We start from the raw sequence: 208,628 nt of genomic DNA on the forward strand, positions 1-208,628 counted from the left end.
GCCTGGGCCCGCGAGCACGGCGTACTGCTGGTCTCCGACGAGTGCTACCTCGAGCTGGGCTGGGAGGCGGACCCCGTCTCGGTCCTCCACCCGGACGTGAACGGCGGCTCGTACGACGGCATCGTGGCCGTCCACTCCCTCTCCAAGCGCTCCAACCTGGCGGGCTACCGCGCGGCCTTCCTGGCCGGCGACCCGGCCGTCCTGGGCCCGCTCCTGGAGATCCGCAAGCACGGCGGCATGATGACCTCGGCGCCCACCCAGGCGGCGGTCGTGGCCGCCCTGGGCGACGACACCCACGTCCACGAGCAGCGGGAGCGGTACCTGGCCCGCCGCACGGTCCTGCGCGACGCCCTCCTCGCCCACGGCTTCCGCATCGAGCACAGCGAGGCCGGCCTCTACCTGTGGGCCACCCGCGACGAGTCCTGCTGGACCACGGTCGCCCACCTCGCCGACCGCGGCATCCTCGTTGCCCCGGGCGACTTCTACGGCCCGGCGGGCGAGAACTTCGTACGCGTGGCGCTGACGGCGACGGACGAACGGGTGGCGGCGGCGGTGCGGCGGCTGGCCGAGTAGGTGCCTTCGCCGCCGTGGGCGGTCGTTCCGCAGTAAGCGCACACGGCGACGGGGCCCAGGAAGAGAACCCGGACCCCGTCACCGGCTGGAGCCGGACACTCAGCCGAGCGGCAGCGCCTTCGTGGGCAGGGACGACGACGGCAGCCCGCCCTTCGTGACGGAGTCCGTCGGCAGCCCACCCTTCGTCGCCGTGGACGCGGCGTCACCCAGCACACCGCCGGCCGCACCCGACGCGTCCCCGGCGGTCTTCTGCACCGCCGGCACCGCCTTCTTCACGGCCTTGCCACCGGTCTTGCCCGCGGCCGGCACCGCCTTCTTGACCGCCTGGCTGCCGTTGTCACCCGCGAGCCCGGTGACGTGCTGCGCGGCGCCGTCGACGGTGTTGCCGGCGCCGGCCCCGTCCAGGGCGGTCAGCCCGCCGAGGTCCGGGGTGGCGGGCAGGTTCGTGGCCGCCCCGGCAGAGCCGGCCGCACCGACCCCGGCGGCCGCTCCCGCCGCTACCAGCAGCGCGGCACGGGCAATCCGGCGGGTCAGGGGGAGGGACATGATGCTCCTTCGCGGAAGGGAACGATGAACTGGTCGTCCGGACTCGGACGCAGTGACTACCGCTCGAGGCCCGCGAAGGTTGCGGAAGCCGAAGGTAAAGAATTGATAACGCATCGCATTATCTGCTGTGGGTAAAAACGGGCAAAGGGTGCCCGTCCGGACGCCCCGCAGAATCCTTACGGCCCTGTGCTCCCAAGGAGTTCAGGGACCCCCGGGCGGCCCGCGAAAAGCCCCGAACCCCGCACCCGCAACCCGCACGGCATGACTCCGACGAGTGAGGACCCGTACTACTGGCCGGTCACGATCCGCACGGCTCCCGCGGACGTCTCCGCGCCCCGGGCCCCCGTCGACCCGGCGCCGCGCCACCGGCTGTCCGTGCTCCCGGCGGCCCACTCCCGCCCGGCGTACGACACCCGCTCGATGTGCAGCGCCGAGGAGTTGGCCACCGCCCAGTGCGCCAGCTGCCAGCCGCGCTCCCGGGGGGTCCGCTTCGTCCCTGTCTTCGTCTTCGTGCCGTCCGCCGGCGCGTCGGCGGGCACCGGCACGGTCACGGTCCGCCCGTGCGCCTCGGCGGTCACGCTCGGGGACGGCGTCGCCGCCGACCCGCCGCTCACCTCGGCACCGGCCTCCTCGAAGGCGTCGCGCCCGAAGTCCCGTACCAGTGCGGCCCGTACCGCGTCCGTACCGGTGGCCGCGACGTGCGTCCCAGGCTGCCCCTCACAGGTCAGCGTGGCCGCCGCGTGCCCGGTCAGGGCGGCGGCGAGCAGCGTGGCGTCCGGCTCGTGCTTGGCGTACGCCTCCGGGTAGCCGCTGCGCTGCACCCGCTGCGCTGCCACGGTGAGCGGCAGCTTCGCGTAGCCGGGGACCTTGGCCAGGTGCTCGTAGAAGATGCCCGCCGCGTACGTCGGGTCCATGATCTGCTTCTTGGTGCCCCAGCCCTGCGAGGGCCGCTGCTGGAACAGGCCCAGCGAATCCCGGTCGCCGTGCCCGATGTTGCGCAGCCCCGACTCCTGCAGCGCGGTCGCCAGCGCGATGGTCACCGCCCGCTCGGGCATGCCGCGCCCGGTGCCGACCGCGGCGATCGTCGCCGCGCTCACCGCCTGCTCGGGCGTGAACTCGTACGACGCCCCGTCGTCCCCGGCGGAGACCACCTTGCAACCCGGAGCGCCGGTGCCGCCGGTCACGTACTGCACCACGAGATAGCCGGCGACGGCCAGCAGGACCACGAAGGCCGCCCCGAAACGGAAGAGACGGCCGCGACGTTTGGGAAGGGGGGACGGCTCTGACACGCGGTACAAGGTACTGGAGCCCGTCGCCGCGCCCGCGCCGGGTGCCGGGGTGGCAGGTTAGGGTCGACGCCATGGCCGACACCACCCTTGACCTCACGCTGGACGCCGCCGAGCTCACCGCGCGGCTGGTCGACTTCCCCTCGGAGAGCGGCACCGAGAAGCCGCTGGCGGACGCGATGGAGACCGCGCTGCGCGCGCTGCCGCACCTGACGGTCGACCGGTACGGGAACAACGTGATCGCCCGTACGAACCTGGGCCGGGCGGAGCGGGTGATCCTGGCCGGACACATCGACACCGTGCCGATCGCGGACAACGTCCCCTCCCGCCTCGACGAGGACGGCGTCCTGTGGGGCTGCGGCACCTGCGACATGAAGTCGGGCGTCGCGGTCCAGCTGCGCATCGCGGCGACCGTCCCCGCCCCCAACCGCGACCTCACCTTCGTCTTCTACGACAACGAGGAGGTCAGCGCCGACCTCAACGGCCTCAAGCACGTCTCCGAGGCCCACCCCGAGTGGCTGGCGGGCGACTTCGCGGTGCTGCTGGAGCCGTCCGACGGCCAGGTCGAGGGCGGCTGCCAGGGCACCCTGCGGGTCCTGCTGAAGACCAGGGGCGAGCGGGCCCACTCGGCGCGCGGCTGGATGGGCTCCAACGCGATCCACGCGGCGGCCCCCATCCTGGCCCGCCTGGCCTCGTACGAGCCGCGCTACCCGGTCATCGACGGCCTGGAGTACCGCGAGGGCCTGAACGCGGTGGGCATCACGGGCGGCGTGGCCGGCAACGTGATCCCCGACGAGTGCGTGGTCACGGTCAACTTCCGCTACGCGCCCGACCGTACGGAGGAGGAGGCGATCGCGCACGTCCGCGAGGTCTTCGCCGGCTGCGGTGTCGAGGAGTTCGTGGTGGACGACCACAGCGGCGGGGCGCTGCCGGGACTGTCCCACCCGGCGGCGGCGGAGTTCATCGAGGCGGTGGGCGGCACCCCGCAGCCCAAGTACGGCTGGACGGACGTGTCCCGCTTCTCGGCGCTCGGCGTCCCCGCGGTCAACTACGGCCCCGGCAACCCGCACTTGGCGCACAAGCGGGACGAACGGGTGGATACCGTAAAGATCCTGGCGGGCGAGGAACGTCTGCGAGCCTGGCTCACGCGCTGAGGTCCCGGTGTGGCGCTTCATGACGGACATGCTCACGTCCCCCGTCCGTAACCCCGGGCGATCTACGCTGAAGTGGAAAGACTGGCAAGCGGAGGGAGCGCTACATGGCTACGGGCAACCCCGAGGGCAAGAAGCAGCCACCGGAGGAGCAGCGCCTGGGACCGGTCCTCCGGCGGCGCGACCAGGTGACCTCGAGCACGACGGACCAGCGCCTGCTGGACGAGCGTGCCCCCAGCGACTGGGTCCACACGGACCCCTGGCGCGTGCTGCGCATCCAGTCGGAATTCATCGAGGGCTTCGGCACTCTTGCCGAACTCCCGCCCGCGATCAGCGTGTTCGGCTCGGCCCGTACGCCGGTGGATTCGCCGGAGTACGACGCCGGCGTCCGCCTGGGCCGCGGCCTGGTGGAGGCCGGCTGGGCCGTGATCACGGGCGGTGGCCCCGGAGTCATGGAGGCGGCCAACAAGGGCGCCTGCGAGGCGGGCGGCATCTCCGTGGGCCTCGGCATCGAGCTGCCCTTCGAGCAGGGCCTCAACCCCTACGTCGACATCGGCCTGAACTTCCGCTACTTCTTCGTCCGCAAGATGATGTTCGTGAAGTACGCGCAGGGCTTCGTGGTCCTGCCCGGCGGCCTCGGCACCCTCGACGAACTCTTCGAGGCCCTCACCCTCGTCCAGACCCAGAAGGTCACCCGCTTCCCCATCGTCCTCTTCGGCAGCGAGTACTGGGGTGGCCTGATCGACTGGCTCAGGAACACCCTGATCGCCCAGGGCAAGGCGGCGGAGAAGGACCTGCTGCTCTTCCACGTCACGGACGAGGTGGACGAGGCGGTGGCGCTGGTGTCGAAGGAGGCGGGCCGCTAACGCGGGGCCTGGGCGAGCGCTCCCGGGGGGCTCCGCCCCCGGACCCCCGGGCCTGCGCCCACCCACCGTCCGACCCGGTTGGCTGAGAGGTGTGCCACCCCTCAGCCCGTTCGGCGTTCGAGGACGAGGCCGTTCAGGCAGAACCGCGGGCCCGGGGACGCAGCCCCCAGCGGGACGCAGAGGCGGAGTCCCCGGCGGGGTGCTGGGCGAAGCCTCGGGGGGCAGGGGAGCAGCCCCTGGCGGGGTGCATGAGGGAGTCCTGCGGGGGTTCAGGGGGCGCAGCCCCCCGGCGGGGTCGAAGGGGTGGAGCCCCTGGGGGATGGGACGGGTAGGGGCGGCGGGGGCGAGAAAGCCCTACGCCAGCCCCCGACGGGCCACCGCCGGCGGCCGGTGGCCCGCGATCGACGCCACCATGTCCAGCACCTGCCGCGTCTCCGCCACCTCGTGCACCCGGTACACCTGAGCCCCCAGCCACGCCGAAACCGCGGTGGTCGCCAGCGTCCCCACCACCCGCTCCTTCACCGGCCGGTCCAACGTCTCCCCCACGAAGTCCTTGTTGGACAGCGACACCAGCACCGGCCACCCCGTGGCGACCATCTCGCCCAGCCGCCGCGTCGCCTCCAGACTGTGCCGCGTGTTCTTCCCGAAGTCGTGCCCGGGATCGATCAGGACCGACTCCCTGGGCACCCCGAGCGCGACCGCCCGCTCGGCCAGCCCCACGGTCACCCGCAGAATGTCGGCCATGACGTCGTCGTACGTCACCCGGTGCGGACGCGTCCGCGGCTCCGCGCCCCCCGCGTGCGTACACACCAGCCCCACCCCGTAGCGCGCCGCGACCTCCGCCAGCCCCGGATCCACCCCACCCCACGCGTCGTTCAGCAGATCCGCCCCGGCCTCGCAGACCGCCTCCCCGACCTCCGCCCGCCAGGTGTCCACGCTGATGATCACGTCCGGGAAGCGCCGCCGTACCTCCGCGACGAACCCGACCGTCCGCCGCGCCTCCTCCCGCGCCGACACCTCTTCCCCGGGCCCGGCCTTCACCCCGCCGATGTCGATGATCGCGGCCCCTTCGGCCACCGCCTGCTCCACGCGCGCGAGCGCGGGCTCGTCGCGGAAGGTGGCCCCCTGGTCGTAGAAGGAGTCCGGGGTCCGGTTCACGATCGCCATGATCACCGGCTCGTGCGGCGCGAATTCCCGCCTGCCCAGCCTGAGCATCCCCTGTGACCTCTCCCAGTAAGTCCTGCGTATGTCCCGTTCCACGGCCGCCTGCGACCCTAACTGTCAGCGTCGCATGGCACGATCGGACCCGGATACTTTCGACACCGAGCACATCGAGCGTGGGGACCCTCAGCGATGGTTATGTTCTTGTTCCTGGTCGTCGCGCTCGCCGTCGTGGTCGCCGCGGTGACACTCGCCGTGGTGGGCGGCGGCGAGAGCGGTCCGCTGCCCGAGGCCGCGCCGGAGCGCCTGGCCGACCCGCTGCCGCCGGACCGCCCGGTCGGCCGTGCCGACGTGGAGAACCTCCGCTTCCCGCTCGCCCCCCGCGGCTACCGCATGGCCGACGTGGACGACGCGCTCGGCCGCCTCGCCGCCGAACTCGCCGAGCGGGACGCCCGTATCGCCGACCTGGAGTCCGCGCTGGCCGGGGCGAGGGCGGCGGCCCACGCACCGGCGGACAAGCCCGCACAGGAGGGGCAGCAGTGACCGACGGCACCGCCCTCGTGGGCCCGGACGGCGCGCTGCGCTGCCCCTGGGCGCTGTCCACCGCGGACTACGTGACGTACCACGACGAGGAGTGGGGCCGCCCGGTCCACGGCGACGACGCCCTCTACGAGCGGCTCAGCCTGGAGGCCTTCCAGTCGGGCCTGTCCTGGATCACCATCCTGCGCCGCCGCCCGGGGTTCCGTACCGCGTTCTCGGACTTCAAGATCGCCGCGGTGGCCGCCTTCACCGACGAGGACCGCGCACGCCTCCTCGCCGACCCCGGCATCATCCGCAACCGCGCCAAGATCGACGCGACCCTCGCCAACGCGCGCGTGCTCGCCGGCTGGTCCCCGGGCGAGCTGGACGAGCTGATCTGGTCCCACGCCCCCGACCCGGCCAGCCGCCCCGTCCCGAAGACCCTGGCCGACGTCCCGGCGGTCACGCCCGAGTCGACGGCCCTGTCGAAGGCACTGAAGAGGCGCGGCCTGCGCTTCGTCGGCCCGACGACGGCGTACGCGCTGATGCAGGCGTGCGGTCTGGTCGACGACCACCTGGCGGCATGCGCGGCGAGACGGGCCTGAAGTCCCGGACCTCACCGCCCCAGGTACTTCGGCTTCTCCTTGTTCACGAACGCCTGCACCGCGATCGCGTGGTCCTCGGACTGCCCCGCCCGCGTCTGGAGCTCGTCCTCCTTGTCGAGGGCTTCCTCCAGGGAGTGCGTGAGCCCGTACGCCACGGCCTCCTTGAGCGCCGCGTACGCCACGGTCGGTCCCTCGGCGAGCGCCCGCGCCACCTTCTCCGCCTCGGCCCGCAGCTCACCGGCGGCCACGAGGCGGTTGGCGATCCCCAGCTCGTACGCCTCCTGCGCGGTGATGCTGCGCGGGAAGAGCAGCAGGTCGGCCGCCCGGCCAGGGCCGACGACCCGCGGCAGCGTCCAGGAGATCCCGGAGTCGGCGGTCAGGGCCACGCCCGCGAAGGACGTGTTGAAGGCCGCCGTGTCCGCCACGACCCGGTAGTCGGCCGCGAGCGCGAAGCCGAAGCCCGCGCCCGCCGCGACCCCGTTCACCGCCGCGACCACCGGCTTCGCCGCACCGGTCAGGGCCCGCACGATCGGGTTGTAGTGCTCGCGCACCGTGCTCATCGTCTGCCCCGACCCGGTCTCCCGGTCGGCGGCCAGCAGCCCGATGTGTTCCTTCAGGTCCTGACCCACACAGAACGCCCGGTCCCCGGCCGCGGTCAGCAGCACCGCCCGTACGGCCTCGTCGGCCGCCGCCGCCTGTGCCGCGTCCCGGAGGGCGACCTTCGTCGCGATGTTCAGCGCGTTCATCGCCTCGGGGCGGTTCAGCGTGATCGTCGCGAGCCCGTCGCTGACCTCGTAGAGCACGGTGTCGGCCATGGCGTATCCCCTCTGTGTCGCGGCTCGGCGTACCGTTCGGTACGCCCTGTGTCCGAAGGACAGCATGGCCGAGATCATCGTCGGCGTACCGGACGGGACGTGTGACCTGCGTCAAAGAATGCCGCTCCGGAACCGGTCGGCGGAGGTCCGTGGGGCGGAGCAGTATCGCAGTCACATCGCCGAATTGAGTGGTTTTGCTCGCGCGCGTTGCCCAAGCGATGCCTACTGATGTTGGTCATCGGGTCCTGAGATGCGGGATAATGGCTGGGAAGCAATGTGTTCGATGCCGGTGTCGCGTGTCCTGCCGGACCGCGCGTGCCCTCCAGGGCCGTCGGCCGACGATGAGCTAGCTGGGTTTCAGGAAGGGGAACGAGCATGGCGGCCATGAAGCCGCGGACGGGTGATGGCCCGCTCGAGGTGACCAAGGAGGGGCGGGGCATCGTCATGCGCGTTCCGCTCGAAGGCGGCGGTCGACTCGTCGTCGAGCTGACCCCTGACGAGGCCGAGGCGCTCGGAGACGCGCTCAAGAAGGTCGTCGTCTGACGCGTCGGCGACCGTATCCTTCCGGCTGCCCCGGCACCGCGTGCGGTGCCGGGGCAGCTGCGCTCCCCGGACCTGCCCCGGCCCTCGCGTACCCGCCGGTACGGCGTCCACGCCTCCGGATGACCTACGTCACCGCTTGACCGCACACAGCAGCCCGTCGCCCACCGGCAGCAGGGACGGCACCAGCTCCGGGGTCTCCCGCACCGTGCGCAGCAGCTCCCGCAGGCGCAGCACCTCCGTCGGCTGCGGTCCCGAGTCCACCGTCCGGCCGTGCGCGAAGACACCCTCGAAGACCACAAGGCCGCCCGGACGCAGCAGGCGCAACGATTCAGCGAGGTAGTCCAGGTACTCGAGGCGGTCGCCGTCGCAGAAGACGAGGTCGTAGCCGGCGTCCGCGAGGCGGGGCAGGACGTCCAGGGCGCGGCCTGGGATGAAACGGGCGCGGTTGCTGGCGAAGCCGCAGGCACGGAAGGCCTGCCGGGCGAACTGTTGGTGCTCCGGCTCGGGATCCACGGTGGTCAGCACACCGTCCGGGCGCATGCCGTGCAGCAGGTGGAGTCCGGAGACGCCGGTACCGGTGCCGATCTCCGCCACCGCCTTGGCGTCCACGGTGGCGGCGAGCAACCGCAGCGCGGCGCCCGTGCCGGGCGACACCGAGCGCAGCCCAGCCTCCCGGGCCCGGTCGCGGGCCCAGCGCAGCGCGTCGTCCTCGGCGACAAAGGCGTCGGCGAACGCCCAGCTCGTCAGCCGGTTGCCGGTAATGGCCCTCTCCTGTCCCGTGGTTGCCTGGGCGTGACTGTATCCGTTGCCCCGGGAACCCGCAGATGGGACCGGGCGTTTAAAGGGTTGAGCGAGTGGCGGGGGACCCGACGGGGGGCAGGAGATGGACGAGAGCGCCGAGCAAGTGCTGACGCAGCCGTATGAGCCGTATCAGCCCAGATCAAATTCTCGTAAAACCGCTTATCCGGAGCTAACGGACGAGGTGGCTATGGTAGGGGCTCCACTGGACACCACCAGAGCCGACAGGGGAGGTGCGGCTGCGCCTGTGGATCGGGGAGGAGTGCTGCGGCGCTTTCTCGGATCAGCAGGCAGGCCGAAATCCGTGAACGACACCGCTGCTGACCACGGCCACGCCGCCGACGTAGCCCAGACCGCGACCTTCTCCACCGACGCGGACGGGCAGGCGTGGACTCCGCCCACCTGGGAGGAGATCGTCAGCACGCACAGCGGCCGGGTGTACCGGCTGGCGTACCGGCTCACCGGCAACCAGCACGACGCCGAGGACCTCACCCAGGAGGTCTTCGTCCGCGTCTTCCGCTCCCTGTCCACTTACTCGCCGGGCACCTTCGAGGGCTGGCTGCACCGCATCACCACCAACCTCTTCCTGGACATGGTCCGGCGCAAGCAGCGCATCCGCTTCGACGCCCTCGGCGACGACGCGGCCGAGCGGCTGCCCAGCCGCGAGCCCACCCCGCAGCAGGTCTTCAACGACGCCCACTTCGACGCGGACGTCCAGCAGGCCCTGGACACCCTCGCGCCGGAGTTCCGCGCCGCGGTCGTCCTGTGCGACATCGAGGGGCTGTCGTACGAGGAGATCGCCGCGACCCTCGGCGTGAAGCTCGGCACCGTCCGCTCCCGTATCCACCGCGGCCGGTCCCAGCTCCGCAAGGCCCTCGCGCACCGCTCGCCGGAGGCCCGGGCGGCCGAGCGGCGGCGCTCCTTCGTGCCCCGCGTCCCCGTCCTGGGAGGAGGGGGCGCGACCGCGTGAGTGGATCACGGCCGAAACCTGCCGAGGGGCAGCTGGCAGAGCAGCACCTGGGAGACCGACTCTCCGCCCTGGTGGACGGAGAGCTCGGCCATGAGTCGCGTGAGCGCGTCCTGGCCCACCTGGCCACCTGTGCCAGGTGCAAGGCGGAGGCGGACGCCCAGCGCCGGCTGAAGAACGTATTCGCGGAGGCGGCCCCTCCGCCGCCCTCCGAGAGTTTCCTGGCCCGGCTCCAGGGGCTCCCCGGCGGAGGTGACCCGGACGGCGACGGCTCGCCGCCGGCCGGGGGCGGATCCTCCGGACGATCCTCCGACGCCGGGGTGTTCGGCGTGAGCCGGGACGAGCGGTTCGACTTCGGCTACGTCGCCGCCCACCCGCACACCTCCGCCGCCGACCGCGGTTTCCGCATCCACCCCGTCGGCCGCCCGGACGCCGACCGCTCCGCCTCGCGCGGGCGGCGGTTCGCGTTCGTCGCCGCCGGGGCGGTGTCGCTGGCCGCGGTCGCGCTGGGCGGGGTGACCGCCGGCTTCCCGGCCGACCCGACCGCGGACGCCCGCGGCGGCTCCGACAGCGGCGGCAGCGTGGCCCCGGCCCGTACGGCTGGTACGGGAGCGGCGACGGCGGCCGAGAGCCAGCGCCGCCGCTCGGCCGGGCCGGTGCTGGCGCAGGGCACGGCGCTCGGCCAGACGCCGGCCGCGCCGACCTCCGTGTCCGCTCCCCTCCTGCCCGGGATGCCGATCCAGGCCGCCGGGCAGGACCAGAAAGCCACGCTGACCACGCCGGTCATGGCCGGTGCGGCCGTCATGTCCCCGTTGATACGTCCGCTCGGTCCGACCCCGCCGTTCGCCCTCACCTCCTGGTCGTCGGCCTCCGAGGTCACCGGCCCCGGACTGCTCTCCGCACCGGTCCCCGACACCACCTCCGCGCCCTCCGCCCCGTCCCCGTCGTCCTCTTCCCGCACGGCCCGCTGACCGGCCTCTGCGCCCACGGCCCGCACACCTGGTTGAATCCTGTGCGGGCCGTGCCCGCGGCGGAGTTCGGGGCGCGGAGTCGACGATCCGCGGCCACCCTCGACGAGTCCGGCCGCGGCGAGCCGTGGGGAGAACATGAACGAGGGGAAGCGGGTCCCGCCGGGGGAGACCGAGGAGGGTTCGTCGCCCTCGCCGGGCGACGCAGCCGACGGCGACTTTGAACTGGCACGGCCGGCCTCCGGTGACCGGGCCGTGAGGGACTTCGGGCCGGCCGGGCCTGTGCCGCCGCCGGGCGAGCCGGGGGCCGGGGAGTGCGAGACCCTGGGGTCTTCAGCCGCGGGGGACGTGGGCGAGCGGCCGGTTGTCGGGGAGCCCGAGGCCGACCTGTCCTTGGGCGCGCGTGATTCCGGGGAGCCGAGGGCTGGGGAGTCCGGGGCTGCCAGGTTCTCGCCCGCGCGGCATTCCGAGGCTGCCTCGTCTTTGGCCTCGGGGGATTCCGGCGCGCCGGTGACCCAGGAGGGCGAGGCTGTTGCGGAGGCCGCCATGTCCGCTGCTCCGGACTTCGGCGCGCCGGCGGCAACGGAGCCGGAGATGCCCCCGCGCAACCCCACGCCCTCAGCCGCCGAACGCCCCGGACCCCTGCACGACCCGGACCCGTACGGCACCCCGCCGTACGGCCAGCCCGGCCCCTGGGCGCCTGCCCCGCCGGTCCAGCACCCGGCGGCAACACCCGCCCACGGCACGGCGATTGCGGCACCGGCGACTGCGCCGCAGGGACCGGCGGCACCGGCCCCTCCGGGCCGGCAGGGTGCCGGGCTTCCCGCGCCCACGGGGCCGCAAGGGCCCGGGGCTTCTGCGTCTGCGGGGCCGCAGGGGCCCGCCCTTCCCGCACACCCCGCACCGCGGACCGTCCCGATTCCCACGCCCCCCGGACCCCCGATCCCCGCGGATGCGCTCGCCCCTGCCCATGCGCAGTCCGGTGCGCTCGCCCCTGCCCATCCGCAGCCCGGTGCGCTCGCCCCTGCCCATGCGCAGCCCGGCGCCTCCGCCTGCCCCACCCGGCGCCCGCACACCGCCGTCTCCAGCCCCACGGACGCCCCGCCGCCCCCCGCCCTCGACGGAACCACCACCCCGCCGGCCCCCGACCCGTGGCGCCGCTACGACCCCTGGGCAGCCGCGTCACAGGCCCACGCGCCGCTTCAGCAGACCGGTGCCGCCGTGCTCACCGTGCAGCAGCGGCGCAGGCGGGCCAAGCGGATCCTCGTGGGCGGGGCGTTGGTGCTCGCGCTGGTCTCCGGGGGCGTCGGTGGTGTCGTGGGGGCGTTTCTGGAGCGCGAGGGCGGGACGGGGAGCGTACGGCTGCCGCAGGCGGGCGAGGAGCCCAGCGGGCGGCCCGCGGACAGCGTGGCGGGGATCGCCGCCCGGGCGCTGCCCAGCGTGGTCACGCTGCATGTGAAGGGCAGCGACGAGCAGGGCACCGGCACCGGCTTCGTCCTCGACACGCGCGGCCACATCCTCACCAACAACCACGTTGTGGAGCCCGCGGCGTCGAGCGGCGACATCACCGTGACTTTCAGCAGCGGTGACACCGCCAAGGCCCGGGTCATCGGCCGGGACACCGGCTACGACCTGGCCGTCGTCCAGGTCAGCGGCGTGCACGGCCTCACCCCGATGCCGCTCGGCAACTCGGACAACGTCCAGGTGGGCGACCCCGTCGTGGCCATCGGCGCCCCCTTCGACCTCGCGGGCACCGTCACCTCCGGCATCATCAGCGCCAAGGAGCGTCCCATCACGGCGGGCGGCGAGAGCGGGGACGGCAGCGACGTGTCGTACGTGGACGCGCTGCAGACCGACGCCCCGATCAACCCCGGCAACTCCGGCGGACCCCTGCTCGACTCCCGGGGCCGGGTCGTCGGCATCAACTCGGCCATCCGCTCCGCCGGCAGCGGCTCGGACTCCGGCGGCGGCCAGGCCGGCTCCATAGGCCTCGGCTTCGCCATCCCCGTCAACCAGGCCAGGCGCGTCGCCGAGGAGCTGATCAACACGGGGAAGGCGACGCACCCGGTGATCGGCGTCACCCTCGACATGGGCTACAACGGCGACGGCGCCCGCATCGGTGCCAAGGGCGGCGACGGCGGCCCCGCGGTCACCACCGGCGGCCCCGCTGACCGGGCCGGTCTCGAGGCGGGCGACGTCATCACCGGGGTCGACGGCAAGCCGGTCCACTCCGGCGACGAGCTGATCATCAGGACCCGCGCCCACCGCCCCGGCGACCACCTGCGCCTCACCGTCCGGCGCGACGGCCGTACGAAGGAGGTCTCCCTGACGCTGGGGTCGTCCGGCCGCCACTGACAGAAACCGCACAGCACGGGACCCGCCCGCGCCCCGACAAGCCAAACAACCCGGAAAACCGGTCGTCTGTACGCACGCGGACACCTCGGGCGGTACCGGTCGGACAGGTGCGCCGGGTACCGTGGATCCGGCCCGGACCACGGAAGACCCGCACCGCAGACCGCCGAGGGCCGAGGGCCGAGGACATCGCAAGGAGCTTCAGGTGTTCAATGACATAGGACCACTCGAGCTGGTGACGCTCGTTGTCCTCGCCGTGCTCGTCTTCGGTCCGGACAAGCTCCCGAAGGTCATCCAGGACGTCATGCGCACGGTCCGGAAGATCCGTGAGTTCTCCGAGAGCGCCAAGCAGGACATCCGTCAGGAACTGGGCCCCGAGTTCAAGGACTTCGAGTTCGAGGACCTCAACCCCAAGACGTTCATCCGCAAGCAGCTGGACAACGACGAGCTGGGGCTGAAGGAGATCCGCAACGGCTTCGACCTGAAGAAGGAGATGGCCGAGGTCACGGACACGGTCCACGGCCGCGAGAGCGACGCTACCTCCTCGTCCTCCGGTTCTTCCGGTGGCCGCATCGACATGACCAAGAAGCCCGGGGACTCCGGCAAGGACGACCGCCCGCCCTTCGACGCGGACGCCACCTGAACCTCGTACGCCCGCGCGGTTCGTGACGCGTTTCATACGACGCGCGCGCCGCGCACGGCGTGAACGCGCCGCCGTTGTGCCCCACGCGCCGGGCGGCTTCCCTGCTGCTCTCAGCGGTGTGGATATGCTGCCGAGTTGTTGTGCGGACCGGACGAGTACGCCCGAAGGGGGGCGGGCCGCTCGGTCCGACGAGAGCTAGGAGGCGTCCGGGCACATGGAGACGACAAGTCGGTCAGTCGCGCAGGCGCCGGCCGCGGAGGGCGGACAGCAGTTCGCCTCCGCCCGGCGCACGGTCGACGGCTACCTGCTGGCGCCCTTCCCGTGGTACGGCCTCGACGAGGCCTTCACGGGACCGCGCTGGCTGATGCAGGTCGGCACCTCGGCCGACGGATCCGTGGAACACGGCTCGATCGGGCACGGTGACGAGCCCTCCGTGCGCAACGAGCACGTGTCCGGTTCCCCGGACGAGCCCAAGGAGAAGTTCGCGGTGGTGGTCACCCTCGCCGCCAACCCCGTTCGGCGCAGCGCGGACGGCACGGGACTGCTGGAGGCCACCTCGGTGTCCTCGGCGGCCTGGCTGGCCGGGGTGGGGCTGCTGTCCTTCACCTGGCCCGGCCAGATGGACCACAGCCTGCGCGACGACTGGCTGGAGCAGCAGACGGAGACGGCCTGGGCACTGGCCGACGACCTCGACGGCCCCGACTGGTCGACCCTGTCCCTGCCCGTGGACGGCGTGCCGGCCCCCTTCCACTACCGGGAGTCGGAGTTCGGGTGGGTGCTCGCCGGGTCGACGCAGCAGGGCGTGCACCTGGGGGCGTACGGCAGAGGCATGAGCGCGTATGGCCTCGGCTTCGCGATGATCAAGGACATCGCCGCGTACGCCTAGTCACGGCGTTCAGGGGGACCGCCGCATCGACGCGGCGGTCCAGCCTTCTTGGCCCTGGACCAACCGGTGCCGGATTCCTGCGGCAGCCACGACCTGGGCGAGCAGCCAGGCGACCTGTCCGGAGAAGCCGGCCGCTTGCTGCGGACGAGGGGCGCCGTCCGTGAAAGACGGCGCCCCTCATTGACGGAGTCGAAGGAGTGGTCCTGGAACGATCCTAGAACTTGTTCTTCGGAGTGATGCCCAGCGACAACCCCGAAAGTCCCCGCTGCCGTCCCCCCAGCTTCCCGGCGATCGCCCGCAGCGCGGATCCCGCCGGTGAGTCGGGGTCGGTGAGGACGACCGGCTTGCCCTCGTCGCCGCCCTCGCGGAGGCGGACGTCGATGGGGATGTTGCCGAGGACCGGGACCGTCGTACCCGTGGTGCGCGTGAGGCCGTCCGCCACCAGCTGGCCGCCGCCCGTGCCGAAGACGTCGACCATCTCGCCGCAGTGCGGGCAGGGCAGGCCGGACATGTTCTCGACGACGCCGACGATCTTCTGGTGGGTCTGGACGGCGATGGAACCCGCGCGCTCGGCCACCTCGGCCGCCGCCTGCTGCGGGGTCGTCACGACCAGGATCTCGGCGTTCGGGATCAGCTGGGCCACGGAGATCGCGATGTCGCCGGTGCCGGGCGGCAGGTCGAGGAGCAGGACGTCGAGGTCGCCCCAGTAGACGTCCGCCAGGAACTGCTGGAGGGCGCGGTGGAGCATCGGGCCGCGCCAGACGACCGGCGCGTTGCCGGGGGTGAACATGCCGATCGAGATGACCTTCACGCCGTTCGCGGACGGCGGCATGATCATGTTCTCGACCTGGGTGGGGCGGCCGTCGGCGCCCAGCATGCGCGGCACCGAGTGGCCGTAGATGTCGGCGTCGACGACACCGACCTTCAGGCCGTCGGCCGCCATCGCCGCCGCGAGGTTCACCGTCACCGAGGACTTGCCGACGCCGCCCTTGCCGGAGGCGACCGCGTACACCCGGGTCAGGTTGCCGGGCTTGGCGAAGGGGACCTCGCGCTCGGTCTGGCCGCCGCGCAGGGCGTTCGCCAGTTCCTTGCGCTGCTCGTCGCTCATGACGTCGAGTGTGACCTCGACGCGGGTGACGCCCTCTACCCGGGAGACCGCCTCGGTGACGCGCTGCGTGATCGTCTCGCGCATCGGGCAGCCGGAAACCGTCAGGTACACGGTGACCGCAACGGCCCCGTCCGCACCGACATCCACCGATTTGACCATCCCCAGTTCGGTGATGGGTCGGTTGATCTCGGGGTCGTTCACCGTCGCCAGTGCCTCGCGCACCGCGTCTTCCGTAGCCATAAGGACGATGGTACGGCGCCCCGAGGGGCCTCCGGGTAGCCCTTCAGCGGTCGTCTGCGTCACGTCCCGGTGACCGTTCCGCCCGTTCCGCCCGTTCTGTCGGGGCTGCCGGAATCACCACATGCCCGTCCGAGCGGCGCCGCTCCTCCAGCTCCTTGACCAGATCCTGCAGTTCGGAGCGGATCCAGTCGCGGGTGGCGACCTCGCCCAGGCCCATGCGCAGCGCGGCGATCTCGCGGGTCAGGTACTCCGTGTCGGCGATGGACCGCTCGTTCTGCTTGCGGTCCTGTTCCAGGTTGACCCGGTCGCGGTCGTCCTGCCGGTTCTGCGCGAGCAGGATCAGCGGGGCCGCGTAGGAGGCCTGGAGGGACAGCATCAGGGTCAGGAAGATGAACGGGTAGTTGTCGAAGCGCAGGTCTTCAGGCGCCGCGACGTTCCACACCACCCACATGATGATGACGACCGTCATCCAGACGATGAAGCGTCCCGTGCCCAGGAAACGGGCGATCTTCTCCGACAGCCGGCCGAAGGCCTCCGGGTCCCACTCGGGCAGGATCCGGCGCCGGGGCGGGCGCGGCTGGTCGAGGCGGGGCGTACGCGGCCTGGTGGCGGCGGTGGCCCCCGCCGGGGTGCGTTCGCGGATGCCGGTCTCGCGCTCAGGAGCCATGAGCACTCACCCCCTCGTCCGCTTCCTCGTCCAGGTGGAACTCCGTCTCCCGCCAGTCCTCGGGCAGCATGTGGTCCAGTACGTCGTCGACGGTCACCACGCCCAGCAGCGACCCGGACTCGTCGACGACGGGCGCCGCGACCATGTCGTACGTGGCGAAGAAGCCGGCGACCAAGGGCAGCGCGGCGTCGGGGTCGAGCGGTTGCAGGTCGTCGTCGACGAGCGAGCTGACCAGGGTGTACGGCGGGTCGCGCAGCAGGCGCTGGAAGTGCACCGTGCCGAGGTACTTGCCGGTCGGGGTCTCGTCGGGCGGGCGGCAGACGTAGACCTGGGCGGCCAGGGCGGGGGACAGGTCGGGGTTGCGGACCCGGGCGAGCGCGTCGGCGACCGTGGCGTCCGGGCGCAACACGATCGGCTCGGTGGTCATCAGGCCGCCGGCGGTGTGCTCCTCGTACGCCATCAGGCGCCGCATGTCGGCCGCGTCGGCGGGCTGCATCAGGCTCAGCAGCCGCTCCTTGTCCTCCTCGGGCAGCTCGCCGAGCAGGTCGGCCGCGTCATCGGGGTCCATGGCCTCCAGGACGTCCGCCGCGCGCTCCTCCTTCAGTTTGCCGAGGATCTCGATCTGGTCGTCCTCCGGCAGCTCCTCAAGCACGTCCGCGAGGCGGTCGTCGTCGAGGGCGGCGGCGACCTCGCCGCGGCGCTTGGCGGAGAGGTGGTGCAGGACGTTGGCCAGGTCGGCGGGGCGCAGCTGCTCGAAGGTGGCGAGCAGGGTCTCGGCGCCCTGCCCGTGCTCCTCCAGGGAGAACCCGGTGACGGCGGACCACTCCACGGTCAGCGTCTCGCCCTTGGCGCGCCGGAACGCGCCGCCCTTCCTGCCCTTGCGTACGAAGACCCGGTCGATCTCCCAGTCCCGGCGGGCGGGCAGCTGCTGCACGGACAGGTCCAGGACGGTCACCTCCTCGCCGGTCTCGACGAGCGTGACGCGCCGGTCGAGCAGTTCCCCGAAGGCGAGGCGCTCGGTGGGCCGCTGTTCGAAGCGGCGGACGTTGAGTACGCCGGTGGTGATGACCTGTCCGGACTCGATGCCGGTCACCCGGGTCATGGGCAGGAAGATCCGGCGCCGGGTGGTCAGTTCGACGACCAGCCCGAGCAGCCTCGGGGGCCGCCGCCCGACGCGCAGCATGACGACCAGATCGCGGACGCGGCCCACCTGGTCGCCGGTCGGATCGAAGACGGGGACACCGGCGAGGTGCGAGACGAAGATCCGGGGGGCGCCGGCTGCCATGGCTGTGCTTCCTTCTCGTACGGCGTGCTTCGGGTTGTTCCGCTGTGTGCGTTCCTCTTCCGAATTGCCCGCTCGGGTGGGCTTCAGGCTAGCCCGTCCCGATCGTAGGCGCCCTGGTGAGGGGTCCGGACGGACTGGCTCCGCTCGGGGGCCGCCGTCCCGGTACGCTGCGGTACGCCGCTCAGGACCCGTCAGAAAGGCAGCCCTCCCTGTGACTGCGATTCCCCAGGGCAGTACCCGCCGGGCCACGCTGGTGAGCGCGACGTGCGCACTGGTCGTGACAGGGGCGGCGCTCGCGGGGTGCGGTAGCGACGATCCGGACGCGGGCACGAACGGGGTCGGCAAGCTGTCCCCGGAGCAGATCCAGTCCCGGACGCGTACGGCGGCCAAGTCGGCGGCGGCGGTGCGGCTGTCGGGGACGGTGGTCACCAGCGGGCGCACGTACACCCTGGACATGCGCCTGAAGGACGACGGCGGCACCGGGTCGGTCACCTCGAAGGGGGCGACCTTCCGGCTGCTGCGGATCGGCGAGCAGCTGTACCTGAAGGCCGACGCGGACTTCTGGGACCACGCCGACGGCAGCGACGGGGACGCGGCGGCCGCGGGCAAGCTCGACGGCAAGTACGTCAAGGTGCCGCAGGGCGACCCCGCGCACAAGAAGTTCAGCGGCTTCACGGACAAGGACGTCCTCCTCGACGGTCTGCTGACCCTGCACGGCACGCTGGCGACGGACGGCCACTACGAGCAGTCCGGCGTCCGCACCATCCGCATCACCGGCGACAAGGGTTCCGGCGGCACGCTGGACGTCTCCCTCGAGGGCAAGCCGTATCCGCTCCGCCTGGCGCGGGGCGGCGGAGCGGGGACGCTCCGCTTCTCGGAGTGGGGGAAGGACTTCGCCGTGACGGAGCCTGCGAAGGGGGAGACGGTGGACTACGGGAAGCAGCTGCCCACGTCGTAAGTCGTCATCGGGGCGGAACTGTGCGACCGGCCGTCGTGAGACCCGGCCGGACCGTTCGACCGTCGGTCAGACAGTCCCGCCGCGACGGCGATCAGCCACGACGGGCCCGCCCGGCGGTGGCGAACCCCGCTCGGCCTCGGCCCCCGGCGTCATTTCCGCTTACGCCCCTTGATCAGCAACCGCGGCAACCCCGCCGGAACCGCCCGCCGCGTCGTCGCCGGCGACGTCACCGGAGCCGCGGCCAGGCTGCCGTCGGGCAACGGCGCCACAGAACCCGCCGGAACCAGGCGGAGCACCCGGCACTCGCTGAGCCAGCGCCGCGTCATCGCCTCGCCGTCCGGCGCGTTGAGGCGCTTGCCCTTCAGTTCGGCGACCGCCGCCTCCCACTCCTCGGAGCCGGGCGCGAGCTCGGACACGGCGGCCGGCCAGGTGACCAGCCGGCCGCCCTTGTCCTTGCTGCGTACGGTCACCTCGGCGGAGCCCCCGTCGACCAGCCCGGGCAGCGGCTGCTCCCCGGGCCCGTCGCCGACCAGGCACGCCGCGCCCTCGTGCCACACGTGCCACAGCGCACGCGCGGCAGGGGCACCGGCGCCCTTGACCCAGATGAGGCCGGACTTCTTCGTGGCCTCCTCGACGAGGGCCTGGTCGAGCAGCTCCGCACTTGTCATGCGCCCAGCCTATCCAGGAGCGGCTACAGCCAGCCGTTGCGCTTCAGGGTGCGGTGGATGCCCAGACAGATGGCCACCGTGACGCCCATGATCACCGGGTAGCCGTACTTCCAGTGCAGCTCCGGCATGTACCTGAAATTCATGCCGTACACCCCGCACACCATCGTCGGCACGGCGATGATCGCGGCCCACGCCGTGATCTTCCGCATGTCCTCGTTCTGCGCGACGGACGCCTGCGCGAGGTTGGCCTGCAGGATGGAGTTCAGCAGTTCGTCGAAGCCCAGCACCTGCTCCTGGACCCGGGCGAGGTGGTCGGCGACGTCCCGGAAGTACTTCTGGATGTCGGGGTCGATCAGCCGCATCGGCCGCTCGCTCAGCAGCTGCAGGGGGCGCAGCAGCGGCGACACCGCCCGCTTGAACTCCAGTACCTCGCGCTTGAGCTGGTAGATCCGCGCCGAGTCCACACCGCGCGACACCCCGCCCTTGCGGCCGGGTGAGAAGACCTCGGTCTCCACTTCGTCGATGTCGTCCTGCACCGCGTCGGCGACCGCGATGTAGCCGTCGACGACGTGGTCCGCGATGGCGTGCAGCACCGCCGAGGGTCCCTTGGCGAGCAGCTCGGGGTCGTCCTGCAGCCGGTGCCTGAGGGCCCGCAGCGAGCCCTGCCCGCCGTGCCGGACGGTGATGAAGAAGTCCCGGCCGGTGAAGCACATGACCTCGCCGGTCTCGACGACCTCGCTGTCGCCGGTGAGCCGGTCGTGCTCGACGTAGTGGATGGTCTTGAACACGGTGAAGAGGGAGTCGTCGTAGCGCTCCAGTTTCGGCCGCTGGTGCGCCTGCACCGCGTCCTCGACGGCCAGCGGGTGCAGCCCGAACTCACTTGCGATACCGGCGAATTCGGCCTCGGTCGGCTCGTGCAGCCCGATCCACGCGAAGCCCCCGTCGCGCCGCACGTGGCGCATCGCCTCCTGCGGGGTCAGGGACGTGCCGAAGTCCACGCGGGCGCCGTCGCGGTAGACGGCGCAGTCGACGACGGCCGACGGCGTGGCGGGGTCGCGGGTGGTGTCGTACGCGCTCGTGTCCTTGCGCAGCGAGACACGGGAGGGGCGGACGACGGCGCGCAGGTCGCGGATCATCGACATGGGCAGGCTCCTTCGCGGGCGGGCAACGAAAGACCGCCGGCGACGGGTGGAACTACCCGGAATGGGGACGTTGTCAGTGCGGATGTTTGGCACGTCCACAAAGCGGGGAGCACCGCACCGTCGCGGTGGCGACTTCGCTACTGATGCAGAACTGATGCAGATCAGACAGATCAGGCAAGGCGAAACGAGTGCTCTTCCGAATGACGCGTATGACGCGACGCGAGCGTTGAGAGGTGGCGGCCAGCCAGGCAGCAGGAGCAGCGCAGCCAGAGCAGCTACGTCAGCAGCCGGAAGAGCGAGTGGTACTGCACGGTCGACTTCGATCCATGACAGCCCCACCTCCTCCGGCCGGTCCCTCGTAAGGGAGATTCGTCGGCGTCGGGACCTGATCGCGGCGCTGCCGCACGCTGCCCCGAACCGCTGGCTCAGAGTACCAGTCACCTGAAGTGTCAAGGCGCCGCTTTGCCCCCTACTGACGAGTTCTATGCTCACCGCATGGTTGATGTTCTTCCTCTTGTCGAGGCCCGGTTGAGCAGGGCGCTGGGCCGGCCGGACGCGCGCGCCGCGGTCACCTTCCTGGGCACGGACCGCGTCGAGGTGCTGCGTTTCCAGGAGGGGGAGATCGTCCGCTACGCCACGCTCGGCATGTCCGCGCACCCCATGACCGACCCCACGGCGGTGCTCGCCGACCCGGTCAGGGGCCCCCGCGCCGAGCTGGTGCTCTCGGTCCGCGCCGGGCTCGCCGACACCGACAAGGTGCTCCGCCCGCTCGCCGTGCTGGCCGCGTCCCCGCAGGTGGAGGGTGTGGTGGTGGCCCCCGGCGCGTCCCTGGACGTGGGCGAGCCGCTGTGGCCCGGCGCTCCCTTCACCTCGGTGCTGGTGGCCGAGCCGGGCGGTCTGGTCGAGGATCTGGAGCTCGAGGAGCCGATGGATCCCGTACGGTTCCTGCCGCTGCTCCCGATGACCCCGAACGAGGCCGCCTGGAAGCGCGTCCATGGCGCCCAGGCCCTTCAGGAGCGGTGGCTGACGAACGGGACGGACCTGAGGGATCCCTCCCGCAGATCCGTCCCGCTCGACTGAAGCCGACGTGACCGATCTCACCAACGTCCGGCTGGAAACGGTCAGTTGGCGAACACCGTGACACCGTCCTCGGCCGAGTGCCGCGGTGCCGGCTCCTCCGCCTCGTGGGTGAGCGCTCTCCGCCGTACGACCACGACCAGCGCGCCCAGCACCGCGGTGACCGCCGCGACCACGAACGGGATGTGGATGTCCGTCCACTCCTCGATCTTCGGCGCGAAGCAGGGCGCCGCCGCGGCCGCGAACCACCGCACGAAGTTGTAGCCCGCGCTCGCCACCGGGCGCGGCGCGTCCGACACGCCGAGGGCCAGCTCGGTGTAGACCGTGTTGTTCACACCGATGAAGGCGCCGGACAGGATCGTGCAGACGACCGCGGTGGTGTGGTCGCCGTAGCCGAGGACGAGCACGTCGGCGGCGAGCAGCAGCAGCGAGCCACCGAGCACCGTCAGCGAGCCGAACCGCTCCTGCATGCGCGGCGCCACGAGCACCGAGAACACGGCGAGCAGCACGCCCCAGGCGAAGAACACGGCACCTGACTTGTACGGGGTCATGTCCAGTACGAACGGGGTGAAGGCCAGCACGGTGAAGAACGTGTAGTTGTAGAAGAACGCCGACACCGCCGCCGAGGCCAGGCCGCCGTGGCCCAGCGCCTTGAGCGGGTCCAGGAGCGAGATCCTGCGGGCGGGCTTCGGCTGCTCCTTCAGGAACGCCGTGACGCACAGGAAGCCGACCGCCATCAGCGTGGCCGTGCCGAAGAACGGGTAGCGCCAGCTGATGTTGCCGAGCACCGCGCCCAGCAGCGGGCCGCAGGCCATGCCGAGGCCGAGGGCGGACTCGTACAGCAGGATCGCCGCCGCGCTGCCTCCCGCCCGTCGCCCACCACCACCCTTGCCTGACGCGCTGCGCGCGGCCCCCATTGGATTCGCCGCGCCGACGATGACCGCGAGGGCCGTGGAGACGAACAGGGCGTTGCCCAGGCCCCAGCCCGTCCGGTAGCCGACGAGTTGCGCGACCGAGTCCGACGTACCGGCGAGGCCCGCGAAGGCCACCACGAAGGCGAGGCCGAGCAGCAGGGTCTTGCGGCCGCCGATGCGGCTGGAGACGAAGCCGGTCAGCAGCATCGCGACGGCGGTGATCAGGAAGTACGAGGTGAACAGCAGGGAGACCTGGCCGGCGGTGGCGTGCAGGCCCTGGGCGATGGACGGCAGGATCGGGTCGACCAGGCCGATGCCCATGAAGGCGACGACGGACGCGCCGGCCGTCGCCCAGACCGCCTTGGGCTGCCGCGGGAGGCCGCCGGCTCCGGCATCGAAGGTGTCCATGCCTTCTCCCCTCCAGGAAGTAGTTGGTATATACACACAATAGGTTAGGATGGCTAATTAATGCAAGCTGCATTCATCTGGGCCGGCGGTAATCGGTTCCGCCCGGACGGGTGATCGTCCTTGACGTGGCGCGGCCGGGGTAGGACCGTGGAGCCCTATGAGGGGCGAACCCAGTTGCCCGAAGTGCGGTGGCCGGGTCAGGGCTCCCGGTCTCTTCTCCGATGCCTGGCAGTGCGAAGCGCATGGGGCGGTGTATCCGCTGCAGCCCGTGATCCCGCCCAGCGTCGAGGCCCTCAGCGTGGTCGTGCACCGCACACAGGTGCCGGTGTGGATGCCGTGGCCGCTGCCGGTCGGCTGGCTGTTCACGGGCGTGACGTACGCGGGTGACGACCGCAGCGGCGGCCGTGCCACCGCCGTGGCCTGCTCCGGACCCGGCCCGCTCGGCGGTGTGGGGGAGCTGATCCTGGTCGCGGAGGAACTCGGCGTCGGCCTCGGCGCGCGCTACGCGGGCATCGACGGTCCCGACCCGGGGCCGTACATGAACGTCGAGAAGCCGCCACAGGCCAAGGTCCTCGCCGCCGGCCGCCCGACCCCGCTCTGGCACGTCTTCCGCACCCCCGACGACCGCGCCGTCTTCGCGGGGGAGGCGCTCGGGCTGTGGCTGTGGGCGGTGGTGTGGCCGGAGCAGACCGGGCTGCTGATGTACGACGAGCTGGTGCTGACGGATCTGCGGGACGCCGGGGCGGAGCTGGACCTGGTGCCGTGCGGGGCGCTGTCCCCGAGGCTGTTGGAACCCTGAGAGTCGGCTGTAGGGGGCGCAGTCCCGCTGCGGGTGTGACAGGGCATCCCCTCGCTCCCGCTATCCTTGGGTGTCCCCTTCCGTACCGTCCCGCCTGGAGTCCGCGTCGTGCGCATCGATCTGCACTGCCACTCCACGGCCTCCGACGGTACGGACACCCCGGCCGAGCTGGTCAAGAACGCCGCCGCGGCCGGTCTGGACGTCGTCGCGCTGACCGACCACGACACCACCCGCGGGTACGCCGAGGCGATCGCCGCGCTGCCCGAGGGACTGACCCTGGTCACCGGCGCCGAGCTGTCCTGCCGTGTCGACGGCGTCTCCATGCACATGCTGGCCTACCTCTTCGACCCCGAGGAGCCCGCCCTGCTCGCCGAACGCGAGCTGGTCCGGGACGACCGGGTGCCTCGGGCCAAGGGCATGATCGCCAAGCTGAACGGGCTGGGCGTGCCGGTCACCTGGGAGCAGGTCGAGCGCATCGCCGGGGGCGGCTCGGTCGGGCGCCCGCACGTCGCCTCGGCGCTCGTCGAGCTGGGTGTCGTGCCCACGGTGAGCGACGCGTTCACCGAACAGTGGCTGGCCGACGGCGGCCGGGCTTTCGTGGAGAAGCACGAGACCGACCCCTTCGAGGCGATCCGGCTGGTCAAGGGCGCCGGCGGGGTCTGCGTGTTCGCACATCCGGCGGCCGCCAAGCGGGGCCGTACGGTGCCCGTGTCCCGCATCGCCGAGATGGCGGCGGCGGGCCTGGACGGCATCGAGGTCGACCACATGGACCACGACGCCGACACCCGGGCGTGGTTGCGCGGGCTGGCGAAGGAGCTGGGGCTGCTGGCCACGGGGTCCTCCGACTACCACGGCAGCCGCAAAACCGTGGCACTGGGCGAGTACACGACGGATCCCGAGGTGTACGGGGAGATCACGCGGCGGGCGACCGGGGCGTTCCCGGTACCGGGGACCGGCGGAGCCTGAGGCTCGGCCCCCTCACCCGCTCACGTTCGTTCCACTCCCGGCAAGGCCTGTTCCTCACCCATGTTCGACATCGCCGTCTTCGGCTCCCTGTTCCTCACCCTTTTTGTCATCATGGATCCCCCTGGGATCACCCCGATCTTCCTGGCGCTGACCGCCGGGCGCCCCGCCAAGGTGCAGAAGCGGATGGCGTTCCAGGCGGTCTGCGTGGCCGGCGGGGTCATCGCCGTGTTCGGTGTCCTGGGCCACCAGATCCTCGACTACCTGCATGTCTCCGTCCCCGCGTTGATGATCGCGGGCGGGCTGCTGCTCCTGCTGATCGCGCTCGACCTGCTCACCGGCAAAACGGACGAGCCCAAGCAGACCAAGGACGTCAACGTCGCCCTCGTACCGCTGGGCATGCCGCTGCTGGCGGGCCCGGGGGCCATCGTGTCCGTGATCCTGGCCGTGCAGAAGGCCGGCAGTGTCGCCACGCAGGTGTCGGTGTGGTCCGCGATCCTCGCGATCCATGTCGTGCTGTGGCTGGTGATGCGCTACTCGCTGCTGATCATTCGGGTCATCAAGGACGGTGGCGTGGTCCTGGTGACGCGGCTCGCGGGGATGATGCTGTCCGCGATCGCGGTGCAGCAGATCATCAACGGGGTCAGGCAGGTGATCCAGGGAGCCTGAGCCCTTCGGCGCAGGGCTTGCGCGCGAAACCCCCGCACGGCATCGGTGCCGTACGGGGGTTCGAAGCTTCTGCGGTGATCCGCGTCTGTTACGAGGCCGGGGTCTCGGCCGGTCGGATCCACAGTCGCTGCCCGATGGCGGCGGCCTGCTGAACGATCCGGTTGACGGAGGCGGCGTCCACGACGGTGGTGTCCACGGTGGTGCCGTCGACCTCGTCGAGTCGCATGATCTGGAAGCGCATGGCTTCTCCCTTCGTCTGGTCATCCTCCTGCGGAGAACTACTGGTGTCCTGGTGACATACGTATTCAACGGGCTGCGTGTTACAAACATTCCCTACGCTAAGGAAATTTTTCGAACCGCTAATTACTGATCGGTAAGACGTAGTCATGGGACTGACCGGGACCGGTTGTGTTCGCAGCGTGACCGCCGGGACAATGGAGGCGATGAACGACGACCTCGCGGCCCTGCAAGCCCGCATCGACCGCACGAACGAGCTGCTCCAGCGCATGCTCGCCGAAGTGGCGAAGACGCCCTCGACCCATGCGATCTTCGTCGACGCGGGGTACCTCTACGCGGCCGCGGGCCGGCTGGTGGCCGGGACCGAGGACCGACGCGCCTTCGACCTCGACGCCGAGGGCCTGATCGACGCGCTGATCGACCGCGCCCGCACCATCTTCGCGGACAGCAGGCTGCTCAGGGTCTACTGGTACGACGGTGCCCGGCGCCGCATCCACACCGCCGAGCAGCAAACCATCGCCGAACTCCCCGACGTCAAGGTCCGCCTGGGCAACCTCAACGCCAACAACCAGCAGAAGGGCGTCGATTCACTGATCCGCTCCGACCTGGAGTCCCTCGCCCGGCACCGCGCGATCAGCGACGCGGCCCTCCTCGGCGGCGACGAGGACCTGGTGTCGGCGGTGGAGGCGGCGCAGGGGTACGGCGCCCGCGTCCACCTCTGGGGCGTCGAGGCCCCCGAGGGCCGCAACCAGGCCGAGCCGCTGCTCTGGGAGGTGGACAGCCAGCGCACCTTCGACCTGGAGTTCTTCAAGCCGTACGTCTCCCGGCGCACGGCACCCGCCTACGACCCGGCGGGCGCGGCCCGGCCCACCCGCGAAAACGTCCGCTTCGTCGGCGCCCAGATCGCGGCGAAGTGGCTGGCCGCCCGGGGCCGGGAAGCCCTGGTGGAGCTGCTGCCCGGCCACCCCTATCTGCCCGGCTCGGTCGACCAGGACCTCCTCGTCGAGGCCGAGGGCATCCTCCAGTACTCCCTGCGCGGCCAGGCGGACCTGCGGCGCGCGCTGCGGGACGGGTTCTGGGAGCACTTGCAGACGCAGTACTAGGACAGGTCCCGGGACCTGTGGCCGCTGTCGTCCCAGAAGTCCGCGATCGCGCGGGCGGTGGCCAGCGGCTGGTCGGTGTTGGGTGAGTGCTCGGCGCCCTCGATGACCGTGCGGCGGGCGCGGAGTCGTACGGCCATCTCGTCGAGGAGTGCCACCGGCCAGGTGTCGTCGAGCGCGCCGGACAGCACGTGGAACGGCAGCGGCAGCGCGGCGAGCTCCGCGACGCGGTCCGGCTCGGTGCACAACTGGCATCCAGTGGCGAGGAGTTGGGCGGGCTTGTTGCCCAGCCAGCGGCGCCGCAGGTCCTCCCGGTCGTCGAGGCCGCCGTCGAGTTCGCCGGTGTCGGTGTCCTCGGGCGGCTCCATGGCCTGTATGGCCTCCCACACCTCGGCCATCGTCATCACGGCCAGCGCGTCCCGCAGCAGCTTCACGCGCTGCTGCTGGCTGACGGAAATCTGGGCCGGGCCCGAGGCCATCAGGGTGAGCGAGCGAAAGGGGGAGTGGTCGACGAGGACGGCAGCACGGGAGATCTGCCCTCCCAGGGAGTGCCCCAGCAGATGCACCGGCGTGCCGAGCGTCTCCACCTGCGCCAGCAGATCCCGCGCCAACTCCTGCTGTGCATAGGCGGATTCGTCGTGCTCGGGCCCGTCCGACTCGAACTGGCCGCGGCCGTCCACGGCGACGGTCCGGTACCCGCGCTCCGCGAGCGGCACGTGCAGCGGGTTGAAGTCCTCCTTGCTGCCCGTGAATCCGGGCACCAGCAGCGCGACACCTCTGGGCTCGACACCGGCGGCCACGGGCGCGTCGACGACGGCGAACTCACCGCGCGCGGTGCGCAGTGCGTACGCGCGGGCGCCGGGGGGCGGGGCGAAGGTGGGAGGCCTGCTCATGAGCAGAGGCTATCGGGAGCGGGTCAGCGGCGGTACGCCGACGGCCCGGTCCCACACGAGGTGGGCCGGGCCGTCGGGGTGTTGCGTCGCGTGCCGCTCCGGGTGCCGGATCAGGCCTCCGAGGCCTCCACGGCCGCCGTCGCCTTACGGGTCCGACGCGCGGTGGCGGGCTTCGCCTCGGCCCCCTCGCCGGTGGCGCCGGCCGTAGCCTTGCGCGTACGTCGGCGCGGCTTGACCTCCGGCTCGTCGCTGGCCTGCGCCGGGATCTCGGCCACGGCCTTGCGGGTGCGGCGCGCCTTGGGCTTGGCCTCGGCACCGTCGACCGTGTCCACGGCGGCTTCGGCCGGGGTTTCGGCGGTGGCCGTGGCGGTGGCGGCGGCCTTGCGGGTGCGGCGGGCCTTGGGCTTGGCGTCGGCTTCCGCCTCCGTCTGCACCGGCTCCGGTGCCTCGGTGGCGGTCGCCGCGGTCTTGCGGGTGCGGCGCGGCTTGGCCTCCGTGGCCTCGGCCGTGTCGACCGCCGCCTCGGCCGCCTTGCGCGTGCGGCGCGCCTTCGGCTTCGCCTCGGCGTCGACCGTCTCCGGCGCGTCCGCGGTGGCCGCCGTGGCCTTGCGGGTGCGGCGCGGCTTGGCCTCGGTGGCCTCGGCCGTGTCGACCGCCGCCTCGGCGGTGTCCGCCGTCCTGCGGGTGCGGCGGGCCGTGGGCTTGGCCTCGGCGGTCTCGACCGCGGCCTCGGCCGGGGCCGCAGCCGTGGTCTTGCGGGTGCGGCGCGGCTTGGCCTCGGTGGCCTCGGCCGTGTCGACCGCCGCCTCGGCGGCGTCCGCCGTCTTGCGGGTCCGGCGGCGCGGCTTCTCCTCCGGCGTCTCCGGAGCCGGGGTCACCTCGGTCTCGACCGTGGGCGTGCCCTCGGCCGGTGCCTCGGCCGGCTCAGCCGACTTGCGCGTGCGGGTGCGGCGGCGCGGCTTGTCGGTGACGTCGGCCGTGGCCTCGCCCTCCGCCGTGGCCTCGCCCTCCGCCGTCGCCACGGCGGCCTCCGCGGCCGGCGCGGCCTCGGTCACCGTGGCCTCGACGGCCGGTACCGCCTCCGCCGGAGCCCCGCCGCGCGTACGGCGACGGCGGCGCAGGCGGGGAGCGGTGGCCTCCTCCGCCGTGGCGGCCTCGGCGGCCGGCGACGCGGACTCGACCGGCGCCGTGCCGGGCACGGACTCCAGCGGGGCCCCGCCGCGGGTGCGGCGGCGACGGCGCGGCGTACGCGCCGGACGCTCGCGCTCGGCGGTACGGGACTCACCGGCACGGGCCTCGCCGCCACGGGAGTCACCGCGGCCGCCCCGGCCACCGCGACCACGCGCACCGCGGCCGCCGGTCTCGCCCAGATCCTCCAGCTCCTCCGCGTCGAGCCCGGCGCGGGTCCGCTCCGAGCGCGGCAGGGTGCTCTTGGTGCCCTCGGGGATGCCCAGGTCGGAGAACAGGTGCGGGGAGCTCGAGTACGTCTCCACCGGGTCGTTGAAGTTCAGCTCCAGCGCCTTGTTGATCAGCTGCCAGCGCGGGATGTCGTCCCAGTCGACGAAGGTGATCGCCGTACCCTTCGCGCCCGCGCGGCCCGTACGGCCGACCCGGTGCAGGTACGTCTTCTCGTCCTCGGGGGACTGGTAGTTGATGACGTGGGTCACGCCCTCGACGTCGATGCCGCGCGCGGCCACGTCGGTGCAGACGAGCACGTCCACCTTGCCGTTGCGGAAGGCGCGCAGCGCCTGCTCGCGGGCGCCCTGGCCGAGGTCGCCGTGGACCGCGCCGGAGGCGAACCCACGGTGCTGCAGCTGCTCCGCGATGTCGGCCGCCGTGCGCTTCGTACGGCAGAAGATCATCGCCAGCCCGCGGCCCTCGGCCTGCAGGATGCGGGCGATCATCTCCGGCTTGTCCATGGAGTGCGCGCGGTAGACGAACTGCTTGATGTTCGCGACGGTCGCGCCCTCGTCGTCCGGCGCGGTGGCGCGGATGTGGGTGGGCCGCGACATGTACCGGCGCGCGAGGCCGATGACCGCGCCCGGCATGGTGGCCGAGAACAGCATGGTCTGGCGCTTGGCCGGCAGCATGCCGATGATCTTCTCGACGTCGGGCAGGAAGCCCAGGTCGAGCATCTCGTCGGCCTCGTCGAGGACCAGGCACTTGACGTGCTTGAGGTCCAGCTTCTTCTGGCCGGCCAGGTCCAGCAGACGGCCCGGGGTGCCGACGACCACGTCGACGCCCTTCTTCAGGGCCTCGACCTGAGGCTCGTAGGCCCGGCCGCCGTAGATCGCGATGACGCGTACGTTGCGCACCTTGCCCGCGGTCAGCAGGTCGTTGGTGACCTGCGTGCACAGCTCGCGCGTGGGGACGACGACGAGCGCCTGTGGGGCGTCGGTGAGGGCCTCGGGGGCGGCGCGTCCGGCCTCCACGTCGGCGGGGACGGTGACGCGCTCGAGGAGCGGAAGACCGAAGCCCAGCGTCTTGCCGGTGCCGGTCTTGGCCTGGCCGATGACGTCCGTGCCCGAGAGGGCCACGGGGAGCGTCATCTCCTGGATGGGGAAGGGAGTGATGATGCCGACGGCCTCCAGGGCCTCGGCTGTCTCGGGAAGGATTCCGAGGTCTCGAAACGTCGTAGTCAGGGTGCTGCCTCTTCTGTGTGGGCGGCGCGAGGCGAGCGCGGGGGTCGTGTCGGACCGTGCCGGGGACGTCGGCGACCGTACGGGCAAACCGCTCGGGCAAGCCGTATGGCACGGGACCTCTGCCAACGCTCTAGCGCTCGTACCGCTTGAGGGTCCCTCCGGTTGTCGTACGCGTAATGCTTGTACGGCCGGGAGGGCTGTCGGGTCGGAGCCGATCGGGCCACCGACCGGGCATCCTCATGCGTGCGGCCTGTCGAGTACGTCGAACAACGTCGGCATACTCAGCAGGCGCATTACCACCATACCCCGGATTCGCGCACATGCGATGGCCGATTTGGTCACGTAGTCGTCGTCACAGTGGTTGACCAGGGGCTTCATCGCAGCGGCGAGCGGGCTATTGTGCGCTTCATGACGAGCTCTGACAAGCCTGACAACGCCACCGCCGAACACACCGGCGTCGCCGCCCAGGACTGGGCCGAGGCCTCCGCCGACCCGCAGTACCGCGCCGCGGTCGTGGACCTGCTCGGTGCGCTCGCCTACGGGGAACTCGCGGCGTTCGAGCGGCTCGCGGAGGACGCCAAGCTGGCGCCCACGCTGGAGGACAAGGCGGAGCTGGCGAAGATGGCGTCCGCGGAGTTCCACCACTTCGAGCGGCTGCGGGACCGGCTCACGGAGATCGGCGCGGAGCCGACGCCGGCCATGGAGCCGTTCGTCGCGGCACTCGACGGCTTCCACAAGCAGACCGCGCCCTCGGACTGGCTGGAGGGCCTGGTCAAGGCATACGTCGGCGACTCGATCGCCAGCGACTTCTACCGGGAGGTCGCGGCCCGCCTCGACTCGGACACCCGCGCCCTGGTGCTGGCCGTGCTCGACGACACCGGTCACGCCGGGTTCGCCGTCGACCGGGTGCGCGCCGCCATCGACGCGGACCCGCGCGTGGGCGGCCGGCTCGCCCTGTGGGCGCGGCGCCTGATGGGCGAGGCCCTCTCGCAGTCCCAGCGGGTCGTCGCCGACCGGGACGCCCTCTCCACGATGCTCGTCGGCGGCGTCGCGGACGGCTTCGACCTCGCCGAGGTCGGCAAGATGTTCTCCCGCATCACCGAGGCGCACACCAAGCGGATGGCTGCGCTGGGGCTTGCCGCCTAGTGTCCCGGTCTTGAGGTCGTGGCACACGATCTCAAGACCGGACGCCAGGTGTGCTGTCCGGCGGATCATGGCGCAGGGACCCGACGGTGCCCGATCAGTGCGGGTGAGCGGGGAGGGCGGGCCAAGCCCCGCGTCTGCGGCATGACTCGCCGGACAGGCCCTGGCGATGCCGGCCGGCGGCGCCGCTCACGCCGTCGCTGATCGTCGGCGGAGCCTTCTCGTGGGGCGCAGCAGCAGGGAGAGCGAGGCCGCGGAGACGACCGCCGCGCCGAGCAGGCTCGGCAGGACGGTGCCGGGGCCCAGCGCGCTGTGCGTGACGAAGTCACCGAAGAGGGCTCCGGCGAGGCCGGTGCAGAACACCAGGGCGCGGGCGGGCAGCCGGTGCGCCAGCCGGTGCACCGCGGCCCAGGCCAGCACCAGACCGAGCAGGGCGGAGCCGAGAGCTTCCAGAATCATGACGGGGGTCCCTCCCACGCGGCCGGCTGCGCATCACGGTCGTAGCCCGTCATACCCGTGACCTGCGGAATGCAATCCTCCCCTGCGAGTGAGTGGTGCTCTGTTTGTGAGCTCTGTCACAGGGTGCGGTGAAGAGGATACGCGGAAGGGCCCGGCGGCTCTGCGCGACGCAGCGTCGCTCTGCGCCACCGGGCCCTTCCCTGTGCGTGGGGCGTGTCCCGCGTACGGACTACAGCGGGCCGAAGCCCACCTTGCGGACCGTGGGCTCGCCGCACTCGACGTACGCCAGGCGGTCCGCCGGCACCAGCACCTTGCGGCCCTTCTCGTCCTCGAGGCTCAGGAGCTGCGACTTTCCGGTCAGCGCCTCGGCCACCACGCGCTCGACCTCCTCCGCGCTCTGACCGCTCTCCAGAACGATCTCGCGGGGCGCGTGCTGCACGCCGATCTTGACCTCCACGGCTATGTCCCTCCGACGGTCAGTGAGTGCGCGAACTTCCGCGCCGTACCCAGCACACATTAGCCCGGTGAGGGGACGTACACGCTCCGCGCAAGAACGCCAGGAGCGAACAGGGCCCGGGAACGAACCCCCCGCGCACGCGCGCGTGTCAGTGCTGCTCGGTGCCGTGCAGCGGGAAGCCCGCGATGCCCCGCCAGGCCAGCGAGGTCAGCAGCTGCACCGCCTGGTCGCGCGGCACGCTGCGGTCGCTGTGCAGCCAGGAGCGCGCGACCACCTGGGCGAGGCCGCCGAGACCGGAGGCCAGCAGCATCGACTCGGCACGCGACAGGCCCGTGTCCTCGGCGATCACCTCGCAGATCGCCTCGGCGCACTCGTTCGTGACCTTGTCGACGCGCTCGCGCACCGCGGACTCGTTCGTCAGGTCCGATTCGAAGACCAGGCGGAAGGCGCCGCCGTCGTCCTCCACGTACGCGAAGTACGCGTCCATCGTCGCCCGGACACGCTGCTTGTTGTCGGTCGTCGACGCCAGCGCGTGGCGTACGGACTGGATCAGCGACTCGCAGTGCTGGTCCAGCAGCGCGAGGTAGAGGTCCAGCTTGCCCGGGAAGTGCTGGTAGAGCACCGGCTTGCTGACCCCGGCGCGCTCGGCGATGTCGTCCATGGCGGCCGCGTGGTAGCCCTGGGCGACGAAGACCTCCTGGGCGGCGCCCAGGAGCTGGTTCCGGCGGGCACGGCGCGGCAGGCGAGTGCCCCGCGGGCGTGCCGCCTCTGTCTGCTCGATGGCTGTCACGCCGCCTCCCAAATTCACGTCCACATGCGGTGTGCGCCGCGCGGCCATCGTACTTTTCGGTAACCGTGCTGCGCGCGGTGCGAGCGCAGAATTTCACGTACCGGACCGTGGCGAAAGCCGTACGGACCTCCGCAGGGCAGGGCAGGCCGTCACGTCCCGGGTGAGCGGTGGCCGTCCCCCGGGTCAGCGGTAGTCGTCCTCGTCGAGGGAGACGACACGTGCCTGTTCGACCAGATCCGCCTCGTTGGCGCGGTCCGGGTCCACGCCGGTGAGCGGGTCGTCGCGGTCCGGGGCGAGGTCCGCGTGCTGCTCGGCGGCGTCGCCCTCGGGGGCCTCGACGTCGATCTCCGCGAGGTCGTCGGTCTCGAGTTCCTCGAGCGTCTCGGGATCGGTGGGGTCATAGGCCATGGTGGGCTCCCTTCCTACGGAACGTCCCTGGAAGCAGCAGGGGCCACATGCGGGTGCCCTTTGTACGAGCCTAGGAGACACCCGATGTCGACGCTATGCCATGTACTGCCGATCGCGTCGCAGTGTGGAGCACCCCGGACCGCGGCGATGAATCTGTGACGGCGAACACATGAACCACTACGTGATCGTCTCGTAACATTGCCGCATGTCTTCGACCGAGTTGCCGTCCGTGCCGGCCGCGAGCGTCCTTCCGAGGGTGTCGCCCGTCAGGGTCGCGGAGGGCGAGCGGCTCAGGTCGGTGGGTCTGTCGGGGGTCACGCTGACGGTCCGGTCGAGACGACCCGCGCGCGAGGGGCTGCCGCCCGCGCTGTACGTCCACGGGCTCGGCGGATCCTCCCAGAACTGGTCGGCACTGATGCGGGAGCTCGACGGCGTCGTCGACAGCGAGGCGGTCGACCTGCCGGGCTTCGGTGACTCCCCGCCGCCGGACGACGGCGACTACTCCGTCACCGGGCACGCGCGCGCGGTGATCAGCTATCTCGACGCGGCCGGGCGCGGCCCCGTCCACCTCTTCGGAAACTCCCTGGGCGGCGCCGTCGCCACCCGCGTCTGCGCCGTGCGGCCCGATCTCGTCCGCACGCTCACGCTCGTCTCGCCCGCGCTTCCCGAGCTGCGTGTGCAGCGGACGGCGGTGCCGACGGGGCTGCTGAGCGTGCCCGGCGTGGCCGCGCTCTTCACCCGGCTCACCAAGGCATGGACGGCCGAGCAGCGCGTCCGGGGCGTCATGGCCCTGTGCTACGGAGACCCCGGCCGGGTCTCGCCCGAGGCGTTCCGGCACGCCGTCGAGGAACTGGAGCGGCGGCTGCGGCTGCCGTACTTCTGGGACGCGATGACACGCTCCGCGCGCGGGCTGGTCAACGCGTACACACTCGGCGGCCAGCACGGTCTCTGGCGCCAGGCCGAGCGCGTCCTCGCCCCGACGCTCCTGATCTACGGCGGCCGCGACCAGCTGGTCGGCTACCGCATGGCCCAGAAGGCGGCCCGTTCCTTCCCCGACTCCCGCCTGCTGTCGCTGCCGGACGCCGGTCATGTGGCGATGATGGAGTACCCGGAGACGGTGGCCGGGGCGTTTCGGGAACTTCTCGCCGAGGCCGGGGAGTTGGAACTGGTGCCGGGCGCTGCCGCGAGCTCGGGCGAGGGCTCGTTCTCGGGGGCTTCGGCTTCGGATTCCGGCGGGTCGGCCGAGGGCGGCCCGGGTGATGCCGGTGGCCCGGCGGACGAGGGTGTGCCGGCAACGGCCGGTACGGATTCCGGGGGCGGCTGCGCTGCCACGGGTGCGGGGGGCTGAGGGGCGACGTGGGACGCCACAGCCGTCGTGGGCCTGCCCCCAAGCGTTCCAAGGGCGACTCCGCGGACACAAGCGCACAGGCCTCCGGCGGGTCTCGGCCGGCGCCGGCCACGACCCAGGACCGACAGGAGCCCGGCCAGGCTCCGGGCGCGGTGCCGGGCGGCCGACCGGGGCCCGGACCCGTGCCGCTGCCGGGCCAGCGCCGGGCACCGATGGACGGGGCGCCGGGGTACGGGGTGCCGCGGGTGCCGGAAGGCGGGCCGACTCGTGGGGTGCCGCGCCTGGCTGACGGTACGCCTGCTCGTGGTGTACCGCGTTTCACCGAGGGCACGCCGGAGCGGGAAGCGCCGCGCTTCCGGGGTGCGGCCCAGACTCAAGGGGGCACGCCTGCCAGGGGTGCCGCGCGTTTCCCTGAGGGGACGCCGGGTCAGGGTGTCCCGCGTCTCGCCGACGGCACGTCCGCTCCCGGTGCGCCGCGCTTCGCCGACGGCGCTCCCGCGCGAGGTGTGCCCCGCATGCCCGACGGCACCCCGGCCGGTGACGTGCCCCGTGTTCCCGGCGGCAGCCCCGCCCACGGCTTCCCCCAGGCCCGCGGTGGCCATCCCCAGCAGCGGGAACCGGGCGGCGGCTGGGGCGAGTTCGCGGGGCGGCGTGAGGGCGGTGGGGCCGTGCACCCCGGGACGGGTGCGGCCGGGCCCGGGACTGCCGTGCCCCGGCAGCGGCAAGGGGGTCCCGGCGGGCCCCGGAAGGAGTACCTGGACGCGTTCGACGCGGGGCTCGACGAGGACGACGACCTCTTCGCCTCCCGGTCGGCTCCCGGCGGGCAGCGCGCGGAGTCGCACGTACCCGCGCCCGGCCCGGCACTCGAGACCGCCGGCGCGGACGACGACCTGCCCCCGACCGGCGAGCCCGCGCAGGCCAAGGGGGCCAAGGGCCGCACCTTCACCGGTATCGCGGCGGCCGCCGTCACCACGGTGCTCGCGGTGATCGTGGCCGGGCAGGTCACCGACGGCCATGACGGCACCGCCGCACAGTCGCAGTCCGCCACCGACGGGTCCCGCGACGCCCGCGACCCCGCCTCGCGCGGGGGCGACCGGCCGACGCCGTCGGGGTCCCCCAGCGTGGCGGCACTGACGTACGAGCAGAAGATGGGCGAGAAGTACCCGCTCAGCGCCACCCTCAAGGGCTCGGGGAAGTTCGACGCCGTCCCCGGTGTGGACAAGGCGCCGGGCAAGGGGCGGAAGTACACCTACCGCGTGGACGTGGAGCAGGGACTCGGCCTGGACGGCGAGCTCTTCGCCGAGGCCGTGCACAAGACGCTCAACGACGACCGCAGCTGGGCCCACAGCGGCGCCCGTACCTTCGAGCGCGTCTACTCCGGCAAGCCCGACTTCGTGATCACGCTCGCCGCCCCGGGCACCACCGCCGACTGGTGCGCCAAGTCCGGACTGGACACCACCGAGGACAACGTCTCCTGCGACTCGGCCGCCACCGAACGCGTGATGATCAACGCCTATCGATGGGCACAGGGCTCGAAGACGTACGGCGACAAGATCCACTCCTATCGCCAGATGCTCATCAACCACGAGGTCGGCCACCGGCTCGGCTACGGCCACGTCACCTGCGACAAGGACGGCGAGCCGGCCCCGGTGATGCAGCAGCAGACCAAGTTCCTCGACCACGACGGGATTCACTGCCTGCCCAACCCCTGGCCGTATCCCAAGAGTTGACAGGTGGCGCTTGCGTCACGTTGACACGCGCCGAAAGTTCGTTCATATTTCTGCGCATGTGGTCTAGTCATGCCGTCGACAGCAGCGCCGCCATCGAGCTGGCGCTCATCGGCGTGGCCGCGCTCTGCGTGGCCGACATCCACTGTCGCTGACGCCGCCCCCTGGCGTTCGCGTCGCGATTTCTCACCATCCTCTCCGTGACTCGGTCACGGCTTTTCCGACGACCCGGCGCCGGGGCAGACGTCTGTGCATTTTCGTCTCACTCCTCGTCCACTTGTCTCACCATCCGAGAGGTCGTCATTCCGATGCGTCAATCGTCCGTCAGAGCGCGCCGCGTGGCCGCGGCATCCGTCAGCCTCTTCGTGGCAGCGGGCGCCGCCGCCTGCGGGCCGAAGGACAACGATGCCGAGGGCTCCGGTGGCGACTCCGCGCCGCACAAGGGCGGCACCCTCACGGTCCTGAACTCCGAGGCGCAGACGGACTTCGACCCCGCCCGCCTGTACACCTCCGGCGGCGGCAACGTCCCGTCCCTCGTCTTCCGTACGCTCACCACCCGCAACCGCGAGAACGGCGTGGCAGGCGCCAAGGTCGTTCCCGACCTGGCCACCGACACCGGGCGCCCCAACAAGGACGCGACCGTGTGGACGTACACCCTGAAGAAGGGCCTCAAGTACGAGGACGGCACCCCGATCACCTCGGCCGACATCAAGTACGGCATCGAGCGCTCCTTCGCCCCCGAACTCTCCGGCGGGGCGCCCTATCTGAGGGACTGGCTGGTCGGCGCCGCGGACTACCAGGGGCCGTACAAGGACAAGAAGGGCCTGACGGCGATCGGGACGCCGGACAGCCGGACGATCGTCTTCCACCTGAACAAGCCGGAGGGCGAATTCCCCTACCTGGCCACGCAGACGCAGTTCACGCCCGTCCCCAAGAGCAAGGACACGGGCACCAAGTACGAGGAACACCCGGTCTCCTCGGGGCCGTACAAGGTCGTCAAGAACGAGAACGACGGCGAGCACCTCGTCCTCGAGCGCAACACGTACTGGTCGGCCGCCACGGACGCCGAGCGCAAGGCCTACCCGGACACCGTCGACGTACGGTCCGGGCTGGACTCCTCCGTGATCAACCAGCGGCTGTCCGCGTCCCAGGGTGCGGACGCCGCCGCGGTCACCACCGACACCAACCTCGGCCCGGCCGAACTCGCCAAGGTCAGCGGCGACAAGGAGCTGGCCACGCGTGTGGGCACCGGCCGCTTCGGCTACACGAACTACATCGCGTTCAACCCGGCGGTCAAGCCGTTCGACAACGCCAAGGTGCGCGAGGCGATCTCGTACGCCATCGACCGGTCGTCCGTCATCAACGCGGCGGGCGGTTCGGCGCTGGCCGAGCCCGCGACCACGTTCCTGCCGGACCAGAAGTCCTTCGGCTACACGCCGTACGACCTCTTCCCGGCCGGCGAGACCGGCAACGCGGCCAAAGCCAAGGAGCTGCTGAAGGAGGCCGGGTACAAGAACGGGCTCACGATTACGCTCACGCACTCCAACAGCAAGGACTTCGAGACCAGCCCGGAGATCGCGACCGCGATCCAGGACGCGCTCAAGAAGGCCGGCATCACGGTCAGGCTGCAGGGCCTGGAGGACAACGACTACCGGGACAAGATCCACAACGTGAAGAGCGAGCCGGGGTTCTTCCTCGCCCACTGGGGTGCCGACTGGCCCTCCGGCGGCCCCTTCCTCGCCCCGATCTTCGACGGCCGGCAGATCGTCAAGGCCGGTGCGAACTTCAACACCGGCCTGCTGAACGACAAGTCCGCCAATGCCGAGATTGACGCGATCAACAAGTTGACGGATCTTGACGCTGCCGCAAGCGGTGGGGCGCGCTGGACAAGAAGATCGGCGAGCAGGCCCTGGTCGTGCCGCTGTTCCACCCCGTCTACAAGCGCCTGTACGGCAAGGACGTCAAGAACGTCGTGATCAGCGACTGGACCGGCGTCCTGGACATCTCCCAGGTCGCGGTCAAGTAATCAACAGGTCTGGTCAAGACATCATGAGTGAGGCCCTGTTGGCCTCTGAGACCGCCGGGACGGACACCTCCGTCCCGGCGGTCTCGGGGGCCCGTCCGTTCTGGCGGCGGCTGCGCGAGCAGCGCGCCGCCCTCGTCGCCGCGGCCGTCGTCGCGCTGCTCCTCCTGGTCGCGCTCGCCGCGCCGCTGCTCACCGCCCTCGAGGGCCAGGACCCCACCACGTACCATCCTTCCCTCATCGACTCGGCGCGCGGGGGCGTGCCCGTCGGGTCGTTCGGCGGCATCGGCGCCGACCACTGGCTCGGAGTCGAACCGCAGACCGGGCGCGACCTGTTCGCGCGGCTGGTGTACGGGGGGCGGGTCTCCCTCGGTGTCGCGCTGGCGGCGACGGTGGTGCAGGTCGTCCTCGGCGTCACGATCGGTGTCGCGTCCGCGCTGGGCAACCGATGGGTTGATCAACTGTTGAGTCGGGTCACCGACATCATCATCGCCATGCCACTGATGGTCATGTCGCTGGCACTGCTCGCGATCGTCCCGTCGAGCTTCCCGCGGCCCGTCCTGGTCACGCTGGTCATCGGCCTCATCGCCTGGGGCAACATCGGGAAGATCGCGCGCGCCCAGACGCTCACGCTGAAGGGGCTCGACTACGTCTCCGCCGCCCGGCTGAGCGGCTGGAACACCTGGCGCATCGCCCGCCGCGAGCTGCTGCCCGGCCTTGCCGCGCCCGTCATCACGTACGCGGCCCTGCTCGTGCCCATCAACATCTCGACCGAGGCCGCGCTGTCCTTCCTCGGTGTGGGCGTGAAGCCGCCCACACCGTCGTGGGGACAGATGCTCACCGCCGCCGACGTCTGGTACCAGGCGGCGCCGCAGTACCTGCTGCTGCCCGCTGGCGCGCTGTTCGTCACCGTGCTCGCCCTGACCGTGCTCGGCGACGGAGTGCGCACGGCCCTCGACCCGCGCGCGGCCTCGCGGCTGCGGGCCGGCACCGGCCGGAAGCGGGAGGAGAAGGCATGAACGGCTTCGGTGGATTCGTCCTGCGCCGCGCCGTCGGCGCCCTGGTCACCCTGCTCGCCATCTCGGTGATCATCTACGTGGTCTTCTACGCCACCCCCGGCAACGTCGCCCAGATCACCTGCGGCCCGCGCTGCTCGCCGGAGCAGGTGCACCAGGTCGCCCGGCAACTCAGGCTCGACGACCCGCTGTACGTGCGGTACTGGCACTTCCTCCAGGGCCTCCTCGTCGGCCAGGACTACTCCACGGGCACGTCGGTCGCGCACTGCCCGGCGCCCTGCCTCGGGCTCTCCTACCAGAGCGACCAGCAGGTCACGGACATCATCCTGGCCAAACTGCCCGTCAGCCTGTCGCTGGTGGTCGGCGCGATGGTGGTGTGGCTGGTGCTCGGCGTCGGCACCGGTGTGCTGTCCGCCTGGCGGCGCGGCCGGATTTCCGAGCGGATCCTGACCGCCGTCACGCTCGCGGGCACGGCCACCCCCGTCTTCGTCATCGGCCTGGTCCTGATGATCGTCATCTGCGGCGAGCTCCAGCTGCTGCCCTTCCCGCAATACGTGAAGTTCACCGACGACCCCGAGCAGTGGGCGTGGAACCTGCTGCTGCCGTGGCTCTCGCTCGCGCTGGTCGAGTCGGCCGCGTTCGCCCGCCTCACCAGGGCGGCGATGCTGGAGACACTCGCCGAGGACCACATCCGCACCTTCCGGGCGTACGGCGTGGGGGAGCGGTCGATCACCGGGCGGCACGCGCTGCGCGGCGCGCTGGCGCCCGTCATCGCGCTGAACGCCAACAACGTCGGCTCGGCCGTCGGCGGCGCGGTCCTCACCGAGACCCTCTTCGGCCTTCCCGGCGTCGGCCAGGAGCTGGTGCACGCGGTGGACGTCGTCGACCTGCCGGTGGTCGTCGGCATGGTCCTGGTCATCGGCTTCTTCGTGGTCCTCGCCAACGCCGTCGCGGACGTGCTGTACGCGGTGGCCGACCGACGGGTGGTGCTCGCATGAGCCTGGTGGAAGTCACGGACCTGACCGTGGAGTTCGGGTCCCTGCGGGCCGTGGACGGGCTGTCCTTCCGCCTGGAGCCGGGCGCCGCCCTCGCCCTGGTCGGGGAGTCCGGCTCCGGCAAGTCCACGGCCGCCGGCGCCCTGCTGGGCCTGCACCGGGGCACGGGAGCCCGGGTCGGCGGCTCGGTCCACGTCGCCGGCACCGACGTACGGGGAGCCTCCCACGAGGAACTGCGGCGGCTTCGCGGGGCGAAGGCCGCCATGGTCTTCCAGGACCCGCTGTCCTCGCTCGACCCGTACTTCGCGATCGGCGACCAGATCGCCGAGGTCCACCGCGTGCACACGCGCGCGTCGCGACGGGCGGCACGCGCGCGTGCCGTCGAGGTCCTCGACCGGGTTGGAATCCCGGACCCGGTACGCCGGTCCCGTTCGCGCCCGCACGAGTTCAGCGGCGGCATGCGCCAGCGCGCCCTGATCGCCATGGCACTGGCCTGCGAGCCGGAGCTGCTCATCGCCGACGAGCCGACCACCGCCCTGGACGTGACCGTGCAGGCCCAGATCCTCGACCTGCTGCACACCCTGCGCGAGGAGACCGGCATGGGCCTGCTGCTCGTCACCCACGATGTCGGCGTCGCCGCCGAGAGCGTCGACGAGGTGCTGGTCATGCGGCACGGCAGAGCGGTCGAGCACGGGCCGGTCACCGCGGTCCTGGGGGCGCCCGCCGAGCCGTACACCCGGGAACTGCTCAGCGCGGTCCCGCGCGTGGACGCGCCGCGCACCGCCTCCGAGGCGACCGAGGAGGTCGTGCTGGAGGCGACCGGCCTCCGTCGCGAGTTCGGCCGCGGCAAGCGGGCGTTCGCGGCCGTCGACGACGTGTCGCTGACCGTCCGCCGGGGCGAGACCCTCGGCGTCGTCGGCGAGAGCGGCAGCGGCAAGACCACCCTGGGGCGCATGCTGGTCGGTCTGCTGGAGCCGACGGCCGGGGAGGTCCGCTACGACGGCCGCGCGCACACCGGCGTGAACCCGGCCGTGCAGATGGTCTTCCAGGACCCCGTCTCCTCCCTCAACCCCCGCCGCAGCGTGGGCGAGTCCATCGCCGACCCGCTCCGCGCGCGGGGAGAGAGGGACGAGGAGCGCATCCGGGGGCGCGTGACGGAACTGCTGGAGCGCGTGGGGCTCGAAGGGACGCACCATGACCGCTACCCGCACGAGTTCAGCGGCGGACAGCGCCAGCGCGTGGGCATCGCGCGGGCGCTCGCGGCCGGCCCGCGCGTCATCGTCTGTGACGAGCCCGTCTCCGCCCTCGACGTCACCACCCAGGCCCAGGTGGTCGCCCTGCTCGGCGAGTTGCAGCACGAACTCGGACTCGCGCTGGTCTTCGTCGCCCACGACCTCGCCGTGGTACGACAGGTCAGCGACCGGGTCGCGGTGATGCGCCGCGGGCGGGTCGTCGAGTGCGGGCCCGCCGACGAGGTGTACGACAACCCGCGGGACCCGTACACCAGGCAGCTGCTTGCCGCCGTACCTGCCCTCGACCCGGAGGTCGCGGCCCGGCGGCGGGCCGCCCGCCGGGAACTGGCCGCCGTGTGACCGTACGCGTCCACGTGATCTCCTAGCGCGACGGAACGCGGTCCGCACGGGAAAGTTACGACCGTTCACCCCTTTTGGTGGCGCGACGGACAACCGTCCGTCGCGCCACCGGCTTGTCCGCATACGTTCGTCCCGCTGCGAGCCGCCCGGACGAACGGCGGCTCCCCAGACGGGAGATCGGGGGTGCACACGTGCGCATCGGACTGCTGACGGAGGGTGGCTACCCGTATGTGAGCGGTGACGCCGGACTCTGGTGCGACCGGCTCGTGCGCGGGCTCGGGCAGCACGAGTTCGACATCTACGCGCTCAGCCGCAGTCGGCGGCAGGAGGACGAGGGCTGGATCCCGCTTCCACCGCAGGTCAGCCGGGTGCGTACGGCGCCGCTGTGGACCGCCGAGGACGACGGGGTCGTGTATGGCAGGCGCGCGCGCCGGCGCTTCGCCGAGTGCTACGGCGAACTCGCCGGGGCGGTCTGTGCCGGGTCGGACGCTGCGTCCGATGCCCTGGCGGACCGTTTCGGCAGTGCGCTGTACGGACTCGCGGAACTCGCCCGCGACGAGGGCGGACTGCCCGGCGCGCTGCGCTCGGAAGCCGCCGTCCGCGCACTGGAGCGCGCCTGTCGCGCGCCCGGCGCCCTGCGCGCGGCGCGCGAGGCCCGCGTCCCCGAACTGCTCACCGTCGCCGCACACCTCGAACGCGCCCTGCGCCCCCTCTCCCTCGACTGGTACGAGGACGACGGCCTCGGCTCGGCCGACCTCTGCCACGCGACGACCGGCGGCCCGGCGGCCCTGGCCGGACTCCTCGCCGGCCAGTTCTGCGGGGTGCCGCTGCTGGTCACCGAGTACGGCGTACAACTGCGCTCCCACTACCTGGCCGCCGGCCCCGGCACGGCGGCCCCGGCGGTACGGGCCCTGCTCGCCGCCTTCCACGGCCTGCTCGCCGCCGAGGTCTACCGGCGGGCCGCGATCATCACACCCGGCAACGCGCACGCCCGCCGCTGGCAGGAGCGCTGCGGCGCGGACCGCGCCAGGATCCGCACCGTCCACCCGGGCATGGAGGCGTCCCGCTTCGCGGAGGTCGGCGAGTCCCCGGACCGCGCCGACCCGGACACACTGGTGTGGGTCGGCCGGGTGGAGCCCGCCAAGGACCTCATCTCGCTGCTGCACGCCTTCGCCGAGGTGCGCAGGGACCAGCCCAAGGCACGGCTGCGCATCGTGGGGGCGGCGAACGGACCCGAGGGGCAGGCGTACCTGGGTCATTGCAAGGTGCTGGCCGCGCAGCTCTTCCCGGACGAGGCGGAGGGCGCGCACGCGGTCGGCGAGAACCCGGTCTCGTTCGAGGAGATCGGCGGCCCGGAGGCCCCGACCCTCGCCGACGCCTATGCGGCCGGCGCCGTCGTCGTCCTGTCCAGCGTCGTCGAGGGCTTCCCGATCAGCCTGGTCGAGGCCATGTTCTGCGGGCGCGCCACGGTGTCCACGGACGTCGGCGCGGTGGTGGAGGCCGTCGGCGGCACCGGACTGGTCGTGCCCCCGCGCAATCCGCGGGCGCTCGCCGAGGCGTGCGTGGCACTGCTGCGTGACCCCGAGCGCCGTGCGCGCCTTGGTGCCGCCGCCCGTGCCCGCGCGCTCGAACTGTTCACCGTCGAGCAGAACGTCGCGGCATTTCACGGCATTTACCTGGAGATCGTCTCGCACTGCCCCGTGCGGCGCGTCGTCCTCGGCGAGACCGGCGAGCCCCTCCCGTTCGCCGTCCCGGCCGAGGTCCACCTTCCCGGCCACGGCCCCGGCTGGGCGGCCGGTGCACCGGTGCGGGCCACCGGGCTGACGGCGACGGAGGCGGCGCGATGAGCGATCCGAACCGCCCCGGGACCCCTGACAGCCCCGGCGCGCGGGACGCCTGGTCGGAGGAACCGCCGGCGGGGGAGGAGGTGACGGGCGGGACGGCGCCGGCGGCGACGGTTGCGGATCCGGGGTTACCGGATGCGGAGGCGCGGCGGGAGCCGGGAACCGCCGAGGGCCCTGCGGCCGATGCCCTCGCCCGGCGTCAGGCCGGTCCCGGCGCAGTCGGCGTGGTCGGTGGAGCCGGAGGAGAGGCAGGCAGCTCCACCATGTCCGCCGCACGCCGGGGCGTCACCGACCCGGTGAAGGCGCTGATGCACCGTCACCGCGAGCTGTGCGAGCGGGCCGTGGACCCGTTGGAGATCGCGGCGGGCCTGGAGGCACACGGCGTCACCGACCGGACCGCCGTGCGCTTCCGTCACCGCGACGTCTTTTCGCTCGCCGAGGAGATGTTCGCGCGCGTGCCCCGCGACGGCGCCCCCCTCCCGTCCACCGACGCCACCGCCTCTCCACGGGCCCGTCCCGACTGGGTCCTGCTCACTCTCCTGCCCGGTGCCCTCGGCGCGGCCGTCGTCACCGGCCTGCACCTCACCCATGGCCGGCCGCGCCAGCTGGTCGCCGCCGCCGGCCTGCTCGCCGTGGCCCTCGCCGTGCGCGCGGCACTGCGCCGGGGCCCGCTGAGCACACTGGCCGCCACGCGCGCGTGGCGCACCGCGACCCGCACGCGCGCGTGGACCACCTGGCTGCTCGTCTACGCCCTGCTCGGCGACGGCCTGCTCAGCGCCACTCTGGACGGCGGCCCCGACGGCCTGCCGACCGGCACGCCGGACGGCCCGTGGCCCCTGTCCACCGCACCCGTCCTGGCCCTCGTCCTGTCCTGCGCCCCGGCGGCCTGGTGCGCCCACCTGTTCACCGTTCAGGCTCGCCGCAGACTCGCGGCCAGCCGCGGCCTGGAGGAGTTCGCCGCCGCCGCGCGACCGGTGCTGCTCGGCACGTTCGCCCTGTTCCTCGGCGCCCTCACGGGCCTGCTCGCCCTGTGTGGCGCGGCCCTGCACGAGCCCGCCGCCTACCCCCAGGCCCTCACCCTGGGCGCCCTGCTGCTGCTCGCCCGCCTCCTCACCGTCCACCACCACCGTCACGCGCCGGCCCTCGTCCTGGCCGCCGCGTCCGCGACCGAGGCGGCGGCCCCGGCGCTGGTCCTCTCGGGCCGCCTGCCCGGGTGCGCCTTCCTGGCGACCCCTGTGGAGTCGCTCGTGGACACCTGGGGCGCGGGCAGCGTCCCCACCCTCGCCTGCGCGACCGCGGCCCTGGCCCTCCTGGTCCACGCGAGCCGCACCCTGACCCGGGCCTCGGCCCACGCGCCGCCGGATGACGGGACGAAAGACCGGAGTGGAGGCCACGTGTGACGGCCCCACGACCAGTTCCCGACACCACTCGGGCCACCCCCGCGACATCACCCAGCCGCAGGCGCCCGGCCCACCGCCGGAGGCAACCGCACCACCCCCTGAAGGAGAACCCCAGATGACCACCTCCCGACCCGGAGCCTCCGGAGCCACCGGAACAGCCGGAGCACCCACCCCGGGAGCCGTCCGATGAGAGTCCTGCTGATCGGAGCCAACGGCTACCTCGGCCGCTTCGTCGCCGACCGCCTGCTCGCCGACCCGGCCGTCCAGCTCACCGCACTCGGCCGCGGCGACGACGCCGACGTCCGCTTCGACCTGGCGACGGGCAGCCCCGGCGCCCTCACCCGCTTCCTCGACGCGGTCCACCCGGGCGTCGTCATCAACTGCGCGGGTGCCACCCGCGGCGGCGCCCGTGAGCTCATCCGGCACAACACCGTCGCCGTCGCCACCGTCTGCGAGGCCCTGCGCCGCAGCGGCTGCGGCGCCCGTCTGGTGCAGATCGGGTGCGGCTCCGAGTACGGCCCGAGCCAGCCCGGCTCCTCCACGGCCGAGGACGCCGTACCCCGGCCCGGCGGCCCGTACGGCGTCAGCAAGCTAGCGGCCACCGAACTGGTCCTGGGCTCCGGCCTCGACGCCGTCGTGCTCCGTGTCTTCTCGCCCGCCGGCCCCGGCACCCCGGCCGGCTCCCCGCTCGGCCGCCTCGCCGAGGCGATGCGCCGCGCGATGCAGTCCGGCGACGGCGAGCTCAAGCTCGGCGGCCTCGGCGTCCAGCGCGACTTCGTCGACGTACGCGACGTCGCCCGCGCCGTGCACGCCGCCTCGCTGTCCGCCGCACAGGGAGTGATCAACATCGGCTCGGGCCGCGCCGTGCGTCTGCGGGACGCCGCCACCGTCCTCGCCCGCGTGGCCGGGTACGGTGGCGCCCTGCACGAGCTCGACGGGCCGCCCGGACCCCTGCGGGCCGCCATCGGTCACCCCCGCTCCGACACCGACCACGGCTCCCCGGTCGCCTACCCGTACCCGGACGGCTGCGGCAGCTGGCAGCAGGCCGATGTGCGCACCGCCCGCGACCGGCTCGGCTGGCGGCCCCGGATCAACCTCGAGGAGTCCCTCGCCGACATCTGGATGGAGGCGGCATGCCGTATCTGACCAGCACCAGGGCGGGCACCGCGTGCACCCGCCTGCGCACCGGTTTCGGCGTCCCGGGCTACGCCCACCCCCTCGTCGCCCCGACCGAGTGGGCCGAACTCACCCGCCCGGGCGCGCCCCTGCACTGGGTCGTCCTCAACGTCGCCCAGGGCCCTGGCACCCGTCCCGACCCGCATTGCCTTCAGGCGGCCGGCCGGCTGCGCAACGCGGGTGTCCGCGTCCTCGGCCACCTGGACGCCGCGTACGGCGTCCGCGCTTTCGGCGAGTTGGTCTCCGACGCGCACCGCTTCCTCGACTGGTACCAGGTCGACGGCTTCCTGCTGGGCCGCTGCCCCGCCGAGCGCACCGCGCTCGGCGGGGTCCGCCGCACGGTCACCACGCTCCGGGCGATCCGTGCCGACGCCCATATCGTCCTGGGCCACGGCACCCACCCGTATCCGGGCTACGCCGAGAACGCCGACCAGCTGGTGACCTTCTCGGGCTCCTGGGGCGACTACCGCTGGTCGCAGGTCGCCGAGTGGACCGCCGACTACCCGCCCGACCGCTTCTGCCACTTCGTGCACGGCGTGCCGGCCGGCCATCTCGACGAGGCGCTGCGCATCGCCCGCTGGCAGGGCGCGGCGACCATCTGGTTCACCGACCGCACCGACCGGGGCGGCCGCATCGACCCGTGGGAGTCCATGCCCGGCTACTGGGACGAAATCGTCTCGCGTGTCGGAACGGGTGTCTCGGAATGAAGAAGGCCATGGCAGTGTTACGAGGAGAACAACTGTAGTGATTGACCGACCAACGGAGTCCCCGTGTCGCTGCCACCCCTGGTCGAGCCGGCCCCCGAGCTCACCGTAGACGAGGTCCGCAGGTACTCCCGCCACCTGATCATCCCCGACGTCGGGATGGACGGGCAGAAGCGGCTGAAGAACGCCAAGGTGCTCTGTGTGGGCGCCGGCGGCCTGGGCTCGCCGGCGCTGATGTACTTGGCCGCCGCGGGCGTCGGCACGCTCGGCATCGTGGAGTTCGACGAGGTCGACGAGTCGAACCTGCAGCGCCAGATCATCCACAGCCAGTCCGACATCGGCCGCTCCAAGGCCGCGTCCGCGCGCGAATCGGTCCTCGGCATCAACCCGTACGTGAACGTGATCCTTCACGAGGAGCGGCTCGAGGCCGACAACGTGATGGACATCTTCAGCCAGTACGACCTGATCGTCGACGGCACGGACAACTTCGCGACCCGCTACCTGGTCAACGACGCGTGCGTGCTGCTGAACAAGCCGTACGTGTGGGGTTCGATCTACCGCTTCGACGGCCAGGCCTCGGTCTTCTGGTCCGAGCACGGCCCCTGCTACCGCTGCCTCTACCCGGAGCCCCCGCCCCCCGGCATGGTCCCCTCCTGCGCCGAGGGCGGCGTCCTGGGCGTGCTGTGCGCGTCCATCGGGTCCATCCAGGTCAACGAGGCCATCAAGCTCCTCGCGGGCATCGGCGAGCCGCTGGTCGGCCGCCTGATGATCTACGACGCCCTGGAGATGCAGTACCGCCAGGTCAAGGTCCGCAAGGACCCGAACTGCGCGGTCTGCGGCGAGAACCCGACCGTCACCGAGCTCATCGACTACGAGGCCTTCTGCGGCGTCGTGTCCGAGGAGGCCCAGGAGGCGGCCGCCGGCTCCACGATCACTCCCAAGCAGCTCAAGGAGTGGATCGACGACGGCGAGAATATCGAGATCATCGACGTCCGCGAGCCGAACGAGTACGAGATCGTCTCCATCCCGGGCGCCCGGCTGATCCCGAAGAACGAGTTCCTCATGGGCACCGCCCTGGAGGGCCTCCCGCAGGACAAGAAGATCGTCCTGCACTGCAAGACGGGTGTCCGCAGCGCGGAGGTCCTGGCCGTGCTGAAGTCCGCGGGATTCGCGGACGCCGTGCACGTCGGCGGCGGTGTGATCGGCTGGGTCAACCAGATCGAGCCGCACAAGCCGGTGTACTGATCAGCCCGCTGGCTGACCAGCGAGACAGAAGAAGCCCACGGCTCCGACCGGTTCGGATGCCGTGGGCTTCTGTCATTGTCGGTCGGCGTCGGCTGTTCAAAAAGCACACCAGCCACACGTAACTGTGATTGGCGTATTGAGTGTTGGATCGGCTTTCACGCCCTGGCCAGCGAGGCGTGCGCCATTCGACAAGGGTCAAATCGGTAGTCTCCCTGGTTCTGGCACCTCACCCGAGAACCCTGGAGAAATCCCTTGATCACCGTCCACCGGCACGGCCGAAAGATCCACTTTCCTGACGTTCCCAACGCCACCGAGGTCCCCTACACCTACAAGGATTTCCAGACCGGTGGCTGGTACGAGGAACCCTTCCTGGAGCACATCCGACAGGCGGGGCGGCGCGGGGTCTACATCGACGCCGGGGCGCACATGGGCACCGCCACCGCGTGGTTCGCGATGCTGTGCCCGTCGTCCCACGTGCACGCGATCGAGCCCGTGACGCGGTTCGCGGACCAGATCGAGCGGGTCATCGAGGCGAATCAACTGGCCGAGCAGGTCACCCTGCACCGCGTCGGTGTGTCCGGTGAACCAGGCACCGCGACCAACCACCTGTCCCCCGAGCACCAAACCGGGTTCGACCCGGCGGGGGCACCGACCGCCCGCGACGAGACGTTCGCCGTGACCACGCTCGACAAGCTGATCCACGACCCTGTCGCGGTGATCAAGATCGACGTCGAAGGCATGGAAGACAGCGTGCTCAAAGGCGCGTCGCGGATTCTCTCCACGGACCGTCCGACGGTTTACACCGAGGCGTGGAACCGCGCCCGGCTACGCGATATCCAGCGCGTGCTCAAGCCGTTCGGCTACGGCCCGACCGGGCACGTGTTCAACGCGACTCCCGTCTACGAGTTCAGCACGTCCCCGACGGCCGGGGCGTCGGTCCATCTGGCCGCGCACCAGCTCTCGAACGTCACCCGCCGGACCCTGTGGAAGGCCGCGAAGCGGGCCGGCATCCGCTGAACGGGCCGTCGAATACGGCAAGAGGGCCCTCGCTGAGGCACTTCCACGCGTCCGTTCTGCTGGACATGGGGGAGAGCATCAAGGCTCTGTCCGAGTATCTCGTCCCGTGCGACCTGAATTGCCGGTGTACCGAGCTCCGGCTCGCCCTGCTCTGCTCGCTTCTCGGCGGGGGCTTCGCGCACCACGGGTACCCGGAGCCCCCGCCGTCGTCATGAGCAGACCTTGCCGTCCTTCGGCACGGTCCCGTTGAGCAGATAGGCGTCCACCGTCGAGTCGACGCAGTCGCTCCCGCGGCCGTACGCCACGTGCCCCTCGCCCTTCCAGGTGAGCTCGACGCCCACGCCCCGGCCCAGCTCGTCGGCCATCCTGCGGGTGCCCTCGTACGGCGTCGCCGGGTCGCCGGTGTTGCCGACCAGCAGGATCGGCGCCGCACGCGGCGCGCTCACCTCCGGCGTCTCGTACTGTCCGGCCACCGGCCAGCCGTGGCACCAGCCGGCCGCGTCCCAGCCCAGGAAGTCCCCGAAGACCGGTGATATCTTCTCGAACTCGGGCAGCAGCTTCTTCGTATCCTGGAGCGTGGGCCGCTCCTTGTCGTCCAAGCACGATATGACCCGTTGCGCGTGGGTCGTCGTGCCGTAGTGCCCCGAGGAGTCCCGGTCGTTGTACGCGTCGGCGAGCGACAGCAGCTCCGACCCGTCTCCCCGCTCCGCCGCCGCCAGGGCGCTGGTCAGCTCCGGCCAACGGGACTCGCTGTACAGAGGCAGGACGATGCCGGTGATGGCCAGCGTCTGCGTCAGTTTCCGTCCGGACGACGTGGACAGCGGCCTCGCGTCGATCCGCTTCAGCATGTTCGCGATCTTCCGCGACCCCTGCTTCGGGTCCTGGCCCCGGGATTTCAGGTAGTCGTCGAGGGCCCGCTGGAAGCCCCTCGCCTGGTTCTCGGCGTGGCCCACCGAGTCCGCGCTCGGGTCGACCACCGCGTCGAGGACCAGCCGTCCCACGCGCTGGGGGAACAAGTGGGCGTAGACGCCGCCCAGTTCGGTGCCGTAGGAGAAGCCGAAGTAGTGCGTCTTCGCGTCGCCGAGGACCTGGCGGATCAGGTCCATGTCGCGGGCGGTGTCGGTGGTCGAGACGTGAGCCATCAGTTTCCCGGCGGCCCGCTCGCAGCCGTTGCCGAAGTCGGTGGCGTCCTGGAAGTAGGTCTGTTCCTCGGCCGGGGTGTCGGGGGTGACGTCCACCACCTCGGCGGTCTGGATGTCCTTGTCGCTGCGGCAGCGGATGCCCTCGCTGGCCGCGACCCCGCGCGGGTCCCAGCTCACCAGGTCGTACCGCTCGTGCAGGGCGGACATGGTGGGCGCGAAGGCCGGCATCGTCGACACGCCCGAGCCGCCCGGCCCGCCGAAGTTGAACAGCAGCGAGCCGATGCGGTCGCCCCCGCCGGCCCTGGCCCGGATCAGCGCGAGGCCGATGGTGTCGCCCTCGGGCCTGCTCCAGTCGAGCGGCACCCTCAGCGTCGCGCACTGCCAGTCACCCCCAGGCGCCGGGGAGTCCTCGGTGGCCTTGCAGTGACCCCAGTCGAGCCGCTGCGACGTGAGTGCGGAGGGGAGACCTGCGGCGGATGTGCCGGTCGGCGACGCCGATGGCGTATCGGACCGCGCCTTCCCCTCCTCCCCGCCGCCGCCCGACGACCCGCCGCCGCACCCGGATACCAGCACCGCGGCGGCGACTGCGGCCGACCACCGTACGAAACGCGACATGCGCACCCCCCTTCCCATGCCCTCCGCGTCTGGGTCGCGGTGAGCGGTCAGGCCATATTAGGCGGATCTTCCCGAACCCGTTCCGGCCTGTGGATAACCCTTTGACCTGCGGTTTTCTGTGAAAAGTCCGAGGTGTCAGGAGCAGACGGTCCCGGCCGCGGGCACCTTCCCGTCCAGCAGATAGCCGTTCACCGCGTCCTGCACGCACTTGTTCTTGCTGTCGTACGCGCCGTGCCCCTGCCCCTTGTACGTCAGCTCGACGCCGACGCCCTTGCCGAGCGCGTCCACCATCTTCTTCGCGCCCTCGTACGGTGTCGCCGGGTCACCGGTGTTGCCGACGACGAGGATCGGTGCCGACCCGGGCGCGCGGACGTCGGGATGGTCGGCGGCGCCCGGCACGGCCCAGTCGGTGCAGGTGACCAGACCCCAGGCCAGGTAGTCCCCGAAAAGGGCGGAGGCGGCGCGGAAATCGGGCAGCTTCTGCTCGACGTAGGCAGCGCTGTAGCGCTGTTTCTCGTCGGAGCAGTTGATGGCGACGTTCGCCGCGGTGATGTTGCTGTACTCGCCGTTCTGGTCGCGGCCGTTCATCGAGTCGGAGAGCAGCAGCAGGATCTTGCCGTCGCCCTCGTACGCCTGCTGCAGGCCCTCGGTGAGGTACTCCCAGAAGTCCTTGGAGTACAGGGACTGCGCGATGCCGTTGGTCGCGGCGGTCTGGGTCAGCTCGCGGGGGAGGATGCCGGGGATCGGCTTGCGCTCCAGGTCCTTCAGCAGTCTGGCGATGCGGTCCTTGACGTCCTGCGGGGTGTCGCCGATGGGGCAGTCGGTGGTCTTGGAGGTGCAGTCCTCGGCGAAGTTGTCGAGCGCGAGCTGGAAGCCCTTGGCCTGCCCGAGCGAGCTCTGTTCGGGGTTCTGGCTGGGGTCGACGACCGCGTCGAGGACGGCGCGGCCGACGTTCCTGGGGAACAGGTGGGCGTAGACGCCGCCGAGTTCGGTGCCGTAGGAGATGCCGAAGTAGTGCAGCTTGGCGTCGCCGAGGACCTGGCGCATCAGGTCCATGTCGCGGGCGGCGTCCGTGGTGCGCACGTGCGGCAGGATCTTCTTGGAGTGCTTCTCGCAGGCCGCGTTGAACTGCTTGGCGCGGTTCAGGAGCTGGGTGCGCTCGGTGCTGTCGTCCGGCGTGGCGTCCTGCTGGAAGTACTCGTCGAGCTGCGCGTCGCTCTCGCACTCCACGGGGGCGCTGCGGCCCACTCCGCGCGGGTCGAAGCTCACCAGGTCGTAACGGGTGCGCAGCTTCGCGTAGTCCTCGCCGAACGCGGGCAGCGCGGTGACGCCACTGCCGCCCGGCCCGCCGAAGTTGAACACGAGCGAGCCGATCCGTTTGCTCGCCGCGCCGCTCGCCCTGGCCCGGATCAGCGCGAGACCGATGGTGTCGCCCTTGGGCTCGCTCCAGTCGAGGGGTGCCTTCAGCGTGGCGCACTGCCACTGGGTGCCGTCCGGCAGCGGCGACGGGGCGCTGCCGCCGCCCTCGGCCTCGGAGGGGGCCGGGCAGTCCTCCCAGTCGAGCTTCTGCCCGGTGAGATCCCCGTCCTTGGAGCCGTGGCTGCACCCCGCCAGCAGCGAGGACAGCAACACGGCGGAGGCCAGGACGGCGGCGGCTCGGATCCGGAACGGGTTCGGCATGTTCCCATCCTGCGGTCACGACCGGCGGGCCGCGCGGGGCACGGGCCGTACGAGGTACGGCCCGCCCACGGCTGTGACCTGCCCCGGAGCGTGCGGTTCGACCTGGCGGTTGCGCCTACAGCGCGCCCTTGCGCGTCAGGTGGTTGAAGGCGAGCCAGCCCGGCAGAACCGGCAGCCACAGCGTCAGCAGCCGGAACAGCAGGACGGCCGGTGCGGCGACCTCCTTGGGGAGGCCGACGGCGATCAGACCGACGGTCAGGGTGGCCTCGACCGCGCCGACGCCGCCCGGGGTGGGTGCCGCGGATCCGAGCGCGTTGCCGGCGAGGAAGACCACGGCGACGCTGGCGATGCTCAGCGAGGTCGAGTCGTCGCCGAACGCCCGGATCGACGCGTCGAGGCACATCACGAAGCAGGCGGTCAGCAGCAGCATGCCGCCGATGCCGGTGACCAGCTTCTGCGGCCGCTGCAGCACGTCCAGCATGCGCGGCACGACACCCGCGAACAGCGACCTCACGCGCGTGACAACGAATTTCCGCAGGAACGGCACCGAGGTCACCACGAGCACGAGCACCGCCACCGTCAGCAGACCGGCGATGACCGTCCGGGACGGCGACAGCGACGGGGTCTTCTCGGTGCCGGTCAGATAGCCGAAGGACAGCAGCATCAGGATGTGGCAGCCGAGCCCGAACAACTGCGAGGCGCCGACGCTCGCCACCGCGAGCCCGGGGCGCACGCCCGCGCGCTGCAGGAAGCGCGTGTTGAGGGCGACACCGCCGACCGCGGCCGGCGCGACGATCTTCACGAACGACCCCGCGACCTGCGCGCCCACGGTCCGCAGGAACGGCACCCGCTCGGGCACGAACCCCAGCAGGGCCATCGCCGCGGCGAAGTAGCTGCCCGCCGAGAACACCACGGCCGCGACGACCCAGCCCCACTGGGCATTGGCGACAAGCGGGCCGAACTCGATGTGCGTGAGCTGAGTCAGCAGGAAGTACGCGCCGATGGCGCCGGCGATGAAACTGATCAGCGTGCGCGGCCGCACCCGCTCCAGCCGGGCCGGCTCCACGGGCGCCTGCGGCCTGATCCGCAGCACCTGGTGCCGGATCTGCGTCAGCAGATCCTCCTCCCGCGCCTCCTCCAGTGCCTCGTCGATGGCCCGCTTCTCGGCCCGCTGCTCGGCGCGCACGGTTTTCTTGTCGGGCTTCTCGAGTACGGGTCTGGTGTCGTCCGGGGCTTCCTCCAGGCGGGCCTGTTTGGCCTGCCGGGACGCCTCGAGGACCGCGTCGCGCTCGCGCTCGGCCCGTTCCCGGGCCAGCTTTCGCAGCGTCGCGCGTGTGGAGCGGGTCAACGCGATCGGCTGGAGCATCGGCAGGCAGTCGGCGACCGCGTCGGGGCCGAGGACGCCGACCGCGGAGGCCACCGCCCGCTCCGCGCCCACCCGCAGGCCGAGCGTGGTGACCAACTGGGCGACGTCCATGCGCAGCAGCAGGTCACCGGCCGCGATCTCGCCGCCGCGCAGGTCGGTCAGGATCACCGTGCCGGAACGATCCACCAGAATCGCGTCGCCCGCCAGCCTGCGGTGCGCGATGCGCCGGGACTGCAGCGCCTGCACCTGGAGCCAGGTGCTGCGCAGCAGATCGTCGGTGATCTCGTCGTCGGACAGCGAGTCGAGTGTGCGCCCGCCGGTGTGCTCGTAGACGAGCATCACGGCGTCCGGGCCCAGCTCCGAGGTGGCGATCAGCTTGGGCGCGTTGGCACCCGCCGCGATCGCCGCGTACGCGAGCAGCGCCTCCTGTTCCAGCGCCTGGCGCAGCGACTGGAGGCTGGAGCGGGTGGCGAAGCCGCGCAGGGTGAGGTTGCGCCACGCGCGGTAGAAGAAGCCCTGGGCCTGCTGCTCCCGGTCGACGACGGTGACGTCCAGTGGCGGGCCGTCCTCCAGGGTGACGAAGTAGCGCCGGCCGCGGTCTCCGTTCTCGGCGTCCGGGGCTTCCTCGCGGGCCGCGCTGACCGGGTGGAAGCCGACGTGCCGCAGCCCCGCCATCAGGGTCTGGCCGGTGGGCCGGACGTTGGGGGAGCCGACCGCGTACAGCGTGCCGTAGGCCACGGTCCAGCCGATCAGCACCGTCAGGATGATCGAGAACGGTGTCGTGTAGCCGGTGACCAGCATGGAGAAGGCGTCGAGCAGCAGAACGATCCACAGCACCGCGCGCCAGCGGGGCCGCCGGGACATGCCGACGGCCGTCATGTAGGCGATGACGGGCGCGAGGTAGCCGTGCACGGGGTCGGTCAGGGCGTGGATGTCACCGGGCGAGGGCTGGGTGAGCGCCTCCTGGATGGAGCCCGGGGCGGCCCGGGCGACCCACAGGTCGGTGGCGAGTGTCACACCGTGTGCGAGGACCGCGGCCAGCACACCGTCGGCGATGCGCAGTCCGTCCCGTTTGATCAGCCGTTCGATCGCGAACGCGACCGGCACCAGGAGGATCGCGATGCTCGAGGCCAGTCCGGCGATCCTGATCAGCAGGTCGGGCGCCTGCCCGGTGCCCTTGTTGATGTCCTGTTCGAGCCCCGAGGTGGTCCCGTGCGCGAACGCGGCGATCGCCAGCAGTACGGCGACGGCGAGCACGCCCACCAGCAGCCGCATCAGGTCGGAAGGGCGGTGCACGCGCGCGGGGAGCAGAGGTTCGTCGCCCTCGACGGCGTCGGCGTGCACCTCCTCAGCGCGGTCGGTGCCGGACGCCGCGTCCTCGTCGGGCCGCCGTGTGTCCTTGGGACGGGAGCTCTTCCCGCGTGCTTCGGCGGTGTCCGGGCGCGACGCCGCGGCAGAGGTGCCCTCCGCGCCTTCGGGGTGCACGCCCTGCTGCTTCATCGTCTCTTCTTGATCTCGTATCACCAGTCACCGCCCGCACGATGGTGGCATGCCGCACCGACACACGGGGGCGTCAGGGTGCAAATGCGGGGGCGCACAGTCTGTCCCAGGCGCCGCCGAAGGGCGAGGGAGCGTCCCGCTGCCGCCCGCGTCCCGTTGTCGGTGGGGTGCGGCAGGATGGGGCGAATGAGCGAGCAGAGGCTTCCGGAGGACACCCGCGCGGGGTACGCGGACGCGCTGCCGGAGTACGCCGAGCGGGTCCTGGACGTCGCCGAGCGGATTCCGCCGGGGCGGGTCATGACGTACGGGGACGTCGCGGAGTGGCTCCAGGAGGGCGGCCCGCGCCAGGTGGGCCGGGTGATGGCTCTCTACGGGGGAGCCGTCCCGTGGTGGCGGGTCGTCCGCGCGGACGGCGTCCTGCTCCCCGGCCACGAGCCGCGCGCGCTCGACCGCTACCGCGCGGAGGGCACCCCGCTGAAGGAGGCGGGCGGAGCGGCCGAGGGGCACCTGCCCCGCCTCGACATGAGGCGGGCCCGGTGGGACGGCGACGAGGGCGCGGAGGGTCACACCTGACAGCTTCCGCCATCGGACGCCCCCAGGGGGAGCCTGTGGCCCGTACGGGGGAAACGCGGCACGTCCGTGGCATGACGTACGTTCGTGAGTGGTGGGACAGGCGTGGCGTGAGCGCAGCGAGGGAAGAACCGGAAGCCCTGCTTCCGTCCCGTTCACCGGCGTAGCGTCGGCTGCGCGTGTCCCCCTCACCCCGCGGCCACCGTCACGCACGCGCGACCGCCCGCCAACCAGCACACCCACCAGGACCGGCGAACCACGTGAGCTCCTCTTCCTCCACCAAGCGCCTGCCGCACCCCCCGGTGCGGCAGGGGAACCGTGGCGCTTACCGACTGGTGCGTACCCCGCCGGCCGAGCCGGATCCCCCTCGTCTGGACGCCGCACAGCGCGCGGTGGTTGCCCACCGGGCCGGCCCGCTGCTCGTTCTCGCAGGTCCCGGCACCGGCAAGACCACCACGCTCGTCGAGTCCGTGGCCGCGCGGATCGCCCGCGGCGGGGACCCCGAGCGGATCCTGGTGCTGACGTTCAGCCGCAAGGCGGCCGTAGACCTGCGTGACCGCATGGCCCTGCGCACAGGGGCGGCCCGCGCCCCCCGGGCGACCACCTTCCACTCGTACTGCTACGCCCTGGTCCGCGCCCACCAGGACAGCGACCTGTTCGTGGAGCCGCTGCGGCTGCTCTCCGGCCCCGAGCAGGACGTGACCGTCCGCGAGCTGCTCGCGGGCCAGCCGGAGCTGGAGCGGCTCGGCCTCACGTACGTGCGCTGGCCGGACGAACTGCGCGCCTGCCTGACCACCCGGGGCTTCGCCGACGAGGTTCGCGCGGTCCTCGCCCGCAGCCGCGAGCTGGGCCTGGGCCCCGACGCCCTGAACGCCTTCGCCCGTCGCATCGGCCGCCCCGACTGGCAGGCCGCGGCCGCCTTCCTCGCCGAGTACCTCGACGTCATCGACCTGCAAGGAGTGCTGGACTACGCCGAACTCGTCCACCGCGCGGTGCTCCTCGCCCGCCGCCCGGAGGTCGCCGCCCGGCTCGCCGCCCAGTACGACGCCGTGTACGTCGACGAGTACCAGGACACCGACCCGGCCCAGGTACGCCTGCTGCACGCCCTGGCCGGCGGGGGCCGCACCCTGGTCGCCTTCGGCGACCCCGACCAGTCGATCTACGCGTTCCGGGGCGCCGACGTGAACGGCATCCTGGACTTCCCGCAGGCCTTCCCGCGCGCGGACGGCCGCCCCGCCCCCGTGGAGGTCCTGCGCACCTCCCGCCGCTCCGGCGCCGCCCTGCTCGCCGCGACCCGCCTGCTGACCCAGCGCATGCCGCTGACCCGCCTCCCCGCCGACAAGGTGCGCGCCCACCGAGAGCTGACCCCGGTACGGGACGGAGGCCGCGTCGAGGTCTACACGTACCCCACGCCCGGTACGGAGCTGGACAACATCGCCGACATCCTCCGCCGGGCTCACCTGGAGGACGGCGTGCCCTGGGGCGACATGGCCGTCCTGGTACGCGCCGGTTCCCGCACGATCCCGACGGTCCGCCGCGCCCTCACGGCGGCCGGCGTCCCTTTGGACATCGACGGCGACGACCTCCCCCTGCGCCACGAACCGGCGGTGGCACCGCTGCTGACGGCACTCAAGGCGGTCGCCTCGGCGGAGGCCGCCGGGCACCCCGACCCGGACTCCGAAGAGGCCACCCGGACCCCCTGCTGGCTCGGCACCGAGACGGCCCTGACGCTGCTCGCCTCCCCCCTCGCCGGCATGGACACCGCCGACCTGCGCCGCCTCGGCCGCGCCCTGCGCGAGGAGGAGCGGGCGGCCGGCAACCCGCTGCCGCCGCCCTCGGACGAGCTGCTCGCGCGGGCGCTCGCCGAACCGGAGCGCCTGGTCGCGCACGACCCCGGGTACGCGCGCGGGGCGCAGCGCCTCGGCGCGCTGCTCAGGAAGGCCCGGGAGCGCCTGGCGGGCGGCGGTACGGCCGAGGAGGCACTGTGGGACCTGTGGGAGGGCACGCCATGGTCCACCCGCCTGGAGCGGGCTGCCCGGCGCGGCGGCGCGGCCGGCCGCAACGCCGACCGTGACCTGGACGCGGTGTGCGCGCTGTTCGCCACCGCCGCGCGCGCGGAGGAGCGCACCGGCGGCCGGGGCGCCCTCAACTTCCTGGAGGAGATCGAGGCCGAGGACATCGCCGCCGACACGCTGACCCGGCGCGCGGTACGGCCCGACGCCGTACGCCTGATGACCGCGCACCGCTCCAAGGGCCTTGAGTGGCGCCTCGTCGTCGTCGCCGGTGTCCAGGAGGGGCTGTGGCCGGACCTGCGCCGCCGCGGCTCCCTGCTGGAGGCCGACCGCATCGGCCGCGACGGACTCGCCGAACCCCTCACCCCGGGGGCGCTGCTCGCCGAGGAGCGCCGCCTGTTCTACGTGGCCGCCACGCGCGCGCGTGAACGCCTCGTCGTCACCGCGGTGAAGGCGCCCGCGGACGACGGCGATCAGCCCTCCCGGTTCCTCACCGAACTGGGCGTCCAAGCCCAGGACGTCACCGGCCGCCCGCGCCGCCCGCTGTCCGTGGCCGCACTCGTCGCCGAACTGCGCGCCACGACGGTCGACCCGCGCGCGTCCGCCGCACTGCGGGAGGCCGCCGCCCGCCGCCTGGCCCGGCTCGCCGCCCTCGCCGACGAGGACGGCCGCCCGCTGGTCCCCTCGGCGCACCCGTATCGCTGGTGGGGCATGTTCGAGCCGACCGAGAGCAAGGTGCCCCTGCGCAGCCGCGACCAGCCGGTCGTGCTGTCCGGCAGCGCCCTCGACCAGCTCGCCAACACCTGCGCCCTCCAGTGGTTCCTGGGCCGCGAGGTGATGGCCGACGCGCCCGCCACCGCCGCGCAGGGCTTCGGCAACGTCGTTCACGTCCTGGCCGACGAGGTCGCCTCCGGGCGCACCCCCGCCGACCTGGACGTCCTCATGGAGCGCCTGGAGTCCGTGTGGAACGCGCTCGCCTTCGACGCGCCCTGGAAGTCGGCGCAGGAGAAGGAGCACGCGCGCGTGGCGCTCGAACGCTTCCTGAGATGGCATGTGCTGGACCGCACCGGGCGTACGCCGGTGGCGAGCGAGCACGACTTCGACGTCACCCTCGAAGCGGGCGACTACGAGGTGCGCATCCGCGGCCAGATGGACCGGGTCGAGGCGGACGGCGAGGGCCGGGCCTACGTCGTCGACTTCAAGACCGGCAAGCAGGCGCCGACCGCCCGCGAGGTGGAGCGGCACCCGCAGCTGGCCGTCTACCAGCTCGCCGTCCGCGAGGGCGCCGTGGACGACGCCTTCGACGGCGTACGGCCCAAGCCCGGCGGCGCCGAACTGGTCCACCTCAGGCAGGGCGCCGCCAAGCGGGACGGCGGCGAGATCCTGCCCAAGGTGCAGGCCCAGGAGCCGCTGGAGGGGGAGTGGGCCGGCGAGCTGCTGGCCAACGCCGCCGGGAAGGTCCTCGATGAACGGTTCACGCCGAGCACGGGCCAGCACTGCACGCACTGCGCGTTCCGGGCGTCGTGCAGCGCTCGGCCGGAGGGACGGCACGTGGTCGAGTGACTGGTGTGATACACCGCACCACCCCTGCTGACCTGCGCTCCCACCGCCTCGGGTGCTGATCCGGCACCGGTTGTCAGTGGCCGCCGCTAGCCTCTCTTGGGTGCCCGCCCGTATCACCGACCCCGAGCAGCTCAAGGAGCTCCTCGGTATCCCTTTCACTCCGGAGCAGACGGCCTGCATCACCGCACCGCCCGCCCCGCAGGTGATCGTGGCCGGAGCCGGTTCCGGCAAGACCACGGTGATGGCCGCACGCGTGGTGTGGCTCGTCGGCACCGGCCAGGTCGCCCCCGAACAGGTCCTCGGCCTGACCTTCACCAACAAGGCCGCCGGCGAACTCGCCGAACGCGTCCGCAAGGCCCTGGTCCGGGCTGGCGTCACCGACCCCGACCTCATCGACCCCGACAACCCGCCCGGCGAGCCGGTGATCTCCACCTACCACGCCTTCGCCGGCCGCCTGCTCACCGACCACGGCCTGCGCATCGGGCTGGAACCGACCTCCCGCCTGCTCGCCGACGCCACCCGCTACCAGCTCGCCGCGCGCGTGCTGCGCGAGGCGCCCGGCCCCTACCCGGCACTGACCCGCTCCTTCGCCGACCTCGTCAGCGACCTCCTCGTCCTCGACGCCGAGCTCGCCGAACACCTCGTACGCCCCGAGGACCTGCGCGCCTGGGACGCCGACCTGCTGCGCACCCTCGAAGGCGTCAAGCTGACCAACGCCGACCTGCGCAAGGTCCCCGAGACGGCCGCCGCCCGGCGCGAACTCGCCGAGCTGGTGCTGCGCTACCGGGCCGCCAAGCGGGAACGGGATCTGCTCGACTTCGGCGACCAGATCGCCCTCTCCGCGGCCCTCGCCCGGATCCCCGAAGTGGGCCGCGCCCTGCGCGAGGAGTTCCGCGTGGTGCTCCTCGACGAGTACCAGGACACCTCGGTGGCTCAGCGCGTCCTGCTCGCGGGCCTGTTCGGCGGCGGCACCGGCCACCCGGTGACCGCCGTCGGCGACCCCTGCCAGGCCATCTACGGGTGGCGCGGCGCCTCCGTGGCCAACCTCGACGACTTCCCCGAGCACTTCGCGCACGCCGACGGCAGCCCCGCCACCCGCCAGGCGCTCAGCGAGAACCGCCGCAGCGGCGGCCGCCTCCTCGACCTCGCCAACGGCCTCGCCGAGCCCCTTCGCGCCATGCACGCGGGCGTGGAGGCCCTCCGCCCGGCCCCCGGCGCCGAGCGGGACGGCACGGTCCGCTGCGCCCTGCTGCGCACCCACGCCGAGGAGATCGACTGGGTCGCCGACACCGTCGCCCACCTCGTCCGCACCGGGAAGGCGCCCGGCGAGATCGCCGTCCTGTGCCGTACGGCGACCGACTTCGCGACCATCCAGGGCGCCCTGGTCGCCCGGGACGTCCCCGTCGAGGTCGTCGGCCTCTCGGGGCTGCTGCACCTGCCCGAGGTCGCCGACCTCGTCGCCGTCTGCGAGGTGCTCCAGGACCCGGGCGCCAACGCCTCCCTGGTCCGCCTGCTGACCGGCCCGCGCTGGCGCATCGGCCCCCGCGACCTCGCCCTGCTGGGGCGGCGCGCCCGCCTGCTCGTGGCCCACGCGCGCGGGGGTGCCGACGACGACCCGGACCGCAGGCTCGCCGAGGCCGTCGAGGGCGTCGACCCGTCCGAGGTGATATCGCTCGCGGACGCGCTCGACACGTTCCTCGAATCGCCTGTGGAGGACACCGGGGACGACGACGGACTGCCCTTCTCCCCGGACGCGCGCGTGCGGTTCGCGCGCCTGGCCGCCGAGCTGCGCGAGCTGCGCCGCTCACTGGCCGACCCGCTGATGGACGTCCTGCACCGCGTCCTCGCCGTCACCGGCCTGGAGGTCGAGCTGTCGGCGTCCCCGCACGCCCTCGCCGTCCGCCGCCGCGAGACCCTGTCCAACTTCCTGGACGTCGCCGCGTCCTTCACCGCGAACGAGAGCGAGGCCACCCTGCTGGCCTTCCTCGGCTTCCTGCGCACCGCCGCCCAGTACGAAAAGGGCCTCGACAACGCCCTGCCCGGCGGCGAGAACACCGTCAAGGTGCTCACCGCGCACAAGTCCAAGGGCCTGGAGTGGGACGTCGTCGCCGTCCCCGGCCTGGTCACCGGCACCTTCCCCAGCAGTCAGGGCCGCGAGAAGTGGACCACCCAGGCGAAGGTGCTGCCGCACGGGCTGCGCGGCGACGCCGGCACCCTGCCCGATGTCGAGACCTGGGACTCCCGGGGCATGAAGGCCTTCCACGAGGCCATGAAGGACCACCAGCACACCGAGGAACTCCGCCTCGGCTACGTCACCTTCACCCGTCCCCGCTCCCTGCTCCTGGGCTCCGGCCACTGGTGGGGTCCCAACCAGAAGAAGCCCCGGGGCCCGTCCGGCTTCCTCATGGCCCTGTACGACCACTGCGCCGCCGGCCACGGCGAGATCGAGGCGTGGGCGGACGAGCCGGAGGAGGACGAGGAGAACCCGGCACTGCACGCCGCGACCGCCGACCAGACCTGGCCGCTGCCCCTGGACGCCGCCGCCCTGACCCGCCGCCGCGCGGCCGCCGAGACCGTCCTCGCCCACCTCGAGACCCTCGCCGCCCAGGAGGACGGCCACCCGGCGGCCACGCACGACCCCGGCGCCCACGACGACCCGGAGTGGCCCGCGCCGCCGGAGGACGAAGACCTTCCGTACGGCGAGGAGGCCTCCTCCGACGCAGCACCCCCGTACGAGGAAGCCGACCCCTTCGCCGACGACCCGGCCGACTGGGACGCATGGACCGCCGACCGGCCGACCGTCCCGCACCAGGCGACCGCGCCGGAGCCACCCGCCGCCCGCCCCCGCCCCGGCGAACCGGAGGACGCAGCTCCCCTCACCCCCGAGGAGGCCCGCACCCTCGCCTCCTGGGACCGGGACCTCGACGCTCTCGCCCGGGAGCTCCTGCGCGCCCGGCAGAGCACCACGGACGTCCCCCTGCCGACCACGCTCACCGCGTCCCAGCTGCTGCGGCTGACCGCCGACCCGGACGGGTTCGCGCAGGAACTCGCGCGCCCCATGCCGCGCCCCCCGCAACCGGCCGCGCGCCGGGGCACCCGGTTCCACGCCTGGGTGGAAGCCCGCTTCGAAGAGCTGACGCTGCCCATGCTCGAACCAGAAGAGCTGCCCGGCGGTGAGGCGGAGATCGCCGACGAACGCGACCTCGAAGCCCTCAAGGACGCCTTCGAACGCACCGAGTACGCACACCGCACGCCCTACCGCGTCGAGGCTCCCTTCCAGCTCGCCCTCGCCGGCCGCGTCGTACGGGGCCGTATCGACGCCGTCTACAAAAACGGCGACGGCGCGGAGACGACGTACGAGATCGTCGACTGGAAGACCGGCCGCGACCGCACCGCCGACCCGCTCCAGCTCGCCGTCTACCGGCTCGCCTGGGCCGAGCAGCAGGGCGTGCCGCTGGAGGCGGTCACGGCCGGGTTCCTGTACGTACGCAGCGGCGAGGTCGTACGGCACGAGCACCTGCCCGGCCGGGAAGAGCTGGAGAGGCTGCTCCTCGGGCAGGCGGAGTGTGACGAACCGCCCGCCGAGGATGCCGGTGCGGGCCGATAGGCTCGTGCGCATGAGCCAGACCCCGGACAGCGCGGTCCGCATGTACATCGAGCAGCACCGCGCCGCCTTCCTCGACGACCTCGCCGAGTGGCTGCGCATCCCCTCCGTGTCGGCCCAGCCCGACCACGCGACCGATGTACGGCGCAGCGCCGACTGGCTCGCCGCCAAGCTCAAGGAGACCGGTTTTCCCACCGCCGAGGTCTGGGAGACCCCGGGCGCCCCGGCCGTCTTCGCGGAGTGGCCCGCCGATGACGCCGGGGCACCGACCGTCCTGGTCTACGGCCACCACGACGTCCAGCCCGCCGCCCGCGAGGACGGCTGGGACAGCGAGCCCTTCGAGCCCGTCGTCCGGGACAACCGCCTCTACGCGCGCGGGGCGGCCGACGACAAGGGCCAGGTGTTCTTCCACACACTCGGCGTCCGCGCCCACCTCGCCACCACCGGCCGCACCGCCCCCGCCGTGCACCTGAAGCTGCTGATCGAGGGCGAGGAGGAGTCCGGCTCCCCGCACTTCCGCGCTCTCGTCGAGGAGCACGCGGACCGCCTCGCCGCCGACGCGGTGATCGTCTCCGACACCGGCATGTGGTCCGAGGAAACCCCCACCGTGTGCACCGGCATGCGCGGTCTCGCCGAGTGCGAGATCCACCTCTACGGCCCCGACCAGGACATCCACTCCGGCTCCTTCGGCGGCGCCGTACCCAACCCCGCGACCGCAGCCGCCCGCCTGGTCGCCGCGCTGCACGACGAGCACGCGCGCGTGGCGGTCCCCGGCTTCTACGACGGCATCGTCGAACTCACCGACCGCGAGCGCGCGCTCTTCGCCGGCCTGCCCTTCGACGAGGAGCGGTGGCTGCGCACCGCCAAGTCGTACGCCACCCACGGCGAGGCCGGACACACCACGCTGGAGCGCGTCTGGGCCCGCCCCACCGCCGAGGTCAACGGCATCGGCGGCGGCTACCAGGGCCCCGGCAGCAAGACGGTCATCCCTTCCTCGGCCATGGTGAAGCTCTCCTTCCGGCTGGTCGCCGGGCAGGACCCCGGCCATGTCGAGAAGGCCGTCCGCGCCTGGGCCGCCGACCAGGTGCCCGCCGGCATCCGGCACGAGATCACCTTCGGCGCGGCCACCCGCCCGTGCCTGACCCCTCTCGACCACCCCGCCCTGCAGTCCGTCGTCCGTGCCATGGGCCGCGCCTTCCAGCAGCCGGTGCTCTTCACCCGCGAAGGCGGCTCCGGACCCGCCGCCGACCTCCAGGAGGTCCTCGGCGCACCCGTGCTCTTCCTGGGCATCTCCGTCCCCTCCGACGGCTGGCACGCCCCGAACGAGAAGGTCGAGCTCGACCTGCTTCTCAAGGGTGTCGAGACCAGCGCGTACCTGTGGGGCGACCTCGCCGAGCGCTGGCGTCATGCGCCCTGACCGGCCCGCGCCGTCCGGAGCCGCCCCGCGCGCGGGGCACACTGGAAGGCCGCCCTCCAGGCCCGGTCGCCGCCCGATCCGGTCCTCTCCTGCCGTACGTCCCGCTGCACCGCCCGCCGAAACACATCCGTTCCACCGGGGGAGTTGGAAGCACCCGTGACCACCTGGACCGACCACACCGCCGACCGACCCATCTCGCTCACCGCCCCGAGCGGCATCGACCGGGCCGCCCACCACCGGCTCGACGAGGCCTGGCTCGCGGCGGCGTGGAGCCACCCCACGACCCGCTGTTTCGTGGTCTCCGGCGGCCAGGTCCTCATCGACGAGACACCGGACGGCCGGACCGAACTCGTCATGACCCCCTCCTTCGAGGCCCCGCTCACCGAGGCACACCGCTACTTCCTCGGCATCGACGAGGACGGTGTCAGCTACTTCGCCCTCCAGAAGGACTCGCTGCCCGGCCGCATCGACCAGTCCGCGCGCCCGGCGGGCCTGCGTGAGGCGGGCCTGTTGCTCTCGCCGCGCGACGCGGGCCTCATGGTGCACGCGGTCGGCCTGGAGAACTGGCAGCGCACCCACCGCTTCTGCTCCCGCTGCGGCGAGCGCACGGTCATCGCCGCCGCAGGCCACATCCGCCGCTGCCCGGCCTGCGGCGCCGAGCACTACCCGCGCACCGACCCCGCCGTGATCATGGCCGTCACCGACGAGGACGACCGCATCCTGCTCGGCCGTCAGGTCCACTGGCCCGAGGGCCGTTTCTCCACGCTCGCCGGCTTCGTCGAACCCGGTGAGTCCATCGAGCAGTCGGTGCGCCGGGAGGTCCAGGAGGAGGTCGGCATCACCGTCGGCGAGGTCGAGTACGTCGCCAGCCAGCCCTGGCCCTTCCCGTCCAGCCTCATGCTGGGCTTCATGGCCCGCGCCACCTCGACCGACATCGACGTCGACGGCGACGAGATCCACGAGGCCCGCTGGTTCTCCCGCGAAGAACTGCGCGCCGCCTTCGAATCCGGCGAGGTGCTGCCGCCGTACGGCATCTCCATCGCCGCCCGCCTGATTGAGCTCTGGTACGGCAAGCCGCTGCCGACGCGGAGCTTCCTGTGAAGTCACGGCACTTGAAAGGGCGGTACCCGGCAATCGGGTACCGCCCTTTCCGGCTGTCGCTACCGAGAAGCGCTCACGCGCCGATCTTCTGCTTCACCTGAGCCAGCGACGGGTTCGTCAGCGTCGAGCCGTCCGCGAAGAGCACCGTCGGGACCGTCTGGTTTCCGCCATTCGCCTTCTCGACGAACGCCGCGGACTCCGGGTCCTGCTCGATGTTGATCTCGGTGTACGCAATCCCCTCGCGGTCCAGCTGGCTCTTCAGCCGACGGCAGTAGCCGCACCACGTGGTGCTGTACATCGTCACAGTGCCCTGCATCTCGCTCGCGCTCCTCTGGCAGCTCGGGAAGGTCGTCCAGGGAAGGAACGCACGGGACCGGGCCGCCATTCCCACCCGGGGTATCCGGCCGGACGTGACGCCTGCCGCATTAGTACGACTGCGAGGGCCTCCCTGTGGACAACCGCCACGGCCGTCTCCGGCGACCTGGCAGCATGGCCATGTGACAGCAGCAACGCACTCCCCCCTCTTCCCGCAGGTACCGGACTCTGCCGACGCGGTGCTCGAAGGGCTCGACCCCGAGCAGCGCGAGGTGGCGACCGCCCTGCACGGTCCGGTGTGCGTGCTGGCGGGCGCCGGGACCGGCAAGACCCGGGCGATCACCCACCGCATCGCCTACGGAGTGCGCGCCGGGATCCTCCAGCCCTCCAGCGTGCTCGCCGTCACCTTCACCAACCGCGCCGCAGGCGAGATGCGCGGCCGGCTGCGCCAGCTCGGCGCGCACGGCGTCCAGGCCCGCACCTTCCACTCCGCCGCGCTGCGCCAGCTCCAGTACTTCTGGCCGAAAGCGATCGGTGGCTCCATGCCCCGGCTCGTCGACCGCAAGATCCAGCTCGTCGCGGACGCGGCCGCCGCCTGCCGCATCCGCCTGGACCGGGGCGAGCTGCGGGACGTCACCGCCGAGATCGAGTGGTCCAAGGTCACCCAGACCGTGCCCGCCGACTATCCGCTCGCCGCCGTGAAGGCCGGACGCGAGGCCCCCCGCGACCCGGCCGAGATCGCCCACCTCTACTCCGTCTACGAGGACCTCAAGCGCGACCGCGCGGTCATCGACTTCGAGGACGTGCTGCTGCTGACCGTCGCCATCCTCCAGGACCGGCACGACATCGCCGAGCAGGTCCGCTCCCAGTACCAGCACTTCGTGGTCGACGAGTACCAGGACGTCAGCCCCCTCCAGCAACGCCTCCTGGAACTGTGGCTCGGCGACCGCGACAGCCTGTGCGTCGTCGGTGACGCCAGCCAGACGATCTACTCCTTCACCGGAGCCACCCCCGACCACCTCCTCGACTTCCGTACCCGGCACCCCGGCGCCACGGTCGTCAAGCTGGTCCGCGACTACCGCTCCACCCCCCAGGTCGTCCACCTCGCCAACTGTCTGCTCGCCCAGGCGCACGGCCGTGCCGCCGACCACCGGCTGGAGCTGGTCTCCCAGCGCGAGCCGGGCCCCGAGCCCGTCTACACCGAGTACGCCGACGAGTCCGCCGAGGCCGAAGGCGCCGCCCGCCGAATCCGCGAGCTCATCGACGCAGGAGTGCCGGCCGCCGAGATCGCCATCCTGTTCCGCACGAACGCCCAGTCCGAGACCTACGAGCAGGCCCTCGCCGACGTCGGGGTCCCCTACCAACTGCGTGGCGCCGAGCGCTTCTTCGACCGTCCCGAGGTCCGCAAGGCGGGCATCGCACTGCGCGGCGCGGCCCGCTTCGGCGGCAACGACTCCCTCCTGGACGACGCCGTGACCCTGCCGTCCCAGGTGAGGGCGGTCCTGTCGGGCGAGGGCTGGACCAGCGAGCCCCCGGCCGGCTCCGGCGCCGTCAGGGAGCGCTGGGAATCGCTGGCCGCGCTGGTCAACCTCGCCCAGGACTTCGCGGCCGCCAGACCCGACGCCACGCTCAGCGACCTCGTCACCGAACTCGACGAGCGGGCGAGCGCCCAGCACGCCCCGACCGTCCAGGGCGTCACCCTCGCCTCCCTGCACTCCGCCAAGGGCCTGGAGTGGGACGTCGTCTTCCTGGTCGGTGTCGCCGAGGGCATGATGCCGATCACCTACGCGAAGACCGAGGAGCAGATCGAGGAGGAGCGCCGCCTGCTCTACGTCGGCGTGACCCGCGCCAGAGAACGGCTCCACGTCTCCTGGGCACTGGCTCGATCGCCCGGCGGTCGCCCCGTCCGCCGGCCCAGCCACTTCCTCGACGGTCTGCGGCCCGGCTCGACCACCACCGTCGGCCGCTCCGCCGCGGGAGTTGCCGGGGCCGCGGGGCGCGTCGAGCGCGGCTTCGTGAGCGGCTCGCCGGCCGCCCCGCGGCGGGCCCAGCGCTCCCCGGCCCGCTGCCGCGTCTGCGGCCGCACGCTCACCGACGCGGGTGAGATGAAGCTGATGCGCTGCGAGGACTGCCCCTCCGACATGGACGAGGGCCTCTACGAGCGCCTGCGCGAGTGGCGCGCGGAGCAGGCCGGGCGCAGCGGACAGCCGGCGTTCTGTGTTTTCACCGACAAGACGCTGATGGCCATCGCCGAGACCGTCCCCGAGGACGACGGGGAGCTGGCCCGCATCCCCGGCGTCGGCGTGCGCAAGCTCAACCGCTACGGAGCCGATGTCCTGGCCATCTGCGCAGGCCAGGAAGTCGGAGGAGACGGCGAGGCCAACTGATGCCAACTCGTCGAAAAAATAGTTTGCGCATGCCCCAGCAATCCCCATAGGTTCTAGGCACGGAAGCGGCGGCCTTCTCCAAGGCCCTGGTTCCGTGTTGTACTTGCATATCCGAACGGGCTGGTTCACCCCAGTCCTTGAGACGCCGAGAGGAGGCGAGTCCAGTGATCAGCATCAACACCAGCACCATCAGCGCGGCCAAACTGACCGATCGCTCGGCCGTCTCCCTGTGCATGCTCGGCGTCTCGAACCTGGGCACCGGTCTGTCCGGCATCTCTGCCGTGCGTCCGGCGTCCTCCGTTGCCCTCGCGGGTCTTCCCATCCGTGAACGCAATGAGCGACCGACCAAGGCACTGGAAGCAGTAGTGGCACAGGCGCATGCCTATGCCTTTGCGGCGGCCGGTGCCGGATTCCGGAAGCAGACGACGCAGCACCACCTGATGTGGGCCTTCCGTGGGCCAGAACCCTGGAGTGATCCAGCCTGATCGCCGATCAGGCCGGCGCCTTCAGGGCCGCGGAACCCCATCCGGGATCCGCGGCCCTTCTGTTTTCCCCGAACGGGGACGACGGTGCGAAGGGGCCTCGGGACAAGAAAAGAACCCGGTACCAAGCCGACACCCGGTCAACCGGCCGGACCGACCAGACGAGGAAGACGAACCGTGCAACTCGAAGCGCACGCCCCGTCCGTACCGCCTTCCGAAACGATCCCCCCGCCCGGCCTCACGGAGGACTCCACCTTGACCCCGCTCACCGCGCTCACCGCGCTCGACGACGCCATCGAGAACCTCGGCGTGCCCGTCCCCTGCCGCTCCTACGACCCGGAGGTCTTCTTCGCCGAGTCGCCGGCGGACGTGGAGTACGCCAAGTCCCTCTGCCGCACCTGCCCGCTGATCGAGGCCTGCCTCGCCGGCGCCAAGGAGCGGCGTGAGCCCTGGGGTGTCTGGGGTGGCGAACTGTTCGTCCAGGGTGTCGTCGTCGCCCGGAAGCGGCCGCGTGGCCGCCCGCGCAAGAACCCGGTCACGGCATGAACACTGCAGGAACGATCGACCGCCCCCTCACGCACGACCCGAAGAAGCAGGCCCCGATGAAGCCGTCCACCAGCGAGCTCGCAGGCTCCGCGATCGAAGACGTCACCACCACCGGCGCGAGCGACTCGCGTCAGAACAGGACCCGAGAGATGCAACTCATCCCAGAAGCCCTCGCTCGCGCGCATATGCACGAGCGACTGCGTGAGGCCGAGCGGGAACGCCGGGCCGTGCGCCTGGCGACCGCCCGCCGGATGCAGCGCCGGGCCGAGCGCGCCTCGCTGCGCGCCCGCCGCGCGCTCGCCATGGCGGTCATGCAGTAACCGGCCACACCTGAAGCGGTGCTCCCGACCCCGGGAGGCGGTGGCTCCCCGCGGGGGCCGGTCCGTCCGAACGGACCGGCCCCCGCGGTGGTTTGTGTGCGGCGTACCACGGGAACCGGCGATATCGTCAACGGGTGACGAGTCTTCCCGGAGGCAGTGACCACGGTGGCTCGTCCGCGGAGCCCCAGCCGCTCGTGTGCGCCCGCTGCGGCACTCCCGCCGCAGGCCCTCCGCCGCCCACCTGGACCTGTTCCGTGGAGAATGGCGTCCGCCAGTACTTCTGCGACACCTGCTCCCGGGAGAACCTCAGGGCCATCGAGGGTCGGCTGGACTCGGCCTGGTGGTGAGGCGTGCTTGGAACGGCACGCCGGGTTCACGGTTTCGGATCCTCTTCCGCCAGGTCCTTGCTCGCCTGAAGCCGGTGCTCCCACTGGGTGGTCAGTGCGTCCATCCAGCGCGTCGCCCGTTTCAGCGGGCGCAGCTCGGCTTCGTAACGGACCTCCCGTCCGGTGCGGTGGGCGTGGACCAGCCCGGCGCGGTCGAGAACGGCGAGATGCTTGGCCACCGCCTGACGTGTGACGGGGAGCTGTGCCGCCAGCGACGTGGAGGTCGCGCCGCCGTGTCCCGTGAGGGTGGCGAGGATCTGCCTGCGGATCGGATCGGCCAGGGCCACCAGGACGTCCTGCGGGGCCTGTTCGGTGCCGGTGCCGGTGGTCATGGCGTGGGGTGTTCGCAGTCCGTGCGCAGCTGGTCGGGGATCATGGCCACCTCTTCTCCTCTGGAAGTGCTACCCCAAGGTCGCACTTCCAGACCCCCTCTTACGCAACCAACTGGTTACGCAGTGTCCGAACGCTCACGCCTCCGCCGCCGACTCCTCCTCCGTCTCGTCCGGCTCCTCGGGCACGAACCCCGGCAGCCACTCCTCCAGTTCCTCGCGGAGCCGTACCGTCGCCCCCAGCTGGCACAGGACTCCGATGGTGCTCAGGGTCACCCGGTGTATGAGGAGGTACGCCGGGGGCAGGTTGAGCTGTTTGCCCAGCTGGTAGGCGGGGGAGCGGGGGTCGGCGATGCGGGCCGCCTGGCTGCGCATCCAGGAGCGGGTGAAGGTGAAATCGTCCACCTGGGCCGGTTCGATGATCGGCAGCAGGTAGTCCAGGACCGCGTCCGGATCCAGCTCTATGGACGCCTTGACGAAGCCCTCGGCGCAGAGCAGCTCGTAGACGTCCTCGGCCCTGCCCTCCAGGGTCATGCGCAGGGAGTCGCCGATCGGTGTGGGCAGGCCTCCCGGGAGGCGGTCGACGGTGCCGAAGTCCAGGACGCCCAGGCGCCAGCCGTCCTCGCCGTCGGGCACCAGGCGGAAGTTGCCCGGATGCGGGTCGGCGTGCAGCAGGCCGGTGCGGGCCGGACCGGAGAACAGGAAGCGGGCCAGGAGCTGGCCGGCGCGGTCGCGCTGCTCCGTACTGCCGTCGGTGATCACCTCCGACAGCGGGATCCCGTCGATCCACTCCGTGACCAGCACCTGCTCGCACTGGTGCACCACCGCCGGGACCACGACGTCGGGATCGTCGGCGAACTCCTCCGCGTGCGCCTGCTGGGCCTGGGCCTCCAAGCCGTAGTCCAGTTCCTCGGATACGCGGTCCCGTAGTTCCGCGATCAGCGGCTTGATGTCCATGCCGGGAATGAGTGGGCCCAACAGTCGGGCGAAGCGGCTCAATTGGTTCAGGTCGGACAGAAGGGCCTCGCCCGCCCCCGGATACTGCACCTTGACCGCCACTTCGCGACCGTCGTGCCAGAGTCCGCGGTGTACCTGACCGATGGAGGCCGCAGCCGCCGGCTTGTCCTCGAACTCGAGGAACAACTCCCGCCACTCCGGCCCCAGCCGTTCCTCCAGCACCGCATGCACCGTGCGGGTCGGCATCGGGGGAGCCGCGTCCTGGAGCTTCGTCAGGGCCGCCCGGTAGGGGCCGGCGATCTCCTCGGGCAGGGCGGACTCGAAGACGGACATGGCCTGCCCGAACTTCATGGCTCCGCCCTTCAGCTCGCCGAGGACCTTGAACAGCTGCTCCGCCGTGCGCTGCTGCAGCTCACGGCCGACCAGCTCCGCGGACTCGCCCACGATCCGCTTGCCCAGCCCCCAGGTCGCCCGCCCGGCGAAGCCGAGCGGGAGCGCGGCCAGCTTGGCGGTCCGGGTGACCGCCTTGCGGGGAAGATCAGACATGCGCCCTCCAAGTCCCAGTCGGCCGCGCCGCGTCTGCCGTGCTTCGTCGATTCGTCGACGGCCGTTGCACCGCCATTGTCTCGTGCGGCTCCCCGTCCGTGGAGGCGCGTTCCCCGTTACCTTTCTCCGCAGCCCGGCACCAGCATGCCGGATGCGGCCAGACGGGCCGTGCGTGCCAGTTCAGGCCAGGTACGGAGACCTCCCAGCGCGCCCCCGTACTCGACGGCGACTCACCGTCGAGGAAAGCCAGTGCATGCGCGGCCGCCAGTCCGGCGACCGTCGTCGCCAGCGTCAGGTCGCACGGCGGCACCCGGCGGGCCTTCCCGGAGCGCCACTGTGCCACCAGACGCGGCCAGGCCGGATCCCGGTCCGCACGGTCCTGGTGCAGGCAGCCCGCGCAACCGGTCTCGCCGGGCAGGACGAGCGGGCCCACGACGCCGGTTCCCTCCACGACGCCCGCATGGAGATGAGGCGTCCCGGAGGCCGTCAGCGGCTCGGTCGCGGCTGGGTCCGGGGCGTGCACGGATACATCGTCGCGCGGGCTGAGGATCACCAGCGAGAAACCGGGATCACCGCTGTCCGCCGGCGACCGCCGGCCGCGGCGTGGTGGCCGGCCCGGAGCCGCTCTGCGCACCGCCTGCCGCGCGGCCTCCGCCCGGCGCTCGCCGACGGACTCGGCGGGCAGCCCGCCCGGCCCGACGTCCCACGGCTCGACGCACCCGACGTCGCGCACGTCCACCTCGCCGACACCCGCGCCCGACAGCAGCGCGGCCAGCAGGGCGCCGACCCGGCCGGCACCCCTGATCTGCACGCGCTGCGAGCGGCGGGCCGCCAGCCGGGCGATCGCGCCGCCCGGCTCGGAGGCGGTCAGGGACAGCGTGGCCAGGTCGGGGCGCAGCCGGTCGAGGACGTCCGGCTTGGCGCGCAGGGCCTCGGCGGCCGGCCCGCCCCCCTGCGCGTCGTCGAGGAGCCCCGCCCGCGTCAGCTGCCTCACCAGCCCGTCGACATGGCCGTCGGGCAGGTCCATCCGGCTTCCCTCCTCGCGCAGGAGCGCAAGCCCCCGAGTGCCGTTGAGCAGGTCGAGGAAGCTCCCCGTCGCCGTGTCCATCGGACCGAGCGTCATCGCGTGCGCCGGAGTCATCCCGAACTGCACGGTGTTGAGGTCGCGCCAGCCGCGCCTGAGCGCGGGTTTCACCATCGGATGCATGACAGGCCCCCGTAGTTCTGGAAAAGTCCCGAACGTCCTCATGTGCCGGTGAAGCCGGTCACGCTCCGCCGACGAGTGCCAGCATGCCCGCTGCGGCGGGCGGGTGCCCGAAGTTGTCCACAGGCGGCAGGATTCATCGTATAAATCCGCCGTACAAATCAGTCGTACAAATCAAACGCATGGTGGGGGATCGGCGGTGAACCGTCCCGGACCCGGGACTTCCCGCGTACGCAGCGGGTAACGTCGGGGCGTGCCCGCCGACCCACTGCACCGCGCCGGAACGCCACAGCGCAGCACGACGAGCCTGCCGCCGAGCGGCTCGGGGGCGAGCGCGATCGAGGTCCGCAGGAGCGCCCGGCGACGCCGGACGGTCTCCGCGTACCGCGAGGGCGATCGCACCGTCGTACTGATCCCTGCCCGGATGTCCGAGGCGGAGGAGCAGCGCTGGGTGAGCGTCATGCTCGACAAACTGGCCGCCCAGGAGAGCAGGCGGGTGCTGGACGACGGCGAACTGGCCGAGCGCGCCCGGAGGCTGTCGGACCAGTACTTCGGCGGCCGGGCCCGGCCCGACACCGTGCGCTGGGTCACCAACCAGAACACACGGTGGGGTTCGTGCACCCCGGCCGAGGGCAGCATCCGGCTCTCGCACCGGCTGCAGGGCATGCCCGAGTACGTCGTCGACTACGTCCTCCTGCACGAGCTCGCGCACCTGCTCGTACCCGGCCACGGCCCGCGCTTCTGGCGGCTGCTGGAGGCCTACCCGCGCACCGAACGGGCCCGCGGCTACCTCGAAGGAGTGGTCGCCGCCGACCGGTTGCCCCATGTGCCCGGCGCGCGGTGAGTGACCCGCCCGCGCGATGAACCCCTGACGCCCGACCACGGTTGTGTACCGGGTCTGTACCGGCTTCGTCCGGTCCCGGGATTTGCCGTTAGCCTGGCGCGACGCATTCACATTCGGGATGGGGGACGGTCGTAACGCATGGCCAGGGAATTCCAACGCGGCCACAAGGCCAGGATCAGTGACCTGACGGCGGGCACCGATCTGTACGTAGGCGTGCAGATCTCCGCCCCCGGACTGAGCTTCGACATCAGCTGCTTCGGCCTCGACGCCGAAGAACGCCTCTCCGACGACCGGTACTTCGTCTTCTTCAACCAGCCGAAGTCCCCCGAGGAGGCCATCCAGCTGCTGGGCACACAGGCGGGCGACACGGAGTCGTTCCGGGTCACACTGGACCGGATCCCGCCGCAGATCCACAAGCTGTCGTTCACGGCGACCATCGACGGCGCCGGGCAGATGTCGCAGATCAACCCCGGATACATCCGGATCGTGGCCGGCGGCGAGGAGGTGGCCCGGTACTCGTTCAACGGCTCGGAGTTCACCACCGAACGGGCCGTGATGCTGGGCGACCTCTACCTGAAGGACGTGTGGCGGTTCGCGGCCGTCGGGCAGGGCTTCGACGGCGGCCTCGACGCGCTGCTGAAGAACTTCGGCGGCGAGGTGGCCGAGGAGGAGGCGCCGGCCGCCCCGCAGCAGCCGCAGACCGGCGCCGCGCCCGGTTTCGCCCCGCCCGCCCAGGCCACCGCGCCGCCCGCGTTCGGCGCCCCGGCCGCGCCCGCGCCTGCGCCGCAGCCCGCCGCGCAGGGCTTCGCGCCGCCGCCCGGAGCCACCGCGCCGGCCCCGGCGCCCGTGCCCAGCGTGCACGCCGCGCCGACCGTCGTCGCCCCCCTGACCCCGCCCGCCTCGGGCACGGTCCCGCCCCCGGCCCCCGCACCCCAGTACGGCCAGCCCGCCCCGAGCGCGCCCCTGCCCCCGGGCTACGCACACCCCCAGGCCCCGCAGGTCCCGGCACCGCCGCCCGGTTACGGGCAGCAGCCGACCCCGCCCCCCGGTTACGGCCAGCAGCCGCCGTTCGGCCAGGTCCCGGGTCAGCAGACCGCGCCCTATGGTGTGCCGCAGGGCGCCCCCCAGGGCGGTGCCGGGGTGAGCGCCGCGCTCCAGCAGTTCAGGGAGACGCCCACCGGGCAGCGCTGGACGCAGCAGAACAAGAAGCTCATCCGCGTCGACCTCGGCATCGGCGGCCAGCCCGTGCTCGCCCGCCAGGGCAGCATGGTGCTCTACCAGGGCAAGGTCGACTTCAGCTACAAGGGAGCCGGCTTCGCCGGCCGGATCGTGGGGAACGCGACCGGCCAGGAGATGCAGCTGATGCGCTGTACCGGCCAGGGCCAGGTGTTCCTCGCCGAGAACTCCACCCACCTGCACCCGGTCGAGCTCCAGGGCGACGCGATCTGCGTCTCCGCCGAGAACGTCCTCGCCTTCGACGAGAGCCTCCAGTACGAGGTCCGCCGCATCGAGGGACACGGCATCCCCGGCGGCGCCCTGTTCACCATGCAGTTCCAAGGCACCGGCACGATCGTCGTCAAGACGCACGGCACACCCGTCGTCCTGCCCGTCACGCCCACGACCTTCGCCGACTGCAACGCGGTGGTCGCCTGGTCTGCCGCCTCCCAGGTGGTCGTCTCCAGCCAGGTGCGCATGCGCCGCAACGCCTATCCGGGTGACACCGGGGAGAGCGTCAACCTGCAGTTCCGGGGTGCGCCCGGCAACTTCATCGTCGTCCAGCCGTACGAGGTCTGAGGGAGCCCGTCATGAACCAGCCGCTCGCGGGCTACGCCCCCGCACCCGTCACCGCCCGCATGGAGAACCACGGCAACCACATGCTGAAGGTCGCCATGCAGACCGGAAATGACCTTCTCGCGCGCGTGGGCTCTATGGTCGCCTACGAGGGCTTCGTCCAGTACGAGCCCAACCCGCCCGCCGTCCGCCAGATCGCCCGCGACTGGGTCACCGGCGAGGGCGCCCCTCTGATGAAGTGCACCGGCGACGGCCTGCTCTACCTCGCCGACTACGGGGCGAACGTCGTCGTGATCAACCTCAACGGCGACGGCATCTCCGTCAACGCCACCAACCTGCTCGCCTTCGACGCGCACCTCACCTGGGGCGTGGAGCGGGTCAAGGGCCTGGCGAAGTTCGCCGGGCAGGGCCTGTGGAACACGAAGATCTCCGGTCAGGGCTGGGTCGCCCTGACCTCCCGGGGCAAGCCGATCGTCGTCGACTGCGGCGGCGGCGAGGACGAGACGTACGTCGACCCGGACGCGCTCGTCGCCTGGTCCCCGAACCTCAAGGTCAAGGGCAAGCGCAGTTTCAAGGCGCAGTCGCTGATCGGCCGGGGCAGCGGTGAGGCCTACCAGATGGCCTTCTCCGGCCAGGGCATCGTCGTCGTCCAGCCCAGCGAGGACAGCACCGACCGCCTCCGGATCCGGGGCTGAGGGGGAGCACACACATCATGCAGAGCCCGCTTTTCGCCCACAACGACCTGCAGACGCAGGAGCGCTGGAGCCTGCAGAACAAGCAGATGCTCCGCGTCACCCTGGAGGGCCACGACGACATCCTCGCCCGCAAGGGCACGATGGTCGCCTACCAGGGCCTGGTCGAGTTCGACGCCGAGTACCGCAGCAACAGCGAGGCACGCGCGCGTGCGCACACCGGCGAGGGCCTGGACCTGATGCGCTGCCACGGGCAGGGCACGGTCTACCTCGCCAATCTCGCCCAGCACGTCCACGTCATGGACGTGGAACAGGACGGGCTGACGGTCGACAGCAGCTACGTCCTCGCGATGGACTCCTCGCTGCACCACCAGGTCATCGCCGTCGACAGCCTCTACGGCATCTCCGGCTCCGGGAAGTACCAGCTCAACATCACCGGCCGGGGCAAGGTGGCCCTGATGACCTCGGGCGCCCCGCTGATGATGCAGGTCACGCCCGACAAGTACGTCAACTGCGACGCCGACGCGATCGTGGCCTGGTCGACCGGGCTGCGCGTGCAGATGCAGGCGCAGACGCACTCCTCCGGGGTGTGGCGGCGCCGTGGCAACACCGGTGAGGGCTGGGAGCTCAGCTTCATGGGCAGCGGCTACGCGCTGGTCCAGCCGAGTGAATTGCTGCCGCCGCAGAACGCCCAGATCGGGCAGGGCCTCGCCGCGCAGTTCGGTATGGGGCAGCAGGGGGCGCACGGCCAGAACCAGGGGAATGTCTGGAGCTGAGCAGGTGTAAGGGGTGACCGCCTCGACGGTCACCCCTTACCTCGTCAGAGCCGGGCGCGGGTCGCCTCAAGGAGTCGTACGACCGACTCGTCCGCCACGTCGGCCACCTCGTCGTAGGCGAACCAGCGCAGGTCGAGAGACTCGTCGCTGATCTCCTGGACCGCTCCCGGGGGCGCCAGGACCGCGTACTGCACGTCGAAGTGGCAGTGGCACGGCGGCGGGATCGGATGCCGGTCCAGGCGGACCGGGCCGCCCCGCAGCGGGATGAGGCCGGTGACACCCGACTCCTCCGTCGCCTCCCGGAGGGCGGCCGCCTCCAGTGTGGCGTCACCCGGCTCGCAGTGGCCGCCCATCTGCAGCCACATCCGCAGCTTCCTGTGCAGGGTGAGCAGGACGCGCTCCTGCTCGGGGTCGATCACCAGCGCGCTCGCCGTGATGTGCCCGTCCCCGCAGGCCTTCCACACACCGTCCGGATGCGCCGCCAGGTGGTCCAGGTAGGCCTGCCGCAGCTCTTCCTGGCCCTCATGTCCCTTGAGGACGAGGACCGCGTCGTCGTACAGGCTCACTCGGCGTCGTCACCCTTGGCCTCGTCCTCGTCCTTCTTGCCGAGGTACGGCTTCCCCAGGTCCGGCTTCCCGAGGTCCGGCTTCTGGGCGGAGCCGCTCGCGGCCTCGCCGAGCATCTTGTCCAGCTCGGAGAAGTCCAGGTGCTCGCGGTGGACGAAGCCGTCCGGGTCGTCCAGGTCGGTGGCCGTCGGCAGCATGTCCGGGTGGGACCACAGGGCGTCCCGGCCGTCCACGCCGCGTGCGTCGGTGAGCGAGGCCCACAGACGGGAGGCGTCGCGCAGGCGGCGCGGGCGCAGCTCCAGGCCGATCAGCGTGGCGAACGTCTGCTCGGCCGGACCCCCCGTGGCGCGCCGGCGGCGCAGGGTCTCGCGCAGCGCGTCGGCGGACGACAGGCGGGGCTTCGCGGCCGCGTGCACCACCGCGTCGACCCAGCCCTCGACGAGCGCCAGAGCCGTCTCCAGGCGGGCCAGGGCAGCCTTCTGCTCCGGGGTGTCCTCCGGCTGGAACATCCCCTGCTGGAGGGCGTCCTGCAGCTGCTCGGGGTTCTGCGGGTCGAACTGGCCGACCACGTCCTCCAGCTTGGCCGTGTCGACCTTGATCCCGCGCGCGTACCCGTCGACCGCACCGAACAGGTGCGAACGCAGCCACGGCACGTGCGCGAACAGACGCTGGTGGGCGGCCTCGCGCAGGGCGAGGTAGAGCCGCACCTCGTCCTTCGGCACGCCAAGGTCCTTGCCGAAGCCCTCGATGTTCACCGGCAGCAGCGCGGCCTTGCCGACCGGGCCGAGCGGCAGACCGATGTCGGTGGAGCCGACGACCTCGCCCGCGAGCACGCCGACGGCCTGCCCGATCTGCGTGCCGAACATGGCGCCGCCCATCGAGCGCATCATGCCGATCAGCGGGCCCGCCATGGCCTGCATCTCCTCCGGCAGGACATCGCCCATGGCCGCGCCGACGCGCTCGGCGACCGGGTCGACGAGCTCCTGCCAGGCCGGCAGGGTCGCCTCGACCCACTCCGCGCGCGACCAGGCCACCGCGGTGCCGGCACCGGACGGCAGGGACGTCGCGTCGTCCAGCCACAGGTCGGCCAGGCGGACGGCCTCCTGGACAGCGGTGCGCTCGGCGGGGCCGACACTCGCGTCCTTGACGCCGTCGGACGTGCCCTGGGAGACCGTCTGGCGGGCGATCTGCTTGGCCATGTCCCAGTTCACCGGGCCGCCCTCGTAGGAGAGCATCTGGCCCAACTGCTGGAACGCGGCGCCCAGGTCGGTGGGGTTCAGCGATCCGAACATGGCTGCGAGCGGATTGTCCGCGCCGGAACCGCCAAAGGCGCCGGCGCCGGACGGCCCGAAACCGAACGGGTTGGCCGGTCCCTGCCCACCACCGCTCTCCTGGTCCTTCTTCTTGCCCTCGTCGCCGTCTTCCGGCTCCTCCGGCGGAAGGCCGAATCCGAATGGGGTGTCACTCACGGGATTCCTCGGCTGGTAAGGCCACCGGTTTCCTCCGGCGGCGCGGCTGCCCGACAACACCACCCAGCGTAGACACCCGGACCCGATAGGGCCTCGGTGCTTCGCCGACAGTCGGCCTGCGGCAGGATGGATGCCACCTGGTACGCACGCGTCACTCGCGCCCGTACTGAAGACAACCGCTGGAGACGCCTGGTGAGTTCCCCAGATCCGCAGGTTCGCGCAGCGCGAAACCACTCAACCGGTCCCGCCACGCGCCGACCCGTCGTCGCCGTCACCGGCGCCGCCACCGGGGTCGGCGCACTGCTCACCGCGCGGCTCGCCGCGTCCGGCCAGGTCAAGCAGGTCGTCGCCATCGACGAGCGGCGCGGGGAGTGCGCGGCGGCGCAGTGGCACATCCTCGACGTGCGGGACCCGGCGATCGCGGACAAGCTGCGGGGTGCCGACGTGGTCGTGCATCTCGCGCTCGACCTGGACCTGGAGACCGATCCGGCGGCGCGTACGGCCTACAACGTGCGGGGGACGCAGACCGTGCTGACCGCCGCGGCGGCGGCCGGGGTGCACCGCGTGGTGCTGTGCACCTCCGCGATGGTCTACGGGGCGCTGCCCGACAACGAGCTGCCGCTGTCGGAGGACGCGGAACTGCGGGCGACGGCCGAGGCGACCGGGGTCGGGGACCTGCTGGAGATCGAGCGGCTGGCGCGGCGCGCTCCGCGGGCGCATCCGGGGCTGAACGTCACGGTCGTGCGGCCCGCGGTACTGGTCGGGGGCACCGACACCGCGCTGACCCGGTACTTCGAGTCGCCTCGGCTGCTCGTCGTGGCCGGTTCGCGGCCGGCGTGGCAGTTCTGCCACGTCGAGGACCTGTGCAGCGCGCTGGAGTACGCCGTCCTGGAGAAGGTCGACGGGGAGCTGGCCGTCGGGTGCGACGGGTGGCTGGAGCAGGAGGAGGTCGAGGAGCTCAGCGGGATCCGGCGGATGGAGCTGCCGTCCGCGGTCGCCCTCGGGGCGGCGGCGCGGTTGCACCGGATCGGGCTCACGCCCTCTCCCGCGGGCGATCTCGCGTACACGATGTACCCCTGGGTGGTGAGCGGGAGCCGGCTCCATGACGCCGGGTGGCGGCCGAAGTGGACCAACGAGGAGGTCCTCGAGGAGCTGCTGGAGGAGGTTTCCGGGCGGCACACCGTTGCCGGGCGACGGCTGGGGCGGAAGGACGCGACGGCGGCGGGCGCGGCGGGGGCGACGGTCGCTCTGCTGGGCGCGGCGGCTGTGGTCCGGCGGGCTCGGAAGGCGCGGCGGCGGATCTGAGGGGTTCTCGCCCCTGCCGCCCCTACCCGTTCCCGTCTCCAGGGGCTCCGCCCCTTCGACCCCGCCGGGGGCTCCGCCCCTTCGACCCCGCCGGGGGCTGCGCCCCTGCATCCCGTGCAGCCCGCCGGGGACGACGAGGCCTGTAGGAGACTCCGGACAGTCACGCGCGCGTGCCAGGTGATAGCGCTATTTCCCGTCGTCTCCGCCGTGCGGCACGATGGACCCATGGCACCCACCAATGACCATCCCGGAGAGCACGCCGCTCAGGACCCCATCAAGCTGATCGGCATTCGGGAGACTCCGCTCTCCGTCGACGAGGTCTTCCAGGCCGTCGGGGACGACGCCGCCGGGGGAATCGCGCTGTTCGTGGGGACCGTGCGGAATCACGACGAGGGTGCCGACGTGGACGCGCTGGGGTATTCGTGTCATCCCAGTGCCGAGGCCGAGATGCGGCGGATCGCGGAGAAGGTCGTCGCGGAGTATCCGGTGCGGGCGCTGGCGGCCGTGCACCGTGTGGGTGACCTCGGCGTGGGGGACCTCGCCGTCGTCGTCGGGGTGGCGTGTCCGCACCGGGGGGAGGCCTTCGAGGCCTGCCGGAAGCTGATCGACGACCTCAAGCACGAGGTGCCGATCTGGAAGCACCAGAGGTTCTCCGACGGCACCGAGGAGTGGGTCGGCTCCTGCTGAGCCCCGCGCCGCCTCCCGGTTGCGTAACCGCACCCCTGCCGTGAGCGTTGTCAGTGCGGATGGTTAATCTGCTGATCAGTCAGTTGCGGATGCCACACGGTGTTGGGAGGTCGGCATGGCGGCGCTCGCCTGGTTGCTGATTCCGCTGATGGCTGCGATCGGCGCCGGTCTGTGGGGCAGTTGGGCCAACCGGACGCGGAGGGCCCGGAGCGATGGTCCCGAGCTGGACGGATACGCCCGTTTCCGCGAGGCCATGGAGAGGTCCACTCCGGCACTTGACGGGCACGCTACAAGGGTGCCCTGACGGTGCGCTGACAGAGGCGTCCCGTACTGTCGAGGCATGCCACGCCGCACTGCGACGATGCTCGCCTCCACCCTGATGCTGATCGCGCTCCTGTGCGCGGGAGTGTTCATCCCCGTGCCGTACTCGGAGATGTCCCCGGGGCCGACGGTGAACACCCTGGGGGACCACGGCGGCGAGCCGGTGCTGCAGATCTCCGGGCACAAGACGTACGCGGCCTCCGGGCACCTCAACATGACCACCGTCAGAGTCACCAGCGCCGACTACAAGATGAACCTGGTGGAGGCGGTCTACGGATGGCTCGCGCACGACAACAAGGTCGTGCCGCACGACACCCTCTACCCGGACGGCAAGACGGAGGAGCAGTCCACCCAGGAGAACGCCGAGGAGTTCACCCAGTCGCAGGAGAGCGCCAAGGTCGCCGCGCTGAAGGAACTGGGCATCCCGGTGAAGTCCTGGGTGATCGTCTCCACGGTGGTCAAGGACTCCCCGGCCGAGGGCAGGCTGCACGCCGGTGACGTGATCAAGGCCGTGGACGGTACGGCGGTCAGGCAGCCGTCCGACGTCGCCAAGCTGGTGACCAAGCACAAGCCCGGGCAGAAGGTCGTCTTCCGGATCGTCCCGGCGAAGGAACAGGCCGCCGCCGAGAAGGAGAACCGGACGGCGACCACGAGCAAGGACGTCACGATCACCACGACGACCTCCCAGGACAGCGGCGCCAAGCGCGCCATCGTCGGGATCTCCGCCGGGACCGACCACACCTTCCCGTTCACCGTCGACATCAAGCTCGCCGACGTCGGGGGCCCCAGCGCAGGCCTGATGTTCGCCCTCGGCATCTACGACAAGCTGACCCCGGGCGACCTCACCGGCGGCAAGTTCGTCGCCGGCACCGGGACCATCGACGACGGCGGCAAGGTCGGGCCGATCGGCGGCATCGAGATGAAGACCGTCGGCGCGCGTGACAAGGGCGCCCAGTACTTCCTGACGCCCGCCGACAACTGCGCGTCCGCGGCCAAGGACACCCCGGGCGGGCTCCGGCTGGTCAAGGTGAACACCATCCAGGACGCCCTGAAGGCCCTCAAGGACATCCGCGGCGGCGACACCGCCGACCTGCCGAAGTGCACCACCAAGGGCTGACCCAGGGCGCCCGCGCCCGGGAGCTCAGTCCTCGAACGTCGCCGTCAGCGCCTCGGCCAGCCCCGGCACCAGGTCGGGGCCGGTGAGGACCTCCGTCGGGGAGTCCTTCTCGCGCAGCCGCAGCGCCGACTCGCGGGTGCCGTCGCGCAGCACCGCGACCGTCATGCGGACCTCCTGGCGCTCGGGGTGCGCGGCCACCCACTTCGCCAGTTTCGCCTCGGTCAGGCCCTCGGGGACCTGGGCCTCGGCGGACGGGGGCAGCATCAGACGCTCGACGGTCAGCGCGCAGCCGGCCACCGCGTCGGGCCAGGCGATGGTGCCGAGGAACTCGTCGAGCGGCCGGTCCGTTGGAATCTCGTCCTGTTCGATCGGGGTGAGACCGGTGGTCTCCGGCTCGTCCTGCAGGCCGAGCTGTGCCGCGAGCGAGGGTTCCTGGGCCTGCAGCCGCGCGGTGTCTACGAGGGCGAAGAGGCGGGCGGGCTGGTCCCAGCCGAGGCCGGAGGCGTACTCGTCGATCTCGAGTACGGCCCGGGTGAGCGGGCTCGCTGCCATGGGAGTGTTGGACATGGTCACAATCCTGCCTCGTTCCCGGCCGGAATCGGGAACCGAGTAAAGCGTGAGTAAGTTGCATAGGTGTGGGCCCGCGATCACGGGGGGCCACGGCGGGTCCGCGAACACGAGGGCCTGACGGATCGACAGCGAACTTCGAGGTGCGCACCTTGGCTTTCCAGATGCCGGACCGCGGCGGAGGCCCGACGGGGCCGCGGATCACAGTGGGCCGCCCGTCCCGGCGGGCCCGGACCCTGCTCCTGACGCTGGGCGTCCTGGCCGCCCTCGGCATGGCGTTCACCATGTTCGCGGGCTTCTGGACGGACTGGCTCTGGTACCGCTCGGTGCACTACTCGTCGGTGTTCACCACCACCCTGTGGACGAAGACCGGTCTGTTCTTCGTCTTCGGGCTGCTGATGGCCACCGCGGTCGGCTTCAACATCTGGCTCGCCCACCGCCTGCGGCCCCCGCTGAGCGCCATGTCCATGGAGCAGCAGAGCCTCGACCGCTACCGGATGGGCATCGCGCCGTACAAGAGGTGGCTGCTGTTCGGCATCACCGCCCTGGTGGGCCTGATCGCGGGCGCCTCCGCGGCCGGCCAGTGGCGGACCTGGCTGATGTGGGTCAACGGCGTGCCCTTCCACCAGAAGGACCCCCAGTTCCACCTCGACGTCTCCTTCTACGCCTTCGACCTGCCCTGGTACCGGTTCCTGCTCGGCTTCGGCTTCGCCACCGCGATCCTGTCCCTGATCGCCGCCGCGCTCACCCACTACCTGTACGGCGGGCTGCGCGTCACCAGCCCGGGCGCCCGCGCCACGGCCGCCGCGACCGGACACCTGTCGGTGCTCCTCGGCGTCTTCGTCGCCCTGAAGGCGGTCGCCTACTGGCTCGACCGCTACGGGCTGGCGGTCAAGTCCAGCGACTTCAAGGCCACCGGCAACTGGACCGGCCTGAGGTACGTCGACGCCAACGCCTACCTGCCCGCCAAGACGATCCTGTTCTGCATCGCCGTCATCTGCGCCCTGCTGTTCTTCGCCACCCTGTGGCGGCGCACCTGGCAGCTGCCCGTGATCGGCTTCGGCCTGATGGTCCTCTCGGCGATCCTCATCGGCGGCCTGTACCCGGCGATCGTCCAGAAGTTCCAGGTCCAGCCGAACGAGCAGGCCAAGGAAGCGCCGTACGTCCAGAAGAACATCAAGGCCACGCGCGAGGCGTACGGCATCGACGACGCGCAGGTCTCCGAGTACGCGGGCAAGAGCAGCACCAAGGACAAGACCACCCTGCGCGACGGCGTCGGCAAGGCGGCGAGCCTCCGGATCCTCGACCCGAACATCGTCTCGCCCACGTTCCAGCAGCTGCAGCAGATGCGGAACTACTACGGCTTCCCGACCAACCTCGACGTCGACCGGTACACCAAGGACGGCAAGGACCAGGACACCGTCATCGGTCTGCGCGAGCTGAACCTCGACGGCCTGCCGAAGAAGAACTGGATCAACAACCACTTCCGCTACACCCACGGGTACGGCGTGGTCGCCGCCAAGGGCACCGAGGCGGAGGACGGCCGTCCGGTCTTCACCGAGTCCGACCTGCCGTCCACCGGTGACCTCGGCACGTACCAGCAGCGCGTCTACTACGGCGAGAAGACGACCACGTATTCGATCGTCGGCGGTCCCCAGAAGGAGATCGACTACTCCGACGACGACGGCGAGAAGATGACCAGCTATCGGGGCAAGAGCGGGGTCAGCCTCTCGAGCCCGGTCAACCGCGCCGCCTACGCGGTGGCCTTCGGCGAGCCGCAGATCCTCTACTCGGGCGCGATCGGCGAGGGCTCGCGGATCCTGTACAACCGCACGCCCAAGGAGCGAGTCGAGGCGGTCGCCCCCTGGCTGACCATCGACGGCGACGCCTACCCGGCGGTCGTGGACGGACACATCCAGTGGATCGTCGACGCGTACACGACGACGAACGGATACCCGTACGCCTCCCGTACGACGCTCGGCGACACCACCGCCGACTCGCTGACCGCGACCAACGACAACCGCGCGGTGGTGGCCCAGCAGAACCAGGTCAACTACATCCGCAACTCGGTGAAGGCGACCGTCGACGCGTACACCGGTGAGGTCAAGCTCTACCAGTGGGACACCAAGGACCCGGTCCTGAAGACCTGGATGAAGGCGTTCCCGGGCACGGTGAAGCCCAGGGGGGCCATCTCGGGCTCGCTGATGGCCCATCTGCGCTACCCGCAGGACCTGTTCAAGGTCCAGCGTGAGCTGCTCACCCGCTACCACGTGACCGACGCGCAGACCTTCCTGACCGGCAGCGAGGTGTGGCAGGTGCCGGACGACCCGACCAACAAGTCGGGCAACGCGGTGCCGCCGTACTACCTGAGCATGAAGATGCCCGGCCAGACGTCGCAGGCCTTCTCGCTGTCGACGACGTTCACGCCCAACGGCCGGTACAACCTCAGCGCCTTCATGTCGGTCGACGCGGAGGCGGGCACCAGCGACTACGGCAAGATCAGCATCCTGAAACTGCCGACCAGTACGACGGTCGACGGACCCAAACAGGTGCAGAGTCAGTTCAACTCCGAACAGAAGATCGCCGAGTCCATCAAGCTGCTCAAGGGCGGCGACTCCGACATCGAGTACGGCAATCTGCTCACCGTGCCGCTCGACGGCGGCCTGCTGTACGCGGAACCGGTCTACGTACGCGGTGGCGGACTCAAGTACCCGCTGCTGCGCAAGGTGTTGGTGACCTACGAGGGCAAGACCGCCTTCGAGAACACCCTCGACGACGCCCTCAACGTGGTCTTCGGAGCCAAGCCCTCGACCGGCACGCCACCGGACGAGAACACCGGTACTCCGCCCACTTCCGGCAACCCGACGGTCCAGGAGGCGCTCCAGGACGCCCAGAAGGCGTTCGACGCCGGGCAGGAGGCCCTGAAGAAGCCGGACTGGGAGGCGTACGCCAAGGCGCAGCAGGACCTCGAGGACGCGCTGAAGCGGGCCGAGGCGGCGCAGTCCAAGGCCGACAAGACCGGCGGCGGCAGCGGCTGATCAAGTAGCCCCCCGCGCCGTGATACGGTTGCAAAGCAACGGCGCGGGGTGGAGCAGCTCGGTAGCTCGCTGGGCTCATAACCCAGAGGTCGCAGGTTCAAATCCTGTCCCCGCTACTTGAACCGAAGGCCCGGATCCTCCATGGATCCGGGCCTTCGTGGTGTGCGGTCGGGCGGCGAACGCATGTACCAGCGCAGTAAGTCGCCGTGCCGCCGTGGGGAGTTGGCCGATTTGTGTTTGACTTGTCTCTCTGTGGGCATGTCGACAAAACGCTGAAGTGACCTCACAGGCTGCGGTATACCGGGTGTACCCAGGTTGCAGGTGGTGCGACGATGGACGTTATGGGGGACAAGGCAACTCTGTTGGAGACAGGGCCTTTTGTGCAGCCTGCCGGCTATGAGCAGGATGCCGACTTTGTGCAGCCCGCCGACCGCGACGAGGCCGGCGAGGCCGCCGATGCCGCCGAGGAGGCACGTCAGCGGCTCGCCGCCGAGGCCGGGGACGTCGAGGCGATGAGCGTCCTCGGGGCCATGCTGCTGCGCCGCGGCGACCTCGACGGAGCCGAACACCATCTGCGCGCCGCCACCGCCGCCGGTGACCGGGCCGCCGCCAACAACCTGGGCGTCCTGCTGCACCAGCGCGGCTACGCCGACGAGGCCGCCGGCTGGTGGCGGATCGCCGCCGTCGCCGGTTCCGCGGCAGCCGCGCACGCGCTGGGCCGCCACCACCGCGAGCGCGGTGACGAGCCCGCCGCCGAGTACTGGCTGCGTCAGTCCGCCGAGCAGGGCCACGTGCTGGGCGCATACGCCCTCGCCGACCTGTTGGAGCACCGCGGGGACACCGAAGCCGAACGATGGATGCGGGCCGCCGCCGAGCGCGGCCACCGGGAGGCCGCCTACCGGCTGGCGCGCGCGCTGGACCGCGGCGGCGCGCCCGAGGACGGGGCCGGGGCCGACAACGCTGTCGAGGAGGCCGAGCAGTGGTACCGCCAGGCCGCCGCGCGCGGACACCGGCGGGCCGCCCTGCACCTCGGCGCGATCCTGGAGAAGCGGGGCGAGCTCAAGGAGGCCGGACGCTGGTACCTGACCTCCGCCAAGGACGGCGAGGCGCGGGCCGCCTGCGCGCTCGGCTTCCTGCTGCGCGACGCCGGGGACACGGAGAGCGCGGTCGTGTGGTGGCTCAGAGCCGCGCAGGACGGCGACGGCAACGCGGCCAACGCGCTCGGCGCGCTGCACGCCGAGCGCGGCGAGACGCAGACCGCCGAGCGGTGGTACCGGGCGGCGATGGACGCCGGGGACGACAACGGCGCCTACAACCTCGGACTGCTCTGCGCCGAGCAGGGACGGACCGCGCAGGCCGAGCAGTGGTACCGGCGGGCCGCCTACGCCGGGCACCGGGAGGCGGCGAACGCGCTCGCGATCCTGCTGTTGCAGGGGGGCGACACGGCCGGCGCGGAGCCGTGGTTCTCCAAGGCCGCCGAGGCCGGGAGCGTGGACGCAGCGTTCAACCTGGGGATCCTGTACGCCGGGCGGGGCGAGGAGGCCGCAGCGCTGCGCTGGTACGAGCAGGCTGCGGCCGCCGGGCACACGGAGGCGGCGCTGCAGGTCGGCATCGCGCGGCTGCGGGAGGGCGACGAGCAGGAGGCCGAGCGGCATCTGCGGTGCGCGGCGGGCGGCGGGAGCGCGGAGGCCGCGTACCGGCTGGCGACCGTGCTCGACGCGCGGCGGCCTGCGGAGCCGGCGCACGAGCTGGGTGAGGTCGTGCACGAGAAGACCGAGTGCGAGGAGTGGTACGAGCGGGCGGCGCTGCAGGGGCATCGGCGGGCGCAGGTGCGGGTCGGGATGCTGGCGGCGGCCCGGGGGGACGTGGTCGAGGCGGCGCGGTGGTACCGCGAGGCGGCCGAGGCCGGGTCGCGGAACGGGGCGTTCAATCTGGGGCTGCTGCTGGCTCGGGAGGGGAGTGAGCCGGAGGCGGCGGTGTGGTGGGAGCGGGCCGCGGATGCCGGGCATGGGCGGGCGGCGCTTCGGCTGGCCCTTGTCTACGCGCGTCGGGGGGAGCTGGCGGTCGGGCAGCGGTGGGCCGATCGAGCGGTGGCGCTGGGGCCGGCGGAGGTGGCGAAGCGGGCGGCGCGGTTGCGGGACGCGTTGCGGCAGGAGCTGTCGGCGTGACGCTGCGCCGTGCCGGTGCGGGGTGACTGGTCGCCGGGGTTGCAGCGGGAGCCCGGTGTTCTCGCGTCCAAACGCCGGACGGGCTGGACCGCAGGAAGCGATTTGCTTCCTCCCGCATCCTTCACGTAATGTCGAGCTCAACGACGCGGGGTGGAGCAGCTCGGTAGCTCGCTGGGCTCATAACCCAGAGGTCGCAGGTTCAAATCCTGTCCCCGCTACTGAAGGCCGAGGGCCGGAATCCAGAGATGGGTTCCGGCCCTCGGCGTGTGCGGAGTCACGGTCTGTGGCCGACCGCTTCAGGCGGGTGGCCGTGCGCCGCGGATCTCCCAGTCCATGCGGAGGGACGAGGTGGCCTTGAGGAGGCCGCATCCGTCTTCAGGAGCTTCGCCAGGTAAGTGACGAAGGCCGCGTTCCCCTTGTAGTCGTCGGCGACGTACGTATCGACCGTACGGATGCAGGCCCGAAGCAGGGCACCCCAGCGTGCACGTCGTCGTGCAGCAGCGTACGGCCGTAGGCCGTGAGGACATCGGCCGAGCCGAGCTGCTGGGAGCGGATCTCGGAGAGGCCGCGGGCGTGGCCGGTCAGCGCCTTCTGCAGGGGGTAGGCGATCACCGCCGACACGGTCGAGATCCAGACGAAGAAGAGCACCGTGTCCACCACCGAGGCCACCTGGGCCCTCGCCCAGGCCGAACATGGTCAGGAAGACCGGCAGCAGGGCCAGTTTCGGTACGAGGTACAGGGCGTCCAAGAGCGGCTCCGGGGCGGCGCGGACCAGGGGCAGGGAGCCCATGAGCAGGCCCAGCGCGTAACCGGCGGCGGGTCGGTCGCTTCGAGTTTCGGGTACGGCTCTCCCCCGGAGTCTCCTGGCGGAGTGCGGAACGGACTGGTGGGTGCCGTCGACCATCTGGCGGCCCGTCGGAGCCAGAAACTCCGTGTGCGGCACTCCGTGCGCCGTCCGTACGTCGTCCGTTCGTCCGTGCGCAGCACGAAGCCCCGGCGCCCATGGGGGCCGGGGCTTCGTGAGGTGTCTCCGGCGTCTCTCAGGCCGACGCGCAGTTCGGGCACACCCCGCGGTACGTCACCTCGACGTCCGACACCGTGAAGCCGAAGCGCTCCGAGTCGGGGAGGTCGGACAGCGGGTTGCCGGTCGGGTGGACGTCCCGGATCGCGCCGCACTGGGCGCAGACCAGGTGGTGGTGCGGCCGGTGCGCGTTCGGGTCGTACCGCTTGGCCCGCTGGTCGGTGGAGACCTCGAGCACCTCGCCGAGGGAGACCAGCTCGCCGAGGGTGTTGTAGACGGTCGCCCGGGAGATCTCGGGCAGCTTGGCGACGGCCCGGGCGTGGACCTCGTCGGCCGTCAGGTGGACGTGTTCGCCGTCGAGGACCTCGGCCACGACACGTCGCTGCGCGGTCATCCGCCATCCGCGTCCGCGCAGCCGTTCCAGAAGGTCACTCATGCGGACAGCTTAACAGCAAGGTGACCAGTTTCCGAACAGGTGTGAATTTGGAACCCAGCTTGACTTAGACATCGTCCAATGTAGGATCGAGGCTGGCTCTGGCCAAGTATCAGGATCAGACAGAAGTGACGCAGGAGGCGTACGTGACGCAGGGACCGCTCACGACGGAGGCCGGTGCACCGGTGGCCGACAACCAGAACAGCGAGACCGCGGGCGTAGGCGGCCCGGTCCTCGTCCAGGACCAGCTCCTTCTGGAGAAGCTGGCCCATTTCAACCGTGAGCGCATTCCGGAGCGTGTGGTGCACGCCCGCGGCGCGGGTGCCTACGGCACCTTCACGGTCACCGCCGATGTCACCCCGTACACGCGCGCCGCGTTCCTCTCCGAGACCGGCAAGCAGACCGAGGTCTTCCTCCGCTTCTCGACCGTGGCCGGCAGCCTCGGTGCCGCGGACGCCGTCCGCGACCCGCGCGGCTTCGCGCTGAAATTCTACACCGAGGAGGGCAATTACGACCTCGTCGGCAACAACACCCCGGTGTTCTTCATCAGGGACGCCATCAAGTTCCCGGACTTCATCCACACCCAGAAGCGCGACCCGTACACGGGCTCGCAGGAGCCGGACAACGTCTGGGACTTCTGGGGCCTGTCACCCGAGTCCACCCACCAGGTGACCTGGCTGTTCGGCGACCGCGGCATCCCGGCGTCGTACCGGCACATGGACGGCTTCGGCTCGCACACCTTCCAGTGGAACAACGAGGCCGGCGAGGCCTTCTGGGTCAAGTACCACTTCAAGACCGACCAGGGCATCAGGAACCTGACCGCCGAGGAGGCCGCGAAGCTCGCCGGTGAGGACCCCGACTCCCACCAGCGTGACCTGCGCGAGGCGATCGAGCGGGGCGAGTACCCGACGTGGACCGTGTCCGTCCAGATCATGCCGGCGGCCGAGGCGGCGACCTACCGCTTCAACCCGTTCGATCTGACCAAGGTGTGGCCGCACGGCGACTACCCGCTGATGGAGATCGGCAAGCTGGAGCTCAACCGCAACCCGGAGAACATCTTCGCCGAGGTGGAGCAGTCGATCTTCTCCCCGGCGCACTTCGTGCCGGGCATCGGCCCGTCCCCCGACAAGATGCTCCAGGGCCGCCTCTTCGCCTACGGCGACGCCCACCGCTACCGCGTCGGCATCAACGCCGACCACCTGCCGGTGAACCGCCCGCACGCCACCGAGGCGCGCACCAACTCCCGTGACGGCTACCTGTACGACGGCCGCCACAAGGGCGCGAAAAACTACGAGCCGAACAGCTTCGGCGGCCCGTTCCAGACCGACCGTCCGCTCTGGCAGCCGGTCCCGGTCTCCGGCGTCACCGGCGGCCACGAGACCCCGGTGCACGCCGAGGACAACGACTTCGTCCAGGCGGGCAACCTCTACCGGCTGATGTCGCAGGACGAGAAGGAGCGCCTGGTCGAGAACCTGGCGGGTTCCCTCGCGCAGGTCTCGCGGGACGACATCGCCGAGCGCGCGATCGACAACTTCCGCCGGGCCGACGGCGACTTCGGCAAGCGGCTGGAGGTGGCCGTCGCGGCCCTGCGCGGCTGACGCACGCACACCGGTGGCGGGCCGAGTCCCTTTCGGGGCTCGGCCCGCCGGTGTGTTCAGGCCGGTACGACGTGCTGCCGGGCCGGCACCCAGCAGCGGATGATGTCGCGGACCGAGACGATCCCGGCGGGCTCGCCGCGGTCGAGGACGACGAGATGGCGGAAACCGCCGTGGGCCATGGCGCGGGCGGCCTCCTCCAGGGTCCAGGTCGGAGTGGCGAAGACGACGTCGTTGGTGGTGTGGGCGTGGATGCGTTCCGTGTCCGGATCCTGGCCGAGGCCGACGGAGTTGAGGATGTCCCGCTCCGTGAGGATGCCGATGCCGCCGGCGTCCGGGTCGAGGACGATGGCGGCGCCGACCCGGCGGGCGGACATCAGGGCGGCTGCCTGGCGGAGGGTGTGGGCGGGGCCGACGGTGAGGACCACTGTGCTCATGGCGTCGCGGACGAGCATGGGATGGAGCCACCTCCTACGAATCCGACGAACCCGTGAAGGACATGGTTCATCGATTCACAAGTTCACATGTGGGGGTGCTCTCAGGGTCGCAGGTAAAGGAGGGGTCAACAAGGGGGCGTGCGCGGCCAGTTGAGGGCGTGCGTGATCGTCCCTTGCTGTTCAGTGGCGCTGGTTGAGATACCCCAGCAACTCGTCGTGCAGCAGGCCGTTCGACGCGGCCGCGTTGCCGCTGTGCGGGCCCGGACGGCCGTCGAGGCCGGTGAAGGTGCCGCCGGCCTCCGTGACGACGATCGCGGTGGCGGCCATGTCCCACAGGGACAGCTCGGGTTCGGCGCAGAGGTCGACGGAGCCCTCGGCGACCATCATGTACGGCCAGAAGTCGCCGTACGCGCGCGTGCGCCAGACCTCGCGGGTGAGGTCGAGGAAGCCGTTCAGGCGGCCCTGCTCCTCCCAGCCGCTGAGCGAGGAGTACGCGAAGGAGGCGTCGGCGAGCTTCGACACCCGGGAGACGTGCAGGCGGGTCGCGGAGGACAGGCTGCGGCCGGTGAAGGCGCCGTGGCCCTTCGCGGCCCACCAGCGGCGGCCGAGGGCGGGGGCGGAGACGACGCCGACGACGGGCTGGTAGCCGCCCTCGCCCGCTTCCATGAGCGCGATCAGGGTCGCCCACACGGGGACGCCGCGTACGTAGTTCTTGGTGCCGTCGATCGGGTCGATCACCCAGCGGCGGGGGCCGGTGCCCTCGATGCCGTACTCCTCGCCGAGGATCGCGTCCCTCGGGCGGGCGCGCTGGAGCTGGCCGCGGATGAGCTCCTCGGCGGCCTTGTCCGCCTCGCTCACCGGGGTCATGTCCGGTTTTGTCTCCACCTTGAGGTCGAGGGCCTTGAAGCGGGCCGTCGTCGCGGCGTCGGCCGCGTCGGCGAGGACGTGGGCGAGGCGGAGGTCGTCGAGGTAGTCGGGCATGTGGTGAACGGTATCCGGGTGGGGTGCGGTGGGGCTACCGGGGGCGTACGGGGTGCTCCGGACCGGGATGGGCTATGCCGCTCATGCGGTGTGCCCGCGCGTCGCCGTGTCGCTCAAGCGGCGCCGCCGCCCCGCAGACGTGGCAGCCGTCGGGGACGCGCGCAAGGGGGCGAGGGCGCCCCCGGTGCCTTCGCGGACCCTTGACAGTGCCTGTGTGCGCGTCAAATCTGGGCGCAGAGACGCTCGCCCGAGGGAGGCGATGATGCCTGCAGCGCGGGAATCCCTACTGGACGCCGCCTACACGGCGCTTGCGCACCGGCCGTGGTCCGCCGTGCGGATGGTGGACGTGGCGGCGGCGGCCGGGGTGTCCCGGCAGACGCTGTACAACGAGTTCGGGAGCAAGGACGGCCTGGCGCGGGCGCTGGTGCGCAGAGAGGCCGACGGGTATCTCGCCGGGGTGGAGCGGGCGCTCGCCGCGCACGCCGACCCGCGTGAGCGGCTCACCGCGACCGCCGAGTGGATGGCGTCGGCCGCCCGGGAGAACGCGCTGGTGCGGGCCATGCTCACCGGCTGCTGGAGCGAGCGCCTGCCCTCGCCGGCGCTGTCCGCCGTGCCGTCCTCCTCCGCCGTACCCGCGCAGCGCCGGGCGGACGGCCCACTGCCGTCGCCCGGCGACTTCGTGCGGATCGTGCGGGACCGGGCGGTGGCGGTGCTGGCCGGGCCCGGCGCGGACCCGGCGGACACCGCCGAGCTGGTCCGGTCCTGCGAGCTGGTCGTACGGCTCGCGCTGTCCTGCGTCTCGGCTCCGCCGGGGGAGGGCGGGGCGGCGGAGCTGGTGCGCACGGCCCTGCCACGGCAACTGGCGGCGTGAGCGGGCCGGTGGTCGCCCCGGACTGCTTGCGATCAGTGCGCCGAGCCCGACAGCTGCAGGCCGATGACGCCGACGATGACCAGGCTGATGGAGACGATCTTCAGGGTGGACACCAGGTCGCCGAGGAAGATCATGCCGTAGATCGCGGTGCCCGCCGCGCCGATGCCGGTCCACACGGCATAGGCGGGCCCCACGTCGAGCTTCTTCAGGGCGAGGGTGAGCAGGCCGAAGCTGCCGAGGGCGAAGCAGCAGAAGGCGATCGTGGGCCACAGACGGGTGAAACCGTGGGAGAGCTTGAGGCACACGGCGAAACCGGTCTCGAGCATTCCGGCCACGATGACCAGCAGCCACGCCATGTGCTGTCCTCCCGTAGTCCGGCTCGGTGCGATTATGCACTTACCGGGCCCCTGCTCCTCCAAACAACGCGGCCCCTCAGTCGCCTTCCTTGCGCTCACGCGTGGCCAGCAGCCTGCGCAGGGAGTACAGCCGCGCCGGGTCGGCGTGTCCCTCGGCCACCCAGGCGTCCAGCGCGCAGTCCGGTTCGTCGTGACCGCACGCGCGCGGGCAGCCCTCGGTGCCCGGCTCCAGGTCGGGGAAGGCGTGGATGACGCGGGTCGGGTCGATGTGGGCGAGGCCGAAGGAACGGATGCCGGGAGTGTCGACCACCCAGGCGTCCGAGCCCGCCAACGGCAGGGCCAGCGCCGAGGTCGTCGTGTGCCGACCGCGGCCGGTGACCGCGTTGACGTGTCCCGTCAATCGGCGCCGGTCCTCTGGAACCAACGCGTTGACCAGGGTGGTCTTGCCGACGCCCGAGTGGCCGACAAACGCCGTGATCTTTCCGTCGAGCTGCTCGTGCACCCGCTCCGCCGCGTCCCCGTTCTGCAGCTCCTCGCGGCTGGTGACGACGTACGGGATGTCCAGGTGGCCGTAGAGCTCCAGCAGTTTGTCCGGTGATGCCAGGTCCGACTTGGTCATCACCAGCAGCGGCTCCAGGCCGCCGTCGAAGGCCGCGACCAGGCAGCGGTCGATCAGGCGGGGGCGGGGTTCCGGATCGGCCAGGGCCGTGACGATCGCCAGCTGGTCGGCGTTGGCGACCACCACCCGCTCGTACGGGTCGTCGTCGTCCGCCGTGCGGCGCAGCACCGACGTGCGCTCCTCGATGCGGACGATCCGCGCGAGGCTGTCCTTCTTGCCGGACAGGTCGCCGACCAGGGCCACCCGGTCGCCCACCACCGCCGCCTTGCGGCCCAGCTCGCGGGCCTTCATCGCCATGACCACCCGGTCCTCGACGAGGCAGGTCAGGCGACCCCGGTCGACGGTGAGGACCATGCCCTCGGCCGCGTCCTCGTGCTTGGGCCGAATGTGCGTACGGGGCCGGTTGCCCTTCCGGTTGGGGCGGGAGCGGATGTCGTCCTCGTCGGTGTGCTTGCCGTAGCGGCGCATAGCGAGTCCCCTACGCCCTGTCGCTCCCGAGCATCCCGGTCCACAGCTCGGGGAAGTCGGGCAGGGTCTTGGCGGTGGTCGCCACGTTCTCGATCCGCACTCCGTCGACCATCAGGCCGATGATCGCACCGGCCGTCGCCATGCGGTGGTCCTCGTAGGTGTGGAAGATCCCGCCGTGCAGCGGGCGCGGGCGGATGTGCAGGCCGTCGGCCGTCTCGGTGACGTCGCCGCCGAGCTCGTTGATCTCCTTCGTGAGCGCGGCCAGCCGGTCCGTCTCGTGCAGGCGCAGATGGGACACGCCCCGTAGGGTCGAGGGGGAGTCGGCGAGGGCGGCGACCGCGGCGATGCCCGGGGTCAGCTCGCCGACGTCGCCCAGGTCCACGTCGATGCCGTGGACCGAGCCCGAGCCGGTGAGGACCAGGCCGTAGTCGGTCAGTTCGCAGGAAGCGCCCATCTCGGTGAAGATCTCACGCAGCCGGTCACCCGGTTGGGTCGTCCTGGACGGCCAGTCCGGGATCAGCACCTTGCCGCCGGTGACCAGCGCCGCCGCCAGGAACGGCTGGGCGTTGGACAGGTCCGGCTCGACCGTCAGATCGCGGCCGAGCAGCGCGCCCGGGGTGACCCGCCAGACGTTCGGCTCGCCGCCCGACTCCGGGGTGTCCACCTGGGCGCCGACCGCGCGCAGCATGTCCACCGTCATGCGGATGTGCGGCATCGACGGGAGCGTCGCCCCGGTGTGGCGGACCTCTACGCCCTGGTTGAAGCGCGGGCCGGACAGCAGCAGCGCCGACACGAACTGGGACGAGGACGAGGCGTCGACCGACACCGGGCCGCCGTCCAGCGCGCCGCCGCCGTGCACGGTCAGCGGCAGCGCGCCCCTGCCGTCGTCGTCGATCCGGGCGCCGAGCACGCGCAGCGCGTCGATGACGCCGTTCAGGGGACGCTCGTACGACCTCGGGTCGCCGTCGAAGTGGATGGGGCCGTCGGCCAGCGCGGCGACGGGCGGCAGGAAGCGCATGACGGTGCCGGCGTTGCCGACGTCGACCGTGGCCGGCCCGTGCAGGCCCGTCGGGAGCACCCGCCAGGCCTCGCCCGTGCCGTCCGGGCCCACCCCTTCCTCGATCTCCACGCCCATCGCGCGCAGGGCGCCCGCCATGAGCAGCGTGTCGCGGGAGCGCAGCGGGCGGCGCAGCCAGCCGGGCTCGGAGGCGAGGGCGGCGAGCACCAGGGCACGGTTGGTGACCGACTTGGACCCGGGCACGTGGACCGTCGCGTCGACGGCTCCGCTCGCGTGCGGGGCGGGCCAGAGGGCGGTGTGTGCGTCGTTCGGGGCCATGGGCCCCACTTTAGTGGGGGGCGGTCCTGGCCGTTGTCCGGCTGCGGGCTCGTCGGGGCTGGTCGCACCCGCGCGGGAGAACGGACGCCGCCCCTTCGGGGAACGTCACACTTCCAGCAGCCAACGTCCTCCGCCGATCAGCGAGCACAGTGACACCACGTGGAACAGGAACAGCCACAGGCCTGCTGGTACGTGCGTCAGGCGGGACAGCTGGTCCGCGTCGGAGTCGCCCGCGCCGCCGCGCGCCCGCTTCGCCTGCAGCTCGAACGCCGGCCGCACCCCGCCGAACAGCAGGAACCACACCACCGCATACGCGAACGCCGCCTGCACCTGTGGTCCGGTCAACCAGGACACCAGCAGGAACGTGCCCCCCGTCAAGACCACCGTCAGGGCCCCGTACGCGTTGCGGATCATCACCAGCATCGCCACCAGCAGGGCGGTCGCCGCCCACAGCAGAAGTGTGATGTGGCCGGCGGCCAGCAGGGCGGCGCCGCCCAGGCCCAGCAGTGGGGGAGCGGTGTAGCCGGCGGACGCGGTGAGGATCATGCCGATGCCGTGCGGCTTGCCCCGGCTGAGGGTGAGGCCGCTGGTGTCGGAGTGCAGGCGTATCCCGGTGAGCCGGCGGCCGGTCAGCAGTGCCACCAGACCGTGGCCGCCCTCGTGGGCGATGGTGATCGCGTTGCGGGAGACCCGCCACAGGGTGTGCGGGACGACCACCGCGAGCGCCGCGACCAGAGTGGCGAGCACCACCCACAGATTCGGGTCGGGCTGGGTGCCCACGAGGCGGCCCCAGAGGTCGGGCAGCGCGGTGGCGGCGGTGCTCTGCATGTTCGGCGGTCGCTCCCTGTCCTGGTACGGAGTCTGGCAGTGTGGCACGTATGTGCGGACGGTATGCGGCGAGTCGTAGGCCCGAGGATCTCGCGGGAATCTTTGAAATCGACAAGTGGGAGCCGGAGGAGACCTTGGAGCCGGATTTCAACGTGGCTCCGACCAAGGAGGTCTACGCGGTCCTCGACCGTCCCCTGAAGGACGCCGACGACCAACGCCCGGTTCGCCAGCTGCGCAGGCTCAAGTGGGGCCTGGTCCCCTCGTGGGCCAAGTCGCCGGAGGGCGGCGCGCGGATGATCAACGCGCGCGCGGAGACCGTGCACGAGAAGCCGTCCTACCGGCGTGCCTTCGCCGCCCGGCGCTGCATCCTGCCGGCCGACGGCTACTACGAGTGGGTCACCGGCCGGCAGGAGCGGGACCTGGAGGTCGAGGGCAGGAAGAAGCGGCCGCGCAAGCAGCCGTACTTCGTGCTGCCCGCCGACGGGTCGGTCTTCGCGATGGCCGGGCTGTACGAGTTCTGGCGGGACCGGACCCTGCCCGACGACCATCCGCAGGCCTGGTGGGCGACGTGCTCGGTGATCACGGCCGAGGCGGAGCGGACGCCGCTGGCGGTGGCGCCGGCGGAGGGGCCCCACGCGCTGGCCGACATCCACCCCCGGATGCCGCTGATGCTCACGCCGGACCGCTGGGACACCTGGCTGGATCCCTCCCGCGCGGACGCGGACGACCTGCGGGAGCTGCTGGCACCGCCGCCTGCGGGGCTGATGCGGGCCTACCCGGTCTCGACGGCGGTCAGCAACGTCCGCAACAACGGCCCGGAGCTGCTGAAGGAGCTGGAGGGGCCGGAGGAGGGCACACTCTTCTGACGTGACGGATGTGACGAACCCGACCGGCGGCCCGAGCGAGATCATCGGTACCGATGCGGGCGACGCCCGGGTCACCTGGCACCGGGCGAAGAGGGCGAGGCTGGTCCTGGCCGTCAGCCACGGCGCGGGCGGCGGCATCGAAGCGCGGGACCTGCGGGCGCTCGCCCGGGTGCTGCCCGCCCACGGCGTCACCGTCGCGCTCGTCGAGCAGCCCTGGCGGGTGGCCGGGAAGAAGGTGGCGCCCGCGCCGAAGACGCTGGACGCCGGGTGGCGCGGGGTGTGGCCCGCGCTCGCCGAGCCGGGGGTGCCGGTCATCTCCGGCGGGCGGAGTGCGGGGGCCCGCGTCGCCTGCCGTACCGCCGAGGACCTCGGGGCGCACGCCGTCCTCGCGCTCAGCTTCCCGCTCCATCCGCCGGGCAGGCCCGAGAAGTCCCGCGTCGACGAGCTGCTGGGGGCCGGGGTGCCCACGCTCGTCGTGCAGGGGGGCAATGATCCGTTCGGGAAGCCGGAGGAGTTCCCCCGCGGGACGGACATCGTCGAGGTGCCGTACGGCGATCACGGCTTCGCCGTGCCCAAGCGCGCGGAGATCACCCAGGACCGGGCACTGGAGGTCATCACCGACGCGGTCGTCGAGTGGACCTCGTCACTGGGCTGACGGCCGGGAATGCCGGGCTCCGCACCACTGTTGTGGCGAACAGACGTGCTGAACGACCAGCACGGATGTCGTAGGAGAGGAAGTCCGCCGCATGGGTTCGACCTTCTGCCCGGGCCGCAGCAGTCGTACTGACCTGGACTGGACAGTGCTGCACGCGGCCAGGACCGCTCCTATTCGAGCGGCGGCAGGCACCGGTCGTCGTCTATCCTCCGAATCGAGTGGGACCGGTTTCGGCCTCACGCGCGATCTTGAGGAGGTGGGTCCGGTCACTGGGACGGACGCAGGGACCGACAACGGCCAGGCGGAGCTGCCCGAGGGCCAGGGCGTCAGCGCGGAGTCGACCGCGGAGCGCAGCGCGCGCTTCGAACGGGACGCGCTCGAATTCCTCGACCAGATGTACTCGGCCGCCCTGCGCATGACGCGCAACCCGGCCGACGCCGAGGACCTGGTGCAGGAGACGTACGCCAAGGCGTACGCGTCCTTCCACCAGTTCCGCGAGGGCACCAACCTCAAGGCGTGGCTGTACCGGATCCTCACGAACACCTTCATCAACTCCTACCGCAAGAAGCAGCGTGAGCCGCAGCGCTCCGCCGCCGAGGAGATCGAGGACTGGCAGCTCGCCCGTGCCGAGTCGCACATGTCGACCGGTCTGCGCTCCGCCGAGTCCCAGGCGCTCGACCACCTGCCCGACTCGGACGTGAAGGCAGCGCTGCAGGCGATCCCCGAGGAGTTCCGCATCGCCGTCTATCTCGCGGACGTGGAGGGCTTTGCGTACAAGGAGATCGCGGACATCATGGGGACACCCATCGGTACGGTGATGTCCCGGCTGCACCGGGGCCGCCGTCAACTGCGCGGCATGCTCGAGGACTACGCCCGTGAGCGCGGACTGGTCCCGGCCGGCGCCGGAGAGTCGAACGAAGCGAAAGGCTCGGGCTCATGAGCTGCGGAGAGCCGCACGAGACGGACTGCAGTGAGGTACTCGACCATCTGTACGAGTTCCTCGACAGTGAGATGCCGGACGTCGATCGCGACAAGTTCCAGCAGCACTTCAAGGAGTGCTCGCCGTGCCTGGAGAAGTACGGACTCGAGCAGGCCGTGAAGAAGCTGGTCAAGCGGTGCTGCGGGCACGACGACGTGCCGACCGACCTGCGCGCCAAGGTCATGGGGCGGATCGAGCTGATCCGCTCCGGCCAGGCGGTGCCCGAGCATGACGTGACCGCGACACAGGTCACTCCCCAGGAGTCCTGATCCGTTCCTGACCCCGCGGTCATCACCCGAATGTGCGAATCCTCGGGTCATAAGCCCTCGAACCCCCCGACACCAGGCCTAGGCTCCGGAGCCGGACAGGCATGTCGGGGGAGGGGTCATGGAAGCGGTTCCGGCACGGGCGCGCGGGTATGTGGGCTGTGCCGCCGTGCTCGCGCTGTTCTGTCTGCTGAGACTGCCGACGCTCCACGCACCGTGGTGGGCGGTCGCGCTGCTCGCCGCGCTGTACGCGGCCTGTGAGCACGCCGTCCGGCGGCGTTTCGCGGGCGCGTCCCACCCCGTCTACGCCGTCCTGCTCGCCGGGGTGTTCCTGCTGCCCCCGCCCGCCGCCGCGTTCGTACCGCTGCCGGGTGCCCTGCTGGCCCGCGTGGAGCACCGGCCCGCGCCGGCACGCCGGATCTGGCGTGCCGCCCGGCTGGCGCTCGCCGTGTGGGGCGCGGCCCGGGTGCACTGGGCGCTGGGCGGCCGGGACGCGGTGGTCGCCTCCGACTTCCCGTACGTCCTGCTGCCCGCCGTGGCTGCCGTGCTGGCCTTCTGCCTGGTGCTGGCCGCGCTCGACGGCGGGATCCTGGCGGTGGCCGAGCGGGTACCGGTGCGCCGGGCCTGGCAGGGGCTGCTGTCGCGGTCCCTGGCGCCGATCGGGGTGCACGGGCTGGCCGGGCTGATGATGGCCGTGCTGTGGCGCAGCCCGTACGGTCCGGTCGCCGCGCTGCTCGTGCTGCTGCCGATGTGCGTGTCCTGGTGGGTGTTCGCCCAGTACCACCGGGAGCGCGCCGCCCACCAGGCGACCATCCGCGCGCTGGTGCAGGCCGTCGACATCAAGGACGGCTACACCCGCGGGCACAGTGAGCGCGTCGGACAGGCGTCCGTGATGATCGCCCGCGAGCTGGGCATGGACGACGAGCGCGTCGAGGTGCTGCGCTTCGCCGGGATCCTGCACGACGTCGGCAAGCTGGGCGTGCCCACCCGGCTGCTCCGCAAGGACGGGCCACTCACCCCCGAGGAGCGGCGGATCATCGAGCTGCACCCCGAGTACGGCCACGAGATGGTGCGCGGCATCTCCTTCCTCGGCGAGGCGCGGGCGGCGATCCTGCACCACCACGAGCGGCTGGACGGCAGCGGATACCCGTACGGGCTGGTCGGCGGCCAGATCCCGGAGTGCGCCCGGGTCGTCGCCGTCGCGGACGCCTTCGACGCGATGACGTCCACGCGCTCCTACCGCCGGGCCCGTCCCGTCCCGGCCGCCCTGGAGGAGCTTCAGCGGTGTGCGGGGACGCAGTTCGACCCGCGGATGGTCGCCGCGCTGGTCCGGGCCCTGGGACGGCACGGCTGGCATCCCGCGGTCACCGCCGACGAGCCGGAGGGCACGACGGCACCGCCCGCAGCCTTCCCCAGCCGGGCCGGGGCGCGGCGATGACCGCGCTGCGCCTCATCCACGCCTGCGCCGCCCTCGCCGCCGCCTTCTGCCTCGCGGTCACCTTGTGCACCGGCATCGACGAACGCGGCACCGCCCTCGCCTTCGGCCTCCTCGTCACCGTCGGCGAGCTCACCCGCTGGACCGGCGCCCAGGTCAGGGAGGCCGCACCCCTCGGCGCCGCGGGCGCACTGGCGTACGCGCTGCTCGGGGCCGACGCAGGACAGGCCGCCCGGCACGACGCCGCCCAGGTCGTCGCCGTCGTCCTCGCCGCGTCCCTGCTGGGCAGCGTGCCGCACATCTGGAGCGGGCGGACACCGACCCTCGATCACCTGGCCCGCCGAGTCCTCACCGTCGGCTTCGCCGCCGTCTGCTTCCAACCCCTGTACAGGCGGGGCGTGTTCGAGACCTGGGGCGGTCCCGCCTACGCCCTGCTGCTGCTCGCGCTGCTCTCCCTCACCGCGCTGTGCGACGCCGTGCTGGCCGCCGCGCTGGCGCACTCCCGCAGCCGGTGGCCGTTCGGGCCGCTCCTCAGGGACGAGCTGCGGGGACTCATCGGGATCGGGTCCGCCGTGTGCGCGACCGGGGCGGTGATCGCGCTGGCCGTCGCCGTCGCGGGTCTGTGGGCGCTGCCCGTGTTCTGCCTGCCGCTGCTGCTCACCCAGCAGTCGCTGCGGCGGTACGCGGCGGTGCGCACCACCTACCGGCAGACCATCGCCTCCCTCGCCCGGGCCACCGAGATAGCCGGCTACACCCCGGCCGGGCACGCCCACCGGGTCGCCGCGCTCAGCCGGGCCGTCGGCCGGGACCTGGGGCTGACCCGGCCCGAGCTGACCGTGCTGGAGTACGCGGCCCTCATGCACGACATCGGCCAGCTGAGCCTGGTCGACCCGGTGCCGGCCGGAGCCACCGCCGTGCTGCCCGCCGAGGAACAGCGGCGCATAGCGCTGCTCGGCGGGGCCGTCGTACGGCAGACCGGGGTGGACGCGGCGGTCGCCGTGGTCGTGGAGCGGCAGGCCGACCCCTACCCGGAACAGCCGGTCGCCGCGCGGATCGTGCGGGCCGTGAACGCCTACGAGGAGAAGGTGCGGGCCGCCGGCCCCGGCGGCCCGCTGAAGGCGCTGGAGGAACTGCGCCTCGGCACGGCGGGGGAGTACGCGCCCGAGGTCGTGGAGTCGCTCGCCCGGGTGTTGTCCCGGGACAGTCTGACCTTGCCGCAGGCTGGGTAACCCATGGGTAATGAGCGCCCCTGCGTCCGTACGTGGTTGGATGCGAGGGAGAGGGCGTCCGGGGGCACAAGCCAGCCCACTGTGCGGATCTGGAACTGGCAGGCGGGAATCGTGAGGATCTTCGGCAAGGGACGGCACCGGCCCTCCGCCTCCTGGCGGCAGGCCACCGACCGGGCGTTCACGCTGATCGGGGACGGCCGGTACGAGGACGCGGGCGAGCTGCTGACGCGCGCCGCCGACCTGGAGCCCTGGCTGTCGGAGTCCTGGTTCAACCTCGCCCTGCTGCACAAGTTCCGGCACGACTGGGAGCAGGCCCGGGCCGCCGGCCTCAGGGCCGTGGCGCTGCTCGACCGGGAGACCGGGGCACCCGACTGGTGGAACGTCGGCATCGCCGCCACCGCCCTGCAGGACTGGCCGCTGGCCCGCCGCGCCTGGCAGGCCTACGGCCTCAGGGTGCCGGGCGGAGCCACCGCCTCCGGCGAGCCGCTCGGGATGGATCTGGGCAGCGCGGCCGTGCGGCTGTCGCCGGAGGGCGAGGCCGAGGTCGTGTGGGGCCGCAGGCTCGATCCGGCGCGGATCGAGGTGCTGTCCATTCCGCTTCCCTCGTCCGGGCGCCGCTGGGGCGAGGTCGTCCTGCACGACGGCGTGCCGCACGGCGAGCGGACCACGGCCACCGGGCACGCCTACCCCGTCTTCGACGAGATCGAGCTGTGGGCGCCCTCGCCCGTGCCCACCTGGGTGGTCCTGCTGGAGGCGGCCACCGAGGCCGACCGGGACGCTCTGGAGCAGCTCGCCGCCGACGCCGGCTTCGCCGCCGAGGACTGGTCGTCCTCCGTGCGGCTGCTGTGCCGGATGTGCTCGGAGTCGCGCATGCCCTCGGACGAGGGCGAGGGCGTCCATCTGGACCCGCACGACCACAGCGAGCCGGGACACCCGGGCCCGCTGGGCCACCGTACGGACGGGCAGCTGTGGGTGCCGGAGCGGGAGTGTGGTGTCGCGGCGCCCGCCTCGCTGGTGAGGGGGCTGCTGGACGGCTGGGTGGCGGACAGCCCGGACTCGCGGGACTGGCGGGATCTGGAAGAGGTCTGCTGAGCGTTCGCCGTACCCTGTATCAGCATCACACCTGTGTTGTGCACCCAGTTTTTCCGAGGAAGGCGTACGTCGGTCATGGCCCAGCAGGACACCGATCAGCAGCACGCGGGCGTGCTCCCCGTCGACGAGGAGGGCTTCGTCGTCGACACGGAGGACTGCGAGGAGCGCGAGACCGCCTGGCGCGAGCGCGGCACCTCGCGGCCCATCACGGTCGTCGGCAACCCGGTGCTGCACAAGGAGTGCAAGGACGTCACCGAGTTCGGCGAGGAGCTCGAGCAGCTGGTCGCCGACATGTTCGCCAGCCAGCGCACCGCCGAGGGCGTGGGCCTGGCCGCCAACCAGATCGGCGTCGACCTGAAGGTCTTCGTCTACGACTGCCAGGACGACGAGGGCGTGCGGCACGTCGGCGTGGTGTGCAACCCGAAGCTGGTCGACCTGCCGGCCGACAGGCGCCGCCTGGACGACAGCAACGAGGGCTGCCTGTCCGTCCCCACGGCGTACGCGCCGCTCGCCCGGCCCGACTACGCCGAGGTGACCGGGCAGGACGAGAAGGGCAACCCGATCAAGGTGCGCGGCACCGGCTACTTCGCACGCTGTTTGCAGCACGAGACCGACCACCTGTACGGCTACCTCTACATCGACCGCCTCTCCAAGCGTGAACGCAAGGACGCGCTGCGGCAGATGGCTGAGAACGAGCCACGCTATCCCGTGGTCGCAAACGACTGAGACCCCGCCCGAGAGGTGCGGGAAACGCACGAGAGCAGCGACGACGCCCGGTCAGGATCTGTCCCGACCGGGTGTCGTTCGTTTGTTCGTCGCAAGGTTCCCGGCATCTTGGGGTAGTGAGTGGGGCAAATCCGTTCCCAGACTGGTCAGTTGTAGTGCTGAATAGAAGTGCGGGGATACGCAACGGCGCACGCCCGGCACAGCGGGAGGGGCGTGCGTTCCTGGCGGCTGAGAGGGGCTTGTTCGTGCATGCTTTCCCACACAGCACCACATCGACACCGACTGCGGTTGCGGTTCCACCCTCGCTCGCCCTTCCGGTGATCGAGGAGGCGTTTACCCGACATCTGCACCCGTATTGGCCAAAGCTTCAGGAGAAGACCCGCCTGTGGCTGCTCGAAAAACGGCTCATGCCGGCCGACAAGGTTGCGGAATATGCCGACGGACTGTGCTACACCGACCTCATGGCGGGGTACTACCTCGGTGCCCCCGACGAGGTGCTCCAGGCCATAGCCGACTACAGCGCCTGGTTCTTCGTCTGGGACGACCGTCATGACCGCGACATCGTCCACGGCCGCGCGGGCGCCTGGCGGCGGCTCAGGTTCAGCCTGCACACCGCCCTCGACTCACCCAGGCACCACCTGCGTCACCCGGACCCCCTGGTCGCCGGGTTCGCGGACAGCGTGCTGCGGCTGTACTCCTTCCTGCCCAGCACCTGGAACGCACGGTTCGCCCGGCACTTCGACCAGGTGATCGAGGCGTACGACCGGGAGTTCCGCAACCGCACCGAAGGATATGTCCCCGAGGTCGAGGAATACCTCGCCCTGCGGCGCCTGACGTTCGCCCACTGGATATGGACGGACCTGCTGGAGCCGAGCGCGGGACGCGAACTCCCGGACGCCGTGCGGAAACACCCGGCATATCGCCGCCCGGCCATGCTGAGCCAGGAATTCGCCGCGTGGTACAACGACCTCTGCTCGCTGCCGAAGGAAATCGCGGGCGACGAGGTGCACAATCTCGGAATCAGTCTGATCACCCATCAGGGGCTGACCCTGGAAGAGGCGGTCGGGGAAATCCGGCGGCGTGTCGAGGAGTGCGTCACCGATTTCCTCGAGGCTGAGCACGATGCGTTACGGTTCGCCGACGACCTCGACGACGGCACGCTGTGGGGAAAGGAACTCGGCGTCGCCGTACGGGCCTGCCTCGGCAATATGCGGAACTGGTTCAGTTCCGTCTACTGGTTCCATCACGAGTCCGGCCGGTACATGGTCGACAGCTGGGACGACCGGTCCACGCCCCCGTACGTCAACAACGAAGCGGCAGGTGAGAAATGACCGTCGAATCCTCCTCCGGGTTCTCGGCTTCGCTCGACCGGGGGGCACCCCCGTCGCCCGCGACGCCCGAGGCACCGGAACTGCGTGAACCGCCCCTGGCCGGGGGCGCCGTCCCGGTACTCGGCCACGGCTGGAAGCTGGTCCGAGATCCGCTGGCCTTCATGTCCCGGCTGCGGGACCACGGTGACGTCGTACGCCTGAAACTGGGGCCCAAGACGGTGTACGCCGTCACCACCCCGGAGCTCACCGGCGCACTCGCGCTCAGCCCCGACTACAAGATCGGCGGACCGCTGTGGGAGTCCCTGGAGGGCCTGCTCGGCAAGGAGGGCGTGGCCACCGCCAACGGTCCCCGGCACCGCCGCCAGCGGCGCACCATCCAGCCCGCCTTCAAGCTCGACGCCATCCCCGCGTACGGGCCGATCATGGAGGAGGAGGCGCACGCTCTGAACGAGCGCTGGCAGCCCGGCGCGACGATCGACTGCACCTCCGAGTCCTTCCGGGTCGCCGTACGCATCGCCGCCCGCTGCCTGCTGCGCGGCGAGTACATGGACGAGCGGGCCGAGCGGCTGTGCGTCGCCCTCGCCACCGTCTTCCGGGGGATGTACCGCCGGATGGTCGTCCCGCTCGGGCCGCTCTACCGGCTGCCGCTGCCGGCCAACCTCGAATTCAACCGGGGGCTGGCCGATTTGCATCTCCTGGTCGACGAGATCGTCGCCGAACGCCGGGCATCTGGTCAAAAGCCGGACGATTTGCTGACGGCATTGCTGGAGGCGAAGGACGAAAATGGTGACCCCATCGGGGAACAGGAGATCCACGACCAGGTGGTCGCGATACTCACCCCCGGAAGCGAAACTGTCGCCTCCACGATCATGTGGCTCCTCCAGGTGCTCGCCGAACACCCGGAACACGCCGCCAAGGTGCGCGCCGAGGTCCAATCCGTGACCGGTGGTCGCCCCGTCGGATTCGACGACGTGCGCGAACTGACCCACACCAACAATCTCGTCGTCGAGGCCATGCGTTTGCGTCCCGCCGTATGGATATTGACGCGGCGGGCGGTGATCGACACCGCGCTCGGCGGCTATCGCATTCCGGCGGGGGCGGACATCGTCTACAGCCCGTACGCGATCCAGCGCGACGCACGCTCCTACGCGGGCCACCTCGAGTTCGACCCGGACCGCTGGCTGCCGGACCGGGTCAAGGACGTGCCCAAGCACGCGATGAGCCCGTTCAGCGTCGGCAACCGCAAGTGCCCCAGCGACCACTTCTCCATGGCCCAGCTGACCCTGATCGCGGCGGTGGTGTCGTCGAAGTACCGCTTCGAGCAGGTCAGCGGGTCGAACGACGCGACCCGCGTGGGCATCACGCTGCGCCCGCACCGGCTGCTGCTGAAGCCCCGGGAGTGGTGACGCACCCGGTGTGACGCCGGCCGATACCGGTGCGCGCTCAGGCGGCCTCGGGCCCCCGGAACGCGCGCCGGTACGCGTTCGGGGTCGTGCCCAGCGTCCGGACGAACTGGTGGCGCAGCGCGGCCGCTGTGCCGAACCCGGTCCGCCAGGCGATCGCGTCCATGGTCTCGTCCGTGCCCTCCAGCAACTCCTGTGCCAGCAGTACCCGTTGACGCAGGATCCAGCGGTAGGGGGTGGTGCCCGTCTCCTGCTGGAAGCGGCGGGCGAAGGTGCGCGGAGCCATGTGGGCGCGGGCTGCGAGCTGCTCGACGGTGACCTCCTCGTCGAGGTGCTGCTCCATCCACGCCAGCACCTCGCCGACGGTGTCGCACGAGCTCTTCGGCAGCGGCCGCTCGATGTACTGCGCCTGGCCGCCGTCCCGGTGCGGCGGCACCACCATCCGCCGGGCGATCTTGTTGGCGACCTCCGGCCCCTGCTCCTTGCGCACGATGTGCAGGCAGGCGTCGATCCCGGCGGCGGTGCCGGCCGAGGTGATCACCGGGTCCTCGTCCACGTAGAGCACGTCCGGCTTGACGACCGCGCGCGGGAAGCGCCGAGTCAGCTCGTCGGCGTGCCGCCAGTGCACGGCACAGCGCCGCCCGTCCAGCAGCCCGGCCGCGCCCAGCAGGAAGACTCCCGAGCAGACGCTGAGCACCCTGGCGCCCCGCTCGACGGCCCGGCGCAGCGCGGCGAGCAGCTCCGGCGGGTACGTCCGGCTCACGTAGGTGTCCCCGGCCGGTACGGCGATCAGGTCGGCCTCCTCCAGCCGCTCCAGGCCGTACGGCGTCGAGACCGTGAACCCGGAGTTGGTACCCAGCGTCGGGCCCTCGGCCGAGGCGACCGCGAAGTCGTAGACCGGCAGGCCCTCGTCACTGCGGTCGATGCCGAACACCTCGCAGACGACGCCGAGCTCGAAGGGATGCACGCCGTCGAGAAGGACGGCGGCCACGTTCTTCAGCATGCTGCCAGTGTGCCTCCGAAGTGGCAGGAATTTGAAGATGTGCGGCAGTCCTGCCACTCACGGTAAGGCGTGTTCAGCGCCACAGTGGTGTCATGACTACCGCACAGACAGAAGCCCTGATCGGAATGATCGTCGTCCTCGGGATCCTGGTCCTCATGGTCCTCCCGGCACTGATCGGCATCGCGCACGACCGGCGCGTCGACCGGCAGATCAGGGAGGCCCAGGAGAACCAGGAGACCCGGCGGACCGGAAGGGGTCAGAAGTCCTCGTCCAGGTCGACGGTGCCCTCCACCGCCACCTGGTACGCCGACGGACGCCGCTCGAAGAAGTTGGTCAGCTCCTGAACCCCCTGCAGCTCCATGAAGGAGAAGGGGTTCTCGGAGCCGCACACGGGAGCGAAGCCGAGGCGTGTCAGGCGCTGGTCGGCGACGCACTCCAGGTACTGCCGCATCGAGTCGGTGTTCATGCCCGGGAGGCCGTCACCGCACAGGTCGCGCGCGAACTGCAGCTCGGCCTCGACGGCCTCCCGCAGCATGTCGGTGACCTGCTGCTGGAGCTCGTCGTCGAAGAGCTCCGGCTCCTCCTTGCGGACGGTGTCCACCACGTCGAAGGCGAACGACATGTGCATCGTCTCGTCGCGGAACACCCAGTTGGTGCCGGTCGCCAGGCCGTGCAGCAGACCCCGGCTGCGGAACCAGTAGACGTACGCGAAGGCGCCGTAGAAGAACAGGCCCTCGATGCACGCGGCGAAGCAGATCAGGTTGAGGAGGAAGCGACGGCGGTCGGCCTGTGTCTCCAGCCGGTCCAGCTTCTCGACCTCATTGATCCACTTGAAGCAGAACCCGGCCTTCTCGCGGATGGAGGGGATGTTCTCCACGGCGTCGAAGGCCGCGGCCCTGTCCTCCGGGTCGGGCAGATAGGTGTCCAGGAGCGTCAGGTAGAACTGGACGTGCACGGCCTCCTCGAAGAGCTGCCGTGACAGATACAGGCGCGCCTCGGGAGAGTTGATGTGCTTGTAGAGGGTCAGCACCAGGTTGTTCGCGACGATCGAGTCGCCCGTCGCGAAGAACGCGACCAGGCGGCCGATCAGGTGCTGCTCGCCCGGGGTCAGCTTCGCGAGGTCGGTGACGTCCGAGTGGAGGTCGACCTCCTCCACGGTCCAGGTGTTCTTGATGGCGTCCCGGTAGCGCTCGTAGAAGTCGGGGTAGCGCATGGGGCGGAGCGTCAGCTCGAAGCCCGGGTCGAGCAGGTTGGTGTTACGAGTCATTGCTGTCGGCGCGAGGCGCCGTCCTCCAGAGGTGGTGGTCGGGTGGCGGGTGGGAGTTACTGGCAGGCCTCGCAGGACTCGGGGTTTTCCAGGGAGCAGGCGACCGCGTCGGGATCGGCGACCTGCTGGACGGGGATGGTCCTCCCGGGCTGGGCCTGCGCCTGGGCGGCGCGGGCGATGCGCGTCGCCGGGCGCGAGCGCAGGTAGTACGTCGTCTTCAGACCCTGCTTCCAGGCGTACGCGTACATCGAGGAGAGCTTGCCGATGGTCGGCGTCTCCAGGAACAGGTTCAGCGACTGGGCCTGGTCCAGGAACGGGGTCCGGGCCGCGGCCATGTCGATCAGGCCGCGCTGCGGGATCTCCCAGGCCGTGCGGTACAGCGCCCGTACGCCGGCCGGGATCCAGGCGAAGTCCTGCACCGAGCCGTTCGACTCGCGCAGCGCCTCACGGGTCCGCGCGTCCCACACGCCCAGTTCCTTCAGGTCCTTCACCAGGTAGGCGTTGACCTGGAGGAACTCGCCGGACAGCGTCTCGCGCTTGAACAGGTTGGAGACCTGCGGCTCGATGCACTCGTACACGCCGGCGATCGAGGCGATGGTGGCGGTGGGGGCGATGGCCAGCAGCAGCGAGTTGCGCATGCCGGTCCTCGCGATCCGCTCGCGCAGCGCCGCCCAGCGCTCCGGCCAGGTGAACTCGACGCCGTAGTGGTCCGGGTGCAGCACGCCCCGGGAGGTACGGGTCTTCTCCCAGGCCGGCAGCGGACCGTTGCGCTCGGCGAGGTCGGCGGAGGCCTCGTACGCGGCGAGCATGATGCGCTCGGCGATACGGGTGGAGAGCGCCTTGGCCTCGGGTGAGTCGAAGGGCAGCCGCAGCTTGAAGAAGACGTCCTGCAGGCCCATCGCGCCGAGTCCCACCGGGCGCCACTTGGCGTTGGAGCGGCCCGCCTGCTCGGTCGGGTAGAAGTTGATGTCCACGACGCGGTCGAGGAAGGTGACGGCGGTGCGGACGGTGGCGTCCAGCCGCTCCCAGTCGATGTCCCCGTCGCTCACGAACGCGCCGAGGTTGACCGACCCCAGGTTGCAGACCGCCGTCTCCCCGTCGTCGGTGACCTCCAGGATCTCCGTGCACAGGTTGGAGGAGTGGACGACGTGGCCCGGCTCGGCCGTCTGGTTGGCGGTGCGGTTGGCGGCGTCCTTGAAGGTCATCCAGCCGTTGCCGGTCTGCGCGAGGGTGCGCATCATGCGGCCGTACAGGTCGCGGGCCGGGATGGTCTTCTTCGCGAGGCCCCTTTCCTCGGCCCTGCGGTAGGCGGCGTCGAACTCCTCGCCCCACAGGTCGACCAGCTCGGGCACATCGGCCGGGGAGAACAGGGACCAGACGCCGTCCGCGTTGACCCGGCGCATGAACTCGTCCGGGACCCAGTGCGCGAGGTTGAGGTTGTGCGTACGGCGGGCGTCCTCGCCGGTGTTGTCGCGCAGCTCCAGGAACTCCTCGATGTCGGAGTGCCAGGTCTCCAGGTAGACCGCGGCCGCGCCCTTGCGCCGGCCGCCTTGGTTCACGGCGGCGACGGAGGCGTCGAGGGTCTTCAGGAACGGCACGATGCCGTTGGAGTGCCCGTTGGTGCCGCGGATCAGGGAGCCGCGCGAACGGATCCGGCTGTACGACAGACCGATGCCGCCGGCGTGCTTGGAGAGCCGGGCGACCTGGTGGTAGCGGTCGTAGATGGAGTCCAGCTCGTCCTTGGGGGAGTCGAGGAGGTAGCAGGACGACATCTGGGGGTGCCGGGTGCCGGAGTTGAACAGCGTGGGGGAGGAGGGCAGGTAGTCCAGGCGGCTCATCAGCCCGTACAGCGCGGCCACTTCGTCGACCGAGCGGGGGGCGTCGTCCTCGGCGAGACCGGCGGCGACGCGCAGCATGAAGTGCTGGGGGGTCTCGACGACCTTGCGGGTGATGGGGTGCCGGAGCAGGTAGCGGCTGTGCAGCGTGCGCAGACCGAAGTAGCCGAAGCGGTCGTCGGCCCCGGTGTCGACCAGGGCGTCCAGGCGCCCGGCGTGCAGCCGCACGAACTCGGCGGTGCGATCGGCGATGAGCCCCTCGCGGTGGCCGACGGCGACGGACTCGGTGAAGGACGTCACGCCCTGCGAGGCGGCCTCGGCGCGGATGGTCAGGGTGAGCAGCCGGGCGGCCAGCTTGGAGTAGACGGGGTCCTCGGAGATCAGGCCGGCTGCCGCCTCCGTGGCCAGCTCGCGCAGTTCCGACTCGTCCGCTCGGGCGGAGCGGCCGCGCAGCGCGGCGGCGGCGACCCGGCCGGGGTCGGCGTCGGGCAGGTCGGCGGTCAGCTCGGTCAGGGTCCGCAGCAGCGCGGCACCGGGACCGTCGGACTCCACCGGGGTCGCCTCGGTCGCCGGGGTGGCTGAAGCCGGCTCGGCTGGCGCGATGGTCACGTGGGGCACTCCCTCGCTGGGCACGGGGGCCTGGCGGAGGGCAGGGGGCAGCGCGAGCGCACGCGGCGTCGCGTCCACCGGCCCACTCCACGAGGCCCGGACGTCAGGTCACCCGGACCGGACGGCCGGGCACGCTGTCGGCAGGTCCTCGGACTGACCCTCAGCACCGGTATGCGGGCATACGGGTGTGAGTACACCGTTGCGGGACAGTTCCGGATTCGCACCGGATTCCCCTGCGGCGACAGCGAGCATGAGCATACATCTTGTGCCGGGTCGCGGTGTCACCCCCAGATGTTGTGTTGCGTCGGCTTCATAGCGTCAACTCGTAAGTGAGGAGAGTGATGTCGTCCAGGTGCGGGAGCGGATTCCCGTCCCGCTCGGGTGTGCGCACGAAGCCGAGACGTTCGTGGATGCGGTGGGCGGAGTGCATGGCGCGCTGGGTCGACAGGACGATCCGTACACAACCCGTGGTCCGCGCACGGTCGACGCAGGCGCGGACGAGGGCCTCCCCGGCGCCCCGGCCGCGCGCCGCATGGGCGACCGCGAGCATCCGTATCGCGGCCTCTCCCGGCCCGGCGATGTCGGACATGGGCCCGCCGGACGGCACGAAGGTGACCCGCCGAGCACCTTCCCGTCGGCCACCGCGACCAGCACCTCAACGGCGGCCGCCCGCTGGGTCACGTCTCTCAGCTCGCCGAGGTACCAGGCGTTCTCCCGAAGTCGAGGAGCCCGTCCTGGAGACAGGCCTCGCCGGTGATCTCACCGAGGTCGTCGTACTCGTCGGGGACCGCATGCCGGATCACGATGTCCATGAGGCCGAGTGTGCCGGACGGGTACGACGACGGGCCGCCGGATTTCCCCGGCGGCCCGTCGGTCGCGTACGGCTCAGTGCGCGCTGCCCGCCGTCGCCGGCGGCAGCTCCACCTGCACCCCCGGGTCGCCCGCGTCCGCCGTGTAGTCGTCCGGGCTGGTCTCGTCGACGCCCTCGGGGGCCTTGAGGGCCTTCAGGGCGAAGGTGAGGACCACCGTGACGGCCACGTTCAGCACGAACGCCGTCAGACCGATGTAGCCGATCTCGCCGATGCCGGGGATCTCCTTCGCCGAACCGCCGAAGTGCTTCTGCGTCGGCGAGGCCACCCCGTACGCGGCGACCGTGCCGTAGACCATGCCGACCGCCCAGCCGGCCAGCAGCGCCCAGCGGTGGAACCAGCGGGTGAACAGGCCGCCGACCATGGCCGGGAAGGTCTGCAGGATCCAGATGCCGCCGAGCAGCTGGAAGTTGATGGCGACGGTCTTGTCCATGGTCAGGACGAAGACCAGCGCGCCCACCTTCACCAGCAGCGACACGATCTTGGAGACCCGGGTCTCCTCCTTCGGTGTCGCGTCCGGCTTGATGAAGTCCTTGTAGATGTTGCGGGTGAAGAGGTTGGCGGCCGCGATCGACATGATCGCCGCCGGCACCAGCGCGCCGATGCCGATCGCCGCGAAGGCCACGCCCGCGAACCAGTCCGGGAACATGTTCTCGAACAGCTGCGGGATCGCCAGCTGCCCGTTGGTGACCTTGACTCCGGCCGCGATCGCCATGAAGCCCAGCAGCGCCAGCAGGCCCAGCATCAGGGAGTACAGCGGCAGGATCGTGGTGTTGCGGCGGATCACCTCACGGCTGCGCGAGGACAGGGTCGCGGTGATCGAGTGGGGGTACATGAACAGCGCCAGCGCGGAGCCGAGCGCCAGCGTGGCGTACGTCCACTGGCCCGCCTGAGCCGGCACGAGCGCGCCGCGCGGCTTCCCGGTCGCCGGGTTGACCTGGCTGAACGCGTCGGCCGCCTTGGCGAAGACGTCGTCGAACCCGCCCAGCTTGATCGGGATGTAGATGATCGCGACCGCGATGACGATGTAGATCAGCGCGTCCTTGACGAACGCGATCAGCGCGGGGGCCCTCAGGCCCGACGAGTACGTGTACGCGGCCAGCACGCCGAATGCGATCAGCAGCGGCAGGTCCTTCACGAACCAGTTGGTGTTCTCGCCGCCGCCGATGCCCATCACGTCCAGCACTGCCTGGATGCCGACCAGCTGGAGCGCGATGTACGGCATCGTCGCCAGGATGCCGGTGAGCGCCACCGCCAGCGACAGGCCCTTGGAGCCGAAGCGGCCGCGCACGAAGTCCGAGGTCGTCACGTAGCCGTGCTTGTGCGAGACCGACCACAGGCGGGGCAGGAACGTGAAGATCAGCGGGTAGACGAGGATGGTGTACGGCACCGCGAAGAAGCCCGCCGCGCCCGCCGCGTAGATCGCCGCCGGGACTGCGACGAAGGTGTACGCCGTGTACAGGTCGCCGCCGAGCAGGAACCAGGTGATCCAGGTGCCGAACGACCGCCCGCCCAGGCCCCATTCGTCGAGGCTGTGCTCGTCGTCGGCCCTGCGCCAGCGCGCGGCCAGGAAGCCCATGACCGTGACGGCCAGGAAGAAGAAGATGAAGACGCCGAGCGCGACGCCGTTCACGCCGTCCTTCATTCCGCCGCACCCCCCTTCGCGGTCCGGCGGGCGCGCTGGTCACGCCGCCACAGCTGGTGGGCGAGCATGGTCAGCGCGGTGGAGATCAGCACCCAGAGCATCTGGTACCAGTAGAAGAACGGGATGCCCATGAACGCCGGGTCGGCCTTGGCGTAGGAGCCGACCCACAGCATCGCCACGAAGGGCGCGATCAGGCAGAGTGCGATGAGGACGCGCAGCGGCGTCACCACCGCCGATCTTGTCGTATCCGGCGCATTTGACATCTCTGGTGGCTCCGTCCCCTCACTGATCACCTGTGTAATGCGCAGGCAATCTAGGGGACGGTGTCACGGCAGTGGAAGACCTCGTCCGCATATCGGTATGTCGATTTCGGGGGCCCGCTGTGAAGGTCCGGACCTGAAGACGGGCCCCGTCTACTCCTGCGGCCGCTTCAGTCTCGCCACGAACTTGTAGCGGTCCCCCCGGTACACCGACCGCACCCACTCCACCGGCTTGCCCTCCCGGTCCAGGGAGTGCCGGGAGAGCATCAGCATCGGCAGACCCACGTCGGTGCCGAGCAGACCCGCCTCGCGCGGGGTGGCCAGCGAGGTCTCGATGGTCTCCTCGGCCTCCGCGAGGTGGACGTCGTAGACCTCGGCGAGCGCGGTGTAGAGGGAGGTGTACTTCACCAGGCTGCGGCGCAGCGCCGGGAAGCGCTTGGCCGACAGGTGCGTGGTCTCGATGGCCATCGGCTCGCCGTTGGCCATGCGCAGCCGCTCGATCCGCAGCACCCGGCCGCCGGCCGTGATGTCGAGCAGGCCGGCGAGGGAGTCGTCGGCGGTGATGTAGCCGATGTCCAGCAGCTGCGAGGTCGGCTCCAGGCCCTGGGCGCGCATGTCCTCGGTGTAGCTGGTGAGTTGCAGCGCCTGGGAGACCTTCGGCTTGGCGACGAAGGTGCCCTTGCCCTGGATCCGCTCCAGCCGGCCCTCGACGACCAGCTCCTGCAGGGCCTGGCGGACGGTGGTGCGCGAGGTGTCGAACTCGGCGGCCAGCGTGCGCTCGGGCGGGACGGGGGTGCCCGGCGCCTGCGTCTCCGTCATGTCGAGCAGGTGCTTCTTCAGGCGGTAGTACTTGGGCACGCGCGCGGTACGGACGGTGGCGCCACTCTCGTTCTCCGCACTGCTGACGTCGGTGCTCATGCTCTGCCTTCCCGGCTCCGGGTGCCCAAGCGACCGACACACCATCGGCCACGGCTCACATCGTGGCACGGCTCAGCGCGTCGGGCGCCAGCCCGCACGCTCCGTGATCTCCTCTGTATACCGTTGTGACCATCCCTGGTCTAGTCCATGCTTCAGATGCCCTGCCAGTCGGGCTTGTTGGCGTAGGTGTGCCGGAAGTAGTCCGCGAGCTTCAGCTTGGACGCGGCGGCCTCGTCGACGACCACGGTGGCGTGCGGGTGCAGTTGCAGCGCCGAGGCCGGGCAGACGGCCGCGACCGGCCCCTCGACCGTCGCGGCGACCGCGTCCGCCTTGCCCTCGCCGGTCGCGAGCAGCACCAGGTGGCGGGCCTCCAGGATCGTGCCGATGCCCTGTGTGATGACGTGGTGCGGCACCTGGTCGATGTCGCCGTCGAAGAAGCGGGCGTTGTCGATCCGGGTCTGCCCGGTGAGCGTCTTGATGCGCGTGCGCGAGGCGAGCGAGGAGCAGGGCTCGTTGAACCCGATGTGCCCGTCGGTGCCGATCCCGAGCAGCTGCAGGTCCACGCCGCCGGCCTCGGCGAGCGCCCGGTCGTACGCCTCGCACGCGCCACGCACGTCCTCGGCGGTGCCGTCCGGGCCCATGAACGCGTCCATCCCTATCCCGAGCGGCTCCAGGACCTCCCGCCGGAGTACGGAGCGGTAGGACTCCGGGTGTTCGGCGGGCAGCCCCACGTATTCGTCGAGCTGCGCTATCCGGGCCCGCGAGGTGTCCACGGCGCCGGAACGCACCTTGGCCGCCAGGGCCTCGTAGACGGGCAACGGGGTCGAGCCGGTGGCCACGCCGAGCAGGGCGTCGGGCCTGCGTCGCAGCAGCTGTGCGATGGCCTCGGCGATGAGCTCGCCGCCCGACGCGGCGTCCGGAACGATGACAACTTCCACGCTGGGGCCTGCCGATCTGTGCTGTGTGGTTTAGACCAATCCAGCAGAATGGTACCCCCAGGACCCGGCCTGCGTCAGCGAGCCGGCCCGTGGCGTCCACCCGGCTGCCCGTCACCCACCGCCGGCGTCGGAGGCGAGGAAGGCCGCCACGTCCGCGACGTCGGCCGTCTCGCCCACCCTGCCCAGCGCCGTATGTTTCCGTCGCCCCGCCCAGCCGTCCTCGACCGGCGTGCAGCAGCTCGGCGAGACGAAAGAGCAGGTCAGGACGGTCTCCAAGCCGCGCGGCCGCCCCCCTCCTTCGACCGTGAGACCGCGCTGGAGAAGGCGGTGCGCGCCTTCTGGGAGCGCGGTTACGAGGCGACCTCGGATTCCGACCTCACCAGGATCATGGGCATCGGCGCCCCCGGCCTGTATGCGGCCTTCGGCGACAAGCGGTCGCTGTTCGAGGAGGTCGTGCGGGTCTACGGCGGGACGTACGGGGCGTTCGCCCAGCACGCCCTGGAGGACGGCTGCTGCGGGAGGCCGCCGCGGAGTTCACCGACCCCGACCATCCCTACGGCTGCCTGGTCATCCACGCGGCCACCAACTGCACGAGCCCGGAGGTCGACGACGCCCTGCGCCGGCAGCGCAACGCCGACATCTCCGCGATCGAGAACCGCATCCGGGCCGACATCGTCTCCGGTGACCTGCCGCCCGGCACCGATGCCGCCGCGCCGCCGCCGTCTTCCAGGGCATGTCCCAGCAGGCGCGCGACGGAGCCGGCCGGGAGGAACTGGAGGGGCCGGCGGAAATTGCCATGACCATCTGGCCCCGTACATGACCTGGGCGGGCTAGGCTTCCAGACGTCACGTTGTTACAACTCCACACGCATGGACACATGGACACACCTTGTGGTCTAGTCCACAATGCGTAGGACGCACTCTTCCGTCTTCCCCGCACAGGAAGGCGGACCGAGGAACCGGAGCTCTCTGCCCTGACTGCCCCGGCTCCTCATCCTTCGGCCGACCGGGACCGCACACCCCACGGCCGATGCTGCTCCGGGCTGCGGTGCCGGGAGGGTTGAGGGTCCCTCCCAGGCGCCGCGGCCCGCGGGTGTTTTTTCGGCCGTGTCCGAGCCCCCGGGTACGCTCGCAGACGTGCCCTCCATGAACGAACTCGTACGCCAGCACACCGCCCTCGACGACTCCGACCTCGAGTGGCTCCACCTGCTGGTCTCGGAGTGGCAACTGCTCTCCGACCTCTCCTTCGCGGACCTGGTCCTGTGGGTCCCCACCCGGGACGGCACGCGGTACGTCTCGGTCGCCCAGATGCGGCCCAACACCGGTCCGACCTCCTACCAGGACGACATGGTCGGCCACCTGGTTCCGCGCGGCCGCCGCCCCATGCTGGACGCGGCGCTCGACGAGGGCCGGATCGTGCGCGAGGGCGACCCGGAGTGGCGCGAGGAGGTCCCGGTCCGGGTCGAGTCGATCCCCGTACGACGGGAAGGGCGCGTCCTCGGCGTCATCGCCCGCAACACGAACCTGCTGACCGTGCGCACCCCGAGCCGCCTGGAGCTGACGTACCTGCAGAGCGCCTCGGACCTGGCGCAGATGATCGCGGCCGGCTCCTTCCCGTTCCCCGACCAGCAGGTCGACATGGACGCCTCGCCGCGCGTCGGCGACGGCCTGATCCGGCTGGACGCGGACGGCCTCGTCCAGTACGCCTCGCCGAACGCCCTGTCCGCCTACCACCGCCTCGGCCTCGCCGCCGACCTGGTCGGCCACCACCTGGGCCGGACCACCGCCGAACTCGCCCCCACCCGGGGGCCGGTGGACGAGGCGCTGGCCAAGGTCGCCAGCGGATGGGCGCCGCGCGAGTTCGAGATCGAGTCGAACGACGGGGTGATCCAGTTCCGGGCGATCCCGCTCAAGCCCAAGGGAACACGCATCGGTTCGCTGGTGCTGCTCCGGGACGTCACCGAACTGCGGCGCCGGGAACGCGAGTTGATCACCAAGGACGCCACCATCCGGGAGATCCACCACCGGGTGAAGAACAACCTCCAGACGGTGGCCGCCCTGCTCCGCCTCCAGGCCCGGCGCATCGACTCCGAGCGCGGCCGGGAGGCGCTGGAGGAGGCCGTGCGGAGGGTCGGCTCCATCGCGATCGTGCACGAGACGCTGTCCCAGAATCTGGACGAGCGTGTGGAGTTCGACGAGATCGCCGACCGTGTGCTCGCCATGGTCGCCGAGATCTCGCCGGGCAAGGTCACCGGCCGGCGCAGCGGCCGCTTCGGCATACTCGACGCCGAGGTCGCCACCCCGCTGTCCATGGTCCTCACCGAGATCCTGCAGAACGCCCTGGAGCACGGCTTCCGTGAGGGCGACACCGGCACCGTCGAGGTCTCCGCGGTGCGCGGCGGCACCACCAAGGAGGCCCGCCTCCTGGTCACCGTCCAGGACGACGGGGTCGGCCTGCCCGACGGCTTCGACCCGCACCGCTCGGGCAACCTGGGCCTGCAGATCGTACGCACCCTGGTGGAGGGGGAGTTGGGGGGAACCTTCGACATGGTTCCGGCGCCGGAGCGGGGGACGCGGGTGATCCTCGACATTCCGGTGCGGGCGCAGAAGTAGCCGGACAGCATTGAGCCCCGGATCACAGGTGATCCGGGGCTGAAGCTCGTTGCTGCTTGCTAAGCGCATCGGGGTACTGCGCGCTGCGGCTCGGGGGCGGGAGATGCGTACTCGCTGTACGCGCCGCCAAGCTCAGGCTGTCAGCAGGGGTGGATGGTCAGGCGGAGGCCTGACGAGCCCGGTTGCGGGCGGCGCGGCGCTTCATGGCGCGGCGCTCGTCCTCGCTGAGACCACCCCAGACGCCGGAGTCCTGGCCGGACTCGAGCGCCCACTGCAGACACTGCTCGATCACCGGGCAGCGACGGCAGACGGCCTTGGCTTCCTCGATCTGCAGCAGCGCAGGACCGGTGTTGCCGATGGGGAAGAAGAGCTCGGGGTCTTCCTCGCGGCAAACGGCGTTGTGACGCCAGTCCATGGCTGCTACCTCTCCTTGGTATTACATGCAGATTGCTTGTGAATGTGAACGCTTTCACGAATCCCTCAACAAGTGAAGGGCCGACCGCCGAGTCTTCCCCGGCGTGGTCCTTGGTTTTGAAGAGGGGTTCTGGTGATCAGTGGAGGCCGGTGTTGCGGGCCGTCCCGATCGCCACGTAGAGACTCGCAAACCTCAGCGGCGGATACAACCCCTTCCGGAAAGTTTTTTTTGATTCCTCGGTGTCGACTAGGTCACAGCCGTACTTCCATGGGGTGGATCCTGGCCTAAACGTTCGAGTGAAAGGACTTTGGCCGGTTCCACTCACACAATCACACGCAGTGCACGGCGTACGCCTGTGAACGTCACGCTGGTGCGCACTCCGAGGTGGTCGCCGTCCATCTGGAGGGGGAGTGGCACCTTCGAATGCAAGGTGAACTGGTCCAGGTCGTGCAGGGAGGTGGCGTGCTTGCCGTGGGGTCCGCGCTCGGGGGACGAAGTGAGCAACTGGGTGGCATACCGGGCAACCGCGGCCGTGGACAGGCGACTGAGACCGAGTACGTCGAGACCCTTGTCGAACGAAGCCTTAGGTGACGTGTACATCGGGCGATTGCCGAGATAGGTCCAAGGCGACGTGTTCGAGACTATGGCGACCACAAGATCGGTGACCGGGTCCGCGCCGGGGTGTTCGAGCGTGATCGTGCCGCGCCGGCGATGCGGCTCGCCGAGAAACTGCCGGACGACCTGACGCACGTACAGCGCGTGCGTCGACTTCTTGCCACGCTCGCGCTGCTGCTCGACCCGGCCGACCACGCCCGCGTCGAAACCGAGACCCGCGTTGAAGGTGAACCAGCGCGACGGGACCGCCTCGTCCTCGGTGCCGGGCGTGCCGGAGGTCAGGCCGAGGCCGACGACACGCTCGCGGCCCTCGCGCAGGGCGTCCAGCAGGGCGCCGGTGGCCTCGACGTTGTCGTTGGGCAGGCCCAGGGCGCGGGCGAAGACGTTGGTGGAGCCACCGGGGACCACGGCGAGGCCGGGCAGGCGGTCCGGGTCGGGGCCGGCGTGCAGGAGGCCGTTGACGACCTCGTTGACGGTGCCGTCACCGCCGAGGGCCACGATCAGGTCGATGTCGTCGCTGTCCGCCGCCTGCCGGCCCAGGTCGCGTGCGTGGCCGCGGTACTCGGTGGTGACCGCCTCGAGCTTCATCTCGCTCGCCAGGGCGTGGATCAGCACGTCACGCCTACGTGCGCTTGTGGTGGTTGCCGCCGGATTGACCACGAGAAGTGCACGCATGAGTTGCAGGGTACCTACTGGGCGGTACTGGGCCCAGACCGAGGTGGGGATCCGGTAAGAGCAGGGGGCGTGAACCTGGACACCCGGCGTGCGGGGCGACGGCTACCCTTCAGGGGTGAGCAGTGAGCAGAACCCCACCTCCCGGACCCCCGCCGAAACCGACGGCCCCCGTCCGCGCCGGCTGACCTGCGCGGCGGCGCTGGTCGCGCTGGAGGGGGCCGCGCTGGCGGTCGGGGGTGTGTGGATGCTCGTACTCGGCATCACCGGCGACCCGGACGACCGGCGGCAGGCCGTGACCCTGGGCATCACCCTGGTCGTCCTCGCCCTGCTGCCGCTGCTCGCCGCGCGCGGCCTGCTGCTGCGGCGCGGCTGGAGCCGGGGCCCCGCCGTGGTCACGCAGATCATGGCCCTCCCGATCGCCTACAACCTCCTGAAGGCCGACAGCGCCGCCATCCCGGTGGGCATCGCCCTCGCGGTCGTCGCGGTGGCCGCGCTGGTGCTGCTGGTCAACCCGGCCACGACGGAGGCCCTTGGCATCAAGGGGCCGGGGCGGGCGGAGGAGACCAAGCGATAGCCCGCCGGGGTTCGGCGGGCTGACCGTACGGCTGCGGGCGACGCCATCGCGCCGCCCGCTGTGTGTGCCGTGCGCCTACTCCTCCACCAGCAGCTTCTCCCGCAGCTGGGCCAGTGTTCGGGCCAGGAGACGGGAGACGTGCATCTGGGAGATGCCGACCTCCTGGGCGATCTGGGACTGGGTCATGTTGCCGAAGAAGCGGAGGAGAAGGATCCGCTTCTCTCGGGGCGGGAGGTCTTCCAGCAGCGGCTTGAGGGACTCGCGGTATTCCACGCCCTCCAGCGCCTCGTCCTCCGCGCCGAGGGTGTCGGCGACCGCCGGGGACTCGTCGTCGGTGTCGGGGACGTCCAGGGAGAGGGTGGAGTAGGCGTTCGCCGACTCCAGGCCCTCCAGGACCTCCTCCTCGGAGATGGCGAGCTTCTCGGCCAGCTCGTGGACCGTGGGCGAGCGCCCGTGCTGCTGGGACAGCTCGGCCGTGGCCGTGGTGAGCGACAGACGCAGCTCCTGCAGCCGGCGCGGAACGCGGACCGCCCAGCCCTTGTCGCGGAAATGCCGCTTGATCTCACCGACGACCGTGGGGGTGGCGTACGTGGAGAACTCCACGCCCCGGTCCGGGTCGAACCGGTCGACCGACTTGATCAGGCCGATGGTGGCGACCTGGGTGAGGTCGTCCAGCGGCTCACCCCGGTTGCGGAAGCGGCGCGCGAGATGCTCCACGAGCGGCAGGTGCATACGGACCAGCTGGTTGCGCAGCTCCGCGTACTCCGGGCTGCCCTCCCTCAGCGCCCGCAGCTCGACGAACAGCGCGCGCGCTCCACTGCGGTCCTGGGGGTCGTGCTGCACACCCTGCAGGGCCGGCGCGGCCTGCGCGCCCAGCTCGTCGTCGTCCCGTTCGTGCTCGCTCATCGTCCCGCCCGTCGCCCTTCCCCGAGCCCTCGCCTCCGTCCGGGCCGGGGAAACCCCGCTCCGCCGCTCCAGAGGCGCGCTCTGCACGGCACCTTCCCGATCCCGCTGCCCGTCGTCCGGGAAGCCGGCCTCCGCGGAGTGGTCCTCCGGGTGCGGCCTGGCCTGCTCCGGGATCCCGTCGATGCCGTCCCGCATGCGTCGGGAACCGTCCGGAGAGCCCGCGCCCCCGGCCGGCAGCTCCCGTGTGCCGCGCTCTTCGTCCCGCACCGGCCCGTCCCCGTTCCTCACGCCGGCCCGGGTCCCGCGCCGCGCTGTTTGTAGAGGCTGATCGACACGGTCCGGTCCTCGTCGACGGCCGACGAGACCTTGCCCGCCAGGGCCGACAGCACGGTCCAGGCGAAGGTGTCCCGCGAGGGCGCGTGGCCGTCCGTGGTGGGTGCCGAGACCGTGACCTCGAGCGAGTCGTCGACGAGCCGGAAGACACAGCTGAGCACAGATCCGGGCACGGCCTGCTGGAGCAGGATCGCGCAGGCCTCGTCCACGGCGATGCGCAGGTCCTCGATCTCGTCCAGGGTGAAGTCCAAGCGGGCGGCGAGACCGGCCGTGGCCGTCCGCAGCACCGACAGGTAGGCACCCGCAGCCGGCAGCCGGACTTCCACGAAGTCCTGGGTCGCGGGCTCGCCTGCGATCTGGGACACCCTCACCTCCATGGTGGTACAAGCTTCAGGGGGGCCGAGGGTCGCCCCTCGGGGTAACGCGATACATGGTTCAGCGGTGACGCTATCGCGCTCCGAACGTTCCTGTCCCCGGGACCCCAACCCCCTGGCGTCACTCACAGTAAAACTCTGGATACGCTCCGTGTCTAGAGGTCCAGCGGGCCCAATTGGGAAGAGCGCGCGCCGGGTTGACGTACCCAGACGTCAGACGCTCGAACCGTCGGGATCGGCGCCGGGGTCGACTCACCTGTACAGGGTTACACGAGGACGTGGTCGACGAAGCACCACCGCCAGTCCTCGCCCGGTTCGAAGGTCCGCATCACCGGGTGACCGGACTTCTCGTGGTGCCCCGTGGCATGCCTCCCGGGCGAGGAGTCGCAGCAGCCGACGTGGCCACAGGTCAGACACTTCCGCAGCTGCACCGGGTGCGTGCCCTCCGCGAGACACTGCAGGCAGGTCTCGCTCAGCGGCTCGGGTTCCGGGTGCGACAGCGCGTCGGCGTGCGTGCACTGTTTCATGATTGCCAGATTACGACGGGCGCGCGGGTGACCGCGCGGAAAAAGAGGGCGGGCGAGGACGATGGACGTGATGCCGCTGCTGCTGCTGGTGGCGGGGAGCGCCGCGATCGCCGCGGCGGCCCGGCGGACGCCGGTGCCGGCCCCGCTGCTGCTGGTCGCGGCCGGACTGCTGGTCTCGTACGTCCCCGGGGTGCCGGACTACACCCTCGATCCCGAGGTCGTCCTCCCCCTCCTGCTGCCCCCGCTGCTCTACACGTCGGCGACCGACAGCTCCTACCTGGACCTCAGGGCCCAGCTGCGTCCGGTGGCACTGCTGTCGGTGGGATACGTGCTCTTCGCGACCTTCGTCGTCGGCTGCGCCGCCTACCTGATCGTCCCCGGGATGCCGCTGCCCGCCGCGCTGGTGCTGGGCGCGGTGGTGGCGCCGCCGGACGCGGTCGCGGCGACGGCGGTCGCGCGCCGGGTCGGCCTGCCCTCCCGGATCACCACGATCCTCCAGGGCGAGTCCCTCCTGAACGACGCCACCGCGATCACCGCGTACAAGGTGGCCCTCGCGGCGGCCGTCGGCGCGGGCGCCACCTGGGCCGGCGGTATCGGCGAGTTCCTGCTCGCGGCGGTCGGCGGCGTCGGCGTCGGCCTGGTCCTGATGGCGCCCCTGCACTGGCTGCGCACACACCTGAAGGAACCACTGCTCCAGAACACCCTCTCCCTGCTCATCCCGTTCGTCGCGTACGGCGTCGCCGAGCAGCTGCACGCCTCGGGCGTCCTCGCGGTCGTGGTCGTCGCCCTCTACCTCGGGCACCGCGCGTGGGAGGTCGACTTCGCCACCCGGCTGCAGGAGGAGGCGGTGTGGAAGATGGTCGCCTTCGTCCTGGAGTCCGCGGTCTTCGCGCTCATCGGCCTGCAACTGCCGGTCGTCCTCAAGGGCCTCGGGGAGTACGAGGGTGCCGACGCCGCCTGGTACGCGGTGGCCGTCTTCCTGGTGGTGGTCGCGACCCGGTTCGTGTGGGTGTATCCGGCGGCCTTCCTGCCGCGCCTGCTGTCGGCGCGGGTCGGGGAACGGGAGCCGAACCCCACCTGGCGGGGCGCGATGGTCACCGCGTGGGCCGGGATGCGGGGCGTGGTCTCCCTCGCCATCGCCTTCTCGATCCCGCTCACGGTGCACGGCGGCGGCGCCTTCCCGCAGCGCAACCTGATCCTGTTCCTGACCTTCACGACGGTCATCGGGACGCTGGTCCTGCAGGGCCTGACCCTGCCCCCGCTGATCCGTCTGCTGAAGTTCCCCGGCCGGGACGCACAGGCCGAGACGCTCGCCGAGGCCAATGCCCAGGCGCAGGCCTCCCGGGCCGCCGAGCAGCGCCTCGACGAGCTCCTCTCCGACGAGCGCAACCTCCTGCCCCCGCCCCTCGCCGACCGCCTCCGCACGGTCCTGGAGCGCCGCCGCAACGCCGTCTGGGAGCGGCTCGGCGCGGTGAACCCCGTCACCGGGGAGACGGTCGACGACACCTACCGCCGCCTGGCCCGGGAGATGATCAGCGCCGAGCGGGAGGTGTTCGTCCGCCTGCGCGACCACCGCTACATCGACGACGAGATGCTGCGCACACTGCTGCGCAGGCTGGACCTGGAGGAGGCGGCGGCGTACCGGGAGGCGGCGTAGGGGCGGTGCCGGGTGCGGTCCGGGCGCGGGGGCTACGGGAAGGGCCGGCCGGTGACCACGGCGGTGACCGTCGTCCCGCGCCGGAAGGCGCCTTCGCCCGCCAGGGTGACGAGTCCGTACAGCAACTTGGCGACATACAGACGCTCCACGGGCAGGCCGTGGCGGGTCTCGAAGTCCTCGGCGAAGGCGTCGAGTCCGGGGGTGGTGCGGGCGTAGCCGCCGAAGTGGAAGCGGTCGTCCAGGGACCAGGTGCCGCGGCGGGCGCCGAAGGCCCGCTCCTGGAGGGTTCGTATCTCGGCGGTCAGGAAGCCGCCCCTGAGGACGGGTATGCCCAGGGCGCGCTGGTCCGGGGCGAGGCCGGCGGCCGTACCGGCGAGTGTGCCGCCGGTGCCGCAGGCGAGGGCGACGACGTCGGCGCGGCCGCGCAGTTCCCGGCCGAGGGCCTGGCAGCCGCGGACGGCTTCGGCGTTGCTGCCGCCCTCCGGGACGACGTACGCGTCCCGGGCGCCGAGGGTGCCCAGGATGGCGTCCAGAGTCTCGGGATCGGCCTTGCGGCGGTACGTCGACCTGTCGACGAAGTGCAGCCGCATGCCGTCGGCCTCGCACCGGGCCAGGGACGGGTTGCGGGGCCGGTCGGCCAGCTCCTGGCCGCGGACCACGCCGACGGTGGTCAGGCCGAGGAGGCGGCCCGCGGCGGCGGTGGCCCGCAGGTGGTTGGAGTACGCGCCGCCGAAGGTCACGATCGTGCGGCCACCCGCCGCCTCGATGTTCGGCACCAGCTTGCGCCACTTGTTCCCGATCAGGTCCGGGTGGATCAGGTCGTCGCGCTTGAGCAGGAGACGTATCCCGTGGCTCGCGAACCGGTCGTCGGCCACCTCCTGGAGGGGGGAGGGGAGAAGGGGGCGCAGGGCGGCGTCGGGGCTGGTCACCGGTTCATTGTCGCCCGGGGGAACCTTCCCCGTTACTCCTTCAGACGCTCCTTGATCCGCCCCCTCAGCCACCCCATCGTGAACCCCCGCGGGTCCACCTTCCCCGGCTGCCACTCCAGGTGGCCGATGACCGAGCGTTCCGTCCAGCCGTGGTGGCGGCACACGGCCGCGGCGGCCTTCTCGACGGCGTCCAGCTGGGCCTTGGGCCAGGGGTCCTGGCCGTCGCCGAGGTTCTCGCACTCGAAGCCGTAGAAGTACCGGTTGCCGTCGGTGCCGGCCTCGTTGTCCGGCGGCAGTCCTTTCTCGGCGATCACGGCGCGCAGTACGTCGTCGTCGCCGAGCCCGGCGTGGTTGGCGCGGCCGTGGCCTACGAGATGGACGGTGCCGTCCTTGGTGATCACGCCGTGGCACAGCGGGCCCGGCAGGTCGGCGTAGCCGTCCCGGCAGAGGGCCACCGTCCGCTCGCCGCCCTCGGTCGCCGTATGGTGGATCATCACGCCGTGGACGGGCCCCCACGGCCCCTTGTGGTCGCGGTTGTGGTGTGCCCAGTCGCCGACCTCGACGACGGTGAGCCCCTCGGCTCTCAGGGCGCCCAGAAAACCGCTCGCGGACATGGGTGAGGCCATGGACGCCTCCTTCGCGCTGTGCTGGTGCGGCGGCCGGTCGCGGCCGCCTCGTACGGCTGCTTCTACCGAAACCGGACGTCCCGGACTACATCGTTCGCACACTGAGCGAGCCGATCCGGACAACCCCCACAATCCCGGCGGATGGTGTCGCGTGATGGACGGGATCTCCCTGTTTGCCCGGTAGTGCGATGATCCAATCCCGCTCTTTTGGGTAATGGCATCGATACGCTCCGTAATGGGAGCCTGGCTGTGAGAGCGATGCCCGGCGCAGTTCGGTGCCGGAACATGACCGGGAGGGCAATTCTCTATGTCGGTAGGCGAAGAGGTCCGCGGGGAACAGGGCAGGCCGCAGCAGAGTCTGAACACCGCGGCGGCGCGGAACCTGGCCACGACCACCAAGTCCGCGCCCCAGATGCAGGAGATCAGTTCGCGCTGGCTGCTGCGGATGCTGCCCTGGGTGAACGTGCAGGGCGGGACGTACCGCGTCAACCGGCGACTGACGTACGCGCTCGGTGACGGCCGGATCACCTTCGTCAAGACCGGCGACCGCGTCGAGGTGATCCCCGGCGAGCTCGCCGAACTGCCGGCCCTGCGGTCGTACGACGACCAGGAGGTGCTCTCGGAGCTGGCTCGGCGCTGCCACCGCCGGGACTTCGCCCCGGGGGAGGTGATCGCCTCCTTCGGCAGCCGGACCGACAAGGTCTACCTGCTCGCCCACGGGAGGGTCGAGAAGGCCGGTACGGGTCCGTACGGCGACGACGCGGTCCTCGGTGTCCTCGCCGACGGCGCGTACTTCGGCGAGCAGGCGCTGCTCGATCCGGACGCCATCTGGGAGTACACCGCCCGCGCGGACACCGCCTGCACGGTGCTCATCCTGACCCGCCAGGACTTCGAGCAGGTCGCCGAACGCGCCGGCTCCCTGCGCGAGCACGTCGAGCGGCGGCGCTCGGTCCCGCGGCAGCGCACCAACAAGTACGGCGAGAAGGCGGTCGACCTCGCCGCCGGCCACAGCGGCGAGCCGGACATCCCGCACACCTTCGTCGACTACGAGGCCGGCCCGCGCGAGTACGAGCTGAGCATCGCGCAGACCGTGCTGCGCATCCACACGCGCGTGGCCGACCTCTACAACCAGCCGATGAACCAGACCGAGCAGCAACTGCGGCTCACCATCGAGGCGCTGAAGGAGCGCCAGGAACACGAGCTGATCAACAACCGCGAGTTCGGCCTGCTCAACAACTGCCAGTACGACCAGCGGATCCAGCCGCACGACGGCGTGCCCAGCCCGGACGACATGGACGAGCTGCTCAGCCGCCGGCGCGGCACCAAGCTGTTCCTCGCCCACCCCCGCGCGATCTCCGCGTTCGGGCGCGAGCTGAACAAGCGCGGACTCGTCCCGGAGACCATCGAGATGAGCGGCAACCGCATCCCCACCTGGCGCGGAGTGCCGATCTTCCCGTGCAACAAGATCCCGGTCACCGAGGCGCGGACGAGCTCCGTCATCGCCATGCGTCTGGGAGAGGAGGAACAGGGCGTCATCGGACTGCGCCAGGCCGGCGTCCCGGACGAGATCGAGCCCAGCCTGTCCGTGCGCTTCATGGGCATCAACGAACAGGCCATCATCAAGTACCTGGTCACGGCCTACTACTCGGCGGCGGTCCTGGTACCGGACGCGCTGGGGGTGCTGGAGAACGTCGAGATCGGTCGCTGGAGGTGACGTTCGCGGCAGTGTTCCCGCCCGTCGGCGCGGGTAGACCCTCCGGGTACGGGCTCAGTCGGGGCGGAAACGCCACCGTCCGCGGACTCCGCGAGAGGGACCCATGGCCGAGTTGATGACGGAGACGGATCGGCGCTCCGGGGGATCACCGTTGCCCGGCGGGGTGCTCGAACCGTACGAACGGCGAGGGCCCGCCGGTGACGGCAGGCCGGGCCCGCTCGACGGGCACGGGACCGCGGCGATCCTGGGCCGCGCCCGTGCCTCGGCCGACCGGAAGGCCCGGGCGATCCAGGAGCCGGCCCGTGCGGTTCCGGAACCGGAGGCGGCGGGGGTCCGCCGGCGCCGGCCGAGTTCGTGACGCGGCGCAGCGGCTGAGGCGGCTGTGTGAAGACCCCGGAGTCTCCGGGACCGTGCGGCTCCTGACCCCGCACCGTCACCGGGGGCTCCGGCCCCGCGGGTCCCGCACATCCCCACGGTGTGCGGGGCTCGTCCCTTTTGCCGACGGGGGTTGTGCCACCGGTGGTCCGACGGGTGCGGTGGGCCGGGCCGGCGGGTGGGTCGCGCGGCCCGGCGCTGACGGGGGGCTCCCCCGCTCGCGGCTTCGCGACTGCGTCGGCTACGCGGCTGTGGCGGCTATCGGCCATGGCCGTGCTAGCGCTCCGGCACGATCGTCGTCACGAGTCGTTCGACCAGACCGTCGGGGACACCCGTGCCGGGCAGCACCCCCTCCAGAACGCCCGGCAGGGTCAGGTGTTCCAGGATCAGGCCGAGCATGGCGAGGTAGAGCACGGCTACGGTCTCGTCGCCGCCGGGGAGTCCGGCCCGGCGGTGGAAGTCCATGCCGTACTCCAGCTCGGCGCGCACCGACTCGGTGAAGGAGGCGCGCAGCCCGGGGCGGCGGGTGGCCTCCAGGCGCAGCTCCAGGAGGGCGAGATAGCCCGTCCGGTCGCGGGTCACGCGGCCCATGAGGTCGCGCATCAGGGCCGTGACCAGTGTGCGGTCCTTGGGCGCGGCCATCAGCCCGGCGAGCACCTCGGGGTCGGGCGCGAGCCGGGTGTGCATCCGGGCGTCGATCTGGCGCAGCAGGTCGTCGCGGTCGGTGAAGTAGTTCGACGCGGTGCCCACCGGCACGCCCGCCTCGGCGTCCACCGCGCGGAACGTCAGCCCCCGCGCTCCGCTCCGGGCGAGCACCTCGGTGCCGGCGTCCACGAGGGCGGCCCGGCGCTCCGGGTTACCGGCCATGCGGAATCTCCTCTCCCACTTGCCATGCCTGCCTGAACCCCCTTGCAACCACGACAAGCGAAGTACTACAACTGGAGTGGTCGCGGCAGCACGTCGCAGCCTACGGAAAGAGACCAGCTTGCGAAAGCTCACCTACTTCGTCGCCTGCTCCATCGACGGCTTCATCGGAGACCCGCACGGCGACGCCTCGTCGATGTTCGCCTTCCTCGACGAGGAGTTCGTCGGGTACCTCACCTCGGCGTACCCGGAGACCACCGCGGCCCACGCCCGTAAGCCGCTGGGCATCGCGGACACCGGCAACCGGCACTTCGACACCGTGATCCAGGGCCGCGCCAGCTACCAGATCGCGCTCGACGCCGGCGTCACGAGCCCCTACGGCCACCTGCGAGAGTACGTCGCCTCACGTACCCTCGGCACCGCGCCCGACCCGAACGTGACCGTGATCGACGGCGACCTGGTCGCCCGGATCCGCGAGTTGAAGGCCGAGGACGGCGATCTCGGCATCTGGCTCTGCGGCGGCTCCCAGCTCGCCGGCGAACTGCTCGACGAGATCGACGAACTCGTCATCAAGACCTACCCGCAGGTGTACGGCTCCGGCATGCCCATGTTCGGCACCGGCTTCACCGTCACGGACTTCGCGCTGGAGTCGGTGCGCACGTTCGGCAACGGGGTGCTCGTACGGACGTACACCAGGAAGCGCTGAACCCCCGGCCGCCCTACCCTGAGGACATGGGCAGCGAGGAACACGCCTGTCCGGTCTGCGGACAGCCCGTCGAGACCGTCGTCCGACGGCACAAGACGCTGGGTGCCTGGGTCCCGGTGTGGGGCCCCGGGCCCTGCCGCAACCCCGACTGCCCGGCCAGCGCCGAACCCGGCGGCCCCGAGGAGCGGCCCCACCCCCCGGCGCCCCCGGAAAACGATCCGCCGGGGCACGAGCCCGCCCCGTAGCGTGGCCGCATGACGAAACTGCCGTACATCCTGCACATCACCGAACGCTCCGTGTGGGAAGCGGCCCGCGAGCGCGGCACCTACGAGATGGCGACCCGCGGCAAAACCCTCCAGGAGCAGGGCTTCATCCACTTCTCCACCCGCGAACAACTCCCGCGCGTCGCCGCCTTCCTGTACGGCCCCGACGGCCCCGACGACCTGGTGGTCCTGGTCGTCGACCCCGGCCGGGTCGGCGTGCCGGTGAAGTACGAGGCCATGGAGCCGGGCGGCGAGGAGTTCCCGCACGTGTACGGGCCCGTGCCGGTCGAGGCCGTGGTGGAGGTGGAGCCCTGGGGATGACCTACGCCGGTGGCAGCCCGCCCGTCTGCGGGTCCCGGCCGGTCAGGCAGTAGACCCCGCCCGCCGGATCGCGCATCACCGTCCAGTGGGTGCCGTCGGCGACGAAGGACGCGCCCAGGGCCTCGTGACGTGCCCGGCTCGCCGGGATGTCCGCGCAGGCCACATCCAGGTGTGCGGATGCGGGCCGCTCCTCGCCGAGCCGCTGGAGCAGGACACGGACCGGCAGGCCCGGCGGCGGCCGGAGCACCCGGAACTCCGGGAGCGATCCGGTCAGCAGCTCCCAGCCGGTCAGCTCCGCCCAGAAGGCGGACTCGGCCTCGTACGCTGAGGGCGGCACGTCCAGGCACACCTGGTCGAGCCGGCTGCCCGCGACCACCGGCGGCCGTACCGACTCACCGTGCCACGGCACCGCGCAGAACAACTGCCCGGCGGGCGACCGCAGTACGGCCCACCCGTCGTGCTCGGCGACCACATCGGCACCGAGTTCGCGGGCCGACTTCACCAGCGCGGCCACGTCCTCGGCGCAGAGGTCGATGTGCGCGCCGCCGTCGCCCGAGGCAACCCCCTGCGCCTTCACACAGGCGTCGGTCCCCGCCTCGGGGATGAGCGTCACGAACTCGCCGCTCTCCCCGCGGGGTCCGGACAGCCCGGTCCCGGTGACGGCCGTCCAGAAGTCCCGGGCCCGCGCCAGGTGCTCGGCCGGCCGGTCGACGAAGGCGTACGTCCAGCGGATGGTCACGCGTCCGCCCGCTCGATGAACCGCAGCATGTTTCCGGCCGGATCCCGGAACGCGCAGTCGCGCACGCCGTACGGCTGGTCCGTCGGCTCCTGCAACACGTCGCCGCCGGCATCCCGGACCCGCGCGTACAGGGCGTCGCAGTCGCGGGTGGTGAAGATGACCCCGCGCAGAATCCCCTTGGCGAGCAGTTCGGCCATCGCCTCCCGGTCGGCGGGCGAGGTGTCCGGGTTCGCGGCGGGCGGCTCCAGCACGATCTCCACGTCCGGCTGGAGCGGGGAGCCGACGGTCACCCACCGCATGCCCTCGAAGCCGACGTCGTTGCGGACTTCCAGGCCCAGGACGTCCACGTAGAAGGCGAGCGCCTTGTCGTGGTCGTCCACGGCGATGAAGCACTGTGCGAGTTTCAGGTCCATGGGGGTCACGGTAGTTCCGGAGCGGCCGGGAGCGCTGCCTCAGCTCATGGCCCAGACGGAGGGGTCGTGTGCTTCGGGGGCGGGGGCGGGACGGGGTGCGGGGGTCTGGATGCCGGAGCAGGCGGCGAGGGCCGCGTGGACGTGGCGCTGCTTGACGGCCGGGATCACGTCCGGTGGCGTGTCCGAGCGCGCGGCCCGCATCCGCACCAGCGCCGCGGCCTCGTCCAGCAGACCGATCGCCGAACCGGGCAGGGACTGGTCGGGGACGTGGTCCCGGGCGAGGGCGGCGGCGGCCTCCAGAGCGTTGTCGAAGAAAATCACGTTGTGGTGGTTCTCCAGGCGGTTGCCGACGGTGCGGAGGATGTCCCGTACGTCATCGTCGGACGGCTCCGCCACGAACACCGGTTGGACGAGCCGGTCCAGGCCGGGATCCGGCTCCCGCCGCTCGTACTGCGCCCGCTCGCAGTCGCCGAAGACGAAGACGTCGGGGATGTCGAGCAGGGGACGGAACAGACTCAGGGGTGTGGTGATGCCGTCGGGCAGGTGCAGCGGGGTGAGGGCGCCGTCGAGGCAGAGGACGACGTGGGGGTTGTTCCTGAACTCGTCCAGCAGGTCGGCGATGAGGGCGCCGCCCCGGGCCCGGTGCTGCGGGTCGGCGAGGGTGGTGCCGAGGTCCAGTGCGCGGACGGTGTGGTCCCGCAGGGCCGTCGGGAGGCGTCCCTCCGCGATCGCCGAGGCGACACCGACGGCCACGGCGTTCTTGCCGACGCCGGGCTCCCCGATGAGGAGGGGGACGTTGCGGTGGTGGCGGGTGAGGACCTGGATCACCCGGTCGATCTCGGAGGCGCGGCCGACGACGGGTCGCGGGACGAGTACGCGGGTGACGCTGTGGAGGAGGCCCGGTGCGTCGGGGGGCTCGGTACGGCTGGTCCGCAGCTCCCCGACCACCGACCGCCGTACCCGGTCGACGTCCACCCCGTTCGCCTGCAGGACGTCCACAGCCGTGCCACCGCCCACGGCGGTCAGGGCGAGGAGGATGTGCACCGGTTCCACGCCGTCGGCTCCGAGTCGCTCGGCCTCCAGAGGCGCTTGCTCGAGTACGGCCGTGGCACGCGAACTGTAGGGAAGCACCTGCGGGGCGTGTCTCGTGCCCAGGCCGCGCGCCCCCACCACCGAGCCGCGGATCTGGAGCGAGGAGAGACCGAGAAGGGCCTCGATCTCCTCTCCGGTACCGGCCCGGTCGGCTGTCTCCACCAGGCCCAGGAGGAGGTGCTCCGTGCCGACATAGTCGTGTTTGAGCGCGCGGGCGTGGCGCTCCGCGTGCCCCACGACGAGTTGCGCGTCCTCGGTGAACCGCTCGGACATCACTCCACCCCCTCCTCCACCCCCGCCAGATCCTCCCGAGCCCTCCGCGTATGCGGATGCTCCACCCCCAGCACCCGCTCCCGCTCCACCACCAGCTGCCGCAGCAACGCCACCGCCTCGTCCCGCCCGCCCGTCAGGGCGAGGTTGCGGGCCAGCATGTGGCGGGTGCGCAGGGTGTGCGGGTGCTCGGCGCCCAGCACCCGGCCCCGGTCGGCCAGCAGTACCCGCAGCATGCCGATGGCCTCGTCGCGGTGCCCCGCCTCGCCGAGGTTGACGGCGAGGAACTGGCGGGTGCGGAGGGTGTCCTCGTGGTCGGGGCCGAGGAGCCGTGTCTGGTCGGCGAGGAGCTGCCGGAGCAGTCCGGCGGCCTCCACGGGGGTGCCGGCGCCGCCCAGGCTGTGCGCGTAGGACTGGCGGGTGCGCAGGGTGTCGTGGTCCTCGGGGCCGAGGATGCGGGTCTGTTCGTCGAGGATCTTCTGCAACTGCCCGGCGGCGCCCTTCCAGTCCCCGGCCTTGCCCTGTTCGACGGCGGCGACGTGCCGTCTGCGCAGTTCTGGTCCGGCGGTCGTGGCGAAGGCGCGGTTGATGCCGAGGGCGATCCGGTGGGCGGTCCCGGCGCCGCGGTTGAGCGGGGTGGGCAGGCCCTCGGCCTCCATGATCGCGCGCAGCCGCTGGTAGAGGTCGTCGATGGTGAGCAGCTCGGGTCCGCCGACCACGCCCTCGCGCAGCAGCCGCATGAACCGGCCGGAGAACGCGGTGTGGTCCTCGTCCCGCAGCGCGAGGGCGACCTGGTCGCGCTGGGCCGAGGTGAGCACGTAGGTGCCGGCCACCTCCAGCTGCCCGATCCGCTCGCCCTCGCCGCCGGCGAGGGAGTCGGAGACGGCCCGGCCGGAGAAGCAGCAGTCGAGGACGACGACCTTGGTCTCGGCGGGACTGTCGAGCACGGCGTCGCGCAGCTTGTCGTACTCCAGGGAGTTGAACTCGGGCGCCGCCCACTCGCTGTCGGGCAGTGCCAGGTACAGCTCGTGGCGCCGTGCGCTGACCAGGCCGTGCCCCGCGTAGTACACCAGGAGCAGGTCCTCCGCCTCGGCCACGGCGGCCCGCAGCCGCCCGCCGACGGACCTGAGGTCGCCCTCGTCGAGGAGCACCGTGCAGTGGCTGTCGGGGACCAGCCCGTAGTACTGGTCGGTGAAGAGTGCGGCCAGGTCGGTGATGGTGCGGTCGACGGCCGGGAGGCCGGGCAGGGCGGGGTCGGAGTAGCGACTGGCGCCGATCAGCACGACCCGGGAGCGGTGGGGGTCGGGGAGGCGCACGTCAGTCCCGTGCGCCCTGGTCCGGGCCCTCCTCGCGGGCCTGCCGCAGGAGTCGCGCCACGTCCTCGGTGTCGACCCGCTTGGCGTCGATCTCGACGACGCGCCCCTCGTCGAGCTGAACCTTCAGACGTACGTCGCTGCGGCGCGGCTGGGCGAGCCAGGTGCGCAGACAGGAGGCGAGCACGGTGAGCGGGCCGCCCGCCCCGAGCAGTACGGTCACCGTGTCCAGCGCGGTGCCCAACTGCCCCGGCTCCGGCGGGCCACCGGTCAGCCGGACCTTGCCGGCGAGCGCCGGCTCACCTCTGAGCCAGTCGGTCAGGGACTCGGCGTCCTTGACCGGGTCCTCGCTCAGGACGGAGATGAGTGCGGTTGCCACGGCTCCCCCGATGTTCGCTCAATGACCTTGACGGGCAACGCTGTTGGGAAGAGACCAGTGTAAGCCGGGAGGGCCGGGGGTGTGCCGGTCAGTAGGGACGCCGGCGGGGCCGGGTGAAGGTGCGGGCCACGCAGGACGGGATCACCGCGCTCTCCTCGTGGGAACGCGCCCGGTACGCGCTCGGGGTCTCGCCGACCAGCTCGGTGAAGCGGGAGCTGAAGGAGCCGAGAGAGGTACAGCCGACGGCGAGGCACACCTCAGTGACGCTGAGGTCGCCGCGGCGCAGCAGGACCTTGGCACGCTCGATGCGGCGGGTCATGAGGTAGTTGTACGGCGTCTCCCCGAAGGCCTTGCGGAAGCTGCGCTGGAAGTGTCCGGGGGACATCAGGGCGGTGCGCGCGAGCTCGGTCATGTCGAGGGGCTCGGCGTACTCGCGGTCCATACGGTCGCGGGTCCGGCGCAGGCGGACCAGGTCTTCGCGGGTCACCTCGTCAGGATGCCACGGTCGACGTGTCGTGCTTCCCGCCGATCGCGCGGCGGGAAGCACGACGCCGTCATCGCCTGTCTCAGTTGTCCCGCCCGCACCATGGCGGCGATATGGCGTAACGACGCAGGTGGTGTTCAAGAGCCTGTCCGGGCAGCCCGGCCCGGCAGCGTGCGCAACGTCTGCGACGTGCTCGTACGCCTCATGACCGCGGTCGCAGAGGGCAAGGTCGTCGTCGCCGGCCCGTGCCGCCGGATCACCCTCCCGCCCGTGCCGGACGAGGAGGTCACCCCACCGACGGTCGCGCAGGTCGGGGCCATGGCCCGCGTGATGCCGCCGTACATCCGCGCGGCCGTCGTCACGCTCGCCGGATCAGGCTTGCGCATGGGCGAGTTGCTCGGCCTCAAGATGTCGGACGTCGACTTCGGGGCCGGCACGGTCCGCGTCGAACGCCAACGCCTCCAGTCCGGCAGGATCGGCCCGCCGAAGGCCGCCAGTCTCGGCGTACCGTCCCGGTCGGCGAGGTCGTCACCGATGCTCTTCTGGTGCACCTCGCCGCACGCCCCTCCAAGGAGTGGCTGTTCACGATGGAGGAGGGAGAGCCCCTCAACCACCGTCGCTGGAAGACGGAGTGGAACTGCGCCCGCAGGACCCTCCAGGCAGCGGGGAACGCGACAGCCGCGCGCGAGGGCCGCAAGCCCGTCGAGCTGCCGCACATGGTGACCCACGACCCGCCCCTTCTTCGCCTCCGCCCTCGTCGTCGGCGGGGCGAGCGTCAAGCAGGTCCAGCTGGTCCTCGGCCACGCGTCCGCCGTCATCACGCTGCGGATCCACGCATCTTCGGCCTGACGAAGACGACCGCACCCGGACCGTCATGGACGCCGTGCTCGGCGGCCTGCGGACCGGGTGCGGACAGGGAGACCTTGCAACCAAGGAAATTGCAGATCAAGATGCGTGATTCAAGATCAAGCCTTCTTGGTCTCCCAGAAGATCTTGTCGATCTGGGCGATGTAGTCCAGCGCCTTCTGCCCCGTCGCCGGGTCGGTGGACGCCTTGGCGGCCGAGAGGGCCTTCAGGGTGTCGTTGACCAGCTGGTGCAGCTCCGGGTACTTCTCGAAGTGCGGGGGCTTGAAGTAGTCGCTCCAGAGCACGGAGACGTGGTGCTTGGCGAGCTCCGCGCGCTGCTCCTTGATGACGGTGGCACGCGCCTGGAAGTGCGGGTCGTCGTTGGCGGCCATCTTCTCCTGGACGGCCTTCACCGACTCCGCCTCGATGCGGGCCTGGGCCGGGTCGTACACGCCGCAGGGCAGGTCGCAGTGCGCGCTGACCTTGACCTTGGGGGCAAACAGGCGGGAAAGCATGGAGCATTCCTTCCTCGTGATCGTCTTCTCAGGTGGGACATTACTCCCTGCGAAACGTGTTTTCGCGAGTGCCCCCCAGGGCTTAGGACAAAAGTCCAGGGTCAGACTGGGACTGGTGGAGGAACGGACCGGGGAGGTGCCGGTGATGCCGGAGCTGTCGCAGCAGACCGAACGGGGGAGGGCCGTCCCGCTCTTCGGCCTGGCCGAGGTGACCGGGCCGTCCATGGTGCCCACGCTCTGCCACGGGGACCAGCTCGTGGTGCAGTACGGGGCCGGGATCAGGCCGGGGGACGTGGTCGTCCTGCGCCATCCCTTCCAGCAGGACCTGCTCGTCGTCAAGCGTGCCGTGGAGCTGCGCGAGGGCGGCTGGTGGGTGCTGGGGGACAACGCGTTCGCGGGTGGGGACAGCACCGATTACGGGACCGTGCCGGAGGATCTGATCCTCGGGCGGGTCCGCCTGCGCTACCGGCCGCTCAGGGCCGATCAGCGCTCGCCGCTGGCGGTGGTGCGCTGGGCGCTGTCGGCCGTGCGGCCGGTCTTCTCCGACCGGTCTGCCTCCAGGCGCTTGCGGGCGCGGTAGGCGGCCACGTTGGCTCGGGTCGCGCAGCGGTCCGAGCAGTAGCGCCGGGAGCGGTTGGTGGACGTGTCGAGGTAGGCGTTGCGGCAGGGGGCGGCCTCACACAGGCCGAGACGGTCGACGCCGTACTCGGTGAGGTGGAAGGCCAGGCCCATCGCCGCGATGGCGGCGTAGCCGGCGGTGGCGTTCGACGGGTGGTCGGCCAGGTGCATGTGCCACAGCGGGCGGCCGTCCTCGTCGCGGTAGTCGTGCCCGGAAACCTGCGGGCTGACCGGGAACTCCAGGAGCAGGGAGTTCAGCAGGTCCACCGCGAGGGTCTCGTCGCCGGTGTCGGCCGCCTCGAAGACCGCGCGCAGCCGGGCCCGGACCGAGCGGAAGCGCGTGACGTCGGCGTCGGTGGCGCGGCGGGCCGCCGAGGAGTTGGCGCCGAACAGGTCGCGGACGGCCTCGACCGAGGTCAGGATGTCCTTGCCCCGGGCCGGTTCCTCGCTGTTGACGAGACGTACGGCGTAATCCGAGTAATAGGCCAGTTCCACTTGTAGTCCTTACGGGGGCGCTCTATGGTTGCGGTTGCGGTCGGGTAAGAGCCGATCGTGCTTTCAGGGTATTACGCGGGTGAGGGAGACGGGGTTTCCATGACCACCAGTACCGGAACCGACTGGACCGCCTGGCAGGAGAGCTGGGACCGCCAGCAGGAGTGGTACATGCCGGACCGCGAGGAACGCTTCCGCATCATGCTCGACATGGTGGAGGCCGTCGTCGGCACCGCGCCGCGCGTCCTCGACCTCGCCTGCGGCACCGGCAGCATCACCGCCCGGCTGCTCGCCCGCCTCCCCGGTGCCACGAGCGTCGGCGTCGACCTCGACCCGGCCCTCCTCGCCATCGCCGAGGGCACCTTCGCGGACGACGAACGGGTCACCCTCGTCACGGCCGACCTCAAGGACCCGGACTGGCCGGCGAAGCTGCCGTACGACTCCTACGACGCCGTCCTGACCGCCACGGCCCTGCACTGGCTGCACAGCGAACCCCTCGCGGTCCTCTACGGTCAGGTCGCGGGTCTCGTCCGCGACGGCGGTGTCTTCATGAACGCGGACCACATGATCGACGACACCACGCCCAGGATCAACGCGGCAGAGCGCGCCCAGCGCCACGCCCGCATGGATCAGGCCAAGGCCGCGGATGCCCCGGACTGGTCCGAGTGGTGGCAGCTCGCGGCCCAGGACCCGGTCCTGGCCGGGCCGACGGCGCGTCGCTTCGAAATCTACGGGGAGCATGCCGACGGGGACACGCCGTCCGCCGCGTGGCACGCCCGTACCCTGCGCGAGCGGGGCTTCGCGGAGGCCCGCCCGGTGTGGTGCTCGCCCTCGGACACGATGGTGCTGGCGCTGAAGTGACCGCCCGGAGAGCGTCCGGCCCGCGCTGAAGAGCGCCCGCGGCATGCGAAAGGGCGGTACGCGTCACACGTACCGCCCTTCCCGGCGAAGCGTCAGAGCACCTTGGACAGGAACGACTGCGTCCGCTCGTGCTGCGGGTTGGTCAGGACGTCGCGCGGGTGGCCGGACTCGACCACCACGCCGTCGTCCATGAAGACCAGGCTGTCGCCGACCTCGCGGGCGAAGCCCATCTCGTGGGTGACGACGACCATCGTCATGCCGGACTCGGCGAGGTCGCGCATGACGTCGAGGACGTCACCGACCAGCTCCGGGTCGAGGGCCGAGGTCGGCTCGTCGAAGAGCATCAGCTTCGGGTCCATCGCGAGGGCCCGGGCGATCGCCACGCGCTGCTGCTGGCCGCCGGAGAGCTGCGAGGGGTAGTTCCCGGCCTTGTCGGCGAGGCCCACGCGCTCCAGGAGCTGCATCGCGCGCTCCCTGGCCTGGGCCTTGCTGACGCCCTTGACCTGGACCGGCGCCTCGATGACGTTCTCGACGGCCGTCATGTGCGGGAACAGGTTGAAGCGCTGGAAGACCATGCCGATGTCCCGGCGCTTGAGCGCGACCTCGCTGTCCTTCAGCTCATAGAGCTTGTCGCCCTTCTGGCGGTAGCCGACCAGCTCGCCGTCGACGTACAGACGGCCGGCGTTGATCTTCTCGAGGTGGTTGATGCACCTGAGGAAGGTCGACTTCCCGGAGCCGGAGGGGCCGATGAGGCAGAACACCTCGCCCGTCTTCACCTCGAGGTCGATGCCCTTGAGGACCTCGACGGGACCGAAGGACTTGTGGACGCCCTCGGACTTCACCATCGGGACGGACGCGGGCTGCGGGGCCGGGTCCGTCTTGCTCAGCTTGTCGGTCATGCCGTGACCTTCCTGCTCGAGAAGGTCGTCAGGTGTGCCCTGACCTTCTGCCACGGAGTGGGGGGCAGGCTGCGGCTGGAGCCGCGCGCGTAGTACCGCTCGACGTAGTACTGGCCGACGCTGAGGACGGACGTCATGATCAGGTACCAGGACGCGGCGAGGAAGTACATCTCCACCGGAGCGCCGGAGTTCTGGCCGATGTCCTGGGCGAAACGGAAGAGCTCCGGATACTGGACGGCCGCCACGAGCGAGGTCGTCTTCAGCATGTTGATCACTTCGTTGCCCGTCGGCGGCACGATCACCCGCATCGCCTGCGGGATGACGATCCGCCGCAGCGTCTTGCCGTGGCTCATGCCCAGCGCGTGCGCGGCCTCGGTCTGGCCCTCGTCGACCGCGAGCAGGCCGGCGCGGCAGATCTCCGCCATGTACGCGGCCTCGTTCAGGCCGAGGCCGAGCAGCGCCGTCAGCAGCGGCGTCATGAAGTCCGACCACTCGTCCTTGTAGAGCGGACCGAGGTTGATGTAGTGGAAGACCAGGCCCAGGTTGAACCACAGGAACAGCTGGACCAGGACCGGGGTGCCGCGGAAGAACCAGATGTAGAACCAGGCGATCGACGAGGTCACCGGGTTCTTCGACAACCGCATCACCGCGAGGATGATGCCGCCGACGATGCCGATCACCATCGACAGGACGGTCAGCAGGAGTGTCTTGCCGACACCGGTCATGATCCGGTCGTCGAAGAAGTAGTCCGGGATCGCGTTCCAGTTGATCTGGCCCTGGGCGAACGCGTAGATGATCGCGGCGAAGAGCGCGATCGCGATGACGGCGGAAACGTATCGTCCGTAGTGCCGGACCGGGATGGCCCTGATGGCCTCCGGGCCGGCCGGGGGAGTGTCCTGCTCCCCGGCCGTCTTCTCGATGTCAGTCACGGGTATTGCCTTTCAGTGCCCGCTGCGGACCGCGGTCACTTGCCGCCGTTGATGGCGGACTCCTTGACGGCGCCGTCCTCGGCGCCCCACTTCTCGAGGATCTTCTGGTATTCACCGCTCTTGATGACCGCGTTCATCGCGGCCTGGAGCGCGTCCCGCAGCCGGGTGTCGCTCTTGGCGACGGCGATGCCGTACGGAGCCGCCTCGACCTGGTCGCCGACGATCTCGAAGTCCTTGCCGCCACCGGAGGTCTTCACCGCGTAGGCGGCGACCGGGAAGTCGGAGGAGGCCGCGTCCGCGCCACCGGAGCGCAGGCGGGTCTGGGACTGCTGGTCGTCGTCGAAGGCCTCGATGGTCAGCTTCTTGCCGCTCGGACACTTCTTCGCCTCGGACTTCGCCAGGTCCTCCGAGACGGTGCCGCGCTCCACGGCGAGCTTCTTGCCGCACAGGTCGGACCAGGTGGCGATGCCCTGGGTGTCGCCCTTGCGCGTGTATATCGAGACACCGGCGGTCAGGTAGTCGACGAAGTCGACGCCCTCGCCGACCTTCTTTCCGGTGTCCGGGTCGACGCCCTCCTGGCGGTTCTTGTTGTCCGTCATCGCCGACATCGCGATGTCGTAGCGGCCGGAGCGCAGACCGGTGAGCAGGGCGTCGAAGGTGCCGTTGTCGAACTGGAACTTCACGCCGAGCTGCTTGCCCATGGCCTCCGCGAGGTCCGGGTCGAGGCCGACGATCTTGCCGGAGGAGTCCTTGAACTCCACCGGGGCGTAGGCGATGTCCGAACCGACCTTGATGACGCCCTTGCTCCGGATGTCCTGGGGGAGCTTGTCGGCGAGCGGGGCGGAGCTGGTGGAGGCGCTGCCGGAGTCCTTGTCGTTCTTGGTCTGGTCACCGCAACCGGTGAGCAGCAGGGTGCCTGCGACCGCGATCGCACCGACCGCGGCCAGGCGGGAGTGCGCGGCGGTGGTACGACGGGTGGAGCTTGCGGTCATGGTGGGTTCCTCCGGCGGATGGGTGGAGATGCCGATGGGTCGACGAGAACACACACCTTCGGGTGTCGCGACCTCGTGGGTTTACCGCATCTTGCCATTCGGACTACGCCGTTCAGGTGGCTCGCTATGTCAAAATCGGATAACGGGTGACCCCCGAACCGCATCAGGTCGGCACATGCTCGGCACCTACGGCCCCATATCTGCGGGCATCCAGCCGTTCGGCCGGAGAATCTTCGGCGCATCTCACGATGTGATCGTCGTCGAGTCCCGGGCGAGGCCGCATCGAGCGCGGAGATGTGACCTTGCACCTAATGGACTCGTCGTCGGTGCCGTCCGTCCGGTAAGAAGGTTCTTTACACCCCTCATCCGGGGCTCAGGGCGCGTGTGCGGCGCGCCCGTCGCGTGCACCCGTACGCATCAGTCAATCGGGTCGTACGCGGTCCCGCCCACCCCTCACCAGGAGTGGTCAACCCTCAACCCATGAATACTTAAGGGGTAAAACGAAGTGGCAGCGGAGATCGTCAATCCTCGCAGCGACGGCAATACGGATCAGGACGGCGGCGCAGAGCCCCTCGATTCCTTCGATCCGGCGTTCGCGCTGCACCGCGGCGGCAAGATGGCCGTGCAGGCCACCGTGCCGATCCGTGACAAGGACGACCTTTCCCTCGCGTACACGCCCGGTGTGGCGCGCGTGTGCACCGCGATCGCGGAACAGCCCGAGCTGGTCGACGACTACACGTGGAAGTCGTCGGTGGTCGCCGTCGTCACCGACGGTACGGCCGTGCTCGGGCTCGGGGACATCGGTCCCCAGGCCTCCCTTCCGGTGATGGAGGGGAAGGCGATCCTGTTCAAGCAGTTCGGCGGCGTGGACGCGGTGCCGATCGCGCTCGACTGCACGGGCGTCGACGAGATCGTCGAGACCGTGGTCCGGCTGGCCCCCTCCTTCGGCGGTGTGAACCTCGAGGACATCTCGGCCCCGCGGTGCTTCGAGATCGAGCGGCAGCTCCAGGAGCGGCTGGACATCCCGGTCTTCCACGACGACCAGCACGGTACGGCCGTGGTGACGCTGGCGGCGCTGCGCAACGCGGCGCGGCTGAGCGGGCGGTCGATCGGCGACCTGCGGGCCGTCATCTCGGGCGCCGGCGCGGCCGGTGTCGCCATCGCGAAGATGCTGGTCGAGGCCGGCATCGGGGACGTCGCGGTCGCCGACCGCAAGGGCGTCGTCTCCGCCGACCGCGAGGACCTGACCTCCGTCAAGCGCGAGCTGGCCGGGTTCACCAACAAGGCGGGCATCACCGGCTCGCTGGAGGACGCGCTGGCCGGCGCCGACGTCTTCGTCGGCGTCTCCGGCGGTACGGTCCCGGAGGCGGCGGTGGCCTCCATGGCCGAGGGTGCCTTCGTGTTCGCGATGGCCAACCCGAACCCGGAGGTGCACCCCGACGTCGCGCACAAGTACGCGGCGGTCGTGGCGACCGGGCGGTCCGACTTCCCCAACCAGATCAACAACGTGCTCGCGTTCCCCGGGATCTTCGCCGGTGCGCTGCAGGTGCGGGCCTCTCGGATCACCGAGGGGATGAAGATCGCGGCGGCGGAGGCGCTGGCCGCGGTCGTCGGGGACGACCTTGCTGCCGACTACGTCATTCCCTCGCCGTTCGATGAGCGGGTTGCCCCCGCGGTGACCGCGGCCGTCGCCGCCGCTGCTCGGGCGGAGGGCGTTGCCCGTCGGTGAGGCCCGAATGGTCCCGTCCGTTCGGGCGGGACCATTTTTTTGCCCGCCTGCCCGCCTGTTCGGGTGATTTCGAGGTGGCCGCGCTCTGGCGGCTGCCGCTCCCAGCCCTCCCCGCGTCGGCCTGAACGGCCTCGTCCTCGGACGCCGGACGGGCCGAGACGGCCGGCCCGCGTGGAGAAACCGCCGCGTGCTGCACCTTCGTGGCTGTGCGCAAGAGGGCAAGTGTCACAGAGCCCCATGGTTCCGCCGACCCGGCCGGGAACCTATCGTCAAGCCCATGTTCGCTGTCTACGCCGCCCGAATCGACCGCGACCAGCCGCTCACCGGCCTTGAGTTGGGGGAGCGCCCGGCCCCCGAGGCCCGCCCCGGCTGGAGCACCGTCAACGTCAGGGCCGCCTCACTCAACCACCACGACCTCTGGTCCCTGCGCGGCGTCGGCCTCGCGGAGGACAAGCTGCCGATGATCCTCGGCTGTGACGCCGCCGGCGTCGACGAGGACGGCAACGAGGTCGTCCTGCACTCCGTCATCGGCCAGACCGGCCACGGCGTCGGCCCGAAGGAACCCCGCTCCATCCTCACCGAGCGCTACCAGGGCACCTTCGCCGAGCAGGTCGCCGTGCCCACCTGGAACATCCTGCCCAAGCCCAAGGAGCTCTCCTTCGCGGAGGCCGCCTGCCTGCCCACCGCCTGGCTGACGGCGTACCGGATGCTCTTCACCAACGCTGGGGTACGGCCGGGCGACTCCGTCCTCGTCCAGGGTGCCGGCGGTGGGGTGGCCACCGCCGCGATCGTCCTCGGCAAGGCGGCCGGGCTGCGGGTCTTCGCCACCAGCCGGGACGAGGCGAAGCGGAAACGGGCCCTGGAACTCGGTGCCGTCGAGGCGGTCGAGTCGGGGGCCCGGCTGCCGCAGCGGGTGGACGCCGTGATCGAGACCGTCGGCGCCGCCACCTGGTCCCACTCGGTGAAGTCGCTGCGGCCCGGCGGCACCCTCGTCATCTCCGGTGCCACCAGCGGCGACCGCCCCTCGCACGCCGAACTGACCCGCATCTTCTTCCTGGAGCTGAAGGTCGTCGGCTCCACGATGGGCACCAAGGACGAGCTGGAGGACCTGCTCGCCTTCTGCGCCGCCACCGGGGTCCGCCCCGTCATCGACGAGGTGCTTCCCCTCGACCGCGCCCGCGAGGGCTTCGAACGGCTGCAGTCGGGCGACCAGTTCGGCAAGATCGTCCTCACCAACGGCTGAGCCGCCCCGCCGTTCAGACCTTCGGTCCGCGCAGTATCGCGCCGATGTGCGCCGCCGCCGTCGACAGATGCCGGCGGGCGTCGCGGAGCTGCTCGGCCGTGACCCCGTGGTCGCGGGCCGCGTCCCGGATGTCGTCCCGGAAGCGGTCGAGCAGGCGGTCCAGGTCGCGGGCCGGGTCGCCGGTGGGGTCCTCGTGGGCCCAGGCCGGTTCGTAGCCGGCGGGGAAGTCCTCGGGCGTGGGGGAGTACTCCGGGGCGGGGGCGGACTTGGTGGTGCCGCTTCCGCCTTGGGGGCCGGTTCGCCCGAAGCCGAAGTCCTTCCCGTACTCCTTGCCGAAGTCCTTCCCGAACTCCCCGAACTCCTTGGCGAGTTCGGAAAGCCCCTCCCGGACCCCCGTCGGCCAGTCACCCCGTGCGAAGTGGTCCTGGACGTGCTCCTGGACCCGCCGGGCGATGCGCTGCATCTCCTCCTGGGCCTGGGCCCGCGCCCGCGCCTGTGCCTCCTGGGCCTGGCGGCGGGCCCGCTGGGCCTCCTCGCGGGCCCGGCGGCTCTCGTCCTTGGCGCGGCGGGCCTGTTCCTTCCACTCCTGCTTGACCCGGCGCATCTCCTCCTTGGCGACGCGCCAGGCCTCCTTGTCGCCCAGGTCGCCGTACTCCCCGAAGGGGCCGTGGTCCCCGGCGCCCGGCTTGCCGCCGCGTCTGGCCTCGGAGGCGGCCGCCCGCATCTCGCGCCGCAGGTCGCCCGCCGCGCCGCGCACGTCGGCCTGCATCTCGGCGGCGAGTTCGGCGACCGACTCACGGATCTCCAGCTCCAGGTCGGCCAGCTCGCCGCTGCGGTCGGCCAGTTCGGCGCGGCCGGCGTCCGTGATGGCGTACACCTTGCGGCCGCCCTCGGTGGTGTGGGTGACCAGGCCCTCGGCCTCCAGCTTGGCCAGCCGGGGGTAGACGGTGCCCGCCGACGGCGCGTACAGACCCTGGAAGCGTTCTTCGAGAAGGCGGATGACCTCGTAGCCGTGGCGCGGGGCCTCGTCGAGCAGCTTCAGCAGGTAGAGGCGGAGGCGGCCGTGGGCGAAGACGGGGGGCATGTCAGAGCACCTTCTTGTCGGTCGTGCCGTCGGCCGGGGCGTTGCCGGCGTCGCCCGGGCCGGAAACGGAATTGTCTCCCGCGTCGTGCTGCGGTCCGGGTGCCGGGACGGTGGGTGCCTCGTCGGCGGGTGCCGGATCCGTCGTCCTCGTCGTGCCCGCCGTGGCGCGGGGGGTGTCGGTCGTCGCTTCCCGCGGACGCGGTGGCGCGGTGTCCCACGGGGTGTCCTCTTCCGCGTCCTCCCTGGGCGGGCGGCGCAGCAGGGCGATCGAACCGGAGACCGTCGTGGCCCTGAGCTTGCCGGTGCCCGCGCCGAGGCGACCGGTGATCTTGTGGGCGCCCCACTGGCCGTGCACCCGGAGTCCGTCGAAGGCGTTCGAGATGACGCCGCTCGCGGTGTTCGCCTCAACCTCGGCGTCGGCCGGGTGCGGGAGCCGGATGGCGATCTCGCCGGAGACGCTGGTCAGCCTCACGTCGGTGGGGCCGTCCGGGTCGAGGTCGAGGATCATGGAGCCGCTGACCGACTCGGCCCGCACGGAGGAGCCCGAGGCCTCGACGACGGTCAGGTCGCCGGAGACCGAGTTGTACCGCAGGTCGCCCGCGACGGCCTGCGCTTCGAGATTGCCGGACACCGTTTCCGCGCGCACCGGGCCGGAGACGGCGACGAGCGTGGTGTCGCCGGTGACGCCCTTGACCACCGAGGGGCCGCGAATCCCGGAGACGACGGCACCGGCGCCTACCACGCCCACCTCCACGCGGGTGTCGGCCGGGACCGCGAGGGAGACGACCGCGCTGCGCCGCCAGCCCTTGCGGTCGAGCCACTTGAGGAAGCCCTTCCAGGGCAGGTCCTCGTAGGCCACCGAGAGCGTGCCGCCCTGCTGGGTGACCACGAGGGGCGGGCCCTCGATGCCGGAGACTTCGAGGCGGGCGGAGCCCTCGTCCGTGCCCACGACGTTCACCGTTCCGTTGACGATGCGTACGTGCAGGTCGCTCACGGGGGTGTCGAAGGTGAGCTTCGTGGGCTCGGCGATGGACCACTCGGACATGGGGGCCCTCCTCGGGCAGGATTGCGACACGCCATATCGTGTCTTCCGTGAAACACGATATATCGTGGCCCGGGGAAGTCAAGACACTCGTTCAGGTGCCGTGCTCCGCCCCGCATAGGCTGTGCCCAGGAGGACCGGGCGACGGCCCGGACACGGCACACACGCAGGAGAGGGACCCCATGTACTTCACCGACCGCGGCATCGAGGAGTTGGAGAAGCGGCGCGGCGAGGAGGAGGTCACCTTCGAGTGGCTGGCCGAGCAGCTGCGGACGTTCGTGGATCTCAACCCGGACTTCGAGGTGCCCGTCGAGCGGCTGGCGACCTGGCTCGCCCGGCTCGACGACGAGGACGAGGAGTAGACCCCCGACGGGAGCGCCGTCCGGGGGGACGAAAGGGCCCGGCCCCGAGTCCGTACGAGATCCGTACGACCCGGGGCCGGGCCCTTCGTGCCGAGGCGCCGACAGGCCTACGCCTCGAACACCTCACGCACCAGCTGCTCCTGCTCGGCCTGGTGCCGCTTCGCGGAACCCACGGCCGGGGAGGAGCCGTGCGGGCGGGAGATGCGGCGCAGTCGCTCGGCCGGCGGGAGGTCCGCGCCGACCGCCAGGTCCAGGTGGTCGATCAGGTTGAGGGCGATGAACGGCCAGGCACCCTGGTTCGCCGGCTCCTCCTGGGCCCAGATGTACTTCTCGGCGTTCGGGTACTTCTTGATCTCCGCCTGGAGCTCGGCACCCGGCAGCGGGTACAGGCGCTCCAGCCGGATGATCGCCGTGTCCGTCACACCGCGCTTCCTACGCTCGGCCTCGAGGTCGTAGTAGACCTTGCCGGCGCAGAAGACGATCTTGCGGACGGCGGCCGGGTCGACCGAGTCGTCGCCGATGACGGGGCGGAACTGGCCGGAGGTGAACTCCTCCGCCTTCGAGGCCGCGGCCTTCAGACGCAGCATCGACTTCGGCGTGAAGACGACCAGCGGCTTGTGGTGCGGGTTGTGCACCTGCCACCGCAGGAGGTGGAAGTAGTTCGACGGGAGCGTGGGCATCGCGACCGTCATGTTGTTCTGGGCGCAGAGCTGGAGGAACCGCTCCGGGCGGGCCGAGGAGTGGTCCGGGCCCTGGCCCTCGTAGCCGTGCGGGAGGAGGAGGACTACGCCGCTCGTCTGCCCCCACTTCTGCTCCGCCGACGAGATGAACTCGTCCACGACCGTCTGAGCGCCGTTGACGAAGTCGCCGAACTGCGCCTCCCACATCACCAGCGCGTCGGGGCGGGCCAGCGAGTAGCCGTACTCGAAGCCCATCGCCGCGTACTCGGAGAGCAGGGAGTTGTAGACGTTCAGCCGTGCCTGGTCCTCGGAGAGGTACAGCAGCGGGGTGAAGTCCTCGCCCGTCTCGCGGTCGATCAGCACCGCGTGGCGCTGGCCGAAGGTGCCGCGCTGGGAGTCCTGGCCCGCGAGGCGGACCGGGGTGCCCTCCAGGAGCAGCGAGCCGATGGCGAGGGTCTCGCCCATGCCCCAGTCGATCGTGCCGTCCTCGACCATGGCCGCCCGGCGCTGCAGCTGCGGCAGCAGCCGCGGGTGGACGGTGATGTGCTCGGGGATGTTGACCTGGGACTCGGCGATGCGCTTGACGACCTCGGTGGACACGGCCGTGCTGACCGTGACCGGGAAGCCGTCCTGTGGCTCCTGGAAGTCCGGGGCGAGCGGCTGGGAGGTGGCCTCGCGGACCTCGGTGAAGACCTTCTCCAGCTGGCCCTGGTAGTCCTGCAGCGCCTGCTCGGCCTCTTCCAGGGTGATGTCGCCGCGGCCGATCAGGGACTCGGTGTACAGCTTGCGCACCGAGCGCTTCTTGTCGATCAGGTCGTACATCAGCGGCTGGGTGAAGGCCGGGTTGTCCGACTCGTTGTGACCGCGGCGGCGGTAGCAGATGAGGTCGATCACCACGTCCTTGTTGAACGCCTGGCGGAACTCGAAGGCCAGCCGCGCGACACGCACGACCGCCTCGGGGTCGTCGCCGTTCACGTGGAAGATCGGGGCCTCGATCATGCGGGCCACGTCCGTCGCGTACATCGACGAACGCGAGGACTCGGGGGCCGCGGTGAAGCCGACCTGGTTGTTGATGACGATGTGGACCGTGCCGCCGGTGCGGTAGCCGCGCAGCTGCGACATGTTGAGGGTCTCGGCCACCACGCCCTGGCCCGCGAAGGCCGCGTCGCCGTGGATCGCCACCGGCAGGACCGTGAAGTCCGTACCGCCCTTGTTGATGATGTCCTGCTTGGCGCGCGCGACGCCCTCCAGGACCGGGTCCACCGCCTCCAGGTGCGAGGGGTTGGCCACGAGCGAGACCTTGATCTGCTCGCCGTCGAGGCCCGTGAACGTGCCCTCGGCGCCCAGGTGGTACTTCACGTCGCCGGAGCCGTGCATCGACTTCGGGTCGAGGTTGCCCTCGAACTCGCGGAAGATCTGCGCGTACGACTTGCCGACGATGTTCGCCAGCACGTTGAGCCGGCCCCGGTGGGCCATGCCGATGACGACCTCGTCCAGGCGGGACTCCGCCGCGCTGTCGAGGACCGCGTCCAGCAGCGGGATGACGGACTCGCCGCCCTCCAGGGAGAAGCGCTTCTGGCCGACGTACTTCGTCTGCAGGAAGGTCTCGAAGGCCTCCGCCGCGTTCAGGCGGCGCAGGATGCGCAGCTGCTCCTCGCGCTCCGGCTTGGAGTGCGGGCGCTCCACGCGGTCCTGGATCCACTTGCGCTGCTTGGGGTCCTGGATGTGCATGAACTCGATGCCGGTGGTGCGGCAGTACGAGTCGCGCAGCACGCCGAGGATGTCGCGCAGCTTCATCATCGACTTGCCGGCGAAGCCGCCGACGGCGAACTCGCGCTCCAGGTCCCACAGCGTCAGGCCGTGCTCGACGATGTCCAGGTCGGGGTGCTTGCGCTGGCGGTACTCCAGCGGGTCGGTGTCGGCCATGACGTGGCCGCGGACCCGGTAGGAGTGGATCAGCTCGAAGACGCGGGCGGCCTTGGTGACGTCGTCGTCGTGCGAGGCGTCGATGTCCCTCAGCCAGCGGACCGGCTCGTAGGGGATGCGCAGCGCCTCGAAGATGTCGTCGTAGAAGCCGTTCTCGCCCAGCAGCAGGTTCGCGACCTGGCGCAGGAACTCACCGGAGGCGGCGCCCTGGATGACCCGGTGGTCGTAGGTCGACGTGAGCGTCATGACCTTCGAGATGCCGAGCTTGTTCAGGGTGTCCTGGCTGGTGCCCTGGAACTCCGCCGGGTAGTCCATCGAGCCGACGCCCATGATGACCGACTGGCCGGGCATCAGGCGCGGGACGGAGTGGACGGTGCCGAGGCCGCCGGGGTTGGTCAGGGAGACCGTGACGCCGGTGAAGTCGTCCATCGTCAGCTTGCCGTCGCGGGCGCGGCGGACGATGTCCTCGTAGGCCTGCCAGAACTCGAAGAAGTTCAGGGTCTCGGCCTTCTTGATGGCGGCCACGACGAGCTGGCGGTCGCCGTTGGGCTTCACCAGGTCGATGGCCAGGCCCAGGTTGACGTGCGGCGGCTTGATGAGGACCGGCTTGCCGTCCTTCTCGCCGAACGACCAGTTCATCGACGGCATGGCCTTGATGGCCTGCACCATCGCGTACCCGATGATGTGCGTGAAGGAGATCTTCCCGCCGCGGGCCCGCTTGAGGTGGTTGTTGATGACGATGCGGTTGTCGAACAGCAGCTTCACCGGAACCGCGCGGACCGAGGTGGCGGTCGGCAGCTCCAGCGAGGCGTTCATGTTCTTGGCGACCGCGGCGGACGGGCCGCGCAGCGTCACGACCTCGGGGCCCTCGGCGGCGGGCTGGGCCTTCGCCTTCGGCTGAGCGGGCTGCGCGGGCCTGGCGGCAGCGGCGGCCGGAGCGGCCTGCGCCGGCTTGGCGGGCGCGGCGGGCTGCGCGGGCGCCGGGGCGGCGGCCGGGGCGCTCGCCGCGGGCTTCGGGGCCGCGGGCGCCGGAGCGGGCGCGGCCGGAGCCGCCGTCCGGGCCGGAGCGGCAGCGGTGGGGGTCTCCGCGGCCCCCGCGGCCGCGGCGCCGGGCTTGTAATCGGCGAAGAAGTCCCACCAGGCGCGGTCTACAGAATTCGGGTCCTGGAGGTACTGCTGATAGATCTCATCGACGAGCCACTCGTTCGGACCGAACGCGGCCGCGGGGTTCTTCCCCGCTTGGTCGTCGGTCGAGATGCTCGAGTTACTGGGGGACTGTGGCGACACGGCGGCAACCGCCCTCTTCCGCTTCACAAGGTGATGGACAGCGGGAATAAAGGCTACGCCTCCAAGACCGCGAAGGTCAGGCCGGGCCCGTTCATCGTCGCGTAAGTCACATCAAAAACCGTGTTTCGGGGGTTGATATGGCGGGAAACAAGCGTGGTTCACCTGTGGAAGGGGTGCCTTCACCCGGGCCCGGACGCGACATGGCGCGGGCCTCACCCTGATCACACGTGTCCGTCAGCCGGGACGCTCGTGGATCTTGTGGCTCCGGTTCGAACTTTACGTCAACTTGGCACGGAAGGCTCTCCCGGAAGGGTGACCAGAATCCGGCAACCCCGCTCGGATTCGGCCACGCCGATCCGGCCGCCATGGAGATCGACGGCCCAGCGCGCGATCGCCAGGCCGAGCCCCGTACCGCCGTCACTGCCCGGACCGTGCGGACGGGGCGCCGCCCCCCGGTTGAACCGCTCGAACACGCGGCGCCACTCCGACCTGGGGATGCCGGGCCCCTCGTCCAGGATCTCCAGCTCCAGCGACTCCGGCTGCGGCCCGCGCCGCGCCTTCACGGTCACCCTGCCGTGCGGCGGGCTGTGCTTGACCGCGTTGTCGATGAGATTCGCCACGACCTGGTGGATGCGCTCCGGGTCCGCGTGCGCGGTCAGTTCCGGCGGGGAGACGTCGAGGTGCAGGTGGACGTCCGTACGGGTGTGGCTGCCGGAGCCGGACGCCATGCCCGCGCGCGCGGAGGCGACCATGTTGGCCTCCTTCAGTACGCCCGAGAGGTACGGCCACACCTCGAACCGCCGCTGACGCAGCGGCACCACGCCGTTGTCCAGCCGGGACAGGTCGAGCAGCGTCTCCACCAGCCGCCCGAGCCGCTCGGTCTGCTTCAGGGCCGTCCGCATGGTCTCGGGGTCGGCCTCGGCGATGCCGTCGACGACGTTCTCCAGCACCGCGCGCAGGCCCGCGATGGGGGTGCGCAGCTCGTGGGAGACGTTCGCCACCAGCTCCTTGCGCTGGCGGTCCTGCGCCTCCAGCTCGTCGGCCATGACGTTGATCGTCTGGGCCAGGTCGCCCAGCTCGTCCCGGCGGTTCTCCCGGACCCGGCGCGTGTAGTCGCCGTGCGAGATGGACCGGGCCACCGCGTTCATGTCGTCCAGCGGCGAGGTGAGCGACTGCGCCACGAACTGCGTAATCAACAGTGTGGCGATCATCGAGAAGACCGTGATGAAGCGCAGCTCCGTCTTGGTGTGCACCGCGATCATCGACAACCCGGTGGTGATCAGCACCGAGATGACGACCAGCGCACCCAGCTTGGTCTTGATCGAGAACGGGCGTACGCCGCCCCAAGGATCACCGGAGCCTCTCCGTGCGGCCGGCCCGTCGCTCATGGCGTCGGGGTCTCCAGGGCGTAGCCCACGCCGTGCACGGTACGGATCCGCTCGGCTCCGATCTTCCGGCGCAGCGCCTTGATGTGGCTGTCGACCGTGCGCGTGCCGGAGGCGTCCGCCCAGTCCCAGACCTCGGCCAGCAACTGCTCCCGGGAGAGCACCGCGCGCGGGGTGTTCGCCAGGCACACCAGCAGGTCGAACTCGGTGGGCGTGAGGTGGACGTCCTCGGAGCGCACCCGGACGCGCCGCTGGGCGTGGTCGATCTCCAGCTCGCCGAGGCGCAGGATGCCCGAGCGCGGGGTGGCGGCGGCCAGCGCGGCCCGCTCCACCCGGCGCAGCAGCACGTGCACCCGCGCCGCCAGCTCGCGCATCGAGAACGGCTTGGTCATGTAGTCGTCCGCGCCGACGCCCAGCCCGACCAGCATGTCGGTCTCGTCGTCGCGCGCGGTCAGCATCAGCACCGGCACCGGCCGCTGGGCCTGCACGCGGCGGCAGACCTCCAGGCCGTCGAAGCCGGGCAGCATGATGTCGAGGATCAGCAGATCGGGCTGCCAGGCCTCGGCGGTGTCGACGGCGGCCGGCCCGTCACCGGCCGTTTGCACGAGGAATCCCTCGGCGCGCAGCCGGGCCGCGATGGCGTCGACGATCGTCGGGTCGTCCTCGACCACCAGGACCCGGCGCTGTGCGCCCGGGGTGGCCGCCGCCGCGCCGTTGTGGGAGGTGTGTGTCTGCTCCATCGCCCGCCCCTGAGTGTGCTTTCCGGAACCAGTGGGGTGATTCCTCGGTCTGCGCATGGTTGCGATTGACGCTTGAATGATCCGCGTCAGGGAAGCACATTACGGGGAGTCGCGTCGCCCTCGCTATCCAGGTCGTACGGCGAGGTGCACGGCGTCCGGAACGCCCCGGGCAACGGGGATCTCTTCGGTACGCACCTGCTGGAACCCGGCATTCCGCAAAGTACCTTCAAATTCCGGAGAGGGCCGCGCCGACCACACCGCGAGCACCCCGCCCGCTCTCAACAGCCTTGCGCAACCTGCCAGTCCGGCCGGCGAGTACAGGCTGTCGTTGTCCTCGGTGACAGTCCAGCCGGGGCCGTTGTCGATGTCCAGGCACAGGGCGTCGTACGTGGCGGATGTCTCATTGACGTACGCGACCAGGTCGCCCTCCACGATCCGCGTCCGGGGATCGGCGAGGGCGGCGGCGGACAGCTCGGCCAGGGGACCGTCGAGGTGCCAGTCGATGACGGCGCGCTCGCGCTCCACGACCGTGATCCGGCCCCAGCGGGGATCGGCCGCCGCGTGCGCGAGCGAGAAGCCGACGCCCAGGCCGCCGATCAGTACGTCCGGCTCCGGCCGGCCGTCCAGCGCGCCGTACGCGGCGTCCACGAGCAGCCGCTCCGAGCGGCCGTCGGAGGTGTCCATCAGAAAGCAGCCGTTGGCGATGATCTGCAGCAGCCCACCGTGCCGGCGCAGGACCACCTCGCCGTACGGGCCCTCGCGACGGTCCAGGACCACGGGGATGTCGTAGGTGGCAGTCATGAGGTCATCCTGCCCGAACCGGGCTTTGCCGCCACGGGAATTACGGGTGACAAACGGGGCTCGCGGACGCGCGCCGCGCGCTTCCCGCGCGCTCCCCGCCGGGTGTGCTGGGCGACGCACCGACGCTTCCGGGTGCCGTGGGCCCGGTGCCGCAGGTCCTGTCCTCGTAGGGCCCGGCCGCGGACTCGAGAAGAGCTTGAGAGGTTGCTGTGAATCCGTTCTCGCGTGGCGTCGGTCATAGACAGCGACCCGTGGGACACGAAGGGTGGGGCCGGACGGAAGGAGCGCCTCACCGTGGATCGGACCGCGAGGGCCGCAGCGACGGCCTCGTGCACGCCCCTCTCCGAGGAGCGCCGGCTACCCGCCCCCGAGGTCGCCGGCCTGCTGGACGGAGTGCCGCGCCAGCGCGGGCCGGCGGCCCCCGCGCCGGACGCCGAGGCGGCCGTCCTCCTCGCGGCCCCGACCGGCGGCGCCTCCCGCCTCCGTCCCTGGCGGCTGCTCCCCACCCCCACCGGCACGCCGTTCACCTTCGGCTACGCGACCGTGCTCGTCCTCACCTCCCTGATCACCACCCACGCCGACCCGCACCTCGTCCACGCCCTCCACCAGGCCTCCAGCACGGACGTCGCCCACCTGCTGCGCACGCCCGTGCTGGTGCTGCCGGCGAGCGCGCTGTGGATCGCGGGCGGGATCCTGTCGCCGTACGCGCTCGGCTTCCTGCTCGTGCTCACCGCGCTGGAGCGACGGACGGGCGGGCTGCGCACCGCCGGGGTCTTCCTGCTCGGGCACATACTGGCCACTCTGGGCACCGAGGTGCCCGTCGGGCTCGCGGTCCTGGCCGGGCACCTGCCGGACAGTTCGCTGCACCGCCTGGACTACGGGATCAGCTTCGGCGTCGCGACCAGCGTCGGCGCCCTCGCCGGTCTGCTCACCCCGTGGCTGCGCTGGCCGCTGCTGGTGCTGGTCGGTGGGATGCTCGGGGCGGATCTGATCGCGTTCACCGACCCGATGACCAATTGGGGGCACCTGATCGCCCTGGCCGTAGGCGTGAGCACCTGGCCGCTGGTCAGGCGCTGGCAGTGGACCCGCACCGCGAAGCCCCGCACGCCCTGACTCTTCGCCGCCCCGGCCGCCGTCAGCCGACGTGCCGGCCCGGGTATGCCAAGGGCGCGCTTCTGCGCGGGACTGGCGCCGTACAGGTGGTTGGTCAGCTGGTAGGGGTCGGTGCGCGGGTCGTAGTACTCGCGGAAGAGGACCTCGCCGCGGCCCCTCGGCCGGCCGTCGTCGTCGAGGCGGTCCGGTAGTACTCGGTGTACTGCTCGGCCTTGCCGACGTACGTCGCCCAGGTGTGGATCGGCTGCTTGTCCTCCGAGGCCGCGGGCCGGCCAGGACAGGTGGAACGGCACCTCCGGGCTCGGCCGGTGCGGCACCGACTTGCGCAGCCAGCCGTGGTCGCCCCAGCACATGCCGTGGTCGCTGGTGAACAGCACCAGGGTGGTCTCCGACCGGCCGGGCGCGCGCAGCTTGTCGTGGAAGTCCCGCACGGCGTCGTCCACGGAGAGCGGCGTGCGCAACTGGCGGGTGCGCAGCGCCCGTCCCGCGGCGAAGGTGTGCCGCGCCGCGCGCGGGAACGGCGGCTTGTCGGCCTGGCCGGTCTCGAACACGGACGGGCGGCCCTGCCACTCGGGCACGCGCGCGTGGGCGTACTTCCGCTCCGGGACGTCGAACTCGTGCGCGCTGCGCGTGGCGACGTACGCGAACCAGGGCCGGGTGGTGCCAGTAGTCGAGGTACTTGCCGAACAGGCCCGTACGGTAACCGGCCTGGTGCAGCCGGCGCTGGACGGTGGTGCGCTGGTCCGGGTGACAGGGGTGGCGGGTGTCGAGGACGCCGTGGTCGCGGGCGTCGCGGCCCGACATGATCGAGGCGCGCGAGGGCGCGCACAGCGGCGTGTTGGTGTGCGCCAGCGCGAAGGTGACGCGGTGTCCGCCGAGCCAGTCGACGGTACGGCGGATGGCCCAGTCGGTGTCCTTGGGCTGGTCGCCGGTGAGCACCAGGAGCATGTTCGGGCGGGGGTCGGAGCGGCGCGCCCGGGCGGTGGAGCCCGTGCCGATGCCCGACGTACTCGACCTGGACGTACTCGACGGACTCGCCCTCGACGTACTCGTACTCGTCGGGGTCGACGAACCGTCACCGGCCCCCGCCGCCTTCGCGACCACCGGGATCGCCGCCCCGGCCGCCGCCACGGCGACCCCCGTGATGACCGCCCGCCTTCCGGGCCTGCGCCCGCGCTCCCCTGCCCCGCCCATGAGGCAGCCCCCGCCTCGCTCGGAACCGACTGGCAGTTTCGGCGGTTTCCTGTGCGTGCCGTTGCGGTGGTGCGGCGATGCCCTTGCGAAGACATGGCGGACGAGCAGGGACCGGGCGGCCTGGTTCCCGCCCGCCAGCCGGTCATCGGTACGGGGAATGCGGCGGCGCCCCGCAACCGCTTTTCGGAGGAGAACCGTAGCCGGAGGAGCGGCAGCTGCGGCCACTCGGTGATCGCTCAGAGCGAACACCCCTTGGGGAACAATGGAAGGCTCACGAGCATTGAGTCGGCATAGCTCAAGTTGACTGCCTAAGGGGAGATCATGACTGCTGAGTCCACGGCGTCCACACCGCTCACCCTGCCTGTGCTGCCGCTCGACGACGAGGTCGTGCTGCCCGGGATGGTGGTCCCGCTGGACCTGAGTGACTCCGAGGTGCGGGCCGCGGTGGAGGCCGCCCAGGCCGCCGCCCGGTCCGAGCCGGGGAAGCCCAAGGTGCTGCTGGTGCCGCGCATCGAGGGGACGTACGCCAAGACGGGTGTGCTGGGCACGGTCGAGCAGGTCGGCCGGCTCGCCGACGGCGACCCGGGCGCCCTGATCCGCGGCCGCGGCCGGGTGAGGATCGGCGCGGGGACCACCGGGCCGGGTGCGGCGCTGTGGGTCGAGGGCACGAGGATCGACGAGAGCGTGCCTGACCCGCTGCCGGGTCAGATCGCCGAACTCGTCAAGGAGTACAAGGCGCTCGCCACCAGCTGGCTGAAGAAGCGCGGCGCCTGGCAGGTCGTGGACCGCGTCCAGGCCATCGACGACGTCTCCGCGCTCGCCGACAACTCCGGCTACTCGCCGTTCCTGACCACCGACCAGAAGGTCGAACTGCTCGAGACCGCCGACCCGGTCGCCCGTCTGAAGCTCGCCACCCAGCAGCTGCGCGACCACCTCGCCGAGCAGGACGTCGCCGAGACCATCGCCAAGGACGTCCAGGAGGGCGTCGACAAGCAGCAGCGCGAATTCCTGCTGCGCCGCCAGCTGGAGGCCGTCCGCAAGGAACTGCGCGAGCTCAACGGCGAGAAGGACGGCGAGGAGTCCGACGACTACCGCGCCCGCGTCGAGGCCGCCGACCTGCCCGAGAAGGTCCGCGAGGCGGCCCTGAAGGAGGTCGACAAGCTGGAGCGGGCGAGTGACCAGTCGCCCGAGGGCAGCTGGATCCGCACCTGGCTCGACACCATCCTGGAACTGCCGTGGAACGAGCGGACCGAGGACGCGTACGACATCCGGGGCGCCAAGGCGATCCTGGACGCCGAACACGCGGGCCTGGAGGACGTCAAGGAGCGGATCACCGAGTACCTGGCGGTGCGCAAGCGGCGCGCCGACCGCGGCCTGGGCGTGATCGGCGGCCGGCGCGGCGGTGCCGTACTGGCCCTGGTGGGCCCGCCCGGCGTCGGCAAGACCTCGCTCGGCGAGTCCGTCGCGCACGCCATGGGCCGCAAGTTCGTCCGCGTCGCCCTCGGCGGCGTCCGCGACGAGGCGGAGATCCGCGGCCACCGGCGTACGTACGTCGGGGCGCTGCCCGGCCGGATCGTCCGCGCCGTCAAGGAGGCCGGTTCGATGAACCCGGTCGTGCTGCTGGACGAGATCGACAAGGTGGGATCGGACTTCCGCGGCGACCCCGCCGCCGCCCTCCTCGAAGTCCTGGACCCGGCCCAGAACCACACCTTCCGGGACCACTACCTGGAGGTGGAGCTGGACCTGTCGGACGTGGTCTTCCTGGCCACGGCCAACGTCCTGGAGGCCATCCCGGAGGCGCTGGCCGACCGCATGGAGATCGTCCGCCTGGACGGCTACACCGAGGACGAGAAGATCGTCATCGCCCGCGACCACCTGCTTCCGCGTCAGCTGGAGCGGGCGGGTCTGGACAGGGACGAGGTCAACCTCGAGGAGAGCGCGCTGCGCAAGCTGGCCGGCGAGTACACGCGCGAGGCGGGCGTGCGCAACCTGGAGCGGTCGATCGCCCGGCTGCTGCGCAAGGTCGCGGCCCGGCACGAACTGGGCGAGCGGGAGCTGCCGTTCACCGTCCGCGAAGGCGACCTGCGCGGCCTGATCGGCCGGCCGCACCACGTGCCCGAGTCCGCCCAGGACCCGGCCGAGCGCCGTACGGCCGTCCCCGGTGTCGCCACCGGCCTGGCGGTCACCGGGGCCGGCGGTGACGTCCTGTTCGTCGAGGCGTCCCTCGCGGACCCCGAGACGGGCGCGGCGGGCCTGGCGCTCACCGGTCAGCTGGGTGACGTGATGAAGGAGTCCGCGCAGATCGCGCTGAGCTTCCTGCGCAGCCACGGGGCCGAGCTCGAACTCCCGGTCGCCGATCTCAAGGACCGGGGCGTGCACATCCACTTCCCGGCGGGCGCGGTCCCCAAGGACGGCCCGAGCGCCGGCATCACGATGACGACGGCCCTGGCCTCGCTCCTGTCCGGCCGCCTGGTCCGCACGGACGTGGCGATGACCGGCGAGGTCTCCCTGACCGGCCGCGTCCTGCCCATCGGCGGCGTGAAGCAGAAGCTGCTCGCCGCGCACCGCGCCGGGGTGACCACCGTCATCATCCCCAAGCGCAACGAGCCCGACCTGGACGACGTCCCGGCCGAGGTGCTGGACAAGCTCGACGTCCACACCGTGACCGATGTCCGCCAGGTCCTGGAACTGGCCCTCGCGCCGGCCACCAGCGACGCGACGCCCGAGGTTCCCGTGGCGGCGTGACGGACGCCATGGGAAAGGGAAGGCCCGGGTTTCCTGAGGGAGGCCCGGGCCTTCGCCGTACGGTCAGCCGTTCGCGAGTGCCTGTACGCGGTCCAGCGCGCCGTTGAACTTGTCGTGATCCCCGACCGTCGGCCCGGACGAGGTGTACTGCCACATCGTGTAGTACGACCACCCCGCCGGCAGCGTCCCCACACCGGACGCGTACCGTGCGATCCACAGCGGATTCGCGGACGCGAAGCCGCCGTAGTTGCCGGTGCACTGCGTCCACCAGTTGGTGGCCGTGTAGATGACCGCGTCCCGGCCCGTACGCGCCTTGTACGTTTTCAGGAAGTCGGCGATCCAGCTGACCATCGCGCCGGCCGACTTGCCGTAACAGGCGGCGCCGTAGGGGTTCCACTCGATGTCGAGGACGCCGGGGAGGGTCTTGCCGTCCCTTGACCAGCCGCCGCCGTGGTCGGCGAAGTAGTTGGCCTGGGTGGCGCCGCTGGTGGTGTCCGGGGTGGCGAAGTGGTACGCGCCGCGGATCATGCCGATGTTGTAGGAGCCGTTGTACTGCTGGGTGAAGTACGGGTTCGTGTAGTACGTGCCTTCCGTCGCCTTTGTGTACGCCCACTTGACCCCACTGCTCCACAGGGTCGACCAGGCGACGTTGCCCTGGTAGGCGGAGACGTCGACGCCCTCGGTCTGGGTGGCGTCACCGGTGCTGGGGGTGCCGTCCTGGCCGTCGTGGGCCAGGACGCCGATGCCCATGTGGGCGGAGCCGCGGGTGGGGGTGCTCGCGGCGTGCGCGGTGGACAGGGACAGGGTGAGGGAGACGGCCGTGAGCAGGGCGGCCGCGAGGGCCGTGCGGGCGCGCGGGCGGGGGGAAGGGGGTCTGTGCGCGGGCATGACGTGCCTCCGGGATGAGGTGGGGGGAGGTGGGGAACCACGAATGACCCACTGGCGTGGGCATGCCACTAATTGCCTGCTGAAGAAGCTACGCACGTAGATGACGGCGTGGAAGGGGCTCCGGATGTCGCCGTTGGTCTACGCCTGCGAAATACTTGCGGAGCTGCGGCGATGACGAATTTCTGGCAGAAACTTTCAGGACCGGGAAACCGAGCAGAGGTGCTGACGTGCACGAGGACGCGAACGGCGGCGGACACCCCGCCGCCGAGGTGACGCCGAGCGGTGCGGACCAGGAGTTCCTGGCGCTGGAGCGCGAGTTGACGGTGCTTCTGCGGCGCGCCCGCGCCAACCAGGGGGAGATGGCCCGTGAGGTCCACCCGGACCTGGAACCGGCCGCGTACGGGCTCCTCGTCCGCCTCGACGAGCACGGCCGCCAGCGCGCCACGGAACTCGCCGCCTACATCGGCGTCGGCAAGGCCACCATGTCCCGCCAGCTGCGCGCCCTGGAGGAGCTCGGCCTCATCGCCCGCGAGCCGGATCCGGCGGACGGACGGGCCTGGCTGGTGACCCTGACGGATGAGGGCCGCGGCCGCGTGGGCAAGGTCCGCCTGGCCCGGCGGGCGCGGTACGTCAGCCAGCTCGCCCACTGGGACCGGCGGGAGGTCTCCGAGCTGGCCCGGCTGCTGCACGAGCTGAACCAGGTCATGGAGAAGTAGCGGCAGGTAGGAGCGGGCGCCGCCTCACAGCTCCACGTACGCCACCGTCGCGTCGTCGTGCGTCTTGCTGCGGCCGAGGAACGCCCGCTCCTCCCGGTCCGCCGCCTCCAGCCCCCGTATGCGGTCGACCAGGGACCGCGCGCCCTCCTTGCGCACGACGTCGAACAGGGCCGTCCAGTCGCCCTCGCGGAACTTCTCCACCCAGCGGGCCGCGCCGTCCGTCACCGCGGCCAGGGCGCGGACCTCGTGGCGGGGGAGGGCGCCGGTGACCGCGCGGGCGGCGACGGCGGGGTCCGCGGCGGCGGTGAAGAAGCCGCCCTCCTTGTTGCGGGCCTTAACGTCGCAGAGGGCGTCGGCGGCCAGCCAGGCGCGGGGGATTCGGGCGAGGCGGTCGTCCAGGACGGGGGTGACGGTGCCGTCGGGGGACTGCACGAGGAGGGCGGAGTCGGAGAGGACCAGGTGGTCGACGGTGTCCGGCGTCCAGCGGGCCAGGACCACCGTCGCCTGGGGCGTGCGCGGGTGAGAAAGGTCACAGGTGGCCACGTGTGCGTCGGCCGTTCGACGGATCGCCCGGGAGAGTACGTCCGTCAGCGTCAGATCCGGGCGCGAAACGGTCAGTTCGGTCAGTGCGCCGCCGAGGCGTGCGGTGAACCAGGGGACGGAATGCAGACAGCCCGTCCCGTCCCTCGGCGGGGTGACGCCGTCCAGGACGACCACGCAACCGCCCTGTCCGGAGGCTGGTAGCCCGACTGCGGCGAAGTCCTCGTTGGGGCGGGTCGCGTCACCGGGTTCCGAAACGAGTTCAGTTCGCATTCGGCCAATCTGCACGATCCCTTCACAAGTGCCGCCGAAGGCTGGCAACGTTCGCGGAATTCCCGCCTCCCCGCAGGTCAGACGCCTGTTTTGGGAGGGAATGGCGCACTCCGGGAAGGCGTGGTGGCGAATATTGCCAAAGCCCGCCGCCCGCGTCCAACCGGCCCGCCGCGCAAGGCCCCTGCACACGCCACTGGAACTTGCCCGCCAACTCTCCTCCGATGTTCACTCCTTTGGGTGGCGGGCCAGGTGATGCGCGACCACTGACCACCGGCACTGGGAGGGTCGGGGACGGACCGTACCGGGTGTACGCACCACTTGGCACCGATGTCACGGACCGCCACCCGGGCCCTTGGTTGGACGAGTTCAGGAATGCGAGCACCGGTGCAGAAGACGCGGCCTCGGCGCACAGGCAAGCAGACGGCCTCCGAGGGGGGTGCCGAGCGCACCCCTGTCGGCACCGGCCGCCCGACCCACGTACGCAACCGGCTGATCGTCGCCGTAGCCGTGGTGGCCGCCGCCATAGCCGGGGCCGGAGCCCCGTCCGTGCTCGCCGCCTCCGGGCAGCTGAGCGACTCCCAGGACCTGGTGACCCTCGCCCAGCGCACCCAGGACGCCCTCGCCCTCGCGCACTCGCTCGCCGACGAGCGCGACGAGGTCACCTCCTACGTCGCGGCCGGCCGCCCCAAGTCCAAGGCGCCCTCCGAGCAGCGCAGCGAGCGCGTCGACCGGCAGGTCGAGGACCTGCGCGCCGACACCGACACGCCCGGCTCGCTGCGTACGGACCTCGACGACATCCAGGCCGTGCGCCGCGCCGCGCTCACCGGCAAGAGCACGGCCCTCCAGACGCACCAGGCCTACTCGGCCGCCATCACCGAACTGCACCGGCTCGCCGAGGAACTGGCCGAGCAGATGCCCCCGCGGGCCGGCTCCGGCGCGTACGCGCTCGCCGAGCTGGACTCCGCCGTGCAGCAGTCCGCCGCCGCCCGCGGCCTGCTCCTGGCGGCCCTCGACGTGCCGACCAGCAAGCAGACGGTCATCAACCCCGTCACCGGCCTGGCCACCACGACCACCACCTCCTCGGCGGCCGACAGGAAGCAGCGCGACGCCCTCACCGCCGCCGCCCAGCAGGCCCGGCTGCGCTCCGACGCCGCCCTCGCCGACTTCCGGGAGACCGCGCCCAAGGCGGCCGTCACCTCGTACGACTCCACGGTCACCGGCCCCGAGGTCAACTCCGCCGACACGTACCTGGCCTCCCTCACCGACCGGCCCACCCTGAGTGACAGCGACCTCGCCACCAGCACCAAGAAGCTGGACGCGGCCCTGTCCGCCCGCGTCGACCTGATGCGGGGCGCGGAGTCCGCTCTCTACGACCACCGCACCAAGGACCTCGCGAAGCTCCGCGACGACGATGTCACCGCGCTGGAGATCCGCATCACCGTCCTCGGCGCCCTCATGCTGGTGGCGGTCGGCATCGCCACCGCCATGGCCCGCACCCTCACCCGCCCGCTGTCCGTCCTGCGCCGGGGTTCGGCACGGCTGGCGGAGGCCGAGGACCCGACGACGCAGGAACCGGTCGTCTTCACCGGCCGCGACGACGAGTTCGCCCAGGTCGTCCGCTCGGTCAACGCCCTGCACGCGCACGCCGTCGCCCTCCACGAGCGTGTCACCACCCTCGAGACCGACCGCAAGCACCTGGTCGGGCAGCGCCAGAGGATGGCCGACGCGCGCGAGGAACTGCGCGCCGAACTCGCCGACTCCGCCGCCCAGCTGGAGCGGCTGCGCACCAGCATCAGCGGCACCTTCGTCAACCTCGCCCTGCGCACCCTCGGCCTGGTGGAGCGCCAGCTGGCGGTCATCGAGGGCCTGGAGGAGCGCGAGCACGACCCCGAGCGCCTGGCCACGCTGTTCAAACTGGACCACTTCGCCACGGTCATGCGCCGGCACAGCGAGAACCTCCTGGTCCTCGCCGGCACCGAGCACGTCCAGCAGCACCACGGCCCGGTCCCGCTGGTCGACGTCGTCCGGGCGGCGGTCAGCGAGATCGAGCGCTACGAGCGGGTCCGCATCGCCGCCCTGCCCCCGCACGCGCACGTGGCGGGCTTCGCCGCCGACGACCTCTCCCACCTGCTGGCCGAACTCATGGAGAACGCCACCGCCTTCTCCCCGCCGGACCTGCCCGTCGAGGTCTCCGGCTGGCTGCTGGAGAGCGGCGAGGTCATGCTGTCGGTCCAGGACGAGGGCATCGGCATGACCGCCGAACGCCTCGACCGCTTCAACTCCCGCCTCGCCGGCTTCGACCCGGAGTCGCCCTACGACCAGGAGGGCGAGGACGGCCTCGGCCTCGGCCTGTACGTCGTGGCCCGCCTCGCCCACCGCCACGGCGCCCGCGTCCAGCTCCGCGAGCAGAAGCAGGGCGGCGTGGCGGCGGTCGTGGTCCTGCCGGCATCCCTCCTGGCGGAGCCCCCGGCGGCAGCCGTCCCCGCCCCCGCCACCGTGTCGGGCGACACCCACACCTTCTCCCTCCCGGGCGCGGACGCCGAGGTCAACTCCAACGTCCTGCCCGGCCGCTCCTCCGACACCGACCCGCTGGTGATCCTGGCGGAGAAGGCGGTACGGGACGCACCGGAGGCGGAGGAGCCGGTACACGAGTCTCCGGAGCCGAAGGCGCCCCCGGAGACCCCGGCCGAGACGACGATGGAGCTCCTGCTCCCCGAACCCGACCCGGCCCCGGAACCGGAGCCGGCCCCCGAGCCCGCCCCGGAGCCCGAGCCCGCCGACGGCGAGAAAGCCCCGCAAGGGCCACCCGCATCCGACGAGGAAAGCCGCACGGACGGTGCGGGTGGGACCGACCCGGCCCAAGGCGAAGCCGAGGCGGAACACACTCGCACCGAGGACGAACCAGTCACCGCAAAGGGCCTGCCCAAGCGCACCCCGAAGATCACCACACCCGCCCAGGCCCCGCGCCAGCGGACCGGCACGGTCGATGCCGAGGCCCTGCGCCGCAGGCTGGGCGGATTCCACCGGGGAGCGGAGGCCGGCTACCGCCACGTAGAGGCGGAGATCGCCGCATCGGAAGAAGCCACGGGGGGCACAGTCGAGGAGGCAAGCAGTTGACCGCGCCCAGTACCTTCGGACTGAGCAGTGAGGCCCGCAACCTGCACTGGCTGCTGACCAACCTGGTTGAGGAAGTCCCCGGCATCCAGTCCGTCGCCGTGGTCTCCTCCGACGGCCTGCTGCTCCTGTCCTCCGACCCCAGCCACAACACCGCATCCCGCGCGTCAGGCCCGGGGAAGGGCCCACGCGGTTCCTCCGCCGACCTCGCCACCATCGTCTCCGGCATCGGCAGCCTCACCGTCGGCGCCGCGAAGCTGATGCAGTTCGGCGGGGTCAAACACACGATGGTCGCGATGGACGAGGGCAGCCTGTTCGTGATGTCGATCAGCGACGGCTCACTGCTCGGCGTGCACGGCTCCGCGGAGTGCGACATGAGCGTGGTGGCGTACCACATGGCGCTCTTCGTCGGCCGTGCCGGACACGTCCTGACCCCCGAACTCCGCAGCGAGCTCCGCAAGTCCCTGGAGTCCGAGTCGACGGGGAGCGCCCGATGAGCAGCAGCACGCCGAACAGGCTGCCGATACGCGGCGGCGACCGCAAACCCGCCCGGGTCCGCCCCTACTCGCTCACCGGCGGCCGTACCCGCTTCGGCCATGTCCTGCTCGTGGAGACGTTCGTGGCGAGCACAGCCGCGCTCGAAGCCCCCGAGGAGCGCAGGGAGCTCACGAACGGCTCGCTGAAGTCGGCGGTCATGCCGGAGATGCGGGCCATCGTCGAACTGTGCCGCCGTATGCGCACGGTGGCCGAGATCGCCGCGCTGCTGAAGATGCCGCTCGGCGTGGTCCGCGTCCTCCTGAGCGACCTCGCGGACCAGGGAAAGATCCGTGTGTACGGAACCGGGACCGGTCACGGCACCGGCCGGCCGGACCGCGCTCTGCTGGAAAGGGTGCTGAGTGGACTCCGTCGTCTCTGACGCCGTCGCCCCCTTCGGGGGCGCCCCCCTCGTCGAGCCCGACGAGAACCTGAGGTCCTGGCAGACCGACCGCACCCGCGCCCCCATCGCGACGAAGATCGTCGTGGCGGGCGGCTTCGGCGTCGGCAAGACCACACTGGTCACCTCCGTCTCGGAGATCACGCCCCTGCAGACCGAGGCGCTGATGACCGAGGCGAGCGAGGCCACCGACGACCTCACCGCCACGCCCGGCAAGCTGACCACCACCGTGGCCATGGACTTCGGCCGCATCACGCTCGACGACGACCTGGTGCTCTACCTGTTCGGCACGCCGGGCCAGCAGCGGTTCTGGTTCATGTGGGACGACCTGGTGCGCGGCGCGATCGGCGCCGTCGTGATGGCCGACACCCGCCGCCTGAAGGACTGCTTTCCGGCACTGGACTACTTCGAGAGCTGCGGGCTGCCGTACGTCGTCGCGGTCAACCACTTCGACGGCAGTGAGCTGTTCGAGCCGGAGGACGTGCGGGAGGCCCTCACGATCCCCGCGCACATACCTGTCATGATCATGGATGCGCGCCGCCGGATCTCGGTGATCGAGACCCTCCTGGCCCTCGTCGGCCACGCGCTCGACGAAACCCCCGAGTAGGAGAAGTTCCCCGCATGCGGAAGATACTCGTCGTCGGAGCCGGCCAGTCCGGCCTCCAGCTCGCCCTCGGCCTCCAGTCGCACGGGTACGAGGTCACCCTGATGTCCAACCGGACCGCGGACGAGATCCGCTCCGGCAGGGTCATGTCCACCCAGTGCATGTTTCACACGGCACTGCAGCACGAGCGCGACCTCCAGCTGAACTTCTGGGAGTCCCAGGCCCCGAAGATCGAAGGACTCGGTGTCTCGGTCGCCGCCCCCGGCTCGCACGACCCGGGCCCGACCCAGCGCGCGATCGACTGGGTGGGCCGGCTCGACGGGTACGCCCAGTCGGTGGACCAGCGGGTGAAGATGGCCGGCTGGATGGAGACGTTCGCGCAGCGCGGCGGCCAGCTGGTCATCCACGGCGCGGCGGTCTCCGACCTCGACTACTTCTCCCGTACCTACGACCTGGTGCTGGTCTCCGCGGGCAAGGGCGAGCTGGTGTCCATGTTCGCCCGCGACCCCGAGCGGTCCCCCTACAGCGAGCCGCAGCGCGCGCTGGCGGTCTCGTACGTGCACGGGCTCGGCCCGCACCCGGAGCACCCGGACTTCCTCGCGGTGCGCTGCAATCTGGTCCCGGGCGTCGGCGAGCTGTTCGTCATGCCGACGCTGACCACCTCGGGCCCCGCCGACATCCTGTTCTGGGAGGGCATACCCGGCGGCCCGCTCGACGTCTTCAACGGCGTCAAGGACCCGGCGGAACACCTCTCCCTGACCCTGGAACTCATGGAGAGGTTCACGCCCTGGGAGTACGCGCGGGCCACCAAGGTCGAACTGACCGACGCGGGCGGCACCCTCTCCGGCCGCTACGCCCCGACCGTCCGCAACCCCATCGGCCGCCTGCCCGGCGGTGGCCTGGTGCTCGGCGTGGCCGACGTGGTCGTCGCCAACGACCCGATCACCGGCCAGGGTTCCAACTCGGCGTCCAAATGCGCCGCCGCCTACCTCGCCTCGATCCTGGAGCAGGGCGACAAGCCCTTCGACGAGGAGTGGATGCAGCAGACCTTCGACCGCTACTGGAACACCGCCCAGCACGTGACCAAGTGGACGAACGCCATGCTCGCCCCGCCGCCGGAGCACATCCTCAACCTCATCGGCGCCGCCGGGCAGCTCCAGCCGGTCGCCGACCGGTTCGCCAACGCGTTCAACGATCCGGCGGACTTCGAGAACTTCTTCTACGACCCGGAGAAGACCGAGGCCTACCTGAGGGAGGTCTCCGGCGCGGCGGGCGCGTAGCCCTCGTCCGACCCGTCCGTGGCGTGCTCGGGGAGCGTCGGCGGCGTGTACCGCCGCAGGGGCTCCCCGCCCGGGTCGGGGCGCACGGCGCCGAGCACCGGGTTGGCCGCGATGGGGGAGACCTTCACCCTGGCGCCGGGCCGGGGCGCCTGGACGACCATCCCGTCGCCCAGGTAGAGGGCGACGTGCGTGGCCTCGGGGAAGTAGACGACGAGGTCCCCGGGGCGCAGCTCGCCGAGCGGGATGTGCTTGAGCTTGTCCCACTGCTCCTGGCTGGTGCGCGGGATCGCGGTTCCGGCGTGCCCCCAGGCCTCGGAGGTCAGCCCCGAGCAGTCGTACGTCTTCGGGCCCTGCGCACCCCACTCGTACGGCTTCCCGAGCTGCCGCACCGCATAGCGCACCGCCCGGTCACCCGCGGAGGAGGGCGCTCGCTCGCCGCTGAGCGCTCCGGCCGTCATGAACTTCTTCTGCGCGTCGGCGATCCCGTCCCGCTCGAACTCGGCCAGCGCGGCGAGCTGCTCCGCGCTGAGCGAGGCGAGCAGCTTCTCGACCTCGCCGAGCCGCCCCCGTACGTCGTCGCGGGCCTTCTTCCGCCGCCCGGCGAGGGTGAGCTGCTCGTCCAGCGCCTTGCGGGCCTGCCGGGCCAGCCGCTCGCTCCGCTTCTCGCTGCCCACCAGCCGCCCCACCGTCTTGGCCCGCTGCCGCGCCAACTGCCCGAGTACATGGCCCTCTTCGAGCGCGTGCTGCGGATCGCGGGCGAGCAGCAGGCGTACGTACGGGGAGATGCCGGTGCTGCCCTGGTACTGCTGCCGGGCCAGCCGGCCGGCGGCGGCCCGGCTGTCGTGCAGGGACAGGCGGGCTCGGGCCAGTTCCCGGTTCAGCCGGTCGACCTCGGCGCGCTGCCGCTTCAGCTTCTCCTCGGTGGCGTCGTAGGTCTCGGTGGCCTGCTCGGCCTGCCGGTACAGCCGCTGAAGGTCCGTCAGCAGCTGGGCCACGGAACGGTGCGGTTCCGGGGCGGCGGTTGCGGTGGGTGCGGGGGCGAGGACGGCCGGGGCCGCCACCGCTGCCGTACATACCAGGCACAGAAGCCTTCCTGACACGTCATCACCTCCGGTGCGGTAGGCGGATCATCCGCCTTTCTTTTTTCCGCACCGCGAGCATGAGGGGGGCTCGCGCGGAGTGCACGCCGGATGTGCGCGGTTCGGCGCAACCGTGTCACCCGTCGGCGTCACCCGGCTTGCCGGTCGGCGTGGCGTCTGGCTTGGACCAGGGCCATTTGATCTTGCCGCCCGGCTTGGCCTCCGGGTCGTACGCGTACTTCCACCCCTGCGCCAGCCCCGGACGCCTGCTCTGACCCCGGGGTACGCGCCGGTAGACGAGGACCGTGGGCGGGCCGCCGTGCGGGTCCGGGACGGGGATGCGGTACGTCTTCGGGGGGTGGCCGGTCATGCCCAGCAGTACGGGGAGGACGCGCCCGTCCATGGGGCCGCCCTCGAAGGGGGTGTCCTGACTCTTCACGGGACCAGTCTCAGCCATCCTCGGGCAGGGCGGCGACGAGCGCCGCCGTCTGCGGGTCTCGGCCTGCGGTCACCGTGAGGACGGCCACGAACTGCTCGACCAGCCAGTCGCGCAGTTCGTCGGCGGGCGGCTGCTTGTCCTCGTCCAGCCAGATCAGGGAGGCGGCCTCCACCGCCGTGATCCACATCCGGACGGTCATGCGCAGGCGCGGGCCCGGTTCCGTGACGCCGAGGTGGCTGAGGATGTGCTCGGCGGCGGCCCGGCGTACGCCGTCCACTATGGCGGTCGTCCGGGACGTCTCGACCACGCTGCCGCCCTGGAGGAGGGCGCTGAAACCGGCGTCGTGCTCGTCGACGAAGGTGAGGTAGCGGTCGAGGGCGCGGGCCAGACGGGGGAGGAGGGGGCCCTCGCGGGGTTCGTCGAAGCACTGCTCGAGCTCTTCGGCGGCGGAGCGCAGGGCCGCCTCGTACAGCTGCTGCTTGCCACCCGGGAAGTACCGGTACACCAGCGGGCGGGAGACTCCGGCCGCTTCCGCCACGTCGTCCAGCGAGACGTCCTCGGGAGCGCGGTGCGCGAAGAGCGACAGCGCGGCGTCGAGGAGCTGACCGCGGCGCTCCTCGACGCTGAGCCGGCGGTAGGCGGGGGTGGCAGCGGCGGGGGTCATGAACCGCAGGGTAACCGGGCGGCGGGGGTTGCGCGGCCGGGGCGGGTCCACCTCACCTGCGCCTGCGGGGCCGCGGCCGGGGCGGCTACGCCAGCAGCCCCGAGGACCTCCACAACCGTCGGCCGACCCCCCGCAGTACCCCGATGTCGTCCAGGAAGTCCGTCAGGCGCCTGGCGCCCGTCTGCATGACCTCCCGGCGGTGGCCGCTGGCCTTCACCTGGGCCATCGCCTCCCGCTTGTCGAGGCCCACGTTGGTGTACACCTCCGGGTTCACGAAGGCGACCGAGAAGACGCGGGCGAACTCCCCGGAGGTGACCCGGGTGAACTCCTGGGACCAGCGTGGGGCGGTCATCATCTGGCGGCGGAGTTCCTCGCGGGCGTAACGGACGTGGCGGGCCTCCTCGACGACGTGGATGCGGGTGACGCCCCGGATCAGGGGCTGGACGCGTTCGTCGGGGAACGTCAGGCGCTGCATCCAGTCCAGGACCTCCTCGCCGAGCAGCGTCGCGGTGAAGGAGCCGGGGGTCGTGGAGATCGTCTTGAACAGGCGGCCGAGGTTCTGGTGGGCCCGGCTCACCGGGTACCAGGGCGCGTCGCCCCGGGAGATCAGCCGGGCGAACATCTTCGAGTGCCGGCACTCGTCCTCGATCTCCGTCAGCGCGTACCGGACGTGCGCGCTCGTCGCCGCCTTGTCGTAGATGTGCCGGACCAGCAGCTGCATGAGGATGATCTCGAACCAGATGCCGAGCGAGGCCAGCGCCGCCGCCTCGTGCTGGGACAGGAGAATGCGCTGCTCCTCGCTCATCCGCTGCCACAGCGGCGTGCCGTACAGCGACACCAGCTCCGGCGGCCAGAACCATTTGCCTTCCTCGAAGGGCGCGTCCCAGTCCAGCTCCTTGTCCGGGTCGAAGGAGTGCTTGGCGGAAGAGGCGAGCAGCCGCTCGGCCACCTGCTCCCGGTCCTTGAGCAGGCCGAGCGCGTCGCGCAGTCCCGCCGGCGCGTCGGCTTCCGTCACGGTCGTCATGGCTGTCCCACCTCGTTGCCCCGGGTCGTATCTCCTGCGGCTCTTATGAGACTGCCTGTCAGTAAGGTCGTCAATCCCCTCCGCACCACTTGTTGACTCACCGTCTACGTGTGAGCCTGCGAGGTATGCCGACCAACGACCTCTACGCCAAGGACCCGGGCGACCCGCACTGGCAGATACCGGCCAGCGGCTCCGCCCGTTTCAGCTGGGAGTACGACGACGGCCGGGACCGCCTGCTCGCCCTGTACCAGAAGGGCAAGGACAAGCAGTGGGACGGGCAGAAGCGCATCGACTGGGACATCGACGTCGATCCCTACGATCCGCTCGGCACCCCGGACGAGGCGATGACCCTGTACGGGACGCCGTACTGGGCGAAGATGACCGACAAGGACAAGGGCGAGCTGCGGCAGCACTTCGCCTCCTGGCAGTTCAGCCAGTTCCTGCACGGCGAGCAGGGCGCGATGATCTGCGCGGCGCGGATCGTGGAGTCCGTACCCGACCTGGACGCCAAGTTCTACTCGGCGACCCAGACCATGGACGAGGCCCGGCACGCCGAGATCTACGGCCGGTTCCTGCACGAGAAGATCGGGATGGTCTACCCGATCAACGACAACCTCCAGTCGCTGCTCGGCGACACCCTGCGCGACTCCCGCTGGGACATGCCCTACCTCGGCATGCAGGTGCTGATCGAGGGGCTCGCCCTGGCCGCCTTCGGCATGATCCGGGACACCACCGACAAGCCGCTGCCCAAGCAGATCCTGGCCTACGTCATGCAGGACGAGGCCCGGCACGTCGCCTTCGGGCGGATGGCCCTGCGGGACTACTACAAGCAGCTCACCGACGCCGAACTGCGCGAGCGCGAGGAGTTCGTGATCGAGGGCTGCTATCTGATGCGCGACCGGCTGCGGGGCGTGGAGGTGCTGGAGAACTTCGGCATCCCCAAGGCCGAGGCGGAGGAGCTGAGCGAGCGCTCCGAGTTCCTCCAGCTGTTCCGCAAGCTGCTCTTCAGCCGCATCGTCCCCTGCGTCAAGGACATCGGCCTGTGGGGCAAGCGGCTTCAGGAGGCCTATGTCGACATGGGCGTCTTCGAGCTGGGCGACTCGAACCTGGATCTGCTGATGGCCCAGGACGAGGAGATCGCCGAGCGGCTCGACGCCGAGCGGTTCGCGGTGGAGGAGCGGGAGCGGGTGGCGGAGGTGGAGAAGGCGATCGAAGAGGGTCAACGCCTCAGCGGATGATCGATCGACGGGCGGCTCGGCATATTCACCCGGGTACGCTGACTGTGCCGGGCAGACTCCGCCGCATGGGAACTCGACCCGACGAGCAAGGCGTACGTGCCCACCGGCATCCATCACGACAAGCTCGGGCTGACGGTCCCGTTCCCCATCGACATCGACCTCGCGGCGATCAACCGCCGACCGCAGGTTGCGCCTCCCTCGGCCTGAACGACGTCCGCAGAGTGAACGCGTACTCGGTCGCGCGTCGGTGAAGTCCTTCAACTGGGTGAGTTCAGCGGGTACTTGCGGCGTGCGATGGTGACCTGGGCGAGTTCATGGGCGGCTGCGGGTGTGGTCATGACCGAACGGCAGGTCGGGCCATCCGGGCCGCGGCCCCCCGTCTCACGGACCGAGAACCGCCTCCATCACCGCCTTGGCGATCGGCGCCGCGTCGCCACCGCCGCTGATGTCACCGCGGTCGGCCGAGGCGTCCTCAACGACCACCGCGACCGCCACCTTCGGCTCCAGGTCGTCGTCGGCCTGCGCCCACGACACGAACCAGGCGTACGGCACCCCGGAGTTGCCGATGCCGTGCTGGGCGGTGCCGGTCTTGCCGCCGACCGTGGCGCCGGGGATCGCGGCGTTGCGGCCGGTGCCCTCCCGCACCACGTCCGTCATCAGCTGCCGCATGCGCACGGCCGTCGACGGCCGCATCACCTGGCGCGGCGGACGCGGACCGTACGCCGCGACCGTCTCGCCTCCCCCGCGGGTGGTCCGCTCCACCAGGTACGGCGGCCGCAACTGCCCGCCACCCGCCACCGCCGCCGCGACCATCGCCATCTGCAGCGGCGTGGCCCGGGTGTTGTACTGCCCGATCGAGGACAGCGCCAGCTGCGCCCGGTCCGCGCCGGAGTCGAAGGTGCTCGGCGCGACCGAGAAGGGGATGCGCAGGCGCCGGTCGTTGAAGCCGAAGGCCTGGGCCGTGGAGAGCATGTTCCCGGCACCCGTGGCCACGCCCAGCTTGGCGAACACCGTGTTGCACGACCACTCGAAGGCCATCCGCACCGAGGCGTCCCGGCAGCCGTCGGACTCGTTCGTCAGCCTCGTGCGGGTGCCGGGCAGGGTGTAGGGGTCGGGGGAGAGCGTCGGCGCGTCCAGGTCCCTGACCACGCCCGCGTCCAGGGCCGCCGCCGCGGTGACCACCTTGAAGGTGGACCCCGGCGGATACGTCTGCCTCACCGCCCGGTTGAGCATCGGCTTCTCCGGGTCGGCGTTGAGCCGGTCCCAGGCCGAGGCCACCGCCTCGCCGTTGCCGGACAGTTCGCCGGGGTCGTACGACGGGGTGGACACCAGGGCCAGGATGCGGCCGGTCGCCGGCTCGATCGCGGCCACCGCGCCCTTGCGGGCGCCCAGGCCCTCGTACGCCGCCTCCTGCGCGTCCCGGTTCAGGGTCGTCACGACGTCCCCGCCCGGGTTCCGCGCCCGCGTGACGTCGTTCCACAGCGGCAGCGGCGACAGCATCGGATCGGTACCGGACAGCACGGCGTCCTCGGCGTGCTCCAGCAGCGTCGTCCCGTACCTCTGTGAGGCGAAGCCGGTGACCGGGGCGTACAACGGGCCGTACGGATAGGCGCGTTCGTAGCGCAGCTGCTCCCCGCTGTCCCGCGAACCGGTGACCGGCTCGCCGCCGACCAGGATGTCGCCGCGCGGCTGCTGGTAACGGGCGATGGCGGGGCGGCGGTTGGCCGGGTTGTCGTCGTAGGAGCGGGCCTGGACGACCTGGACGCGCGCGGCGTTCACCAGGAGGGCCGCCAGCAGCAGGGCGCAGAACGCGGCGGCGTACCGGATGTACCTGGTCACGGGGCCCCCTGCCCGTCGTACTGCCGCCGGGCGGAATCGCTCACCCGGATCAGCAGGGCCACGATCGCCCAGTTGGTGACGACGGACGAGCCGCCCTGCGCCAGGAACGGCATCGCCAAGCCGGTCAGCGGGATCAGGCCGGTCACCCCGCCCGCGATCACGAACACCTGGAGGGCGACGATCGAGGCGAGCCCGACCGCGAGGAGCCGGCCGAAGGGGTCGCGCAGCGCGAGCCCCGCCCGGTAGCCGCGCTCCACGAGGAGGGCGTACAGCAGGAAGATCGCCGACAGGCCGGCCAGGCCCAGCTCCTCGCCCGCCGTCGCCAGGATGAAGTCCGACTTGACCGCGAAGCCGATCAGGATGGAGTGCCCGAGTCCCAGGCCGGTGCCCTGGACGCCGCCCGCCGCGAACGCGAACAGCGACTGCGCGAGCTGGTTGGGGCCCTGGCCCGCGTCGATGGTGGCGAACGGGTGCAGCCAGTCCTGGATGCGGCCGTGCACGTGCGGCTCCAGCCGGCCGACCGCGACCGCGCCGAGCACCGCGAGCAGCAGGCCGACGGCGATCCAGCCGGTGCGGCCGGTGGCGACGTACAGCAGGACCACGAACAGGCCGAAGAACAGCAGCGAGGTGCCCAGGTCGCGCTCCAGGACCAGGACGCCGACGCTCAGCAGCCAGATGGCGACAATCGGGCCGAGGACCCGGCCGGTGGGCAGCTGCATCCACCAGATACGGCGGCCGGTGTACGCGAGCGCGTTGCGGTTGGCCGCCAGGTACGCGGCGAAGAACACCGCGAGCAGCACCTTCGCGAACTCGCCCGGCTGGATGGAGAATCCGGCGATCCGGATCCAGATGCGGGCGCCGTTCACCGCCGGGAAGAGGATCGGCAGCGTGAGCAGGCCGAGGGCGGCGGCCACGCAGACGTAGGCGTAGCGCTGGAGCACCCGGTGGTCGCGCAGGAGCAGGACGACCACGGTGAACAGCGCCACGCCCAGCGCGGACCACACGAGTTGGGTGGGCGCCGCCCGGTCGCCCGGGGTCTCCAGGTCGAGCCGGTAGATCAGGACCAGGCCGAGGCCGTTGAGCAGCACACCGATCGGCAGCGGGAGCGGGTCGGCGCAGGGGGCGCGGCGGCGGACGGCGATGTGCGCGAGCAGGGCGAGCACGCCGAGCCCGGCGCCGTAGCCGGCGGCGCCGGGCGGGACGGTGCCGTACCTGGCCAGGCCCACGGCGCAGTAGCCGTACACGGACAGCAGGACCGCCAGGACGATCAGGGCGAGTTCGATGCCACGGCGCCGGGGGAGGCGTACGGCGGGTGCGGGGGTCTGCGCCGCTGCCACGGTGGTTCCGGCCTTGGTCATGTCCGGAACTTACCCAAACAGGGGGTCTCGTGTGCCTTGTTTGTGTTGTTCGTGTTGTCTTGTTTGTCGGGGTGTCAGGTTCGGTCGCCCGTCACACCGCGCCATCGGGGACGGCACCCGGACGCGGCGGTGCCGGAGACAGTGCCAGGGTCGCCACCGCCCCGCCGTCCAGCGCGTTGACGAAGGTCAGCCGGGCCCCCAGCACCTCCGCCTGGCCCAGCGCGATGGTCAGTCCGAGCCCGTGACCGGTGGCGCCGCCCTCGGTGCGGAAGCGCTGCGGGCCGTGCCGTAGCAGGTAGTCCGGATAACCGTCCCCGTGGTCCCGGACGGTGACGACCGGGCCGTCCACCGTCAGCACCACCGGCGGCCGCCCGTGCCTGTGCGCGTTGCCGACGAGGTTGCCCAGCACCCGCTCGAGGCGCCGGCGGTCGGTCTCCACCCGCGCGTCCCGTGCGACGCGCACCTCGGTGTCCGTACCCGACGCCCGCACCACCCGTTCGGCCAGCGCGCCCAGCTCCTCGCTGTCCGCCTCCAGCCGCTCCCGGCCGGTGTCCAGGCGGGATATCTCCAGCAGGTCCTCGGTGAGCGTGCGCAGCGCCGCCACCCGGTCGCGCACCAGCTCCGTCGGACGCCCCGGCGGCAGCAGCTCGGCCGCCGCGTGCAGCCCGGTCAGCGGGGTGCGCAGCTCATGGGCCACGTCCGCGGTGAACCGCTGCTCGCTCAGCAGCTTGCTCTGCAGACTCGACGCCATGGTGTCCAGCGCCGCCGCGACCGCGGCCACCTCGTCCTGCGGGCGGGTCCGGTCCTGCGTACGGGGGTCGTTCACGCGCGCGTCCAGGTCGCCCGCGCTGATCCGCCGGGCCACCCGCGCGGTGCCGTGCAGCCGCCGGGTCACCCGGGTCACCGCGAACGCGCCGACCAGCAGCGTCGCCCCGATGGCCAGCACCGACGACCACAGGATCGCCCGGTCCAGGCCGGCGATGGTGCCGGCCTGCTGCGAGTAGTCGACCTCCACCGCGAGCGCCCGGCCGCCGCCGGCGGGGCCCGCCGCCCACATCGTGGGGCGCCCGCGGTGCGTGGCGACCATCGTGCCGCGCTCCCCGGCCGCCGCCAGCGCCCGCAGCGGCGCGGGCAGTCCCTCGGGGTCCACGCCGGCGCCCGGCAGCAGCGCGTCCCCGGCCTGGTAGGCCTCGGTCGCGTCGGTCAGCCGGTCCAGCGCCTGGTCGCGGGCCTGGCCGACGGTCTGGTCGGTGACCGAGACGTGCACCAGGACCCCGAGCAGCGCGGCCAGCGCACAGCACATCACCGTGATGAAGGCGGCGGTCTTCACGGCGAGCGTGGCGGCCCACCGGGGGAGCGCGGGCCTCATCGGGCGCTCGCCGAGCCGGACGCCGACGGGGAGGCGGTGGGTGCGGGCGACGGCATACGGGTGGCGTGCTTGCGCGCGCCGGTGCGCAGGAACTCGTCGCGGGAGAAGACCATCGCCCGCCGCTCCGGGTCCCAGGCCCAGGTGGTGCGGTACTCGTAGCCCGTGATCCCGGCCGGGGAGCGGACGATCACGGTCCGCCCGGCCAGCTCGACCCCGATGATCGCGTCGTTGTCGGCCAGCACCTGCACCAGCTTGTGGTGCTCGACGGTGTAGACGCGCACGGCCGTCTGGTTGGTCGGATACAGCCGGAACCCGAGCGTCATGTCGTCGTGCCCGTCCCCGGTGAGGTCCCGGTAGTACGCCCTCAGCAGGGGACACCGCCGCCCGTCCCCGCCCGGTCCGCACTCGTCCGTCCGGGCCGCCGTCGCGTGGTACGGGCCCTTGCTGCCGTAGTCGTCCGGGTGCGCCGCGATCTCGGCGCCGACGACGGCGACCGGATCGGCCTTGCGGATGTCGTCGCCGGGCACGCCCACGCCCTTCACGGTCTCCGTGCTCCCCTCGTCGTACGGCCAGGCCGGACTGGACGCCGGCCGCAGATCCGGCCAGAGCTTGGCGGGGCTGATCGCGGTCGGGGTTGCCCCGGCGCCGCGCAGGCCGCCCGTGTCACCGCAGCCGGCCGCGGTCACCGCCACGAGGGCGACGGCGCCGGCGACGAGAGCGGTGCGGTTCGGGCGGGGGCGGGGCACGGTGCTCCTGTGGCTCGAATCGTTCGGTGGTGCGGGCCGCAAACGGCCCAGCACACCCTATTCGTCCGGAGATCCGTCCGGAGAAACGGTCCCCTCGTCCTGCGGCTCCCGCGCCCGGACCTCCGCTATTCGGCCAGCTCCTCCAGAAGGCGGGCGGTGGCCAGCCCCGCGCGCAGGTACTCGACGAACAGCTCGTTGTGCAGCGCCCAGGGGGAACGGCGGGCGCGGACGAGCCGGATCGCGTCCTCGGCGGAACGGCCCCGCCGGATCAGCGCGTGCGCGACGACCAGACCCGAGCGGTTGTACCCGTGGTAACAGCGGACGAGGACCTTGCGCCCCGCGTCCAGGGCCTCGTTCACCGCCCGGGCCAGCCGCATCACACCGGCGAGCTGCGTGCCGTCCAGCGGACCGTCGGGAATCGGCCACACGTGGTGCTCGACGTCCGTGTCCGGGCCGTGCCCCGGAAGCCGCAACAGCGTCTGTACGAGATCGAACTCGTCCCGTACGACGGCGAACTCCAGCTGCCCCGAGGCCCCCCGGAACTCGTGCCCGCCCATCCACAGGCCCGGCACGATCTCGCTCCACGGGGTGTCCGGAGCCGGTACGTCGGATTGCCTCCCGCGGGTCCGCAACGGCGCCTCCCCCACTCCGCTCGCCACCGCTGTCAAAGGTAACCGGGTTCTTGCCCCTGGAGCACCCCGCCTGTTCCCATGGTCGAGGGGTGATGGCGCATGAGCGGACTGCGCGTCGTGCCGACCTGGCGGCACGGTCAGGAAAGGCTGTACGTCTGCCGCGCGGACGGCAGCAACATCGCCTGGTACGACCGCGAGGCGGGCCGGGTCAACCTGCTCAGCGAGGAGAGCAGGCAGGACGTGCTGCACGCCCTCCAGCCCTTCCTGACCGGCCCGGTCACCGTGGGCCCGCCACCCGTCCCGACCCCCGCCGAGCTCGCCCGCCTCACGCTCCACCCGGACGACGACCTGGCCCCCAACCGCCCCGGCGAGGCACTGCTGATCGCCCTCGACCGTGACCCGGCACCACCGCACCGCCTCCGCCCCGACCCCCGCCGCCGGGCCCTCGCCGCCGAGCAGGCGGTCGGCGAGGCGCTGGACCGGCTGGACGGCGCGGGCTGGCACGCCCTGCACTCCGTCCCGCTGCCCGGCGGCGACCGTATCCACCACCTGGTGATCGGCCCCGGCGGCCTCTTCGCCGTCCACACCCTCTACGCCCGCCGCCACCGCGTCCACGTGACCGACCTGGTGGTCACCCTCGGCCGCCACGAGCCGCTGCCGCTGCTCCGCCGCGTCCGCGCCGACGCCGACCGGGCGTCGTACGCCCTGACCGCCGAGGTCCGCCCCGTCCTGGTCCTGGTCGGCCCAACGGAGGTGTCGATACCGGTGCCGCCGCGCGAGGTCCGGGTCATCCGGGAGACGGAGGTCGAGGGGCTGGCGCGGCTGGGGGGCGTGCTGAAGCCGGCGGATGTCGAGGCGCTGCACGCGATGGCCCGGGACCGGGGGACGTGGACACGACAGCTCTGAACTTGTCCTCGAACACCGGACGGGCCGGCTGACGCGGACCGGCGCTCACCAGTCGCCGTGGCCGGCGTCGCCGGGGGCACTCGTGCGGCCGGGGGTGCCGTCAAGCCCGCGCAGCTGCGGGCAGTCGCGCCTCCACCAGTGCCTCAAGGGCGCCTCAAGGGCCCGGGGGGACCCCCGGGCGGCACGGGTGGGCGCGGCGCGGCACCCGGCGAGCGCGGGTGAGCGACACCCCCGCGGTCACGGCAACGGACGGGCACGTCGTGCGTCCAGCACCGGAGCCAACAGGTCCCCGAAGTCCTGCAACCGCGGTGCGATGTCCTCGACCCGGAACGCGAGCTGCTCCGGAAAGCGGCACTCGCCGACCTCCTCCCACGTAACCGGCGCGGAAACCATCGGCTCGGCCCGCGCCCGCACGGTGTACGGCGTCGCCGTCGTCTTCCGCGCGGCGTTCTGGCTCCAGTCGACGAACACCTTCCCCGGCCGCAGACTCCGCGTCATCCGGTGCACCACCAGCCGCGGCATGGCCCGCTCCGCCTCCACCGCCAGCCCCTTGGCGTACTCCGACACCCGCTCCGACGACGCCCCCCGTACCGCCGCCAGCAGATGCAGACCCTTCGACCCGGAGGTCTTCACGTACGCCTCGATCCCGTCCGCCGCCAGCCGCTCCCGCAGCCACAGCGCCACCTCGCAGCAGTGCACCACACTCGCCGGCGGCCCGGGATCGAGGTCGAAGACGAGCCGGTCGGCCTCGCCGGGATCCTGGATCAGCCACTGATGGGTGTGGAACTCCGCGACCAGGTTCGCCGCCCACATCAGCGACGCCAGATCCTGCACCAGCACCATCCGCGCCGGCCCCTCCGACCGCGGCACCTCGGCGGTGGTGACCCAGTCGGGCGTACCCGGCGGCACGTTCTTGCTGAAGAAGACCTGGCCGTCCGGGCCGTCCGGGTAGCGCAGGAAGGACACCGGCCGGTCCCGCAGATGCGGCAGCAGCGCGTCCGCCGTCGTCGCGTAGTAGTGCAGCAGCTCCCCCTTGGTGAAGCCGGCCGCCGGATACAGCACCTTCTCGAGGTTGCTGAGCGCGACCCTCCGCCCCTCCACCTCTGTGATCGGCGTCATACGATGAGAATCCCACGCGGATTACGACAAAACATGACGAAACGGCGGAAAGGTGCTGCACGTGCGATCCATATGGAACGGCGCGATCTCCTTCGGCCTCGTCAGCATCCCGATCAAGCTGGTGAACGCCACCGAGAGCCACTCGATCTCCTTCCGTCAGATCCACGTCGACGACGGCGGCCGCATCCGCTACCGCAAGGTGTGCGAACTGGAGGACCGCGAGGTCAGCCAGGCGGAGATCGGCAAGGGGTACGAGGACGCGGACGGGACGATCATCCCGATCAGCGACGAGGACCTGTCCCACCTGCCGCTCCCGACCGCGAAGACGATCGAGATCGTCGCCTTCGTGCCGGGCGACCGGATCGACCCGCTCCAGATGGACGCCGCGTACTACCTCGCCGCCAGCGGCGCCCCGGCGGCCAAGCCGTACACACTGCTGCGGGAGGCGCTTAAGCGCAGCAACAAGGTCGCCATCGCCAAGTACGCGCTGCGCGGCCGGGAACGGCTGGGCATGCTGCGCGTGGTCGGGGACGCCATCGCCATGCACGGACTCCTCTGGCCGGACGAGGTCCGTGCCCCCGAGGGCGTCGCCCCGGACGTGGACGTCACGGTCCGCGACAAGGAGCTGGACCTGGCGGACGCACTGATGGACACCCTCGGCGAGGTCGACCTCGAGGACCTGCACGACGAGTACCGCGAGGCCCTGGAGGAGGTCATCGCGGCCAAGGCAGCCGGCGAGACCCCGCCGGAGGCTCCCTCCCCGCCCTCCGGCGGCAAGGTGCTCGACCTGATGGCCGCACTGGAGAAGAGCGTACGGGCGGCGAAGGAGTCCCGCGGCGAGGAGGCGGCCGACGTCAGATCCCTCGGCCCCGCCGCCCCCAAGGAGACGGGCGGCAAGAAGACGACGTCCACCGCCAAGAAGACCGCCGCGAAGAAGACGACGGCCCCCGCCCGCAAGTCGACGTCCAAGCCGGCGGCCCAAGCGGAGAAGAAGACGGCGGCAACCAGGACAACCGCGAAGTCCACGGCGAAGTCGACCGCGAAGAAGACGGCGGCGAAGAAGACGACGGCCGAGAAGGCGACGGCCAAGAAGACCCCGGCCAAGAAGACGGCCTCCCGCAAGCGATCCGCCTGACGCCATTGCCTCCACGGGCCCCCTCTGCGGAGGATGCCGGGATCACCCCGGACAACCGGAGGAGACGCCGGTGGCAGGCGCCGGTTCGCCCGAACTGCTGCTGGCCCTGGGCGGCATCGTCGTGCTGGGCGCGTCCGTGCAGTGGCTCACGGGCATGGGCTTCGCCCTCATCGCGGTCCCCCCCCGCTCGCCCTACTCCTGGGCCCCGCCCAGGGGGTGGTGCTCGCCAACTACGCGGCCGGTGTCATCAGCGTCGCGGGCCTGACGGCGGGCTGGAGACGGGTGCGCCTCACCGCGATGATCCCCCTGGTCCTCGCCTCCGCCTGCACTGTCCCCGCGGGCTCCTGGGCGGCCGCCCGACTGCCCGAACCGGTCCTGCTGGCGGGCGTCGGCGTCCTGGTGACCGTGGCGGTGGCCGTCGTCATGGGCGGCACGCGCCTGCCCGCCCTGAACGGCACCAGGGGAGCGGTCACCGCGGGCGCCATGGGCGGCTTCATGAACTCTGCGGCCGGCGTGGGCGGCCCGCCCTACTCCCTGTACGCGGTGAACGCGGGCTGGCCGGTCCGGGAGTTCGTACCGAACGCGCAGTTCTACGGGATCATGGTGAATCTCTTCTCGGTGGCCGCCAACGGACTGCCGAGCCTGACCGGCACGGCCTGGACGGTGACCGCGACCGCGCTCCTCACGGGCGCCACCATCGGCCGCGCCCTCGCCCCGAGGATCCCGGACCACCGGGTCCGGCGCCTCATCCTCACGCTGGCAATGATCGGCGGGCTGTCCGCTCTGCTCAGGGGGATGCAGGGGATACGGGGAATGTGAGGGTCAGCAGCCTGTGGCGGTGACCGCGACGGGCTTCACGTGGCACTCACCGGCGACCCGGGCCCGGACACGCCCTCGTTCTGGACGGGTGAGGTTGTTTCGGTGCCACCGTGCCATTCACACAGCAGCACGGTGGCGTCGTCGTTGAGGTGCCCGTTGTGATGGTCGAGTACGGCGCGGACGAGCCGGCGCAGCGTTTCGGGGGCGGCCAGACCGTCGGCTTGGTGGCGGATGACGAAGTCGACGAAGCGGTCGCGGCCGAACTGGTGGCCTTTGGCGTCGCGCGCTTCGATGATGCCGTCGGTGTACAGCAGAAACTGGTCCCCCGGCTCCAACTGTTCCCGGCACAAGGTCCCGGGAAGGCCCAGGTCTGTTCCCAACGGGTGGACCGGGGCGCAGTCGAGGTGGGTGGTCCAGCGCCTGCCGCGGATCAGGACCGGCGGATGGTGGCCGCAGTTGAGCCAGGTCAGCACGCCGGATTCCAGGTCGAGGTCGGCGAGTACCGCGGTCGCGTAGCGGGACTGGCCGAACTGCTTGATCAAAGTGGCCTCGATGGCCTCACGGGCCTCGGGGATGTTGCGGCCCCGGCGTCGCTGGTTGCGGCAGGTGGCCATGGCGAGGTTGGCGGTCAGGCCCGCTGAGGTGTCGTGGCCCATGGCGTCGAAGACCGCCAGGTGGACCGTGTCGCCGGCCAGGGCGTAGTCGAAGGCGTCGCCCGCGGTGGCGTAGGCCGGCTCCATCGCCGCAGCGATGGTCACCCTCTTGTTGGCGAACGTACGCGGCGGCATCAACGTCCACTGCATCTCCGCGGACACCGACATCGGGCTGACCCGGGTGAGGCGGGCGTAGGAGTCGCTGTGGTGACGCTTGGAGACCAGCAACAGGCCCACCAACGACGCCAGGTCCTCCATCGATGCCCGCGTCTGATCATCCGGCTCATGATCCGTTTCGACCCGCAGGACCCCCAGGCGTTCCGTGCCGTCCAGGACGGGCAGCCAGTGCTGGACACGGCCCTCGACGGGCACGGCGTGGGACTGCGCGCTGCGGAAGACCCGGCCCGCCAGCGTGGCGTCGACACGCAACTCCTGCCCGCCGGCTCCGGCGTCCAGGCCCCGCCCGGTCGCTTCCCGCAGCACCATCTCCTGGAGATCGGCCAAGTAGAAGCGCGCCCGGTGCAACCCGGCCCCGCCCGCGTGCCGAGCCACCAGGTCGGGCAGCTCCTCGAACGCGGACAGGTGGCTGGCCCGCAAAAGAGCGTGCAGCATGCGGGCGCAGTCCTCGAGCGAATCCATGCCGGTCACCTGTCGAACGGACGGAAGGCCGTAACCAATGTCACGACCAGCGTACGACCCGGACTGCGGACCGCCGGTGCCCCGGCACGGTCGTACCTGACGCAGACGGACAGTCCCTCGAGGTGCGGCATGATCAGCGGGCACCCCGCTCGCCCCAGGACCACGGCTGCCGCCGTTCCGCCTTCCCGGACTTCTTCCCGATCGCTCTCCGTCCTCCGGACCGGAGGTCAGGAACGTCGGGCATGGCATCGACGGCGTATGTGTGCCCGTACGCGCAGGTCTTATGGATGGAAGTGCCCAAGGGGATTGTGCCGTTGTTCGTCGATGGTGCCGGCCCCGAGACTTCGCGTCGCGTAGAGGGACATGGCCGTTCACCGCTCCGCGACCTGGTACCGCGGCTGTCGGTGTTCCCGGACCCGGCAACGTGGAATGTACGGATCAGAGATCTGGCGGACATCGTTGCTCCTTCCGCCGGGCGACGCGGACCTGCTGCGTGCCGAACTGAGCCGCTGCTGCTGCCCTCGGAGGAGGGTGCCGCGGCGTACCGGTACGAGCTGAGTCAGTCCTGAGCAATCCCGCCGGTTGAATGCGGGACCCTGCGCGTCCGGACCCTACGCGCGTTTCGACTCAGCGCCCGCACCTTGAGCCTCCACGCCCTCGTCTTGCCGGCAGCCACTCGAATCACACCTTTGTAGTACGAATCAAGGTGTCCTCCGGTAGCATCCCTGCTCGGTGATCCACTTGGCGGGAGGGGGCTCAATGCACTTCGAAGTGCGCGATTTCTTTGGGGCGGAAGAATTCTTCGAGTATGAAGGGAGGCAGGAGTGGGGGGAAATAGAGGACGTCATCTCCAGGATCGACTTGCAGTTGCAGCCGAGCGGTCAGGAGGGATTGAATGGGCAGGCCATCTTTGACCCGAAGGCCACTAACAAAATTCTCACCGAGAATGCCGCGAAATATGGGTGGAGCAAGATTGCCGTTCCCGAACCTCTGAGGGCGTTCGGGAATGACTGGGATGCGGGTAAGAACTCCGTTCTGGCGGAGTGGCAGTTTTCCAACTACCCGTTCCTGTGGAACAACATCAACCGAAGTCAAGTGGTCGCAGGCAACGGTTGGACTCTCGCGGGCATGAATTCGAGGCCCAAGGCGCTGATCATCGTCACAAAGAGCGGATGCCTTCCAGCCTCACAAAGTACTTTGTACTTCGAGCAGGCAACAGCGCAAATGGAAGCCGTGTTCAGCGCTCTTGAACTGGATCTGGCAATCCGGCTTGTCGGGCTGAAGATCCCTGCAAACTCCACCAGAATCACAGCCTCGTGGAATGTTTACTCGGGCCGGACTTCGAGAAGTGTCATCTCGGTCGAAAGCAGAGTTTTTCGAGTGGCTTGGCGCCAGCGTACGCGAGTGGGAGGGAATCTGGCGGCCATCACTCCATTGGAATGAAGCTTCAGTAGACCTCGTGGGTGGGTCCGTCACGAGGGTCCACCCACAGTTGTCTAGAAGAGCCCCACAGGCTCCGAGTCGCTTTCCGCCGGCTGCTGCTTGGGCAACTTCGGAAGCCCATCGGATTCGCCGCGAATCCGCTCACCAAAGGCGGTTTCCTCGCTTTCCAGCCTTTTGTCAAGCTCGACGAGGTGGTGTGCCTCGTCAAACATGCGAGACTTACCCCGCTCTGTAGGCTTCTTCCCTACCTGTACCTGGAACCGGAATTTCTCCACAGGCTCGCCCGTGCGCTCAGCGTAGTCCCTCAACGTTTTCAGGTTGGGGAAAACTCCTTCAGAGTCAGGCTCGCCCGAAAGCCTTTGCAGGGCAATGGAATGGTATTGCGGGTCCAGTTCCGCACCGAAAAAATTGCGCCCGTGGTCGCGTGCCACCACAGCAACCGTTCCCACACCCATGTAGGGGTCCAGAACCGTATCGCCCGGCTTGGTGGTCGACAGGAGCATGCGAGCCACCATGTCCTCGGGGAACTGAGCGGGATGGATCGTCTGCTCCTCGTGGTTGTGCTTTACATTTTGGAACAGCCAGATGTCGCCCGGATTCTTGCCGAGGGGATTGCAGGTGAGTTGACCTTTGTTGTCCCCTCTCCACGATTTCTTGTTCTGATACTTCTGGGGAACTCGGATCTCGTCGAGGAAGAACTTGTACTCCTCCCCCTTCGAGAACCAAAGGATCGTCTCGTGTCGCGCAGAGAACTTGTTCTTGGCGTGGAGGCCGTGAGGGCGAACCCAAACAATCCGGTTCCGCGGAATCATTCCAAATTCCTCGAGAATCGGAAAGAACTTGACGTCGAGCGGGATGTGCATCCCCTTGTCCGCGTAGACCCCTACTTGCCAGAAGATCGATCCTGTGTCCTTCAGGACGCGATGGCATTCACGGAGCACTTCACGCTGGGTTGCGAGATACTCGTCCAACTGCTTGCGTGATTCGTACGATTTCCCAATGTTGTACGGAGGAGAGGAGATGATGGTGTCGACGGTTCCGGAAGGGATGTTGGACAGCCCTTCAAGGCAGTCGCCCAGGTAAATCTCATTCAGCTGAAGCAATTCCCACTCCTCGTCTGGCGTCCTCGGAGCCCCACCGGCGCGTCGATGAGGGCATTGTAGGACAGTGTCACCTTGGGTGTACTCGAATCTCTGAGGTAACGTAGCCCACAAGCTGTGGACAGAGCGCAGCGCGAATATCGGTGTATTCCTCGCTGTCTTGGAGGGCCGATGACGTGCAGCGGAGCGGGATGGTTGCCCCTCAGAGCGTTGACCCTCAGAGTATGGCAACGCCCACGAGTAGCCACCGGCGCCGGCCGGACCGCGGGCCGGAGCCGCTGTCCGCGGAACGGCGGAGGCACTTTCAGATCGAGGTCGCCAGGGCCCATGCCCAGCGCCGCCAGGTCGCTGACGCGGCGTTGACGCAGCTGACAGCCCGTGAGCCGTCGCCCGAGCTGGTGCGGACCCTGCCGATGGTGAACCAACTCGCTGCGGACCTGCTGACCATGGCCCAGCCGCCCTCTGAGGAACTCCGCCCCCTGGCGGCGGAGTTGGTGTCGGCACACCCCGTCGCGTCCAGCGGAGCAGGTGTTGTCCTGCTTCGCGATTACGAGTGACGGCCTCAGCCCATCGGACAGCCGGTTTCCGCAATGTCCTCCACCAGGTCGGCCAGGGTGATCTCTGAGGCCAACGCGCTGACCACACCTTCGGTCAGAGGGCGCGACGAAAAAACGTGACCAACGGCCTCCAGGGCGACCGGGACCCCGTAGTAGTCCTCGGCCCACCGCTGAAAGGCTTCCGGCGAGCGATCGACCAGCAGTAGGAAGAGGTACCCGGCGCCGTCGGTCTTCCGTCGCCCGTCGGGAAAGTCGATCGTCCCTGTCTTCCAGCCGTCGTCTCGCGTCTCTCGCCATATGCACGCAGTGGCGAGAGGCACCCCGGCCTCATCCGGGAACGCTGGCTCATCAACGTACGGCCGGAAGACGCCGGGAACCTCATCGAGCACTCCGGGCCACGGTCCCTCCTCTGGATAGGGGCTCATAGGCGATTCGTGATCGAACCCGCGAACGTAGGCGCCGGCGGCCGAGAAAACGATTGCCTACTCGTCGCCCGATCCGTTCCCCATCGAGGCCATCGACTCCTGCTCGGGCCAGTGGTCATTAAAGGAGTGGCAGCGGTTGGCCCACCCAGGGCTCAGGACGGCCGGGGAACGGCAGTGCTCACGGAGGACGGCTGTCTCGGGCGCTGCCGAGCAACGTCTTGAGCGGTCGCCCGCTCATCAAAGCGCACGCCTCTGACACGGTGATGCCCACGTCCAGGGACCCCGGCACACGGCCGCTCCGAGCGGCATACGCCCGCACATACGCGAAGACCCCGCTCTCAGCGTTTCCGCTGGTGACGGGGTCTGTGGGCACCTCATACAGGGTGCCCCCGGCGGGGAACACGGAGCATGGGGGCGGGTGGAACAGATGGTCGGCGGCGGGCAGCTTGTGATCCAGACGGTTGTCCGATTGAACCGGTAGGCGGTCGGCGCTTGGCTACAGGTTCGAGTCCTGGGCGGGAGCCGTAATCAACGGATGGCCGTTTCAGGCCCGGTGTGACGTGCGGAGGATCGCTCGTCGTGAGGATGCCGGCACGTCTGCCGAAGAGCGTGTCGGGTGACGTGGACCGAGCTTCTTTCCTGGACGCCGGTTTCACGACGACCTGGAACAGGGCTCACCCAGCCCCGGGCTGAGCCGCGCGCTCGCCGAGGTCGGCCTCATCACGCTGACGGGCGGCGGAAGCCATGTCGGCGCCCGAACGTTCACGGCACTGCTGGACGGTGCCAGGAGACCCGTACGGGCCAGCGCGTTCGTGCTGCGGACGGTGTCCTTCCGCCCGGTCGTTCGGACGTCGGCCGCGCACGGTCTGCGCACCACCGTGGATGTCTCGCGTACCCATCCGCAGCGACTCTTCGCCGACGAGCGGGAACGGCAGTATGCGATCGCTTCGGTACGGGCGCTGGGCGGCGATCCTGCCGGGCGCGAGGAGGCCGGTCGCTTCCACACCCTGCACGACGAGTCCCGGCTCGATCCGGCCCGATGGGGAGCGTTGAGATCGCTGTCCTGCTGAAGGCCCCTGAGCCCGTCCCGCGAGGCGACTGCCGGTTCCTCCTGCCTGTGTGGCATCGGTTGGGCTGCAGGGGCGGTGGACGCGGCGCGGGGCGAGGCCCGTGGGTGCGATCGCACGTGCCGGGCCTGCGCCTCCGTGCAACTCTGCGCCGGAGCAGCCGTGATGGTCATCTGCTCATCCAGTCGGGCCTCCAGGCAATAATCTGCTTGTTCGTAGCTCGTCTTGTCTCCGCCGGTACAGGAGGGGATGTTGACCGGATTGGACCCCGCATCAGCGTTACGGCAACGACTTGACGCCGCCTTGGCTGCCGAGGACGCTTCTGCTCTGACCGCCCCGGACGCACTCGCCGCGGCCGCGGCTTCGGCCCGGACGGTTCTTGCCGGTCTGCCGGGAGCGGCAGGCTCGGTGGACCAGCGGCCGCGGCCCGGCGACGGCGATCCGCTGACGCCGCAGTCGGCGGCGGCTCTGCACCTGCTGGGCCTCTTCCACTGGTATCGGTACCTCGGAAGCGCTGACGACGACGGCGACCATCTCGATCGGGCGTCCGCGGCCTGGTGTTTTGCCGCCCTCGGCGAGCGGGCCGGGCTGGCGGTGCCCGAGGCCGCCCTGCCCGACGTCGCCTCCGTCCGGGCCTCGCGCGGACCGTCACCGGATCCGCCACCGGCACCCGAAGCCGATGTGGTGACGGCCTTACGGGCCCACCTCTCCGTCCTCGTCGCGGAACTCGACCGCCACCAAGACCGGCGGCTCCTGGAAGGCTTCCTGCGCACCCTGTACGCCTTGGCCGATCACCCCGTGACACGGCAGGGATCCGACCAGGACGACGTCATGAACGATCTGGGCAAGGCCGTGCTGCTCGCCGCCGAGCTCAACCTTGACGGCCGACGGGACCTCGGTGTGGAGATATTCCGGGAGATGCTTCTGCGTCCCGGCGGCGACCCCCTGCTGCGCGCCCGCTACCGCTTGATCCTCGCGCGGGCTCTGCAGGCACGCGTGTCCCGCGTCGGTGACTCTACCCTCATACCGGCTGCGGTTGAGGAAGCCGAGCTCGCCGACGCCTTCTTGAGCACGGCCGAGGACCGGTACCTGCGCTATCTGGCGGCGACCACGCTCGGTGCCGTACTGCTGCGCCGATACGAGCGTTTCGACGTCCACTCCGACATCGTCGACGCGGTCGCGGCCCTCGCGCGGGCGGTGGACACCGCTGCGGGCACCGATCACCACGCCGCTGCCCTGTCCAACTACGCCCATGCGCAGCGGCTCGTGAACCCTGGCTCGGACGCCGAGCTGTCCAAGGCGGTCGACGCCGCCCGCGAGTCGGTGCGGATCGGCCCGACCAGCGGCCGGGGCCGGCTCCGGTTCCTGGCAGTACTGACCAACGCCCTGCGGATGCGCTACGACGTGTCCCGCCGCGTTCAGGACCTCGACGATGCGATTGCCTTCGGCCGGGAGTGCGTCGAGGGCAGCCGACCGGAGATCCCCGACGACCCCGTCTTCCGAATCGACCTGGCGAACACGTTGCAGTACAAGGCCGAGATCGCCGAGGATCCGCAGCGCTTCCGGCAGGAGGCCGCCGCGCTCCTGAAGGAAGTGGTCGCTGCCTCCGCCGGGCAGCTCAAGGTACGGCTGACCGCCGCCCGCGCCCTGGGGCGGCTCGCCGCTGAGGAGAAGAACTGGCCGGCCTCCCAGGACGCCTATCGCAAGGCTCTGAAGATCCGCGGGGCCATGAGCCAGACCCACCTCGAACCAGCCGACCGCGAGCACGCGCTGACCCTTTTCGAGGACCTGGTCACCGACGCCGCCGCGGCGGCGATCGAATTCCGCAGTCCCGAGGACGCGGTCGAGCGGCTGGAGGAAGGCCGCGGGATCCTGCTGGCCCAGATGGCCGACGACTGGGATCTGGACGCCCTCGACCGCTGCCACCCCGGCCTGGCGGAGGACCTTCGGGCCGAGGACCGCCGGCGGCACGAAGCCGGCCTGCCCGGGGACCCCGACGACTGGGACGGCAAGGACGCGCAGTCCACGAAGCGCGCGAAGAACACCGCCGTACTCGAGAGCGTCCAGAGGCTCCCCGGCTTCGAGTCCTTCCGCTCACCCGCCCCGGCGGGTACCTCAGCGGTCCCGGATCCCGACCCCACAGTGCTGGTCAACGTAAGCGACCACCGCTCCGACGCCCTCATCATCCGTACCACGGGAGGCAAGGACCACGTCGAGGAGGTGCCACTGCCCGGAGTCACGCCCAAGGCGGTGGACGAGCAGGTGGCCCTGTGGTGGGACGACGACGAGGCCGGTCGGTCCGACCGTCTCGCGGGGGTCCAGGAGTGGTTGTGGGGGCACGTCGTCGGGCCCGTCCTGGCCCGCCTTGGATACGGGGACCCGAAGACGCCGCGGACGTCGTGCTGGCCTCGGCTCCACTGGTGTCCGACCGGCCGCCTGACCCTGCTCCCTCTGCACGCCGCCCTCGACCCCGCCACGGGGGCGTGCGCGATCGACCGGGTCGTCTCCTCGTACACTCCCACGCTGCGCATGCTGCGCCAGGCACGCCGGCGGGCAGACGAGAGCGCACGTATGGACGGAGAGTCGGGCGGGTCCATCACCATCGTCGCGATGCGGGACACGCCGGGACAACGCCCTCTCAAGGCCACCGGGCGGGCAGCCATCGGCATCGCCGCCGCGTACGGCGTCCAGCCCCTGGTCGACAAGTCCGCCGAAGCCGACGGGGTCGCAGAAGAACTCGGCCGGAACGCCTGGGCCGTCATCACGGCCCACACCGACGCGACCGCAGACAACCCCAGCGGCTCCGGACTCCTCCTCCACGACGCGCGGCTGAGCGTCTCAGAGATCAGGGCGCGCCGATTCGGCAGCGGGCGTGTCGGGTGCCTGCTGCTCACCTGCCACGGCGGCTTTGCGGGCCACCGGTTCGTCAACGAGGTCGCCCACCTGGGGGCGGCCTTCCAGGTCGCGGGCTTCCCCCACGTGGTGAGCTCGCTCATGCCCGCACGGGATCACATCGCGGCAGGCGTCGCGCGGCGCCTGTTCACCCCGGGGACGGCTGGTACCCGGCCCTTGAACCGGATCGACCCCGCGTTGGCCCTCCACGACGCCGTGCGCGAGGTCCGGCAAACCGTACCGCGCGCCCCTCAGCTCTGGGCCACGTATGTCCACTTCGGCCCGACGCGGCCCGCCACACCTGAGCCCGCGGATTCCGAAGCCCGTTGAAGTCCTCCGAAGGAGACGCACCTTGCCTGATGACGACCGGTCCGCCGCCTGGGACGCGCTGCATGTCGAAGTCCTGTCCTTCATGCACGCTCCCGACGAGTGGGACCGGCTGAGCGCCGCTGCATGGTCTCGCGTGAACGAGGAGATCCACAGCCTGGCGTCCGCCTTCAAGGAGGGCGCGCTGGCCGACGCCCAGGACGCGTACGCGCGCCTGCTGCAGCTCACGTCCCCGCCCATGGCCCGGCCCGCTCTGGCCCAAGACCCCGAACCCGAGCAGCTCACCGAGGCACCCGCGGACACCCTCGCGCTGGTCGGCACCTTCATCAAGGACGTGTCCGCCCAACCACCCGGTAGCGCACAGCACCTGCCGGAACATGCTCACGGCCTCGGTGACTGACCCGGTGGCCGACCTTGTGCTGCACAGCCGGGCGCTCCTCGTCCTGGCCGTCGCCGATCCCGAGGACCCGCAGGCGGTCGACGCGGTGCGGCAGCTCTGGGAGAACAGCGAGCACTTCGCCATGCACGCCCCGCTGGCGCGCTGGCACCTCAACAGCTCCTTCCCGACCCAGGAGGAACTCTCCGAGGAGCTCGCCCGCACCCGCGGTGGCGGGACGCTGTTGATACGGGCACGTGAACGCCCCCGGGCACCGGACACCGGCAGGCCCTCCGTGTACCAGTCGTTCCTGTTCGTCGAGCACGATCTGCTGGGGGTCATGGCCATGCTGGCCCCCGGCGAGGACGAGACCGACTGCTGGGAGGACCTGGACAGGCAGTGGTCCGAACACCTCGGGCACTTCTCCGCCGAACGGCTGCTCGGCCTGCACCACGTCTATACGGCACTCGCCGACGCCCGGACTTCCCGGTCCGCAGGCTCCCCGGACGGGGACGGCGCTCTGGCGTCCGAAGGCGCCGTCACGGCCGCCGCCGCCCTCTTGGCCCGGGACATCCCCGGCCTGCGGAACGGGCCCTGGCAACGGCGATGGCAGCGCACGGCTGAGGGACTGCTGGTGTGGCATCCCGAACCGGGTCGGCCGGGCCGGGCCCCGGCACGGGACCGCCGTATCGCCGCGCTCGCCGCAACAGAGGCCGAGGACCTGTTGGACGAGTGGCTCTGGCAGCCCCCCGACCGGCACACGCTGGCGCCGTTCGTGCGGTACCTGGTGCACGCGGGGAAGATGAGCCGCCAGATGGCCGCCTATCTCGAAGGCCGCGACGTCGGCGAACTCCGGCGCCTGCTGGCCGCACAGTGCGACCAGCTCGCCGGACTGCACCGGCAGTTCATCGAGAACGACTCCGCCGTGCTCTTCGAGGCACTGCTGCGTTCCCAGGCCCTGCTGAAGAACCTGCAAGTCGGCGAGACCGGCCTGGTCCGCACCCTGACCCTGCGCCGGTCGGCGCTGCGCACCGTGGAGATCGCGCTCCACTCCATGGAAGAGGCCGTCGCAATGCCCGCCGAAGTCAGGCCCCACTGCATGTTCGACGCCGACCGGCGCGCAGGCACCCGCTTCCGGCGCATCGTGGAGGACGACTGTGCTTATCTGAGCGACCTCCGGGAGCAGGTGAGTGAGATCGTCCGGATCACCGAGACGACGATCGTCAGCCGGCTCAACCAGCGCGAGCAGAGGCTGGCCCTGCTGCAGACGGCGTTCCTCGGAGCGCTGCTGATGGGGCTGGCGGCCGTACAGGCACTCACCTATCACGTCCCGGCCCCCGGCTATCTGCAGACCCCGCTGATCGCCTTTCTCTCCGTCCTCGCCCTGGCGGTGCCGCTGGCCGCCTCCCGCGCGGCGGCGGGCCGCACGGCGCCGCCGCCCGCGCCCGGACCGCTCGCCGACATCGACGGGGCAGTCGGCCTCATCCTGGGTGCCACGAGCGGCTGGCTGCTCATCACCGCGCTGCGGACGGTCACCGCCTCCGGGCCGGCGCCCCCGTGGCTGTCCCTGACGGGCGCGGCGGTGGCCGCCACGGCGGTCGCGGCTGCCGGACGGTACCGCCGACGGCCACATGAAGCACGCCGGCGGGGCGCACCATGACGCGCGTCTCCGAGGTCGGTCACGCGAGCGGCGCCGCCGCCGGCAGGCCGGTTGCCGCTCCCGGGGCAAGGACACCGCACGCCCGAACCTCGTGATGGGCGCCAACGCTCAGGTGTGCCGGAGGACGTTCGTCAACCACCCGCCTACGCAGAAAGCCGGCGCACCACGTCTGCCGTCCGTCACCTCGTACGTTGAGTGAGCTCAGCGAGGACACCGCCCGGGTCTGGCGGGAGTACTTGGAGCTGTGCGAGCCGGAGAGCGTGGATCCGGTGCGGGCCACGCAGGCCCATATCGCACCGAGCACAGGATGACCAGGCGGGGCATGGAATGGCTGTCTGCAGCGGCGGACAACCCGGTCGAGGGCCAGCAGATTTGGGCGGACGACCCACGGATGCCCGTACTGCTCCCGACCGGGCGCTTCTTCGACGTCTTGAGCGTGGACCAGCGCCTCGGATTGGAGATGTACGACCGGCTCTTTCGCAGTGGGATGCCGTTCGGGCCGACCGTCGTCGACCGCAAGGCGCAGCGAGTCGGATTCTTCCTCAACTCTCGGAGCCGCGAGTCCTTCACGTACTACCTCGAACACGAAACCTCGACTCCTCCGACGTACCGGTACCTCGACGCGGGTTCCGCCGTAGTCGTTCCCGGCCCCATCCCGAGTCTGGAACAGCTCGTAACCTGTACCGGTGCTGATCTATGGCGAACTGACGGGCGCTGAACGAGAGTTGTGGGACGCATTTCCCGAGGGGCGTTTGGTGGATCTGCGCACTGGGACGCCTGAGCGCGACGATCCCGACATGGGGGCCCGCTGGGAACCCGAGCGCACGGTCCGCGCCGCGGTCGTGTCTGCGCTTCTGCTGGGTGCCAACACGGCGGGGTCCGCCGGCGTCGCTTCCCTGCACCTCGCTGGCGCACGGATCACTGGCTGCCTCGACCTGGCCGGTGCGGAGATCAGCCACGCTTTCTGGCTGAAGGAATGCTGGTTCGAACATGCAGTCAGCTTCTATGGAGCGTCGTCGCGAACGATCCGGATCACGGACAGCTATGTCCCCGGAGTGGATGCCGGACTGGCCCGGATCGAGGGGCATCTCGATCTGAACGGGTCCGTAATGGAATCGGGCCGTCTTTCGCTCATCAACGCCCACGTGGCTGGCGAGCTGGACCTGAACGGGGCGCAGATATCAGCGTCCGGGGACTGGGCGGTGTTCGCAGGAGGCCTGGTCATGGGCGGCGGCGTCTTCTGTCAGAAGGGCTTCATCGCGCGTGGCGGGATACGACTGCTGGGTGCTGAGTTGCCTGGTGGCCTGTTCATGCAGGGGGCACGGTTGGAGAACCCTGGGGGCGTGGCGCTGGCCGCGGACAACATGGCAGCCACGGTGGCGGACCTGTCCCAGGGGTTCAGCGCGGTAGGGACCATACGGCTGCGCGGAGCCCGGATTTCGGACCTGCTGACGTTCGAGGATGCGATTCTCAGTGCCGAGGGCGACAGCGCACTCGTCGGCATACGCATGCAGGCGGAGGACTTCGACTTCACAACCGCCGCACCGCCCGTCGGAGTGGTGGACCTGCGGGCGGCCCAGGTCGCGTATCTGCGTGATGGTGAGCGAAGTTGGCCGGACGAGGTGCTGCTGGAGGGCTTCACCTACGGTTCCATCCTGCCCGACGAGACGTCCCGGCGGGACGACGTGGCCCAGCGGCTGGCGTGGATTCGCCGGTCCCCGGGTTATGCGCCTCAGCCGTACGAGCAGCTGGCGGGCTGGTACCGATCCGTGGGCCACGACGGCGATGCCCGCCGCGTGCTCCTGGAGAAGCAGCGCCACCGCCGTCGTTCCCTGCATCCAGCCGGGCGCGCGTGGGGGTATCTTCTCGATGCCACCGTCGGGTACGGCTATCGCCCCTGGCTCGCCGGCCTCTGGCTGGCTGCGCTCTCGCTCCTCGGCACTGAGGTGTTCAGCACTCACACGCCGATCCAGACAAAGCCTGGGGAAGGCGCGCCGTTCAATGCGTTCATCTACACCGTCGACTTGCTATTCCCTATCGGCGACTTCGGACAGCGCGGCGCATGGCATTGGACAGGAGTAGCACAGTGGCTGTCTTACCTACTGATCGCCGTCGGCTGGCTCCTCACCACAACTGTCGTCGCTGGTGTATCCCGCACGCTGACCAGGAACTGACAGGGCCCGAGCGCTCACGCACACCGTGATCTTCGTGAGCTCTCAACCACGACGATAAGTCAGCCACGCCGGCGGGTTCGCTGATCAGGCGCACGTGGGTCTCGCTGCACCCCCACCGGCCCAGCCACGCTACCGGCTTGTGTCGTCGACCAGAGCAACCTGTGACGGCCTGGCCGTGACCATGCCACTGGAGCACCCAGCTTGGGAAGCTGCGATCACCTGGGGCCGGTTGGGGCGCTGACCTGGGCGAACGAACGGACTGGAGCCTCGTCGGGCCCACTGGCTTTCACTGTGATTCCCCGCTGTTCCCCGCTTGATCTGGTGCGCTTGTGGTGCAGTCCGCACGGCGTCGAGGTCATGCTCGGGGGTGCGTTGTCAGTGGGCATGGCTAAGGTCTCAGACGCGGGGCCGGCTTCCGAGGTGTCCAGCTCCGTAGAGCAGTTGCATCCCCGGCTCTGTCTGGGGCGGCCCGGGTACGGCCCGGGACCTTCTATGGGCGGGGTACGGGAGTTGGATTGTTCCGGACGGGCTGTGGGAGATCGCCGAGCCGCTGATCCCACCTTCGAAGGTGCGGCCGCAGGGCGGCGGAACGCAGGACACGCCTGACGAGACGCTGTTCGCGGCGATCATCTACGTGCTGGTCAGCGGTTGTGCCTGGCGGGCTCTGACGCCGTGTTTCGGGATATCGAAGTCGACCGCGCACCGCCGGTTCCTGGTGTGGTCACGGGCCGGGGTGTGGGGCCGGCTGCATGAGGCGGTGCTGCACCGTCTCGATGACGCCGACCTCATCGACGTCTCGCGCGTGGTCCTCGACTCCGCTCACGTGCGGGCTAAAAAGGGGGCGAACTCACAGGTCCGAGCCCCGTGGACCGGGGTAAGTCGGGTTCCAAGATGCACATCCTGTCGGACGCGAACGGACTGCCTCTGGTCGTCGGTGTCTCGGCCGCCAACACCCACGACAGCGAGGGGCTGAAGCCCATGGTCGAGGCGCATCGGCGTGCGCATCGCCCGCAAAGGCATCGAGTCCAGCGAACGGCTGGGTCGCCGAAGGTGGGTGATCGAGCGGACGATCTCGTGGCTGTCCGGCTACCGCCGACTCAGTCCCCGCTACGAACGCAATCCCCGCAACTACCTGGCCTTTCTCGGCCTGGCCGCAGCCCTGTGCTGCTACAAGCGACTCGTCCGCCTCACCACATAGGACACCGTCTAAGGAGAGACCTGCCAGCGCCGGCCGCGCACCGAGCAGAGCGCCGCCGCGAAAGCAGACGCACGCTTTCCAAGTGTGTTGGTGGGGTGGTGGGCTGTGTGCAGGGGCGTTCACCTGGGTTCATGCGCGGTCGGCCGCCGAGGCGGGGTCCGCTCTCGGTCCGCTTGGAACAGTCGTGAATGGGGCTGAATGAGACGGAAACTGAGACGGTCCGGCTCGCTAGTTCCTCAGTGTGCGATGAGTGAGGCTCAAGGAGCCGTCCGCCCGTTACCTTGATCCACATGGCGAGTCAGATCATCACCTTGGTTGGCGTCCTGCTGGGCGCGGTCACGTCGTTCTTCGCTACGACCCTGGCTGAGCGAGCCAAGTTCCGGCAAGCCTTGGCCACACGGTGGGATGAGCGCAAACTCGACACCTACGTGGAGTACGTCTCCTGCGTCAAGGAAGCGGCACGGGCCGCCGGGCGGGTACTCGAAGCCCGTGAGCAGGGCGATGACCCGTCCGAGACGCTCGCGGAGATGGAGGCGGCAGAGACCCGACGCTCGGTCCTCTTCGAAGGGCTTGTCCTGCTGGCGGAGGACGCGGCTTCCGAGGCGGCAGCGACGGCCAATGAGCGCCTTTGGGCCTTGCTGAAGTGCGCTCGCGAACCAGCTGGCGTGCCCGCTGCCCGCCGTAATGAGCTTGGTCCTGCGCTCATTGACGCGTTGAACAGCCTCCACAAGGCAGCACGAGCGGACCTGACGATAGGCAAGTCCTGGAGCGCGGGACGCTGAGATGATCCGGTTTCCGGAGGCCATGAGCTTGGGAAGCTAAGGGCATCTAGAGCTTGCTCCGGACCTGACCTGCAGCGGAGCACTGCTGACGCCCGCCGAGTGGTCGACTCGTTCCCTGGTGTTCACCGTGGTTCCCCGCACGATCTGGCACGGGTCTGGCACGGACCTCTTCGTCCCGAACTACGAGAGAAGGCCGTTCAAGTCACCCGACCTTGCTCAGAGCGTCGCATGGTCTGGCGATGGCTGTCGCGTCTCCCTGCTGCACACAGTGGCCGCCGTGTCACAATTTGAACACCTTACCTTCACGTTGCCTTCACGGCAGTGATCATGTGTACATCACACACGCCTGGGCGACCATGCTCTACCGCACCGCACCGCACCGCACCGCACTCACTGCACTGGTACTGGTAACTCCGGCTTCGCTTACCGCCTGCGGTGGCAACGACACTAAGCCCACCGCCGAGGCGAAGCCGACGCCGACGTTGCGAAGGAAGACAAGTTCCTTGACGCCGTGCACCTCACGTCCTGGCAGAGTTGGCAGGAGACTCAGCCGGCAGACGGGGAGCTCATCGAGTTCCCACAGATGTGGTGCGACGGGCTTGCCGAGGGTCACAGTGTCGCGTTCCTCTTCAGCGAGGGCGGTCTGTACCCATCGGGCGGGGACTGGGGTACGAGAAAGCCCGAGGCGAACGAGCTCTTGCTGATGGGCGTGAAGGCCTACTGCCCAGACAAGGTGGACGAGGTAACCCAGGAGCTGCGGGACGACGGTGAGTACTAGCCAGGGTGCGCCGCTCCTCCAAGAGGGGGCACCCCACTCCCTCTCGGGATGCCAACAACTAGGCAAGCGGCTCCGGAGGCCGCTTGACTCTCAGGCCACGTTGCTGGTCACGGTCTCACAGATGCTTGGTTGGCTATAGCTCGTCCACAGATAGTCCACAGCGCCCTGACCGTCGCTCTACGGATCCGCGAGCCGTTTGGAGTGGTCGAGGGCGCGCGGACCTACGTGAGCCGGCATCTGGACAAGGGCCGTGGCTTCCGCTGATGATCATTCATGCCCCCGCCAGTGACTCTGCCCAAGCGTCGGCCGGCTTAAGCTGCAGCAACTGCATTGGATGCGTTGAACTGAATTCGCACAGCAGGTGTGGCGTCACCCAGCGTGGCCACCTTAAGTGCCTGGCGCACTTTCCGCTTGAAGAGCACCTTCGCCCCTTCAGGGGTGGGTGAGGTGAGATACATGACCACATCGAATGTCTGGTCATAGCGCGATGCCGCAAAGTGCACGCCGGTACCCCCTGTCGCCCTCTCCAGGGCGTCCAGTAGTCGGCTTGCGAAAGAATCGAACTGTTGACCGGTCAACGTCGAGCCCGCGAGCGTTCCATGTGCGGCCTGCCTGTATGCCTTCGGCATGGCTCTCCTCTTGAGCTACCAGCATGGAACCGTCTGACGCAGGAAACGGCGGTGGCGGCGAACGTCTCGTCGACTCCAATGAGGATACGCGACGCTCCAGTGTCCACCAGGGCAAGCGCAGGCCATCAGGATGCGCGGCGGGACCCTCCCATTCTCATGCTTGATCGTCCATCCGCGCTGCTCCTTGGCCTCCTGGAGCAGGCGCGTCAGGGCGCTATCCATCGTTGCTCCAATCGCTCAACCAAGGTCGCCGCACACCTACCCCTGAAGTCCGATTGGTGACATTTAGTTACCTATGTTCCCATGATGTCATGCCAGGCGTCCGACGGCCACCGATCACCGCCCGGACTCGACGCTGGGCGGCGATGTCCTTGAGGGGTGCCCTAGTAGCCCTTGTAATCGCAGCGTTCTTCAAGTGGATCTGGCCGCTGTTCTGGTGGACGCCACTGGACGAAGCGCTGTGGAAGGAGTTGACAGAGGGTGAAAAGGCGACCGCCTTGGGGCAATGGCGGCTGGCATTCGTTCAAGCTCTGGCGGCTGTTGGGGCTCTTATCGCCCTGTCGTACACCGCACGCACCTACGCGCTCTCTCGCCGCGGTCAGTTCACCGAACGTTTCGCCAAAGCCTTGGAACGGCTGGCCTCTGATGATGAGTTGTACCTACGCATTGGCGGAATCCACGCTCTTGAACATGTTTCATTTGATTCCGCTGCTCACCACGACAACGTCGTCGAGGTGCTCACCGACTTCATCTTCAGCCGCACAAGCGAAAGGGAAGGTTGCATTCGGTGGTCCATCACGTGGGCGCCCCGGCTCGTAAGTCGCCAAAAGATTGCCTCTGATGTCCAGGCAGCTCTTACCGCCCTCGGCCGGCGCCGGCGTCCGCGGCGCAACATGCTGGATTTCAAGGGGTTCGACCTGCGAGACGCCGATCTCACTTCCTTGAATCTAAAACGGGCGGACCTGTCAGCAGCCGTTCTGCGTCGGTCCTTTCTGACCAGGGCACAACTTCAGCGCTCGTCTTTGGTTCGGGCTGAGTTGCATTACGCGAGGCTCTCTGAAGCGCGACTGTCATGGGCAAACCTGACCGAGGCTCGGCTGCCGCGGGCCTCGCTTATCAAGGCGCGGATGAGGTGGGCTCGCCTATCTGAAGCACATCTGCAGCGCGCAAATTTGACCCACGCCAGATTGGAGTTTGCGCAATTGAGTGACTCACAGCTCGACCATGCAGATCTGACCAAAGCCAGGATGCACTTCGCAGATATCAGAGGAGCTCAATTGCAAAACAGTGGACTGAGTGGAGCACGGCTCACATTTGCAGATCTGAGAGGCGCAAACCTCAGCGATGCAACAGGGGTGACGGCTAGCCAGCTTCGGTGGGCTCGAGTTGATCACCGCACGACGCTTCCCACACACCTGATTTGGGATGGGCTCTACTGGACAACGGTACGCGACAGATGAACGCCTCCATAGTCGCCGCAGGCGAGAGAAAGATGAAGGGCACGCGCGGCGTGCCGCTTTCGTCCCGCTGATTGCTTCACTGCGAGCGACCTCTTTTGCTGGTGGAGGTAGCTCAACTGCTCCGTTGGATTCCGCACTCTCGCTACCTCTTGCCGAGCGCCATTTATCCCAACAGCTGGCTGGCGCCCCCCACCGAGCCTGGGCATCTTTCCAACTGTGGTGGTGGGTGGTGACAGAGGGCGACTTGGGCCCGTCCTGAACGAAGGTGAACGTGGCTGACTGAGACGGAAACTGAGACGGACGGGCAACAAATCGCCAGGGCCTCGGAGGTGGACCGACCAGGTGACGTGCCCCAGAATCTGATGACATGGATACGACCTTCCTGGCAGCACTGATCGCTGCGACAGTCACCGCAGGCGGTTGGATCGCCAATCATGTGCTGTCCGCCCGGGCGGATCTGAGGCGAAGGCAGGCCGAAGCAAGGCTCACCCACGTAGAGAACCAACTGGAGCAGCTCTATGGACCGCTCCTGTTCCTAGTCAAGGAGGGACGGTCGGCATTCCATGACTTCTGCGAAACCCTCGGACGCAACTACGTGTTCGCGGCCGGCAGGCCGCTCAGTCTGGAGGAACGAGACCTTTGGTTGTTCTGGGTTGATCACGAGTTCATGCCTCGCAATGAGGCTATCCAGAACCTCCTCTCATCAAAGACGCACCTCATCTTGGGTGACCAGATGCCGGACTCCTTCTTGGCCTTCATCGAGCACTACAACTCATGGCGCGTGACCCATCTGAGGTGGAAGGAGGAGGGAGTTCCATACTCATGGCATTCCAAGGTCAACTGGCCCGGGTCGTTCGAGACTGAGGTGATCGAATCCTACGGACGGCTCAAGAACCTGCAAATCCAGCTGGCAGGCCTGGTGAGATGAGTGGAAGCTTGATCGCGGCTGGCCTGCAGAGTCTGCCTCACCCGGCCAGACGTGGCCTGTTCGGAGCCCTAGCTTGGGAAGCTGCGATCATTCGCGGCCGAGCTGAGCGCTGACCTGGGCAAACGGCGGGCATGCGGCGCCGTCGGGCCTGGCTGCCCTCGCCGTGGTTCCCCGCTGCTCCCCGCTCGATCTGGTGCGCTTATGGTGCAGTGCCCTGGGCGCGTGCCGTGGCGTGTGAGACATCAGAACCGGCTTGCCTGAGACGCAGGAGACCTAGGCCGTAGGCGCGTCCGCGACCCATACCAGACAGGACCGCTCTCTGCAGCGCGGAGGGATCAGTGATCACCGCCAGGCCCTCGAATCGGGTTGCCTGGAGGAAGGTTGGGTTCCTTGCTTCGCGTCTGGCGATGACAGGCTCCAACGGCCGGCTGCGTACTTCAACAGTCGCTAGCCCGGAACGGGAAGCATGACGTTCCCACCAGGCAGTTGCTTCAGCAGGTCGTATGCCGACACGCTTGCTGCGTCTTCCTGCTCTTGGCATCGCCCGAGTGGCGTTCGCGTCCAACAGAAACCGCACTAGCTGTCCCTCGAAGCCTGCCTCTGACCAGGCGACCCGCTCAACTGCTACCGCGCGGGCGTAGTCGTTGGTCAGGGCGCTGAGAAGCAGGGGCCCCGCGGTCTGAACACGCAGGATCGCGTCACCACGGTCCATATCCAATCGGTAGAGCAGGCGACCGGTGGCCGGTGAGCCGTGCCCTGCAGTGTTCGGAGACAGGGAGCGGACGGTGTGATGAAGGTGAAGGACATCGCCGAGGTCACGCAGCACTTGTAGGTTGCGTCGATTGAGGCGCAACACGATCTGTTGGGCGCTATGGGGTGGCTGCCACGTCTGCTGAGCGGAGCCTTCCGACCTGGCTTGGTGCCACAGGTCGTCGAGGCGGGCACAAATGGCGTCCAACGCCTGCTCCTGTGAGCCGCCCGTGGGACGATGGGCGAGAGCCCGCAGGGCAAGCCCTCCCACCACCGCCATAAACGGGTCATATTGTGGCACCCGGTCCCGGGTGAACAGGTTGTGCACGGTGGAGTGCCCCAAGCCGGCGGCGCGGGCCAACTCGCGGGCTGAGGGAAACCCTGCTTCCCGGTGCAACTCATGCAGCGCGGCGTTGAGGTCGCGCATCCGCCCTGCTGGCAGGTCTGGCCGATTGATCTCGCCGGCACGGCCCATGTCTTGCCCCCTCATGAGTTGGATGTGTATCCGCGACGCGCCGAAGATTTTGCCTGTCCCGTGGGCGTGCTTCGCGGCCGACAGGGCTTCGGCCGGCTGCGCTGCCATGATTTTCTCGCTTGCCGGGCCGACCAGAGGGCGAATGCCGCAATAACGCTGGCTGCTGCGTTCTCCAAGATGTTCACAGGGACAACCTCCCTCGGCTCCCCCCGGCTGTGGACAGTTGTGGACACCGGAGTGCCGAACACCCTTAGAACCGGGCGAGCGCTGGCCGCTGCCAAGGAACCGTTAGCGAGCAACGATCACAGAAACCACGCCCTTAGCTGGGAAGCTGAGGTGATCAAGGGAGCGCCACACTGCTGACCTGCGGCGGAGCGGTGTCGGCTCTGGTGCGCGGTCGACTAGTTCCCCGGTGTTCCCCACGGCTCCCCGCAAGGATCTGGCACGGGGCTGGCACGGCTGCCATCGACCTGAACCTCGGCTGCGGACTCGCTGAGACATGACATGGGGGTCGGTCGGCCGCCAAGGGGTGCGTACCGCCGTATCGGCCGAACTCGTTGGCGCCTGCTGCTGGCGGGAAGTCAAGCTCTGTCAGTGCTGCTTGCTAACTTGGCCGCGCTGTCAGCGGTCTGAAGCATCAAGTCGGCTCTGTTGCCGGCAACAGGGACATGGAAGGCGTAGCTGCCAAGGATGAGGACGAAGGACTGTGAAGAGTGCGGGACAGCGTTCGTTCCCACTGGACCAGCTCGTTACTGCGGAGACAAATGCCGCGCAGAGGTACAAGCCCTGCAACTGACGGCAAGCATGTACGGACTGACTCTGGAACAAACCAGGGTCGTTCGTTCTGTAGGCGCTTGCATGATCTGCTCATCTACCGTCTCGGGATTCGAGTCCGGAATATTTGCGGTAGATCATTGTCACGACAGTGGAGTCGTACGCGGCGTGCTCTGCCAATCCTGCAACTTCCTACTGGGCAACGCCCGTGATGAAGTCGACGTCCTCTTCGCTGCTATCAAGTACCTACTCAAAGACCACACGGCTGAGCCCTGGAATCAAGGTAGGCGTAGAAAAGAAATCGTCGCCGAACGAAAGGATCAAAGTCTCACAGCCCGACTTGAGCGAGCCGAGAGTTCTCTAGAGGCGGCTGAGCGACGCGTCAAAGAGCTTGAGGCTGTTTTGGCGGAAGTAGCTGAAGACACGGCAGTCGCCGCTTTGCGTCGAGCTAGAGATGCCGATGCCGTTGAGCGGTTCATCAGTGAGTTCATATCACCTGCTCCTCGCGGGAGCTCTCGAATCCAGGCAGGTGCCCTCCGAAGTGCTTGGACAGACTGGGCCGGAGGCGCCTCCTGCCCAGTGCAGAGTCTTCATGAGGCCCTGCATAAACTGGGGGGCGTCCAGCGCCGGTCCTCGACTGGACGGTACTGGGATGGAATAGCCCTGCGCTCTATCCCAAAGAGCGACGCCGAGGACTAGACGGTGAGAGCACACGGCTGCCCCGAAGTGGCGGGGAGCATTGGCACCCGGCCCCGAGCGTTTCCAGCTGCGAGCGGCTATGCGACGTAACCCCGACATAGTGCGCGAGTTCATGAAGGAGTACCACTTCGACGAGACCTGAGGGATTCAGTACTGTGTATGAACCCAGGTCTACCGGTGGTGCGCGCTACGATCCACGGCTTGTAGTAACTACAAACTGCGGGGTTTGATCAGCTTTTCACCTCGCGGGATGGATCTGATCTGGTGAGGGAGGCCGGCCAGCATGGAGGCCAAGTCGTCTTCTTCCTCACTGGTCGCAAAGATGATCTGGCTTCCAGCTGCACCATTCACAGCGGCGCGACCCAAGAGCTGCTGAAAGCTGGCACGAGCTGCCTCTTGCTGTCTCGGCTCATCGAAAATCAGGATTTGCGGATGATGTCCACGGAATTCGCGAGATACCTCCATGAAGGAAAAAAGGTAAGCCCAGATCACTCGGATCATATCGCTCGCTGACAAGTCAAACCCGAGATCGAATCCCTCATGAATCGGGCGATATGTTTTCTTGGAGATGTCGAGTGACTGTGGCACCAGTGAGCGAAATCCGTACGCATCAAGCTGAGAGACGAGCGATGACCTCAGGGCGCTGATCTTAGCCTCATCAGAAGCCGTAAGGTCCCTGCCCTTGAGCGCAGCCAATTCTTCCTTATTGCGTCGCCATGTTGCAGCCAGCGAGTCAAGCTCATCAATCGACGACTCAATCGAATCCCTGATGCTACGCAGCGCTTTGACCTTTTCTTCCAGTCGCAAGCGCTCGGCTAGAAGGGAAGAATCCGGCAGTGAGTTGGGGCTGACTAGCGCGTCCTTTTGTGACCGGATGGCTGCCCGCAACCCCTCCATCTCTTCGCGCAACCTGTAGACGCGGGCCTGGCTGATCTCTGCAGTCCGTGCGGCGTCGAGTGCCATGGAGCGGAAGGTTGCTAGTTCTCTCTCTAGATGTGCAATGTTGTCCTCAATCGCCAATGGGTAGTCGGTAATTTCAAAGCCATCGGGAAGGCTCTGTCCACATGTTGGGCAGTTTTCATAGGCGGTACCCAAGTCATCGGGCGATCCAAGGCGCTGAAGGAGAAGGGCATCCTTGTGTTTGCGTAGGTCTTCTTCCAGCGCTTCGATGCGCAGTTCAAGGGATTGCCGCTGCTTGTTCGCCTGCTCCCAGTCCTCTATCGCAGAAGCCAGCACCATACTGAGCTGGGTTACCCTCTCCTGGTTCCTAGATAGGGCTCCTTCAATCTCAGTCGCGGCCTCCCCAACGGAGGCGACTGGCCGAACTTCTTGGGCATCCAACTCCCTCGCGAGTCGGTCAATCTCGTCGTCAAGCGAAATCCATCCAGATCCGGAATCCACCTCTAGGCCAACTAGATATTCCCTGCGCCAAGTAGTGCTCGGTTTTTTGGGGATTCCACGCACGAGAATTCCAGCCCTGGAGGCTACATCAGAGACGCTACGATGCACGCTTTTCCAATCGGCCTCAAGGAGCGAGATAGCCGACTCGATTCTTTGCACTTCAAGCACCATGTCCATGGCGTCCATGGCCAAGATGAACTCGGCTGATCGTTTGGACACATCCTGAATCCCCAAGTATGTAGGGATTCGAGCTTGAACGCCGGACCAGCCGTGTTTCTGCTCAACAAAGAAGTAAGGAAAAAGGCATTCCAGATACAGTGGCCCTTCGCTCCCGTCCATTCGGGTTACCCGTGGAGGATCCCAGCCTAGGAAACGAGCCAGTTCGTAGTGGAAGCCGGCCTCTCTCTGTGCGGCTCCCGCTCGACGGACAAAGTAATCCCGCTGCGTGTAGGCGCTGCCAGGTTGCGACAGTGTTGGCCCACTCCGGGTGCGAACGAGGCTAGTATCGTGCCGGGAGCTCTTAACAGGGCGACCAATCGTTAGAACTTCACCCCGAGAGTTCTCAATTTCGAGCGCGACGCTTGACTCGGTTACGCGGTATTCTCTCCCCTCAACCTCAATAACGTCCGTCATGGCATGAGGGAGAGGGATATCCCGACTAGGGCTCATCATGCCCTCAAGGCCCAGTGCGTAGATAATTGACTGCAGGCATGTGGACTTGCCGCTAGAGTTGTCGGCTCGCAGGATATTGAGGCCTGCCTCAAAACTCAGATCTGTTCCACATGTGGGCCCGGAGGTGCGGACATTTAATGAAAGCTTCCTGATTTTCACGACTTAGGACCTCCACTCCAATAGGTCGTTAACAGACTTTTGAGTGATTCGGGCTGGCAGGGTGGATAAGAACTCTTTCTCAGGCAGTAAGATTTCTGGATGGGTCCAGAGTTTGTTAGCGAGTCGCTCTCCCTTCTCTGTGAGGGAGATGCTGGAGTTATCATTCCTCTTTGCAAGGCCTGTAGCCACGGCCAGGTTGATTGTGCGGGTTGTCGAGGGATCATGACGGATGATTAGACCGTTCGGCTTACGGTGCTCGGTAAACCACTCTTTGATCACCTTGCGTCCCTGTGCAGAGCGTAGGGCCCAGGCAAGTACGTGAATTTGCTCCAGGTTGGCTGTATTTCCTCGACAGCGCTTCAGAATCAAGACAGCTGAAGCCAGCCTCCATCCCGTACGGAGATCGCCAGGGATTGGGTCGGGGCGTCGCGTAAAAACGACCCCGCTTGTGATGCCCGAGAAAGCACGCTCCAAGATGGATGTATTACTCATGATGCACTCTCAATCTCAAAGTCCAATGGGCATCGCATGAGCCAGTCAGCGATCGAACCCCACGACATGGCATCGACAAATGCATCGTCCAAAGCGGGTGCCTGGCGGGCCAACTCCTCTTTTAGTGACCTTACGATCGTAGTGACGTCTGCCGCGCTATTGGTGCTTCCAGGGGGATATTCTAGGACTAGTTTGCGCTCCTTGCGCACTCTCGCCCCTGTTGCAGCTTCCCACTGATCGGGATACTTTTCTCGCAGGCGAGTCAAGGCGTTTTCCGAATCAAGGAACTGATTTACCAGCTGTTCGAGATATGTCTTTTGGGCAGTCGGGGACAGCCTGAGTTTGGCGAGTTTCTTGAGCGCCACGTGGGCAAGTTGGGAATTGCCCTCCATCCAGTCATCGACCTCATCGCGAGGGGTAGGTACGACGTCGACTAGAGACGTGGGCCGTTCCAGAACTTCGATTCGCTCTGCGGCGTAGATAGCATCAGTAGCAACTGTGACCTTGAAGCCATCTGCGATGAATGGGAGGCCTTTGCCGCGGATCTCATCCGACTTTGTGCTGGCATGCTGAACGAGTTGAGCAGAATCGAAGATGGGCACCAGGAATATGTAGTTGTGAATCTTCACATCTCCGAGCAGCTTGTGAAGTTCCTTCTGTTTGGTATCCAGCTTTCTGAGGTCCGTCGAGAGTTTGTCCCGCTGCTTTTCGTAGCGTTCAGCAGTAGACAGTGGCTCGACTGGGGCATAGCACTGAAACGCTCGTCCACAGAAAGTGAAAGCCTCAATTCCAAGGTCTCCGCCGTGTCGAGCCGGGACCTCCTGAACCTGGTCTGCCCCGTAATGACGTCGAGCCAAAAGGAGGCAGTACTGCTCCCAGTCGTCTCCTGAGTAGTGGTGAGTTGCTACCAAGTAGACCCCCAACCTCGCGGGCTGCCGCCCAGCCCATAAAGGGCCTGCCTGTGAGGCCCTCCGCCCCAGGACATGATAGGGAGAGGTTTTGCCCGGTGACCTCTGCTTTCAATCATCTAGGTCGGTGGAGCGGGTTTGGCCGGTGGCCTGCCCGGTCTGGGGTCGAGCATGATCAGGGGGCCGTACGCTGGCTGGCAACTCGGGCAGGCTGTGGACCTGCCCGCAATGTGCACGAGTGGCCCCCTGGTCTTGCTCGACGTGGGACCCGGACCGGGGAGGTGGCTAAAGCCCAAGACCGGGAAGTTAGGGCGGTTCGGTCGTGGTCCGGTGGCTGGTCAGGGTGATGGTGGTGATCACGGCTGCCTTGTGCCCGACGCTGCCCTTG

General features: G+C 70.6%; 184 protein-coding genes, 2 tRNA genes, 10 pseudogenes and 1 riboswitch (1 of these 197 cut by a window edge). Of the genes and pseudogenes, 106 read left to right on the top strand and 90 right to left on the bottom strand.

The features are described 5' to 3' along the window. Positions 1-573 carry the 3' portion of a bifunctional succinyldiaminopimelate transaminase/glutamate-prephenate aminotransferase gene (locus ACIBBH_RS08550; RefSeq protein ID WP_399403300.1) on the top strand. The gene continues 525 nt to the left of window position 1, outside the view, so the window shows 573 of its 1,098 coding nt (coding positions 526-1,098); its start codon lies beyond the left edge, outside the window; its stop codon occupies positions 571-573. Between the two features lie 99 nt (positions 574-672). Here the strand turns inward: ACIBBH_RS08550 and ACIBBH_RS08555 are convergent, their stop codons facing one another. Both ACIBBH_RS08555 and ACIBBH_RS08560 read right to left on the bottom strand, forming a co-directional pair. Continuing rightward, on the bottom strand, positions 673-1,119 hold the full coding sequence (locus tag ACIBBH_RS08555) for an ATP-binding protein (RefSeq protein WP_399403302.1): 447 nt from the start codon (positions 1,117-1,119) through the stop codon (positions 673-675). Positions 1,120-1,406: 287 nt separating this feature from the next. Further along, on the bottom strand, positions 1,407-2,408 hold the full coding sequence (locus tag ACIBBH_RS08560; RefSeq protein ID WP_399403304.1) for a heavy metal transporter: 1,002 nt from the start codon (positions 2,406-2,408) through the stop codon (positions 1,407-1,409). Between the two features lie 71 nt (positions 2,409-2,479). Here ACIBBH_RS08560 and dapE point away from each other — a divergent pair, with 71 nt between their 5' ends. Further along, entirely contained in the window at positions 2,480-3,559 is a 1,080-nt protein-coding gene (gene dapE, locus ACIBBH_RS08565) for a succinyl-diaminopimelate desuccinylase (protein WP_399403305.1), read from the top strand. A 104-nt stretch (positions 3,560-3,663) separates the two neighbouring features. Next, positions 3,664-4,422, top strand: coding sequence for a TIGR00730 family Rossman fold protein (locus tag ACIBBH_RS08570; RefSeq protein WP_399403307.1), 759 nt, complete (start codon positions 3,664-3,666; stop codon positions 4,420-4,422). Between the two features lie 354 nt (positions 4,423-4,776). Here the strand turns inward: ACIBBH_RS08570 and folP are convergent, their stop codons facing one another. Continuing rightward, positions 4,777-5,637: a dihydropteroate synthase gene (folP, locus tag ACIBBH_RS08575; RefSeq protein ID WP_399403309.1), complete on the bottom strand. Its 861-nt coding sequence runs from the start codon at positions 5,635-5,637 to the stop codon at positions 4,777-4,779. A gap of 138 nt (positions 5,638-5,775) precedes the next feature. Between folP and ACIBBH_RS08580 the strand changes: the two genes are divergently transcribed. Next, complete coding sequence (locus ACIBBH_RS08580) at positions 5,776-6,126, top strand: DivIVA domain-containing protein (RefSeq protein WP_399403311.1); 351 nt, start codon at positions 5,776-5,778, stop codon at positions 6,124-6,126. Next, positions 6,123-6,707 (top strand): DNA-3-methyladenine glycosylase I, encoded by a 585-nt coding sequence (locus ACIBBH_RS08585; protein WP_399403313.1) that lies wholly within the window; start codon positions 6,123-6,125, stop codon positions 6,705-6,707. Before ACIBBH_RS08580 ends, ACIBBH_RS08585 begins: the two co-directional genes overlap by 4 nt. Before the next feature lie 11 nt (positions 6,708-6,718). On the opposite strand, the gene ACIBBH_RS08590 is transcribed toward ACIBBH_RS08585, so the two are convergent. Continuing rightward, positions 6,719-7,522, bottom strand: coding sequence for an enoyl-CoA hydratase/isomerase family protein (locus tag ACIBBH_RS08590; RefSeq protein WP_399403315.1), 804 nt, complete (start codon positions 7,520-7,522; stop codon positions 6,719-6,721). A 375-nt stretch (positions 7,523-7,897) separates the two neighbouring features. On the opposite strand from ACIBBH_RS08590, the gene ACIBBH_RS08595 reads away from it, so the two are divergent. After that, the gene (locus ACIBBH_RS08595) at positions 7,898-8,065 is read left to right on the top strand and encodes a DUF3117 domain-containing protein (protein WP_018544333.1); all 168 of its coding nucleotides are present in this window, start codon (positions 7,898-7,900) and stop codon (positions 8,063-8,065) included. Positions 8,066-8,194: 129 nt separating this feature from the next. Here the strand turns inward: ACIBBH_RS08595 and ACIBBH_RS08600 are convergent, their stop codons facing one another. After that, complete coding sequence (locus tag ACIBBH_RS08600; protein WP_399403650.1) at positions 8,195-8,812, bottom strand: O-methyltransferase; 618 nt, start codon at positions 8,810-8,812, stop codon at positions 8,195-8,197. A 313-nt stretch (positions 8,813-9,125) separates the two neighbouring features. On the opposite strand from ACIBBH_RS08600, the gene sigE reads away from it, so the two are divergent. The 5 genes from sigE (at position 9,126) to ACIBBH_RS08625 (ending at position 14,679) form a co-directional block, all read left to right on the top strand. Further along, on the top strand, positions 9,126-9,833 hold the full coding sequence (gene sigE / locus ACIBBH_RS08605) for an RNA polymerase sigma factor SigE (protein WP_399403652.1): 708 nt from the start codon (positions 9,126-9,128) through the stop codon (positions 9,831-9,833). Beyond that, positions 9,830-10,801 (top strand): anti-sigma factor family protein, encoded by a 972-nt coding sequence (locus ACIBBH_RS08610; RefSeq protein ID WP_399403317.1) that lies wholly within the window; start codon positions 9,830-9,832, stop codon positions 10,799-10,801. The genes sigE and ACIBBH_RS08610 overlap by 4 nt, the downstream gene beginning before the upstream one ends. 543 nt (positions 10,802-11,344) lie before the next feature. Beyond that, a complete protein-coding gene (locus ACIBBH_RS08615; protein ID WP_399403319.1) occupies positions 11,345-13,153 on the top strand; it encodes a trypsin-like peptidase domain-containing protein in 1,809 nt (602 codons plus the stop codon). A gap of 202 nt (positions 13,154-13,355) precedes the next feature. Then, a complete protein-coding gene (locus ACIBBH_RS08620) occupies positions 13,356-13,793 on the top strand; it encodes a sec-independent translocase (RefSeq protein WP_399403321.1) in 438 nt (145 codons plus the stop codon). Between the two features lie 214 nt (positions 13,794-14,007). Continuing rightward, the gene (locus tag ACIBBH_RS08625; RefSeq protein ID WP_399403323.1) at positions 14,008-14,679 is read left to right on the top strand and encodes a hypothetical protein; all 672 of its coding nucleotides are present in this window, start codon (positions 14,008-14,010) and stop codon (positions 14,677-14,679) included. 214 nt (positions 14,680-14,893) lie between these two features. Here ACIBBH_RS08625 and ACIBBH_RS08630 read toward each other — a convergent pair whose 3' ends face one another. From ACIBBH_RS08630 to ACIBBH_RS08640, 3 genes are read right to left on the bottom strand one after another with little or no spacing between them, the layout of a single operon-like run. Continuing rightward, the gene (locus tag ACIBBH_RS08630) at positions 14,894-16,027 is read right to left on the bottom strand and encodes an Mrp/NBP35 family ATP-binding protein (RefSeq protein ID WP_399403325.1); all 1,134 of its coding nucleotides are present in this window, start codon (positions 16,025-16,027) and stop codon (positions 14,894-14,896) included. 43 nt (positions 16,028-16,070) lie between these two features. After that, a complete protein-coding gene (locus tag ACIBBH_RS08635) occupies positions 16,071-16,694 on the bottom strand; it encodes a DUF1003 domain-containing protein (RefSeq protein ID WP_399403327.1) in 624 nt (207 codons plus the stop codon). Next, positions 16,684-17,979 (bottom strand): magnesium transporter MgtE N-terminal domain-containing protein, encoded by a 1,296-nt coding sequence (locus ACIBBH_RS08640; RefSeq protein ID WP_399403329.1) that lies wholly within the window; start codon positions 17,977-17,979, stop codon positions 16,684-16,686. The genes ACIBBH_RS08635 and ACIBBH_RS08640 overlap by 11 nt, the downstream gene beginning before the upstream one ends. A 211-nt stretch (positions 17,980-18,190) precedes the next feature. On the opposite strand from ACIBBH_RS08640, the gene ACIBBH_RS08645 reads away from it, so the two are divergent. Continuing rightward, entirely contained in the window at positions 18,191-18,937 is a 747-nt protein-coding gene (locus tag ACIBBH_RS08645; protein WP_399403331.1) for a hypothetical protein, read from the top strand. Between the two features lie 149 nt (positions 18,938-19,086). On the opposite strand, the gene ACIBBH_RS08650 is transcribed toward ACIBBH_RS08645, so the two are convergent. Next, entirely contained in the window at positions 19,087-19,605 is a 519-nt protein-coding gene (locus ACIBBH_RS08650) for a hypothetical protein (protein ID WP_399403332.1), read from the bottom strand. Positions 19,606-19,628: 23 nt separating this feature from the next. Continuing rightward, positions 19,629-20,747 carry a magnesium and cobalt transport protein CorA gene (locus ACIBBH_RS08655; RefSeq protein WP_399403334.1) on the bottom strand — a complete coding sequence of 373 codons (1,119 nt, stop codon included), beginning with the start codon at positions 20,745-20,747 and terminating at the stop codon, positions 19,629-19,631. 495 nt (positions 20,748-21,242) lie between these two features. On the opposite strand from ACIBBH_RS08655, the gene ACIBBH_RS08660 reads away from it, so the two are divergent. Then, the gene (locus ACIBBH_RS08660) at positions 21,243-21,827 is read left to right on the top strand and encodes a suppressor of fused domain protein (protein WP_399403336.1); all 585 of its coding nucleotides are present in this window, start codon (positions 21,243-21,245) and stop codon (positions 21,825-21,827) included. Between the two features lie 41 nt (positions 21,828-21,868). Here ACIBBH_RS08660 and ACIBBH_RS08665 read toward each other — a convergent pair whose 3' ends face one another. After that, positions 21,869-23,146, bottom strand: coding sequence for an MFS transporter (locus ACIBBH_RS08665; RefSeq protein WP_399403338.1), 1,278 nt, complete (start codon positions 23,144-23,146; stop codon positions 21,869-21,871). Between the two features lie 157 nt (positions 23,147-23,303). Here ACIBBH_RS08665 and ACIBBH_RS08670 point away from each other — a divergent pair, with 157 nt between their 5' ends. The 3 genes from ACIBBH_RS08670 to ACIBBH_RS08680 all read left to right on the top strand — a co-directional run bounded on the left by ACIBBH_RS08670 (position 23,304) and on the right by ACIBBH_RS08680 (position 25,577). Then, on the top strand, positions 23,304-23,945 hold the full coding sequence (locus ACIBBH_RS08670; protein ID WP_399403340.1) for a DUF6758 family protein: 642 nt from the start codon (positions 23,304-23,306) through the stop codon (positions 23,943-23,945). A 108-nt stretch (positions 23,946-24,053) separates the two neighbouring features. Then, positions 24,054-24,911 (top strand): PHP domain-containing protein, encoded by an 858-nt coding sequence (locus ACIBBH_RS08675; protein ID WP_399403342.1) that lies wholly within the window; start codon positions 24,054-24,056, stop codon positions 24,909-24,911. A 60-nt stretch (positions 24,912-24,971) separates the two neighbouring features. Further along, positions 24,972-25,577, top strand: a complete 606-nt coding sequence (locus ACIBBH_RS08680) for a MarC family protein (RefSeq protein WP_399403344.1) — start codon at positions 24,972-24,974, stop codon at positions 25,575-25,577. Positions 25,578-25,665: 88 nt separating this feature from the next. Here the strand turns inward: ACIBBH_RS08680 and ACIBBH_RS08685 are convergent, their stop codons facing one another. Next, positions 25,666-25,818 (bottom strand): hypothetical protein, encoded by a 153-nt coding sequence (locus ACIBBH_RS08685; protein ID WP_399403346.1) that lies wholly within the window; start codon positions 25,816-25,818, stop codon positions 25,666-25,668. 193 nt (positions 25,819-26,011) lie between these two features. Between ACIBBH_RS08685 and ACIBBH_RS08690 the strand changes: the two genes are divergently transcribed. Beyond that, positions 26,012-26,917, top strand: coding sequence for an NYN domain-containing protein (locus tag ACIBBH_RS08690; RefSeq protein WP_399403654.1), 906 nt, complete (start codon positions 26,012-26,014; stop codon positions 26,915-26,917). Here ACIBBH_RS08690 and ACIBBH_RS08695 read toward each other — a convergent pair. Then, positions 26,914-27,807, bottom strand: coding sequence for an alpha/beta fold hydrolase (locus ACIBBH_RS08695; protein ID WP_399403348.1), 894 nt, complete (start codon positions 27,805-27,807; stop codon positions 26,914-26,916). The genes ACIBBH_RS08690 and ACIBBH_RS08695 overlap by 4 nt on opposite strands. Before the next feature lie 110 nt (positions 27,808-27,917). Next, a complete protein-coding gene (locus ACIBBH_RS08700) occupies positions 27,918-30,356 on the bottom strand; it encodes a DEAD/DEAH box helicase (RefSeq protein ID WP_399403350.1) in 2,439 nt (812 codons plus the stop codon). A 492-nt stretch (positions 30,357-30,848) separates the two neighbouring features. Here ACIBBH_RS08700 and ACIBBH_RS08705 point away from each other — a divergent pair, with 492 nt between their 5' ends. Continuing rightward, complete coding sequence (locus tag ACIBBH_RS08705; RefSeq protein WP_399403352.1) at positions 30,849-31,595, top strand: ferritin-like fold-containing protein; 747 nt, start codon at positions 30,849-30,851, stop codon at positions 31,593-31,595. Positions 31,596-31,781: 186 nt separating this feature from the next. Here ACIBBH_RS08705 and ACIBBH_RS08710 read toward each other — a convergent pair whose 3' ends face one another. From ACIBBH_RS08710 to ACIBBH_RS08725, 4 genes are all read right to left on the bottom strand, one after another. Next, positions 31,782-32,051, bottom strand: a complete 270-nt coding sequence (locus ACIBBH_RS08710; RefSeq protein ID WP_399403354.1) for a hypothetical protein — start codon at positions 32,049-32,051, stop codon at positions 31,782-31,784. Positions 32,052-32,280: 229 nt separating this feature from the next. Beyond that, on the bottom strand, positions 32,281-32,508 hold the full coding sequence (locus tag ACIBBH_RS08715) for a DUF3107 domain-containing protein (protein WP_399403355.1): 228 nt from the start codon (positions 32,506-32,508) through the stop codon (positions 32,281-32,283). A gap of 148 nt (positions 32,509-32,656) precedes the next feature. After that, the gene (locus ACIBBH_RS08720) at positions 32,657-33,298 is read right to left on the bottom strand and encodes a TetR/AcrR family transcriptional regulator (RefSeq protein WP_399403357.1); all 642 of its coding nucleotides are present in this window, start codon (positions 33,296-33,298) and stop codon (positions 32,657-32,659) included. Between the two features lie 183 nt (positions 33,299-33,481). Beyond that, the gene (locus ACIBBH_RS08725) at positions 33,482-33,706 is read right to left on the bottom strand and encodes a hypothetical protein (RefSeq protein ID WP_399403359.1); all 225 of its coding nucleotides are present in this window, start codon (positions 33,704-33,706) and stop codon (positions 33,482-33,484) included. A 205-nt stretch (positions 33,707-33,911) separates the two neighbouring features. On the opposite strand from ACIBBH_RS08725, the gene ACIBBH_RS08730 reads away from it, so the two are divergent. The 13 genes and pseudogenes from ACIBBH_RS08730 (at position 33,912) to ACIBBH_RS08790 (ending at position 49,793) form a co-directional block, all read left to right on the top strand. Further along, positions 33,912-35,054 carry an alpha/beta fold hydrolase gene (locus tag ACIBBH_RS08730; protein WP_399403361.1) on the top strand — a complete coding sequence of 381 codons (1,143 nt, stop codon included), beginning with the start codon at positions 33,912-33,914 and terminating at the stop codon, positions 35,052-35,054. Positions 35,055-35,062: 8 nt separating this feature from the next. Next, positions 35,063-36,784 carry a DUF3152 domain-containing protein gene (locus tag ACIBBH_RS08735; RefSeq protein WP_399403363.1) on the top strand — a complete coding sequence of 574 codons (1,722 nt, stop codon included), beginning with the start codon at positions 35,063-35,065 and terminating at the stop codon, positions 36,782-36,784. A 56-nt stretch (positions 36,785-36,840) separates the two neighbouring features. Further along, the gene (locus ACIBBH_RS08740; protein ID WP_399403365.1) at positions 36,841-36,936 is read left to right on the top strand and encodes an Ms4533A family Cys-rich leader peptide; all 96 of its coding nucleotides are present in this window, start codon (positions 36,841-36,843) and stop codon (positions 36,934-36,936) included. A gap of 153 nt (positions 36,937-37,089) precedes the next feature. Then, positions 37,090-38,807, top strand: a pseudogene (locus tag ACIBBH_RS08745) (ABC transporter substrate-binding protein). Between the two features lie 23 nt (positions 38,808-38,830). Then, the gene (locus ACIBBH_RS08750) at positions 38,831-39,823 is read left to right on the top strand and encodes an ABC transporter permease (RefSeq protein ID WP_399403367.1); all 993 of its coding nucleotides are present in this window, start codon (positions 38,831-38,833) and stop codon (positions 39,821-39,823) included. Beyond that, the gene (locus ACIBBH_RS08755) at positions 39,820-40,818 is read left to right on the top strand and encodes an ABC transporter permease (RefSeq protein ID WP_399403369.1); all 999 of its coding nucleotides are present in this window, start codon (positions 39,820-39,822) and stop codon (positions 40,816-40,818) included. The genes ACIBBH_RS08750 and ACIBBH_RS08755 overlap by 4 nt, the downstream gene beginning before the upstream one ends. Then, entirely contained in the window at positions 40,815-42,407 is a 1,593-nt protein-coding gene (locus ACIBBH_RS08760; RefSeq protein WP_399403371.1) for a dipeptide ABC transporter ATP-binding protein, read from the top strand. Before ACIBBH_RS08755 ends, ACIBBH_RS08760 begins: the two co-directional genes overlap by 4 nt. 191 nt (positions 42,408-42,598) lie before the next feature. Next, positions 42,599-44,254 (top strand): DUF3492 domain-containing protein, encoded by a 1,656-nt coding sequence (locus ACIBBH_RS08765; RefSeq protein WP_399403373.1) that lies wholly within the window; start codon positions 42,599-42,601, stop codon positions 44,252-44,254. Then, positions 44,251-45,651, top strand: a complete 1,401-nt coding sequence (locus ACIBBH_RS08770; RefSeq protein ID WP_399403375.1) for a hypothetical protein — start codon at positions 44,251-44,253, stop codon at positions 45,649-45,651. The genes ACIBBH_RS08765 and ACIBBH_RS08770 overlap by 4 nt, the downstream gene beginning before the upstream one ends. A 186-nt stretch (positions 45,652-45,837) precedes the next feature. Next, positions 45,838-46,797 carry an NAD-dependent epimerase/dehydratase family protein gene (locus ACIBBH_RS08775; RefSeq protein WP_399403377.1) on the top strand — a complete coding sequence of 320 codons (960 nt, stop codon included), beginning with the start codon at positions 45,838-45,840 and terminating at the stop codon, positions 46,795-46,797. Next, entirely contained in the window at positions 46,785-47,534 is a 750-nt protein-coding gene (locus ACIBBH_RS08780) for a spherulation-specific family 4 protein (RefSeq protein ID WP_399403378.1), read from the top strand. The genes ACIBBH_RS08775 and ACIBBH_RS08780 overlap by 13 nt, the downstream gene beginning before the upstream one ends. Positions 47,535-47,597: 63 nt before the next feature. Beyond that, positions 47,598-48,776, top strand: a complete 1,179-nt coding sequence (gene moeZ / locus ACIBBH_RS08785; RefSeq protein ID WP_399403380.1) for an adenylyltransferase/sulfurtransferase MoeZ — start codon at positions 47,598-47,600, stop codon at positions 48,774-48,776. A gap of 252 nt (positions 48,777-49,028) precedes the next feature. Then, complete coding sequence (locus ACIBBH_RS08790) at positions 49,029-49,793, top strand: FkbM family methyltransferase (protein ID WP_399403382.1); 765 nt, start codon at positions 49,029-49,031, stop codon at positions 49,791-49,793. Between the two features lie 209 nt (positions 49,794-50,002). Here ACIBBH_RS08790 and ACIBBH_RS08795 read toward each other — a convergent pair whose 3' ends face one another. The 3 genes from ACIBBH_RS08795 to ACIBBH_RS08805 all read right to left on the bottom strand — a co-directional run bounded on the left by ACIBBH_RS08795 (position 50,003) and on the right by ACIBBH_RS08805 (position 56,096). Beyond that, complete coding sequence (locus ACIBBH_RS08795) at positions 50,003-51,550, bottom strand: alpha/beta hydrolase (RefSeq protein WP_399403384.1); 1,548 nt, start codon at positions 51,548-51,550, stop codon at positions 50,003-50,005. Between the two features lie 135 nt (positions 51,551-51,685). Next, positions 51,686-53,230, bottom strand: coding sequence for an alpha/beta hydrolase (locus ACIBBH_RS08800; RefSeq protein WP_399403386.1), 1,545 nt, complete (start codon positions 53,228-53,230; stop codon positions 51,686-51,688). 115 nt (positions 53,231-53,345) lie between these two features. Further along, positions 53,346-56,096 carry a lysylphosphatidylglycerol synthase domain-containing protein gene (locus ACIBBH_RS08805; RefSeq protein ID WP_399403388.1) on the bottom strand — a complete coding sequence of 917 codons (2,751 nt, stop codon included), beginning with the start codon at positions 56,094-56,096 and terminating at the stop codon, positions 53,346-53,348. 186 nt (positions 56,097-56,282) lie between these two features. On the opposite strand from ACIBBH_RS08805, the gene ACIBBH_RS08810 reads away from it, so the two are divergent. From ACIBBH_RS08810 to nudC, 5 genes are all read left to right on the top strand, one after another. Continuing rightward, positions 56,283-56,669, top strand: coding sequence for an MGMT family protein (locus tag ACIBBH_RS08810; RefSeq protein WP_399403390.1), 387 nt, complete (start codon positions 56,283-56,285; stop codon positions 56,667-56,669). Between the two features lie 257 nt (positions 56,670-56,926). Continuing rightward, positions 56,927-60,241: an ATP-dependent helicase gene (locus tag ACIBBH_RS08815; protein ID WP_399403392.1), complete on the top strand. Its 3,315-nt coding sequence runs from the start codon at positions 56,927-56,929 to the stop codon at positions 60,239-60,241. 100 nt (positions 60,242-60,341) lie between these two features. Next, complete coding sequence (locus tag ACIBBH_RS08820; protein ID WP_399403394.1) at positions 60,342-63,848, top strand: UvrD-helicase domain-containing protein; 3,507 nt, start codon at positions 60,342-60,344, stop codon at positions 63,846-63,848. 10 nt (positions 63,849-63,858) lie between these two features. Next, complete coding sequence (locus ACIBBH_RS08825) at positions 63,859-65,262, top strand: dipeptidase (protein ID WP_399403396.1); 1,404 nt, start codon at positions 63,859-63,861, stop codon at positions 65,260-65,262. Between the two features lie 156 nt (positions 65,263-65,418). Continuing rightward, positions 65,419-66,363: an NAD(+) diphosphatase gene (gene nudC, locus ACIBBH_RS08830; RefSeq protein WP_399403398.1), complete on the top strand. Its 945-nt coding sequence runs from the start codon at positions 65,419-65,421 to the stop codon at positions 66,361-66,363. A gap of 73 nt (positions 66,364-66,436) precedes the next feature. On the opposite strand, the gene ACIBBH_RS08835 is transcribed toward nudC, so the two are convergent. Then, on the bottom strand, positions 66,437-66,679 hold the full coding sequence (locus tag ACIBBH_RS08835; protein WP_365470758.1) for a mycoredoxin: 243 nt from the start codon (positions 66,677-66,679) through the stop codon (positions 66,437-66,439). Between the two features lie 181 nt (positions 66,680-66,860). Between ACIBBH_RS08835 and ACIBBH_RS08840 the strand changes: the two genes are divergently transcribed. The 5 genes from ACIBBH_RS08840 (at position 66,861) to ACIBBH_RS08860 (ending at position 70,760) form a co-directional block, all read left to right on the top strand. Next, on the top strand, positions 66,861-69,065 hold the full coding sequence (locus tag ACIBBH_RS08840; protein ID WP_399403400.1) for an ATP-dependent DNA helicase UvrD2: 2,205 nt from the start codon (positions 66,861-66,863) through the stop codon (positions 69,063-69,065). A gap of 164 nt (positions 69,066-69,229) precedes the next feature. After that, positions 69,230-69,550 carry a hypothetical protein gene (locus tag ACIBBH_RS08845; RefSeq protein ID WP_399403402.1) on the top strand — a complete coding sequence of 107 codons (321 nt, stop codon included), beginning with the start codon at positions 69,230-69,232 and terminating at the stop codon, positions 69,548-69,550. Positions 69,551-69,724: 174 nt separating this feature from the next. Further along, positions 69,725-70,093, top strand: a complete 369-nt coding sequence (locus ACIBBH_RS08850) for a WhiB family transcriptional regulator (RefSeq protein WP_019072119.1) — start codon at positions 69,725-69,727, stop codon at positions 70,091-70,093. Then, positions 70,090-70,413, top strand: coding sequence for a hypothetical protein (locus tag ACIBBH_RS08855; RefSeq protein ID WP_399403404.1), 324 nt, complete (start codon positions 70,090-70,092; stop codon positions 70,411-70,413). Before ACIBBH_RS08850 ends, ACIBBH_RS08855 begins: the two co-directional genes overlap by 4 nt. 134 nt (positions 70,414-70,547) lie before the next feature. Further along, positions 70,548-70,760 carry a hypothetical protein gene (locus ACIBBH_RS08860; RefSeq protein ID WP_399403406.1) on the top strand — a complete coding sequence of 71 codons (213 nt, stop codon included), beginning with the start codon at positions 70,548-70,550 and terminating at the stop codon, positions 70,758-70,760. A 26-nt stretch (positions 70,761-70,786) separates the two neighbouring features. On the opposite strand, the gene ACIBBH_RS08865 is transcribed toward ACIBBH_RS08860, so the two are convergent. The 3 genes from ACIBBH_RS08865 to ACIBBH_RS08875 form a co-directional block, all read right to left on the bottom strand. Beyond that, entirely contained in the window at positions 70,787-71,131 is a 345-nt protein-coding gene (locus ACIBBH_RS08865) for an ArsR/SmtB family transcription factor (RefSeq protein WP_399403408.1), read from the bottom strand. Positions 71,132-71,266: 135 nt separating this feature from the next. After that, positions 71,267-72,631, bottom strand: coding sequence for an ABC1 kinase family protein (locus ACIBBH_RS08870; protein ID WP_399403410.1), 1,365 nt, complete (start codon positions 72,629-72,631; stop codon positions 71,267-71,269). Continuing rightward, the gene (locus tag ACIBBH_RS08875; RefSeq protein WP_399403412.1) at positions 72,624-73,838 is read right to left on the bottom strand and encodes a TOMM precursor leader peptide-binding protein; all 1,215 of its coding nucleotides are present in this window, start codon (positions 73,836-73,838) and stop codon (positions 72,624-72,626) included. The genes ACIBBH_RS08870 and ACIBBH_RS08875 overlap by 8 nt, the downstream gene beginning before the upstream one ends. Before the next feature lie 250 nt (positions 73,839-74,088). Here ACIBBH_RS08875 and ACIBBH_RS08880 point away from each other — a divergent pair, with 250 nt between their 5' ends. The 4 genes from ACIBBH_RS08880 (at position 74,089) to ACIBBH_RS08895 (ending at position 77,938) form a co-directional block, all read left to right on the top strand. Beyond that, positions 74,089-74,679, top strand: a complete 591-nt coding sequence (locus ACIBBH_RS08880) for a M48 family metallopeptidase (protein WP_399403414.1) — start codon at positions 74,089-74,091, stop codon at positions 74,677-74,679. A 138-nt stretch (positions 74,680-74,817) separates the two neighbouring features. Further along, the gene (locus tag ACIBBH_RS08885; RefSeq protein WP_399403415.1) at positions 74,818-76,473 is read left to right on the top strand and encodes a TerD family protein; all 1,656 of its coding nucleotides are present in this window, start codon (positions 74,818-74,820) and stop codon (positions 76,471-76,473) included. An 11-nt stretch (positions 76,474-76,484) separates the two neighbouring features. After that, entirely contained in the window at positions 76,485-77,165 is a 681-nt protein-coding gene (locus tag ACIBBH_RS08890) for an AIM24 family protein (RefSeq protein ID WP_399403417.1), read from the top strand. 17 nt (positions 77,166-77,182) lie between these two features. Then, the gene (locus ACIBBH_RS08895; RefSeq protein ID WP_399403419.1) at positions 77,183-77,938 is read left to right on the top strand and encodes an AIM24 family protein; all 756 of its coding nucleotides are present in this window, start codon (positions 77,183-77,185) and stop codon (positions 77,936-77,938) included. A gap of 44 nt (positions 77,939-77,982) precedes the next feature. On the opposite strand, the gene ACIBBH_RS08900 is transcribed toward ACIBBH_RS08895, so the two are convergent. Together ACIBBH_RS08900 and ACIBBH_RS08905 are read right to left on the bottom strand one after the other, a co-directional pair. Beyond that, the gene (locus ACIBBH_RS08900) at positions 77,983-78,504 is read right to left on the bottom strand and encodes an NUDIX hydrolase (RefSeq protein WP_399403421.1); all 522 of its coding nucleotides are present in this window, start codon (positions 78,502-78,504) and stop codon (positions 77,983-77,985) included. Next, complete coding sequence (locus ACIBBH_RS08905) at positions 78,501-79,973, bottom strand: zinc-dependent metalloprotease (RefSeq protein WP_399403423.1); 1,473 nt, start codon at positions 79,971-79,973, stop codon at positions 78,501-78,503. Before ACIBBH_RS08905 ends, ACIBBH_RS08900 begins: the two co-directional genes overlap by 4 nt. Positions 79,974-80,165: 192 nt before the next feature. Between ACIBBH_RS08905 and ACIBBH_RS08910 the strand changes: the two genes are divergently transcribed. From ACIBBH_RS08910 to ACIBBH_RS08925, 4 genes are all read left to right on the top strand, one after another. Beyond that, on the top strand, positions 80,166-81,278 hold the full coding sequence (locus ACIBBH_RS08910) for an SDR family oxidoreductase (RefSeq protein ID WP_399403425.1): 1,113 nt from the start codon (positions 80,166-80,168) through the stop codon (positions 81,276-81,278). A gap of 225 nt (positions 81,279-81,503) precedes the next feature. Next, positions 81,504-81,965: a molybdenum cofactor biosynthesis protein MoaE gene (locus ACIBBH_RS08915; protein ID WP_399403427.1), complete on the top strand. Its 462-nt coding sequence runs from the start codon at positions 81,504-81,506 to the stop codon at positions 81,963-81,965. Positions 81,966-82,080: 115 nt separating this feature from the next. Beyond that, on the top strand, positions 82,081-82,269 hold the full coding sequence (locus tag ACIBBH_RS08920; RefSeq protein ID WP_399403429.1) for a hypothetical protein: 189 nt from the start codon (positions 82,081-82,083) through the stop codon (positions 82,267-82,269). A gap of 36 nt (positions 82,270-82,305) precedes the next feature. Beyond that, positions 82,306-83,403, top strand: a complete 1,098-nt coding sequence (locus ACIBBH_RS08925; protein WP_399403431.1) for a PDZ domain-containing protein — start codon at positions 82,306-82,308, stop codon at positions 83,401-83,403. Positions 83,404-83,427: 24 nt separating this feature from the next. On the opposite strand, the gene ACIBBH_RS08930 is transcribed toward ACIBBH_RS08925, so the two are convergent. After that, a complete protein-coding gene (locus tag ACIBBH_RS08930; protein WP_399403433.1) occupies positions 83,428-83,970 on the bottom strand; it encodes a PPA1309 family protein in 543 nt (180 codons plus the stop codon). Positions 83,971-84,134: 164 nt separating this feature from the next. On the opposite strand from ACIBBH_RS08930, the gene ACIBBH_RS08935 reads away from it, so the two are divergent. From ACIBBH_RS08935 to ACIBBH_RS08950, 4 genes are all read left to right on the top strand, one after another. Beyond that, positions 84,135-87,008: a UPF0182 family protein gene (locus ACIBBH_RS08935; protein WP_399403655.1), complete on the top strand. Its 2,874-nt coding sequence runs from the start codon at positions 84,135-84,137 to the stop codon at positions 87,006-87,008. A gap of 42 nt (positions 87,009-87,050) precedes the next feature. Then, positions 87,051-87,124 (top strand) — tRNA-Met (locus ACIBBH_RS08940). A gap of 216 nt (positions 87,125-87,340) precedes the next feature. Then, a complete protein-coding gene (locus ACIBBH_RS08945; RefSeq protein WP_399403435.1) occupies positions 87,341-89,176 on the top strand; it encodes a sel1 repeat family protein in 1,836 nt (611 codons plus the stop codon). Positions 89,177-89,320: 144 nt separating this feature from the next. Next, positions 89,321-89,394 (top strand) — tRNA-Met (locus ACIBBH_RS08950). Positions 89,395-89,472: 78 nt separating this feature from the next. Here ACIBBH_RS08950 and ACIBBH_RS08955 read toward each other — a convergent pair. Together ACIBBH_RS08955 and ACIBBH_RS08960 are read right to left on the bottom strand one after the other, a co-directional pair. Continuing rightward, positions 89,473-89,993: pseudogene (locus ACIBBH_RS08955) on the bottom strand (hypothetical protein); the annotation flags it as partial. 223 nt (positions 89,994-90,216) lie between these two features. After that, positions 90,217-90,633: a Fur family transcriptional regulator gene (locus tag ACIBBH_RS08960; RefSeq protein ID WP_399403437.1), complete on the bottom strand. Its 417-nt coding sequence runs from the start codon at positions 90,631-90,633 to the stop codon at positions 90,217-90,219. A 143-nt stretch (positions 90,634-90,776) separates the two neighbouring features. Here ACIBBH_RS08960 and ACIBBH_RS08965 point away from each other — a divergent pair, with 143 nt between their 5' ends. Further along, positions 90,777-92,228 (top strand): catalase, encoded by a 1,452-nt coding sequence (locus tag ACIBBH_RS08965; protein ID WP_399403439.1) that lies wholly within the window; start codon positions 90,777-90,779, stop codon positions 92,226-92,228. A 56-nt stretch (positions 92,229-92,284) separates the two neighbouring features. On the opposite strand, the gene ACIBBH_RS08970 is transcribed toward ACIBBH_RS08965, so the two are convergent. Next, positions 92,285-92,680 carry a cyclic nucleotide-binding/CBS domain-containing protein gene (locus ACIBBH_RS08970; protein WP_399403441.1) on the bottom strand — a complete coding sequence of 132 codons (396 nt, stop codon included), beginning with the start codon at positions 92,678-92,680 and terminating at the stop codon, positions 92,285-92,287. 162 nt (positions 92,681-92,842) lie between these two features. Beyond that, positions 92,843-93,643, bottom strand: coding sequence for a histidinol-phosphatase (gene hisN / locus ACIBBH_RS08975; protein ID WP_399403442.1), 801 nt, complete (start codon positions 93,641-93,643; stop codon positions 92,843-92,845). A gap of 259 nt (positions 93,644-93,902) precedes the next feature. On the opposite strand from hisN, the gene ACIBBH_RS08980 reads away from it, so the two are divergent. Then, positions 93,903-94,514 (top strand): TetR/AcrR family transcriptional regulator, encoded by a 612-nt coding sequence (locus ACIBBH_RS08980; protein WP_399403444.1) that lies wholly within the window; start codon positions 93,903-93,905, stop codon positions 94,512-94,514. Positions 94,515-94,546: 32 nt separating this feature from the next. Here ACIBBH_RS08980 and ACIBBH_RS08985 read toward each other — a convergent pair whose 3' ends face one another. From ACIBBH_RS08985 to ACIBBH_RS09000, 4 genes are all read right to left on the bottom strand, one after another. After that, positions 94,547-94,870 (bottom strand): DMT family transporter, encoded by a 324-nt coding sequence (locus tag ACIBBH_RS08985; RefSeq protein ID WP_399403446.1) that lies wholly within the window; start codon positions 94,868-94,870, stop codon positions 94,547-94,549. 76 nt (positions 94,871-94,946) lie between these two features. Next, positions 94,947-95,957 carry a ribosome small subunit-dependent GTPase A gene (rsgA, locus tag ACIBBH_RS08990; RefSeq protein ID WP_399403448.1) on the bottom strand — a complete coding sequence of 337 codons (1,011 nt, stop codon included), beginning with the start codon at positions 95,955-95,957 and terminating at the stop codon, positions 94,947-94,949. A gap of 10 nt (positions 95,958-95,967) precedes the next feature. After that, the gene (aroA, locus tag ACIBBH_RS08995; protein WP_399403450.1) at positions 95,968-97,293 is read right to left on the bottom strand and encodes a 3-phosphoshikimate 1-carboxyvinyltransferase; all 1,326 of its coding nucleotides are present in this window, start codon (positions 97,291-97,293) and stop codon (positions 95,968-95,970) included. A 105-nt stretch (positions 97,294-97,398) separates the two neighbouring features. Beyond that, a complete protein-coding gene (locus ACIBBH_RS09000) occupies positions 97,399-98,121 on the bottom strand; it encodes a M50 family metallopeptidase (RefSeq protein ID WP_399403452.1) in 723 nt (240 codons plus the stop codon). Between the two features lie 50 nt (positions 98,122-98,171). Here ACIBBH_RS09000 and ACIBBH_RS09005 point away from each other — a divergent pair, with 50 nt between their 5' ends. The 10 genes from ACIBBH_RS09005 to ACIBBH_RS09050 all read left to right on the top strand — a co-directional run bounded on the left by ACIBBH_RS09005 (position 98,172) and on the right by ACIBBH_RS09050 (position 108,106). Beyond that, the gene (locus ACIBBH_RS09005) at positions 98,172-98,987 is read left to right on the top strand and encodes an SOS response-associated peptidase (protein WP_399403454.1); all 816 of its coding nucleotides are present in this window, start codon (positions 98,172-98,174) and stop codon (positions 98,985-98,987) included. Position 98,988: 1 nt separating this feature from the next. Beyond that, positions 98,989-99,642 (top strand): alpha/beta family hydrolase, encoded by a 654-nt coding sequence (locus ACIBBH_RS09010; protein ID WP_399403456.1) that lies wholly within the window; start codon positions 98,989-98,991, stop codon positions 99,640-99,642. 256 nt (positions 99,643-99,898) lie between these two features. After that, the gene (gene sigR, locus ACIBBH_RS09015; RefSeq protein ID WP_399403458.1) at positions 99,899-100,582 is read left to right on the top strand and encodes an RNA polymerase sigma factor SigR; all 684 of its coding nucleotides are present in this window, start codon (positions 99,899-99,901) and stop codon (positions 100,580-100,582) included. Further along, the gene (rsrA, locus tag ACIBBH_RS09020) at positions 100,579-100,890 is read left to right on the top strand and encodes a mycothiol system anti-sigma-R factor (RefSeq protein ID WP_399403460.1); all 312 of its coding nucleotides are present in this window, start codon (positions 100,579-100,581) and stop codon (positions 100,888-100,890) included. The genes sigR and rsrA overlap by 4 nt, the downstream gene beginning before the upstream one ends. Before the next feature lie 118 nt (positions 100,891-101,008). Continuing rightward, a complete protein-coding gene (locus tag ACIBBH_RS09025) occupies positions 101,009-102,325 on the top strand; it encodes an HD-GYP domain-containing protein (RefSeq protein WP_399403462.1) in 1,317 nt (438 codons plus the stop codon). Further along, positions 102,322-103,551 carry an HD-GYP domain-containing protein gene (locus ACIBBH_RS09030; protein WP_399403464.1) on the top strand — a complete coding sequence of 410 codons (1,230 nt, stop codon included), beginning with the start codon at positions 102,322-102,324 and terminating at the stop codon, positions 103,549-103,551. The genes ACIBBH_RS09025 and ACIBBH_RS09030 overlap by 4 nt, the downstream gene beginning before the upstream one ends. Positions 103,552-103,662: 111 nt before the next feature. After that, the gene (locus ACIBBH_RS09035; RefSeq protein ID WP_399403466.1) at positions 103,663-104,643 is read left to right on the top strand and encodes a tetratricopeptide repeat protein; all 981 of its coding nucleotides are present in this window, start codon (positions 103,663-103,665) and stop codon (positions 104,641-104,643) included. A 75-nt stretch (positions 104,644-104,718) separates the two neighbouring features. Further along, on the top strand, positions 104,719-105,369 hold the full coding sequence (gene def, locus ACIBBH_RS09040; protein ID WP_399403468.1) for a peptide deformylase: 651 nt from the start codon (positions 104,719-104,721) through the stop codon (positions 105,367-105,369). 245 nt (positions 105,370-105,614) lie between these two features. Then, the gene (gene cyc1 / locus ACIBBH_RS09045) at positions 105,615-106,700 is read left to right on the top strand and encodes an epi-isozizaene synthase (RefSeq protein ID WP_399403657.1); all 1,086 of its coding nucleotides are present in this window, start codon (positions 105,615-105,617) and stop codon (positions 106,698-106,700) included. After that, positions 106,697-108,106: a cytochrome P450 gene (locus ACIBBH_RS09050; RefSeq protein ID WP_399403470.1), complete on the top strand. Its 1,410-nt coding sequence runs from the start codon at positions 106,697-106,699 to the stop codon at positions 108,104-108,106. Before cyc1 ends, ACIBBH_RS09050 begins: the two co-directional genes overlap by 4 nt. A gap of 37 nt (positions 108,107-108,143) precedes the next feature. Here the strand turns inward: ACIBBH_RS09050 and ACIBBH_RS09055 are convergent, their stop codons facing one another. Further along, positions 108,144-109,106, bottom strand: a complete 963-nt coding sequence (locus ACIBBH_RS09055; protein ID WP_399403472.1) for a GlxA family transcriptional regulator — start codon at positions 109,104-109,106, stop codon at positions 108,144-108,146. Positions 109,107-109,198: 92 nt separating this feature from the next. Between ACIBBH_RS09055 and ACIBBH_RS09060 the strand changes: the two genes are divergently transcribed. Further along, on the top strand, positions 109,199-109,450 hold the full coding sequence (locus tag ACIBBH_RS09060; RefSeq protein ID WP_399403474.1) for a hypothetical protein: 252 nt from the start codon (positions 109,199-109,201) through the stop codon (positions 109,448-109,450). On the opposite strand, the gene ACIBBH_RS09065 is transcribed toward ACIBBH_RS09060, so the two are convergent. From ACIBBH_RS09065 to nagB, 7 genes and pseudogenes are all read right to left on the bottom strand, one after another. Continuing rightward, a complete protein-coding gene (locus tag ACIBBH_RS09065) occupies positions 109,363-110,373 on the bottom strand; it encodes a ribonucleotide-diphosphate reductase subunit beta (RefSeq protein WP_399403476.1) in 1,011 nt (336 codons plus the stop codon). The genes ACIBBH_RS09060 and ACIBBH_RS09065 overlap by 88 nt on opposite strands. A 56-nt stretch (positions 110,374-110,429) precedes the next feature. Beyond that, entirely contained in the window at positions 110,430-112,817 is a 2,388-nt protein-coding gene (locus ACIBBH_RS09070) for a ribonucleoside-diphosphate reductase subunit alpha (protein WP_399403478.1), read from the bottom strand. 143 nt (positions 112,818-112,960) lie between these two features. Then, positions 112,961-113,050: riboswitch (cobalamin riboswitch) on the bottom strand. 77 nt (positions 113,051-113,127) lie between these two features. Beyond that, positions 113,128-113,629, bottom strand: a pseudogene (locus ACIBBH_RS09075) (GNAT family N-acetyltransferase). 73 nt (positions 113,630-113,702) lie between these two features. Then, positions 113,703-115,331: a monocarboxylate uptake permease MctP gene (gene mctP / locus ACIBBH_RS09080; RefSeq protein ID WP_399403480.1), complete on the bottom strand. Its 1,629-nt coding sequence runs from the start codon at positions 115,329-115,331 to the stop codon at positions 113,703-113,705. Then, entirely contained in the window at positions 115,328-115,594 is a 267-nt protein-coding gene (locus ACIBBH_RS09085; RefSeq protein ID WP_399403482.1) for a DUF3311 domain-containing protein, read from the bottom strand. The genes mctP and ACIBBH_RS09085 overlap by 4 nt, the downstream gene beginning before the upstream one ends. 150 nt (positions 115,595-115,744) lie before the next feature. Further along, the gene (locus ACIBBH_RS09090; RefSeq protein WP_399403484.1) at positions 115,745-116,509 is read right to left on the bottom strand and encodes a GntR family transcriptional regulator; all 765 of its coding nucleotides are present in this window, start codon (positions 116,507-116,509) and stop codon (positions 115,745-115,747) included. 152 nt (positions 116,510-116,661) lie between these two features. After that, entirely contained in the window at positions 116,662-117,447 is a 786-nt protein-coding gene (gene nagB, locus ACIBBH_RS09095) for a glucosamine-6-phosphate deaminase (protein ID WP_399403486.1), read from the bottom strand. A gap of 192 nt (positions 117,448-117,639) precedes the next feature. On the opposite strand from nagB, the pseudogene ACIBBH_RS09100 reads away from it, so the two are divergent. Further along, a pseudogene (locus ACIBBH_RS09100) lies at positions 117,640-118,267 on the top strand (TetR/AcrR family transcriptional regulator). Between the two features lie 325 nt (positions 118,268-118,592). Next, entirely contained in the window at positions 118,593-120,059 is a 1,467-nt protein-coding gene (locus ACIBBH_RS09105) for a sensor histidine kinase (protein WP_399403659.1), read from the top strand. Positions 120,060-120,216: 157 nt separating this feature from the next. Here the strand turns inward: ACIBBH_RS09105 and ACIBBH_RS09110 are convergent, their stop codons facing one another. Together ACIBBH_RS09110 and ACIBBH_RS09115 are read right to left on the bottom strand one after the other, a co-directional pair. Then, on the bottom strand, positions 120,217-120,474 hold the full coding sequence (locus ACIBBH_RS09110) for a WhiB family transcriptional regulator (protein WP_003992873.1): 258 nt from the start codon (positions 120,472-120,474) through the stop codon (positions 120,217-120,219). Between the two features lie 321 nt (positions 120,475-120,795). Then, positions 120,796-121,764: a diacylglycerol/lipid kinase family protein gene (locus ACIBBH_RS09115; protein ID WP_399403488.1), complete on the bottom strand. Its 969-nt coding sequence runs from the start codon at positions 121,762-121,764 to the stop codon at positions 120,796-120,798. A 115-nt stretch (positions 121,765-121,879) separates the two neighbouring features. Here ACIBBH_RS09115 and ACIBBH_RS09120 point away from each other — a divergent pair, with 115 nt between their 5' ends. After that, the gene (locus ACIBBH_RS09120; protein ID WP_399403490.1) at positions 121,880-122,338 is read left to right on the top strand and encodes a hypothetical protein; all 459 of its coding nucleotides are present in this window, start codon (positions 121,880-121,882) and stop codon (positions 122,336-122,338) included. 75 nt (positions 122,339-122,413) lie between these two features. On the opposite strand, the gene ACIBBH_RS09125 is transcribed toward ACIBBH_RS09120, so the two are convergent. The 3 genes from ACIBBH_RS09125 to ACIBBH_RS09135 all read right to left on the bottom strand — a co-directional run bounded on the left by ACIBBH_RS09125 (position 122,414) and on the right by ACIBBH_RS09135 (position 124,478). Next, on the bottom strand, positions 122,414-123,532 hold the full coding sequence (locus ACIBBH_RS09125) for an RNA polymerase sigma factor SigF (RefSeq protein WP_399403492.1): 1,119 nt from the start codon (positions 123,530-123,532) through the stop codon (positions 122,414-122,416). Further along, complete coding sequence (locus ACIBBH_RS09130; RefSeq protein WP_006136266.1) at positions 123,529-123,942, bottom strand: anti-sigma factor; 414 nt, start codon at positions 123,940-123,942, stop codon at positions 123,529-123,531. The genes ACIBBH_RS09125 and ACIBBH_RS09130 overlap by 4 nt, the downstream gene beginning before the upstream one ends. Before the next feature lie 275 nt (positions 123,943-124,217). Beyond that, on the bottom strand, positions 124,218-124,478 hold the full coding sequence (locus ACIBBH_RS09135; RefSeq protein WP_399403494.1) for a UBP-type zinc finger domain-containing protein: 261 nt from the start codon (positions 124,476-124,478) through the stop codon (positions 124,218-124,220). Positions 124,479-124,539: 61 nt separating this feature from the next. Between ACIBBH_RS09135 and ACIBBH_RS09140 the strand changes: the two genes are divergently transcribed. Then, on the top strand, positions 124,540-126,135 hold the full coding sequence (locus tag ACIBBH_RS09140) for a Na+/H+ antiporter (protein ID WP_399403496.1): 1,596 nt from the start codon (positions 124,540-124,542) through the stop codon (positions 126,133-126,135). A gap of 32 nt (positions 126,136-126,167) precedes the next feature. On the opposite strand, the gene ACIBBH_RS09145 is transcribed toward ACIBBH_RS09140, so the two are convergent. Both ACIBBH_RS09145 and ACIBBH_RS09150 read right to left on the bottom strand, forming a co-directional pair. Further along, positions 126,168-127,064 (bottom strand): 1-aminocyclopropane-1-carboxylate deaminase/D-cysteine desulfhydrase, encoded by an 897-nt coding sequence (locus ACIBBH_RS09145; RefSeq protein ID WP_399403498.1) that lies wholly within the window; start codon positions 127,062-127,064, stop codon positions 126,168-126,170. A 32-nt stretch (positions 127,065-127,096) separates the two neighbouring features. Then, the gene (locus tag ACIBBH_RS09150) at positions 127,097-127,690 is read right to left on the bottom strand and encodes an N-acetylmuramoyl-L-alanine amidase (protein WP_399403500.1); all 594 of its coding nucleotides are present in this window, start codon (positions 127,688-127,690) and stop codon (positions 127,097-127,099) included. A 307-nt stretch (positions 127,691-127,997) separates the two neighbouring features. Here ACIBBH_RS09150 and ACIBBH_RS09155 point away from each other — a divergent pair, with 307 nt between their 5' ends. After that, on the top strand, positions 127,998-129,404 hold the full coding sequence (locus ACIBBH_RS09155; protein WP_399403502.1) for a family 2B encapsulin nanocompartment shell protein: 1,407 nt from the start codon (positions 127,998-128,000) through the stop codon (positions 129,402-129,404). Between the two features lie 651 nt (positions 129,405-130,055). On the opposite strand, the gene ACIBBH_RS09160 is transcribed toward ACIBBH_RS09155, so the two are convergent. Further along, positions 130,056-130,646 (bottom strand): TetR/AcrR family transcriptional regulator, encoded by a 591-nt coding sequence (locus ACIBBH_RS09160; RefSeq protein WP_399403504.1) that lies wholly within the window; start codon positions 130,644-130,646, stop codon positions 130,056-130,058. Between the two features lie 118 nt (positions 130,647-130,764). Between ACIBBH_RS09160 and ACIBBH_RS09165 the strand changes: the two genes are divergently transcribed. From ACIBBH_RS09165 to ACIBBH_RS09175, 3 genes are read left to right on the top strand one after another with little or no spacing between them, the layout of a single operon-like run. Further along, positions 130,765-131,349 carry a dihydrofolate reductase family protein gene (locus ACIBBH_RS09165; RefSeq protein ID WP_399403506.1) on the top strand — a complete coding sequence of 195 codons (585 nt, stop codon included), beginning with the start codon at positions 130,765-130,767 and terminating at the stop codon, positions 131,347-131,349. Positions 131,350-131,375: 26 nt separating this feature from the next. Next, positions 131,376-131,594 (top strand): hypothetical protein, encoded by a 219-nt coding sequence (locus tag ACIBBH_RS09170; protein WP_399403508.1) that lies wholly within the window; start codon positions 131,376-131,378, stop codon positions 131,592-131,594. 9 nt (positions 131,595-131,603) lie between these two features. Next, complete coding sequence (locus ACIBBH_RS09175; RefSeq protein WP_399403510.1) at positions 131,604-131,933, top strand: DUF952 domain-containing protein; 330 nt, start codon at positions 131,604-131,606, stop codon at positions 131,931-131,933. 1 nt (position 131,934) lies between these two features. Here ACIBBH_RS09175 and ACIBBH_RS09180 read toward each other — a convergent pair whose 3' ends face one another. The 6 genes from ACIBBH_RS09180 to ACIBBH_RS09205 form a co-directional block, all read right to left on the bottom strand. Continuing rightward, on the bottom strand, positions 131,935-132,672 hold the full coding sequence (locus ACIBBH_RS09180) for a VOC family protein (RefSeq protein WP_399403512.1): 738 nt from the start codon (positions 132,670-132,672) through the stop codon (positions 131,935-131,937). Further along, complete coding sequence (locus ACIBBH_RS09185; protein ID WP_399403514.1) at positions 132,669-133,085, bottom strand: VOC family protein; 417 nt, start codon at positions 133,083-133,085, stop codon at positions 132,669-132,671. The genes ACIBBH_RS09180 and ACIBBH_RS09185 overlap by 4 nt, the downstream gene beginning before the upstream one ends. Positions 133,086-133,124: 39 nt before the next feature. Continuing rightward, positions 133,125-134,450 (bottom strand): Clp protease N-terminal domain-containing protein, encoded by a 1,326-nt coding sequence (locus tag ACIBBH_RS09190; RefSeq protein WP_399403516.1) that lies wholly within the window; start codon positions 134,448-134,450, stop codon positions 133,125-133,127. Then, positions 134,450-135,763 (bottom strand): tetratricopeptide repeat protein, encoded by a 1,314-nt coding sequence (locus ACIBBH_RS09195; protein ID WP_399403518.1) that lies wholly within the window; start codon positions 135,761-135,763, stop codon positions 134,450-134,452. The genes ACIBBH_RS09190 and ACIBBH_RS09195 overlap by 1 nt, the downstream gene beginning before the upstream one ends. 1 nt (position 135,764) lies before the next feature. After that, positions 135,765-136,139 carry a hypothetical protein gene (locus tag ACIBBH_RS09200; protein ID WP_399403520.1) on the bottom strand — a complete coding sequence of 125 codons (375 nt, stop codon included), beginning with the start codon at positions 136,137-136,139 and terminating at the stop codon, positions 135,765-135,767. Positions 136,140-136,227: 88 nt separating this feature from the next. Further along, positions 136,228-136,626: a helix-turn-helix domain-containing protein gene (locus ACIBBH_RS09205; protein ID WP_399403522.1), complete on the bottom strand. Its 399-nt coding sequence runs from the start codon at positions 136,624-136,626 to the stop codon at positions 136,228-136,230. A gap of 90 nt (positions 136,627-136,716) precedes the next feature. Between ACIBBH_RS09205 and ACIBBH_RS09210 the strand changes: the two are divergent. Then, a pseudogene (locus ACIBBH_RS09210) lies at positions 136,717-137,581 on the top strand (tyrosine-type recombinase/integrase); the annotation flags it as partial. A gap of 7 nt (positions 137,582-137,588) precedes the next feature. On the opposite strand, the gene sodN reads toward ACIBBH_RS09210, so the two are convergent. Continuing rightward, positions 137,589-137,984, bottom strand: a complete 396-nt coding sequence (gene sodN / locus ACIBBH_RS09215; RefSeq protein WP_020136639.1) for a superoxide dismutase, Ni — start codon at positions 137,982-137,984, stop codon at positions 137,589-137,591. 145 nt (positions 137,985-138,129) lie between these two features. On the opposite strand from sodN, the gene sodX reads away from it, so the two are divergent. Continuing rightward, positions 138,130-138,564 (top strand): nickel-type superoxide dismutase maturation protease, encoded by a 435-nt coding sequence (gene sodX / locus ACIBBH_RS09220; RefSeq protein ID WP_399403661.1) that lies wholly within the window; start codon positions 138,130-138,132, stop codon positions 138,562-138,564. On the opposite strand, the gene ACIBBH_RS09225 is transcribed toward sodX, so the two are convergent. Continuing rightward, positions 138,468-139,097 carry a CGNR zinc finger domain-containing protein gene (locus ACIBBH_RS09225; protein WP_399403524.1) on the bottom strand — a complete coding sequence of 210 codons (630 nt, stop codon included), beginning with the start codon at positions 139,095-139,097 and terminating at the stop codon, positions 138,468-138,470. The two genes, sodX and ACIBBH_RS09225, sit on opposite strands and share 97 nt — an antisense overlap. Before the next feature lie 99 nt (positions 139,098-139,196). Here ACIBBH_RS09225 and ACIBBH_RS09230 point away from each other — a divergent pair, with 99 nt between their 5' ends. Continuing rightward, the gene (locus ACIBBH_RS09230) at positions 139,197-139,955 is read left to right on the top strand and encodes a class I SAM-dependent methyltransferase (protein ID WP_399403526.1); all 759 of its coding nucleotides are present in this window, start codon (positions 139,197-139,199) and stop codon (positions 139,953-139,955) included. Positions 139,956-140,047: 92 nt separating this feature from the next. Here the strand turns inward: ACIBBH_RS09230 and ACIBBH_RS09235 are convergent, their stop codons facing one another. Genes ACIBBH_RS09235 through ACIBBH_RS09245 form a run of 3 tightly spaced genes read right to left on the bottom strand, consistent with a single transcriptional unit; the run spans position 140,048 to position 142,775 of the window. Further along, positions 140,048-140,800, bottom strand: coding sequence for an amino acid ABC transporter ATP-binding protein (locus ACIBBH_RS09235; RefSeq protein ID WP_399403663.1), 753 nt, complete (start codon positions 140,798-140,800; stop codon positions 140,048-140,050). Between the two features lie 50 nt (positions 140,801-140,850). Further along, the gene (locus tag ACIBBH_RS09240) at positions 140,851-141,783 is read right to left on the bottom strand and encodes an amino acid ABC transporter permease (protein ID WP_399403528.1); all 933 of its coding nucleotides are present in this window, start codon (positions 141,781-141,783) and stop codon (positions 140,851-140,853) included. Positions 141,784-141,818: 35 nt separating this feature from the next. Beyond that, entirely contained in the window at positions 141,819-142,775 is a 957-nt protein-coding gene (locus ACIBBH_RS09245) for an ABC transporter substrate-binding protein (protein WP_399403530.1), read from the bottom strand. A gap of 505 nt (positions 142,776-143,280) precedes the next feature. Between ACIBBH_RS09245 and ACIBBH_RS09250 the strand changes: the two genes are divergently transcribed. After that, a complete protein-coding gene (locus ACIBBH_RS09250; RefSeq protein WP_399403532.1) occupies positions 143,281-144,504 on the top strand; it encodes an NADP-dependent malic enzyme in 1,224 nt (407 codons plus the stop codon). Between the two features lie 277 nt (positions 144,505-144,781). Then, positions 144,782-145,747 carry a zinc-binding dehydrogenase gene (locus tag ACIBBH_RS09255; protein WP_399403534.1) on the top strand — a complete coding sequence of 322 codons (966 nt, stop codon included), beginning with the start codon at positions 144,782-144,784 and terminating at the stop codon, positions 145,745-145,747. 13 nt (positions 145,748-145,760) lie between these two features. Here the strand turns inward: ACIBBH_RS09255 and ACIBBH_RS09260 are convergent, their stop codons facing one another. Both ACIBBH_RS09260 and ACIBBH_RS09265 read right to left on the bottom strand, forming a co-directional pair. After that, positions 145,761-146,831, bottom strand: coding sequence for a helix-turn-helix transcriptional regulator (locus ACIBBH_RS09260; protein WP_399403536.1), 1,071 nt, complete (start codon positions 146,829-146,831; stop codon positions 145,761-145,763). A gap of 1 nt (position 146,832) precedes the next feature. Continuing rightward, the gene (locus ACIBBH_RS09265) at positions 146,833-147,876 is read right to left on the bottom strand and encodes a DUF4097 family beta strand repeat-containing protein (protein WP_399403538.1); all 1,044 of its coding nucleotides are present in this window, start codon (positions 147,874-147,876) and stop codon (positions 146,833-146,835) included. 179 nt (positions 147,877-148,055) lie between these two features. Here ACIBBH_RS09265 and ACIBBH_RS09270 point away from each other — a divergent pair, with 179 nt between their 5' ends. Then, positions 148,056-148,235, top strand: coding sequence for a DUF6104 family protein (locus tag ACIBBH_RS09270; RefSeq protein WP_023586593.1), 180 nt, complete (start codon positions 148,056-148,058; stop codon positions 148,233-148,235). Between the two features lie 107 nt (positions 148,236-148,342). Here the strand turns inward: ACIBBH_RS09270 and ACIBBH_RS09275 are convergent, their stop codons facing one another. The 4 genes from ACIBBH_RS09275 to ACIBBH_RS09290 form a co-directional block, all read right to left on the bottom strand. Beyond that, complete coding sequence (locus ACIBBH_RS09275) at positions 148,343-152,128, bottom strand: multifunctional oxoglutarate decarboxylase/oxoglutarate dehydrogenase thiamine pyrophosphate-binding subunit/dihydrolipoyllysine-residue succinyltransferase subunit (RefSeq protein WP_399403540.1); 3,786 nt, start codon at positions 152,126-152,128, stop codon at positions 148,343-148,345. 281 nt (positions 152,129-152,409) lie between these two features. Continuing rightward, a complete protein-coding gene (locus ACIBBH_RS09280; protein ID WP_399403542.1) occupies positions 152,410-153,516 on the bottom strand; it encodes an ATP-binding protein in 1,107 nt (368 codons plus the stop codon). Then, the gene (locus ACIBBH_RS09285) at positions 153,513-154,253 is read right to left on the bottom strand and encodes a response regulator transcription factor (protein WP_399403544.1); all 741 of its coding nucleotides are present in this window, start codon (positions 154,251-154,253) and stop codon (positions 153,513-153,515) included. Before ACIBBH_RS09285 ends, ACIBBH_RS09280 begins: the two co-directional genes overlap by 4 nt. 123 nt (positions 154,254-154,376) lie before the next feature. Beyond that, positions 154,377-155,054: a spermidine synthase gene (locus ACIBBH_RS09290; protein ID WP_399403546.1), complete on the bottom strand. Its 678-nt coding sequence runs from the start codon at positions 155,052-155,054 to the stop codon at positions 154,377-154,379. A 294-nt stretch (positions 155,055-155,348) separates the two neighbouring features. On the opposite strand from ACIBBH_RS09290, the gene ACIBBH_RS09295 reads away from it, so the two are divergent. Further along, a complete protein-coding gene (locus ACIBBH_RS09295) occupies positions 155,349-156,167 on the top strand; it encodes a rhomboid-like protein (protein ID WP_399403548.1) in 819 nt (272 codons plus the stop codon). Between the two features lie 398 nt (positions 156,168-156,565). Here the strand turns inward: ACIBBH_RS09295 and ACIBBH_RS09300 are convergent. Together ACIBBH_RS09300 and ACIBBH_RS09305 are read right to left on the bottom strand one after the other, a co-directional pair. Beyond that, positions 156,566-156,766: pseudogene (locus tag ACIBBH_RS09300) on the bottom strand (sulfatase); the annotation flags it as partial. Positions 156,767-156,887: 121 nt separating this feature from the next. Further along, positions 156,888-157,361, bottom strand: a pseudogene (locus ACIBBH_RS09305) (hypothetical protein); the annotation flags it as partial. Between the two features lie 321 nt (positions 157,362-157,682). On the opposite strand from ACIBBH_RS09305, the gene lon reads away from it, so the two are divergent. Continuing rightward, entirely contained in the window at positions 157,683-160,106 is a 2,424-nt protein-coding gene (lon, locus tag ACIBBH_RS09310; protein ID WP_399403550.1) for an endopeptidase La, read from the top strand. Between the two features lie 63 nt (positions 160,107-160,169). On the opposite strand, the gene ACIBBH_RS09315 is transcribed toward lon, so the two are convergent. Continuing rightward, positions 160,170-160,994 carry a lysozyme gene (locus tag ACIBBH_RS09315; RefSeq protein WP_399403552.1) on the bottom strand — a complete coding sequence of 275 codons (825 nt, stop codon included), beginning with the start codon at positions 160,992-160,994 and terminating at the stop codon, positions 160,170-160,172. 227 nt (positions 160,995-161,221) lie between these two features. On the opposite strand from ACIBBH_RS09315, the gene ACIBBH_RS09320 reads away from it, so the two are divergent. Beyond that, positions 161,222-161,710 carry a MarR family winged helix-turn-helix transcriptional regulator gene (locus ACIBBH_RS09320; protein WP_399403553.1) on the top strand — a complete coding sequence of 163 codons (489 nt, stop codon included), beginning with the start codon at positions 161,222-161,224 and terminating at the stop codon, positions 161,708-161,710. A gap of 24 nt (positions 161,711-161,734) precedes the next feature. Here ACIBBH_RS09320 and ACIBBH_RS09325 read toward each other — a convergent pair whose 3' ends face one another. Beyond that, positions 161,735-162,523, bottom strand: coding sequence for a protein phosphatase 2C domain-containing protein (locus ACIBBH_RS09325; RefSeq protein WP_399403555.1), 789 nt, complete (start codon positions 162,521-162,523; stop codon positions 161,735-161,737). 384 nt (positions 162,524-162,907) lie between these two features. Here ACIBBH_RS09325 and ACIBBH_RS09330 point away from each other — a divergent pair, with 384 nt between their 5' ends. The 5 genes from ACIBBH_RS09330 to ACIBBH_RS09350 are packed head-to-tail and all read left to right on the top strand — an operon-like array spanning position 162,908 to position 168,455. Next, positions 162,908-165,640 carry a nitrate- and nitrite sensing domain-containing protein gene (locus ACIBBH_RS09330; RefSeq protein WP_399403557.1) on the top strand — a complete coding sequence of 911 codons (2,733 nt, stop codon included), beginning with the start codon at positions 162,908-162,910 and terminating at the stop codon, positions 165,638-165,640. Beyond that, complete coding sequence (locus tag ACIBBH_RS09335; protein ID WP_399403559.1) at positions 165,637-166,134, top strand: roadblock/LC7 domain-containing protein; 498 nt, start codon at positions 165,637-165,639, stop codon at positions 166,132-166,134. The genes ACIBBH_RS09330 and ACIBBH_RS09335 overlap by 4 nt, the downstream gene beginning before the upstream one ends. Then, complete coding sequence (locus tag ACIBBH_RS09340) at positions 166,131-166,553, top strand: DUF742 domain-containing protein (RefSeq protein ID WP_399403561.1); 423 nt, start codon at positions 166,131-166,133, stop codon at positions 166,551-166,553. Before ACIBBH_RS09335 ends, ACIBBH_RS09340 begins: the two co-directional genes overlap by 4 nt. Beyond that, entirely contained in the window at positions 166,534-167,178 is a 645-nt protein-coding gene (locus ACIBBH_RS09345; RefSeq protein WP_399403563.1) for a GTP-binding protein, read from the top strand. Before ACIBBH_RS09340 ends, ACIBBH_RS09345 begins: the two co-directional genes overlap by 20 nt. A gap of 14 nt (positions 167,179-167,192) precedes the next feature. Continuing rightward, the gene (locus tag ACIBBH_RS09350) at positions 167,193-168,455 is read left to right on the top strand and encodes a styrene monooxygenase/indole monooxygenase family protein (protein ID WP_399403565.1); all 1,263 of its coding nucleotides are present in this window, start codon (positions 167,193-167,195) and stop codon (positions 168,453-168,455) included. Here the strand turns inward: ACIBBH_RS09350 and ACIBBH_RS09355 are convergent. The 4 genes from ACIBBH_RS09355 to ACIBBH_RS09370 form a co-directional block, all read right to left on the bottom strand. Beyond that, on the bottom strand, positions 168,419-169,555 hold the full coding sequence (locus ACIBBH_RS09355; RefSeq protein ID WP_399403567.1) for an NlpC/P60 family protein: 1,137 nt from the start codon (positions 169,553-169,555) through the stop codon (positions 168,419-168,421). The genes ACIBBH_RS09350 and ACIBBH_RS09355 overlap by 37 nt on opposite strands. 115 nt (positions 169,556-169,670) lie before the next feature. After that, on the bottom strand, positions 169,671-169,973 hold the full coding sequence (locus ACIBBH_RS09360; RefSeq protein ID WP_399403569.1) for a hypothetical protein: 303 nt from the start codon (positions 169,971-169,973) through the stop codon (positions 169,671-169,673). Positions 169,974-169,983: 10 nt separating this feature from the next. Further along, positions 169,984-170,637, bottom strand: a complete 654-nt coding sequence (locus tag ACIBBH_RS09365) for a TetR/AcrR family transcriptional regulator (RefSeq protein WP_399403570.1) — start codon at positions 170,635-170,637, stop codon at positions 169,984-169,986. Between the two features lie 85 nt (positions 170,638-170,722). After that, entirely contained in the window at positions 170,723-171,661 is a 939-nt protein-coding gene (locus ACIBBH_RS09370) for a diiron oxygenase (RefSeq protein WP_399403572.1), read from the bottom strand. A 125-nt stretch (positions 171,662-171,786) separates the two neighbouring features. Here ACIBBH_RS09370 and ACIBBH_RS09375 point away from each other — a divergent pair, with 125 nt between their 5' ends. Further along, entirely contained in the window at positions 171,787-172,899 is a 1,113-nt protein-coding gene (locus ACIBBH_RS09375; protein ID WP_399403574.1) for a ferritin-like domain-containing protein, read from the top strand. Positions 172,900-173,280: 381 nt separating this feature from the next. Here the strand turns inward: ACIBBH_RS09375 and ACIBBH_RS09380 are convergent, their stop codons facing one another. From ACIBBH_RS09380 to ACIBBH_RS09400, 5 genes are all read right to left on the bottom strand, one after another. Then, on the bottom strand, positions 173,281-174,738 hold the full coding sequence (locus ACIBBH_RS09380; protein WP_399403576.1) for a penicillin-binding transpeptidase domain-containing protein: 1,458 nt from the start codon (positions 174,736-174,738) through the stop codon (positions 173,281-173,283). Then, on the bottom strand, positions 174,735-176,096 hold the full coding sequence (locus tag ACIBBH_RS09385) for an FtsW/RodA/SpoVE family cell cycle protein (protein ID WP_399403578.1): 1,362 nt from the start codon (positions 176,094-176,096) through the stop codon (positions 174,735-174,737). The genes ACIBBH_RS09380 and ACIBBH_RS09385 overlap by 4 nt, the downstream gene beginning before the upstream one ends. 91 nt (positions 176,097-176,187) lie before the next feature. Beyond that, on the bottom strand, positions 176,188-177,465 hold the full coding sequence (locus ACIBBH_RS09390; protein ID WP_399403579.1) for an ATP-binding protein: 1,278 nt from the start codon (positions 177,463-177,465) through the stop codon (positions 176,188-176,190). Further along, the gene (locus ACIBBH_RS09395; protein ID WP_399403581.1) at positions 177,462-178,211 is read right to left on the bottom strand and encodes a hypothetical protein; all 750 of its coding nucleotides are present in this window, start codon (positions 178,209-178,211) and stop codon (positions 177,462-177,464) included. The genes ACIBBH_RS09390 and ACIBBH_RS09395 overlap by 4 nt, the downstream gene beginning before the upstream one ends. 125 nt (positions 178,212-178,336) lie before the next feature. Beyond that, positions 178,337-178,843 (bottom strand): dual specificity protein phosphatase family protein, encoded by a 507-nt coding sequence (locus ACIBBH_RS09400; RefSeq protein WP_399403665.1) that lies wholly within the window; start codon positions 178,841-178,843, stop codon positions 178,337-178,339. A gap of 99 nt (positions 178,844-178,942) precedes the next feature. On the opposite strand from ACIBBH_RS09400, the gene ACIBBH_RS09405 reads away from it, so the two are divergent. After that, a complete protein-coding gene (locus tag ACIBBH_RS09405) occupies positions 178,943-179,749 on the top strand; it encodes a nuclease-related domain-containing protein (RefSeq protein WP_399403583.1) in 807 nt (268 codons plus the stop codon). Between the two features lie 237 nt (positions 179,750-179,986). Here ACIBBH_RS09405 and ligD read toward each other — a convergent pair whose 3' ends face one another. Further along, complete coding sequence (gene ligD, locus ACIBBH_RS09410) at positions 179,987-180,868, bottom strand: non-homologous end-joining DNA ligase (RefSeq protein ID WP_399403585.1); 882 nt, start codon at positions 180,866-180,868, stop codon at positions 179,987-179,989. Between the two features lie 61 nt (positions 180,869-180,929). Here ligD and ACIBBH_RS09415 point away from each other — a divergent pair, with 61 nt between their 5' ends. Both ACIBBH_RS09415 and ACIBBH_RS09420 read left to right on the top strand, forming a co-directional pair. Continuing rightward, on the top strand, positions 180,930-182,003 hold the full coding sequence (locus ACIBBH_RS09415) for a Ku protein (RefSeq protein ID WP_399403587.1): 1,074 nt from the start codon (positions 180,930-180,932) through the stop codon (positions 182,001-182,003). A gap of 154 nt (positions 182,004-182,157) precedes the next feature. Further along, positions 182,158-182,822, top strand: a pseudogene (locus ACIBBH_RS09420) (TSUP family transporter). 35 nt (positions 182,823-182,857) lie between these two features. On the opposite strand, the gene ACIBBH_RS09425 reads toward ACIBBH_RS09420, so the two are convergent. Then, positions 182,858-184,114: a PP2C family protein-serine/threonine phosphatase gene (locus ACIBBH_RS09425; RefSeq protein WP_399403589.1), complete on the bottom strand. Its 1,257-nt coding sequence runs from the start codon at positions 184,112-184,114 to the stop codon at positions 182,858-182,860. 759 nt (positions 184,115-184,873) lie between these two features. Here ACIBBH_RS09425 and ACIBBH_RS09430 point away from each other — a divergent pair. Continuing rightward, complete coding sequence (locus ACIBBH_RS09430; protein ID WP_399403591.1) at positions 184,874-185,557, top strand: hypothetical protein; 684 nt, start codon at positions 184,874-184,876, stop codon at positions 185,555-185,557. Between the two features lie 53 nt (positions 185,558-185,610). Here the strand turns inward: ACIBBH_RS09430 and ACIBBH_RS09435 are convergent, their stop codons facing one another. Next, entirely contained in the window at positions 185,611-186,660 is a 1,050-nt protein-coding gene (locus ACIBBH_RS09435) for a DNA-methyltransferase (protein WP_399403593.1), read from the bottom strand. A gap of 221 nt (positions 186,661-186,881) precedes the next feature. On the opposite strand from ACIBBH_RS09435, the gene ACIBBH_RS09440 reads away from it, so the two are divergent. Beyond that, positions 186,882-187,214, top strand: a complete 333-nt coding sequence (locus ACIBBH_RS09440; RefSeq protein WP_399403595.1) for a hypothetical protein — start codon at positions 186,882-186,884, stop codon at positions 187,212-187,214. A gap of 5 nt (positions 187,215-187,219) precedes the next feature. On the opposite strand, the pseudogene ACIBBH_RS09445 reads toward ACIBBH_RS09440, so the two are convergent. Continuing rightward, positions 187,220-187,887 (bottom strand): annotated as a pseudogene (locus ACIBBH_RS09445) (hypothetical protein). Between the two features lie 576 nt (positions 187,888-188,463). Here ACIBBH_RS09445 and ACIBBH_RS09450 point away from each other — a divergent pair. The 9 genes and pseudogenes from ACIBBH_RS09450 (at position 188,464) to ACIBBH_RS09490 (ending at position 198,893) form a co-directional block, all read left to right on the top strand. After that, positions 188,464-188,709 (top strand): hypothetical protein, encoded by a 246-nt coding sequence (locus ACIBBH_RS09450; protein ID WP_399403597.1) that lies wholly within the window; start codon positions 188,464-188,466, stop codon positions 188,707-188,709. Between the two features lie 405 nt (positions 188,710-189,114). Further along, entirely contained in the window at positions 189,115-191,928 is a 2,814-nt protein-coding gene (locus ACIBBH_RS09455; protein WP_399403599.1) for a CHAT domain-containing protein, read from the top strand. A 22-nt stretch (positions 191,929-191,950) separates the two neighbouring features. Further along, on the top strand, positions 191,951-192,325 hold the full coding sequence (locus ACIBBH_RS09460) for a hypothetical protein (RefSeq protein WP_399403601.1): 375 nt from the start codon (positions 191,951-191,953) through the stop codon (positions 192,323-192,325). Continuing rightward, positions 192,318-193,961, top strand: coding sequence for a CATRA conflict system CASPASE/TPR repeat-associated protein (locus ACIBBH_RS09465; RefSeq protein WP_399403603.1), 1,644 nt, complete (start codon positions 192,318-192,320; stop codon positions 193,959-193,961). The genes ACIBBH_RS09460 and ACIBBH_RS09465 overlap by 8 nt, the downstream gene beginning before the upstream one ends. Before the next feature lie 322 nt (positions 193,962-194,283). Then, positions 194,284-194,679, top strand: coding sequence for a hypothetical protein (locus tag ACIBBH_RS09470; protein WP_399403605.1), 396 nt, complete (start codon positions 194,284-194,286; stop codon positions 194,677-194,679). Further along, positions 194,648-196,135, top strand: coding sequence for an oxidoreductase (locus tag ACIBBH_RS09475; protein ID WP_399403606.1), 1,488 nt, complete (start codon positions 194,648-194,650; stop codon positions 196,133-196,135). Before ACIBBH_RS09470 ends, ACIBBH_RS09475 begins: the two co-directional genes overlap by 32 nt. A 514-nt stretch (positions 196,136-196,649) precedes the next feature. Continuing rightward, a pseudogene (locus ACIBBH_RS09480) lies at positions 196,650-197,333 on the top strand (IS5 family transposase). Between the two features lie 290 nt (positions 197,334-197,623). Then, positions 197,624-198,115: a hypothetical protein gene (locus tag ACIBBH_RS09485; protein ID WP_399403608.1), complete on the top strand. Its 492-nt coding sequence runs from the start codon at positions 197,624-197,626 to the stop codon at positions 198,113-198,115. 511 nt (positions 198,116-198,626) lie between these two features. Continuing rightward, positions 198,627-198,893: a hypothetical protein gene (locus ACIBBH_RS09490; RefSeq protein ID WP_399403610.1), complete on the top strand. Its 267-nt coding sequence runs from the start codon at positions 198,627-198,629 to the stop codon at positions 198,891-198,893. A gap of 311 nt (positions 198,894-199,204) precedes the next feature. Here ACIBBH_RS09490 and ACIBBH_RS09495 read toward each other — a convergent pair whose 3' ends face one another. Further along, positions 199,205-199,522, bottom strand: a complete 318-nt coding sequence (locus ACIBBH_RS09495) for a hypothetical protein (protein ID WP_399403612.1) — start codon at positions 199,520-199,522, stop codon at positions 199,205-199,207. Between the two features lie 365 nt (positions 199,523-199,887). On the opposite strand from ACIBBH_RS09495, the gene ACIBBH_RS09500 reads away from it, so the two are divergent. Then, positions 199,888-200,982: a pentapeptide repeat-containing protein gene (locus ACIBBH_RS09500; RefSeq protein ID WP_399403614.1), complete on the top strand. Its 1,095-nt coding sequence runs from the start codon at positions 199,888-199,890 to the stop codon at positions 200,980-200,982. Positions 200,983-201,349: 367 nt separating this feature from the next. Continuing rightward, complete coding sequence (locus ACIBBH_RS09505) at positions 201,350-201,910, top strand: hypothetical protein (RefSeq protein WP_399403616.1); 561 nt, start codon at positions 201,350-201,352, stop codon at positions 201,908-201,910. Between the two features lie 199 nt (positions 201,911-202,109). Here the strand turns inward: ACIBBH_RS09505 and ACIBBH_RS09510 are convergent, their stop codons facing one another. Then, entirely contained in the window at positions 202,110-203,243 is a 1,134-nt protein-coding gene (locus ACIBBH_RS09510; protein ID WP_399403617.1) for a type I-E CRISPR-associated protein Cas6/Cse3/CasE, read from the bottom strand. A gap of 696 nt (positions 203,244-203,939) precedes the next feature. Here ACIBBH_RS09510 and ACIBBH_RS09515 point away from each other — a divergent pair. Continuing rightward, complete coding sequence (locus ACIBBH_RS09515; protein ID WP_399403619.1) at positions 203,940-204,608, top strand: endonuclease domain-containing protein; 669 nt, start codon at positions 203,940-203,942, stop codon at positions 204,606-204,608. A gap of 210 nt (positions 204,609-204,818) precedes the next feature. Here ACIBBH_RS09515 and ACIBBH_RS09520 read toward each other — a convergent pair whose 3' ends face one another. Then, positions 204,819-206,195, bottom strand: a complete 1,377-nt coding sequence (locus tag ACIBBH_RS09520) for a hypothetical protein (protein ID WP_399403621.1) — start codon at positions 206,193-206,195, stop codon at positions 204,819-204,821. Positions 206,196-207,328: 1,133 nt separating this feature from the next. After that, positions 207,329-208,255, bottom strand: a complete 927-nt coding sequence (locus ACIBBH_RS09525; RefSeq protein ID WP_399403623.1) for a hypothetical protein — start codon at positions 208,253-208,255, stop codon at positions 207,329-207,331. Positions 208,256-208,628: the final 373 nt, after the last annotated feature.

The sequence above is a fragment of the Streptomyces sp. NPDC051636 genome (genome assembly GCF_044453765.1).
GTDB lineage: Bacteria > Actinomycetota > Actinomycetes > Streptomycetales > Streptomycetaceae > Streptomyces.

Excerpts from the sequence above, each read along its gene's own strand:
- ACIBBH_RS08555 (WP_399403302.1), bottom strand. The coding sequence starts at position 1,119 with ATGTCCCTCCCCCTGACCCGCCGGATTGCCCGTGCCGCGCTGCTGGTA.
- dapE (WP_399403305.1), top strand. The coding sequence starts at position 2,480 with ATGGCCGACACCACCCTTGACCTCACGCTGGACGCCGCCGAGCTCACC.
- ACIBBH_RS08570 (WP_399403307.1), top strand. The coding sequence starts at position 3,664 with ATGGCTACGGGCAACCCCGAGGGCAAGAAGCAGCCACCGGAGGAGCAG.
- folP (WP_399403309.1), bottom strand. The coding sequence starts at position 5,637 with ATGCTCAGGCTGGGCAGGCGGGAATTCGCGCCGCACGAGCCGGTGATC.
- ACIBBH_RS08580 (WP_399403311.1), top strand. The coding sequence starts at position 5,776 with ATGGTTATGTTCTTGTTCCTGGTCGTCGCGCTCGCCGTCGTGGTCGCC.
- ACIBBH_RS08590 (WP_399403315.1), bottom strand. The coding sequence starts at position 7,522 with ATGGCCGACACCGTGCTCTACGAGGTCAGCGACGGGCTCGCGACGATC.
- ACIBBH_RS08595 (WP_018544333.1), top strand. The coding sequence starts at position 7,898 with ATGGCGGCCATGAAGCCGCGGACGGGTGATGGCCCGCTCGAGGTGACC.
- ACIBBH_RS08615 (WP_399403319.1), top strand. The coding sequence starts at position 11,345 with ATGTCCGCTGCTCCGGACTTCGGCGCGCCGGCGGCAACGGAGCCGGAG.
- ACIBBH_RS08625 (WP_399403323.1), top strand. The coding sequence starts at position 14,008 with ATGGAGACGACAAGTCGGTCAGTCGCGCAGGCGCCGGCCGCGGAGGGC.
- ACIBBH_RS08630 (WP_399403325.1), bottom strand. The coding sequence starts at position 16,027 with ATGGCTACGGAAGACGCGGTGCGCGAGGCACTGGCGACGGTGAACGAC.
- ACIBBH_RS08635 (WP_399403327.1), bottom strand. The coding sequence starts at position 16,694 with ATGGCTCCTGAGCGCGAGACCGGCATCCGCGAACGCACCCCGGCGGGG.
- ACIBBH_RS08640 (WP_399403329.1), bottom strand. The coding sequence starts at position 17,979 with ATGGCAGCCGGCGCCCCCCGGATCTTCGTCTCGCACCTCGCCGGTGTC.
- ACIBBH_RS08650 (WP_399403332.1), bottom strand. The coding sequence starts at position 19,605 with ATGACAAGTGCGGAGCTGCTCGACCAGGCCCTCGTCGAGGAGGCCACG.
- ACIBBH_RS08655 (WP_399403334.1), bottom strand. The coding sequence starts at position 20,747 with ATGTCGATGATCCGCGACCTGCGCGCCGTCGTCCGCCCCTCCCGTGTC.
- ACIBBH_RS08660 (WP_399403336.1), top strand. The coding sequence starts at position 21,243 with ATGGTTGATGTTCTTCCTCTTGTCGAGGCCCGGTTGAGCAGGGCGCTG.
- ACIBBH_RS08665 (WP_399403338.1), bottom strand. The coding sequence starts at position 23,146 with ATGGACACCTTCGATGCCGGAGCCGGCGGCCTCCCGCGGCAGCCCAAG.
- ACIBBH_RS08670 (WP_399403340.1), top strand. The coding sequence starts at position 23,304 with ATGAGGGGCGAACCCAGTTGCCCGAAGTGCGGTGGCCGGGTCAGGGCT.
- ACIBBH_RS08680 (WP_399403344.1), top strand. The coding sequence starts at position 24,972 with ATGTTCGACATCGCCGTCTTCGGCTCCCTGTTCCTCACCCTTTTTGTC.
- ACIBBH_RS08685 (WP_399403346.1), bottom strand. The coding sequence starts at position 25,818 with ATGCGCTTCCAGATCATGCGACTCGACGAGGTCGACGGCACCACCGTG.
- ACIBBH_RS08690 (WP_399403654.1), top strand. The coding sequence starts at position 26,012 with ATGGAGGCGATGAACGACGACCTCGCGGCCCTGCAAGCCCGCATCGAC.
- ACIBBH_RS08695 (WP_399403348.1), bottom strand. The coding sequence starts at position 27,807 with ATGAGCAGGCCTCCCACCTTCGCCCCGCCCCCCGGCGCCCGCGCGTAC.
- ACIBBH_RS08700 (WP_399403350.1), bottom strand. The coding sequence starts at position 30,356 with ATGACGCTCCCCGTGGCCCTCTCGGGCACGGACGTCATCGGCCAGGCC.
- ACIBBH_RS08710 (WP_399403354.1), bottom strand. The coding sequence starts at position 32,051 with ATGATTCTGGAAGCTCTCGGCTCCGCCCTGCTCGGTCTGGTGCTGGCC.
- ACIBBH_RS08725 (WP_399403359.1), bottom strand. The coding sequence starts at position 33,706 with ATGGCCTATGACCCCACCGATCCCGAGACGCTCGAGGAACTCGAGACC.
- ACIBBH_RS08730 (WP_399403361.1), top strand. The coding sequence starts at position 33,912 with ATGTCTTCGACCGAGTTGCCGTCCGTGCCGGCCGCGAGCGTCCTTCCG.
- ACIBBH_RS08740 (WP_399403365.1), top strand. The coding sequence starts at position 36,841 with ATGTGGTCTAGTCATGCCGTCGACAGCAGCGCCGCCATCGAGCTGGCG.
- ACIBBH_RS08750 (WP_399403367.1), top strand. The coding sequence starts at position 38,831 with ATGAGTGAGGCCCTGTTGGCCTCTGAGACCGCCGGGACGGACACCTCC.
- ACIBBH_RS08755 (WP_399403369.1), top strand. The coding sequence starts at position 39,820 with ATGAACGGCTTCGGTGGATTCGTCCTGCGCCGCGCCGTCGGCGCCCTG.
- ACIBBH_RS08760 (WP_399403371.1), top strand. The coding sequence starts at position 40,815 with ATGAGCCTGGTGGAAGTCACGGACCTGACCGTGGAGTTCGGGTCCCTG.
- ACIBBH_RS08770 (WP_399403375.1), top strand. The coding sequence starts at position 44,251 with ATGAGCGATCCGAACCGCCCCGGGACCCCTGACAGCCCCGGCGCGCGG.
- ACIBBH_RS08775 (WP_399403377.1), top strand. The coding sequence starts at position 45,838 with ATGAGAGTCCTGCTGATCGGAGCCAACGGCTACCTCGGCCGCTTCGTC.
- ACIBBH_RS08780 (WP_399403378.1), top strand. The coding sequence starts at position 46,785 with ATGCCGTATCTGACCAGCACCAGGGCGGGCACCGCGTGCACCCGCCTG.
- ACIBBH_RS08795 (WP_399403384.1), bottom strand. The coding sequence starts at position 51,550 with ATGTCGCGTTTCGTACGGTGGTCGGCCGCAGTCGCCGCCGCGGTGCTG.
- ACIBBH_RS08800 (WP_399403386.1), bottom strand. The coding sequence starts at position 53,230 with ATGCCGAACCCGTTCCGGATCCGAGCCGCCGCCGTCCTGGCCTCCGCC.
- ACIBBH_RS08805 (WP_399403388.1), bottom strand. The coding sequence starts at position 56,096 with ATGAAGCAGCAGGGCGTGCACCCCGAAGGCGCGGAGGGCACCTCTGCC.
- ACIBBH_RS08810 (WP_399403390.1), top strand. The coding sequence starts at position 56,283 with ATGAGCGAGCAGAGGCTTCCGGAGGACACCCGCGCGGGGTACGCGGAC.
- ACIBBH_RS08825 (WP_399403396.1), top strand. The coding sequence starts at position 63,859 with ATGAGCCAGACCCCGGACAGCGCGGTCCGCATGTACATCGAGCAGCAC.
- ACIBBH_RS08835 (WP_365470758.1), bottom strand. The coding sequence starts at position 66,679 with ATGCAGGGCACTGTGACGATGTACAGCACCACGTGGTGCGGCTACTGC.
- ACIBBH_RS08855 (WP_399403404.1), top strand. The coding sequence starts at position 70,090 with ATGAACACTGCAGGAACGATCGACCGCCCCCTCACGCACGACCCGAAG.
- ACIBBH_RS08865 (WP_399403408.1), bottom strand. The coding sequence starts at position 71,131 with ATGACCACCGGCACCGGCACCGAACAGGCCCCGCAGGACGTCCTGGTG.
- ACIBBH_RS08870 (WP_399403410.1), bottom strand. The coding sequence starts at position 72,631 with ATGTCTGATCTTCCCCGCAAGGCGGTCACCCGGACCGCCAAGCTGGCC.
- ACIBBH_RS08875 (WP_399403412.1), bottom strand. The coding sequence starts at position 73,838 with ATGCATCCGATGGTGAAACCCGCGCTCAGGCGCGGCTGGCGCGACCTC.
- ACIBBH_RS08885 (WP_399403415.1), top strand. The coding sequence starts at position 74,818 with ATGGCCAGGGAATTCCAACGCGGCCACAAGGCCAGGATCAGTGACCTG.
- ACIBBH_RS08890 (WP_399403417.1), top strand. The coding sequence starts at position 76,485 with ATGAACCAGCCGCTCGCGGGCTACGCCCCCGCACCCGTCACCGCCCGC.
- ACIBBH_RS08895 (WP_399403419.1), top strand. The coding sequence starts at position 77,183 with ATGCAGAGCCCGCTTTTCGCCCACAACGACCTGCAGACGCAGGAGCGC.
- ACIBBH_RS08915 (WP_399403427.1), top strand. The coding sequence starts at position 81,504 with ATGGCACCCACCAATGACCATCCCGGAGAGCACGCCGCTCAGGACCCC.
- ACIBBH_RS08920 (WP_399403429.1), top strand. The coding sequence starts at position 82,081 with ATGGCGGCGCTCGCCTGGTTGCTGATTCCGCTGATGGCTGCGATCGGC.
- ACIBBH_RS08925 (WP_399403431.1), top strand. The coding sequence starts at position 82,306 with ATGCCACGCCGCACTGCGACGATGCTCGCCTCCACCCTGATGCTGATC.
- ACIBBH_RS08930 (WP_399403433.1), bottom strand. The coding sequence starts at position 83,970 with ATGTCCAACACTCCCATGGCAGCGAGCCCGCTCACCCGGGCCGTACTC.
- ACIBBH_RS08935 (WP_399403655.1), top strand. The coding sequence starts at position 84,135 with ATGCCGGACCGCGGCGGAGGCCCGACGGGGCCGCGGATCACAGTGGGC.
- ACIBBH_RS08945 (WP_399403435.1), top strand. The coding sequence starts at position 87,341 with ATGGACGTTATGGGGGACAAGGCAACTCTGTTGGAGACAGGGCCTTTT.
- ACIBBH_RS08960 (WP_399403437.1), bottom strand. The coding sequence starts at position 90,633 with ATGAGTGACCTTCTGGAACGGCTGCGCGGACGCGGATGGCGGATGACC.
- ACIBBH_RS08970 (WP_399403441.1), bottom strand. The coding sequence starts at position 92,680 with ATGCTCGTCCGCGACGCCATGAGCACAGTGGTCCTCACCGTCGGCCCC.
- hisN (WP_399403442.1), bottom strand. The coding sequence starts at position 93,643 with ATGCCCGACTACCTCGACGACCTCCGCCTCGCCCACGTCCTCGCCGAC.
- ACIBBH_RS08980 (WP_399403444.1), top strand. The coding sequence starts at position 93,903 with ATGATGCCTGCAGCGCGGGAATCCCTACTGGACGCCGCCTACACGGCG.
- ACIBBH_RS08985 (WP_399403446.1), bottom strand. The coding sequence starts at position 94,870 with ATGGCGTGGCTGCTGGTCATCGTGGCCGGAATGCTCGAGACCGGTTTC.
- rsgA (WP_399403448.1), bottom strand. The coding sequence starts at position 95,957 with ATGCGCCGCTACGGCAAGCACACCGACGAGGACGACATCCGCTCCCGC.
- aroA (WP_399403450.1), bottom strand. The coding sequence starts at position 97,293 with ATGGCCCCGAACGACGCACACACCGCCCTCTGGCCCGCCCCGCACGCG.
- ACIBBH_RS09000 (WP_399403452.1), bottom strand. The coding sequence starts at position 98,121 with ATGCAGAGCACCGCCGCCACCGCGCTGCCCGACCTCTGGGGCCGCCTC.
- ACIBBH_RS09005 (WP_399403454.1), top strand. The coding sequence starts at position 98,172 with ATGTGCGGACGGTATGCGGCGAGTCGTAGGCCCGAGGATCTCGCGGGA.
- rsrA (WP_399403460.1), top strand. The coding sequence starts at position 100,579 with ATGAGCTGCGGAGAGCCGCACGAGACGGACTGCAGTGAGGTACTCGAC.
- ACIBBH_RS09025 (WP_399403462.1), top strand. The coding sequence starts at position 101,009 with ATGGAAGCGGTTCCGGCACGGGCGCGCGGGTATGTGGGCTGTGCCGCC.
- ACIBBH_RS09030 (WP_399403464.1), top strand. The coding sequence starts at position 102,322 with ATGACCGCGCTGCGCCTCATCCACGCCTGCGCCGCCCTCGCCGCCGCC.
- def (WP_399403468.1), top strand. The coding sequence starts at position 104,719 with ATGGCCCAGCAGGACACCGATCAGCAGCACGCGGGCGTGCTCCCCGTC.
- ACIBBH_RS09050 (WP_399403470.1), top strand. The coding sequence starts at position 106,697 with ATGACCGTCGAATCCTCCTCCGGGTTCTCGGCTTCGCTCGACCGGGGG.
- ACIBBH_RS09055 (WP_399403472.1), bottom strand. The coding sequence starts at position 109,106 with ATGCTGAAGAACGTGGCCGCCGTCCTTCTCGACGGCGTGCATCCCTTC.
- ACIBBH_RS09060 (WP_399403474.1), top strand. The coding sequence starts at position 109,199 with ATGACTACCGCACAGACAGAAGCCCTGATCGGAATGATCGTCGTCCTC.
- ACIBBH_RS09065 (WP_399403476.1), bottom strand. The coding sequence starts at position 110,373 with ATGACTCGTAACACCAACCTGCTCGACCCGGGCTTCGAGCTGACGCTC.
- mctP (WP_399403480.1), bottom strand. The coding sequence starts at position 115,331 with ATGAAGGACGGCGTGAACGGCGTCGCGCTCGGCGTCTTCATCTTCTTC.
- ACIBBH_RS09085 (WP_399403482.1), bottom strand. The coding sequence starts at position 115,594 with ATGTCAAATGCGCCGGATACGACAAGATCGGCGGTGGTGACGCCGCTG.
- ACIBBH_RS09090 (WP_399403484.1), bottom strand. The coding sequence starts at position 116,509 with ATGAGCACCGACGTCAGCAGTGCGGAGAACGAGAGTGGCGCCACCGTC.
- ACIBBH_RS09105 (WP_399403659.1), top strand. The coding sequence starts at position 118,593 with ATGAACGAACTCGTACGCCAGCACACCGCCCTCGACGACTCCGACCTC.
- ACIBBH_RS09110 (WP_003992873.1), bottom strand. The coding sequence starts at position 120,474 with ATGGACTGGCGTCACAACGCCGTTTGCCGCGAGGAAGACCCCGAGCTC.
- ACIBBH_RS09115 (WP_399403488.1), bottom strand. The coding sequence starts at position 121,764 with ATGCGTGCACTTCTCGTGGTCAATCCGGCGGCAACCACCACAAGCGCA.
- ACIBBH_RS09135 (WP_399403494.1), bottom strand. The coding sequence starts at position 124,478 with ATGAAACAGTGCACGCACGCCGACGCGCTGTCGCACCCGGAACCCGAG.
- ACIBBH_RS09140 (WP_399403496.1), top strand. The coding sequence starts at position 124,540 with ATGGACGTGATGCCGCTGCTGCTGCTGGTGGCGGGGAGCGCCGCGATC.
- ACIBBH_RS09150 (WP_399403500.1), bottom strand. The coding sequence starts at position 127,690 with ATGGCCTCACCCATGTCCGCGAGCGGTTTTCTGGGCGCCCTGAGAGCC.
- ACIBBH_RS09155 (WP_399403502.1), top strand. The coding sequence starts at position 127,998 with ATGTCGGTAGGCGAAGAGGTCCGCGGGGAACAGGGCAGGCCGCAGCAG.
- ACIBBH_RS09160 (WP_399403504.1), bottom strand. The coding sequence starts at position 130,646 with ATGGCCGGTAACCCGGAGCGCCGGGCCGCCCTCGTGGACGCCGGCACC.
- ACIBBH_RS09170 (WP_399403508.1), top strand. The coding sequence starts at position 131,376 with ATGGGCAGCGAGGAACACGCCTGTCCGGTCTGCGGACAGCCCGTCGAG.
- ACIBBH_RS09175 (WP_399403510.1), top strand. The coding sequence starts at position 131,604 with ATGACGAAACTGCCGTACATCCTGCACATCACCGAACGCTCCGTGTGG.
- ACIBBH_RS09185 (WP_399403514.1), bottom strand. The coding sequence starts at position 133,085 with ATGGACCTGAAACTCGCACAGTGCTTCATCGCCGTGGACGACCACGAC.
- ACIBBH_RS09190 (WP_399403516.1), bottom strand. The coding sequence starts at position 134,450 with ATGTCCGAGCGGTTCACCGAGGACGCGCAACTCGTCGTGGGGCACGCG.
- sodN (WP_020136639.1), bottom strand. The coding sequence starts at position 137,984 with ATGCTTTCCCGCCTGTTTGCCCCCAAGGTCAAGGTCAGCGCGCACTGC.
- sodX (WP_399403661.1), top strand. The coding sequence starts at position 138,130 with ATGCCGGAGCTGTCGCAGCAGACCGAACGGGGGAGGGCCGTCCCGCTC.
- ACIBBH_RS09230 (WP_399403526.1), top strand. The coding sequence starts at position 139,197 with ATGACCACCAGTACCGGAACCGACTGGACCGCCTGGCAGGAGAGCTGG.
- ACIBBH_RS09235 (WP_399403663.1), bottom strand. The coding sequence starts at position 140,800 with ATGGTGAAGTCCGAGGGCGTCCACAAGTCCTTCGGTCCCGTCGAGGTC.
- ACIBBH_RS09245 (WP_399403530.1), bottom strand. The coding sequence starts at position 142,775 with ATGACCGCAAGCTCCACCCGTCGTACCACCGCCGCGCACTCCCGCCTG.
- ACIBBH_RS09255 (WP_399403534.1), top strand. The coding sequence starts at position 144,782 with ATGTTCGCTGTCTACGCCGCCCGAATCGACCGCGACCAGCCGCTCACC.
- ACIBBH_RS09260 (WP_399403536.1), bottom strand. The coding sequence starts at position 146,831 with ATGCCCCCCGTCTTCGCCCACGGCCGCCTCCGCCTCTACCTGCTGAAG.
- ACIBBH_RS09265 (WP_399403538.1), bottom strand. The coding sequence starts at position 147,876 with ATGTCCGAGTGGTCCATCGCCGAGCCCACGAAGCTCACCTTCGACACC.
- ACIBBH_RS09270 (WP_023586593.1), top strand. The coding sequence starts at position 148,056 with ATGTACTTCACCGACCGCGGCATCGAGGAGTTGGAGAAGCGGCGCGGC.
- ACIBBH_RS09280 (WP_399403542.1), bottom strand. The coding sequence starts at position 153,516 with ATGAGCGACGGGCCGGCCGCACGGAGAGGCTCCGGTGATCCTTGGGGC.
- ACIBBH_RS09285 (WP_399403544.1), bottom strand. The coding sequence starts at position 154,253 with ATGGAGCAGACACACACCTCCCACAACGGCGCGGCGGCGGCCACCCCG.
- ACIBBH_RS09290 (WP_399403546.1), bottom strand. The coding sequence starts at position 155,054 with ATGACTGCCACCTACGACATCCCCGTGGTCCTGGACCGTCGCGAGGGC.
- lon (WP_399403550.1), top strand. The coding sequence starts at position 157,683 with ATGACTGCTGAGTCCACGGCGTCCACACCGCTCACCCTGCCTGTGCTG.
- ACIBBH_RS09315 (WP_399403552.1), bottom strand. The coding sequence starts at position 160,994 with ATGCCCGCGCACAGACCCCCTTCCCCCCGCCCGCGCGCCCGCACGGCC.
- ACIBBH_RS09325 (WP_399403555.1), bottom strand. The coding sequence starts at position 162,523 with ATGCGAACTGAACTCGTTTCGGAACCCGGTGACGCGACCCGCCCCAAC.
- ACIBBH_RS09340 (WP_399403561.1), top strand. The coding sequence starts at position 166,131 with ATGAGCAGCAGCACGCCGAACAGGCTGCCGATACGCGGCGGCGACCGC.
- ACIBBH_RS09350 (WP_399403565.1), top strand. The coding sequence starts at position 167,193 with ATGCGGAAGATACTCGTCGTCGGAGCCGGCCAGTCCGGCCTCCAGCTC.
- ACIBBH_RS09365 (WP_399403570.1), bottom strand. The coding sequence starts at position 170,637 with ATGACCCCCGCCGCTGCCACCCCCGCCTACCGCCGGCTCAGCGTCGAG.
- ACIBBH_RS09370 (WP_399403572.1), bottom strand. The coding sequence starts at position 171,661 with ATGACGACCGTGACGGAAGCCGACGCGCCGGCGGGACTGCGCGACGCG.
- ACIBBH_RS09375 (WP_399403574.1), top strand. The coding sequence starts at position 171,787 with ATGCCGACCAACGACCTCTACGCCAAGGACCCGGGCGACCCGCACTGG.
- ACIBBH_RS09385 (WP_399403578.1), bottom strand. The coding sequence starts at position 176,096 with ATGACCAAGGCCGGAACCACCGTGGCAGCGGCGCAGACCCCCGCACCC.
- ACIBBH_RS09390 (WP_399403579.1), bottom strand. The coding sequence starts at position 177,465 with ATGAGGCCCGCGCTCCCCCGGTGGGCCGCCACGCTCGCCGTGAAGACC.
- ACIBBH_RS09405 (WP_399403583.1), top strand. The coding sequence starts at position 178,943 with ATGAGCGGACTGCGCGTCGTGCCGACCTGGCGGCACGGTCAGGAAAGG.
- ligD (WP_399403585.1), bottom strand. The coding sequence starts at position 180,868 with ATGACGCCGATCACAGAGGTGGAGGGGCGGAGGGTCGCGCTCAGCAAC.
- ACIBBH_RS09425 (WP_399403589.1), bottom strand. The coding sequence starts at position 184,114 with ATGGATTCGCTCGAGGACTGCGCCCGCATGCTGCACGCTCTTTTGCGG.
- ACIBBH_RS09430 (WP_399403591.1), top strand. The coding sequence starts at position 184,874 with ATGCACTTCGAAGTGCGCGATTTCTTTGGGGCGGAAGAATTCTTCGAG.
- ACIBBH_RS09440 (WP_399403595.1), top strand. The coding sequence starts at position 186,882 with ATGGCAACGCCCACGAGTAGCCACCGGCGCCGGCCGGACCGCGGGCCG.
- ACIBBH_RS09470 (WP_399403605.1), top strand. The coding sequence starts at position 194,284 with ATGGAATGGCTGTCTGCAGCGGCGGACAACCCGGTCGAGGGCCAGCAG.
- ACIBBH_RS09485 (WP_399403608.1), top strand. The coding sequence starts at position 197,624 with ATGGCGAGTCAGATCATCACCTTGGTTGGCGTCCTGCTGGGCGCGGTC.
- ACIBBH_RS09495 (WP_399403612.1), bottom strand. The coding sequence starts at position 199,522 with ATGCCGAAGGCATACAGGCAGGCCGCACATGGAACGCTCGCGGGCTCG.
- ACIBBH_RS09500 (WP_399403614.1), top strand. The coding sequence starts at position 199,888 with ATGTCCTTGAGGGGTGCCCTAGTAGCCCTTGTAATCGCAGCGTTCTTC.
- ACIBBH_RS09505 (WP_399403616.1), top strand. The coding sequence starts at position 201,350 with ATGGATACGACCTTCCTGGCAGCACTGATCGCTGCGACAGTCACCGCA.
- ACIBBH_RS09510 (WP_399403617.1), bottom strand. The coding sequence starts at position 203,243 with ATGGCAGCGCAGCCGGCCGAAGCCCTGTCGGCCGCGAAGCACGCCCAC.
- ACIBBH_RS09515 (WP_399403619.1), top strand. The coding sequence starts at position 203,940 with ATGTACGGACTGACTCTGGAACAAACCAGGGTCGTTCGTTCTGTAGGC.
- ACIBBH_RS09520 (WP_399403621.1), bottom strand. The coding sequence starts at position 206,195 with ATGGACGCCATGGACATGGTGCTTGAAGTGCAAAGAATCGAGTCGGCT.